This window comes from Rhizobium acaciae, from assembly GCF_025941625.1.
Classification (GTDB): Bacteria; Pseudomonadota; Alphaproteobacteria; order Rhizobiales; family Rhizobiaceae; genus Rhizobium; species Rhizobium acaciae.
This window is the reverse complement of the sequence record NZ_JAPCZO010000011.1, coordinates 1-226,423: the sequence shown is the minus strand read 5'-3', so window position 1 is coordinate 226,423 and position 226,423 is coordinate 1. Positions and strand designations below refer to the sequence as shown.

The 226,423-nt window shown below is 60.7% G+C and carries 219 protein-coding genes, 8 tRNA genes, 1 pseudogene and 1 riboswitch (1 of these 229 cut by a window edge); of the genes and pseudogenes, 149 read left to right on the top strand and 79 right to left on the bottom strand.

From position 1 onward, the window contains the following. The 4 genes in view from glyA to OLZ32_RS19170 are tightly spaced (at most 9 nt apart) and all read left to right on the top strand, a layout consistent with a single transcriptional unit that may run on beyond the window. Positions 1-535 carry the 3' end of a serine hydroxymethyltransferase gene (gene glyA / locus OLZ32_RS19185; protein ID WP_264398271.1) on the top strand. Its footprint begins 764 nt before the window's first position, so 535 of the gene's 1,299 nt are visible here — the last part of the coding sequence; its start codon lies off the left edge, out of view; the stop codon is at positions 533-535. Between the two features lie 9 nt (positions 536-544). Then, on the top strand, positions 545-1,021 hold the full coding sequence (gene nrdR, locus OLZ32_RS19180) for a transcriptional regulator NrdR (RefSeq protein ID WP_003547190.1): 477 nt from the start codon (positions 545-547) through the stop codon (positions 1,019-1,021). Between the two features lie 3 nt (positions 1,022-1,024). Continuing rightward, positions 1,025-2,155, top strand: a complete 1,131-nt coding sequence (gene ribD / locus OLZ32_RS19175; RefSeq protein WP_264398272.1) for a bifunctional diaminohydroxyphosphoribosylaminopyrimidine deaminase/5-amino-6-(5-phosphoribosylamino)uracil reductase RibD — start codon at positions 1,025-1,027, stop codon at positions 2,153-2,155. After that, on the top strand, positions 2,155-2,766 hold the full coding sequence (locus OLZ32_RS19170) for a riboflavin synthase (protein ID WP_003547193.1): 612 nt from the start codon (positions 2,155-2,157) through the stop codon (positions 2,764-2,766). Before ribD ends, OLZ32_RS19170 begins: the two co-directional genes overlap by 1 nt. 118 nt (positions 2,767-2,884) lie before the next feature. Here the strand turns inward: OLZ32_RS19170 and rfbA are convergent, their stop codons facing one another. From rfbA to OLZ32_RS19125, 9 genes are all read right to left on the bottom strand, one after another. Next, positions 2,885-3,754: a glucose-1-phosphate thymidylyltransferase RfbA gene (gene rfbA, locus OLZ32_RS19165; protein ID WP_003547195.1), complete on the bottom strand. Its 870-nt coding sequence runs from the start codon at positions 3,752-3,754 to the stop codon at positions 2,885-2,887. Positions 3,755-3,764: 10 nt separating this feature from the next. Further along, entirely contained in the window at positions 3,765-4,652 is an 888-nt protein-coding gene (gene rfbD / locus OLZ32_RS19160) for a dTDP-4-dehydrorhamnose reductase (RefSeq protein WP_264422061.1), read from the bottom strand. Positions 4,653-4,655: 3 nt separating this feature from the next. Further along, on the bottom strand, positions 4,656-5,711 hold the full coding sequence (gene rfbB, locus OLZ32_RS19155; RefSeq protein ID WP_264422059.1) for a dTDP-glucose 4,6-dehydratase: 1,056 nt from the start codon (positions 5,709-5,711) through the stop codon (positions 4,656-4,658). A 6-nt stretch (positions 5,712-5,717) separates the two neighbouring features. Next, on the bottom strand, positions 5,718-6,296 hold the full coding sequence (gene rfbC / locus OLZ32_RS19150; protein ID WP_011651305.1) for a dTDP-4-dehydrorhamnose 3,5-epimerase: 579 nt from the start codon (positions 6,294-6,296) through the stop codon (positions 5,718-5,720). A 24-nt stretch (positions 6,297-6,320) separates the two neighbouring features. After that, positions 6,321-8,288 carry a CgeB family protein gene (locus tag OLZ32_RS19145; protein WP_264422057.1) on the bottom strand — a complete coding sequence of 656 codons (1,968 nt, stop codon included), beginning with the start codon at positions 8,286-8,288 and terminating at the stop codon, positions 6,321-6,323. A gap of 256 nt (positions 8,289-8,544) precedes the next feature. Next, entirely contained in the window at positions 8,545-9,351 is an 807-nt protein-coding gene (locus tag OLZ32_RS19140; RefSeq protein WP_003547203.1) for a hypothetical protein, read from the bottom strand. Between the two features lie 295 nt (positions 9,352-9,646). After that, positions 9,647-10,162 carry a GNAT family N-acetyltransferase gene (locus OLZ32_RS19135; protein ID WP_003547205.1) on the bottom strand — a complete coding sequence of 172 codons (516 nt, stop codon included), beginning with the start codon at positions 10,160-10,162 and terminating at the stop codon, positions 9,647-9,649. 26 nt (positions 10,163-10,188) lie between these two features. After that, a complete protein-coding gene (locus tag OLZ32_RS19130; RefSeq protein WP_003547207.1) occupies positions 10,189-10,692 on the bottom strand; it encodes a cupin domain-containing protein in 504 nt (167 codons plus the stop codon). 219 nt (positions 10,693-10,911) lie between these two features. Beyond that, positions 10,912-11,271 (bottom strand): hypothetical protein, encoded by a 360-nt coding sequence (locus OLZ32_RS19125; protein WP_264422053.1) that lies wholly within the window; start codon positions 11,269-11,271, stop codon positions 10,912-10,914. Between the two features lie 347 nt (positions 11,272-11,618). On the opposite strand from OLZ32_RS19125, the gene ribH reads away from it, so the two are divergent. The 3 genes from ribH (at position 11,619) to OLZ32_RS19110 (ending at position 14,897) form a co-directional block, all read left to right on the top strand. Next, positions 11,619-12,074, top strand: a complete 456-nt coding sequence (ribH, locus tag OLZ32_RS19120; protein ID WP_003547214.1) for a 6,7-dimethyl-8-ribityllumazine synthase — start codon at positions 11,619-11,621, stop codon at positions 12,072-12,074. A 3-nt stretch (positions 12,075-12,077) separates the two neighbouring features. Next, positions 12,078-12,560: a transcription antitermination factor NusB gene (gene nusB, locus OLZ32_RS19115; protein ID WP_003547217.1), complete on the top strand. Its 483-nt coding sequence runs from the start codon at positions 12,078-12,080 to the stop codon at positions 12,558-12,560. Between the two features lie 198 nt (positions 12,561-12,758). Further along, positions 12,759-14,897 carry a sodium-translocating pyrophosphatase gene (locus OLZ32_RS19110; RefSeq protein ID WP_026160183.1) on the top strand — a complete coding sequence of 713 codons (2,139 nt, stop codon included), beginning with the start codon at positions 12,759-12,761 and terminating at the stop codon, positions 14,895-14,897. A 98-nt stretch (positions 14,898-14,995) separates the two neighbouring features. Here the strand turns inward: OLZ32_RS19110 and OLZ32_RS19105 are convergent, their stop codons facing one another. Further along, entirely contained in the window at positions 14,996-15,529 is a 534-nt protein-coding gene (locus OLZ32_RS19105) for an outer membrane protein assembly factor BamE (protein WP_003547220.1), read from the bottom strand. A gap of 136 nt (positions 15,530-15,665) precedes the next feature. Between OLZ32_RS19105 and OLZ32_RS19100 the strand changes: the two genes are divergently transcribed. From OLZ32_RS19100 to OLZ32_RS19075, 6 genes are all read left to right on the top strand, one after another. Next, the gene (locus OLZ32_RS19100) at positions 15,666-16,322 is read left to right on the top strand and encodes a ubiquinol-cytochrome C chaperone family protein (RefSeq protein ID WP_017990979.1); all 657 of its coding nucleotides are present in this window, start codon (positions 15,666-15,668) and stop codon (positions 16,320-16,322) included. Between the two features lie 11 nt (positions 16,323-16,333). Then, the gene (locus tag OLZ32_RS19095; protein WP_264422050.1) at positions 16,334-16,888 is read left to right on the top strand and encodes a YceD family protein; all 555 of its coding nucleotides are present in this window, start codon (positions 16,334-16,336) and stop codon (positions 16,886-16,888) included. A gap of 98 nt (positions 16,889-16,986) precedes the next feature. Continuing rightward, positions 16,987-18,033, top strand: coding sequence for a phosphate acyltransferase PlsX (plsX, locus tag OLZ32_RS19090; RefSeq protein ID WP_003547225.1), 1,047 nt, complete (start codon positions 16,987-16,989; stop codon positions 18,031-18,033). 20 nt (positions 18,034-18,053) lie between these two features. Beyond that, positions 18,054-19,025: a beta-ketoacyl-ACP synthase III gene (locus OLZ32_RS19085; protein WP_026160184.1), complete on the top strand. Its 972-nt coding sequence runs from the start codon at positions 18,054-18,056 to the stop codon at positions 19,023-19,025. Positions 19,026-19,129: 104 nt separating this feature from the next. After that, positions 19,130-19,468, top strand: a complete 339-nt coding sequence (locus OLZ32_RS19080; protein WP_264398280.1) for an integration host factor subunit alpha — start codon at positions 19,130-19,132, stop codon at positions 19,466-19,468. A gap of 151 nt (positions 19,469-19,619) precedes the next feature. After that, positions 19,620-20,159: a MerR family transcriptional regulator gene (locus OLZ32_RS19075; RefSeq protein WP_003547230.1), complete on the top strand. Its 540-nt coding sequence runs from the start codon at positions 19,620-19,622 to the stop codon at positions 20,157-20,159. A gap of 9 nt (positions 20,160-20,168) precedes the next feature. Here the strand turns inward: OLZ32_RS19075 and OLZ32_RS19070 are convergent, their stop codons facing one another. Then, entirely contained in the window at positions 20,169-20,516 is a 348-nt protein-coding gene (locus tag OLZ32_RS19070; RefSeq protein WP_003547234.1) for a response regulator, read from the bottom strand. Positions 20,517-20,894: 378 nt separating this feature from the next. Between OLZ32_RS19070 and OLZ32_RS19065 the strand changes: the two genes are divergently transcribed. Next, the gene (locus OLZ32_RS19065) at positions 20,895-22,541 is read left to right on the top strand and encodes an ATP-binding protein (RefSeq protein WP_003547236.1); all 1,647 of its coding nucleotides are present in this window, start codon (positions 20,895-20,897) and stop codon (positions 22,539-22,541) included. 40 nt (positions 22,542-22,581) lie between these two features. Here the strand turns inward: OLZ32_RS19065 and OLZ32_RS19060 are convergent, their stop codons facing one another. Then, a complete protein-coding gene (locus OLZ32_RS19060; protein ID WP_017990982.1) occupies positions 22,582-22,896 on the bottom strand; it encodes a DUF1236 domain-containing protein in 315 nt (104 codons plus the stop codon). A gap of 325 nt (positions 22,897-23,221) precedes the next feature. Here OLZ32_RS19060 and bcsN point away from each other — a divergent pair, with 325 nt between their 5' ends. The 7 genes from bcsN (at position 23,222) to OLZ32_RS19025 (ending at position 33,250) form a co-directional block, all read left to right on the top strand. Continuing rightward, the gene (gene bcsN, locus OLZ32_RS19055; RefSeq protein ID WP_017990983.1) at positions 23,222-24,202 is read left to right on the top strand and encodes a cellulose biosynthesis protein BcsN; all 981 of its coding nucleotides are present in this window, start codon (positions 23,222-23,224) and stop codon (positions 24,200-24,202) included. 58 nt (positions 24,203-24,260) lie between these two features. Further along, positions 24,261-26,453 (top strand): UDP-forming cellulose synthase catalytic subunit, encoded by a 2,193-nt coding sequence (gene bcsA / locus OLZ32_RS19050; RefSeq protein WP_264398283.1) that lies wholly within the window; start codon positions 24,261-24,263, stop codon positions 26,451-26,453. Next, positions 26,450-28,912: a cellulose biosynthesis cyclic di-GMP-binding regulatory protein BcsB gene (locus OLZ32_RS19045; protein ID WP_264398285.1), complete on the top strand. Its 2,463-nt coding sequence runs from the start codon at positions 26,450-26,452 to the stop codon at positions 28,910-28,912. Before bcsA ends, OLZ32_RS19045 begins: the two co-directional genes overlap by 4 nt. Next, the gene (locus OLZ32_RS19040; RefSeq protein WP_264398286.1) at positions 28,909-29,955 is read left to right on the top strand and encodes a glycosyl hydrolase family 8; all 1,047 of its coding nucleotides are present in this window, start codon (positions 28,909-28,911) and stop codon (positions 29,953-29,955) included. Before OLZ32_RS19045 ends, OLZ32_RS19040 begins: the two co-directional genes overlap by 4 nt. After that, entirely contained in the window at positions 29,952-32,330 is a 2,379-nt protein-coding gene (locus tag OLZ32_RS19035; protein WP_264398287.1) for a cellulose synthase, read from the top strand. Before OLZ32_RS19040 ends, OLZ32_RS19035 begins: the two co-directional genes overlap by 4 nt. Positions 32,331-32,406: 76 nt before the next feature. Next, complete coding sequence (locus OLZ32_RS19030) at positions 32,407-33,075, top strand: HAD family hydrolase (RefSeq protein WP_264398288.1); 669 nt, start codon at positions 32,407-32,409, stop codon at positions 33,073-33,075. A 98-nt stretch (positions 33,076-33,173) separates the two neighbouring features. Next, positions 33,174-33,250: transfer RNA gene (locus OLZ32_RS19025), tRNA-Pro, on the top strand. Positions 33,251-33,437: 187 nt separating this feature from the next. Here OLZ32_RS19025 and OLZ32_RS19020 read toward each other — a convergent pair. Further along, positions 33,438-34,070 carry a class I SAM-dependent methyltransferase gene (locus OLZ32_RS19020; protein WP_003547253.1) on the bottom strand — a complete coding sequence of 211 codons (633 nt, stop codon included), beginning with the start codon at positions 34,068-34,070 and terminating at the stop codon, positions 33,438-33,440. A gap of 536 nt (positions 34,071-34,606) precedes the next feature. Between OLZ32_RS19020 and OLZ32_RS19015 the strand changes: the two genes are divergently transcribed. Then, on the top strand, positions 34,607-34,828 hold the full coding sequence (locus OLZ32_RS19015) for a hypothetical protein (RefSeq protein WP_017990988.1): 222 nt from the start codon (positions 34,607-34,609) through the stop codon (positions 34,826-34,828). A 5-nt stretch (positions 34,829-34,833) separates the two neighbouring features. Here the strand turns inward: OLZ32_RS19015 and OLZ32_RS19010 are convergent, their stop codons facing one another. Continuing rightward, the gene (locus OLZ32_RS19010; protein ID WP_017990989.1) at positions 34,834-35,067 is read right to left on the bottom strand and encodes a DUF982 domain-containing protein; all 234 of its coding nucleotides are present in this window, start codon (positions 35,065-35,067) and stop codon (positions 34,834-34,836) included. Between the two features lie 196 nt (positions 35,068-35,263). Between OLZ32_RS19010 and OLZ32_RS19005 the strand changes: the two genes are divergently transcribed. Further along, entirely contained in the window at positions 35,264-35,476 is a 213-nt protein-coding gene (locus tag OLZ32_RS19005; protein WP_003547260.1) for a hypothetical protein, read from the top strand. Between the two features lie 3 nt (positions 35,477-35,479). On the opposite strand, the gene OLZ32_RS19000 is transcribed toward OLZ32_RS19005, so the two are convergent. The 4 genes from OLZ32_RS19000 to OLZ32_RS18985 all read right to left on the bottom strand — a co-directional run bounded on the left by OLZ32_RS19000 (position 35,480) and on the right by OLZ32_RS18985 (position 38,353). Then, on the bottom strand, positions 35,480-35,629 hold the full coding sequence (locus tag OLZ32_RS19000) for a hypothetical protein (protein WP_003547262.1): 150 nt from the start codon (positions 35,627-35,629) through the stop codon (positions 35,480-35,482). A gap of 90 nt (positions 35,630-35,719) precedes the next feature. Next, positions 35,720-36,013, bottom strand: a complete 294-nt coding sequence (locus OLZ32_RS18995; RefSeq protein WP_003547265.1) for a helix-turn-helix domain-containing protein — start codon at positions 36,011-36,013, stop codon at positions 35,720-35,722. A 73-nt stretch (positions 36,014-36,086) separates the two neighbouring features. Beyond that, positions 36,087-37,268 (bottom strand): ROK family transcriptional regulator, encoded by a 1,182-nt coding sequence (locus OLZ32_RS18990; protein ID WP_264422047.1) that lies wholly within the window; start codon positions 37,266-37,268, stop codon positions 36,087-36,089. A gap of 470 nt (positions 37,269-37,738) precedes the next feature. After that, a complete protein-coding gene (locus OLZ32_RS18985; protein ID WP_264422045.1) occupies positions 37,739-38,353 on the bottom strand; it encodes a GNAT family N-acetyltransferase in 615 nt (204 codons plus the stop codon). A 176-nt stretch (positions 38,354-38,529) separates the two neighbouring features. Between OLZ32_RS18985 and OLZ32_RS18980 the strand changes: the two genes are divergently transcribed. The 3 genes from OLZ32_RS18980 (at position 38,530) to OLZ32_RS18970 (ending at position 41,719) form a co-directional block, all read left to right on the top strand. Further along, positions 38,530-39,867: an extracellular solute-binding protein gene (locus tag OLZ32_RS18980; RefSeq protein ID WP_003547270.1), complete on the top strand. Its 1,338-nt coding sequence runs from the start codon at positions 38,530-38,532 to the stop codon at positions 39,865-39,867. A 125-nt stretch (positions 39,868-39,992) separates the two neighbouring features. Beyond that, positions 39,993-40,886, top strand: a complete 894-nt coding sequence (locus tag OLZ32_RS18975; RefSeq protein WP_003547273.1) for a carbohydrate ABC transporter permease — start codon at positions 39,993-39,995, stop codon at positions 40,884-40,886. Next, entirely contained in the window at positions 40,886-41,719 is an 834-nt protein-coding gene (locus OLZ32_RS18970; RefSeq protein ID WP_003547275.1) for a carbohydrate ABC transporter permease, read from the top strand. The genes OLZ32_RS18975 and OLZ32_RS18970 overlap by 1 nt, the downstream gene beginning before the upstream one ends. A 27-nt stretch (positions 41,720-41,746) precedes the next feature. Here OLZ32_RS18970 and OLZ32_RS18965 read toward each other — a convergent pair whose 3' ends face one another. From OLZ32_RS18965 to OLZ32_RS18950, 4 genes are read right to left on the bottom strand one after another with little or no spacing between them, the layout of a single operon-like run. Next, complete coding sequence (locus OLZ32_RS18965) at positions 41,747-42,991, bottom strand: O-antigen ligase family protein (RefSeq protein WP_003547277.1); 1,245 nt, start codon at positions 42,989-42,991, stop codon at positions 41,747-41,749. Beyond that, a complete protein-coding gene (locus OLZ32_RS18960) occupies positions 42,988-44,550 on the bottom strand; it encodes an undecaprenyl-phosphate glucose phosphotransferase (RefSeq protein ID WP_003547279.1) in 1,563 nt (520 codons plus the stop codon). The genes OLZ32_RS18965 and OLZ32_RS18960 overlap by 4 nt, the downstream gene beginning before the upstream one ends. 55 nt (positions 44,551-44,605) lie before the next feature. Next, positions 44,606-45,775, bottom strand: coding sequence for a glycosyltransferase (locus OLZ32_RS18955; protein WP_003547280.1), 1,170 nt, complete (start codon positions 45,773-45,775; stop codon positions 44,606-44,608). A 3-nt stretch (positions 45,776-45,778) separates the two neighbouring features. Beyond that, positions 45,779-46,354 (bottom strand): polysaccharide biosynthesis/export family protein, encoded by a 576-nt coding sequence (locus OLZ32_RS18950; RefSeq protein ID WP_003547282.1) that lies wholly within the window; start codon positions 46,352-46,354, stop codon positions 45,779-45,781. A gap of 188 nt (positions 46,355-46,542) precedes the next feature. Here OLZ32_RS18950 and OLZ32_RS18945 point away from each other — a divergent pair, with 188 nt between their 5' ends. Next, positions 46,543-48,723 (top strand): GumC family protein, encoded by a 2,181-nt coding sequence (locus OLZ32_RS18945; protein WP_264422040.1) that lies wholly within the window; start codon positions 46,543-46,545, stop codon positions 48,721-48,723. Between the two features lie 107 nt (positions 48,724-48,830). Here OLZ32_RS18945 and OLZ32_RS18940 read toward each other — a convergent pair whose 3' ends face one another. Then, entirely contained in the window at positions 48,831-50,072 is a 1,242-nt protein-coding gene (locus tag OLZ32_RS18940; RefSeq protein ID WP_264422038.1) for a GNAT family N-acetyltransferase, read from the bottom strand. 223 nt (positions 50,073-50,295) lie between these two features. Continuing rightward, positions 50,296-50,505 carry a DUF2842 domain-containing protein gene (locus tag OLZ32_RS18935; protein WP_003547289.1) on the bottom strand — a complete coding sequence of 70 codons (210 nt, stop codon included), beginning with the start codon at positions 50,503-50,505 and terminating at the stop codon, positions 50,296-50,298. 115 nt (positions 50,506-50,620) lie between these two features. Between OLZ32_RS18935 and OLZ32_RS18930 the strand changes: the two genes are divergently transcribed. After that, entirely contained in the window at positions 50,621-51,724 is a 1,104-nt protein-coding gene (locus OLZ32_RS18930; protein WP_003547291.1) for a COX15/CtaA family protein, read from the top strand. 30 nt (positions 51,725-51,754) lie between these two features. On the opposite strand, the gene OLZ32_RS18925 is transcribed toward OLZ32_RS18930, so the two are convergent. The 7 genes from OLZ32_RS18925 to OLZ32_RS18895 all read right to left on the bottom strand — a co-directional run bounded on the left by OLZ32_RS18925 (position 51,755) and on the right by OLZ32_RS18895 (position 58,551). Beyond that, positions 51,755-52,546, bottom strand: coding sequence for a sulfite exporter TauE/SafE family protein (locus OLZ32_RS18925; RefSeq protein WP_264398299.1), 792 nt, complete (start codon positions 52,544-52,546; stop codon positions 51,755-51,757). Positions 52,547-52,729: 183 nt separating this feature from the next. Next, positions 52,730-53,662 carry an N-acetyl-gamma-glutamyl-phosphate reductase gene (gene argC, locus OLZ32_RS18920; protein WP_264422036.1) on the bottom strand — a complete coding sequence of 311 codons (933 nt, stop codon included), beginning with the start codon at positions 53,660-53,662 and terminating at the stop codon, positions 52,730-52,732. Between the two features lie 60 nt (positions 53,663-53,722). Then, on the bottom strand, positions 53,723-54,685 hold the full coding sequence (gene speB / locus OLZ32_RS18915; RefSeq protein ID WP_003547297.1) for an agmatinase: 963 nt from the start codon (positions 54,683-54,685) through the stop codon (positions 53,723-53,725). 222 nt (positions 54,686-54,907) lie between these two features. Beyond that, positions 54,908-56,095 carry a CmlA/FloR family chloramphenicol efflux MFS transporter gene (gene cml / locus OLZ32_RS18910; protein WP_003547300.1) on the bottom strand — a complete coding sequence of 396 codons (1,188 nt, stop codon included), beginning with the start codon at positions 56,093-56,095 and terminating at the stop codon, positions 54,908-54,910. A 307-nt stretch (positions 56,096-56,402) separates the two neighbouring features. Beyond that, positions 56,403-56,870, bottom strand: a complete 468-nt coding sequence (rpsI, locus tag OLZ32_RS18905; RefSeq protein ID WP_264398302.1) for a 30S ribosomal protein S9 — start codon at positions 56,868-56,870, stop codon at positions 56,403-56,405. Between the two features lies 1 nt (position 56,871). After that, positions 56,872-57,336 carry a 50S ribosomal protein L13 gene (gene rplM, locus OLZ32_RS18900; protein WP_003558420.1) on the bottom strand — a complete coding sequence of 155 codons (465 nt, stop codon included), beginning with the start codon at positions 57,334-57,336 and terminating at the stop codon, positions 56,872-56,874. A gap of 315 nt (positions 57,337-57,651) precedes the next feature. Further along, on the bottom strand, positions 57,652-58,551 hold the full coding sequence (locus OLZ32_RS18895; RefSeq protein ID WP_264422033.1) for a LysR family transcriptional regulator: 900 nt from the start codon (positions 58,549-58,551) through the stop codon (positions 57,652-57,654). Positions 58,552-58,624: 73 nt separating this feature from the next. Between OLZ32_RS18895 and OLZ32_RS18890 the strand changes: the two genes are divergently transcribed. Next, the gene (locus tag OLZ32_RS18890) at positions 58,625-58,855 is read left to right on the top strand and encodes a DUF1127 domain-containing protein (RefSeq protein WP_003547308.1); all 231 of its coding nucleotides are present in this window, start codon (positions 58,625-58,627) and stop codon (positions 58,853-58,855) included. 96 nt (positions 58,856-58,951) lie between these two features. Then, positions 58,952-59,782: an enoyl-CoA hydratase gene (locus tag OLZ32_RS18885; RefSeq protein ID WP_264422032.1), complete on the top strand. Its 831-nt coding sequence runs from the start codon at positions 58,952-58,954 to the stop codon at positions 59,780-59,782. A gap of 50 nt (positions 59,783-59,832) precedes the next feature. Here the strand turns inward: OLZ32_RS18885 and OLZ32_RS18880 are convergent, their stop codons facing one another. After that, positions 59,833-60,669: an EamA family transporter gene (locus OLZ32_RS18880; RefSeq protein ID WP_011651349.1), complete on the bottom strand. Its 837-nt coding sequence runs from the start codon at positions 60,667-60,669 to the stop codon at positions 59,833-59,835. 476 nt (positions 60,670-61,145) lie between these two features. Next, positions 61,146-61,469: a hypothetical protein gene (locus OLZ32_RS18875; protein WP_003547314.1), complete on the bottom strand. Its 324-nt coding sequence runs from the start codon at positions 61,467-61,469 to the stop codon at positions 61,146-61,148. Between the two features lie 139 nt (positions 61,470-61,608). On the opposite strand from OLZ32_RS18875, the gene OLZ32_RS18870 reads away from it, so the two are divergent. The 3 genes from OLZ32_RS18870 to OLZ32_RS18860 all read left to right on the top strand — a co-directional run bounded on the left by OLZ32_RS18870 (position 61,609) and on the right by OLZ32_RS18860 (position 64,959). Then, complete coding sequence (locus OLZ32_RS18870; RefSeq protein ID WP_264398305.1) at positions 61,609-62,037, top strand: CoA-binding protein; 429 nt, start codon at positions 61,609-61,611, stop codon at positions 62,035-62,037. A gap of 117 nt (positions 62,038-62,154) precedes the next feature. Further along, a complete protein-coding gene (locus OLZ32_RS18865; RefSeq protein WP_264422028.1) occupies positions 62,155-63,438 on the top strand; it encodes an O-acetylhomoserine aminocarboxypropyltransferase in 1,284 nt (427 codons plus the stop codon). A gap of 663 nt (positions 63,439-64,101) precedes the next feature. After that, positions 64,102-64,959 (top strand): IS256 family transposase, encoded by an 858-nt coding sequence (locus OLZ32_RS18860; protein ID WP_264422025.1) that lies wholly within the window; start codon positions 64,102-64,104, stop codon positions 64,957-64,959. 122 nt (positions 64,960-65,081) lie between these two features. On the opposite strand, the gene OLZ32_RS18855 is transcribed toward OLZ32_RS18860, so the two are convergent. Next, positions 65,082-67,031: a hypothetical protein gene (locus OLZ32_RS18855; RefSeq protein WP_264422023.1), complete on the bottom strand. Its 1,950-nt coding sequence runs from the start codon at positions 67,029-67,031 to the stop codon at positions 65,082-65,084. A 105-nt stretch (positions 67,032-67,136) separates the two neighbouring features. Further along, complete coding sequence (locus tag OLZ32_RS18850; protein WP_264422021.1) at positions 67,137-67,937, bottom strand: abortive infection family protein; 801 nt, start codon at positions 67,935-67,937, stop codon at positions 67,137-67,139. A 267-nt stretch (positions 67,938-68,204) separates the two neighbouring features. Here OLZ32_RS18850 and OLZ32_RS18845 point away from each other — a divergent pair, with 267 nt between their 5' ends. The 6 genes from OLZ32_RS18845 to pstB all read left to right on the top strand — a co-directional run bounded on the left by OLZ32_RS18845 (position 68,205) and on the right by pstB (position 75,027). Beyond that, complete coding sequence (locus OLZ32_RS18845; protein ID WP_264422019.1) at positions 68,205-68,558, top strand: cupin domain-containing protein; 354 nt, start codon at positions 68,205-68,207, stop codon at positions 68,556-68,558. A gap of 231 nt (positions 68,559-68,789) precedes the next feature. Continuing rightward, positions 68,790-70,919: a bifunctional diguanylate cyclase/phosphodiesterase gene (locus OLZ32_RS18840; protein WP_264398308.1), complete on the top strand. Its 2,130-nt coding sequence runs from the start codon at positions 68,790-68,792 to the stop codon at positions 70,917-70,919. A gap of 356 nt (positions 70,920-71,275) precedes the next feature. Beyond that, complete coding sequence (pstS, locus tag OLZ32_RS18835; RefSeq protein ID WP_264398310.1) at positions 71,276-72,298, top strand: phosphate ABC transporter substrate-binding protein PstS; 1,023 nt, start codon at positions 71,276-71,278, stop codon at positions 72,296-72,298. A gap of 88 nt (positions 72,299-72,386) precedes the next feature. Beyond that, positions 72,387-73,364, top strand: coding sequence for a phosphate ABC transporter permease subunit PstC (gene pstC, locus OLZ32_RS18830; protein WP_011651356.1), 978 nt, complete (start codon positions 72,387-72,389; stop codon positions 73,362-73,364). Between the two features lie 2 nt (positions 73,365-73,366). After that, on the top strand, positions 73,367-74,224 hold the full coding sequence (gene pstA / locus OLZ32_RS18825; RefSeq protein WP_264422016.1) for a phosphate ABC transporter permease PstA: 858 nt from the start codon (positions 73,367-73,369) through the stop codon (positions 74,222-74,224). Continuing rightward, on the top strand, positions 74,221-75,027 hold the full coding sequence (gene pstB, locus OLZ32_RS18820) for a phosphate ABC transporter ATP-binding protein PstB (RefSeq protein WP_017991014.1): 807 nt from the start codon (positions 74,221-74,223) through the stop codon (positions 75,025-75,027). Before pstA ends, pstB begins: the two co-directional genes overlap by 4 nt. 15 nt (positions 75,028-75,042) lie before the next feature. On the opposite strand, the gene OLZ32_RS18815 is transcribed toward pstB, so the two are convergent. Both OLZ32_RS18815 and OLZ32_RS18810 read right to left on the bottom strand, forming a co-directional pair. Beyond that, the gene (locus tag OLZ32_RS18815) at positions 75,043-76,287 is read right to left on the bottom strand and encodes a cytochrome P450 (protein ID WP_026160190.1); all 1,245 of its coding nucleotides are present in this window, start codon (positions 76,285-76,287) and stop codon (positions 75,043-75,045) included. Positions 76,288-76,346: 59 nt separating this feature from the next. Next, positions 76,347-77,600: a GGDEF domain-containing protein gene (locus tag OLZ32_RS18810; RefSeq protein ID WP_026160191.1), complete on the bottom strand. Its 1,254-nt coding sequence runs from the start codon at positions 77,598-77,600 to the stop codon at positions 76,347-76,349. Between the two features lie 437 nt (positions 77,601-78,037). On the opposite strand from OLZ32_RS18810, the gene clpP reads away from it, so the two are divergent. From clpP to OLZ32_RS18780, 6 genes are all read left to right on the top strand, one after another. Further along, positions 78,038-78,667: an ATP-dependent Clp endopeptidase proteolytic subunit ClpP gene (clpP, locus tag OLZ32_RS18805; protein ID WP_003547334.1), complete on the top strand. Its 630-nt coding sequence runs from the start codon at positions 78,038-78,040 to the stop codon at positions 78,665-78,667. Positions 78,668-78,970: 303 nt separating this feature from the next. Further along, on the top strand, positions 78,971-80,248 hold the full coding sequence (gene clpX, locus OLZ32_RS18800; RefSeq protein WP_003547337.1) for an ATP-dependent Clp protease ATP-binding subunit ClpX: 1,278 nt from the start codon (positions 78,971-78,973) through the stop codon (positions 80,246-80,248). 402 nt (positions 80,249-80,650) lie between these two features. Next, positions 80,651-83,068, top strand: coding sequence for an endopeptidase La (gene lon / locus OLZ32_RS18795; RefSeq protein WP_003547341.1), 2,418 nt, complete (start codon positions 80,651-80,653; stop codon positions 83,066-83,068). Positions 83,069-83,274: 206 nt separating this feature from the next. After that, complete coding sequence (hupB, locus tag OLZ32_RS18790; RefSeq protein WP_003547346.1) at positions 83,275-83,550, top strand: DNA-binding protein HupB; 276 nt, start codon at positions 83,275-83,277, stop codon at positions 83,548-83,550. Between the two features lie 188 nt (positions 83,551-83,738). Then, positions 83,739-83,893, top strand: a riboswitch (FMN riboswitch). Positions 83,894-83,975: 82 nt separating this feature from the next. Beyond that, a complete protein-coding gene (gene ribN / locus OLZ32_RS18785; RefSeq protein ID WP_017991017.1) occupies positions 83,976-84,884 on the top strand; it encodes a riboflavin transporter RibN in 909 nt (302 codons plus the stop codon). Between the two features lie 95 nt (positions 84,885-84,979). Beyond that, entirely contained in the window at positions 84,980-87,178 is a 2,199-nt protein-coding gene (locus OLZ32_RS18780) for an esterase-like activity of phytase family protein (RefSeq protein ID WP_264422014.1), read from the top strand. A 73-nt stretch (positions 87,179-87,251) separates the two neighbouring features. Here OLZ32_RS18780 and OLZ32_RS18775 read toward each other — a convergent pair whose 3' ends face one another. Further along, a complete protein-coding gene (locus tag OLZ32_RS18775) occupies positions 87,252-88,238 on the bottom strand; it encodes an aldo/keto reductase (RefSeq protein ID WP_264398314.1) in 987 nt (328 codons plus the stop codon). Between the two features lie 146 nt (positions 88,239-88,384). On the opposite strand from OLZ32_RS18775, the gene OLZ32_RS18770 reads away from it, so the two are divergent. Continuing rightward, positions 88,385-88,786, top strand: coding sequence for a (R)-mandelonitrile lyase (locus OLZ32_RS18770; protein WP_264398315.1), 402 nt, complete (start codon positions 88,385-88,387; stop codon positions 88,784-88,786). 109 nt (positions 88,787-88,895) lie between these two features. On the opposite strand, the gene OLZ32_RS18765 is transcribed toward OLZ32_RS18770, so the two are convergent. Continuing rightward, a complete protein-coding gene (locus tag OLZ32_RS18765; protein ID WP_011651366.1) occupies positions 88,896-89,501 on the bottom strand; it encodes a class I SAM-dependent methyltransferase in 606 nt (201 codons plus the stop codon). 165 nt (positions 89,502-89,666) lie between these two features. Here OLZ32_RS18765 and OLZ32_RS18760 point away from each other — a divergent pair, with 165 nt between their 5' ends. After that, complete coding sequence (locus tag OLZ32_RS18760) at positions 89,667-90,020, top strand: hypothetical protein (protein ID WP_003547358.1); 354 nt, start codon at positions 89,667-89,669, stop codon at positions 90,018-90,020. A gap of 132 nt (positions 90,021-90,152) precedes the next feature. After that, positions 90,153-90,701, top strand: a complete 549-nt coding sequence (locus tag OLZ32_RS18755) for a glutathione peroxidase (protein ID WP_026160194.1) — start codon at positions 90,153-90,155, stop codon at positions 90,699-90,701. A 383-nt stretch (positions 90,702-91,084) separates the two neighbouring features. Here OLZ32_RS18755 and OLZ32_RS39245 read toward each other — a convergent pair whose 3' ends face one another. The 3 genes from OLZ32_RS39245 to OLZ32_RS18745 all read right to left on the bottom strand — a co-directional run bounded on the left by OLZ32_RS39245 (position 91,085) and on the right by OLZ32_RS18745 (position 92,194). Then, a complete protein-coding gene (locus tag OLZ32_RS39245) occupies positions 91,085-91,297 on the bottom strand; it encodes a hypothetical protein (protein ID WP_003547362.1) in 213 nt (70 codons plus the stop codon). Positions 91,298-91,618: 321 nt separating this feature from the next. Next, a complete protein-coding gene (locus OLZ32_RS18750) occupies positions 91,619-92,017 on the bottom strand; it encodes a hypothetical protein (protein ID WP_017991024.1) in 399 nt (132 codons plus the stop codon). Between the two features lie 101 nt (positions 92,018-92,118). Continuing rightward, positions 92,119-92,194: transfer RNA gene (locus OLZ32_RS18745), tRNA-Val, on the bottom strand. Positions 92,195-92,598: 404 nt separating this feature from the next. On the opposite strand from OLZ32_RS18745, the gene OLZ32_RS18740 reads away from it, so the two are divergent. From OLZ32_RS18740 to OLZ32_RS18615, 25 genes are all read left to right on the top strand, one after another. Next, a tRNA-Asp gene (locus tag OLZ32_RS18740) sits at positions 92,599-92,675 on the top strand. A gap of 84 nt (positions 92,676-92,759) precedes the next feature. Then, positions 92,760-92,836 (top strand) — tRNA-Asp (locus tag OLZ32_RS18735). 246 nt (positions 92,837-93,082) lie between these two features. Then, positions 93,083-93,448 (top strand): NADH-quinone oxidoreductase subunit A, encoded by a 366-nt coding sequence (locus OLZ32_RS18730; protein WP_010055493.1) that lies wholly within the window; start codon positions 93,083-93,085, stop codon positions 93,446-93,448. Continuing rightward, on the top strand, positions 93,439-94,023 hold the full coding sequence (locus OLZ32_RS18725; protein ID WP_003547368.1) for a NuoB/complex I 20 kDa subunit family protein: 585 nt from the start codon (positions 93,439-93,441) through the stop codon (positions 94,021-94,023). The genes OLZ32_RS18730 and OLZ32_RS18725 overlap by 10 nt, the downstream gene beginning before the upstream one ends. Before the next feature lie 18 nt (positions 94,024-94,041). Further along, entirely contained in the window at positions 94,042-94,644 is a 603-nt protein-coding gene (locus OLZ32_RS18720; RefSeq protein ID WP_003547370.1) for an NADH-quinone oxidoreductase subunit C, read from the top strand. Between the two features lie 67 nt (positions 94,645-94,711). Continuing rightward, complete coding sequence (locus OLZ32_RS18715) at positions 94,712-95,902, top strand: NADH-quinone oxidoreductase subunit D (protein ID WP_130667948.1); 1,191 nt, start codon at positions 94,712-94,714, stop codon at positions 95,900-95,902. After that, positions 95,902-96,174, top strand: coding sequence for a hypothetical protein (locus OLZ32_RS18710; protein WP_003547374.1), 273 nt, complete (start codon positions 95,902-95,904; stop codon positions 96,172-96,174). Before OLZ32_RS18715 ends, OLZ32_RS18710 begins: the two co-directional genes overlap by 1 nt. A 16-nt stretch (positions 96,175-96,190) precedes the next feature. Further along, a complete protein-coding gene (locus tag OLZ32_RS18705; protein WP_264398316.1) occupies positions 96,191-97,357 on the top strand; it encodes an NADH-quinone oxidoreductase subunit E in 1,167 nt (388 codons plus the stop codon). Positions 97,358-97,367: 10 nt separating this feature from the next. Continuing rightward, the gene (gene nuoF, locus OLZ32_RS18700) at positions 97,368-98,672 is read left to right on the top strand and encodes an NADH-quinone oxidoreductase subunit NuoF (protein ID WP_029872847.1); all 1,305 of its coding nucleotides are present in this window, start codon (positions 97,368-97,370) and stop codon (positions 98,670-98,672) included. 2 nt (positions 98,673-98,674) lie between these two features. Next, a complete protein-coding gene (locus tag OLZ32_RS18695; protein ID WP_264422011.1) occupies positions 98,675-99,391 on the top strand; it encodes a 5' DNA nuclease in 717 nt (238 codons plus the stop codon). A 218-nt stretch (positions 99,392-99,609) separates the two neighbouring features. Beyond that, complete coding sequence (nuoG, locus tag OLZ32_RS18690) at positions 99,610-101,691, top strand: NADH-quinone oxidoreductase subunit NuoG (RefSeq protein ID WP_264422009.1); 2,082 nt, start codon at positions 99,610-99,612, stop codon at positions 101,689-101,691. 12 nt (positions 101,692-101,703) lie between these two features. Next, complete coding sequence (gene nuoH, locus OLZ32_RS18685) at positions 101,704-102,747, top strand: NADH-quinone oxidoreductase subunit NuoH (protein WP_003547383.1); 1,044 nt, start codon at positions 101,704-101,706, stop codon at positions 102,745-102,747. A gap of 40 nt (positions 102,748-102,787) precedes the next feature. Then, positions 102,788-103,279, top strand: coding sequence for an NADH-quinone oxidoreductase subunit NuoI (nuoI, locus tag OLZ32_RS18680; RefSeq protein WP_003547385.1), 492 nt, complete (start codon positions 102,788-102,790; stop codon positions 103,277-103,279). Positions 103,280-103,423: 144 nt separating this feature from the next. Next, positions 103,424-104,038, top strand: a complete 615-nt coding sequence (locus OLZ32_RS18675; RefSeq protein WP_264422007.1) for an NADH-quinone oxidoreductase subunit J — start codon at positions 103,424-103,426, stop codon at positions 104,036-104,038. Between the two features lie 23 nt (positions 104,039-104,061). Further along, positions 104,062-104,370: an NADH-quinone oxidoreductase subunit NuoK gene (gene nuoK, locus OLZ32_RS18670; protein WP_131630121.1), complete on the top strand. Its 309-nt coding sequence runs from the start codon at positions 104,062-104,064 to the stop codon at positions 104,368-104,370. A 7-nt stretch (positions 104,371-104,377) separates the two neighbouring features. Further along, on the top strand, positions 104,378-106,378 hold the full coding sequence (gene nuoL, locus OLZ32_RS18665) for an NADH-quinone oxidoreductase subunit L (protein WP_017991028.1): 2,001 nt from the start codon (positions 104,378-104,380) through the stop codon (positions 106,376-106,378). Continuing rightward, on the top strand, positions 106,378-107,889 hold the full coding sequence (locus OLZ32_RS18660) for an NADH-quinone oxidoreductase subunit M (RefSeq protein ID WP_264422003.1): 1,512 nt from the start codon (positions 106,378-106,380) through the stop codon (positions 107,887-107,889). Before nuoL ends, OLZ32_RS18660 begins: the two co-directional genes overlap by 1 nt. Positions 107,890-107,907: 18 nt before the next feature. Then, a complete protein-coding gene (gene nuoN / locus OLZ32_RS18655; RefSeq protein WP_003547394.1) occupies positions 107,908-109,353 on the top strand; it encodes an NADH-quinone oxidoreductase subunit NuoN in 1,446 nt (481 codons plus the stop codon). Beyond that, on the top strand, positions 109,353-110,117 hold the full coding sequence (locus OLZ32_RS18650; protein WP_029872842.1) for a biotin--[acetyl-CoA-carboxylase] ligase: 765 nt from the start codon (positions 109,353-109,355) through the stop codon (positions 110,115-110,117). Before nuoN ends, OLZ32_RS18650 begins: the two co-directional genes overlap by 1 nt. A 17-nt stretch (positions 110,118-110,134) precedes the next feature. After that, a complete protein-coding gene (locus OLZ32_RS18645; protein WP_003558459.1) occupies positions 110,135-111,805 on the top strand; it encodes a ribonuclease J in 1,671 nt (556 codons plus the stop codon). A 2-nt stretch (positions 111,806-111,807) separates the two neighbouring features. Continuing rightward, entirely contained in the window at positions 111,808-112,212 is a 405-nt protein-coding gene (gene mce / locus OLZ32_RS18640; RefSeq protein ID WP_003547399.1) for a methylmalonyl-CoA epimerase, read from the top strand. 135 nt (positions 112,213-112,347) lie between these two features. Continuing rightward, complete coding sequence (locus OLZ32_RS18635) at positions 112,348-112,623, top strand: DUF1467 family protein (protein WP_003547401.1); 276 nt, start codon at positions 112,348-112,350, stop codon at positions 112,621-112,623. A gap of 590 nt (positions 112,624-113,213) precedes the next feature. Then, entirely contained in the window at positions 113,214-114,536 is a 1,323-nt protein-coding gene (gene proS, locus OLZ32_RS18625; protein ID WP_264421999.1) for a proline--tRNA ligase, read from the top strand. 15 nt (positions 114,537-114,551) lie between these two features. Then, on the top strand, positions 114,552-115,856 hold the full coding sequence (locus OLZ32_RS18620) for a lipoprotein-releasing ABC transporter permease subunit (RefSeq protein WP_264421996.1): 1,305 nt from the start codon (positions 114,552-114,554) through the stop codon (positions 115,854-115,856). Between the two features lie 14 nt (positions 115,857-115,870). Then, complete coding sequence (locus OLZ32_RS18615) at positions 115,871-116,554, top strand: ABC transporter ATP-binding protein (RefSeq protein WP_264421994.1); 684 nt, start codon at positions 115,871-115,873, stop codon at positions 116,552-116,554. 205 nt (positions 116,555-116,759) lie between these two features. Here OLZ32_RS18615 and OLZ32_RS18610 read toward each other — a convergent pair whose 3' ends face one another. Continuing rightward, a complete protein-coding gene (locus OLZ32_RS18610) occupies positions 116,760-117,224 on the bottom strand; it encodes a DUF5680 domain-containing protein (protein ID WP_264421992.1) in 465 nt (154 codons plus the stop codon). 500 nt (positions 117,225-117,724) lie between these two features. Between OLZ32_RS18610 and dnaE the strand changes: the two genes are divergently transcribed. Then, positions 117,725-121,222 (top strand): DNA polymerase III subunit alpha, encoded by a 3,498-nt coding sequence (dnaE, locus tag OLZ32_RS18605; protein ID WP_264421990.1) that lies wholly within the window; start codon positions 117,725-117,727, stop codon positions 121,220-121,222. On the opposite strand, the gene OLZ32_RS18600 is transcribed toward dnaE, so the two are convergent. Both OLZ32_RS18600 and OLZ32_RS18595 read right to left on the bottom strand, forming a co-directional pair. Next, complete coding sequence (locus tag OLZ32_RS18600) at positions 121,223-122,479, bottom strand: L,D-transpeptidase family protein (protein WP_264421988.1); 1,257 nt, start codon at positions 122,477-122,479, stop codon at positions 121,223-121,225. A 92-nt stretch (positions 122,480-122,571) separates the two neighbouring features. Then, positions 122,572-123,864: a DNA polymerase IV gene (locus tag OLZ32_RS18595; RefSeq protein WP_264422089.1), complete on the bottom strand. Its 1,293-nt coding sequence runs from the start codon at positions 123,862-123,864 to the stop codon at positions 122,572-122,574. Positions 123,865-123,940: 76 nt separating this feature from the next. On the opposite strand from OLZ32_RS18595, the gene OLZ32_RS18590 reads away from it, so the two are divergent. Beyond that, on the top strand, positions 123,941-124,528 hold the full coding sequence (locus OLZ32_RS18590) for a GNAT family N-acetyltransferase (protein ID WP_003547419.1): 588 nt from the start codon (positions 123,941-123,943) through the stop codon (positions 124,526-124,528). Here the strand turns inward: OLZ32_RS18590 and OLZ32_RS18585 are convergent. Further along, a complete protein-coding gene (locus OLZ32_RS18585; protein WP_264421986.1) occupies positions 124,503-125,177 on the bottom strand; it encodes a hypothetical protein in 675 nt (224 codons plus the stop codon). The two genes, OLZ32_RS18590 and OLZ32_RS18585, sit on opposite strands and share 26 nt — an antisense overlap. 2 nt (positions 125,178-125,179) lie before the next feature. Then, a complete protein-coding gene (locus tag OLZ32_RS18580) occupies positions 125,180-125,488 on the bottom strand; it encodes a DUF3572 domain-containing protein (RefSeq protein WP_003547422.1) in 309 nt (102 codons plus the stop codon). A 132-nt stretch (positions 125,489-125,620) separates the two neighbouring features. Here OLZ32_RS18580 and OLZ32_RS18575 point away from each other — a divergent pair, with 132 nt between their 5' ends. After that, entirely contained in the window at positions 125,621-125,992 is a 372-nt protein-coding gene (locus OLZ32_RS18575; RefSeq protein ID WP_003547430.1) for a response regulator, read from the top strand. Between the two features lie 18 nt (positions 125,993-126,010). Then, positions 126,011-127,384, top strand: a complete 1,374-nt coding sequence (locus OLZ32_RS18570; protein WP_264421983.1) for a PleD family two-component system response regulator — start codon at positions 126,011-126,013, stop codon at positions 127,382-127,384. Positions 127,385-128,137: 753 nt separating this feature from the next. Here OLZ32_RS18570 and rpmG read toward each other — a convergent pair. The 9 genes from rpmG to OLZ32_RS18525 all read right to left on the bottom strand — a co-directional run bounded on the left by rpmG (position 128,138) and on the right by OLZ32_RS18525 (position 139,760). Continuing rightward, positions 128,138-128,305, bottom strand: coding sequence for a 50S ribosomal protein L33 (gene rpmG / locus OLZ32_RS18565; RefSeq protein WP_003547442.1), 168 nt, complete (start codon positions 128,303-128,305; stop codon positions 128,138-128,140). Positions 128,306-128,397: 92 nt separating this feature from the next. Further along, positions 128,398-129,582, bottom strand: coding sequence for an MFS transporter (locus OLZ32_RS18560; protein ID WP_003547444.1), 1,185 nt, complete (start codon positions 129,580-129,582; stop codon positions 128,398-128,400). 254 nt (positions 129,583-129,836) lie between these two features. Then, complete coding sequence (locus OLZ32_RS18555; protein WP_003547451.1) at positions 129,837-130,289, bottom strand: DUF983 domain-containing protein; 453 nt, start codon at positions 130,287-130,289, stop codon at positions 129,837-129,839. Positions 130,290-130,398: 109 nt separating this feature from the next. After that, complete coding sequence (gene rnr / locus OLZ32_RS18550; RefSeq protein ID WP_264421981.1) at positions 130,399-132,771, bottom strand: ribonuclease R; 2,373 nt, start codon at positions 132,769-132,771, stop codon at positions 130,399-130,401. A gap of 1 nt (position 132,772) precedes the next feature. Continuing rightward, complete coding sequence (topA, locus tag OLZ32_RS18545; RefSeq protein ID WP_017991042.1) at positions 132,773-135,427, bottom strand: type I DNA topoisomerase; 2,655 nt, start codon at positions 135,425-135,427, stop codon at positions 132,773-132,775. 249 nt (positions 135,428-135,676) lie between these two features. Beyond that, positions 135,677-136,819: a DNA-processing protein DprA gene (gene dprA, locus OLZ32_RS18540; protein ID WP_264421978.1), complete on the bottom strand. Its 1,143-nt coding sequence runs from the start codon at positions 136,817-136,819 to the stop codon at positions 135,677-135,679. Next, positions 136,819-137,439 (bottom strand): glycerol-3-phosphate 1-O-acyltransferase PlsY, encoded by a 621-nt coding sequence (plsY, locus tag OLZ32_RS18535; RefSeq protein WP_017991044.1) that lies wholly within the window; start codon positions 137,437-137,439, stop codon positions 136,819-136,821. The genes dprA and plsY overlap by 1 nt, the downstream gene beginning before the upstream one ends. Before the next feature lie 78 nt (positions 137,440-137,517). Then, positions 137,518-138,807 (bottom strand): dihydroorotase, encoded by a 1,290-nt coding sequence (locus OLZ32_RS18530; RefSeq protein WP_003547461.1) that lies wholly within the window; start codon positions 138,805-138,807, stop codon positions 137,518-137,520. Beyond that, the gene (locus tag OLZ32_RS18525; RefSeq protein WP_003547463.1) at positions 138,804-139,760 is read right to left on the bottom strand and encodes an aspartate carbamoyltransferase catalytic subunit; all 957 of its coding nucleotides are present in this window, start codon (positions 139,758-139,760) and stop codon (positions 138,804-138,806) included. Before OLZ32_RS18525 ends, OLZ32_RS18530 begins: the two co-directional genes overlap by 4 nt. Before the next feature lie 179 nt (positions 139,761-139,939). Between OLZ32_RS18525 and OLZ32_RS18520 the strand changes: the two genes are divergently transcribed. Next, entirely contained in the window at positions 139,940-141,598 is a 1,659-nt protein-coding gene (locus OLZ32_RS18520) for an acyl-CoA dehydrogenase family protein (RefSeq protein WP_264421973.1), read from the top strand. A gap of 187 nt (positions 141,599-141,785) precedes the next feature. Here the strand turns inward: OLZ32_RS18520 and vapC are convergent, their stop codons facing one another. The 3 genes from vapC to OLZ32_RS18505 all read right to left on the bottom strand — a co-directional run bounded on the left by vapC (position 141,786) and on the right by OLZ32_RS18505 (position 145,405). Next, entirely contained in the window at positions 141,786-142,175 is a 390-nt protein-coding gene (vapC, locus tag OLZ32_RS18515) for a type II toxin-antitoxin system VapC family toxin (protein ID WP_003547467.1), read from the bottom strand. Next, positions 142,172-142,381: a type II toxin-antitoxin system VapB family antitoxin gene (locus tag OLZ32_RS18510; RefSeq protein ID WP_003547469.1), complete on the bottom strand. Its 210-nt coding sequence runs from the start codon at positions 142,379-142,381 to the stop codon at positions 142,172-142,174. Before OLZ32_RS18510 ends, vapC begins: the two co-directional genes overlap by 4 nt. Before the next feature lie 144 nt (positions 142,382-142,525). Further along, positions 142,526-145,405: an Rne/Rng family ribonuclease gene (locus OLZ32_RS18505; protein WP_264421970.1), complete on the bottom strand. Its 2,880-nt coding sequence runs from the start codon at positions 145,403-145,405 to the stop codon at positions 142,526-142,528. A gap of 623 nt (positions 145,406-146,028) precedes the next feature. Between OLZ32_RS18505 and OLZ32_RS18500 the strand changes: the two genes are divergently transcribed. From OLZ32_RS18500 to dhaL (OLZ32_RS18450), 11 genes are all read left to right on the top strand, one after another. Beyond that, positions 146,029-147,285 carry an N-acetylmuramoyl-L-alanine amidase gene (locus tag OLZ32_RS18500; protein ID WP_264421968.1) on the top strand — a complete coding sequence of 419 codons (1,257 nt, stop codon included), beginning with the start codon at positions 146,029-146,031 and terminating at the stop codon, positions 147,283-147,285. Between the two features lie 360 nt (positions 147,286-147,645). Beyond that, on the top strand, positions 147,646-150,105 hold the full coding sequence (locus OLZ32_RS18495) for a penicillin-binding protein 1A (protein ID WP_017991048.1): 2,460 nt from the start codon (positions 147,646-147,648) through the stop codon (positions 150,103-150,105). Positions 150,106-150,329: 224 nt separating this feature from the next. Beyond that, a protein-coding gene (gene prfB, locus OLZ32_RS18490) for a peptide chain release factor 2 (protein WP_003547475.1) occupies positions 150,330-151,461 on the top strand; the annotation gives its coding sequence in 2 pieces (ribosomal slippage) (positions 150,330-150,398 and positions 150,400-151,461; 1,131 coding nt in all). A gap of 324 nt (positions 151,462-151,785) precedes the next feature. After that, a complete protein-coding gene (locus tag OLZ32_RS18485; RefSeq protein ID WP_032987767.1) occupies positions 151,786-153,264 on the top strand; it encodes a sugar ABC transporter ATP-binding protein in 1,479 nt (492 codons plus the stop codon). Positions 153,265-153,307: 43 nt separating this feature from the next. Continuing rightward, positions 153,308-154,312, top strand: a complete 1,005-nt coding sequence (locus tag OLZ32_RS18480) for an ABC transporter permease (protein WP_264421964.1) — start codon at positions 153,308-153,310, stop codon at positions 154,310-154,312. Positions 154,313-154,400: 88 nt separating this feature from the next. After that, positions 154,401-155,387 (top strand): substrate-binding domain-containing protein, encoded by a 987-nt coding sequence (locus OLZ32_RS18475; RefSeq protein ID WP_003547482.1) that lies wholly within the window; start codon positions 154,401-154,403, stop codon positions 155,385-155,387. Positions 155,388-155,445: 58 nt separating this feature from the next. Then, the gene (locus OLZ32_RS18470) at positions 155,446-156,216 is read left to right on the top strand and encodes an SDR family oxidoreductase (RefSeq protein ID WP_264398342.1); all 771 of its coding nucleotides are present in this window, start codon (positions 155,446-155,448) and stop codon (positions 156,214-156,216) included. Between the two features lie 22 nt (positions 156,217-156,238). Further along, positions 156,239-157,234 (top strand): dihydroxyacetone kinase subunit DhaK, encoded by a 996-nt coding sequence (locus OLZ32_RS18465; RefSeq protein ID WP_003547485.1) that lies wholly within the window; start codon positions 156,239-156,241, stop codon positions 157,232-157,234. A 15-nt stretch (positions 157,235-157,249) separates the two neighbouring features. Continuing rightward, positions 157,250-157,900 carry a dihydroxyacetone kinase subunit DhaL gene (gene dhaL, locus OLZ32_RS18460; RefSeq protein WP_003547487.1) on the top strand — a complete coding sequence of 217 codons (651 nt, stop codon included), beginning with the start codon at positions 157,250-157,252 and terminating at the stop codon, positions 157,898-157,900. Between the two features lie 144 nt (positions 157,901-158,044). Continuing rightward, positions 158,045-160,147: a bifunctional sugar-binding transcriptional regulator/dihydroxyacetone kinase subunit DhaK gene (locus OLZ32_RS18455; RefSeq protein WP_264421962.1), complete on the top strand. Its 2,103-nt coding sequence runs from the start codon at positions 158,045-158,047 to the stop codon at positions 160,145-160,147. A gap of 61 nt (positions 160,148-160,208) precedes the next feature. Beyond that, on the top strand, positions 160,209-160,874 hold the full coding sequence (gene dhaL / locus OLZ32_RS18450; RefSeq protein ID WP_026160198.1) for a dihydroxyacetone kinase subunit DhaL: 666 nt from the start codon (positions 160,209-160,211) through the stop codon (positions 160,872-160,874). Between the two features lie 62 nt (positions 160,875-160,936). On the opposite strand, the gene OLZ32_RS18445 is transcribed toward dhaL (OLZ32_RS18450), so the two are convergent. Genes OLZ32_RS18445 through OLZ32_RS18435 form a run of 3 tightly spaced genes read right to left on the bottom strand, consistent with a single transcriptional unit; the run spans position 160,937 to position 163,289 of the window. Continuing rightward, entirely contained in the window at positions 160,937-161,962 is a 1,026-nt protein-coding gene (locus OLZ32_RS18445; protein ID WP_264421958.1) for an alpha/beta hydrolase family protein, read from the bottom strand. Between the two features lie 33 nt (positions 161,963-161,995). Continuing rightward, the gene (locus OLZ32_RS18440) at positions 161,996-162,511 is read right to left on the bottom strand and encodes a hypothetical protein (protein ID WP_017991056.1); all 516 of its coding nucleotides are present in this window, start codon (positions 162,509-162,511) and stop codon (positions 161,996-161,998) included. A gap of 4 nt (positions 162,512-162,515) precedes the next feature. Beyond that, positions 162,516-163,289, bottom strand: coding sequence for an NAD kinase (locus OLZ32_RS18435; RefSeq protein WP_003547497.1), 774 nt, complete (start codon positions 163,287-163,289; stop codon positions 162,516-162,518). 158 nt (positions 163,290-163,447) lie between these two features. Here OLZ32_RS18435 and OLZ32_RS18430 point away from each other — a divergent pair. Beyond that, a tRNA-Thr gene (locus OLZ32_RS18430) sits at positions 163,448-163,523 on the top strand. A gap of 111 nt (positions 163,524-163,634) precedes the next feature. Then, positions 163,635-164,021: a hypothetical protein gene (locus tag OLZ32_RS18425; protein WP_017991057.1), complete on the top strand. Its 387-nt coding sequence runs from the start codon at positions 163,635-163,637 to the stop codon at positions 164,019-164,021. A 146-nt stretch (positions 164,022-164,167) separates the two neighbouring features. Here OLZ32_RS18425 and OLZ32_RS18420 read toward each other — a convergent pair whose 3' ends face one another. From OLZ32_RS18420 to rlmB, 3 genes are all read right to left on the bottom strand, one after another. Beyond that, entirely contained in the window at positions 164,168-164,305 is a 138-nt protein-coding gene (locus OLZ32_RS18420) for a hypothetical protein (protein ID WP_264398345.1), read from the bottom strand. 64 nt (positions 164,306-164,369) lie between these two features. Next, positions 164,370-164,528 (bottom strand): hypothetical protein, encoded by a 159-nt coding sequence (locus tag OLZ32_RS18415; protein WP_003547503.1) that lies wholly within the window; start codon positions 164,526-164,528, stop codon positions 164,370-164,372. Between the two features lie 328 nt (positions 164,529-164,856). Continuing rightward, complete coding sequence (gene rlmB, locus OLZ32_RS18410; protein ID WP_264398346.1) at positions 164,857-165,747, bottom strand: 23S rRNA (guanosine(2251)-2'-O)-methyltransferase RlmB; 891 nt, start codon at positions 165,745-165,747, stop codon at positions 164,857-164,859. Between the two features lie 200 nt (positions 165,748-165,947). Between rlmB and OLZ32_RS18405 the strand changes: the two genes are divergently transcribed. From OLZ32_RS18405 to rpoC, 14 genes are all read left to right on the top strand, one after another. After that, positions 165,948-166,032: transfer RNA gene (locus OLZ32_RS18405), tRNA-Tyr, on the top strand. A 25-nt stretch (positions 166,033-166,057) separates the two neighbouring features. After that, positions 166,058-166,131, top strand: a tRNA-Gly gene (locus OLZ32_RS18400). Positions 166,132-166,466: 335 nt separating this feature from the next. After that, positions 166,467-167,642, top strand: a complete 1,176-nt coding sequence (gene tuf / locus OLZ32_RS18395) for an elongation factor Tu (RefSeq protein WP_003547507.1) — start codon at positions 166,467-166,469, stop codon at positions 167,640-167,642. A gap of 202 nt (positions 167,643-167,844) precedes the next feature. Further along, positions 167,845-167,979: a hypothetical protein gene (locus OLZ32_RS18390; protein ID WP_003547509.1), complete on the top strand. Its 135-nt coding sequence runs from the start codon at positions 167,845-167,847 to the stop codon at positions 167,977-167,979. Positions 167,980-168,150: 171 nt separating this feature from the next. Next, positions 168,151-169,044, top strand: coding sequence for an NAD-dependent epimerase/dehydratase family protein (locus OLZ32_RS18385; RefSeq protein WP_003547512.1), 894 nt, complete (start codon positions 168,151-168,153; stop codon positions 169,042-169,044). Between the two features lie 168 nt (positions 169,045-169,212). Then, positions 169,213-169,288 (top strand) — tRNA-Trp (locus OLZ32_RS18380). A gap of 195 nt (positions 169,289-169,483) precedes the next feature. Next, positions 169,484-169,684: a preprotein translocase subunit SecE gene (gene secE / locus OLZ32_RS18375; RefSeq protein ID WP_003547514.1), complete on the top strand. Its 201-nt coding sequence runs from the start codon at positions 169,484-169,486 to the stop codon at positions 169,682-169,684. 17 nt (positions 169,685-169,701) lie between these two features. Continuing rightward, positions 169,702-170,232, top strand: a complete 531-nt coding sequence (gene nusG / locus OLZ32_RS18370) for a transcription termination/antitermination protein NusG (RefSeq protein ID WP_003547516.1) — start codon at positions 169,702-169,704, stop codon at positions 170,230-170,232. Between the two features lie 176 nt (positions 170,233-170,408). Next, entirely contained in the window at positions 170,409-170,840 is a 432-nt protein-coding gene (gene rplK / locus OLZ32_RS18365) for a 50S ribosomal protein L11 (protein WP_003547518.1), read from the top strand. A 4-nt stretch (positions 170,841-170,844) separates the two neighbouring features. Then, positions 170,845-171,546, top strand: a complete 702-nt coding sequence (rplA, locus tag OLZ32_RS18360; protein ID WP_003547520.1) for a 50S ribosomal protein L1 — start codon at positions 170,845-170,847, stop codon at positions 171,544-171,546. A gap of 329 nt (positions 171,547-171,875) precedes the next feature. Next, on the top strand, positions 171,876-172,394 hold the full coding sequence (rplJ, locus tag OLZ32_RS18355; RefSeq protein WP_003547522.1) for a 50S ribosomal protein L10: 519 nt from the start codon (positions 171,876-171,878) through the stop codon (positions 172,392-172,394). Positions 172,395-172,452: 58 nt separating this feature from the next. Next, positions 172,453-172,830, top strand: coding sequence for a 50S ribosomal protein L7/L12 (gene rplL, locus OLZ32_RS18350; protein WP_003547523.1), 378 nt, complete (start codon positions 172,453-172,455; stop codon positions 172,828-172,830). Between the two features lie 263 nt (positions 172,831-173,093). Continuing rightward, the gene (gene rpoB / locus OLZ32_RS18345) at positions 173,094-177,233 is read left to right on the top strand and encodes a DNA-directed RNA polymerase subunit beta (protein WP_012757017.1); all 4,140 of its coding nucleotides are present in this window, start codon (positions 173,094-173,096) and stop codon (positions 177,231-177,233) included. 190 nt (positions 177,234-177,423) lie between these two features. Then, positions 177,424-181,632, top strand: coding sequence for a DNA-directed RNA polymerase subunit beta' (gene rpoC / locus OLZ32_RS18340; RefSeq protein ID WP_264421956.1), 4,209 nt, complete (start codon positions 177,424-177,426; stop codon positions 181,630-181,632). A gap of 138 nt (positions 181,633-181,770) precedes the next feature. Here the strand turns inward: rpoC and OLZ32_RS18335 are convergent, their stop codons facing one another. Then, positions 181,771-182,064, bottom strand: coding sequence for a hypothetical protein (locus tag OLZ32_RS18335; RefSeq protein ID WP_003547528.1), 294 nt, complete (start codon positions 182,062-182,064; stop codon positions 181,771-181,773). 496 nt (positions 182,065-182,560) lie between these two features. Here OLZ32_RS18335 and rpsL point away from each other — a divergent pair, with 496 nt between their 5' ends. The 32 genes from rpsL to OLZ32_RS18175 all read left to right on the top strand — a co-directional run bounded on the left by rpsL (position 182,561) and on the right by OLZ32_RS18175 (position 202,263). Beyond that, entirely contained in the window at positions 182,561-182,932 is a 372-nt protein-coding gene (gene rpsL / locus OLZ32_RS18330) for a 30S ribosomal protein S12 (RefSeq protein ID WP_003547537.1), read from the top strand. A 78-nt stretch (positions 182,933-183,010) separates the two neighbouring features. Further along, the gene (gene rpsG / locus OLZ32_RS18325; RefSeq protein ID WP_003547538.1) at positions 183,011-183,481 is read left to right on the top strand and encodes a 30S ribosomal protein S7; all 471 of its coding nucleotides are present in this window, start codon (positions 183,011-183,013) and stop codon (positions 183,479-183,481) included. A 29-nt stretch (positions 183,482-183,510) separates the two neighbouring features. Continuing rightward, positions 183,511-185,610 carry an elongation factor G gene (fusA, locus tag OLZ32_RS18320; RefSeq protein WP_003547539.1) on the top strand — a complete coding sequence of 700 codons (2,100 nt, stop codon included), beginning with the start codon at positions 183,511-183,513 and terminating at the stop codon, positions 185,608-185,610. Positions 185,611-185,678: 68 nt separating this feature from the next. Then, entirely contained in the window at positions 185,679-186,854 is a 1,176-nt protein-coding gene (gene tuf, locus OLZ32_RS18315) for an elongation factor Tu (RefSeq protein ID WP_017991059.1), read from the top strand. 154 nt (positions 186,855-187,008) lie between these two features. Beyond that, positions 187,009-187,317 (top strand): 30S ribosomal protein S10, encoded by a 309-nt coding sequence (gene rpsJ, locus OLZ32_RS18310; RefSeq protein WP_003547547.1) that lies wholly within the window; start codon positions 187,009-187,011, stop codon positions 187,315-187,317. Positions 187,318-187,356: 39 nt separating this feature from the next. Beyond that, positions 187,357-187,998, top strand: a complete 642-nt coding sequence (gene rplC / locus OLZ32_RS18305; protein ID WP_003547548.1) for a 50S ribosomal protein L3 — start codon at positions 187,357-187,359, stop codon at positions 187,996-187,998. Positions 187,999-188,011: 13 nt separating this feature from the next. Further along, positions 188,012-188,632 carry a 50S ribosomal protein L4 gene (gene rplD / locus OLZ32_RS18300; RefSeq protein WP_003547549.1) on the top strand — a complete coding sequence of 207 codons (621 nt, stop codon included), beginning with the start codon at positions 188,012-188,014 and terminating at the stop codon, positions 188,630-188,632. Then, positions 188,629-188,922 (top strand): 50S ribosomal protein L23, encoded by a 294-nt coding sequence (locus OLZ32_RS18295; protein WP_003547550.1) that lies wholly within the window; start codon positions 188,629-188,631, stop codon positions 188,920-188,922. Before rplD ends, OLZ32_RS18295 begins: the two co-directional genes overlap by 4 nt. 11 nt (positions 188,923-188,933) lie before the next feature. Next, positions 188,934-189,770, top strand: a complete 837-nt coding sequence (rplB, locus tag OLZ32_RS18290; protein WP_264421953.1) for a 50S ribosomal protein L2 — start codon at positions 188,934-188,936, stop codon at positions 189,768-189,770. 15 nt (positions 189,771-189,785) lie between these two features. Then, positions 189,786-190,064, top strand: coding sequence for a 30S ribosomal protein S19 (gene rpsS, locus OLZ32_RS18285; protein ID WP_003547552.1), 279 nt, complete (start codon positions 189,786-189,788; stop codon positions 190,062-190,064). A gap of 2 nt (positions 190,065-190,066) precedes the next feature. Then, entirely contained in the window at positions 190,067-190,456 is a 390-nt protein-coding gene (gene rplV / locus OLZ32_RS18280; protein WP_003547553.1) for a 50S ribosomal protein L22, read from the top strand. After that, positions 190,456-191,187, top strand: a complete 732-nt coding sequence (gene rpsC / locus OLZ32_RS18275; protein ID WP_003547554.1) for a 30S ribosomal protein S3 — start codon at positions 190,456-190,458, stop codon at positions 191,185-191,187. The genes rplV and rpsC overlap by 1 nt, the downstream gene beginning before the upstream one ends. Positions 191,188-191,223: 36 nt before the next feature. Next, positions 191,224-191,637, top strand: coding sequence for a 50S ribosomal protein L16 (gene rplP / locus OLZ32_RS18270; protein ID WP_003547555.1), 414 nt, complete (start codon positions 191,224-191,226; stop codon positions 191,635-191,637). 11 nt (positions 191,638-191,648) lie between these two features. After that, positions 191,649-191,849: a 50S ribosomal protein L29 gene (rpmC, locus tag OLZ32_RS18265; protein ID WP_003558545.1), complete on the top strand. Its 201-nt coding sequence runs from the start codon at positions 191,649-191,651 to the stop codon at positions 191,847-191,849. A 12-nt stretch (positions 191,850-191,861) separates the two neighbouring features. Further along, complete coding sequence (gene rpsQ, locus OLZ32_RS18260; RefSeq protein ID WP_003547557.1) at positions 191,862-192,101, top strand: 30S ribosomal protein S17; 240 nt, start codon at positions 191,862-191,864, stop codon at positions 192,099-192,101. A 258-nt stretch (positions 192,102-192,359) separates the two neighbouring features. Continuing rightward, positions 192,360-192,728, top strand: a complete 369-nt coding sequence (gene rplN, locus OLZ32_RS18255; protein WP_003547558.1) for a 50S ribosomal protein L14 — start codon at positions 192,360-192,362, stop codon at positions 192,726-192,728. A gap of 11 nt (positions 192,729-192,739) precedes the next feature. Next, positions 192,740-193,048 (top strand): 50S ribosomal protein L24, encoded by a 309-nt coding sequence (gene rplX, locus OLZ32_RS18250; RefSeq protein WP_003547559.1) that lies wholly within the window; start codon positions 192,740-192,742, stop codon positions 193,046-193,048. Next, positions 193,041-193,598: a 50S ribosomal protein L5 gene (rplE, locus tag OLZ32_RS18245; protein WP_003547560.1), complete on the top strand. Its 558-nt coding sequence runs from the start codon at positions 193,041-193,043 to the stop codon at positions 193,596-193,598. Before rplX ends, rplE begins: the two co-directional genes overlap by 8 nt. A 32-nt stretch (positions 193,599-193,630) precedes the next feature. Then, positions 193,631-193,936: a 30S ribosomal protein S14 gene (gene rpsN, locus OLZ32_RS18240; RefSeq protein WP_003547561.1), complete on the top strand. Its 306-nt coding sequence runs from the start codon at positions 193,631-193,633 to the stop codon at positions 193,934-193,936. A 12-nt stretch (positions 193,937-193,948) separates the two neighbouring features. After that, on the top strand, positions 193,949-194,347 hold the full coding sequence (rpsH, locus tag OLZ32_RS18235; protein WP_003547562.1) for a 30S ribosomal protein S8: 399 nt from the start codon (positions 193,949-193,951) through the stop codon (positions 194,345-194,347). Between the two features lie 42 nt (positions 194,348-194,389). Further along, a complete protein-coding gene (gene rplF / locus OLZ32_RS18230) occupies positions 194,390-194,923 on the top strand; it encodes a 50S ribosomal protein L6 (RefSeq protein WP_003547563.1) in 534 nt (177 codons plus the stop codon). Between the two features lie 12 nt (positions 194,924-194,935). Then, positions 194,936-195,298 (top strand): 50S ribosomal protein L18, encoded by a 363-nt coding sequence (gene rplR / locus OLZ32_RS18225; protein WP_003547564.1) that lies wholly within the window; start codon positions 194,936-194,938, stop codon positions 195,296-195,298. 131 nt (positions 195,299-195,429) lie between these two features. Then, complete coding sequence (gene rpsE, locus OLZ32_RS18220; protein ID WP_017963908.1) at positions 195,430-195,999, top strand: 30S ribosomal protein S5; 570 nt, start codon at positions 195,430-195,432, stop codon at positions 195,997-195,999. Positions 196,000-196,013: 14 nt separating this feature from the next. Beyond that, positions 196,014-196,223, top strand: coding sequence for a 50S ribosomal protein L30 (rpmD, locus tag OLZ32_RS18215; RefSeq protein WP_003547566.1), 210 nt, complete (start codon positions 196,014-196,016; stop codon positions 196,221-196,223). 16 nt (positions 196,224-196,239) lie between these two features. After that, the gene (gene rplO / locus OLZ32_RS18210; protein ID WP_003547567.1) at positions 196,240-196,716 is read left to right on the top strand and encodes a 50S ribosomal protein L15; all 477 of its coding nucleotides are present in this window, start codon (positions 196,240-196,242) and stop codon (positions 196,714-196,716) included. Positions 196,717-196,950: 234 nt separating this feature from the next. Continuing rightward, complete coding sequence (gene secY, locus OLZ32_RS18205) at positions 196,951-198,291, top strand: preprotein translocase subunit SecY (protein ID WP_003547569.1); 1,341 nt, start codon at positions 196,951-196,953, stop codon at positions 198,289-198,291. After that, complete coding sequence (locus OLZ32_RS18200) at positions 198,288-198,938, top strand: adenylate kinase (protein ID WP_011651424.1); 651 nt, start codon at positions 198,288-198,290, stop codon at positions 198,936-198,938. Before secY ends, OLZ32_RS18200 begins: the two co-directional genes overlap by 4 nt. Positions 198,939-199,159: 221 nt before the next feature. After that, positions 199,160-199,528, top strand: coding sequence for a 30S ribosomal protein S13 (gene rpsM, locus OLZ32_RS18195; protein WP_003547573.1), 369 nt, complete (start codon positions 199,160-199,162; stop codon positions 199,526-199,528). Positions 199,529-199,661: 133 nt separating this feature from the next. Then, positions 199,662-200,051 (top strand): 30S ribosomal protein S11, encoded by a 390-nt coding sequence (gene rpsK, locus OLZ32_RS18190; RefSeq protein WP_003547577.1) that lies wholly within the window; start codon positions 199,662-199,664, stop codon positions 200,049-200,051. 97 nt (positions 200,052-200,148) lie between these two features. After that, positions 200,149-201,159: a DNA-directed RNA polymerase subunit alpha gene (locus tag OLZ32_RS18185; protein WP_003547579.1), complete on the top strand. Its 1,011-nt coding sequence runs from the start codon at positions 200,149-200,151 to the stop codon at positions 201,157-201,159. Positions 201,160-201,336: 177 nt separating this feature from the next. After that, positions 201,337-201,759 carry a 50S ribosomal protein L17 gene (gene rplQ / locus OLZ32_RS18180; protein WP_003547581.1) on the top strand — a complete coding sequence of 141 codons (423 nt, stop codon included), beginning with the start codon at positions 201,337-201,339 and terminating at the stop codon, positions 201,757-201,759. 84 nt (positions 201,760-201,843) lie between these two features. Further along, positions 201,844-202,263: a ribosomal maturation YjgA family protein gene (locus OLZ32_RS18175; protein WP_264421947.1), complete on the top strand. Its 420-nt coding sequence runs from the start codon at positions 201,844-201,846 to the stop codon at positions 202,261-202,263. Here OLZ32_RS18175 and msrQ read toward each other — a convergent pair. Then, complete coding sequence (gene msrQ, locus OLZ32_RS18170) at positions 202,260-202,925, bottom strand: protein-methionine-sulfoxide reductase heme-binding subunit MsrQ (protein ID WP_264421945.1); 666 nt, start codon at positions 202,923-202,925, stop codon at positions 202,260-202,262. The two genes, OLZ32_RS18175 and msrQ, sit on opposite strands and share 4 nt — an antisense overlap. Then, entirely contained in the window at positions 202,925-203,872 is a 948-nt protein-coding gene (msrP, locus tag OLZ32_RS18165; protein ID WP_264421943.1) for a protein-methionine-sulfoxide reductase catalytic subunit MsrP, read from the bottom strand. Before msrP ends, msrQ begins: the two co-directional genes overlap by 1 nt. A 334-nt stretch (positions 203,873-204,206) precedes the next feature. Between msrP and ilvD the strand changes: the two genes are divergently transcribed. Further along, the gene (ilvD, locus tag OLZ32_RS18160) at positions 204,207-206,045 is read left to right on the top strand and encodes a dihydroxy-acid dehydratase (protein ID WP_264421941.1); all 1,839 of its coding nucleotides are present in this window, start codon (positions 204,207-204,209) and stop codon (positions 206,043-206,045) included. 58 nt (positions 206,046-206,103) lie between these two features. Here the strand turns inward: ilvD and OLZ32_RS18155 are convergent, their stop codons facing one another. Together OLZ32_RS18155 and OLZ32_RS18150 are read right to left on the bottom strand one after the other, a co-directional pair. Then, positions 206,104-206,457, bottom strand: coding sequence for a lysozyme inhibitor LprI family protein (locus OLZ32_RS18155; RefSeq protein WP_264421940.1), 354 nt, complete (start codon positions 206,455-206,457; stop codon positions 206,104-206,106). 23 nt (positions 206,458-206,480) lie between these two features. Continuing rightward, the gene (locus OLZ32_RS18150) at positions 206,481-206,861 is read right to left on the bottom strand and encodes a YkvA family protein (RefSeq protein ID WP_011651431.1); all 381 of its coding nucleotides are present in this window, start codon (positions 206,859-206,861) and stop codon (positions 206,481-206,483) included. A gap of 256 nt (positions 206,862-207,117) precedes the next feature. Between OLZ32_RS18150 and OLZ32_RS18145 the strand changes: the two genes are divergently transcribed. Both OLZ32_RS18145 and OLZ32_RS18140 read left to right on the top strand, forming a co-directional pair. Further along, positions 207,118-208,521 carry a DegQ family serine endoprotease gene (locus OLZ32_RS18145; protein ID WP_017991065.1) on the top strand — a complete coding sequence of 468 codons (1,404 nt, stop codon included), beginning with the start codon at positions 207,118-207,120 and terminating at the stop codon, positions 208,519-208,521. After that, complete coding sequence (locus OLZ32_RS18140; protein WP_017991066.1) at positions 208,518-209,834, top strand: replication-associated recombination protein A; 1,317 nt, start codon at positions 208,518-208,520, stop codon at positions 209,832-209,834. Before OLZ32_RS18145 ends, OLZ32_RS18140 begins: the two co-directional genes overlap by 4 nt. Positions 209,835-209,847: 13 nt before the next feature. Here the strand turns inward: OLZ32_RS18140 and OLZ32_RS18135 are convergent, their stop codons facing one another. From OLZ32_RS18135 to dapA, 4 genes are all read right to left on the bottom strand, one after another. Continuing rightward, complete coding sequence (locus OLZ32_RS18135) at positions 209,848-210,159, bottom strand: DUF1883 domain-containing protein (protein ID WP_003547605.1); 312 nt, start codon at positions 210,157-210,159, stop codon at positions 209,848-209,850. Between the two features lie 132 nt (positions 210,160-210,291). Continuing rightward, a complete protein-coding gene (locus OLZ32_RS18130; RefSeq protein ID WP_164026969.1) occupies positions 210,292-210,555 on the bottom strand; it encodes a hypothetical protein in 264 nt (87 codons plus the stop codon). 26 nt (positions 210,556-210,581) lie between these two features. After that, the gene (locus OLZ32_RS18125; protein WP_246706053.1) at positions 210,582-210,764 is read right to left on the bottom strand and encodes a hypothetical protein; all 183 of its coding nucleotides are present in this window, start codon (positions 210,762-210,764) and stop codon (positions 210,582-210,584) included. A gap of 117 nt (positions 210,765-210,881) precedes the next feature. After that, positions 210,882-211,802 (bottom strand): 4-hydroxy-tetrahydrodipicolinate synthase, encoded by a 921-nt coding sequence (gene dapA / locus OLZ32_RS18120; RefSeq protein WP_029872798.1) that lies wholly within the window; start codon positions 211,800-211,802, stop codon positions 210,882-210,884. Positions 211,803-212,104: 302 nt separating this feature from the next. Here dapA and OLZ32_RS18115 point away from each other — a divergent pair, with 302 nt between their 5' ends. Further along, positions 212,105-213,100, top strand: coding sequence for an alpha/beta fold hydrolase (locus tag OLZ32_RS18115; RefSeq protein WP_172643659.1), 996 nt, complete (start codon positions 212,105-212,107; stop codon positions 213,098-213,100). Between the two features lie 42 nt (positions 213,101-213,142). Here OLZ32_RS18115 and OLZ32_RS18110 read toward each other — a convergent pair whose 3' ends face one another. Both OLZ32_RS18110 and OLZ32_RS18105 read right to left on the bottom strand, forming a co-directional pair. Next, positions 213,143-214,147 (bottom strand): ketopantoate reductase family protein, encoded by a 1,005-nt coding sequence (locus OLZ32_RS18110; protein ID WP_017991070.1) that lies wholly within the window; start codon positions 214,145-214,147, stop codon positions 213,143-213,145. 150 nt (positions 214,148-214,297) lie between these two features. Next, on the bottom strand, positions 214,298-215,149 hold the full coding sequence (locus OLZ32_RS18105; protein WP_264421935.1) for an oxidoreductase: 852 nt from the start codon (positions 215,147-215,149) through the stop codon (positions 214,298-214,300). Positions 215,150-215,275: 126 nt separating this feature from the next. Between OLZ32_RS18105 and OLZ32_RS18100 the strand changes: the two genes are divergently transcribed. Further along, entirely contained in the window at positions 215,276-216,163 is an 888-nt protein-coding gene (locus OLZ32_RS18100; protein WP_011651440.1) for a LysR family transcriptional regulator, read from the top strand. On the opposite strand, the gene OLZ32_RS18095 is transcribed toward OLZ32_RS18100, so the two are convergent. Then, positions 216,138-216,728 carry a nucleoside 2-deoxyribosyltransferase gene (locus OLZ32_RS18095; RefSeq protein WP_012757042.1) on the bottom strand — a complete coding sequence of 197 codons (591 nt, stop codon included), beginning with the start codon at positions 216,726-216,728 and terminating at the stop codon, positions 216,138-216,140. The two genes, OLZ32_RS18100 and OLZ32_RS18095, sit on opposite strands and share 26 nt — an antisense overlap. A gap of 467 nt (positions 216,729-217,195) precedes the next feature. Here OLZ32_RS18095 and OLZ32_RS18090 point away from each other — a divergent pair, with 467 nt between their 5' ends. Then, entirely contained in the window at positions 217,196-218,170 is a 975-nt protein-coding gene (locus OLZ32_RS18090) for an alpha/beta hydrolase (RefSeq protein WP_264422087.1), read from the top strand. Positions 218,171-218,210: 40 nt separating this feature from the next. Here OLZ32_RS18090 and OLZ32_RS18085 read toward each other — a convergent pair whose 3' ends face one another. After that, positions 218,211-218,828, bottom strand: a complete 618-nt coding sequence (locus OLZ32_RS18085) for a carboxymuconolactone decarboxylase family protein (protein WP_003547626.1) — start codon at positions 218,826-218,828, stop codon at positions 218,211-218,213. A gap of 63 nt (positions 218,829-218,891) precedes the next feature. Continuing rightward, the gene (locus tag OLZ32_RS18080; RefSeq protein WP_264421933.1) at positions 218,892-220,427 is read right to left on the bottom strand and encodes a sensor histidine kinase; all 1,536 of its coding nucleotides are present in this window, start codon (positions 220,425-220,427) and stop codon (positions 218,892-218,894) included. Positions 220,428-220,671: 244 nt separating this feature from the next. Between OLZ32_RS18080 and OLZ32_RS18075 the strand changes: the two genes are divergently transcribed. From OLZ32_RS18075 to OLZ32_RS18050, 6 genes and pseudogenes are all read left to right on the top strand, one after another. Continuing rightward, a complete protein-coding gene (locus OLZ32_RS18075) occupies positions 220,672-220,866 on the top strand; it encodes a hypothetical protein (protein ID WP_003547632.1) in 195 nt (64 codons plus the stop codon). A gap of 154 nt (positions 220,867-221,020) precedes the next feature. Continuing rightward, a complete protein-coding gene (locus OLZ32_RS18070; RefSeq protein WP_017991076.1) occupies positions 221,021-222,067 on the top strand; it encodes a LacI family DNA-binding transcriptional regulator in 1,047 nt (348 codons plus the stop codon). 9 nt (positions 222,068-222,076) lie between these two features. After that, positions 222,077-223,690, top strand: coding sequence for an acyl CoA:acetate/3-ketoacid CoA transferase (locus OLZ32_RS18065; protein ID WP_264421929.1), 1,614 nt, complete (start codon positions 222,077-222,079; stop codon positions 223,688-223,690). Continuing rightward, on the top strand, positions 223,683-224,462 hold the full coding sequence (locus tag OLZ32_RS18060; protein ID WP_264421927.1) for an enoyl-CoA hydratase/isomerase family protein: 780 nt from the start codon (positions 223,683-223,685) through the stop codon (positions 224,460-224,462). The genes OLZ32_RS18065 and OLZ32_RS18060 overlap by 8 nt, the downstream gene beginning before the upstream one ends. After that, on the top strand, positions 224,462-225,982 hold the full coding sequence (locus OLZ32_RS18055; protein ID WP_264421925.1) for an aldehyde dehydrogenase family protein: 1,521 nt from the start codon (positions 224,462-224,464) through the stop codon (positions 225,980-225,982). The genes OLZ32_RS18060 and OLZ32_RS18055 overlap by 1 nt, the downstream gene beginning before the upstream one ends. A 165-nt stretch (positions 225,983-226,147) precedes the next feature. After that, positions 226,148-226,423 (top strand): annotated as a pseudogene (locus OLZ32_RS18050) (sugar ABC transporter substrate-binding protein); the annotation flags it as partial.

Sequence of the window (226,423 nt, the reverse complement as noted above, 5' to 3'; positions counted from 1 at the left end):
GAAGTTCAATTCGGCTGTCTTCCCCGGTCTGCAGGGTGGTCCGCTGATGCACATCATCGCTGCCAAGGCTGTTGCCTTCGGCGAGGCGCTGCAGCCAGAATTCAAGGATTATGCCGCCCAGGTGGTCAAGAATGCCAAGGCACTGGCTGAAACGCTTGTCGCCGGCGGCCTCGACGTCGTGTCCGGCGGCACCGACAACCACCTAATGCTGGTCGACCTGCGCAAGAAGAATGCCACCGGCAAGCGCGCCGAGGCGGCCCTCGGCCGCGCCTACGTCACCTGCAACAAGAATGGCATTCCCTTCGATCCGGAAAAGCCCTTCGTCACGTCGGGTGTGCGTCTCGGCGCTCCGGCCGGCACGACCCGCGGCTTCAAGGAAGCGGAATTCCGCGAGATCGGCAATCTGATCGTCGAGGTTCTCGACGGCCTGAAGGTCGCCAATTCCGATGAGGGCAACGCCGCCGTCGAAGCCGCCGTGCGCGGCAAGGTGGTCAATCTCACTGACCGCTTCCCCATGTACGGCTACATGGGGTAAGGAGTAGGGATGCGTTGCCCCTATTGCGGTTCTGAAGATACCCAGGTCAAGGATTCGCGCCCGGCGGAGGACAACACGTCCATCCGCCGGCGACGCATCTGCCCGGATTGCGGTGGCCGCTTCACCACGTTCGAGCGTGTGCAACTGCGCGAGCTGATGGTCATCAAGAAGACCGGCCGCAAAGTGCCCTTCGACCGCGACAAGCTGGTGCGCTCCTTCGAAGTGGCGCTGCGCAAACGCCCGGTCGAGCGGGACCGCATCGAGCGCGCTGTCTCCGGCATCGTCCGGCGTCTTGAAAGCTCCGGCGAGACCGAGATCTCCTCCGAGCAGATCGGCCTGCAGGTGCTGGAAGCCATGAAGAGCCTCGATGATGTCGGCTTCGTGCGCTACGCCTCGGTCTATCGGGATTTCTCGCTTGCCGAGGATTTCGAGAAGGTTATTTCCGAAATCAACGCCAAGATCGCCCGCGACCCGCTGGACAGGTGAGCCATGAGCATCACGCCGCATGACGAACGTTTCATGGCGGCGGCGATCCGCCTGTCGCGCTGGCACCTCGGCCGCACCGCCACCAACCCCTCCGTCGGCTGCCTGATCGTCAGGGACGGCGTCATCGTCGGCCGTGCGGTGACGGCGATCAGTGGCCGCCCGCATGCCGAGACGCAGGCGCTCGCTGAAGCAGGCGCGCTCGCCCGTGGCGCCGCCGCCTATGTGACGCTCGAACCCTGCTCGCATCACGGCAGGACGCCACCTTGCGCCGAGGCACTGATCGCCTATGGCGTTGCCCGCGTCGTGATCAGCGTCACCGATCCCGATCCGCGTGTTTCCGGCCGCGGCATCGCCATGCTGCGCGAAGCCGGCATAGAGGTGGATGCCGGCGTGCTGGAGGCGGAGGGCCGGCAGTCGCTTGCCGCCTATCTCACCCGCCAGACGAAGAACCGGCCCTATGTGACTCTCAAGCTTGCCATTTCTGCCGATGGCATGATCGGCCGCGAGGGGGCAGGGCAGGTGACGATAACAGGCCCGCTCGCCCGCGCCCAGGTGCAGGCGTTGCGCGCTGAAACCGATGCCATCCTCATCGGCATCGGCACCGCGATTGCGGATGATCCGCTGTTGACGGTGCGGACGCCAGGTCTTGAATCGCAATCGCCGATCCGCATCGTCCTCGATCCTTCCCTGGCATTGCCGCTGACCAGCAAGCTCGTCGAGACGGCGCGGCAAGTGCCGGTCATCGTGGTGGCGAGTGAGGAAGGATCGTTGTCGCAGGCAGAGGGGGGTAACCTACCCGTCGACGCCACCGACATGGACTCCCGCCGCGCAGTCCTCGAAGCCGCCGGCGTCGAGGTCGTCCATTGCAATCCCTACCATCCGGAAGTCCTGTTGCCGGCACTCGCGACGCGCGGTATTTCCTCGCTCCTGGTCGAGGGTGGCGCAAAGACGGCGCGGCTTTTCCTCGAGGCTGGCCTCGTTGACCGCATCCAGCTTTATCAGGCGCCTGTTGTCATCGGCGAGCGCGGTATTGAATCCCCGCTTGATGCAACCGACATACCATCGGGTTTTACCCATACGGGCACGCTGATGTTCGGCGAAGATCGCCTGGACGAATACGAAAGAGGGCTTTGATGTTCACCGGAATAGTCACCGATATCGGTACGATCGAATCCGTTTCGCCGCTGAAGGAGGGCATCAAGCTTCGCGTTGCGACGAGTTACGACCCGGCGACCATCGATATGGGCGCATCCATCTCTCACTCCGGCATCTGCCTCACCGTCACCGGCCTGCCGCAGGAAGGCAGCAATGGTCGCTGGTTCGAGGTCGAGGCCTGGGAAGAGGCGCTGCGGCTGACGACGATCGGCGGCTGGCAGGAAGGCAGCCGCATCAATCTCGAACGGTCGTTGAAGATCGGCGATGAACTCGGCGGCCACATCGTTTCCGGCCATGTCGACGGCAAGGCGGAAATCCTCTCGGTGACAGCAGAGGGCGACGCCACGCGCTACCGCCTGCGCGCGCCCGAACATCTGGCGAAATTCGTCGCTCCCAAGGGTTCGATCGCACTCGACGGCACCTCGCTGACGGTCAATGCCGTCGACGGCACGGATTTCGACGTGCTGCTCATCCGTCACACGCTCGAGGTCACCACCTGGGGCGATCGCAAGGCCGGCGATTTCGTCAATTTCGAAGTCGACACCATGGCGCGTTACGCCGCCCGGCTGGCGGAATTCCCGAGCACTTGAATCAAAAGCCTCTAACGGTTTCCAGGGTCACCACGACTGGCATGCTGGGCGCGGACAACATCAGGCGCTCGTCGACGCATCCAACTGCACGTCCGCGACGCGGCGCCGGCCCGATAGCTCACCAATCCGGGGACAGCTTCGTCAGATACTGGCCGTAGGCGCTCTTGCCGAGCTTCTCCGCGAGCTTGGCGAGGTCGTTCTGCGAGATATAACCCATGCGCCAGGCGACTTCTTCGGGGCAGGCGATTTTGAAGCCCTGGCGTTTCTCCAGCGTGCTGACGAAACCTGCGGCATCGTGCAGGCTGTCCGGCGTGCCGGTGTCGAGCCAGGCATAGCCCCGGCCCATCAGCTCCACGAAAAGCTGGCCGCGCTCGAGATAGGTGCGGTTGACATCGGTGATTTCCAATTCGCCGCGCGGTGACGGCTTCAGGTTGGCGGCGATATCGACCACCTGCTGGTCGTAGAAATAAAGGCCGGTCACCGCCCAGTTCGATTTTGGCGCCTTCGGTTTCTCCTCGATCGACAGCGCGTTCATCTTTTCGTCAAAGCCGACAACGCCATAGCGTTCCGGATCGGTGACGTGATAGGCGAACACCGTGGCGCCTTCTAGCCGACTCGTGCCGGATTTCATGATTTCCGGCAGTCCGTGCCCGTAGAAGATGTTGTCGCCGAGAACGAGTGCCGAGCTGTCGCCGTGCACGAAGTCGGCGCCGATGATGAAGGCCTGGGCGAGGCCGTCCGGGCTCGGCTGTACGGCATAGGTCAGCGAAATTCCCCATTGGGAGCCGTCGCCGAGAAGGCGCTTGAAGGCTTCGACGTCGTGAGGCGTGGTTATGATCAGCAGCTCCCTGATGCCTGCGAGCATGAGCGTCGTCAGCGGATAGTAGATCATCGGCTTGTCGTAGACCGGCATCAACTGTTTCGAGACGGCCTGCGTGATCGGATGCAGACGCGTGCCTGTGCCGCCGGCGAGAATAATTCCCTTCATGCCCATCTCCTTAAAGACCCTTATTCAAAAGGTCTTGCATGACAATCGTCATGGACTGCTTCCACTCCGGGAGCCGGATTCCATATGTTCTGGCGAGCTTGTCACCGTTGAGACGTGAATTGGCGGGACGCTTGGCCGGTGTCGGATAGTCCGCCGTCGGGATGCGCTCGACGCCGACGGTTCTGCCGCCGGATTTAGAAAGCTCCGTGAATATCTCTTCGGCGAAGTCCGCCCAGCTTGCTTCGCCGCTGCCGGTCAGGTGAAAGATGCCGCGCAGCGATGGCTCCGGGTCCGCTACGATACGGGATGCGATCGCAAGAATCGCGTCGGCGATGTCGAGTGCCGAGGTCGGGCATCCTGTCTGATCGGCGACAACGCGAAGATGATCGCGCGTCTCGGAAAGCCGCAGCATCGTTTTCAGGAAATTGGTGCCAAAGGGCGAATAGACCCAGGCGGTGCGCAAGATGACATGGTTCGGGTTCGCTGCCGCGACGGCCTTCTCGCCCGCGAGCTTCGAACGCCCGTAGACCGAGATCGGCGCGGTCGCATCCTCTTCGCAATAGGCGGAGGCCTTGTCGCCGCTGAAGACGTAGTCGGTCGAAATATGGATGACCGGGGCCTCGATCCGCGCGGCAGCCGCGGCAACCGCCCCGGCGCCTGGCGCGTTGACGGAAAAAGCAAGCTCGGGTTCGCTCTCGGCCTTGTCGACCGCCGTATAAGCAGCGGCGGAGACGATCACATCCGGCCGCAGAGCCGAGAAGGCGGCTGCGATGCTTGCAGGATCCGCGAGGTCCATTTCCGGGCGCCCGACCGCGCAGATTTCGACGCCCATTTCGGCGCCCCGTCTGAGCAGCGACTGAACGACCTGGCCCTGTTTGCCGGTGACGGCAATGCGCATCGCTTATCGTCCCTTGAAAACGCCGAGGCGTTCGCCGGAGTAGACGTTTTCGCGCAGCGGCCTCCACCACCATTCGTTTTCCAGGTACCAGTGCACGGTCTTCTCGATGCCGGTTTCGAACGTCTCTTGCGCCTTCCAGCCGAGTTCGCTTTCGAGTTTCGAGGCGTCGATCGCATAGCGTGCGTCGTGTCCGGGGCGGTCCGTGACGTTGGTGATCAGACGTGCATGCGGTCCCTTGTCACTGTAGACGCCGTCGAGAATAGCGCAGATGCGATGAACGACATCGATGTTCCTGCGCTCATTGCGGCCGCCTACATTGTATTTTTCGCCGGGGCGCCCCCTGGAGGCGATCGTGAAGAGCGCGCGGGCGTGGTCTTCGACATAGAGCCAGTCGCGGACATTCTCGCCATTGCCGTAAACCGGAAGAGGCTTGTCCTCCAGCGCGTTGAGGATCATCAGCGGAATGAGCTTTTCGGGGAAATGGAACGGTCCGTAGTTGTTGGAGCAATTGGAGACGACGACGGGCAGGCCGTAGGTTCGGTGCCAGGCGATGGCCAGATGGTCGCTCGCGGCCTTGGAGGCAGAGTAGGGCGAGGACGGATCGTAAGGCGTCGTCTCCTCGAAGAGGCCCTCGTCGCCGAGCGAGCCGTAGACCTCGTCCGTCGAGACATGCAGAAAGCGGAAGGCGCTCTTGCGGCGAGCGTCAAGCCCATCCCAATAGTGCCGTGCGGCATCCAGCAGGCTGAATGTGCCGACGATGTTGGTCTGAATGAAATCGGCTGCGCCCGAGATCGAGCGGTCGACATGGCTCTCTGCCGCGAGATGCATGACGATATCGGGGCGGAAAGACGCGAATGTTTCCTGCATCCCGGCGCGGTCACAGATGTCGGCGCGCAGGAACTGATAATTCGGCGCCGATTCGACGGATTTCAGTGACGCCAGATTGCCGGCATAGGTCAGCGTGTCGACATTCAGCACCTCGGCGCCGATCTCGCTGACGAGATGACGCACCAATGCCGATCCGATGAAGCCCGCTCCGCCCGTGACCAGGATGCGCATCGTCGATCAATCCTTGGGTTGCTGTGTTGAATAGGAAAAATGGCCTGGCAGATCGGCGAGCCGCGGCAGCGTCTTGTCCTTGTCTGACGATACCATGTCTCTTTCATCGAAGGGCCAGCGAATGCCGATCATCGGATCGTTCCACGCGATGCCCCGATCATGCTGCGGGCTGTAGGGTGCGGTTACCTTGTAGCTGATGACGCTGTTCGGCTCGATCGTTGCGAATCCGTGCGCGAAACCGGCCGGTATCCAGAGCTGCTTGCCGGTTTCCGGCGAGAGCTCCTGAGAGAGCCATTTGCCGAAGCTCGGTGATCCCTCGCGGATATCGACGACGACATCCATGATCCGGCCGGCAAGGCAGCGCACCAGCTTGCCTTGTGCGAAGGGCGGTATCTGGAAATGCAGCCCTCGGACGGTTCCGGCTTGCGCCGAAAGCGATTCATTGTCCTGGATGAACGTGACGTCGGCCACATTTTCCCGGAACCAGGCATCCTTGAATACCTCGGAGAAGTAGCCGCGGTGATCGCCGAAGCGTGGCGGCGTGATTGCAACGATGCCCTCGATGGCCGCGGTCTCAATGCGCATGACGTACCTTTTCTGCGGTCTTCATCAGGCGCCCGCCTTCATGACGCTCATCAGCATGTCCGCCTGCGACCGGCTCCGCATGGCCGCAAGGCCCGTCGCGGCAATGGCATCGCGCTCGTCGGCATCTGCGATCAGCTTGTAGCAGCGCTCGATCATGTCGTCATAGGGCTCAATTGCCAAGCCGCCGATGAAGGGCTGAAGGTCCGGATCGCGGATGTCGCCTTCCGTCAGCACGCAAACGCGATTGGCGAGCAGATAGGAAATGCGCACGATCTCGAAGACGCCGCTCGCATAATGATGGATGTTGATCACGATCTTGGCGCGGGCAATCGCCGCATCGCGTTCCGCGCCATAGATGTTGAAGAGGTGCGTGACCTTGAGCCCGCCGTCCTTCAGCGTCTTCAGGATATGGTGGCGGCGTTCGTTCATCGAGCCGTAGAAGAGCACGTCGATATCTTTGACGGCGGCGTGCTGTATCTGGCTGAGGCAGCGGCTATAGCCGATTTCGAGCACGCCGGCGTGATCAATGCCCTTGGCGGCGAGATTTTCCCGGTTGCGCGGGCTGTAGTCGAGAACCGGAAACGACTTCAGGATCGAGGTGTAGCGCGAATTGATCCAGATGCTTTCTTCGGACACCTGCTCGAGATTGATGACGACGCTGTCCTTCGGCAGATGGCTGACGATTTCGGCGGGGAGAAGATTGCCGCCATAGATGATCGGCGCACGGCCGGCGAATGCGTTCATGTCCCGGGTGATCGGTGCCGAGCCGCCGAGTTCCTCGAAAGCGCCCTGTAGGCCAAGCGCGACTTCGTCGAAGGCGTGGCTGTGATTGTAGTTGTCGGGCGTCACGATCCAGATGCAATGGCGATCCTTGTGGGCCTGCCATCCGCCGGCAAAGGGCTGCAATGCGTTGCGAAGCGGCTGCTCGACCTTCTGGGCGCCGGGTATCTCGGTACGCACAGCCTGCTGCGGCGCCGGGGAGGCGCCGGGAGCCTGCGGAGCATAGGCACGCATCAGTTCGCAGCCACCCGTGAACTGGCCGCGCGGCATCCAGGCCGGCGGGTCGTCGGCGCCCCAGATAAGGTGCGGCTGCTTGATCAGTGGTTGACGGCCCTCCTGCCAGGCGGTCAAGTGGGCCTGGTCGCGGCTCTGAAGAAAAGCCTCCTTGGCGGCGAAGAGACCATGCAGCATCCGGCCGAGGCGGACACCGAACTTCCACTCGAAATGGACAGGCGCCGGCACGAAGGCGGCGATCTTCAATCCTTTGGCGGCAGCCTGCTGGACATAGAGCCCGAGCAGACGCTCGATCACGAAGGGGCGCATCGTCGCGTTAGCGTCGCGTGAATACTGCGCCGAACCGGCATAGGCAATGCCCGCCGGCGTGCCGAGGCGCGCTTCATTTTCCAAGGATCCCAGAATGCGTTCGCAGAAGGCGAAATATCCGGACCAGAACTTCCTGTTGCCGCAGAAATAGTTGCAGAACGCGAAGGCGCTTTTGTCTTGCGGCGGTGCGATCGGATAGCCGAGCTCCTGGATATGCAGGAAGATCGGGTCCATGCCCGGATGGCCGCCAAGCAGCGAATGTTCCCAGACGTTGCTGTAGATCGCCGCGTGGCCGATCAGCGGGTTGTAAAGATAGGCGTCCGCACCTTCTGCCCTGGCCTTTTCCGCCTCCGTGACAAAAGACGGAAAGCTCGTCACCGACTTCATCTCGAATTTGCTGGAGAGCAGCCCCCAAAACACGTCGTCACCGAGGCCGATCGCCTCGTGATGCTGATGCAGGGTGAGGAAGAGTTCATATTCGCGGGTCGTAGCCTGCGTATTGAACGAGATGTCGAGCGGCATGGCAGCCGCATCGAGCTGGCTGCGCTGCGAAGGATCGAGATAAGGCTGATAGATAATGACGGATCCCGTGCCGGCAGCCTTCTCCGTGAGAAGCGCCAGATCAGGAAGACCGGCCGGCAAAGAAGACGTGGGCTGATTGATCGTCAAGGTATTGTCCTTCGCGAAGGGCTGCCGTCTGCATGGGAAGTCCGCAGAACGGCAATTCGAGCCTGTTTGCTGCCTACTATTTGAGGTGAAGCTTGCGCCACACTGTTCGCAGAACTTTCGCCGGTCAGCCTGGAGGGGTGTGGGAGATCGACTATCCGTGGTCGGTTTTCTCTAGCCAGCTTCATTGGCTTAGCCGCTTCTGCTGCCAGTATCGCAAAGAGTTGCGATGTTACCTTTGGAATTGGGCCGCCCCGGTTCATACGCCGCTTTTATAGACCCCATCATCCGATACGGTAGCTATTTCTCCGAACAAGGACCCAGGTAGGTTATTGCCATAGAGTTCGGCTATCCGTTTGATGAGAAGATAGCTTCCCAGACGCTCCTGGCAGAATGAGATCGCACGTTTCTGCACGGGGTCCTCGGCTTGAAACGGTTGATATCGTTTCGCAAATTCAAAAGACGGTGCCACAAGGCGCACAAAAGTATCGAGCCACCAGTCCGTCGGATACGTGCCGAGTTCAATGCCTCCAGGAACGAAAGTGCTGGAATTAAAAAAATGCAAAGCTTCGGCTTGCGTTAACGTGTTTGCTTCGATTGAAAACGCTGTATATCTCAGGAAGTCAACAATATTGTGGAATCGTGCATAGTGTTGAGATATGTTTTGGAGGTTCAATGGCCGAGGCAGGAAAAAACTTTCTGTAAAATGCGCCGGATTCTCCGGTTTTGTGACCAGTACTTCTTCTGAATTCGTTGTATTCATCCCGGGATATTCGGGATTAGGTGTTCCTATTTTTAGCCGCGTTAAAAATTTACGATACTGCCAGATAGTAATGTTGCGAGGCTTTGCTGATTCTTCGGAAACGACTTTCGCGATTACGATCGTTCCCAGCGATCCTGACAATTTCGCGTGAATTTCCTCCGGCTCGCTGAAAAAATCATAGCCGGCAATGACATCCATTCCCTTGTTTTCCAACGGAGGTTTAGAATTGAGCCATATGATTTTCGCGCCCTCGGGAGGAGGGTAGCTCGGCAAATCCTTGTGGCAAACAATGAAAACGGTCATATTTGTGATCAGCCTCTTATGGATGGGGAGTTTCAGCCGGCTGCAATTACCACGCGGCTCGCCCGTCGATGCTTAGTTGTGTCAAGGTGGTGGACGTCAGGATTCCAAGCGTTTCTGCCTCTTGTCAGCGACTCTAAAGCGCGTTCCTTGCGCGTAGCAGGTGCGAAGGGATGAAGTCGGGTGCTGCAATCTGAGGTCGTCGATATCCTTTTGCTCAAACTTGCTGTTGGCGATATCGGCAAATGTCAGCAAGCCCGCAATGGCGCGCGCTAGGTTGCCCGCTTGGTGGAATTCCCTAACGCGAAAACTGAATGATCTCGCCGTTGTACTGCGTGCGCGCGGTCTCGCGGAAGCCGAGCTTGGCTGCGACCCGCAACGAGGCCTGGTTCTCGGGACTAATGATGCAGCTCATCGGTTTTTCGGGAAAATGCGTTTCCGCCCAGCCGATCAGGACGTTCAGCGCCTCGGTGGCATAACCGCGGCCGTGCGCCGAAGGCATCAGCGCCCAACCAACCTCCATCGTCCCCTCGATCGAAGGTTCCATCTCGCGGCGGGCTTCCAGGAAGCCCGCTTCACCGATGAACCGGCCGCTGTCCTTTTCCACGATCGCCAGAAAGCCGAAGCCCATATGATGCCACATGCCGGCAACGCGCAGCATGCGGCTCCAGCTCTGCTCGCGCGTCGACGGCACGCCGGTGATGAAGCGCACGACATCCTCGTCCGCCCATAGCGCCGCATGCGCGTCGAAATCGTCGAGGCGGTGAGGGCGAAGCGTCAGCCGCGTCGTTTCGAGGGTCGGAATGTCTGTCACATCGGGTCCTTATGGAAATCGCACTCTCAGGCGCCGGGCTCGCCGTCCCAATAGTCGAGATCGCCTTCCGGCCGTCCGATATGACGAAAGCGCCCGGTTTTTGGTCCGTCCCTGTTCGTCTTGGCGAGGAACTTTCCGGAATCGGGATATTCGACGATCTCGGTCTTAGCCATGGTCGAAATGCCGAGATAGATGAGTGTGGCCGTGCCGGTGTTGATGATCTGGTGCGCCGTTTCCGGTCCGCCCGCCGGCGCGCCGAGCACGTCGCCCGCCTTGATCGCATGGCGCGTATCGCCGAAACGGTATTCGCCGGTACCGGCGATCACATAGAAAAGCTCGTCTTCGACGTGATGGTTGTGGAAGGGGCAGCCGGATTTGCCGGGCGGTACCTCGTTGTAGCTGACGCCCAGACCGACCAGGCCGAGAAGCGCGCCGAACGATTTGTCGGTGCTCTCATAGAGCTCGCCCTGTGTCCAGTGCTCGAGCTGGAGATCGGCGGTATTGATCACCGCCTTCGGTTCCGTTGCCATGACGTCCTCCTGTTTCAAGAAGAGAAGCCGTCATCCCGGGAAAATTCAATGATTATCTGGGCCTATCTCCGATATCCCCAGCATGGGCGAAGAGGAGACCGCCGCCCATGCTTTGAGCACCGTACGTTTTAATGGGACGCGTGAAGGCGCTCGATCACTTTCAATCCACGCATAACCACGAAGATCGATTCAGGTTTTCGGTAATATACGCTGGAGCCGTCAACGAACGTAGAAGGTGAGGCTCCCATCCGCCGCCTGCTCGGCATTGACGACATTGCGAATATTGACACCCTCATTGTTGAGCCGGTGGGCAAGCGACTTGTTGGCGTCGATCGAGGCCTGGATGCCGCGGATAGCCTGGCCGGAGCGTTGCGGTGCGGAGTGTGGACCGCTCGTCTCGTCGTCGAAGTTGCGCCAGTTGTAAACCTCCTGGACATTGAAATCATCGCCCTGGTAGCTCCTGAGCGTCTGCTCGATGCCTTGAGGGGTGTTCATCCCAAGGCTTTCGGCCCGGCTGACGCCGGCAAACGCGATGGAGGAGAGGGCGGTAGCGAGGGTGATGGTGAAAACGCGGTGCATGATTTGTATCCTTTCATCTGCTTAGACGGTCGGCAGTCGTTGCAGGGGATCGTCTGCGTCACGACATGGAATTGGCGTTCTCTCATTCGCGATTCAATGGGTTAAGCCACTGAAAATCCATTAAGAATTGTTCATGAAAACTGCCTTCGAATTGCCGCTTTCCAGGCGGCCGGGAAAGCTGATTTCAGAGGCTTGCCCAGCTGTGCATACAGGACGCGGCTATCCCCTTGCAGATATTTCCTCTTTCCCATTGCGGCATCGGGCGAAATTGCTTGCCATTCGGACGAAGGCATGTTTTGACCGCGGGCTGCCGAGTGGGTAAATGTCCCGCCAACCGAAGGTGAACCATGTCGAGAGAGACCGCTCCCCATATTTTGATCGTTGAGGCCCGCTTCTACGACGACATGGCCGACGCCCTGCTCGAAGGCGCGACCTTCGCATTGACGGAGGCCGGCGCCACCTTCGAGGTTGTCACCGTTCCCGGCGCACTGGAAATTCCGGCGGCGATTGCCATGTCGCTCGATGGAGACGACAATGGCGGAACGCATTATGACGGCTATGTCGCCCTTGGCATGGTCATTCGCGGCGAGACTTATCACTTCGATATCGTGTCGAACGAATCCTCGCGCGCCTTGATGGATCTTGCGGTCAGCGAGTCCCTTGCCATCGGCAATGGCATCCTGACCGTCGAAAACGACGAGCAGGCCTGGACGCGCGTGCGCCGCTCGGAAAAGGACAAGGGCGGATTTGCCGCTCGTGCAGCTCTGACCATGATCGAGCTGAAGCAGAAACTGGGTGCATAACGAATGAATGACGACAAGACGGAACGGCCGGTCAAGACTGCGAACCAGCGGGGCGCTGCCCGTCTTGCTGCCGTTCAGGCACTATATCAGATGGATGTCGGCGGCACGGGCGTTCTGGAGATCGTGGCTGAATACGAGGCACACCGTCTTGGTCAGGAAATCGATGGCGAGACTTATCTGAAAGCCGATGCCGCCTGGTTCCGTTCCATCGTCTCCGGAGTCGTGCGCGATCAGGTCCGCCTCGATCCGCTGATTGCCGCAGCTCTGCAGGATGATTGGGCCTTGTCGCGCCTCGACAGCACAGTGCGCGCCATCCTGCGCGCCGGCGTTTTCGAGATCACCGACCGCAAGGACGTTCCGGTGGCGGTCATCGTCACCGAATATGTCGAGATTGCCCAGGCGTTCTTCGATGACGACGAGCCGAAGCTCGTCAACGCCGTGCTCGACCGCATCGCAAAGCAGGTTCGCGGCGAGGCGAAGAAGTAAGTCTTTAGCCGCCAAACAATCCCCCTACGTCTTTCTTCGTACCGCAATGGTTTTCGCCCGTTGCGGTCTTGACGCCACGTGATCGACCAAGCAATCTCCGCAACGCTTAGCTGTGGCATTTCTGTGGAGAGGAAGGCGATTCGGCGGCGTATCTGCCGGAGAAGGAGTGAGCTCCGGCCTATGGGAGGAAAGAGCGAAATGACGATTCTTTTATGCGTAATCGCATGCGGTCTGCTCTCGGTGGTTTATGCCGCCTGGGCAACCCGGTCGGTGCTTGCCGCCGATCAGGGCAACAGCCGCATGCAGGAGATCGCGGGCTATATCCGCGAAGGTGCGCAAGCCTATCTGACGCGCCAGTACAGAACCATTGCCATTGTCGGCGTTGTTGTTTTCATTTTAGCCTGGCTGCTTCTTTCCGGCGAGGCCGCGATCGGCTTCCTGATTGGCGCCGTGCTTTCCGGTGCTGCTGGTTTCATCGGCATGCACGTCTCCGTCCGCGCCAATGTGCGCACCGCTCAGGCAGCTTCCGTCAGCCTTTCCGCCGGCCTCGACATCGCCTTCAAGTCGGGTGCGATCACCGGCATGCTGGTGGCTGGCCTGGCGCTGCTCGGCGTCTCCATCTACTATACGGTCTTGACCGTCGGGCTCGGCCATGAGAGCGGCTCGCGCGAAGTCATCGATGCGCTGGTGGCGCTCGGCTTCGGCGCTTCGCTGATCTCGATCTTCGCCCGTCTCGGCGGCGGCATCTTCACCAAGGGCGCCGATGTCGGCGGCGATCTCGTCGGCAAGGTGGAAGCCGGCATTCCCGAAGACGATCCGCGCAACCCGGCAACGATCGCCGATAATGTCGGCGACAATGTCGGCGACTGCGCCGGCATGGCCGCCGACCTCTTCGAAACCTATGCGGTCTCGGTCGTCGCCACCATGGTTCTCGCCGCGATCTTCTTTGCCGGCGCGCCGATCCTCCAGTCTGCGATGGTCTATCCGCTGGCAATCTGCGGTGCCTGCATCATCACCTCGATCATCGGCACCTTCTTCGTCAAGCTCGGCTCGAACGGCTCGATCATGGGCGCTCTTTACAAGGGCCTGATCGTCACCGGCCTGCTGTCGATCGTCGGTCTTGGCGCTGCCACCTCGCTCACCATCGGCTGGGGATCGATCGGCTCCGTCGGAGGCGCCGACATATCAGGCGCGAACCTCTTCTTCTGCGGCATCATCGGCCTCGTCGTCACCGCGCTGATCGTCGTGATCACTGAATATTATACCGGCACGGGCAAGCGCCCGGTTGTCTCGATCGCCCAGGCCTCGGTCACCGGTCACGGCACCAACGTCATCCAGGGCCTGGCGGTTTCACTGGAATCGACGGCACTGCCGGCGATCGTCATAGTTGGCGGCATTCTCGCCACTTACCAGCTCGGCGGCCTGTTCGGCACCGGCATTGCCGTCACGGCCATGCTCGGCATCGCCGGAATGATCGTCGCGCTCGACGCGTTCGGACCGGTGACGGACAATGCCGGCGGTATCGCCGAAATGTCGCATCTGCCGCCGGAGGTGCGCAAATCCACCGATGCGCTCGATGCGGTCGGCAATACGACCAAGGCCGTCACCAAGGGCTACGCCATCGGTTCCGCCGGTCTCGGCGCACTGGTTCTCTTCGCGGCCTACTCCTACGACCTCAAATATTTTGCGGCGAATGGCGACAAGTTCCCTTATTTCGCCGGTATCGGCGAAATTTCCTTCGATCTTTCCAACCCTTACGTGGTGGCGGGATTGATCTTCGGAGGTCTCATTCCCTACCTCTTCGGCGGCATCGCCATGACCGCCGTCGGCCGTGCGGCCGGCGCGATCGTCGAGGAAGTTCGCCGTCAGTTCAAGGAAAAGCCCGGCATCATGGAGGGCACGGAAAAGCCGGATTACGGCAGAGCGGTCGACCTTCTGACCAAGGCTGCCATCCGCGAGATGATCGTGCCGTCGCTGCTGCCGGTGCTGGCGCCGATCGTCGTCTATTTCGGCGTGCTTCTCATCTCCGGTTCCAAGGCCTCCGCCTTTGCTGCCCTCGGCGCATCGCTGCTCGGCGTCATCATCAACGGCCTCTTCGTCGCCATCTCGATGACATCGGGCGGCGGCGCCTGGGACAATGCCAAGAAGAGCTTCGAAGACGGTTTCGTCGACAAGGACGGCGTGCGTCACATGAAGGGTTCGGATGCGCACAAGGCTTCCGTCACCGGCGATACCGTCGGCGATCCCTACAAGGATACCGCCGGCCCCGCCGTCAACCCGGCGATCAAGATCACCAATATCGTCGCGCTGCTGCTGCTGGCCGTTCTCGCCGGATAAACAACGGCGCCGGCTTGGCACACTTCAAGCTGACGCAGCGACCGTTAAAAAAAACCGCCGGAGCGATCCGGCGGGTTCTTCGTATAAGGCGTGTCCGATCAGCGCAGGCTGCTTGGGTTCTGCGGTGTGCCGCCGGCGCCACCGCCGAACAGGCTGCGGGCAGCACTCGCGGCGCTGCCGCCGGAAAGCATCTGTTGCAGGAAGGTGAGTTCCTTGCCGCCGGTCGGCGTGACGCGTCCGATCGTGTCGAACACCTTGCCGTCCTGCAGCGCATAGTTGGCGCGGCGGCTAACGACGCCGTCCTTGTCGAAATAGATCGCCAGAACGCTCTGATCGACGACCTTCAATTTCTGGAAGGCGACCGCACGCGTGCGCCGCTGCGAGATGTAGTAGAAGACTTCGCCGTCGAAGGTCGCCGTCGTCGACGGGGTGCCGAGCGAAAGCAGCACCTGCTCGCGGCTGGAGCCTTCCGGGACGAGGTTCAGCGACTGCTGGTCGGCGACGTAGCCGCCATTGAGCACGGTGCTGGTCTGGCAACCCGAAAGAGCGGTGGTGGAGGCGATTATGAAGGCAATGGCCGCACTGCTGAAGAATTTCACATCAGACTTGAAATACCGTTTATTCAACGACATCTACTCCCTTGAGTGTCGATAGCAGCCATTTGGGCCTTGGACGCTTTACCTCCTGCAAAACCATTGTGGCCATTCCGGGTCGAATTTCCCGAATTCGCTTCGCTGACGCATCGAAGGCGTCGTCCCGAAACTGGCCATGATCGGCATTGCAATTCGCGCCTGCTTCGGTAAACCAGCTTTCGAAATCATGCAACAAGGCCAGACGCCAGCCGGCATGAAGAATGAGGCATTTCCGGAAAAAACAATGATCTTCGGGCTCTTCCGTAAGAAAAACAACAATCAGGCGATCGTCGACAGGCAATATGCGGCGTTAGCGGCGGCCGCGCGCATGCCGGAACTCTACGAGCGGCTCAATGTGCCGGATACGGTCATGGGCCGTTTCGAGATGCTGTCGATCGCGATGATTCTGTTTTTTCGCCGCACCCGTGCTTCCGCTATCAGTGGCCAGGAGATCGCCCAGGAGATCGTCGACGCTTTCTTCCAGGATATCGACTATTCGATCCGCGAACTCGGCATCGGCGACAACAGCGTACCAAAGCGCATGAAGAAGCTTGCCGGAATGTTTTACGGCCGGCTTGAAGCCTATTCGAAGGCGATGGACACAGGCGATGCCGAAGCCCTCGCTCTCGCCCTTCAGCGCAATATCTACCCCGAAACCTCGGCGCCTGCCGATATGACCGGCCTCGCCGGATGGATGATGGCCGCAGAATCGCATCTGTCCGCCGTCCCCGAAGAGGTAATCGCCACCGGTTCGGCAACGCTCCCTCCGGTCGCCTGCCCACCGGTCACCTGAAGGAGGAAAAGATGAAGAACGCTCGGGACGATGTTCCCTTCTCCTATCACGTCAAGGTCGGCCACATCTCGGCCAACCCCGTCGATGTCCATGTCGAAGCCGACACCAGCGAACTGAAGGCGTTGGCCCGGACCTGGAACGTCGTCTCCGTCGACGATCTCAGCGCCGATCTGCAGATTGCCCGCTGGAAGCGCGACGGCGTGCGCATCAAGGGCCGCGTGCAGGCGAGGATCGTCCAGTCCTGCGTCGTGACGCTGGAACCCGTCGAATCCTCCATCGACGAGAACTTCGAGCAGATCTTCGTGCCGGAGGGCTCCAAGCTTGCCCGCCAGGCCGGCAATGACGCCGGCGAGATGCTGCTCGATCCCGACGGTCCTGATCTGCCCGAGACCTTTGTCGGCGATACGATCGACGCCGGCGAGGTCGTTGCCGAATTCGCCGCTCTCGCGATCGATCCCTATCCGCGCAAGCAGGGCATTGAGTTCGACGGCCATATCGAGGATAGCGGCGAGGACGACAAAAAGCCCTCGGCTTTCGCAGCCCTCAAGGACTGGAAAAAGGACTGAAGTCCCTCTGGCATTTGACACAATTCAGTTGTAAGCGACGCTAAAACCGGTAATTTGGCCGAAATTTCGCCATCGGCGAAAAGAAGGATCAGGGACGCGTGATCAGAATATCTCTCGACCTCATGGGTGGCGACTTTGGTCCCCAGGTTGTCATTCCCGGCGCCGCCAAGGCGTTGGATCGGCATCCGGATATTTCCTTCGTTTTCTATGGTCTCAAGGAACAGTGCGATCCGGTTCTCGCCAAGTTCCCGAAACTCAAGGAAAAATCGATCTTTCACGACTGCGAGCTTGCCGTCGCCATGGATGAGAAGCCGAGCCAGGCGCTGCGCCGTGGCCGCTATATCTCCACCATGTGGCGCTCGATCGAGGCGGTGAAGACGGGTGATGCCGATGTCGCGGTTTCGGCCGGCAATACCGGCGCGCTGATGGCGATGGCGAAGTTCTGTCTGCGCACCATGGCCAATATTGAGCGCCCAGCGATTGCCGCGATCTGGCCGACACTGAAGGGTGAGAGCATCGTGCTCGATGTCGGCGCGACGATCGGTGCCGATGCGCAGCAACTGATGGATTTTGCGCTGATGGGCGGCGCCATGGCGCGCGCGCTTTTCGAGGTCGAACGGCCGACGGTCGGCCTTCTCAACGTCGGCGTCGAGGAGATGAAAGGCCAGGAGGAGGTCAAGGAGGCCGGCCGGCTGTTGCGCGAGGCGAACATCGATTCGCTCGAATATTCCGGCTTCGTCGAGGGCAACGATCTTGGCAAGGGCACGGTCGACGTCGTCGTCACCGAAGGATTTTCCGGCAATATCGCGCTCAAGACTGCCGAAGGCACAGCCAAGCAGATCGGCGAATATCTGCGTGCCGCCATGTCGCGCACGCTGCTCGCCCGCATCGGCTACCTCTTTGCCAAAAGCGCCTTCGACATGCTTCGCGAGAAGCTCGATCCGAGCAAGGTCAATGGCGGCGTGTTTCTCGGCCTGAACGGCATCGTCATCAAGAGCCATGGCGGGGCGAATGCGGAAGGCATCGCAGCCGCCATCGAAGTCGGCTACGACATGGCCAAGAACGGCCTCAATCAGAAAATAGAAAACGATCTTAAGAAATATCATGCCAAGAGGCTGCCCCCGATGGGCCCGGAAGCGGCATGAGCGATGGGGTTCAATCAAAGATGATCCGTTCAGTGGTTCGCGGGTTCGGAGCCGCACTTCCGAAGCGCGTGATGACTAATCGTGACATGGAGGCCATCGTCGACACATCAGACGAATGGATCGTTCAGCGCACCGGCATCCGCCAGCGTTATGTCGCCGGTGATGACGAAACGACGGCGTCGCTGGGAGAGGCCGCCGCGCGCGCAGCTCTTGCCAATGGCGGCCTGACGCCTGCCGATATCGATCTTGTCATCTGTGCCACCTCGACGCCGGACAACACGTTTCCGGCCACGTCGGTCAACATCCAGAACCGCCTCGGCATGAACCACGGCTTCGCCTTCGACGTCCAGGCCGTCTGCACCGGCTTCGTCTATGCGGTGACGACGGCGGATGCCTATATCCGCGGCGGGCTTGCCAAGCGCGTTCTCGTCATCGGCGCCGAAACTTTTTCGCGCATTCTCGACTGGAACGACCGCACAACCTGCGTGCTTTTCGGCGACGGCGCCGGCGCGATCATACTCGAAGCGACCGAAGGCGAGGGCACCGTTGCCGATCGCGGCGTGCTGACCGCACATCTACGTTCCGACGGCTCGCACAAGGAAAAGCTGTATGTTGACGGCGGACCGTCGACGACGGGCACTGTCGGCAAGCTGCGCATGGAAGGCCGCGAGGTCTTCAAATATGCCGTCGGCATGATCACCGACGTCATCCAGGCGGCTTTCGATTCGACCGGCACCACCGCCGATGACCTCGACTGGCTGGTACCGCACCAGGCCAATCGCCGCATCATCGACGGTTCGGCGAAGAAGCTGAACATCGATGCCGCGAAGGTCGTCATCACCGTCGACCTGCACGGCAATACGTCGGCCGCCTCGATCCCGTTGGCACTTGCGACCGCTGCCGGCGACGGCCGCATCAAGAAGGGCGACTTGGTGATGCTCGAAGCGATGGGTGGCGGCTTTACCTGGGGTGCGGTTCTGCTGCGCTGGTAGGCACGAATCCTAAAAAACTGGCGGCGAACAAGAGCTTGACCGTAAGGCGCAAGACAAATACTCTTCGTGCGATTTCACAAAATATTTGTATGGGCGGGGAAACCATGACCGGAAAAACAGTGACGCGAGCAGACCTAGCGGAATCCGTTTTCCGAAAGGTTGGGCTTTCCCGGACCGAATCTGCCGAACTTGTGGAAACCGTCATCGACGAGATCTGCAACGCTATCGTCCGTGGCGAAACCGTCAAGCTTTCCTCCTTCGCCACCTTCCAGGTGCGCGACAAGAACGAGCGGATCGGCCGCAACCCGAAGACCGGCGAGGAGGTTCCGATTTCCCCCCGCCGGGTCATGACCTTCAAGGCGTCGAACGTGTTGAAGACACGCATCCTCAAATCGCATGTCGCTCGCAAGATCAAGCTGAAGCCGCTGAATCCGGCTCTCTGATAATCGGCTTCCCGTTTCGGAAACGGCTTTTTTTCTCCCTCGCGCTCTCCATCCTTGTGTGCAACATCAAGACATGACTTGAATTGTCGGCGCCAAACCGTTGAAATATGATGAGTCGCCGTAGGATCGAGCCGCGAGGTCGCGTAGCAGTATGACGTTGGACAAGAGCCCCGATGCCTTTCGCACCATCAGCGAAGTCGCAGACGATCTTGATCTGCCGCAGCATGTGCTGCGCTTCTGGGAGACACGTTTTCCTCAGATAAAGCCAATGAAGCGTGGCGGCGGCCGTCGCTACTATCGGCCGGAAGATGTGGATCTCCTCAAGGGCATCCGGCATTTGCTCTATGATCACGGCTATACGATCAAGGGTGTGCAGAAGCTTCTGAAGTCCAACGGCAACAAGTTCGTCATATCGGTCGGTCATGGTGATCTCGCCAGCGTCGAGGCGCTTGCGTCGGGCGTGCAGGACATGGGTGCCGGGGAACCGCGCGTCGGCATGGCCGATGAAGACCAGATTGTCGGCCGCGCCAAGCCGCCGATCACCCGCCGGTTCTTCAATTTTGTCGCCGGAGACGACGAGCAGGAAGTCTCGATCGGCAAATCGAGCGTTGGCAAGGAAGACCGGGCTCTGCTGCAGGAGGCGCTCTACGACCTCCTGGAATGCAAGCGCCTGCTCGATCAGGTGCGCTGAATAGGAACGTCAGGCTTCGGTAAGCCGCTTCATTGCCTGTTCGAGTTCGCTGAGCTGGAAGGGTTTTTGCAGCACGGGCAGCGTGCTTGGGCTGCTGCCATCAGGTGCGGTACCGTATCCCGTCGCATAGAGATAGGGTTTGCCGCGTTCGTCGAGCAGCTTTGCGACCGGCAGCGAACTCTGCCCGGCAAGCGAGACATCGAGTATTGCCGCGTCGAACTCCGAATCCCTGGCGGCTGTCAGCGCCCGTTCCAGATCGGGCGCGCTGGCGCAGACCCGGTAGCCCAGATCGGCGAGCATGTCCTCGAGCAGCATGGCAATCAGCGCGTCGTCTTCGACGATGAATATGTCTTTCATGATCCCGTCCACCCATTGCACCTTGCTAAAGCATGTCGCGCAAAAGCGTGCCGCGGTTTTGCGATAACGACATGCGTAAAAACAAAGACCTAAAGCGCAAAGAGCGAATCTGAAAGCTTGCGACACGCTTTAGGCGTGGAGGTTTATGTGGACTGCTTGCACGGCTCGTCAAGACGTCATGGCCGGCAGTGCGAGAAACAGCATATTGCCGGTTGAAATTCGATGTGCAAAAGCTGAAATGCCGTCTCCGCAACGGCTCCTGCATAACTCCTTAAATCGGGAATCGATTTTTGAATAAAATTATGCAGCAATTCAAAGCGTTGCAGCGTGTTTTGCGGCTCTCGGAAAGAGGCGCGGCGCTGTAAGAAAGGGTGTTGAATGGATTTGCTGAGTGCCACGGATTGGCTGCGTCACAGGCCGGGTTATACATATCCGCTGGCCATTGCCTTCGTTGGCCTGACGTTTCTTCTGAGGCTTGCCGCCAGCGACACTCTCTCCGGTTTTCCCTTCCTGAGCTTCCTTCCGGCGATATTGCTCGCGAGTTTCATAGGCGGCGCCGGGCCGGGCGTTGTCGCGACCTTGGTTGCCGGTTTTATCGTCCAGCAGTTTTTCGTCGAACCGTACGGTGTTTTCTGGCCGGCCACCGCCGGCCAATGGGGCGGCCTTTCCACCTATCTCATCAATGCCGTGATCATCGTCGGCCTGATGGAGATGATCATCATCGCCCACGGCAGGCAGAGCCGCCTTCGCAACGAACTCAACAGCTTCAACACGCGCCTCGAACAGACAGTGGTCCAGCGCACTGCCGAGCTCAGGCACGAGATGGAAGAGAATGCCGCCGCTCAGGCGCAGGTCCGCCAGCTGCAGAAGATGGAAACGATCGGCCAACTGACCGGCGGTGTCGCCCATGATTTCAACAATATGCTGGCGATCATCATCGGCAACCTCGATCTCGCCCAACGGCGCCTGACCGGCAGCGAGGATCCTCGCCTGCCATACTCCATCCAGAACGCCAGAGATGGTGCGCAGAGGGCGGCGGTGCTGACCGCGCGTCTTCTCGCCTTCTCGCGTCAGCAGCCGCTCGCCCCGGAGATGATCGACCTCAACAAGCTGGTCGGCGGCATGTCGGAGCTGCTGCGGCGCACGCTCGGCGAGCACATCCGGATCGAGACCGTGCTTGCCGGCGGCCTCTGGCCGAGCTTTGCCGATTTGAGCCAGCTCGAGAATGCCATCCTGAACCTTGCCGTCAATGCTCGCGACGCCATGCCGGGCGGCGGAAATCTGACGATCGAGACCGCCAATACCGAACTCGACGAGCGATATTCGCGCATGCATTCGGAGGTCGAGGCTGGCCAATATGTGATGATCAGCATCACCGACACCGGCACCGGCATGTCGCCGGAGGTGATCGACCGCGCCTTCGACCCGTTCTACACGACCAAGGGACCCGGCAAAGGCACCGGTCTCGGCCTCAGCCAGGTCTACGGCTACATCAAGCAGAGCGGCGGCCACATCAAGATCTATTCAGAGATCGACAGGGGCACGACGTTGAAGATCTATCTTCCCCGTCATGTCGGTACGGCGGATGCCCGGTTGAACGTCGCTGGCGCCCAGCCGCTCCCTCAGGGCAGCGTCAAAGATACGATCCTGGTGGTGGAGGACGATGAGAACGTTCGCACCATGACTGCCGAAAGCCTGCATGAACTCGGTTACACAGTATTGCAGGCGGCTAGCGGCATGGAGGCGCTTATGCTTCTGGAGCAGAATGCGGCAGTCGACCTGATCTTCACCGATATCGTCATGCCGCAGATGAGCGGACGCCAGCTTGCCGATATCGTCCAGGAAAAATGGCCGGCGATCCGGATCCTCTATACGACGGGCTACACCCGCAACGCCATCGTCCATAATGGTGTGCTCGATCACGGCGTTTCCCTGCTTGCCAAGCCCTTCAGCCTTGAGCAGCTCGCTCACAAGATCCGCGAACTTCTGAATGTCGCGGTGAGGGTGGGAGACGAGCGGACGTGAAGCCGGGATACAGCCGCACGTCCGCAATTCTCTATCCACGTTATTCCAGGACCTGGATTATGCGATGGGTTTTCGGTTCGACGATCACGCGCCGCTCGTTGACGACCGTATAGCCGTAGCCGTCGATATCAGGCACGGTATGCACTTCGACGGTATCGGGCAGCGTCGCGCCGACCGCGATATCGCCGTCATAGACGACGGAAGGTGTGTTTTGCTCCATCACGTAGGTGCGCACCTCGCCGGGCAATACGACGGAGCCGGTCGGTGCGGGATCGGTGACGATGACGGTGCTCTGCGCGAAGGCGGCAGAGCTGAGCGTCAGCATGGCGGCCGCAGCCAGCATGGTCTTGCGCATGGGATTTCTCCTTTTCCTACCTGAGACATCAAGGCAACGCTGGCCATGCGGCATAGTTCCCCGCGGGCTTTTCGCGACAACAGTAACAGACGCAATGAGAGCATTTAAGTTGTTACTAAATTAATTTTTGCATCATACGGTTGAGCTGTCTGAACAGCGTTCGAAAAGAGCCCAGATGGTGATGTTAGAGCTCGCTTGTTTACTTTTCGCTAACCATGTTGGACGTTTATTCTGAACGGACGACCAACCGGTCGTTGATTCGACGATCCGTCGCGTTTCGGCTTGCGAATGGATCTCTAGTAAGACGATTGCGGCGGCTCGATACATGCGCTTGCGAAAGACGATATTGCTGGTGGCCGTGGCGGGCATGATGGCCGGCTGCACATCGACAGGCGGTGTGCGCCAGCCTTCCGCGCCGGAAACCGTGGCGCCTGAAAAGGCGCTGGTCCTGCCGCCGCCGGGCGGCCCGTCGATCGTCAGCGTCGTCGAGCGCAAACGTGGCAACGGCGTCGAGCAGACGATCTCGCTGTTTACCTCATCCTCCGTGCCCGGTCAGAATTCCCTGAAGGTCCAGTTCTTCGGCGGTTCCGGAGCCAATCCCGGCGCTGGCAATGCCGGCTTCAGCAAGATCAACGAGAGTGGTATTGCCCGCGAGGTGGCCCGTTCGGCCCCCGGCGTGCCGATGGCGATCTCGGCGACCTTCCTGCAGAACGCCTATGGCCCCTTCGGCTATGCCTCCGGCCGAAGCCGTGCCGGCGACACCTGCGTCTATGCCTGGCAGCAGATCCGCTCGAGCACCAACGCCAATACCCAGGCGCGTAATTTCGGCATGATCCAGCTGCGCCTGCGCCTTTGCGATGCGAGAGCGAGCGAGCGCCAGCTGCTTGGCATCGTCTATGGCTACACCGTCACCGGCACCTTCGACGGCGAGATCTGGAACCCTTACGGCAATCCGCCGCCCGCCGATGCTGCACTCGGGCGCACCGGCGTGCCGATCTACCCCGACGAGGGCGGTTACCGCGCCAGCCCGATGCCGATCGGCTACGAGCCGGCGCCTGCCATTGTCACCCGGCCGCGGGCAGCTGCCGTTCGCAGCGCCTCGACCGCGCAACCGGCTCAAGGTGTGGCAGCGGTGCCGGCACCCATCGGCCCGCGCGTGCCGCTGCCGGGCGAGGCGCCACAGACGAGCGTAAGGCCGGCTGCGGCCGCTGCGCCAATCGAACAATCGGTAAGGGCGATCGGCGTCACCGTGCCTTCGCCGGACTGCATAGGCGACGCGGCCATGACGGCCGCCTGCCGGAGATAATGAGCATGCCCGCGGGCGCCAGATGGTGCCCCGGTTGAGCAATTTCGAAGGAACGTCGATGCGCAAAGCCCGCAGTGTCATCTTATGGGCCGTGGTTTCGCTCTGCATGATCGTGCTGATCACGCTGCCGGTTAACCTGCAGACCCAGCTCATCACCAGCATCACGGTCGTGACTGTGATGGCGCTGATTAAGATTCTGAAGGGCGAGGGGACCTGGCGCCTGGTGGCGCTCGCCTTCGGCACGTCGATCGTGCTGCGCTATGTTTACTGGCGCACCACCAATACGCTGCCGCCTCTGAATCAGTTGGAAAACTTCATTCCCGGCCTGCTGCTCTATCTTGCCGAAATGTATAGCGTCGCGATGCTGGCGCTCAGCCTGTTCATCGTCGCCACACCGTTGCCGTCGCGCCCCTCGCGTGCCGCCAAGAATGAGCGTTTCCCTCATGTCGACGTCTTCGTCCCATCCTACAACGAGGATGCCGGCCTGCTGGGAAACACGCTGGCCGCCGCCAAGGCCATGGATTATCCGGCCGAGAAGCTGCATGTCTGGCTGCTCGACGACGGCGGCACCTTGCAGAAGCGCAATTCCGGCAAGCTGCTCGAAGCCCAGGCGGCGGCTGCCCGCCATATCGAGCTGAAGCAGCTCTGCGACGATCTCGATGTCCACTACCTCACGCGCGACCGTAACGAGCACGCCAAGGCCGGCAATCTCAACAACGGCATGAAACATTCGACCGGTGAACTCATCGCCGTCTTCGATGCCGACCACGCGCCGGCCCGCGATTTCCTGCTGGAGACCGTCGGTTACTTCGAAGACGATCCGAAGCTCTTCCTCGTCCAGACGCCGCACTTCTTCATCAATCCCGATCCGCTGGAGCGCAACCTGCGCACCTTCGACAAGATGCCGAGCGAGAACGAGATGTTCTACGGCATCATCCAGCGCGGCCTCGATAAATGGAACGCCGCCTTCTTCTGCGGCTCGGCCGCAGTTTTGAGCCGCAAGGCGCTCGAATCGCAGAACGGTTTCAGCGGCATCAGCATCACCGAGGATTGCGAGACGGCGCTGGCGCTCCATGGCAGCGGCTGGAACAGCATCTATGTCGACAAGCCGCTGATCGCCGGCCTGCAGCCAGCCACCTTTGCAAGCTTCATCGGCCAGCGCAGCCGCTGGGCGCAGGGCATGATGCAGATCCTGCGCTTCCGCTTTCCGCTTCTGAAGCGCGGCCTGACGATCCCGCAGCGCTTTTGCTACATGTCCTCCACGCTTTTCTGGCTCTTCCCGTTCCCGCGCACGATCTTCCTGTTTGCGCCGCTCTTCTACCTGTTCTTCGATCTGGAAATCTTTACAGCCTCGGGCGGAGAGTTCCTCGCCTATACGCTAGCCTATATGCTCGTGAATCTGATGATGCAGAACTATCTTTACGGGTCGTTCCGCTGGCCCTGGATTTCCGAGCTCTACGAATATGTCCAGACCGTGCATCTGCTGCCGGCTGTCGTCTCCGTCATGCTCAATCCGAGGAAGCCGACCTTCAAAGTCACTGCCAAGGACGAATCGATCGCCGTCAGCCGTCTGTCGGAAATCAGCCGTCCGTTCTTCGTCATCTTTGCGGTGCAGATCGTCGCGCTCGTCATCACCATCTACAAGATCTATGCCGAGCCCTATAAGGCCGACGTCACGCTCGTCGTCGGCGGATGGAATGTCATCAACCTGATCATGGCCGGTTGCGCGCTGGGCGTCGTGTCGGAGCGCGGCGAGCGCGCCTTGTCCCGCCGCGTCCGCGTCAACCGGCGCTGCGAATTCGGCGTCAATGGCAAGTGGTACGCGGCCTCGATCGAGGACGTTTCCGTCCACGGTGCGAGGCTCCACATCTTCAACAAGCAGCTCGACGAGATGCTGGTTGGCGCACTCGGAGAGATCCGCTTCCGGCCCTATAGTGGCGCGGAACTGGAAACCCTGCCGCTCATCGTCCGCAACATCGAGCCGTCGGGCGACATCAGCAATGTCGGCTGTCAGTACGTGCCGAAAAGCGCGCTCGACCATCGCCTGATCGCCGACCTGATGTTTGCCAATTCCGATCAGTGGACAGAGTTCCAGGCCTCGCGCCGTCGCAATCCAGGCCTGATCCGCGGCACCATCTGGTTCCTCGGCCTCTCGCTCTACCAGACGAGCCGCGGCCTCATTTACTTCTTCCGCAGCATGCGGCCGGAGAGGGAAGCCCAGCAGAAGGCGGCAAAGGTCAACGCCGGATGAGAAAGATCGTCGCTGCCTCGCTTCTACTGTTGAATGCCTCCGCCTTCGCCCAGGCGCAGACGGCGCCCTTCGACATGTCCGGCGAGCGGCTGCCCGGGGCATCCGTTACCCCGAGATTGACACCACCGACGCCGCCGACAACCCCTGTGCCGGCTCCCGCCACGCCTCCGGTTTCCGTCAGACCGGCACCTGCAGCTCCACCTGCTCCTGCTCCCGCACCTGTTCCTCCGACGATCACCGTCCAGCCGCAACCGGCGGCGCCCGCGCTCCAGCCAGCCGCGGCGGCAAATGCCGCTGCGCCGCCGCGCTCCGGCGAGGTCCGTCGCTATGTCGTGCCCTTTTCAAAACTCGGCCTCGGCGGTGAATACGACCGCCGGTCATGGTCGGTCTATCTGACGCTGGAGCAGGCGGCGGCCAAGGCAAGCTTCACCTTCGCCTACCAGAACTCGATCGTCGTCGCGCCTGAGGCCTCGGCGCTGACCGTCTATCTCAACAATCGCCCGATCGGCCAACAGCGCGTCGGCTCGCCGGATGGTCCGTCGACCGTCACGTTCGAGGTTCCGCCCGGTCTGCTGCAGCCGGGCGCCAATCTTGTCACCTTCGAAGCCGATCAGCGTCACCGCACCGATTGCAGCATCCAATCGACTTATGAACTCTGGTCGAATATCGATCCGGCCGGAACCTATCTGAGCTTTGCCGGCAGGGACGCCGCCCAGCTATCGAGCGCCGACGCAATCCGCGCCATCGGCGTCGACGGTGCCGGCAAGACGGAGTTCGACATCGTTGTCCCGGCGCTGGAGCAGCCGGGAACCACCAAGCCGCTGCTACGGCTGGCGCAGGGCCTGTCGGTGCTGAGCAGCATGCCGAACCAGATCTTCGCCTTCAGCACCGCTTCGCTTCCGGCTGGCGGGCCTGGCAAGCTCAGCGTGCTCGTCGGTACCGCAGCCGAACTGCGGCCGCTCTTTCCCGGCCTGCCGCCCGGCGCCGAAAGTGCAGCACTCGCCGCTTTCGTCACCGATCCGCGCAGCGGCTCGCCGGTACTTCTGATCAGCGGCCCCTCCTGGCAGGCGGTCTCCTCGGCGATCGATACCATCGTCTCACCGACAGACCGGTCCTCGGATGTTCGCCGCGACGTGCTGACCACCGAGCGCTGGAGCGCGCCGAACGCGCCGCTGGTCTTTTCCGATACGAATATCGCCCTGTCGCAGCTCGGCGTGAAAACCACCGAATTCTCCGGCCGGCGGTTGCGGACCAGCTTCAATATCGCCGTGCCGGCCGATTTTTATGCCAATGCCTACGGGGAGGCGAAGGTGCTGCTCGACGCCGCCTATACCGACAACGTGCTGCCCGGCAGCCACATCGATATCTACGTCAATGACAACATCGCCTCCACCGTGCCGATCACCACGACATCAGGCGGCATTCTCCGTCATCTGCCGATCCGCGTGACGATGCGGCACTTCAAGCCCGGTCTCAATTCGGTTGCGATCGAGGCGATCCTGATGACCAAGGACGATGCGGCTTGCGCGCCGGGCGCGACCGCCGGCGCGACCCCGCGCTTTGCTCTGTTCGATACGTCCGAGCTGCAGATTCCGGATTTCGCCCGCGTCGGTCAGCGTCCGAACTTGGCCGCAATGGCCGGCACCGCCTATCCCTATGGCCGGGCCACGGAACCGACGCCGCTTTTCATCGACCGCATCGATGCCGACACGCTTTCGGCTGCCGCCACGCTGCTCGGCCAGATGGCGATCACCGCCGGCCATCCGATCGCCGTCGAAACCGTCGCCTCGCCGAATACGATCGGCGATCGTGATGCAATCTTCATCGGCTCCATCTCGCAGATGCCGGCAACGGCGCTGTCGCAGACCAATATCTCCACGACGAGCCAGGCCTCGTGGCGTCCGGTGGCGGATACGCAGCCGGACGTCGTCGATACCGGTACGGCTTTCGAGGAGTGGAACTCCAAGGTCAGCGGCGGTGTCTTGCACAACCGGGTCACCGCCTTCCGCGAGTGGCTGTCGCGCAATTTCGATATCTCCCGCAGCTCGCTGCAATTCATCCCCGGCGCCGAGCAGATTTTCACGCCGGCCAACGCCGACACGCTGCTGGTTGCACAGGGCTCCAGCCCCGCCGGAGCCGGCGCATGGACCGTGGTGGCGGCGCCGTCGGCGAAGGATTTGCGCGAAGGGCTCGAGGTTCTGACCACGCAACCGAACTGGCCGCAGATATCGGGCCACATCACCACCTATTCGAGCAAGACAGGCAAGATCGAGACCGTGCCCGTCACCCGTTTCGATTTCGTGCCGTCCACCCCCTGGTCGATCGCCAATTACCGCCTGATCGCCGCCAACTGGCTGTCGACGAATATCCTCTCCTACGCCTTCCTGCTGGTCGTCTTCGTGCTGCTGATCGGGGTCACCACGTCAAGTATGCTCAGAAGACTGGGGCGGTCGAAATGAGGCGGTGGCGCGCACTCCTGCTGGCGGCATCGGTCGCGCTCGCTCCCGGGGGAGCGCCCGCCGTTGCGCAGCAGGCGATGATCAATGCCGGCGCATGGTCGGCCTACAAGGTGAAGTTTCTCGATGCGACCGGCCGCATCATCGATAACGGCAACGGTAATATCAGCCACAGCGAAGGGCAGGGCTATGGCATGCTGCTCGCCTATCTCGCAGCCAGCCCCGCCGATTTCGAACAGATCTGGTATTTTACCCGCACCGAACTGCTGCTGCGCGACGATGGCCTTGCCGTCTGGAAATGGGATCCGAACGTCAAGCCGCACGTCACCGACACCAACAATGCCTCGGACGGAGACATGCTGATCGCCTATGCGCTGGCGCTTGCCGGCACGGCGTGGAAACGCAACGACTATATCCTCGCCGCCTCCCGCATGGCGCAGGCGCTACTCGCCGAAACCGTTGTGCACTCGGCCGGCCACACACTCCTGTTGCCGGGGAGCCAGGGTTTTGCCGCCACCGACCGTGAAGACGGTCCCGTCGTCAATCCGTCCTACTGGATTTACGAGGCGATTCCGGTGATGGCGGCGCTCGCGCCGTCGGATGCCTGGCAAAAACTGTCGGACGATGGCCTAACGCTGTTGAAGACGATGCAGTTCGGCCCGCGCAAGCTCCCAGCCGAATGGGTGAGTCTCAGCGGCCAGCCGCAGCCGGCTGAGGGTTTCGACGCCGAGTTTGCCTATAACGCCATCCGCATCCCGCTCTATCTCGCTCGTGGCGGTGTCACCGACAGGGCGCTCCTGACCCGCCTGCAACAAGGGATGTCGCAAGACGGCGTTCCCGCCACCATCGATCTGACCACCGGCCGGCCGAAGACCGTGCTGCCGGATCCCGGTTATCGAATTGTTAACGATGTTGTGGCCTGTGTAGTCGATGGGACCAAGCTGCCGGTCTCGGCCCTGCAATTTTCGCCCGCACTCTATTATCCGTCCACGCTTCAACTGCTGGGGCTGGCCTATATCGGGGAGAAGCATCCGGAGTGTCTGTGAAGTCTTCTCTCGTGGCGATTTCAGCAGCAGTCGTGGTGGCGACCCTCGTCACCGGGCTGAAAGATCGTGCCGCTCTGCAGGAAAAATTCGGCCTCGCGTCTGCCGGCAAGCCGGCGCCGGAGCTGATGATGATGGGCCGCATCAAGCCGACGGATGGTCCTGCCGGCAATCCCGAATTCAATGCGCAACTCGTCGCCGACAAGATAGAGGCGATCACTTCTTCGTCGCCGTCAGCACCGGACACGTCCGAGCCGGATGCCGCTGAATCGCAGCCTGCTGCACCGCAACCGGCGGCACCTCAGACGGCTGCTCCGCCGGCTCAGACGGTCGCCCAGCCGGCACCAGTGACACCCCCAATCGTTTCCGCGGCGCCGGCACCACAGCAGGCGGCCGCGGCGCCGCAGCCTGCCGTCGATGAAAGTGCACTTCGTTATTTCGCCAGCCGCGGCGACAAGGTGCGCCTGCAGGCCGAAATCTCCCGACTACAGGCGCTCTATCCGAACTGGGTTCCGCCGGCCGATCCGCTCGCCGTGCCGCAGAATGGCGACAAGCAGCTCGAGGCCATGTGGCAGCTCTATTCCGATGGCCGCTATGCGGAGCTGCGCAAGGCCGTCGCCGACCGCCAGGCAGCCGATGCCGGATGGCAGCCGCCGGCCGATCTGCTCGACCGGCTTGACGTCGCCGAGGGCCGTGCCCGCCTGGTCAATGCTTCGGACCTCAAGCAATATGCGACTGTGGTCGATATTGCTGCTGCAACACCGAGCCTGCTGACCTGCAGCGAGGTCGATGTTCTCTGGCGCGTCGCCGAAGCCTTCATCCAGACGGAGAGGGCGCAGCGCGGCCAGGACGCCTACACTTATATCCTGAAGAACTGCACCAATCCGGCCGAGCGGCAGGCGACGGTCGAGAAGGCTTCGACGCTGCTTGCCTACCAGCCGATGCAGGCGCTGCTGGCGCTGGAAAGGCCTGCCGCAGACGGCAGCAAGGAATTCGACGCAATCCGCGACAACCTCGCCCGACGCTTCATGGCCGAGGGCGATGACGATCCGAATCTTGCCATCGCGCCCGATTATATCGCCCGCCTCGAAAAACTCGCCGAGACGGACGGGCTTGCCTCCGATGCGCTGCTGCTCGGCTGGTACCAGCTTCGCCGCAACAATGATGCCGATGCCGAGAAATGGTTCCGCGCCGCCCGAGCCAAGCAAGATTCGGCGGCCGCTTCGCAGGGGCTGGCGCTGGCGCTGATCGCCCGCAAGGCGCCTGAGGAAGCCGAAGAGGTGATGTTCCGCTGGCGCACCGATTCCGAGGATGCGACATCGACCTATCTCGCCGCCACCGCTAACCTGATGGCGCTGCAGCCGCCGGCCGATCTGGCCGAAGACGTACTGCACCGCATCGCCACCGAGGTCATCGCCCGCAAATATGTGCCGACGGCGCAGCAATTCGGCTGGTATGCCCGCTCCCTCAACCAGTTCCAGACCGCCGCGCGCTGGTTCGAGACGGCACTTGCCTGGAAACCCGATGACGAACCGTCCGCCTATGGCCTTGTCATCACCCGCGAGCAACTGAGCGACCGCAAGGGCGTGCTCGACCTCCAGCGCGCCTGGGCCGGCCGGTCGAGCCGGATCACCAATCTCGAAGACACGTCCTCCTTGATGCCGAATGCCGTCACGCCGCCGCCGGAAAAGGGGACGCTTGCCGCACAGCAACCGGCTCAGCCGACGCAGCGTCCCCCGGCCGAGCCGCTTCCGGCCGAGCGCCGCGTGATCCTGCAGCCGGGGTCGGAAGTGGTCGTTCGCGCGGCAAGACCATCTATGGAGACAGTGAACGTCCCACGCGGTCCGCGTCAGACGCGCGGCTGCTCGACGACAATCGATGCGGGGCAGCTTAAGCCGGCCGACGCGCTGTCGCGCGGCTGGTGCCTGATGGATATCAACCGGCCGATGGAGGCAATCTCGGCCTTCGAGGCGGCATTGCAGAGCCCGGCCCGCAAGGTCCGTGAAGATGCAGCCTACGGCCAGAGCCTTGCTTATCTGCGCGCCGGCCTCTCCGGCAATGCCGCCGTCGCGGCCACCAAGGCGCCGCAGAACCGCCAGCGGGCCGCCGAGCTTCAGGTGGCGATCCTCGCCGACCGTGCGCTTTCAGCCTTCGACGCCGGGCGTTACCGCGAAACCCTCATCTATCTCGATCAGCGCGCCGAGCTGCAGCAGGAGCGCATCGATCTGATGGTTCTGCGCGGCTACTGCTACCTCAATCTCAAAATGTACGGCGATGCGACCCGTATCTTCGAAGCCGCTGCCGCGACCGGCAGCCGCGACGCCGCCCGCGGTCTGGCCGACGTCCGTAACGTCACCCACCCGGACACCAACAACTGACGTTGACGCCGCTTCCGCTCTCCGCTACTCGCCTGCGCAGGGGCCGCCCCGGCCTCATGCTTGCAAGGAAACGCCCGTGCCCGCTCTCCACGACATCCTCGACAGGTCCTATGACGCCTTCCTTTTCGACATGGACGGAACGCTCTTGAATTCCATTGCGGTCGTCGAACGCGTCTGGAGTGAATGGGCAAGACGCCACGGCTTCGAGCCCGAGGTCTTCCTGAAGACGATCCACGGCATTCGCGCCTCCGATGTGATCCGCGGGCTCGGCCTGCCCGGCGTCGATCCTGCCCATGAGGCGGATCTGCTGCTCGCCGAGGAAATGGAGGATGTCTCCGGCATCGTCGAGATCCCCGGCGCCGTCCGCTTCCTCTCCGCCATCGCTGAGGGCCGATGGGCAATCGTCACTTCGGCGCCGATCGAGCTCGCCAGGCGCCGCATGGCCGCCGCCGGCATCCCGATGCCGAGGGTCATCGTCAGCGGCCAGGAGGTCAAATCAGGCAAGCCCAGCCCCGAAGGATATCTGCTCGGCGCAAGCCGCCTCGGTGTCGATCCGAAAAATTGCCTGGTCTTCGAAGATGCGGTCGCCGGCATCCTCGCCGGCGAGGCCGCCGGCGCCGACGTCACCGTCATCACCGAAACCCACGCCACGCCCTTCGAAACACCGCATTTTTCGATCGCCAACTACCAGGCATGGCTGCCTCGTCAGACCGCCGAAGGCCGGCTGAAGCTCGCGGCGATCTGACCATTCGCGCAAACCGCCTCCTTTTTGTTGGAGGCAAGGTTTTTCCGCTTGCATTGCACGCGCTGAAAAACTAAACGAAGCAAGCCGTTTCGGCAGGTCGGGGCGTAGCGCAGCCCGGTAGCGCACTTGACTGGGGGTCAAGGGGTCGCTGGTTCGAGTCCAGTCGCCCCGACCATTTATCCCCTTGAAATCCCAGTCAGAACGTCAGTTTTCTTCGTCCCACTTGCGGCGGAAGACGGAACGAGGCATTGGCAGAAATGCTGAAACGGGAGCCGAACGCCCCGAACGAAAATGTCATTTGTTCATGTTGCAGGCGAGCTATAGCGCCGCCATTGTAAAGGGTGGTGGACCTTCGACCGCTTTCAATGCGGTTTTTGAGCGATCGCGATCATCGATTTCGCCAGCAGCGGAATTCTCCCGACATATTCGAAGTCGACGTCTTCGAAGCCTGTTTCGACGAGCAGCGTGCTGAGCGTTTCGGGAGACCAGAATTTGATATGGCCATGGTCTTTCAGAGGCATAAAATGGTCGTCCATCTTTCCGCTCACGGCCAAAGCCAGATTTTTCCAGTAGCCGTGGAAAGGCGTCGATACGACCGCAATGCCGCCAGGCTTCACCAAGTCGTAAATGGTCGTCGAAAAAGCCTTGGGATCATAAACATGTTCAACCACTTCAAGGCTGATCACCGCATCGAAGGTCCCATACCGGCTGGAAAGATCCTCGTAGCCGGAACCGATTTCCAGCGGAAGATCGGGGTGGGCCGTTCTCGCTTTCGCGATGCCGTCCTTCGAAGGATCGACGCCGACGACGTCATACCCTTTTTCCGCAAGCACGGCGGCGGCACCGCCGGTGCCGCAACCGAGGTCGAAGACCGCCGTTTCTTTTGCCTCCTGGAAACTGTTCTCGAGAACATCGACAACGGCTGGCAGAATATAGGAATGGGCGGTCGCCGGTTTGGCGTGTATATAGGTAGTAGCGTCCAGTTCGATAGACATTTTACCTCCTGAATATCTGAAGAAGTGAGCCGCCAATGGTACGGCGGACTTTGACGGGAGTGTGGTGTCGTTGTGGTATTACGGTGATTAACGCCGAAGGCGTTCGTGGCGACTAAGCTTCACTGCCGATTGGCAGCACCGACAGCGCGAGACATTCTCCAGCACGCCTGACGCTCGCCCGCCGGATCCCGAAGCTGATTGACAGGGTGCCCAGAAGATGCTGAAAACGGCCCGCGTTCAGGTTTGCCGCATTCTTGTGGTTCAAAGCGCCGCTGCATCCGGCTCCGCCCGGCTCGACCATTTAAACTAAATAACGCGGTGAAATACCCTTTGAAAGTGCATCGCAAATAAATCCTTTAGTTCTTTTTGGTACTGCCTCAGTTGGGAGAGGTGGTATTTGTTGCCTTTTGTTAAGGTTATACCCAGTTTAGAGGTTAACAACCCAATTTTGGATTGAAAAAAACCTGAAGCCTCTTCGCATTCTCGAGAATATGTGTAGATTAACATTATCCCTGTCACAGATAGCCTAGTCGAGCATGGCGGATATGAAGCACAATCTAACTTGCAGGCAGAGCCTCGCCAGCGCGTTCCAGGCTCTGTCGGACGAGGCCGTCAAAGCCGGTTGGTCGGAAGGCGATGTCGCCCTCGCGCTTGCCGAGCTCGCCGAGGAGCGGGTGATTGAGGTTACCGCCAAGGTGATCATGGAAGGCTCAGTCCATCCTCAGCTCATCGCTGCCGGCGGTGGACGCAACAGCTAACAATCTTACACCAGCAATCCCGCCGTTTTCGCTGCCGTGATGAAGGAAGCCTGTGCCGCACGCGGGCTGCGCAGTCCATCGAGCGCATCCAGGCAGTGCTGGCGCGCAACGCGATAATCGCGCCCACGCTTGCTCGGCCACCGCTTCAGATATTCGACGGCCTCCCAGACGGTGGAAACGATCAGGCTGCTGTTTGGAGAAACGACCCGGACGGGGGAGGGAAAGCGTTTTTCACTCACGTCTGCACTCACTGATTCCTGCTACCAAACGCGGCCAGAACGCGCGGGATAAAATTTTGTTCCATAATTTTATTCCATAGAAATTTGCGTAGTTGCTAAAGTTCAGACCCTCGCGCATAATGCTTTATGGTCGGTTGCGGAGGGCGGCCGGCGATGCAAGCGTGGATGCGTTTGCCCTCGGAGGGAATGCGGCGTGATGCTACGATCATCAATTCATCCGCATGATTTACCGCTGTTTTCGGAAGATCTCGATCTGCTTTCGCAGGTCCTCGACAAGGTCTGCGAGGAACGCGGCCTCGCTAGGACGACGCCGGAGGCCGAGCGGATTGGTGCGGTCATCATTCAGCTCTACAGACAGGGCGTGAAGGACGGCGGCAAACTCGCCGACCTTGCAAAAACCTATCTTTAAAGATCAGTTCTGCTCGATCGAGACACCGTTCTTGCCGATGCTCATCTCGATGCCTTGCGGCTTGCTTTCCTCGTGGAAGATATAGGCGCCGAGGCCGATGACGGCGACGACAAGAACGCCGATGATAAGGTAGAGACCATTGCTGCGGTTCAAGAGACTGCCCTCGATATGTTATGGCCCCCGATATGTTCTGGGCTCGGATATTATGGGACAGCGAAACGTCCGAGCGACCGATTGGTTCCGTCAGTCGTCGTTGGCGGCGTTGAGGTTTTCCGGCCGGATGCCGTCATCGCTGGAGGTGCGTGCGCGTAACCGGATGCCGGGGCCACCTTCATCCTGATTGCCGCTGGAAAGGAAGATGATGCCGTTCGCCTCGAGCGTGCTGCGTACGTCGAACAGCGCGTGCGGCTCGCCGGCGAATTCGCCATTTTCCAGCGCCATCACAGTCTCGACCGGCAGGCCGCTGGCGGCGGCGAGCTCTTCGATGCTCATTCCAATCATGGCGCGCGCGCCGCGTATCTGCGTTGCTGTTATCATGATGGAAAATCTAGCGCATTTCCAGCGCTTCTCAAGTGGCGAAACTGCACGTTGGCCCTAAGGCATGCGCTCTTCAAACTTCCCTCAATTTGACCCCAAATAGATCGTCATGCATGCGCTCGACCGCGATCCCCATTCCTCCCATCAGGGCGGCGCGGTTCCCAAAGCGACTGATCTCGATGCGCGGCGGATAAGGCGTACAACGCGGCAGGAAACCGCGGATGGCGTTTACGAGTTCCGGTCTTGCGCCGATGCTGCCACCGGTAATCACCAATTCAGGATCGAGAGCCGCTCCGATTGCAGCAATAGCGACTGCGACCAGCCTTGCCGTCTCTTCGATGGCAGCCACGGCGCTTGTTTCTCCTGCATTAAACGCGGCGAAGAGATCAGCCACAGTGGATGCGTTACGCCCGCCGAAACCGACGTAGCGGCGCAACATCGCGACGCTGCCGACCGCACTCTCAAAGGTTCCAAGCGTAAATCCGCCAGGATCAAAAGCATCTCCGCCGATCGGAAGATAGGCGATTTCACCAGCCGCCCCACGCGCGCCGCGCAACAGAGTTCCGTTGGCGATGATGCCCATGCCGACGCCCGTTCCCAGAGCAACGAAGGCAAAATTGCTGGTTTCGATACCGTGTCCCCGCCATCTCTCCCCTTGCGCGGCCAGGTTGACGTCATTTTCAACGATCACCGGTATAGCCACTCTGTCGCTGAAGACTTGCCGCAGATTTATGGCGTCGATGCCGGGGATGCTTGGCGCTACGTTGATATGCCCGGTGGCCGGATCGAGCACACCGGGACTGCCCAGAACGACGAGACGGAGTTTGTCGGCAGTCGTCCCGGCTGCAAACGCGAGTTCTACGATAAGATCGCTGAACTGATTGACGAGATGCATTCCGCCGCGCGGGTCGGTGGATACTTTGGTTTCAGCAACCACGTTCCCCAACAGATCGCAAATAGCCGCAGCAATCTTGGTGCTCCCGAGGTCGATAGAGACGGCCAGTCCCGCCCTGGCATTGATTTCATAGGTGATCGCATTTCGGCCCGGGCGACCATCAGTCTGCCCGACTGGTTTTAGCCATCCATCATCCTCAAGGTCGCGCACGACATCGGAAATCGTCTGCTTTGACAAGCCGGTTAGCTTGGCAATATCGGCGCGAGAGATCGATCCGTTCGCGAACACGGTTCGGATGACGGCATTGGTTGAAATTTTTCGTGCGATCGGGGTCTGTGCGACAGAAGATGCCATTGCCATCCGGCTAGCTCAGTCCAATTAGTTCGGAGCGCATACTTAATGGACGCGATATTAAGTCACAACTATTACGGCTAAGCGGAATTCAATACATCGAAGCAGGCAATTTGTCTATGTCCTTGACAAATGGGAGGTCAGCTGTAGGCTTGAATTAACGTGCGATGAAAATGCGCGATGAAATAAAGAGGGTCGATGAGAAGTATGCGCCATACCTATCGTCGGGTTAGCAGTGCGCCCGCCAAGATCGCCCAAAGAGGAACTGGCCTGGTCTTGACCGGCTATTTCCTTTTTTGCGTGCTGCCTACTCCTTGAACCTGGCTGCCGAGGATTTGCTCATGACGAAGCCCTCGACTGATGGACAGCTTTTCGCGAAGCAGCCTGTTTTACTGCCGATAATGATATCATGCCTTCAGGCGGACGTTCATACCCGGGAGACAGGGCCTTTCCATGGCTCGGAGAAACCGGGAAATGCTTCAACCCGATCCCTCATCGATCCGCATTGCGAAGGCGACGGAGCCATCCTGCTCGAACTCGGAAAAGCCGAGGCGACGGTAGAAACCCCTGGCGCGTTCGTTGTTTGGGTCGACCCCGAGATGCACGGCTCCGACCTCGTGGTTTCGAAGCGCTTGAAGCTCCGTGGCGATCATCCTGCGCCCCCAACCGCTTGCCTGAAGTCCGGGAAGGATGTTGATGTGGAGATGCGCGGGATACTGGTCTTGAAGCCACGCCGTTCCGCTGCGCGGATTTTGAATTCGTTCCATCAAGTCGGCGTCGCGCGGACGGGTGGGTGCCAGTCCCGCAATCTGTTGGCGGACGAACGGCCACCAGTTTGTCTGCAAGTCTCTGTCGAACCTGCTGGTGTCCGGCACCCCGACGACATAGCCGACCGGCCGGCCGTCCTGAACGAGAACAAAGGCAAAGTCCTTGGCGAATTTGAGGTAGGGTACCGACCACACGTAGCCGGGCAGATGCGGGTCGCTATAAAGCGCGCTGGCATCCTCACCGCCATTCGCGGTTTTCAGGCAGATGTCGAAAAGGGCGTCGATATCCGCTTCAATCGCGGGGCGGATGAAGCAGCTGTTGTCCATCACTTTGCCACCTCCTGCGTGGCGCTTTGTCATTTTGGGTCGCGAGAGGAGCTGATGCATTGACGATTACCTCAGATTCGCCAGCCAGGCAAAGCTCTGGGGGAAGAAAACGTTGGGCCGCTGCTAGGCGCAAGGCCTGAACGGGAGTGGAGAATAAACCAGATGAGGTGGAGCAGATGAAAAGAACCGTGAAATCGATCAGCATACTGTCGGCATACCGATTGAAAGCAGCTGTCGCGCTTGCTGGCGCGGCGCTTTTGAGTTTTGGCCTTTCGACAGCCACGCGCGCCGACGACCTGGCTGTGTGGGATGACCAAACCTATGAAGGTCAGAGTGCGGTCATAGAGCAGCTCAACAAGGAGTTCGAAGCTGCCCATCCCGGCGTCACGATCAAGCGCACCGCCCGCACCTTTGACGACATGAAGTTGACGCTGAAGCTTGCGGTTTCGGCAGGTGATGGCCCTGTCATCACGAAGGTCAACCAAGGTGCCGGTGACATGGGGGCGATGGTCAAGGAAGGATTGCTCCTGCCGGTCGACGACTACATCAAAAACTATGGCTGGGATAAGCGCCAGTCGGATTCCGTGCTTGCTCGAGACCGCTGGGAAGATGGAAAATTTGGGGTTGGTAAGACCTACGGCATATCAGGCCTCGGCGAGATCGTTGGCCTCTACTACAATAAAAAGATCCTCGGCGATGCGGGAGTAGCGCTGCCGCAAACCTTCGAGGAGCTGTTGGCCGGTCTTGATAAGCTGAAGGAAAAGGGCGTTGCGCCCTTCATGATGGGCTCGGCAAAGCAGCACCTGGCCCTGCACATGATCGGCGCCATCGAGCAGGCGCATATCGACGCCAGCAATCGCGCCGAGCTTGACGATCTGATTTACGGCCGGGGCGGCTCCTGGAACACCAAGGGGAACATCGAATCCGCCAAACTCGTACAGCAATGGGCACAGGGCGGTTATTTTTTCCCCGGTTTCGAAGGCATCTCGGGTGACGACGCCGTCCAGCTCTTCATTTCCGGGCAGGGCGCGTTCCTGATCTCCGGAACCTGGTATTTCGGTGACATGCAACACAATCCGGATATCGGCTTCATGGCAATTCCCGCCCCGAAAGGTATTGCCAAGCCCATGAGTGTTGGGGGCGTGGATCTTGCCTGGGCGATAACGAGCCTTGCCAAAACGAAGCCGACACAGGACGTAGCCGGCGCATACATCGATTATATGGTCTCGGAAAAGGCTGCTGAAACCTGGGCCAATGCCGGCTATCTTCCGGCAACGTCGCTCGCGGCTGACGCAAAGCCAAAGCTCACGCCGCTCCTCAGCTCCGGCATCGAAATGTGGAAGACACTCAACGCAAACGACGCTCTCGGCCATTACCCCGATTGGTCGAGCCCAACGATGCTGAAGACAATAGACGACAACACGCCGCTTCTTCTGTCCGGCAATATCACGCCCGAAGCCTTTGTCGATGCTATGGACAAGGATTATCAGGCGTACCTGAAGGATAAGAAATAAAGATTGCGGGCGCTGGTCACGGCCGTCCTCTGCGGTCGTGACCTCAGTGTCGTCGATCCAAATAAATGAGCACTGCGATCGGCTTGCTGCGCGACGACCACAGCTTTAGCTTTATGGAGTAATGGATGAAACGCTCCGCACTTGATGGCTCGCAACAGACCAATTTTATCTATTTATTGCCTGGATTGCTGTTCTACGCGGCTTTTGTCTTTGGACCGATCATCGCGGCTTTGGGTTTGAGCCTGACCAGCTGGGACGGCCTGAGCATGCCCAAGTGGGTTGGTCTCGGCAATTACGTCGATCTCTTTTCTGACAGCCGTTTTTATATTGCCTTGCGTAACAATGCCGAGCTCATGATCTTCTACTGTGTTCTGCCGCTCGTGCTCGGCATAACTCTTGCTGCGTGCGTCTGGAATCTGAAGCAACGCGAACAGCTCGCCCTGCGCACCTTCCTGTTCCTGCCTTACATCATGCCGACCGCCGTGTTGGGCATCATCTGGGCATGGCTCTACAATCCTGCATTTGGCCCGTTCAATCAGTTTCTGAGAGCAGTGGGGTTAGGCGCCTTCGCACTCCCGTGGCTGGGAGATTTCAATTTTGTGCTTCCCGCGGTCGGGATCGTTGCCACCTGGTATTTCTTCGGTTTTTGCATGGTCATCTTCCTGACCGGAATTCAGCGCATCGACCCGTCTCTTTTCGACGCTGCCAAGGTCGATGGCGCTTCGGCGCGAAAAACCTTTTTCTGGATAACGCTGCCGCTTCTCTTGCCTGAAATAAGGGTGGTTTTGCTGCTGACGGTCATAGCGTCCATCAAAAGCTTCGACCTGATTTTTACAATGACCAGGGGCGGACCCGCCAACGCGACGCTCGTGCCGAACATCTACATGTATCAGCTCGGCTTCGAGCTTAATCGGTTCGGCGCCGCAGCGGCCATCGCCATTGTCGGCGCGGTCCTCACATTTGTCATCAACTATGCAATTCACCGATTTGTGGGATCGCAGAACAAAGGAAGGGCTTGATGAGCCGTTGGTCTAACATCTCCCCCGGTACGCTATTCCTTCGCCTTGTTCTGTGGCTTCTTGCTTTCGTAACGATCACGCCGTTCCTGCTTCTGCTTCTAACCTCGATAAAGAGCAAGGCCGACGTTCTGCAGGGTGCATTCGCGCTGCCGGCATATCCGCATTTCGAAAATTACGTCGATGCTTGGAATGCCGGACATTTCAACATTTACTTCTGGAATTCGATCATCGTCGTCATACCCGTCGTTGCTGCAAGCGTCTTTTTAGGCCTGCTGACTGGTTTTGCCTTCGCCTACCTGTCGTTTCCATTCCGGCGCACGCTGTTCGCTATCCTGACGCTCGGCATGATGGTGCCGGCGGAAGCCTTCATCATCCCGCTTTATTACGAAATGCGGTATCTGGGATTGATCAATACCTATGCGGCTCTGATTTTGCCGCAGATCGCGATGTCGATACCGTTCTCGACGATCTTCCTCGCCAGCGCGATGCAGCAACTGCCGGAAGAAGTTCTCGAAGCGGCGGTTCTCGATGGCGCCGGACGCTTCCATATCCTGCGCAAGATCGTTATCCCGCTCATGGTGCCGGCAATGTCGACACTGGCGCTGTTCCTGTTCATATGGACCTGGAACGAGTTTCTGATTCCGTTCATCCTGGTCAACGACGACGACTATCGGACGCTGCCCCTCGGCATGCTGTTTTTCCAAGGGCGTTATACCGTCAACACGCCGGTTCTGACCGCCGGCGCGGTGATTGTCATTTTCCCGCTCATCGTGACTTATCTCATTTTCCAGCGGCGGTTTATTGCTGGCTTGACGGCAGGAGCGACGAAATAGACAGCCGATGCGGTCGGCGGCAAGACCTCACGCCGTGGCCCTCAGTCTTCGCTCGCGCTTGTGGCGCACTTCCAGCGCCGCGCAGCCCCAGACCGTGCCAAGCAGCAGATAGACATGGCGCCAGTGGTCGATATCGATGACGTTGCCGATTGTCGCATGGCCGAGAACCGAGATCCAGGCGATCATCAGGAAGGGCTGCCACGGCCGGTCGAGCAGCAGGTTTCGGAAACCGAGAGCCAGCGTCCAGGCAAGCATGCCGACATAGCTGACGAAGCCGAGCCAGCCATAGGAGGTGAGCGATTTCAGCCAGATATTGTGCTCGTCCTCGGGAAACATCGTGCCGAACACCAGCGGGCCGATGCCGAGCGGACGCTCCATCATCATGGTGAAGCCGATCCGGTGGCGCTCGAAGCGGCCGAGATGTTCGCCGTCATATTGCTGTACCAGCTGGGCGCGCGCCGAAAACAGTTCGGCGACCTTCGGGATCTGCAGCGCCACCAGCAGCGACGCGATCAGCATGATGATCGCCGCCAGCGACAGGACCAGGACGCGCAAGCGAAAGGCGCCGCTGCGCTCCTTCAGCAGCATGATGAAGATCAGCAGCACCACGCCGAGCGCGAAGAGCCCCCAGGCGGCGCGGGAGAAGGAGAGGAAAATGCCGAGCGCAAGCACGAGCAGGGCGGCGGCCTTCAGCGGCGATCTCTTCAGGTCGCCGACCAGGATGCCGTGGACGAGATAGAGCGATGGCGGCACCAGGAAGGGGCCGAAAACATTCGGATCCTGGAAGGCGCCTTTGGCGCGGTCGTAGAGCGTGAAGATTTCCGCGCCCGGGAAGGCGTGGAAATAGCCGAGTATGCCGAGCGCGGAGGTGGCGACGGCGGCAAAGGTCCAGGCATTGAAGATCAGCGGCAGCCGCTTGTGGCTGTCCTCGATGATTGCCGCGTAGAAGACCGCCGTCAGCGCCAGGAAGGTCGACACCGCGATATACATCGGCGCCGTTGCCAGGTCCTTCATCTGCGTCAGCGACAGCATGCCGCCGATATTGAAGGTCAACAGCAGGGCAAGCAGCGGCGCCACGCTGCGCGAAATCCTGAGGCCCAGGATGAACCAGAGGCCGATCAGGCCCGCCATCCAGAGTTCATAGGGTGCCGGCTCGTCGATCACGAAACCGGAAAGGAAGACGCCGAAGGCGACGAAGGCCGAGCCGATCAGGCGCAGCGTCATCCGCTGCGGTTGGGCGACACGGGGATATGTCGCCTCGATCGCGCTCAATAGGCGTTTTCCGTGTTGAGCAGTCGGATCGGCGTCAGGAACAGGATCTTGAGATCGAACCAGAGCGACCAGTTCTCGATGTAGTAGAGGTCGTAGGCCGTGCGGAACTTGATCTTCTCGTCATTGTCCACTTCGCCGCGCCAGCCGTTGATCTGCGCCCAGCCGGTGACACCGGGCTTGACGCGGTGGCGGGCGAAATAACCCTCGACGACATCGCCGAAGGCGCGGTCGCGCGCCTGGGCGAGAACGGCATGCGGGCGTGGGCCAACCAGCGAGAGCTCGCCTCTCAAAACGTTGAAAAGCTGTGGCAATTCGTCGATCGAGGTCTTTCGGATGAAGCGGCCGACGCGGGTGACGCGCGGATCGCCCTTGGTCACCGCGGCCTTGCCTGTGGGGTCGGCCATGTTGGTGTACATCGAGCGGAACTTGAAGACGTTGATGATTTCGTTGTTGAAGCCGTGGCGCTTCTGCATGAAGAAGACCGGACCTTCGGAGGTGGCCTTGATGGCGATCGCGGTCGCGACCATGATCGGCCAGAGCAGCGCAAGTGCGACTATCGTGAAGAAGAGGTCGAAGCCGCGCTTGGCGACGGAATCCCAGTCGCGGATCGGCTTCTTGAAAATATCGAGCATCGGCACCGAGCCGACATGCGAATAGGCGCGCGGCCGGAAGCGCAGCCGGTTGGCATGGGCGGCAAGACGGATATCGACCGGCAGAACCCAGAGCTTCTTCAAAAGGTCGTAGATACGGGCCTCAGCCGACAGCGGCAGGGCGATGATCAGCATGTCGATGCGCGTCAGCCGCACGAATTCGACGAGTTCGGCGACAGTGCCGAGCTTCGGATAACCGGCGACCATCATCGGCGAGCGTTTCTCGCCGCGGTCGTCGAAGATGCCGCAGATGCGGATGTCGTTGTCGGCCTGCTGTTCGAGGATGCGGATCAGGTCCTTGGCCGGCTCGCCGCCGCCGACGATGACGGCGCGGCGTTCCATGATGCCGTTGCGCGCCCAGTTGCGGATGCCGTAGGCGACGAGGAAACGCTCGGCCGCAAGGAAGAGCGCGCCTGCGGCGAACCATGGGATATAGGCATCGACCATCGCCCATGTGGTGCCGCGAATGAGAGCGAACAGGCCGACGGTCAGGAGAAGCGCGATCGTCCACGTGGCGACGATGCGTGGCATCAGCCGCAGCTTCGCCCGAAGGGCGGGAATGGTGTAGGTGTCGGCAAGCTGCAGGCCGATGACGGTCAGGGCCGAAGCGATCGCTGCCATGCCCGTCCGCATCCAGGTGGAATCGCTGCCGTCACCGGGCCAGAAATAGTGGACAATCAGGGCGATCGCGAAGAGCGCCAGGAATTCCAGCAGCCGCAATTGGCCGATGATGATCACAGGCGAATTGGTTCCGTCGCGGAACTGTTCGGCGATCTGCCGGGCATAGGGATTGATTTCGGTCGGGTCGGAAGGCTTTTCCTGACCCGCATCGCCGCGCGCCTCGATGTCGGAGACCTGCTTGCGCAGTGCTTCCACGTCGAATTGATCGCCTTTTTCCAGCTTGTTCATGGGGCTTTTCGCTCGTTGTCAGCAAGCGAAATACCAGAAAGCCCCTAAGAAATATTTACGAGGCGACGGGCATTGCTTGGCCGGCAGCGGGATTGACGAGTTCATGGTACAGTTTCAGGACATCACGTGCCATGACGGCGGAAGAAAACACCGCCTTCACCGCCTCCGGCTTCGGCATCGTCCTGGCGTGCCAGTCGGGCGTGCTCAGCGTTTCCGCCATGACGCGGGCGAGATCGTCGGAATTGCCGGGCTCCACCAGTGCTGCGCTGTCGGCGCCGAGCACCTCGGGAATGCCGCCGACACGGCTTGCGATGATCGTCTTGCCGGCGCCGAGCCCCTCGAGCACGATATAGGGCATGGCTTCGGCGCGGGAGGGAACGACGAGGTTCTGCGCCATGGAGAAGGCTTCGTGGACCCGCATTGCCGGCAGCATGCCGATGCGTTTACCAAGGCCGCGTTCGACCATCATCTCACGGTAGCGGTCGCGATCCGGCCCGTCGCCGATCATCAGCGCCGACAGCGGCCTGCCGAGCAGCCGTTCGGTCTTGGCGAAGGCATCGACAAACAGATCGGGACCCTTGAGGTCCCGCAGCATTCCCACATAGATGAAATGCACGGCATCCGAGCGGGTCGGGATCGGTTCGAAATCGCGCTCGCCGATGCCGTTGTAGATCAGTCTCGTCTTCGTCCGCGGCTTACCCACCTTGCGCGCATAGGTGTCGCGCTCATACTCGCAGATGAAGACCAGCGCATCGGTGAAATATTCCTGCAGGCGCTCCATCCGGAGGACGAACTGTCCGCTGAGCGAAGAGCGCGAATAATGCAGGCTTCCGCCATGCGCGGTATAGAGGCGGGCTACGCGATACCTGTTCACCCGCAACGCTGAGCCGGCAAGTCGCGCGAGCACGCCGCCCTTGGCGCCGTGTCCGTGCAGCACATCCGGCCGCAAACTTTTGATTTTCTTGTATGTATCCCACATCGTCGCAATATCGGACGGGCTGATCGAGCGCCGGATCGGCACGCGCGTCAGGCCGAGCGAGAGATAGGGACGGATATCGTCGAACAGGCTGTCCTCGTACTCGCCTCCGGTCGAGCTGTCGCAGAGGATGCCGATTTCATGGCCGGCCTTGCTGTGCTCCTCGACGAGATCGCGGACATGGCGGAAAATTCCGCCGATCGGCGATCTGAAGCAATGAAGGATGCGGAGCGGCTGCTGTTTTGCCATCGCTCAGAAAAGCCGTTCGCGAACGTAGATCGTGTCACCTGCGATGATCGGCCCCGATATGTTGATGCGGCCGGTCAGCACCTGTCCGTTGATCTTGCGGGTGACATCGACCATGCGCTGGTTGGCGCGACTGGTGAAACCGCCGGCAACCGCGATGGCATTCTGCACCGTCATGCCGGGAACATAGGCATACTGGCCGGGCTGGCCCACTTCACCCATGATGAAGACCGAACGGTAGCGATCGACATCGATGGTGACGTCGGGATCGCGAAGATAGCCTTGCTGCAGTTTCTGGGCGATCTGTCCCGAGAGTTGCTGCAGGGTTCGGCCGCGGGCAGGGACCTGGCCGATGAGCGGGAAGGCGACATAGCCGGCCTGATCCACCGTATAGGTATTGGTCAGGCTCTGCTGGTCGAAGACGGTGATGCGCAGCCGATCGCCGCTGTCCAACGTATAGGGCTGGATGGTGGCCTCGTTGAAGGCCTTCGGCGCCGGCCTGTACGTCGTGCAGCCGCCCAATGCTGCCGTCATGGCTGCAAGGCTCAGGGCCAAAAGGATCTTGGGCTGGACGACAGACATCCGCTTGTGCTCACAAAAATGAACTCGGTGCAGTCGTTATCGATCCGTTAGGGTTAATGCCCGGTAAAGGACGCCTGCAATTTCCCTGTTTCCTTCATCGATCGTTGCTCATCCCGGCGAGACCACCATTAACCGTTGAGTTACCATGGTCGTTTACGCTTACGGCACCTTTGTTGTGGAGTAAGAGCATGTCCGGCGTAGCTCGTGATCAGGATGTGGACATCGACCTCGGCCAGTTGGTCCGTGCGGTCTGGGCACGCCGTCTGCGGATTTTGACAATCACCCTCGTGGGGGCGGGCGTCGCCTTTGCCGGCGCCAAAATCATGTCGCCGCAATATCGCAGCGAAACGCGCATCCTCATCGAACCCCGTGCGCCGGCCTTTGCCAGCACGCAGCAGGCCAATGACGCCAGCGCCGGTCCGCTGATGGATGAACTGAACATCGCCAGCCAGGTGCAGCTTCTGCAATCGGCCGATCTCCTCAAGAAGGTCATCAACGATCTGAAGCTTTATAACCTGCCGGAATTCGACGATGCCGCCAGCGGCTCGGCCATGAGCAGTATCCTGGTGAAGCTGCACCTGAAGAAGAACCCGCTGGAAAATCCGCCGGAAGAGCGCGTCATCGACGCCTTCGTCGAGCGCCTGCAGGTCTATCAGGTGCCGGGTTCACGCGTCATCGGCATCACTTTCACCTCGAAGGATCCGAAGCTCGCCGCCGCCATCCCGAATGCTATGGCGAATGTCTATCTTTCGACCCAGAGCGGCGCCAAGCTCGATTCCAACTCCGAGGCGACCCGCTGGCTGGAGCCGGAGATCGAAGGTCTGCGCCAGAAGGTCAGCGAAGCCGAGAAGAAGGTCGCCGAGTACCGCACCTCGCACGGGCTGCTGCAGACGAACGGTACGACCACTTTTCCGGCCCAGCAATTGAACGACATCTCCGCTGAGCTGACCCGCGTGCGGGGCGACAAGGCCAATGCCGAGGCACGGGCGCAGGCGGTGCGCAATGCACTGTCGTCGGGCGAAGCCTCCGATACGCTGCCTGACATCATGTCCTCCCAGGCGATCCAGCGGCTGAAGGGGACGGAATCCGGCCTGCAGTCGCAGATCTCCGATCTGCAGACCAGCCTTCTCAACAACCATCCGCGGCTGAAAAGCCTGCGTGCCCAGCTCTCCGATATCCGCACCCAGATCCGCCAGGAGACGCAGAAGATCCTGGCGAGCATCGAAAACGAGTCGACGGTCGCGGATCTCCGCGCGAGCGAGCTGGAGCGCCAGTCCGAGACTGTGCAGGCAAACAGCGCCCGCGCCGGTGAGGACGAGGTCGGTCTCAATGCGCTGGAGCGCGAGGCGAACGCCCAGCGCCAACTGCTCGAAACCTATCTGGTGCGCTATCGCGAGGCCGCCTCCCGCGCCGACAGCAATTCGAGCCCAGCCGATGCCCGGATCGTTTCCAAGGCCGTCGAGCCGGTCGATCCCTATTTCCCGAAGGTGGTGCCGATCGTCGTCGTCGCTGCCGTCGCGACGCTGATCATGAGCGCCATCGTCATCATGCTGGCCGAACTCTTCAGTGGCCGGGCACTCCGCCCGACAGATGCGGCTTCAGAGACAATCGACGCAGAAGCAGTCGTCGAGGACAAACTTGTGCCGCAGGCCGCTCCGATCGCCGCTGCCGCCGGAAAACCCGTTCAGCCGAGCATGCTCGCCGTCGTCGCGGACGAAGAGGATACGATCGAGGACGTGAAGGTTGCCGATGAGGCGCCAGAGGACGAGCCGGAGGATGACAATGAATTCTCCGTCACCTCAGTTGCGGATTATCTCACCGGTAGCCGCGCGCCGCTGGCAATCGCCATATCTCCGACTGGTGACGGCGGCTCGGCGGCGACGGTTTCGTTGACCCGCATGCTCGCCGATGCCGGCCGCCGCGTCATCCTGATCGACATGACCGGTTCCGGCTACCCCACCGAACTGATGGCCGAGGACCAGGCTGCCCTCGGCGTCACCGATCTGCTTTGCGGTGAGGCAGCCTTTGGCGACACAATCCACGGCGACCGCTTTTCCGACGCCCATCTCATCCCTCAAGGCCAGAGTGACGTGCGCCGCGCCATGCGCGGTGTCGATCGGCTGTCGTTGCTGCTCGATGCGCTCGCCGCCGCTTACGACCTCGTGGTGGTCGAATGCGGTTCGGCCGATGTCGCCGGCGTCTCGCGGCTGACGCGCAGCCGCGACGTCGAGATCATCCTCTCGCTGCCTGAGGTCGAGGAGACCATTTTCGTTGCACTGATGACGGAATTCCAGGCTGCCGGCTATGAGCGCGTCGTGCTGATGTCGGGCGGCGAAGGGGCCGAGCAGACACTCGGCCGGGCCGCCTAATGCATGTCGCCCAAAGGTGTACAGCGGTTTTGGGAAGACGACATGCATAAGAAAGAGCTAAAAGCGCATCGCATGAATCAAATTTGATGCGACGCGCTTTTTGACAGTCAGCCGATCCGTGCCCGGATGCCCTGGGCGAATTTATAGAGCTTCGGGCGCACCTTGATATGCGCCTTGCCGCGGGTGACGAGCCGGTGGGCGGCGCCGGCGACGACGCCGAACGGCGATACCGGCAGCACCACGTCGTAATGCGCGGTCTCGACCGGCGCCCAGGAACGCTTGTAGGTCTGGTCGCCGAGGCCGAAATCGAACAGCGCGACACCCTTGCCATGCAGTCCCGAGATGGTCTGCCAATAGAGAAATTCGCCGGGGCTCGTATCCGGCAGGAGCTCTTCATCGATCGCGCCGAACTGGCAGATGATATGGTCGCCCTTGCGCGAAATCCCTGAAATCGCGGCTACCTTACCCTCATGCTCGCCCTTGAGCCGGAGCATATGCATCTGCAGCCCGAAGTACTGCCTGCTGTCGTCCTGCTTGTCGATGAGACCGCGCAGGAAGGCCTGCGTTTCCCTGTCGGCAAAGACGTCGGGCAGGCCGAGGCTGGCGAAGCGGGCACTTTTCAGGCGGAAGAAGATATCGAGCAGGCCGTGCTGTTCTGCCGATGTCTCGGGAATGACGTATTCGAAGCCGCCGGCCGCCTCGAGACGCTTTGACTGAACACGGAATTTCTTGCGCCGGTTCTTGGCGTTGAGCTGCTTCAGCGTGTCCTCGAAAGCGGGAAGGAACGGTAGCTGATAGGCGTGATTCTGGTTCTGCACCATCGGCAGCCCGGCGAGCGGGCTCTCTCGCCCGCGCCATTCCAGCGGAATGTTCTGCAGCAGCAGCAGATCGGCGCGGCCCTTCAGCGCATGCCGGAGCTGGCCGGCGAACTCATGGGGGGCGATGGTCCTGCCGGCTTCGGCAAAGCTCTCTGCGAACAGGCCGGTATTGATATTGCTGTGATCGGCGGCAATGAATCTCGCCGTCCGGAGCCCGCGGGACTTGACGATCTCGACCGGCAGAATGAAGGCGGTCTGACCCGCATGAGTGGCTTTGAGGATCGCAAGCGGCCGCTGGAATGCGCTCACCCAGACGGCGCACCAGTCGTAGCTCTGATGCAGGGACTGGAGGTTGTCGCGCTCCAGCGCCCGCCAGTCATCCTCCAGCGGCTGCATTGCGTCGAAGACTTCGATGTCGAGTTGGGCCATGGCGAGTTTCATGCTCAGCTGGCGCAGGCGCGAAATGGCCGTATCGGCCAGCGCCACGTCGTCGGACGGCTGTTCATGGACATCGAGCTGTTGCGTCTGCACGGTTTTCTCCGGTCAAGAATGCTGAACCGGAAGGTAGGTATGCCAGACGTATATTTGGTTTAACCGCAGGCGATGGGCGAGGTTTTCCGCAGATCACGGTTATTCGGCCGTTAATGGCCCTAAAGCATGTCGCGCAAAAGTGTGCCGCGGTTTTGCGACAACGACATGCGTCAAAACAAAGACCTAAAACGCGACAAGCGAATCTGAAAGATCGCGACGCGCTTTAGCGCTGCGGCGGTCCGGCCATCCATTTGATGATCACCATCGCCGGCAATACCCAGAGCAGGCCGGTGAGCAGGAAATAGAGCAGATGTCCCCACCAGGGCGCGTTGCCGAGTGTCGCCACCGCGATCGTATTGGCCACCAGCGCATAGACGACCACGAGCACGATGATGAGGATCGTGCCGATGAATTTGCGGAGGCGGACGGGCATCGGTTATCTCTCGGCATGGAGGGGACGAACCGGCGCGACGGCATGCCGCAAAGGTTCGGGGCTTGTTTTGCATGAGCCGGTGGGGCAAATCAACTGCCGGATAGAAGGAGACATCATGGCCGTCGCAAACCCGACCACGGAACAGGCGATCCTGAGCGAAATGCGCAAGCAGAATCGCGACCGCCGCGCCTTGCGCTTCTGGCTCGGCTTCGTGCTTTTGGCGCTCTTCTGTCTCGTGCTCGTCGGCGGCGCCACGCGGCTGACCAATTCCGGCCTGTCGATCACCGAGTGGAAGCCGATCCACGGCGTCATCCCACCGCTGTCGGCCGCCGAATGGGAGGAGGAATTCCGCCTCTACCAGCGCATTCCCGAATTTCAGCAGCTGAACAGTTCCATGACCGTCGATGAGTTCAAGGGCATCTTCTGGTGGGAATGGGCGCACCGGCTGATCGCGCGCGCCATCGGCGTGATCTTCGCACTGCCGCTTATCTATTTCTGGCTGACGGGGCGGATCGAAAAGCGTTTGCGCTGGCCGCTCGTCGGCATCCTGGCGCTCGGCGGCCTGCAAGGGTTTATCGGTTGGTGGATGGTGTCCTCGGGCCTTTCCGTCCGCACCGACGTCAGCCAGTACAGGCTGGCGACGCATCTCGTCATGGCCTGCCTGATCTTTGCCGGCTGCATGTGGATCATGCGCGGGCTCTCCAGGCATTCCGACGATCCGGCGCCGACAAGAAGCTCGCGCGGTTTTGCCGCCGCGATCGCTATTTTCTCACTGTTCCAGATCTATCTCGGCGCGCTGGTGGCGGGGCTCGACGCCGGTTTTTCCTACAATACCTGGCCGCTGATGGACGGCGCCGTCATCCCTTCCGATCTGCTGATCCAGCAGCCCTTCTGGATCAATGCCTTCGAGAACCCGAAGACGGTGCAGTTCATTCACCGCATCGGCGCCTATACGCTCTTCGCATTGACACTGATCAACATGGTGATCGCTCTGCGCGCAGCGCCATGGACCACCCATGCACGCCGCGCCATCGTACTTTTCGCGCTGGTGACGCTGCAGGCGGCAATCGGCATAGCGACGCTGCTGATGCAGGTGCCGCTTCACTGGGGCCTGCTGCATCAGGCCGGCGCGCTTGTGGTTTTCGGCTTCGCCGTCGCCAACTGGCGCGGCTTTTACGGCGAATATCCGCACGGGACGATGATCGCCGAACGCGATTGAAGCGAGCGTCCTTAGGCTTCGCCGGCGGTTCTAGCGCAGCACGCCGTCGAGCAGCGGCATGCCGATGATTGCGGCGGCGGCGATCAGGACATAGCAGGCGATGCGGAAGGTCCGTTCCTTAGCAAGCCCGAACAGTTTCGAGCCGCCGTAGAGCCCGACCACATAACTCGGCAGGATGACGACGGTGAGCGCAAAGACAGCAGGCACGAACAGTCCGCCGATATAATAGCTGATGGCGCTGAAGACCGACGAGATCGAGAAGTAGAGCACGACATTCGCCCTGACGCGGGTGAAGTCGCTCTTGCCGCCGAGCCAGTAGGCGACGACCGGCGGCCCGCCCAGCTGTGCGGCGCCGCTGAAAAGCCCGGCGATAAGACCGACGCCGCTGCTGATTGGCGCCGAAGGTGCGCCGTGGTAACGCCATCCCGATACGAGAAGCGCGAGCAAGGAGATGGCGATGATCGTGATGCTCCAGCGCAGCAGCATCGGGTCGAGCAGAGCCAGTATCGCCGTGCCGGCCGGGACGCCGAGCGCGGCGCCCGCTGCCATGACGAAAACCTCGGGTCGGTTGGCGCCGCGCCAGGCCGGTGGAATCATCCCGAGTGTGGCAATGCCGTCGATGACGAGCAGGATCGGTGAGATCAGCTTCGGCCCGACGATCGCGCCGCCGAGCGGAATCAAGATCAATGCGGCGCCGAAACCCGAAAAGCCGCGGGCAAGCCCGGCGATGAAGGCAAACGCCATCAGCGCATAGATGCCATGATCGGGCACGGCAGTGGCAAACCATGCGCCTACGCCAGCGATAAGCGCATCGAGCGTCATGACATCAGGCTCCGTGATTCGGAATTGGCAGCGAGGAGGGTCTCGCTCCTCATAGCCCAATCATCATCGATGATCGAGCCGAAAGCCATGCGACGGCCGCCGAGGCAAGCGGCCGCGAGAAAGATCATGAGGAGATCGACACAAAGCCCCGAGCGATATCATGTCGATGCTGCCCTTCGCGCCTTACGAAGCGAGCATCAGATCCATGTTCTGGACGGCGGCGCCCGACGCCCCCTTGCCGAGATTGTCGAGCAGCGCCACCAAATTGACCTGCGACGCGCCTGGCGTGCCGAAAACGAAGAGCTTCATCGTGTCCTTGCCTTCGAGCTCGATGGCATTGACGCGGGGCAGGGCCTTGCTTTCGGCCAACGGCACGACACTGACGATATCCTGGCCGGCATAATGGGCGACGAGGGCGGCATGGATGCTTTCCATCGTCGTGCCCTCGGCGAGATCGTCGAGATGCAGCGGCACCTGCACGATCATGCCTTGAGCAAACTTGCCGACGGACGGCGAGAAGATCGGCGCGCGCTCGAGTAGGCCGTGCACGGTCATCTCGGGCACGTGTTTGTGAGTGAGCGGCAGGCCGTAGAGAAAATGCGGCGCGGTGATCGCATCCGGGTGATCCGGGTTCTCCATCTGGGCGATCATCTGCTTGCCGCCGCCGGTATAGCCGGAGACCGCGTTGACCGTAATCGGATAGCCGTCCGGCAGAATGCCGGCGGCGCGCAGCGGCCGGATGAGGCCGATCGCTCCGGTGGGATAGCAGCCGGGATTGGCGACGAAACGGGCGGCAGCGATCTTGTCGGCCTGCTGATTGTCCATTTCGGCAAAACCATAGGCCCAGCCGGGATTGATGCGGAAGGCGGTCGAGGTGTCGATGACGCGCACATTGTTGTTGGCCGAAACCATCTGAACCGCTTCCTTCGACGCGTCGTCGGGCAGGCAGAGAATGGCGATGTCGGCGCCGTTCAGCATGTCCTCGCGCATGGCGGCGTTGCGCCGCTCGGCTTCGGGTATGGACAGAAGCTCGACATCGCGGCGGCCGGCCATGCGCGTGCGGATCTGCAGACCCGTCGTGCCGTGTTCGCCGTCGATGAAGATTTTCGGTGCCATGTTAAACCTGCGCTTTCAATGGGTTCTGAAGGTTTCCGGATTCAGTTTGAGGATGATAGGTCAGCCTTGTGACACGGCGATGGCGCGTCGCTCGGCATGAAGCCCCAGCATATACATCGCCACCGTTGCCCCCGCAATGGCGGTGATATCGGCATGATCGTAGGGCGGCGATACCTCGACGACGTCGGCGCCGCGGATATCGAGCTGGTGCAGGCGCTGCAGCACCGAGAGGATCTTGGCGCTCGATGGTCCGCCTGAAACCGGTGTGCCGGTGCCCGGCGCAAAGGCCGGATCGAGGCAATCGATATCGAAGGTGAGATAGGCCGGCGCCCCGCGCGTATGGGAGATGATCGCCGAGGCGATATCGCTGGCGCTCATCTCCTCGACCTGATGACCGTAGAGAATATTGACGCCGCAATCCTCAGGCGCATGGGTGCGGATGCCGATCTGAATGGAGCGGTCGGGATCGATAATGCCTTCGCGGGCGGCCCGCGCCACGAAAGAACCGTGGTCGATGCGGCGTTCCTCGTCGAACCAGGTATCCTGATGCGCGTCGAACTGTACGAGCGCCAGCGGCCCATGTTTTGCCACATGGGCTTTCAGCAACGGCCAGGTGACGTAATGATCGCCGCCGAGCGTCAGCAGGAAGGCGCCGCTGTCGAGGATGACATTTGCCTGGCGTTCGATAGCGGCTGGCGTGTCCTGATGATTGCCATAGTCGAGCAGGCAATCGCCGTAGTCGATCACGGCCATTTCGGCGAAGAGTTCGCGGTTGAAGGGGTATTGCGCATCATTGTCGAAGATCGCCGAAGCGCGCCGGATCGCCTGCGGCCCGAAGCGTGTGCCCGGCCTGTTCGATGTGGCGGCATCGAAGGGAATGCCCCAGACGGCGACGTCGACGCCGGCGAGCTCCTTGGTGAAGCGGCGGCGCATGAAGGACAGCGCGCCGGCAAAGGTCGGGTCGCTGGCAGCTGAGGTGAGGCTGGTCGCCGTGAAGGCGTGGTCAATCGATCTGTTCGCCAAATCATGCTCCTTTTTCGGTCGCAAATCATAGTCGCGTTCGATACGGACACTGCATTGCAGGATCCCCGCTCGACGCCGAGCGTTGGGCGGCGGGTCTCTCGCGAAGGAATTGGCCGATCCCCCGCGCGCAGAAAGGGGTAGGCGAGGTGCGGACGGATTTCAAGCAATCGTTCCGGGCGACGGCCGCTCGTTATCGTCGAGCGACCGTCATTTGTCCGCTGCCTATCTGGCCGGCTCCCGCAGGCACCACAATCCAGCCAGCGTCGTCAGCGCGGTCGCTGAGACATAGCCCACAAGCGGCCAGGCACTGTCGCCGCCGAGCAGAATCACGAAGAAGGTTCCGGCAAAGCCGACGATGATGCTCTGGACGCAGAAATAGAGCGCGACCGCCGTTCCTGCCGTGTCGCCAAAGGCGTCGAGCGCGCCGTTGGCGGTGACCGCCGTCGCAACGACGATGCCGATTGCAACGATCCACATCGGCACGACGAAGCTGACGAGGGAAGGCTGCAGAAACAGCTGTCCAAAGGCAAGCAGCACGGCGCCGAGAAGCAGCATTGCCATGCCTCTGGCAAGGCTGCCTGCAATGCCCCAACGCATGACGAAACGTTTGGCAAAACGTGTCGTCACGATCATCACCAGCGCCACCGAGGCAAAGATGAAGCTGAAGGCGATGCCGGAAAAACCGGCATTGCCGATCAGGATACGGGGTGCCGTCGAGAAGAAGACGAAGAAGGCGCCCATCGCCGTGCTGAAGCCGCCCGTATAAACCCAGAAGGGAAGGCTTGTCAGAATCGGGCGGAGAGCGATCTTCGCGGTGACGGTAGGGCGGGTTTCGCGCCACCGCATGCCGGCGCTGAAAAGGGTGGCAACCGAAAGGAGGCCGATGACGAGGAAGATGGCGCGCCAGCCGAAGCGATCCGCGATCAAGGCTCCGATGATCGGGCCGAGTGCTGGCACGAAAGAGAGGATGGAGCCGAGAAGGCTATAGATCGTACTGCTTTCGGGACGCCCGGCGTAGACGTCACGCACCGTTGCGAAAGTTGCGACGAGGGTCGCCGACGCGCCGACGGCCTGCAGCAATCTCAAGGCCACGAAGATCGGCGCCGACGAGGAGCCGGCAAGCAGGAAGGATGAAGCGGCAAAGAGTGCGGCACCGCCAAGCAGGACAGGCCGTCGTCCGACCATATCGGAAATTGGGCCGAAGACGATCTGGCCGACACCGAGCACGAGCATGTAGAGGCTGAGGGTCAGTTGGACGACCGCCGGCGAAGTGCCGAGCGCCTCCGGCATGACCGGCACGATCGGCAGATAGATATCCATGGCGAGCGAGGCCAGGATGTCGAAGGGTGCCATCAGCAGCAAGGCTGCCGGCAGGGAATAGGTCCATTGCTGGATTTTGGGATAAGACATGGGAAAGAACCCGCTCAAATGATTTCATTCGGCGGCGATCTGTCTCTTCATCAGTATCGGGATTGACCGGACAGACGCCGCAACAACAGGGCAGAGTTGTTGCGGCTTATTTGTCTGCGGACTTGGTTATTCCCGTGATGTGACCCTGACTGTGGCTTCGCTCATTTCCGAAGCGTTTTGCCAAGTTTCTACCAGCGGCGCTGGAATGCGACAATGGCATGCCGGCACGCTTCCGATTGATTTAGACAGCGCAAAACAAAAAGGCCGGGTTGCCCCGGCCTTCGTAAATTCCGTCTGTCCGAAGCGATTAACGCTTGGAGAACTGGAACGAGCGGCGGGCCTTTGCCTTGCCGTACTTCTTGCGTTCGACGACGCGGCTGTCGCGGGTCAGGAAGCCGCCCTTCTTCAGTACCGCGCGCAGGCCCGGTTCGAAGTAGGTGAGCGCCTTGGACACGCCATGGCGAACGGCACCGGCCTGGCCGGAGAGGCCGCCGCCGGCAACGGTTGCGACGATGTCGAACTGGCCGTCGCGGGCAGCCGCAACGATCGGCTGACGCAAAATCATCTGCAGCACCGGACGGGCGAAATATTCCGCAAATTCCTTGCCGTTGACGATGATCTTGCCGGAGCCCGGCTTGACCCAGACGCGGGCGACAGCGTTCTTGCGCTTGCCGGTCGCGTAGGAGCGGCCGAGCGAATCGACCTTGCGGACGTGGGCCGGAGCAGCAGCTTCGGAAACCGTGCCGAGATCCTTCAGGGAGGAGAGGTCAGCCATATCAGGCGCTCCTTACGTTCTTTTTGTTGAGCGCGGCAACGTCGAGGGCGACCGGCTGCTGGGCTTCATGGGGATGGTTGGAGCCGGCGTAAACGCGCAGGTTCTTCATCTGGCGACGGCCGAGCGGGCCACGCGGAACCATGCGTTCGACGGCCTTTTCGAGGACGCGCTCCGGGAAGCGGCCTTCGATGATCTGGCGTGCGCTACGTTCCTTGATGCCGCCGGCATAACCGGTGTGCCAGTAGTAGACCTTGTCGGAATACTTCTTGCCGGTGAAAACGACCTTTTCGGCATTGATGACGATGACGTTGTCGCCGTCGTCAACGTGAGGCGTGAAGGTTGCCTTGTGCTTGCCGCGCAGGCGCATAGCGATGATGGAAGCGAGACGGCCAACGACCAGCCCTTCGGCGTCGATGATCACCCACTTCTTCTCCACCTCTGCAGGCTTCTGGGAGAAGGTTGCCATAGTGAATACTCTCTTTTGGGACCCTTGGCCCGAGGGCTTGAAGGGCGTTTCTTGTTGCTTGGATTGGCAGGCTTTAGGCATGCCAAAAAGAAAGCAGCCCGGACAGGCTGCGTTCTGGGGCGGTGTATAAAGGCAATGTGACATTGGGTCAATATCGATATCCCGAAGGATCTGAAAAATTTTGAAGTAAAAACAAATACTTAGATATGTGGTATTTTGATACCTCATATTTCGGCGGTCGCGAACTGCTGCGCCCGACGTTTTTCATGTCGTTTCTGCCGGTTTGAAATCGCGTACGACGGTCGAAAGCAACTCTCAACCTTTGAACGCGCGCAGGCATTTCATTATTTCGCGAAGGCCGCGTGTCAGATGTTTGTCCCGGCGCAGCACCATGCCGAGGCGGCGCGTGAGCCGCGGGTTCAGCGATGAAGTCGTCACCAGGCCGGTGCGGTCGCGCTTCAGCGCCAGCCCCGGCAGGATCGACCAGCCGAGCCCCACGGCCACCAACTCCTTGATCGCCTCTATGCTGCCGAACTCCATCGCAGGCCGGATCCCGGTTTCCGGTGCAGCCAGCCACGCGTCGATTGCCCGCCTGGTATTGCCGCCCTCATAAAGCAGCAGCGTCCTGTCGCGCATGAAGGTCGCGTCCGGTCCGCCTTCGGGCATCAGGCTGCCCGCAGGCGCGACCGCCAGCAATTCCTCCTCGTAGAACGGTTCGATCTCGAAGTTGCGTCCGGATGCCGGCAGGGCGACGACGGCGATATCGAGGCTGTTGGCCTCCAGATCGCGCAGAATGTCGTCGGCATCGCCGATGCGCACAGTGATTTCGAGGCCGGGCATGGATTTTCTGGCGACGGCGATGGCACGCGGAAGCAGATGGATCGACGCCGTGCCGCCGCTGCCGATGCGCACACGGCCGCTGGCGCCATCTCTATACGGCATCATCGCTTCTTCCGCGGCGGTCGATTCCTGAAGCAGTCGCCTTGCATGCACGAGCAGGTCGAGGCCTGCCGCGGTCGGCTGCGCCCGCCGCCCGACACGCTCGATCAGCCGGACACCGAGCCGCTGTTCGAGCCCCTTCACCTGCAGGCTGACGGCCGGCTGCGTCAGGCCCTCCTTGTCGGCCGCAGCCGTAAAGCTTCCGAGATCGGCGACATTGACGAAGGCGGCAAGCTGATCGAGGTGGAGAGGCATACAAAAGAGATCCTTATGCATATCATAATATTCATAAGCTTTTTTCGTGGCATCTTCCAGCGCATCTTTCATCCGTTGAAGAAAGGAAGAAGAGATGGCCCTGGAATTAAGCGGGATCCTTGACACACCTCGCGATATCGTTCGGTCGAGACTTCACGGCATGGCGCGCTGGAGCCTGCGGCTGCTGATGACGATCGAACATCACCTCGAAAAGCGCCGCAGCCGCCGCACGCTTTTGGAACTCACCGACGACGAGCTTTGCGATGTCGGTCTGACCCGTGCGCAGGCAAGCGCCGAGACATCGAAGTCCTGGTTCTGGTCCTGACGGCAGTGGCCTCTGCGGGGAGTGCGGATCCCGCTCGAAATTTCCGGCGCCTTGTGGCAAAACGTCTGCTTGGAATCGAGCGCAGGGAGCAGCATCATGGCCGAAATCGTATCCTTCCGGAAGGACGCCGCCGGAGCGGAAGAGGGCGGCTTGCTGACCCGCTCGCTGCACGACGGCGTGCTGCGGCTCGTGCTCAACAACCCACCGGCCAATGTGCTTTCGATCGCGCTTCTCGAAGCGCTGCTGCAAGAACTCGAGACGGCCGGGGCGGAGCCGGATGTGCGCGTCGTCGTCATCGCCTCGACGGGCAATGTCTTTTCCGCCGGGCATGATCTCAAGGAACTGACGGGCCATCGCGCCGATGAAGATCAGGGTGCCGGTTTCTTCGAAAAGACCTTTCGGCTCGCTGCCGATCTGATGCTGAAGATCACGCATCTGCCGAAGCCTGTCATCGCCGAGATCGACGGGCTTGCAACGGCTGCGGGCTGCCAGCTCGTTGCTTCCTGCGATCTGGCGATTTGCACGGACAGTTCGACATTCTGCACCCCGGGCGTCAACATCGGCCTGTTCTGTTCGACGCCGATGGTGGCCGTTTCCCGTGCCGCGCACCGCAAGCAGGCGATGGAGATGCTGCTGACCGGTGAGACGATCGACGCCTCGACCGCCAAGGATTTCGGCCTCGTCAACCGTATCGTGCCGAAGCAGTATCTGGCGCAGGTGGTTTCCAAATATGCGGCAGTGATCGCCAGCAAGTCGCCGCTGACGCTGAAGATCGGCAAGGAAGCCTTCAACCGGCAGCTCGAACTGCCGGTGGAGGCGGCATATGATTATACCGCCAGGGTGATGGTCGAGAACATGCTGACTGAGGATGCGCAGGAAGGGATCGGCGCCTTCCTCGGCAAGCGCAAGCCGGAATGGAAGGGTTAGAGCCTTTCCTGGTCAGAATGCTGCAATCTGACCAGGAAAGGCTCTAGCGATCACGCCAGTTTCAGAAGCAGCCCGCCGATCGCGATGACGACGCCGGCGACGTAGCGCCAGATGCTGGCTTTTTCCTTGAAGACGGTGATCGAGATCACCAGCGCAAACAGGATCGCGGTTTCGCGCAAGGCTGCGACGGTCGCGACCGGCGCTTTCGTCATCGCCCAGAGCGCCAGTCCGTAGGAAGCGATCGAGCCGGCGCCGCCGATGAGGCCGCGCCACCAGTTGCGGCGAACGTGACGCACCACGGCGAAAGCGCCGCGCTGGGACGCTGCCCAGGAAAACAGCAGCACCGGCGGCAGCAGCGACATCCACAAAGTGTAGGAAATCGCATTGCCGGAGATGCGCGCGCCGATTCCGTCGACATAGGTGTAGCTGGCGATGACGCAGGCATTGGCAAGCGAGAGGATGACGGCGCGGCTGCTGCCGCGCCGCGCCTCGAGGGCGAGTGTCAGCACGCCGGCCGAGATCGTCATCGTACCGGCAAGGGCGCCGCCGGAAAGATTTTCCTTCAGGATGAAACCGCTTGTCGCGGCGATCAGGAGTGGCGCGCAGCCACGCATCAGCGGATAGACGAGGCCGATATCGCCAGCCCGGTAGGCGGCGGCGACCAGCTGAAAGTAGGCAAACTGCAGGATGGCAGAGGCGCCGATGAAGGGCCAAGCCGAGGCGTGCGGCAACGGCAGGAATGGCAGGAACGGCAGTGCCGAAACCGCGCCGCCGGCCGAGATCAGCGCCGCATCGAGGGACTTATCGCTCCCCGCCTTGATGATGGCGTTCCATGTCGCGTGCAGCAGTGCGCCGAAGAGAACGAGCAGGATGACGTCGAGAGGCAAGGGAGTAATCCGGAAAGGATGAGAGGAAGCGGAACACGCCTCGCCTTCGGCGTTTCAAATTCCTGAAAAGACAACTGGGATTTGCACGAAAACGTACGGCTGTGGTCGCTTATGCGTTCATATGTCGAATAGCATCCTTTCAGTATGTGAACAATGGTGGGGCATTGGAGCAATTTTTACGTGCGCGCGACATACGTTCAATCCACGCGACGTTTTCAACTATGAGATGCTTCTAATGGACGCGGGAACAAACGGCGGCATTATCGCGAACAAAAAGAGAAAATATCTACGGGAATTCGGGAAGTGATTATTCTATGCTGCTGAAATATAGATATTATTCTATAGCTTTGACATACGGGAAAGTTAAAGCTTTTGGTTGTGTAATCTTCAGGAAAATCGCAGCGCGGAATTGAGCTCAAACCTTTCGCAAGCGCGAAAGGCGTGCAGTTCCTGCGTCCGCCACGACGGCGAAAACATCAGAGCTGATGATGCGGAACGAAGAGCATCCCGTCAAGGTTGTCTATGCTCTGGCAGTTCAGTACCTGGCAGCGGGGAGTGTCTTTCGAAGGGATATATGTCCATTCCGCATAATCGGTCGCGTCGCAATAATTGCTGTTGCGGACATAGCGATCATAGAGCGGCAAGCCACGCGGGGACTGGTAGCGGAAGATGACGGCGCCTTGATTGTGGATGGCGGCGCGCACGCTGGCACAGCTCATGGTGAGCGGATTGTAACGCGAGATCGCCAGCGCCGGCGATGCGGCGAGCACGAGCATGAGGGCAAGAGCGATTTTTTTCATCGAATCATCCTCAAGGAGTATCCAGTTCATATATACGGGCCAATTCATATATACGGGAAAGACACGCAGCCGGTTTCACGGAAACGCAAAAAAAACATGCCGGCCGTGCAGAAGGGCTTTCGGGAGTGGAGAAGTCGATATGAATCACGACGCCTATACGGATGATTACCTCGCCGGCATCCTGCATTCGGTAAAGACCATCGCGCTGACCGGCGCTTCGCCCAATCCAGCCCGGCCGAGCAACGGCGTCATGGGCTATCTGCTGTCGCGCGGCTACGAGGTCATTCCTGTCAATCCGGGGCAGGCGGGTAAACAGATCCAGGGCCGCACCGTCTATGCCCGGCTTGCCGACATTCCCGTGCGGATCGACATGGTCGACGTCTTTCGCGCTTCCGAATATCTGGATGGCGTCGTCGAGGAGGCGCTGGCGCTGAGGCCGCTGCCGAAGATCATCTGGTCTCAACTTGGTGTGCGCGACGATGCGGCTGCGGCAAGGGCGGAGGCCGCCGGCATGCAGGTGGTGATGAACCGCTGCCCGGCGATCGAGTATCCTCGTCTTATTGCCTGAGTTGCGATCCGCTGAGACGGATTTTCCACCGAACGCCCATCGGTGGAAACGGATCGCGATTAACTTTCGCAAGCGACAGGCTATGATCCTGCCCGTCAGCAACAACTGGAGGACGATATGGCCAAGAACGATCCGGGATTCAACACGTTGGCGATCCATGCCGGTGCGCAGCCCGACCCCACGACGGGCGCGCGGGTAACGCCGATCTACCAGACGACCGCTTTCGTCTTCAATGATTCCGATCATGCCGCCGCCCTCTTCGGTCTGCAGGCTTTCGGCAACATCTACACCCGAATCATGAACCCGACACAGGCGGTACTCGAGGAGCGTGTCGCAGCGCTCGAGGGCGGCACCGCAGCCCTTGCCGTCGCCTCCGGCCATGCGGCGCAGGTGATCGTCTTCCACAATATCATGCGTCCTGGCGAGAATTTCATCTCTGCCCGCCAGCTCTACGGCGGCTCGGTCAACCAGTTCGGCCACGCCTTCGAGAATTTCGGCTGGCAGGTGCGCTGGGCCGATGCCGCCGATCCGGCAAGCTTCGAAAGCCAGATCGACGACAAGACGCGCGGCATCTTCATCGAAAGCCTGGCCAATCCCGGCGGTACCTTCGTCGATATCGCCGCGATTGCCGACGTTGCGCATCGCCACGGCCTGCCGCTGATCGTCGACAATACGATGGCGACACCCTATTTCATCCGCCCGATCGAGCACGGCGCCGACATCGTCGTGCATTCACTGACAAAATTTCTCGGCGGCCACGGTAACTCCATGGGCGGCCTCATCGTCGACGGCGGCACCTTCGACTGGTCGAAATCCGGCAATTACCCGATGCTGTCGAGCCCGCGGCCGGAATATAACGGCATGGTGCTGCATGCCACTTTCGGCAATTTCGCCTTTGCGATCGCTGCCCGCGTGCTCGGCCTGCGCGATCTCGGGCCGGCGATCTCGCCCTTCAATGCTTTCCTGATCCTGACCGGCATCGAGACGCTGCCGCTCAGGATGCAGCGCCACAGCGATAATGCGATCGCCGTCGCCAAGTGGCTGAAGGCGCACAGCAAGATCGCCTGGGTGAATTATGCCGGCCTCGACGACGACCCGAACCACGCCCTGCAACAACGCTACTCGCCGAAGGGCGCCGGCTCCGTCTTCACCTTCGGCGTCAAGGGCGGCTATGAGGCGGGCAAGACACTGGTCGAGGGGCTGGAGCTCTTCTCCCATCTTGCCAATATCGGCGACACCCGTTCGCTCGTCATCCATCCGGCCTCGACGACGCACCGGCAGTTGACCGACGAGCAGAGGATCGCTGCCGGTGCAGGCCCTGACGTGGTGCGCCTCTCCGTCGGCATCGAGGACGTCAAGGACATCATCGCCGATCTTGAACAGGCGCTTTCGAAGATCTGATGTAGTTCGTCACATACCTTTGACACCTACGTCAGTACCTTTTGACAACTTTTTTGAACAGGTTGTATTGAGTCGGCCGCCGCGAAACCCTTGGAAACAGTGCGTTTTCGGCGGTCGAACTTTGAAAAAAAAGCAGATTTTTGAATCTTTTTGGTTGTGCTCGAAGGCCGTTTTGTTAACTTCTTGCCGCACGACAGCGGTCTCGGGATGGCGGCTCAGAAGCCCGATTGAGTGGCAAGTACACTCGTGGCTCCTACGGGACCACCTCAAAACATGGCTTCAAAAAATGGTAGAACTCGCGGTAGCGATGGGGCAGGCGGACGCCGCTCAAACGACGGCCTGGCCCCAGCGAAAGAGCACCGCTTTTCGAAGACTTGGCTTCTGAAGGAAAATAAAGATCCGATTGGCGTCTTTGATTCCATGTACTCAATCTTCCCCGGCGCGCCAGGCTCACGTGACTGGCAAAGTGTCGTCAGAAAACGACTGGAAGCTCGTCAAGGCTTCGCGTCCAGCATCCACGCGGCCCGTCGGTAGATCGTGTCCCGGCACGTGGTGTAGGTGGCGGGAGGTAGCAAAGCCGAGCGCCCGCGGGCTTTTCATAGCGCTGTAGCGGGTGATCGGGTTTGCGGCGGCTATCAGTGTTTTCCGATAGGAGTCGGTTTGTTGAAGACCAACCTGACGGAAAGACCACCGATGACCAATGACATGATGAACGTGCGCTCGCTTGTTGAGAGGAGCGCGGATGCAGATTTATTGCGCGAGATGATCGGCTTTGCCGCCGAACCGCTGATGGAGCTGGAGGTCGGCTCAGCCACGGGTGCTGACTTCGGCGAGAAGAGCCCGATGCGATTTGCTCAACGCAACGGCTACCGTGATCGGGATTGGGAGACGCGAGCCGGAACGGTCGAGCTTCGCATTCCCAAGCTGCGCAAGGGCAGCTATTTTTCCAGGCTTTCTGGAACCGCGTCGTATGGCGGAAAAGGCTCGGCGGTTATCCAGGAAGCGTATATCCAGGGAATCTCGACCCGTTCTGTCGACGATCTGGTCAAGGCCATGGGTATGAGCGGCATCTCCAAAAGCCAGGTGAGCCGCCTGTGCGAAGAGATCGACGTCAAGGTGAAGGCCTTCCTCGACAGGCCGATTGAAGGTGAGTGGCCGTACCTATGGGTCGACGCCACTTATCTCAAAGTCCGGCGCGGCGGACGCATCGTTTCCGTTGCCGTCATCATCGCCGTGGGCGTCAACAACGATGGTCGGCGCGAGGTCCTGGGTATGGAGGTCGGCACGTCGGAGGCCGAGCCGATCTGGACTGAATTTCTGCGCAGATTGACATGCCGAGGATTGCGTGGCGTGAAGCTTGTCGTCTCCGATGCGCATGAAGGTCTCAAAGCCGCCGTCACCAAGGTTCTCAATGCCACTTGGCAACGGTGCCGGGTTCACTTGATGCGGAACGTGCTTTTAGAAAACGGTTCGGGAATATCGAAATCACGAAGTGTATCGAAGATGACAGAGTTCCATTAACGGAACGGTACCTGCAAAAATTGCCAAGCCGTTGGATGCGTGTCGGTACTCTCGATTTTGTTGCCATTGAGTGGTGCTTAATAGTGTTCGTCGATTATGTCGGCGAGCGATCACCAAGCTCGTCAACGCCGTCCCCGTTTACGCTCGCTGGCCACGAAGTCCTCCAGGACCTCAAGGCAGCGGGCCAAAGTCTTCTGGTCTTTGCAGTACTCCAAAGGCTTCATGCCGTCCAGTTCTGGCCATCCTTGCTTCGGCCATAAGTCCGCGACTTCACGGCGGGGAATACGACTATAAACACGCTCCCAAAGCTTTCCGACCATATCCCGTTTGAGGCTTTCCGCAGCCCGGACTGCATGTTTGGCTTCCCTGATGGTCGAGAGGATGGCCTGAGCCTGGTTGAATCCTCGATAGCTCTCCGACGCGAGCTGTCGAGGTGTCTTGCCATCATGTTCTGAACTCGGGGTGTCCAGAAAGATGTCCACGTCAGGAACAACGAATATCGCTGCCTCCGTCAATCGGAACACACGATCGGTGATTTCCTGGCGCTGTAACGCAGCCGCCTCGGCCTCTTGTCGCCTCCTCAGGACCGCCCATTCGGCCTGTTCTCGCTTTTCCTCCGCGATCCGTGCCGTCCTTAGACGATTGATCAGGCGGTCCATTGGCAATCCTGCCAAGTCTTCAGGCTGCTCGACCTTCTTGTAGGCCCTCATGTCAGCGACCATTCGGTAGACGGCTTCCATCCGCTCGGTCAGGCCTTCGAAGTATCCACTCTCGTCAACAAGTAGTTCTTCAACTGACAGTTTGACGGCGGTTGCCCGACCTTGAAGCCATTGATCGAATTTTGGTAGTCGACCGTCGTCGGGTTCCATTAGAACGCCGATGTTTCGGAAGGCGATCTTCAGCTCCGCTATTCGGCGTTGAGGCCGGGTCCGCTTTTCGATAGTTGCATCTATTCGGAGGCGGAGGTCGCGGTTCATTGCAAACCCTTTACCGCGGGCTTCGTATACCGCGTCTTCCCCTCGCAGTCGTGATAGATAGGCTGACACCTCTTCATAAGGCGACCTGAAATCGTCGTCGATGTTGGCAGCTATCCATTTTGAATGCTCGGACTTCGTGTACGCGATTTCCTTCTTCGGCCAGCCTCCTTTGGAAAAGCTTTCGAGCAGGTCCATCGGACTGAGGAATGCTGATTTCGCTTTATACAAGCGATCGAGGATCACGGCCTGCCACTGGCGGCGGTAAACAATAAAGGCTGACGGCCGGTCGTCGAGTTCCAGGAATTCTGCGAGGCCCAGCTGAGCGAGGTCATCGGACAACGCCTGGGCCTTAACGTGATTTCGGATAACTGGATTGCGGTATACCGCCACGAGGCGCTCGGCCTCGGCCCGCTTTGCGTCTTCCTGCCGCCTCCGATCTTCGGCGAGCTTGGCGGCCATGGTCTTGACCTCGGAGCTGTGGATCAACTTGCGAGGGGCGATGTCGAGGATGATCTCGTCGAGGTCGTCCAGCGCAACGTCGCGATATGCGGACACCATGATCTCAAGGACCTCCACGCCCATGGCATCCAGCTTCTCGATTTTCTGCTGCGAGCACGGGTGCGTATTGGCAATCTCGATGAATATCCGTCGACCGTCGGGCATCGTCGCGGTGACGTCGGGGATCAATTCCCCCGCAACCGCCTCCAGTCTGACATCCGTGAGATCGACGGATCGCTCGGGGATGACCTCTACTTCCTTTCCGTCGAGCCCCAAGATGGATGTGGCGGGCAGCGTCACTCGTCGATACTTGGCGATGATTTCCTTCGCACGTATATGTAGCGCGGTCTCGCCCGCCGATGTGCAGTCGATGACTATATCCTCTGCGCGGTGCGCGAAGTGATAGGCAATTCGGGCTGGATCGCCGCCATTCTTCGCGATCAGCCTTCTTTTGCAGCCGAAACAGATACACCCGCATGCCGCGCCGTTCGGGACTTCGGATATATGCCGAAGCGATCCGTCAACGGCATGCTCGGCGACGAGGATCATGCCTTCGTCGTCGGGGAAGAGATCCGCAATGGTGATCTTCTTTGCCATCGGCGCCTTGAATCGGGGTCAGAGCGGGAGGCTATCCCGGAATGGTTGTCACCGGAAGTCAAAGATAACTAAGGCGCGGCGACATCAGTGCGGATATACTGGGGCTCAGCCCTCGAACTGCCGACCATCGACCGATTTGATGAAGCGGAGGATCGCCGTCACGCTGTCGAAGATGAACCGGGCCTCATCGGAATCAATCAGGTCAGGATTGTCGTGTGCTAGCGACTTGTTGTTGCGGATATCGTTCATTGCCTCGAAAACGCTGATCGAACTCTTGATGATCCGTTCTGACATCTGCGAAAGATTGCGCTGTGCTCCGAGGTGCTTGACGTACCGTCCAACACGGGAGTGAAGCGGGTCATCGACCCCACATTCCCCACCTCCGTGCTTTCTGACCAAAGACGCGAAACGCTTCATGCAATAAGTATGGAGCCGATCCAAGGCAGCGTGTGGCTTCTTCGCGTCGAGGTCACGACGGATAGACGCCACCAATTCGTCCAGGGTTTCATTCGGTTCGAACGTCTCGATTAAAGACGTGTCGATGTCTTGGCTCACCCCTTCGAAGCGGCCTACGGTAATGAAAAAGCTGGTCTCCAGCTCCTCCTCGCGGGTGGTCCGTCCGCCGGTCACCATCGAGCCGCGGTAGTCCCACAGTTCGCGCAACAGTTTCGCGACGGAAGATGCAGGAGCGCGCTCAATGAAAGACCTCAGTCGCTTCGCCTTCGACGTTCCGCGTCCATTGAAGATGCGGCTTTCAGTCTCAGGGTCGATACCAAGAGCTTCATAAAAGAAGTCGTTGAAGGTTCGGTCCGAGAAATCAAGGACGTAGCCTTCGCCCATGTTGAGCGCTTGCTCGAGCTTCTCTCTTTCGACACGCGGGACAAGCTGTTCGTACGTTTTGGCCATTACAATCCAGAATGAAAGCGCTTGGGGCGGGGAGAGCCGTAGCAACAGTCCTGAGCAAGGTCTGTTTGCGAAAATAGTCTACAAAACAATGACCTATCTTTTGGTTGCAGAGTTGGTCAAGGGTATTTGGCGTAAGGCCTATACCTGAGCAAAGGTATGTGAAGAAACAACCACACGTACGTGAAGCCGTCTCCGTTAAAGCTCAATCATTTCAATGGTGATGTTGTCAGACGTACGTGACGAACCACATCTGAGATCAAGGGATCCATGATGACCACGGCAAATTTCATCACCTTCGCCATCGACGGCGTCGAACCCGAGTTCGGCGCTCCGGAGCCTGGCCGGATCATCTCCGGCGACCCGCATTTCCGCGCCTGGAATCTGGAGGAGGCCGAAGGCGGCCTCTATTCCGGCATCTGGGAGGCGACGCCGGGCAAGTGGCGGATCGTCTACGAGGAATGGGAATATTTCAGCCTGCTGGCCGGCCATTCGATCGTGACGGAGGAGGGCGGTGAGCCGGTTCATCTGAAAGCGGGCGACCGAATGATCCTCAGGCCTGGCTTCAAGGGAACGTGGGAAGTCGTTGAAACGACTCGCAAGGACTATGTGATCAAGGTTTGAGCGGGCCAGCAGACCGACGCTGACGATGGCGGGCCTGTCCCGATTTGCGGCGATGACGGCCCGTCTTTCTGCGAATGACAGCGCCTCTTTCCCCGATAGCACGCTTTTAACCAAACCCATTAATCGGGCCTACATCGCCAAATGCTAAACCTTATCTGCAGCGCATTGCGGACATGATGTCTCCTGCCGTCCCACAGACATGGCCTTGCAATTAATCTTTGCGGAATTTGCATGTCGTCGAATCTTGCAACCAGGCACGTTCGGACTCAAACGTCTTCCATCATTGCGACAACCGTCTGCTTCATTGTCGTCGCTCTCGTATTGACCGGCCTTATGGCACATGTCGTCGCCACGATGACCCGGTCGGCGAACGAGATCGACGATGCCAGGGCCAGTCGCGCCGCCCGCGCGGCGGTCGCAGCCTTTGTGGCTCGCTTGAGCGGGACAACGACGGACAATGCCATATGGGACGATGCCTATAGTGCTGTCTCATCTCCGGCGGCTGCGGATTGGGCCTATGAGAATTGGGGAAAAACCAGCGAGGATTATGCGCTTTATGACGGCGCGATCGTGACCGGCCCTGACGGGTCTTCGATCGTCTCCGCCTACGCCAAAGGCAAGCCCTTCCAGCCGGGCACGTTTTTCGGAGAAGCCTTTTATCAGCAGATCAATGCGGCTGCAGCTCCGGCCAAGGCGCCGGTGGTCAATTTCATCAAGACCGATAGCGGTATGGCACTCATCGCCTCGCAGGCGATCCAACCATTCGAGGCCGCCGCCGAGGTTCCGAAGTTCAGCGTGCTGAGTTTCTACAAGGCGTTTACGTCGGAGGTTCTCGACACTCTCTCCAACGAACATGAACTCGAGGGGCTGAGCCTTGAGACGACGCCCAAGCCGGGATTCCTGAACACACCGATCACCGACATCAAGGGAGGCGTGATCGGCTACCTCGTTTGGCCGAGCAAAGCGCCCGGAAGTGCCGTGTTTCAGCAGGTCTATCCTTATCTTGCAGCTTCTACCGTCGTTCTTTCGCTATTCTTGATCGGCGTTCTGTTGGTTGGCGCATCCGAAGCGCGGCGCCTGCGCCAACTGGCGCAAACAGCTCGCTTCGAAGCGAGCCATGACAGCTTGAGTGGCTTGTTGAACAGACAGGGTCTTCTCCGCCTGCTGGAGGATCTGGAGAGCCCGGATCCTTCGTCGCCGCGGCTTTACTTGGTGGATCTCGATGGTTTCAAGGCGGTCAACGATGCTTGGGGGCATGCGGTTGGGGATGATTTGATCCGGATTGTCTCGAACGCGCTGATGACCAGTCATCCCGAAGTCCTGGCCGTGGCCCGGCTGGGAGGTGACGAATTCGCGCTAGTGCACGTTGGAGCCACTGCACGCGAAGAGATGGAAGAGGCGATTCTGGCGCTGTTTGCCGAGCCCTTCAAAATTGACGGGCGAACGATCGAAGTTGGCGCAAGCATCGGAGCTGCAGCGCGCGATGGAGCCATATCGCCTTTGGAGCTTCTTCGCAGAGCCGACATGGCCCTCTATCGTGCCAAGGCAAATGGCAAAGGTCAGGCGATTGAATACGACCCCGAACTGGACCGGGAACGCATACGGGTCGCCGAGCTGGAAGGTCTCTTGAAAAACGCCATCGGCAGCGGCGCAATCGAAGCTGTTTTCCAGCCTCTCGTTTCTGCTTCGACCGGCGCTGTCACCGGTCTTGAAGCACTGGCGCGCTGGAAAACTGCAACGGGAAATGTCAGCCCGGAGATATTCATCCCTCTTGCTGAAAGGTGCGGCCTCATCGATGCCCTTGGCGCCCATATGCTGAGAACGTCGATCGTGCATGCCAAGAGTTGGCCCGGTCTGACTTTGTCGGTGAACGTTTCGCCGATCCAGCTCTGCAATCCGGAATTTGCTGCCCAGGTGATCGCGGTCCTGCAGGAGTTGGATTTCGATCCAAACCGCCTGACACTGGAAATCACCGAAGGCGTTCTGATGACAAATCCGGATCAGGCCCGTCGGTCGATAGACCAACTCAAGCGCGTCGGCATAAAGTTTGCTCTTGATGATTTTGGCTGCGGCTACGCCAGCATCGGTGCATTGCGGCAGTTTGGGTTTGATCGCATGAAGATCGACCGCTCGCTCGTGTCCGCTCTCGATGTAACCGCAAACGGCGCCGATATTCTTCGGGCAACCATCTCCTTGGCGACTGCTCTGCAGATTCCCGTGACCGCGGAAGGCATTGAAAATAGCCGTCAGGCGGCGATCTTGCGAGACGCCGGCTGCGACCAGCTTCAAGGCTATATGCTCGGAAAACCCATGTCGGCATGCGACATATCCAGCAGGCTGCGAGAAGAGTCGGCCGCGTGATCTCGTAAAGGCCATCGCACGAATTCGGTATCGAGCATGAGCGCCCCGGCATTTCCGAAATCCTGAAAGCGACATTTCCAGGCATCGCTGCGGCAATCCACCACAGCCATGCGTCAATCTATCCCAATGTTTTTGCTAAGGCTTTGTTAAGTCCGCGATTCAATCAAAAGGCCGCAACTGCAGCATTTGAGGCACGGCCTCGTGGTCGGTTGCGACCGTCAAATTCCGTCATCAAACTGTAATAAAACGCGCCTAGCCCGCCTGCTGTGACGGGAATTTCAGCGCCCCAGACAATGGACACCCCCTCCATGGCGCTGGTCTCGTTGTTTTTCAAATCCATTAGGGAAGCGCTTCATATGCTCACCAAGAAACTTCTTTCGGCCTGCCTCAGCGCCGGCCTGGTTGCCGCTCTGGCGGTTTCGGCGTCCGCCGCCGATATCACCGGCGCCGGCTCTACCTTCGTCTACCCCGTCCTGTCCAAATGGTCTGCGGACTACAACAAGCAGACCGGCGACAAGCTGAACTACCAGTCGATCGGTTCGGGCGGCGGCATCGCCCAGATCAAGGCTGCAACGGTTGACTTCGGCGCGTCCGACGCCCCGCTAAAGCCGGAAGATTTGACGGCCGGCGGCTTCGGCCAGTTCCCGCTCGTCGTCGGCGGCATCGTGCCGGTCATCAACGTCAAGGGCATCAAGTCGGGCGAACTGAAGCTCACGGGCAAGGTTCTCGCCGACATCTATCTCGGCAATGTCACCAAGTGGAACGACAAGGCCATCGCCGATCTGAATCCCGGTCTGAAACTGCCCGACAGCCAGATCGCCGTCGTCCATCGTTCGGACGGTTCGGGCACCTCCTTCAACTGGACCAACTACTTCTCCAAGGTCAACGAAGACTGGAAGAGCAAGGTCGGCGAAGGAACCGCCGTCAACTGGCCGGTCGGCATCGGCGGCAAGGGCAATGAAGGCGTTGCCGCTTACGTCACCCGCGTCAAGGATTCGATCGGCTACGTCGAATACGCCTACGCCCTGCAGAACAAGCTGCCCTACGTTCTGATCCAGAACGCCGCAGGCCAGTATCCGAAGCCGAATGCGGAAAGCTTCTCGGCTGCTGCCGCCAGCGCCGAATGGGCCAAGGCTCAGGACTTCTACCTGATCATGACCAATGCTCCGGGCGAAAAGGCCTGGCCGGTGACGGCCACGACCTGGGCGATCATGTACAAGGAGCCGAAGGATGCGGCGCGCTCCAAGGCTGCCTTCGCCTTCTTCAAGTGGGCGCTCGAAAACGGCCAGAAGGAAGCCTCTGTCCTCGATTACGTTCCGCTGCCGCAGACCCTCGTGAAGCAGATCGAGGATTACTGGACAGCCTCCTTCAAGGGCTGATCCTGACGAAACTGCGGTCGGGGCGGGAAGTTTGGCTTTCCGCCCATAATGCCTTTGACACCCCCTCAAAGCAGCAGAGCGTACGGAAATGAGCGAAGCAATGGCATCACTGCCCGCCACAACAGCGGGCGTGAAGCGCCGCGACGGCGCGGCAGGCGATCGCATTTTTTATTGGATGGTTTTGGGCTGCGGCCTGTTTGTTTTGGTCGCACTGTTTGCAGCGGCGTTCTCCATGGTCTGGGACGGGTTTCTCGCGTTCCGGACCTTCGGCTTTGGCTTCCTGACCGGCATGGAATGGGATCCGGTTGCCCAGCGGTTCTCGGGCCTTGTACCGATTTACGGCACGCTGGTCACCTCGGCGCTCGCTATGGTCATCGGCGTTCCCGTGAGCCTCGGTATCGCCGTTTTCATTACCGAAGTTGCGCCGCGCTCCATTCGCGGCCCAATCGGCGGCGCCATCGAGCTTCTCGCCGGTATCCCCAGCATCATTTACGGCATGTGGGGTCTCTTCACTTTTGCTCCCTTCATGTCGGATTACGTCCAGCCGGTGCTGATCGACTGGCTGGGCCCGACCCCGGTAGTCGGCGCATTGTTCTCCGGCGCTCCGCTTGGCATCGGCATGCTGACGTCAGGCATCGTGCTGGCGATCATGATCATCCCCTTCGTCTCCTCGGTCATGCGCGACGTCTTCCTGGTCGTCCCGGCGCAGCTGAAGGAATCGGCCTATGCGCTTGGTTCGACCAAGTGGGAAGTGGTGCGCGACATCGTCATCCCGCACACCCGCACCGCTGTCGTCGGCGGCATCTTCCTTGGTCTCGGCCGCGCGCTCGGAGAGACCATGGCGGTCACCTTCGTACTCGGCAACACCCATAACATCGCGGTGTCGCTGATGGAGCCCGGCACGTCGATCGCTGCGACGCTCGCCAACGAGTTTGCCGAAGCTTCGGATGACCTCTACAGGTCGTCGCTCTCGGCGCTCGGTCTCATCCTTTTCGTTGTCACCTTCATCGTTCTGGCGGCCGCCAAGCTCATGCTGGTGCGCATGGCAAGACAGAGGGGAGAGTAGTCATGGCCACCCATTCGGGTTCCATTTACCGCCGCCGCCAGATCGGCAGCATGATCGCCCTTTCGCTCTGCGGCATCGCGACCGTGGTCGGCCTGGTCTTTCTGGTTTGGATCCTCTGGACGACGCTGATACACGGCCTGTCCGCGCTCAGCCCCAGTCTCGTCACGGAAATGACGCCGCCGCCCGGCGAAGATGGCGGCGGTCTCGCCAACGCCTTCATGGGCAGCCTGCTGATGGTCGCTCTGGCTGTCATCATCGGAACGCCGATCGGCGTGCTTGCCGGCACCTTTTTGTCGGAGTTCAGCCGCGGCAAGAAGGTTGGCGAGGCAATCCGCTTCGTCAACGATATCCTGCTTTCGGCGCCGTCGATCATTATCGGCTTGTTTGTCTATGAACTGGTCGTCCGCCCGACGTCACGCTTTTCCGGCTTTGCCGGCGGCATCGCGCTCGCCTTCATCTTCCTGCCGGTCGTGGTGCGCACCACCGACGAAATGTTGCGGCTGGTTCCGGACGTCATGCGGGAGGCAGCACTTTCGCTCGGCATCCCGCGCTGGAAGGTAACGGTCAACGTACTCTACCGCGCCGCCTCCGCAGGCATCCTGACGGGTATCCTGCTTGCGATCGCCCGCATTTCGGGCGAAACCGCGCCACTCCTTTTTACGGCTCTGAACAACCAGTATTGGAGTTTGGACATGTCGCAGCCGATGGCGAATATTCCCGTCGTCATCTTCCAGTTCGCTATGAGCCCCTATGAGCAGTGGCAGAATCTTGCCTGGGCAGGCGCCTTCGTCATGACGGCGATCGTGCTTCTCCTCAGCGTCGGCTCCCGCGCCATCCTCAACCGCAGGAATGCGAAATGATGCTTGAGAACAAAGCCTTCGAACCTCGCCCGGCCCGCTCGGCCACAACAATCGACAAGATGGCGCTGACCGGCGTCAACTTCTATTACGGTGATGCCCACGCGATCCGCGACGTCACCCTGAGCTTTCCCGAGCGTCAGGTCTCGGCCCTCATCGGCCCGTCCGGCTGCGGCAAGTCCACGCTGTTGCGCATCCTGAACCGCATCTACATGCTCTACCCGAAGATGCGTGCCACCGGCTCCGTCACGCTCGACGGCCAGAATATCCTTGACCCCGGCTATTCGATGAACGAACTGCGCGCCCGGGTCGGCATGGTCTTCCAGAAACCGGTGCCGTTCCCGATGTCGATCTACGACAATATCGCCTACGGTATCCGCCACCACGAGCGCATCTCCAAGGCCGAGATGGATGTCCGCGTCGAGCAGGCGCTGCGCTCGGCAGCGCTCTGGGACGAGGTCAAGGACAAGCTGAAGGGCAGTGGTCTCGGCCTTTCCGGCGGTCAGCAGCAGCGTCTCTGCATCGCGCGCGCCGTAGCACTTCGCCCCGAGGTGCTTCTCCTCGACGAGCCGACCTCCGCCCTCGACCCGATCTCGACTGCCAAGGTGGAAGAGCTGGTCGCCCGGCTGAAGACGGATTTCACCATCGTCATCGTCACCCACAACATGCAGCAGGCAAGCCGCATCTCCGACAACACCGCCTTCATGTATCTGGGCGAACTGGTGGAATACGGCCCGACCGCCGAGATTTTCCAGTCGCCGAAGGTCAAGCGCACGGAAGACTACATCACCGGCCGCTACGGCTGATCCGCAAAGAGTGGATCACCATTGCAGATCCAGTCGGTCCAGCCCGTGGAAATGGTAGACGTCCTTGACCACGGGTGTCTTTGCCATCTTGAGGCCGGCCAGCCGTTCGAACAGGATCGGCAGCACGACGTTGAGCTCCAGCCGCGCCAGCGGTGCGCCGATGCAGAAATGGATGCCGGCGCCGAAGGAGAGGTTTGCCGCCTCGGTGCGGTTGGGCTTGAAGGTGAGGGGATCTGTGAATTTTGCCGGATCGAGATTGGCGGCGGCGAGGATGAGGCTGACCTTGTCGCCGCGCTTGAAGGAGACGCCGTCGATTTCGGCAGGCTCCAGGGCCCAGCGCTGGAAGATGTGGACAGGCGCGCAGATGCGCAGGGTTTCCTCGACGGTGCGCTCCGTCGTCGCCTCGTCCCGGAAGAGTTCCGCCGGATCGCAGCCGCTGTCGAGAATGGTGCGCACGGAGTTGCCGATCTGGTGCACGGTCGCCTCATGTCCCGCATTAAGCAGCACGATCGTCGTCGAGACGAGCTCCTCCTCGGTCAGATACTGGCCCTTGTGCTCGGTATGGATCATGTGGGTCAGCAGGTCGTCGCGTGGGGTCGCGCGGCGTTCGGCGATCACCGTCTTGACGTAGTCGGAAAATTCCTTGGCCGCTCGTTCGGCCTCTTCCTCCTGCTCGCGCGTACGGCCGAACATGTACATGCGGACATAGGCGTGCGACCAGGCGAGCAGCTGCGGCCCCATCTCCTCGGGAATGCCGATCATCCGGGCGATCATCGTCACCGGGATGATGTCGGCAAAGGCCGAGAGCAGCTCGACCTCACGCTTCTCCGCGAAGCCGTCGATCAGCCGGTTGGTGAGTTCGGCAAGTTCCGGCTTCATCTTCTCGACATGGCGGGAAACGAAGGCGCGGTTGACGAGCGTGCGCAGCCGTGTGTGCTCCGGCGGTTCGAGTTCGAGCAAGGAATAACGTTCCGAGAGATCGAAACTGGCAAGATGCGGCATCGGCTCGGCAAGGCCGAGCTCCTCGCGGCTGGCGATATGCAGGATCTGCCGGCCGAAGCGCCGGTCGCGCAGCAGGCCGTTCACATGGTCGTAACCCGTGAAGAACCACTGCTTCTGCTCGCTCCAGTAGAAGGTCGGGCAATGGGCATGAAGTGCGGCATAGACGGCATTCGGGTCGCCGTAGAAGGCCGGATTGCGGCCGTCCAGTGAGACATGACGGTTGGCGCGGTCGATCGAGAGAAAGGATGGGATCATCATACCCCGAGGCTTAGCGGATTTGCCGGGCATCGGGAAGATGTGGGGCAAGCGATCCCGGACTACCCGGCCCGTGACAATGTACCCATGCGTCGCAGCGCTTCGACCTGGTCGTCGACCGTAGGCACGAGTTCGCCGGCAGTGCTGCTCGGCGTGGCCGGTGCAGGGGCCGCGGCCTCCGCTTCGCCGAAGGTGACCGTGCAGTTGCGGCCGGCGGCCTTCGCCGCATAGAGCGCCCGGTCGGCGGCCGAGATCAGCTTGTCGATATTGGCTTCGATCGAGGAGGCGAGCGCGATGCCGATGCTGACGGTGACCGGAACGATTGCTTCGCCGGTGCTGACGGGAAGACGGCAGAATTCGGTGCGGATCGCTTCGGCGATCGCCTCGGCTTCCGTCTGGTCCGCGACGGCGGCGAATGCGGCGAATTCCTCGCCGCCCATGCGGCCGAAGATGTTGTTCGGAATATACTGGCGGGCCATGCGCGCAAAGGCGGTCAGCACGGCATCGCCGGACTGGTGGCCGAAACGGTCGTTGACGCGCTTGAAATGGTCGAGATCGAAAAGGATCACCGCAACCTGGCGCTGCTCGTTATGAGCACGTTCCTGGATGCCGTCGAAATAGCCGAGCAGGCCGCGGCGGTTGAGCACGCCGGTCAGCGAGTCGGTCAGGGTGAGGGCACGCAGGTGCCGTTCGGAGCGCTCCATGATCAGACGGCAGGTGAACGCGAAGGCGATGGTCAGCAGGAAGGCGCTGGCCATGGCGGAGGCGCCGCCAAGATTGGTCGCCTCGATATCGCTTGGCATCGTCAATGCCATCGTCAGCGCCGAGCCGAAGCACAGGCAGCCCTGGAGGATGAACACACCCATAAGCTTGATGCGGGTACGCTCACGGCGCATGTCGCCGGCGGCGACCGCCATGGCGAGTGCCGTCGCACCCGTCGCCGAAGCAAGGTTGTAGAGCACCACCCGGTTTGAATAATCGCTGTTGACCCAGGGCAGGAAGACACCGGCGAGCCAGATTACCGGCGGCAGCAGTGCCCACCATTCGATCCTCTTGCGGTCGAGTGCCAGAAAACCAGCCACCCAGGCGCTCTGGCCGAGCAGGGCGATGGCATTGCCCGCCTCTACTGAAAGCACGCTGGGGATTTCGCCGCGCAGCGCGACCATCGCAAAGCCGATGCCGGTCAGGAGGAAGCCCAGGCCCCAATAGAGATAGGCCTCGTTCCTGACATTGTGGCGCCAGGCGACGAACAGCACCAAAGCGAGCGTCATGGCCTCGGAACACCAGATCGCGAGACCTGTAGCGAAATTGAACACGGCAGCAACCCCTTGTCTGTCCGTTCGCATCCTTGCCGAGGAAGCTCGCTACTTCCTTAATGTCGCTGCGCTGCGGCATTGTTTTAGGCCGATATCTGCCGGTAGGCTTTCCGTCGGGTAAACGTGTATGAGCATAGTCGAAAAGAGTAAGCCTTCCTTCATCCTGTCATGGAGAAAAGCCGGGGGAGACCGTACCAAGGGCTCGCCGTTAACAGGCGTTTGAGGGAAAGAGGCTCAATGCATGTCGCCCGGAAGTGTGCAGCGGTTCCGGGATAACGACATGCATGAAAAGAAGGAGCTCAGCCGCCTTGCCCCGCCTTCTTAACGTTATCCTCATGCGTGTCTTGAAGAGGAGGGCCGGGACACTCTATGTAGGGGTAAGATATTTTTTCTTTGATTCCCGGCGCCGGCCGGCGAGACGTTGACAAAGGACGCACATGAGAAACCCAGTCGATACCGCAATGGCCCTCGTTCCGATGGTCGTGGAACAGACCAACCGCGGTGAACGCTCCTACGACATCTATTCCCGCCTGTTGAAGGAACGCATCATCTTCCTGACAGGTGCTGTCGAGGACCATATGGCGACGCTCGTCTGCGCCCAGCTGCTCTTCCTCGAGGCCGAAAACCCGAAGAAGGAAATCGCCCTCTACATCAATTCTCCCGGTGGCGTCGTCACCGCCGGCATGGCGATCTACGATACGATGCAGTTCATCAAGCCCGCGGTTTCGACGCTCTGCATCGGCCAGGCCGCATCCATGGGCTCGCTGCTTCTCGCGGCCGGCCACAAGGACATGCGCTTTGCCACGCCGAATTCCCGCATCATGGTGCACCAGCCCTCGGGCGGCTTCCAGGGCCAGGCTTCGGACATCGAGCGCCACGCCCGCGACATCCTCAAGATGAAGCGCCGCCTGAACGAGGTCTACGTCAAGCACACCGGCCGCACCTATGAGGAAGTTGAAAAGACGCTCGATCGTGACCATTTCATGGATGCGGACGAAGCCCAGAGCTGGGGCGTGATCGACAAGGTTCTGACGTCGCGCCTCGAAATGGAAGGCGAGCAGGCCTAGTAATTAATAGGGATGGTGTTTTCCTCGCCACAGTTCTATCCCATTTGTGATTGAACAAGGGCTTTCATCCGGCGACGAAGACGCTAATAGTAACTATTAATGCTATGTTGAATTTTTATGACATAGCATTCGGCATTCGAAGGGGAATTCGTTGCCGCCGGGACCAGGACATGATTGGTTGGGCCCGGTTCGTACCCCCTGAAGCCCTTCTCGGCAAAGGCTCCGGAAACGGAGTGCCGCCAGGAGCTGATAGAGTGGACCGCGATTTCGCCTTGAAATGCGGCGTGCTGGAAGGAAAGTGATATGAGCAAGGTCAGCGGCAGCAACGGCGGCGACTCCAAGAACACTCTTTATTGTTCGTTCTGCGGAAAGAGCCAGCACGAAGTCCGGAAACTGATTGCCGGACCGACCGTCTTCATCTGCGATGAATGCGTCGAATTGTGCATGGACATCATCCGCGAGGAGAACAAGTCCTCGATGGTCAAGTCCCGCGACGGCGTTCCGACGCCCCAGGACATCATCAAGGTCCTCGACGAATATGTCATCGGCCAGCGGCAGGCGAAGAAGATCCTGTCGGTTGCTGTTCACAACCATTACAAGCGCCTGGCGCACGCCTCCAAGAACGGCGAAGTCGAACTGGCGAAGTCGAACATCATGCTCGTCGGTCCGACCGGCTGCGGCAAGACCTATCTTGCCCAGACGCTCGCCCGCATCATCGACGTTCCCTTCACCATGGCTGATGCAACGACGCTGACCGAGGCCGGTTATGTCGGCGAGGATGTCGAAAACATCATCCTGAAGCTGCTGCAGTCGGCCGACTACAACGTCGAGCGTGCGCAGCGCGGCATCGTCTACATCGACGAAGTCGACAAGATTTCGCGCAAGTCCGACAACCCGTCGATCACCCGCGACGTCTCGGGCGAGGGCGTGCAGCAGGCGCTGCTGAAGATCATGGAAGGCACGGTCGCTTCCGTTCCGCCGCAGGGCGGCCGCAAGCACCCTCAGCAGGAGTTCCTGCAGGTCGACACGACGAACATCCTGTTCATCTGCGGCGGCGCTTTTGCCGGCCTCGACAAGATCATCTCTGCCCGTGGCGAGAAGACCTCGATCGGCTTTGGCGCTAGCGTCAAGTCGCAGGATGACCGCCGCGTCGGCGAGGTCCTGCGCGAACTGGAGCCGGAAGACCTGGTCAAGTTCGGCCTCATCCCCGAGTTCATCGGTCGTCTGCCGGTTTTGGCGACGCTCGAGGACCTTGACGAGGATGCGCTGATCCAGATCCTGTCCGAGCCGAAGAATGCGCTGATCAAGCAGTATCAGCGGCTGTTCGAGATGGAAGACGTGGAACTGAACTTCCACGAGGACGCTCTGCGCGAAATCGCCCGCAAGGCGATCGTACGCAAGACCGGCGCTCGCGGCCTTCGCTCGATCATGGAGAAGATCCTGCTCGACACGATGTTCGAACTGCCGACGCTGGAAGGCGTGCGCGAGGTCGTCATCTCCGAGGAAGTGGTGCGCGGTTCGGCCCGTCCGCTTTACATCTATGCCGATCGCCAGGAAGAAAAGGCCAACGCTTCGGCGTGACCCTTCCGGCTTTCGTGTGATTATTTTGGGGGCTTGCCATTGGCAGGCCCCTTTCTATTTGAAAAACCATGCGAAGCGCTGTTAGTATTTGCCGGTGGGAACCGAAATTGCCTTTGCCGATGTTGCGCAAGGGATCGTGCTTGGCAATGATGCAATGATCCGTAAGCCTCTTGCTGGCGTTTGTATTTTAGCCGGGTCGGAAGTGGTAAGCGCCGGTCCAGCCACGCGCTTCATAGTGTTGGCGTTCCGTTGTAATAAAGCTGTCACATCCGAGGGACGCGGGCGTTAGCGTGGCTTGAAAAGCGTAGTCAGAACCTCCACTTGTAGCAACAAGTAGAGTGCCGGCCGGTCCCAAGCGGCCGTGCAGAGAGCCCGGCAACGGGACGATGGAAAGGACATAAAATGACGAAGAAAACGTCTGTAGCGAGCAGCACTGCCTACCCTGTTCTGCCCCTGCGCGACATCGTGGTTTTCCCGCATATGATCGTGCCGCTGTTCGTCGGACGGGAAAAGTCGATCCGTGCGCTCGAAGAGGTCATGGGTTCCGATAAGCAGATCATGCTGGTGACGCAGATCAACGCCAGCGACGACGATCCGGATCCTTCCGCGATTCACAATGTCGGCACAGTGGCGAACGTGCTGCAGCTCCTGAAGCTGCCCGACGGCACCGTGAAGGTTCTGGTCGAAGGCCGCGCCCGCGCCGAGATCGACACCTATACCAGCCGCGAGGATTTTTATGAGGCGCTCGGCCATGTGCTCGAGGAGCCGCATGACGATCCGGTCGAACTGGAGGCCTTGTCGCGTTCGGTCGTCTCCGAATTCGAGAGCTACGTGAAGCTCAACAAGAAGATTTCGCCCGAAGTGGTCGGCGCCGCCAGCCAGATCGACGACTATTCCAAGCTCGCCGATACGGTCGCCTCGCATCTGTCGATCAAGATCACCGAGAAGCAGGAGATGCTGGAGACCACCAGCGTCAAGCAGCGCCTCGAAAAGGCCCTCGGCTTCATGGAAGGCGAGATCTCGGTCCTGCAGGTCGAAAAGCGCATCCGCTCGCGCGTCAAGCGCCAGATGGAGAAGACCCAGCGCGAATACTACCTCAATGAACAGATGAAGGCGATCCAGAAGGAACTCGGCGACGGCGAGGAAGGCCGCGACGAGATGAGCGAACTGGAAGAGCGCATCTCCAAGACCAAGCTGTCCAAGGAGGCCCGCGAAAAGGCCGATGCGGAGCTGAAGAAGCTGCGCCAGATGAGCCCGATGTCGGCGGAAGCCACCGTCGTGCGCAATTATCTGGACTGGCTGCTCGGCATTCCCTGGGGCAAGAAGTCGAAAATCAAGGCCGATCTCAACAATGCCGAGAAGATCCTCGAAGCCGATCACTTCGGTCTCGACAAGGTCAAGGAGCGCATCGTCGAATATCTGGCCGTGCAGGCCCGCGCCACCAAGATCAAGGGCCCGATCCTCTGCCTCGTCGGCCCTCCGGGCGTCGGCAAGACCTCGCTCGCCCAGTCGATCGCCAAGGCGACCGGCCGTGAGTATGTCCGCATGGCGCTTGGCGGCGTTCGTGACGAAGCCGAAATCCGCGGTCACCGCCGCACCTATATCGGCTCGATGCCCGGCAAGGTCATCCAGTCGATGAAGAAGGCGAAGAAGTCCAACCCGCTCTTCCTGCTCGACGAGATCGACAAGCTCGGCCAGGACTATCGCGGCGATCCGTCCTCGGCCCTGCTGGAAGTGCTCGATCCGGCGCAGAACATGACCTTCATGGATCACTATCTGGAGGTCGAATACGACCTGTCGGATGTGATGTTCATCACGACGGCGAATACGCTGAATATTCCGGCGCCCTTGATGGACCGCATGGAGATCATCCGTATCGCCGGCTACACCGAGGATGAAAAGCGCGAAATCGCCAAGCGGCACCTGCTGCCGAAGGCCATCAAGGAACATGCGTTGCAGCCGGAAGAATTCTCGGTCAGCGACGACGCCCTGATGGCGATCAGCCAGCAGTACACCCGCGAAGCCGGCGTCCGCAACTTCGAACGCGAATTGATGAAACTCGCCCGCAAGGCGGTCACCGAGATCATCAAGGGCAAGACGAAGGCCGTTCATGTGACGGCTGCCAACATCTCCGACTATCTGGGCGTTCCGCGCTTCCGCCACGGCGAAGCCGAGGGCGAGGATCAGGTCGGCGTCGTGACCGGTCTTGCCTGGACGGAAGTCGGTGGCGAGCTGCTGACCATCGAAGGCGTGATGATGCCGGGCAAGGGCCGCATGACGGTCACCGGCAATCTGAAGGAAGTCATGAAGGAATCGATTTCGGCAGCGGCCTCCTATGTCCGCTCGCGAGCCGTCGATTTCGGCATCGAGCCGCCGCGCTTCGACAAGAGCGATATCCACGTGCACGTGCCGGAAGGCGCAACCCCGAAGGATGGCCCCTCGGCCGGCGTCGCCATGGCAACCGCGATCGTCTCGATCATGACCGGCATCCCTGTGGACAGGCATGTGGCCATGACCGGTGAAATCACCCTTCGCGGCCGTGTGCTGCCGATCGGCGGTCTCAAGGAAAAGCTGCTCGCAGCGCTTCGCGGCGGCATCAAGAAGGTGCTGATTCCGGAGGAAAACGCCAAGGACCTGGCGGAGATTCCTGACAACGTGAAGAACAACATGGAGATCATCCCGGTATCCCGCATGGGCGAGGTGATCAAGCATGCACTGATCCGGCGGCCGGAGCCGATCGAATGGGACGGCACGGTGGAAACGCCGGTCATCACATCGGTCGAAGGCCTCGATGAGACAGGCGCAACCATAGCGCATTGAGTGGCCTTTGCCACATTTATGCCCAATTGGCGCAAAACACGGAAAAAGGCTGGCGGAAACGCCAGCCTTTTTTGTGAAAACGTCATGTAGACGCTTGCTTTTCCTTGATTTGCAGGGCTTTTGGGTTTTCGGCGGGCCTGATGAAACCTATTCTGCGCCTAGCTTACTTTTGAGTCGTTTCATACCATTTAGAAAGGGGTGGAAACATGAACAAGAATGAACTCGTGTCCGCAGTAGCCGAAAAGGCAGGACTGACGAAGTCTGACGCGGCTTCCGCTGTTGACGCGGTTTTCGACGTTGTCCAGGCTGAACTCAAGAACAAGGGCGACATTCGCCTCGCGGGTTTCGGCAGCTTCACCGTTTCTCATCGTGCCGCATCGAAGGGCCGTAACCCGTCGACGGGCGCTGAAGTCGACATTCCGGCTCGCAACGTGCCGAAATTCACGCCCGGCAAGGGCCTGAAGGACGCCGTCAACGGCTGATCTGAGATTATCCCACCAGCCGGAAACGAGACCGGTTGTGCAGGATTTGAGAGGGGTTCGGCTTTGCCGGACCCCTTTTGCTTTAGAGCATGATGCCGAAAAGTGTGAGCGGTTTTCGGACGACATCATGCTCTGCTTTTTTGATCTAGGAGCGCTCTTGCTGTCGCCCGGGCTTTAATCTACGACGTTTCTGTTCTCAGGGCGGGGTGAAACTCCCCACCGGCGGTAAGGGTTTCGGCCCGAGCCCGCGAGCGCCTTCTCTCGTGTCCAAGTGGGGGAAGGGTCAGCAGATCCGGTGCGATTCCGGAGCCGACGGTTAAAGTCCGGATGGAAGAGAATGAGCGTCGGCCGTGCGAAGGGCGGGGGTTGCCCTGTGTCGCCTGTCGGGGTTCATGCGTCCTGATTTATGTTGGTCCCTTTTATGGATGAAAGACATGAATCAGACTTCCGTTGCCGTCGACCCATCCCGCGCCGTTGTCGGGGCACTCTGGATGGTCCTTGCCGGCATTGCCTTTTCGCTTCTCAACGTCGTCACCCAATGGCTGACGATGAAGCTTGCCTTTCCCTCGGCGTCGGCAGCTTTCTGGCAATATGGCTTCGCCTTCCTGTTTTCGCTGCCGTTCCTGAAGAGGCTCGGCCTTGCGGCGATGCGCACGCGCTATCCCTGGCGCCACCTTGCGCGCGTCGTGCTTGCCGCGCTCGGCGTCGAGGCTTGGGTCGCCGGCCTTGCCGCGGTGCCGATCTGGCAGGCGATCGCACTGGTGATGACCTCGCCCTTCTTCATCATTCTGGGCGCCCGGCTTTTTCTGGGTGAGCGCGTCGGCCCGGCCCGCTGGGCTGCGACGGCGGCGGGCTTCACCGGAGCGATGATCATTCTGCAGCCATGGTCTGATGGTTTTGGCTGGGCGGCTCTCTTGCCTGTGCTTTCGGCGCTGCTGTGGGGCGCCTCGTCGCTGATCACCAAGAGCCTGACAGGCATCGAACGGCCGGAGACGATCACCGTCTGGCTGCTCGTTCTGCTGACGCCGATAAATGGCGGGCTGGCGCTTGCGGCAGGCTTTGCAGTGCCGACGGGCGCGACCCTTGCCCTGTTCCTGCTGGCGGGGCTGCTGACCGCCGTGGCGCAGTATTTCCTGACGCTTGCCTACGCCGCAGCCGATGCCGCCTATGTCCAGCCGTTCGACGATCTGAAGCTGCCGTTGAATGTGCTGGCCGGTTGGCTGTTCTTCGGTTATGCGCCCGCGGGTTACCTCTGGCTGGGAGCGGCTCTCATCCTGTCTGCTTCGCTGTTCATCATGCGAAACGAGATGCGCCGGGAGCGCAAACTCGCCTGACATGATCTGACGCAAAATGCCGCATCTGTCATGCCTCTGTCATGCGGCTCCCGCAGAAAACTCATGTTTCGAATGTTCGACACATGGGGGATTTCATGACAATTTCATCGCGCAAGGCAGCGCTTGCTGCCGTGCTTCTCGCATCGGTAGCCTTTCCGGCCGCGGCCGAGCCGGTTTTCAACCGCATCGCTTCCTTCCCGGTTGCGCAGAACCTGCCGGCCGACAAGGACAAGCTTTCGGTGAGCTCCGCCGAGATCATCACCGCGACCGATGACGGCAACACGCTGATCTATAGCGACAGCCCGCTCGGCGCGATCGGCTTTATCGACATTACCGATGCCAAGGCCCCCAAGGCCGGCGGCGCGCTGATGATGGATGGCGAGCCGACTTCGGTCACCTCGAGCGCCGGCAAGGCGCTCGTTGCCGTCAACACCTCCGAAAGCAAGGCGAAGCCCTCGGGCCGTCTCGCGATCGTCGACGTGGCGACCAAGAAGATCGAAAGCACGTGCGATCTCGGTGGTCAGCCGGATTCGATCGCCCTCAACAAGGACAAGACGCTCGGCACCATCGCAATCGAAAACGAGCGCGACGAAGACGTCAATGACGGCAAGATCCCGCAGATGCCGGCCGGCGATCTCGTCGTCTTCCAGGTCAAGAACGGCACCGTCGATTGCGGCACCATCAAGCACGTGGCGCTGACCGGGCTTACCGGCGCCGCCCCGGAGGATCCGGAGCCGGAATTCGTCGCCTTCAACGGCCTGAATGAGATTGCCCTCACGCTGCAGGAAAACAACGAGATCGTCATCATCGACGCCAACACGGCTGAAGTGAAGACGCATTTCTCCGCCGGCAGCGTCAATCTCTCCGGTATCGACACCAAGCGTGACGGCGCCCTGAAATTCGCAGGCGAAGCCAAGGGCGTGCTGCGCGAACCGGACGCCGTGAAGTGGCTGGACGACAACCGCCTCGTCGTCGCCAATGAAGGCGACTACCAGGGTGGCTCGCGCGGCTTCACCATCTTCGACAAGACGGGCAAGCTTCTCTACGAATCGGGCGCCTCTTTCGAACGCGCCGTCGCCCATATCGGCCACTATCCGGAAAGCCGCTCGGGATCGAAGGGCGTCGAGCCGGAAGGCCTCGAAGCCGCCAAGTTCGGCGACATCAATTATTTCTTCCTGCTCGCCGAGCGCGCCTCGGTGGTCGGCGTTTTCAAAAATACCGGCGCCGATCCCGAACTCGTCCAGCTGCTGCCATCAGGCATTTCGCCGGAAGGTGCGATCGCCATTCCCGCCCGCAATCTTCTTGCGACCGCCAACGAGGTCGATCTCGGCAAGGACGGCGGCACACGCTCGCATGTGATGATCTACGAGCGCTCGGAAGGCGAGAAGGCCTATCCGCAGATCGTCTCCGCTGAAAAGGACGGCAATCCGATCGGCTTCGCAGCCCTTTCGGGTCTCGCCGCCGTTCCGGGCAAACCGGGCATGCTCTACGCCGTCAGCGACAGCGTTCTGGGCTCCCAGCCGACCATCTATACGATCGACGCCAGCAAGAAGCCGGCCGTCATCACCGACGCCCTCGTCGTCAAGCGTGACGGCGCCCCGGCCCAGAAGCTCGACATCGAAGGCATCGCGGCTGCCGCCGATGGCTCCTTCTGGCTCGCCTCGGAAGGCTACAGCGAACGTCTCGTTCCGCACGCGCTCTACAACGTCAATGCCAAGGGTGACATCAAGGCCGAGATCGCCCTGCCGAAGGAGCTCGTCGCCAATGAAATCCGCTACGGCTTCGAAGGCGTGACCATTGTCGGCGCCGGCGACGACACCACGCTCTGGATGGCGGTCCAGCGCGAGTGGAGCGACGACGAGAAGGGCTTCGTCAAGCTCGTCTCCTACAATCCGAAGAAGAAAGAATGGGGTGCCGTTCGCTATCCGCTCGACAAGACGGAAAGCGGCTGGGTCGGCCTGTCGGAAATCTCGGCTCAGGGCGACAGCGTTTACATCCTCGAGCGCGACAACCTCGTCGGCGATGCCGCCAGGCTGAAGAAGCTCTACAAGGTCGCGATTTCAGACCTGAAGTCCGCCAAGCTCGGCGGTGAGCTGCCGGTCGTCAAGAAGACCGAAGCCCATGACTTCCTCGGTGAGCTGAAGACTGCCACCAACGGCTATGTGCTGGACAAGCTCGAAGGCTTCACCTTCGACGCGTCGGGCAAGCCCTACGCGGTGACCGACAATGACGGCGTCAGCGACTCCTCCGGCGAGACCCTGTTCTTCCCGGTCGAGCTGAGCGCGACAAACTGAGCTTCTGACCGTTACACGACATAAAAATGGCCGGGCGAAAACCCGGCCATTTGCATTTTGGGATGTCGATGGCCTACCAGCGCTGATGCACATGCGGCGCGATCAGCCGCTCGTAGATCTCGCGCGTTGCCGCCATGACATCGGCCGAAAGGGGCGCAAGGTCGGCGGCAGCCGCGTTGGCCCTGGCCTGCTCGCCATTGCGGGCGCCGGGGATGACGACGGTGACGGCGTCGCTCATCAGGATCCAGCGGAGCGCGAAGGCAGCCATGGTGGCGCCCTCGGGCACCAGCTTGCGCACCTCTTCCACTGCCTGCAGACCGACCTCGAAGGGAACGCCGGCAAAGGTCTCGCCGACATCGAAGGCTTCGCCGTTGCGGTTGAAATTGCGGTGGTCGTCGCTGGCAAAATGTGTGTTCCGGGTGATCTTGCCGGAGAGAAGACCGCTGGCGAGCGGCACGCGGGCGATGATCGCCACGTTCCTGCGGCGCGCTTCCCGGAAGAACAGATGATCGGGGCGCTGGCGGAAGATGTTGTAGATGATCTGGATGCTGACGACGCCGGGATATTCGATCGCCTTCAGCCCGTCTTCGACCTTTTCGACGCTGACGCCGTAACCCTTGATCTTGCCAGCCTTCTGCAGGGCGTTCAGGCCCTCGAAGATCTCAGGCCGGTAAAGCGCGTCGCGCGGCGGGCAGTGGAGTTGCACGAGGTCGAGGCTGTCGACGGCAAGATTCGCCAGGCTGCGGTCGATGAAGCCTTCGAGATTAGCCTTGGTGTAGCCTTCGGCGACATGCGGGTTGAGGCGGCGGCCGGCCTTGGTGGCGACCATCGGCCGTTCGCCGCCGCGCGTCTTCAGCACGTCGGCAATGATCTTTTCAGAGCGGCCGTCGCCATAGACATCCGCCGTATCGATGAATGTCATGCCGGAGTCGAGCGCGGCATTGAGCGCCGCGCGTCCGTCGGCCTCGCTGATATCGCCCCAGGAGCCGCCGATCTGCCAGGCGCCGAAGCCGACATTGGTGACGGTGAAGGGCATGCGGCCAAAAGCATGGTGTTTCATGAAAAATCCTCCGTAGGTGATGAAAGGTGTTGGAATTATCAGTCGGGTGAGTCCGCGGCAATTGTCGATCCAGCTTTGATTGGTCGCTCCGATGAAATATCGTTCTGCTACAAGGCTTCAACCGTATGGATGGAAAAGGAAAGATCATGGAGATCAAACCCGCCGGCTCTCGCCCCTCGACGAAGCCTCCGGCCGATTATTTCACCGGCGCCGTTCGCCAGGATCCGCTGATGGAAACGCCGGCGCCGGCACGGGCGAGGGCGGTGTCCGTCACCTTCGAACCCGGCGCCCGCACCGCCTGGCATACGCATCCGCTCGGCCAGACGCTGATCGTGACATCAGGCAAGGGCCTCGCCCAGAGCTGGGGCGGGGACATCCGCGAGATCCGCGCCGGCGATACCGTCTGGTTCGCGCCGGGCGAAAAACATTGGCACGGCGCTGCCCCGGACACGGCGATGACGCATATCGCCATTCATGAGGCGCTGGACGGCAATCACGTCGACTGGCTGGAGAAGGTCAGCGACGAGCAATATTCCGGCCAAGCGTAAAGCATGTCACGCAAAAGTGTGGAGCGGTTTTGCGGTTAAGACATGCGCAAGACCAAAGACCTAAAGCGCGTGAAGCGAATCTGAAAGATCGCGCCGCGCTTTAGACTGATCAGAGCCGCTTCAGGCAATAGGAAAAATGCGCGTGCGATTCGACCGTCAGGAACTCGAATTGCCAGCCATAATCCTTGCAGAACTTGGTGACCGCCTCGACGACGCCATAGACGATCGGCTTGACCGTATTGCCGGTGCAGAAATCATGCCCGGCAATGCGCCCCGTCCGCTTCACCTTCTTTTCGCAGAGCAGGAGTTCCTGCCAGGTGAGCTCGAAGGAATGATCGGTATCGATATAGGCCCAGTCGAGGAAATCGTCCTCGAATTCGGCAAGCTTCTCGAGCGATGTGCCCTGCATCAGGTGCAGCCGGCCGGCCTCGATCTCGGCCGCGAAATTCGTGTGGATCGAGTCGAGCCCGGAACTGTAGCGATCCATCGACCAGGGATCGATGAGGTAGAGCTGCGCCGGGCGGTTCTTTTCCAGGATCTCCGCCGTATATTCGCCGAAGGCTGCTCCCACCTCGACGCCGATGCCGCCGTTCGGAATCCGGTAGAGCAGCTCGCCGCGATCCGGCAGCAGCCGGGCGTTCTCCATATGATGGGCGCTGAGCGGGGTGCGCGGCATGCTCGCCCGGAGCGCCTGCCTTTCTTCACGTGTCTTCATCTCTGATCTCGGGATTGCGGGCGACCGACGGCCCTGATGCGGTTTGACGGGAAGGTAGGAGCAGCCGGCACCGATGACAACCGCATGACAGGAATTTGCTTCTTTCGAACAAACCGCTAAGTTCCATCTGTGAACTGACGAAAAAGCCTCGGGAGGAGCGATTTCATGAGACGCATGTGGCCTGAAGAATTCAACGCCATCATCAGCGGAGCTGAGGAGGTGATGTTGGAAACACCAGCCGAGGCCGGCGAAGCGCCGCTGCAGCGCAAGGCGCTGAAGGCGCGAATCACCATGCAGGATTACGAGCGGATCTGGCCGCTCGCCGAGATGCGCTTCCGGCTCGGCGAAAGAGATGGCAAGGCCATCACGCTGATCACCACCAACCCTCACTATCATCCCTGGCACCCGAAGGACGGCGGCAGCGTCGATTCCGTGTCGGACAGTGGCCGCCATTACAAGACGGATTATCTCGTCGTGCACTTCCTGCTCGACGACGTGAAGGAAACGTCTCCCGCCTGAGGTGCTGAGGCCCGGTGCGGCCGGAAGCCGCACCAGCGTCCTGTGGAAGCCAAGTTGATCCCGACGCTGATGACAACGGCGGCGATAACGCTAAGCTTGGCGAAACATATTCTGACGAAATTGGAGGTTCCCGTGACGGGCAATGTGCTGGATATCCCGGTCAAGACTGTGGATGGTCGCGAGACCACGCTCAACGAATACAAGGGCAGGGTGCTCCTGGTCGTCAATGTCGCCTCGAAATGTGGGCTGACCGTCCAATATGAGGGGCTGGAAAAGCTCTATGGCGAAAAGCGTGAACGCGGCTTCGTCATTGCCGCTTTCCCCGCCAACGACTTCAAGGGCCAGGAGCCCGGTACCGACGCTGAGATCCTCGATTTCTGCACCAGTACCTACGACGTCACCTTCCCGATCTTCTCGAAGATTTCGGTCAAGGGCGAGGCCCAGCACCCGCTTTATCGGCAACTGACCAAGTCGGGTGTCGCGACGACGGGCGACGGCCCGATGCGCGAACGCCTGAAATCCCACGGCATGACAGGCAGCGATGAGGACGACATCCTCTGGAACTTCGAAAAATTCCTGATCGGCCGCGACGGCAAAGTCGCCGCCCGATTCGCGCCGGATGTGACGGCCGACGATTCGCGGCTGGTTTCCGCTGTGGATAAAGAACTGTCGAAGGGATGAATGGTAGGGGATGAGCCCCACCAGAAAGAGGGATGCTCATTATCCCGATCGGGCTCTCACATCTCAGTCGGAGAAAACGAGAAAGTGCATCAGGCGCCGTCCACAGAGGCGCGGGAAAAACGCCGCTTCGGAATCCCGATATTCGCCGCTTCGGGATTCCGAAATTCGTCGCGTTTTGCGAGGCGTCGATAGGAAAAAACATGCAATGATTTCAATCCCGCAACCAATTTCGGGATTCCGAAGTGCTATAGAGTTTGGTGGGGAGTTCCCGGCAAAGGCATGTGGCCACGATCAGAGACTCTGTCTCAGTGACAGAGCCATAGACGCCCTCAGGCTACCAAGCGAGTCTGGACTGCGATGATTTGTGAAGCTGAGCAGGATCTTCAGATCCCAAGCACGCTCACCAGCGGGGGCGTAAAGTCCTTGAAGCCCACTCTCGGCCAATCACATCTTTTGTCGAATTTCATCTTTGGTTCGTGGCGCTGACATTTCGGATTCGTCTTGAATGCATATCCGGGCAGGGTGACGTATGTGGCACTTGGCGCGCCAAGGGCAATCGCGATGCACAACATCAATACGGAGCGCAGGGTCCTCATGGCACACCTCCAGGCGTGATGAACCTTCAAGCGCGGAGACATTCCGGGCGACGAATACTCCCACTTTCGCCGGCCCCTATCCATTCGCCCAATAGGAGGTGGCGCTGCGGCCGGGAGTAGTCCGTTTTGGTGGAGCGCTGGCTTTCAGGCGGCGGGCCGCATCTGAACCTGCCGGCGTGACGCCTTGCTGCGCTGGAACGTGTTGCCGAACGCTGCCTCGAATTCGTGGTCGACAGTCTCTGCAGATCTAAATTAGATGCCCGTGTGGGAGCCAACCTGTCGCGAGGGCCTCGTAAGAGGCGACGCATAGCGATCACGATGTCACATCTGCGTCAGAGAAAATGAGAAGGCGCATCGGGCGCCGCTCATAAACGAAACGCGGTTTTGGAAAAACGAAAACGTATATTCATCGCCGCTTTGACCGCTGTCTTTGAAAGACGCGGGGAATCGGCTGATGGTGCTTAAGACGCCGCGCTGGCTGGTTTTCTTGATTTCCAGGCTGCAGGCCGAATTGTCTGCATCGACCGAAAAATTAATCGGCAGATCTGACGGCATTCTGAGAAGATAGGTCCTGGCTTCACGGGCCGGCGTTTCTCCCGAGGTCGTCATCGTCTGGTCCCCGGCAGACAGGAAAACCTCTAGTGCCGGCTCTCTGGCAATGCACGGCGGCGCAGCCACGCTGGCGAGAAGCAGCGCAGAGATAATCGCAACGGTTTTCATGAGGTGTCTCCTGACAAAACACCTTGCGCAGATCCTGACCGGATTAGCGAGCTAATTCGGGAGTCTAACTCTGATGAACAAGCAGCGGGAAACTTTGGAAATGGTGGGCGATGACGGACTCGAACCGCCGACATCCTCGGTGTAAACGAGGCGCTCTACCAACTGAGCTAATCGCCCATCGCAAACGAAGCCGGATCGGCCTGCCGCGTTGGTGGCCGTGATCTATGCGGATCGCGGCAAAACCGCAAGAGTGTTTGTGAAGATTTTTTGATTTTTTTGGTGGTGGTCCCGTGTCTTGCAATGCCGCTTAGGCTCGGCTCGGCTGTGGAAAAGTGAGGGGAGGGCGGCGAGCATCCCCGTTTCGAAGGCGTTGCGTCTGCGGCTGAGCATAGCTGCGGAAGACGGAAGTGCCGGCTTTTGTTCGTCTGGCATCCAACCCACCGAAACAATTCGCAGACTGTCATGGTTTTGTCTCCAAACCTGCTTGACACTAAAAGGCGAACCCCGTAGTTAGCCGCTCATCGAAACGGGTAGCCGTTTTGGAGAGGGTGCTAGGGCATCCGGACTGCTTGAAATGAATTGCGGGTGTAGCTCAGTTGGTTAGAGTGCCGGCCTGTCACGCCGGAGGTCGCGGGTTCGAGCCCCGTCACTCGCGCCATTTCAAGTCTTGTAAAACGCAAATGCGATTTGTCGTTTGTCCGGTTCTCTTTATCCTCGCGGCCGCAAAATGGTCGATCAATGCGCGGGTGTAGCTCAGTCGGTTAGAGTGCCGGCCTGTCACGCCGGAGGTCGCGGGTTCGAGCCCCGTCACTCGCGCCATTTCTTCCGAAAGCCATGCAGTTTCCAGTGGTCAGGCATGCAGGTTCAAACGGCTTGCACGGATTTGTCGCGACATCGTTGCATCTGCTTGATAATGTCCGCGCGACACGCGTCGAATTGCCTCTGTAAAAGTCTTGCGCCGGGGCCTCGGCTGCGCTAACCACGGCTTGTTGCAACGCACGTACGCTTGCCGGGCATTTGCCCAAATGCGCCGCCTGGCGTCTCCGGCAAGCAGGGATGAACATGATGACTGAACTGCTCAGTTCTTATATTCCGATCGCTATCTTCATTGCTATTGCGCTCGTTATCGGCCTGGCGCTGCTCATTGCGCCGTTCGCCGTGGCTTTCAAAGCGCCCGATTCGGAAAAGCTCTCGGCTTACGAATGCGGCTTCAACGCTTTCGACGACGCCCGCATGAAGTTCGACATCCGCTTTTATCTCGTGTCGATTCTCTTCATCATCTTCGACCTCGAAGTCGCCTTCCTCTTTCCCTGGGCCGTGTCTTTCGGCGCCATCGGCTGGTTCGGCTTCTGGTCCATGATGGTCTTCCTTCTCGTGCTGACCATCGGCTTTATCTATGAATGGAAGAAGGGAGCCCTGGAATGGGAGTAGCCCCTGTGAGCAATCAGCCGCTTGTTGCCCAGCAGCCGAAGGGGATCATCGATCCCTCGACCGGCAAGCCGATCGGCAGCAACGACCCATTTTTCGGCGAGATCAACAACGAGCTTGCCGACAAGGGGTTCCTCGTCACCTCGACCGACGAGCTGATCAACTGGGCCCGCACCGGCTCGCTGATGTGGATGACCTTCGGTCTTGCCTGCTGCGCTGTCGAAATGATGCAGCTGTCGATGCCGCGTTACGACGTCGAGCGCTTCGGCTTTGCGCCACGCGCCTCGCCGCGCCAGTCCGACGTGATGATCGTCGCCGGCACGCTGACCAACAAGATGGCGCCTGCTCTGCGCAAGGTCTACGACCAGATGCCCGAGCCGCGCTACGTCATCTCGATGGGCTCCTGCGCCAATGGCGGCGGCTATTATCACTATTCCTATTCGGTGGTGCGCGGCTGTGACCGCATCGTGCCGATCGACATCTACGTGCCGGGCTGTCCCCCCACGGCAGAGGCGCTGCTTTACGGCGTGCTTCTGCTGCAGAAGAAGATCCGGCGTACCGGCACGATCGAACGCTAAGGGTTAAGGACAAGGCATATGAGTGAAGCCCTGACTGAGCTTGCGTCCTACCTTGGCGAAGCGCGCGGCAACCTGATCGCCGCATCGCAGATGAAGTATGGCGAGCTGACGCTGGCGACGACAGGTGAAAACCTGGTCGCGCTTCTGACTTTCCTGCGCGACGACGCCAAATGCGGTTTCGTCAACCTGATCGATATTTGCGGGGTCGACTGGCCGCAGCGCGAGCTACGTTTCGACGTCGTCTACCACCTGCTGTCGCCGAAGAAGAACCTGCGCATCCGCGTCAAGGTCGCAACGGATGAAGATACGCCGGTTCCGTCGGCTTGCCCCGTCTATCCCGGCGCCGACTGGTTCGAACGCGAGACCTGGGACATGTACGGCGTGCTCTTCACCGGCCATCCGGACCTGCGCCGCATCCTGACCGACTACGGCTTCGAAGGCCATCCGCTGCGCAAAGACTTCCCGACCACTGGTTTCGTCGAGGTTCGCTACGACGATGCTGCGAAGCGCGTCGTCTACGAGCCAGTGGAACTGAAACAGGAATTCCGCAATTTCGACTTCATGTCTCCCTGGGAAGGCACGGAATATGTGCTGCCGGGCGATGAGAAGGCGAAGCAGTAGGATCTAAAAACTACACTATTGCCTATTGCCCACTGGCTTATGCCTGCAATAGCGGAGCGCGTTGCAAATGACCGAACATAACGTCCGCAACTTCAACATCAATTTCGGACCGCAGCATCCGGCGGCGCACGGCGTTCTTCGTCTTGTCCTGGAGCTTGACGGCGAAATTGTGGAGCGGGTCGATCCGCATATCGGCCTTTTGCATCGCGGCACCGAGAAGCTGATCGAGACCAAGACCTATCTTCAGGCCGTGCCCTATTTCGATCGCCTCGATTACGTCGCGCCGATGAATCAGGAGCATGCCTATGCGATGGCCGTCGAAAAGCTGCTCGGCATCGAGATCCCGATCCGCGGCCAGCTGATCCGTGTTCTTTATTCGGAAATCGGCCGCATCCTTTCGCACCTCCTGAACGTCACGACGCAGGCCATGGACGTCGGCGCGCTGACGCCGCCGCTCTGGGGCTTCGAAGAGCGCGAAAAGCTGATGGTGTTCTACGAGCGCGCCAGCGGCTCACGCATGCATGCCGCTTATATCCGTCCGGGTGGCGTCCACCAGGATCTGCCCGAACAGCTCGTGCAGGATATCGGCGCCTGGTGCGACCCGTTCCTGACGGCGCTCGACGACATCGACAACCTGTTGACCGGCAACCGCATCTTCAAGCAGCGCAACGTCGATATCGGCGTCGTCTCGCTGGAGGAATGCTGGGCCTGGGGCTTCTCCGGCGTCATGGTGCGTGGTTCGGGCGCGGCCTGGGATCTGCGTCGCGCCCAGCCATATGAATGTTATTCCGATCTCGAATTCGACATCCCGATCGGCAAGAATGGCGACAACTACGACCGTTACCTGATCCGTATGATCGAGATGCGCGAATCGGTCCGCATCATGAAGCAATGCGTCAACCGCCTGCTCTCCGATGCCAAGACCGGTCCCTTCTCGTCGATCGACGGCAAGGTCGTGCCGCCGAAGCGCGGCGAGATGAAGCGTTCGATGGAAGCGCTGATCCACCACTTCAAACTCTATACCGAAGGCTACCATGTGCCGGCCGGCGAGGTTTACGCCGCCGTCGAGGCGCCGAAGGGCGAGTTCGGCGTCTATCTCGTCTCCGATGGCACCAACAAGCCGTATCGCTGCAAGATCCGCGCGCCGGGTTATGCCCATCTGCAGGCGATGGACTTCATGTGCCGCGGTCACCAGCTTGCCGACGTCGCGGCCGTCCTCGGCTCGCTCGACATCGTCTTCGGCGAGGTGGACCGCTGATGCAGCTTCTGCCGCTGGCCGTCGCAATCCTTCTTTCGGCATCCGGGGTTTCGGCTCAGGAGTCCGATAACCTCGGCACGCCGCTGGGCCATAAGGAAGAGACGCCGCCGGCGCAGCAATCGTCCATGGGCGAGCTTTTGTCCAAGGGCTATCAGATCAAGGCTGCCATTCCGAACGGCAGCAAATTCGTAGTGTTTATGCAAAAAGACCAGTCGGCCTATGCCTGCGAAATGCAGTCTTTGACCGCTTCGCGGTGTGGAACCCTAAACTGACAAGGCGTGAGGAAGAATGTCCGTTCGTCGATTAGCCGAAGATCAATTCCAGCCTGCCGCATTCGCCTTCAGCGATGAGAATGCGGTCTGGGCGGACAAGACGATCCAGAAATACCCCGCCGGCCGCCAGCAATCGGCGGTCATCCCGCTGTTGATGCGGGCGCAGGAGCAGGACGGCTGGGTCACGCGCGCGGCGATCGAAAAGATCGCCGACATGCTGGATATGGCCTATATTCGCGTGCTCGAGGTTGCGACCTTCTATACGCAGTTCCAGCTGCATCCTGTGGGAACCCGCGCCCATGTCCAGGTCTGCGGCACGACACCCTGCATGCTGCGCGGCTCGGAAGCGCTGATGTCGGTCTGCAAGAGCAAGATCCATGCCCATGCCTTCGAGCGCAATGCGGAAGGCACGCTGTCCTGGGAAGAGGTCGAGTGTCTCGGGGCCTGCGTCAATGCGCCGATGGTGATGATCGGCAAGGACACCTATGAGGATCTGACGCCCCAGCGTCTGGAAGAGATTATCGACGTCTTTGCCGCCGGCAATGGCGCCAGCATCAAGCCCGGCACCCAGATCGACCGGGTGTTTTCGGCGCCCGAAGGCGGCCCGACCTCGCTGACGACCGAAGAGCCGAAGGTAAGGGCGCGCGCCAAGAAGGCCGATGCCGAAACCGTCTCGGCCCCGGTCGACGCCGCGCCGGTTCCGCCCTCCGAGGCCGCCCGCCCGAAGAGCACCGATGCCGAGACCAATGCTGCCCTGAAGACGCCGGCAACGGCGCCGAAGGCGGCTGCGAAAAACGCCAAGGCAGCCGAGCAGCAGCCGATATCAGGTACTGCGGCCGCCGAACCGGCGCCGAAAGCTGCCGTCAAGGCCGAGGCTGCTCCGGCGGCAAAGCCTGCCCTGACCGACAAGAACCGTCCGTCGGGGATCGAAAAGCCCGCCGCACCTGATGATCTGAAGATGATCTCGGGTGTCGGTCCGAAAATCGAGGCGACGTTGAACGACATCGGCATCTTCACCTTCGCGCAGGTCGCAGGCTGGAAGAAGGCCGAACGCGAATGGGTCGACGGCTATCTGAACTTCCGCGGCCGCATCGAGCGCGATGACTGGGTCAAGCAGGCCAAGGCGCTCGCCAAGGGCGGGGAAGCGGAATATATCAAGGTCTTCGGCAAGAAGCCGCGGTAAGAGGTGAAGCATGTTACAAGATAAAGACCGCATCTTTACCAACATCTACGGCCTCAAGGACAAATCCCTGAAGGGCGCGATGAGCCGCGGCCACTGGGACGGCACCAAGCAGATCCTCGAAAAGGGTCGCGACTGGATCATCAACGAGATGAAGGCGTCTGGCCTTCGCGGTCGCGGCGGCGCCGGCTTCCCCACAGGCCTCAAATGGTCCTTCATGCCGAAGGAAAGCGACGGCCGTCCGCACTACCTCGTCGTCAACGCCGACGAATCCGAGCCCGGCACCTGCAAAGACCGCGACATCATGCGCCACGATCCGCATACGCTGATCGAAGGCTGTGTCATCGCGAGCTTCGCCATGGGCGCCAATGCGGCCTACATTTATGTGCGCGGCGAATATATCCGCGAGCGCGAAGCGCTGCAGGCGGCAATCGACGAATGCTATGATTATGGCCTGCTCGGCAAGAACAACAAGCTCGGCTGGGACATGGAGATCTTCGTCCATCACGGCGCCGGCGCCTATATCTGCGGTGAGGAAACCGCGCTGCTCGAAAGCCTCGAAGGCAAGAAGGGCCAGCCGCGCCTGAAGCCGCCGTTCCCGGCCAATATGGGCCTCTACGGCTGCCCGACGACGGTCAACAACGTCGAATCGATCGCCGTCGCGCCGACGATCCTGCGCCGCGGCGCCGGCTGGTTCTCGGCCATCGGCCGTCCGAACAATGTCGGCACCAAGCTGTTCATGCTCTCCGGCCACGTCAACAAGCCGTGCACCGTCGAAGAGGAAATGGGCATCACCTTCCGCGAACTGGTCGACCGCCATGCCGGCGGCATTCGCGGCGGCTGGGACAACCTGCTTGCCGTCATTCCGGGCGGCGCATCCTGCCCGATCGTTCCGGCCAAGGACATCATCGATTGCCCGATGGATTTCGACGGCCTGCGTGGCGTCGGCTCTTCCTTCGGTACGGCCGCCGCGATCGTCATGGACAAGTCCACCGACGTCATCAAGGCGATCGCCCGTATCTCCGCCTTCTTCAAGCATGAGAGCTGCGGCCAGTGCACGCCCTGCCGCGAAGGCACAGGCTGGATGTGGCGCGTGATGGAACGCATGGCCAAGGGCAATGCCCAGAAGCGCGAAATCGACATGCTGTTCCAGGTGACGAAGCAGATCGAAGGCCACACCATCTGCGCGCTCGGCGACGCTGCCGCATGGCCGGTGCAGGGTCTGATCCGTAACTTCCGTCCCGAGATCGAAAAGCGCATCGACCAGTATACGGCGAGCGCGCTCGATCACGGCGCGGTTCTGGAGGCGGCTGAATAATCATGGCGGACAATGCATCCAAGGGTAGGAAAAACGAAGAAGTCGCCGATTTCGCGGCCGGGTTCGGCCGTCTTGCCGCCGAGATGCTGGAAAATGCACGGGCGATGCCGGTGCATCCGCTGATGGCGCATCCCGCTGCAGCCTTTGCCGCCGCAACGGCGATCGGCTTCGGTTTCTCGACCCAGATGGCCGGCGCCTTCTTCGGGGCCTTCCAGAGCGCCCTGGAAACGACCGGCAAGGTCGCGGCCGCCCTCGATGACACGCCGCCAGACGAACTGAAGCCCGATGTCGATATCCGGCCGGAGAATATTCGCCCGGTCGTGAAGGCGTTCACCAAGCCGCCGGCCGAGCAGAAGGCAGGACCGAGACTGACTGTCGTCAAGCCGGTCAGCGAGCCGACGCCAGCCAGCCCAGCGAAGCCAGTCACCCAAGCGAAGCCAGCCAGCCAAGCGAAGGCCAGCCAGCCAAAACCGGCCGTGAAGGCAAAACCGGTTGCGCGGGGGAAGACCGATGATCTCAAGCTGATCGCCGGCATCGGCCCGAAGCTGGAGCAGGTGCTGAACGCCAAGGGCATTCGCAGCTTCGCCGAGATCGCCGCCTGGACCGACGAGGAGATCGCCCGGTTCGACGCCGAGCTCGGCTTTAACGGCCGCATCGGCCGTGACGACTGGGCCGGTCAGGCGAAAGTTCTGGCAGGGCGGGGCCGCAGAAAGAAATGAACTGTCCGGCCGTGTCAATCGGCCGGGAAGATGGGCAGATCGGCGGATGGGCGGGGGCCTCAAGATGCCGGTGCGGGTTCCGGATCTGGAACGCGCGACAGAGAATTTGGGCGACATCAGATGTCGGCAGGACGAAAGATCCGGCTTGGCAATGAGAGTGCTGCAAAAATAGGTTTGTTTGCCATCATCAGGCAAACGGGAAACAGGACTGAGCGACGATGGCAAAACTGAGGATTGACGGCAACGAGATCGAAGTTCCGGATCATTTCACGCTATTGCAGGCGTGTGAGGATGCCGGTGCCGAGGTTCCGCGCTTCTGCTTCCATGAGCGCCTGTCGGTTGCCGGCAATTGCCGCATGTGCCTTGTCGAGGTGAAGGGCGGCCCGCCGAAGCCGCAGGCTTCCTGCGCCATGAGCGTGCGCGATATCCGCGGCGGCCCGAACGGCGAACTGCCTGAGGTCTTCACCAACACCCCGATGGTCAAGAAGGCCCGCGAAGGTGTGATGGAATTCCTGCTGATCAACCATCCGCTCGATTGCCCGATCTGCGACCAGGGCGGCGAATGCGACCTGCAGGACCAGGCGATGGCCTTCGGCATCGACACCTCGCGCTATCAGGAAGACAAGCGCGCCGTCGAGGACAAGTATATCGGCCCGCTCGTCAAGACGGTGATGAACCGCTGCATCCACTGCACGCGCTGCGTCCGCTTCACCACCGAGGTCGCCGGCATTTCCGAACTCGGCCTGATCGGCCGCGGCGAGGATGCCGAGATCACCACCTATCTCGAGCAGGCGATGACCTCCGAACTGCAGGGCAACGTCGTCGACCTTTGCCCGGTCGGCGCGCTGACCTCGAAGCCCTTCGCTTTCACCGCGCGCCCCTGGGAATTGAACAAGACCGAATCGATCGACGTCATGGATGCCGTCGGTTCGGCGATCCGCGTCGACACCCGTGGCCGTGAGGTCATGCGCATCCTGCCGCGCGTCAATGAGGCGATCAACGAGGAGTGGATTTCCGACAAGAGCCGCTTCATCTGGGACGGCCTGAAGACCCAGCGCCTCGACCGGCCTTATGTTCGCCGCGACGGCCGCCTGCAGCCCGCCACCTGGGCCGAAGCCTTCGGCGCCATCAAGGCCGCCGTCGGCGCCACCTCGGGCGACAAGATCGGCGCGATATCAGGCGACCTCGCTTCGGTCGAAGAAATGTATGCGCTCTCCGAACTGGTGAAGTCGCTGGGGTCAACCAATCTCGACTGTCGCCAGGATGGGGCGGCACTCGATCCGTCGCTCGGCCGTGCAAGCTATCTCTTCAACCCGACCATATCGGGCATCGACCAGGCCGACGCGCTGTTGATCATCGGCGCCAATCCTCGCTTCGAGGCGGCCATTCTCAACGCCCGCATCCGCAAGCGCTGGCGCCGCGGCAAATTCCCGATCGGCGTGATCGGTGAGCCGGGCGAACTGCGCTACAGCTATGATTACCTCGGCGGCGGTCCCGACACGCTGAAGGATCTGGTCGACGGCACCCATGCCTTCGCGGACGTGCTGAAGAATGCCGCCAAGCCGATGATCATCATCGGCCAGGGCGCCCTGTCGCGCACCGATGGCGCCGGCGTTCTCGCCAGTGCTGCAAAGCTTGCCGGTTCGGTCGGTGCGGTCGACGAAGGCTGGAACGGCTTTGCCGTCCTCCACACCGCAGCCTCGCGTGTCGGCGGCCTCGACCTCGGCTTCGTGCCGGGCGCCAAGGGCGTCAATGCCGCCGAGATGCTGACGGCGATGGACGTGCTCTTCCTGCTCGGCGCAGACGAACTGGACTTCACCACCAAGAAGGCCAAGCTCACCGTCTATATCGGCTCGCATGGCGATAACGGCGCGCACCATGCCGACGTCATCCTGCCGGCCGCAGCCTATACCGAAAAGTCCGGCACCTGGGTCAACACCGAAGGCCGCGTCCAGATGGGCAACCGCGCAGGTTTTGCGCCGGGTGACGCCCGCGAGGACTGGGCGATCATCCGCGCCCTTTCCGATGTGCTCGGCAAGAAGCTTCCCTTCGATTCGCTCAGCGAATTGCGTGTCCGGCTCTATGCCGCTTTCCCGCATTTTGCAGCCATCGACGAGATCGCCGAAACCGATAGCGCCCAAATTGCCGCAGTTGCGAAAAAAGCCGGCAAGATGAACAAATCCGGGTTTGCGTCGCCGGTGAAAGACTTCTATTTGACGAACCCGATAGCGCGTGCCTCGGCTGTCATGGCGGAGTGCTCGGCATTGGCCCGCAACAACTTCAAAGTCGCGGCAGAGTAAGGGCAGGGGACTATGGATTCTTTCTTTTCGACCTATGTCTGGCCGGCGATCATCATGATCGGTCAGTCGCTGCTGCTTCTCGTCTGCCTGCTCGTCTTCATCGCCTACGTGCTGCTCGCCGACCGCAAGATCTGGGCGGCCGTGCAGCTGCGCCGCGGCCCGAACGTCGTCGGTCCCTTCGGCCTGTTCCAGTCCTTCGCCGATCTTCTGAAGTTCGTCTTCAAGGAGCCGATCATTCCGGCCGGCGCCAACAAGGCGGTGTTCCTGCTTGCCCCGCTGGTGACGGTGCTGCTGGCGCTGTCCACCTGGGCGGTGGTGCCGCTGGCCGACGGATGGGTGATCGCCAACATCAATGTCGGCATCCTCTATATTTTCGCGATCTCTTCGCTCGAGGTTTACGGCATCATCATGGGCGGCTGGGCTTCGAACTCGAAGTACCCGTTCCTCGGCGCGCTGCGCTCGGCGGCGCAGATGGTGTCCTATGAAGTCTCGATCGGCTTCGTCATCGTCACCGTGCTTCTCTGCGTCGGCTCGCTGAACCTGACCGATATCGTCAATGCGCAGCATACCGGCCTCGGCACCATGCTCGGCCTGCCGGCGTCGTTCCTCGACTGGCACTGGCTGTCGCTCTTCCCGATGTTCATCATCTTCTTCATTTCGGCGCTCGCCGAAACGAACCGCCCGCCCTTCGACCTTCCGGAAGCCGAATCGGAACTCGTCGCCGGCTTCATGGTCGAATACGGCTCCTCGCCATACATGATGTTCATGCTCGGCGAATATGCGGCCGTCTGCCTGATGTGCGCGCTGACGACGATCCTCTTCCTCGGCGGCTGGCTGCCCCCGGTCGATATCTGGATCCTCAACTGGGTCCCAGGCATCATCTGGTTCACGCTGAAGGCCTGCTTCGTGTTCTTCATGTTCGCGATGGTCAAGGCCTTCGTTCCGCGCTACCGCTACGACCAGCTCATGCGCCTCGGCTGGAAGGTCTTCCTGCCGCTGTCGCTCGCCATGGTCGTCATCGTTGCATTCGTGCTGAAACTGATGGGTTGGGCATGATGATGCCCGCTCTCGTTTTCGGCAAAATTGGAGGTTGAAGATGGCAAGCTTGTCCGGCTCCATCAGCTCGCTGTTTCTCAAGGAATTCGTCGGCGCGTTCTTTCTGTCGATGCGCTATTTCTTCCGCCAGAAGGCGACGATCAACTACCCCTTCGAAAAGGGTCCGGTTTCCCCGCGTTTCCGCGGCGAGCATGCTCTGCGCCGTTATCCGAACGGCGAGGAGCGCTGCATCGCCTGCAAGCTCTGCGAGGCGATCTGTCCTGCCCAGGCGATCACCATCGAGGCCGGTCCACGCCGCAATGACGGCACGCGCCGTACTGTGCGCTACGACATCGACATGGTGAAGTGCATCTATTGCGGCTTCTGCCAGGAAGCCTGCCCGGTCGACGCGATCGTCGAAGGCCCGAATTTCGAATTTGCGACGGAAACCCGCGAAGAGCTCTATTTCGACAAGGCACGGCTTCTGGATAACGGAGACCGGTGGGAGCGCGAAATCGCCCGCAACATCGCGATCGACTCGCCGTACCGCTGATTGAGATTTTGAAATGCCGCGGTGGAGCGCAGTTGCTCCTGTCGCGGTCAACATGCACAGGAGCTTTTCCGGTTAACGCCAGGGAGAGTTCCATCGGGCAGGGAAACTCCCGGCTGCCCGGGGGAAGATGAAAAAGGCACCAACATGGGTCTGCAGGCTCTATTTTTCTATCTTTTCGCCTTTGTCGCGGTGGCGTCGGCGTTCATGGTCATCTGGGCGAAGAACCCGGTTCACTCGGTTCTCTTTCTGATCCTGGTGTTCTTCAATGCGGCTGGCCTCTTCCTGCTGCTCGGTGCCGAATTCCTGGCGATGATCCTGCTTGTCGTCTATGTCGGAGCCGTCGCCGTCCTCTTCCTCTTCGTGGTGATGATGCTCGATATCGACTTCACCGAACTGAGAGCCGGCGTTCTCGAATATGCGCCGATCGGCGGGCTGATCGGGGTGATCCTCGCAGCCGAACTGATCGTCGTCATCGGCGGCAGCGTCATCTCGCCTGAGGTCGCCAAATCAGTCGCCATGCCGATCCCGGCGCTGAGCGAGCGCACCAATACGGCCGCTCTCGGCGACGTGCTCTACACCAACTACGTCTATTTCTTCCAGATCGCCGGTCTGGTGCTCCTGGTCGCCATGATCGGCGCGATCGTGCTGACGTTGAGACACCGCACCAACATCAAGCGGCAGAATATTCCCAGGCAGGTTGCCCGCACGCCCGCCACCGCCGTCGAGGTGGTTTCGGTCAAGCCCGGGCAGGGCGTCTAAAGGCAGGTCAAGGAACAAAGAACATGGTCATCGGACTTTCCCACTACCTGACGGTCAGCGCCATCCTCTTCACGCTCGGCGTCTTCGGCATCTTCCTGAACCGGAAGAACGTCATCGTCATCCTGATGTCGATCGAACTGATCCTGCTTGCCGTCAACGTCAACATGGTCGCCTTCTCCTCCTTCCTGAACGACATCGTCGGCCAGGTCTTCGCGCTGTTCATCCTGACGGTCGCGGCTGCCGAAGCGGCGATCGGTCTTGCAATTCTCGTTGTCTTCTACCGCAACCGCGGCTCGATCGCGGTCGAAGACGTCAATATGATGAAGGGCTGAGTGGCTCATGTTCCTCTATAAGGCTATCGTCTTTCTTCCCTTGATCGGTGCGATCGTCGCCGGCCTTTTCGGCCGCGCAATCGGCGCCAAGGCTTCGGAATATGTCACCAGCGGCCTGATGATCATCGCCGCCATCCTGTCCTGGGTCGTCTTCTTCACCGTCGGCATGGGCCATGCCGAAGGCGGTCCGATCAAGGTCGAGGTGCTGCGCTGGATCCAGTCCGGCGGCATCGACGTCTCCTGGTCGCTGCGCGTGGATACGCTGACCTCAGTCATGCTGATCGTCGTCAACACGGTCTCGACGCTGGTGCATGTCTATTCGATCGGCTACATGCATACCGATCCGCATCGCCCGCGTTTCTTCGCCTATCTCTCGCTCTTCACCTTCGCCATGCTGATGCTGGTGACCGCTGACAACCTTGCCCAGATGTTCTTCGGCTGGGAAGGCGTCGGTCTCGCCTCCTATCTGCTGATCGGCTTCTGGTTCAAGAAGCCCTCGGCGACGGCCGCGGCGATGAAGGCCTTCATCGTCAACCGCGTCGGCGACTTCGGCTTCGTGCTCGGCATTGCCGGCGTCTTCGTGCTGTTCGGCTCGATCAACCTCGACACGATCTTCGCCAATGCCTCGAACTTCGCCCCGCATGAAGGCGGTGGCGAAGCGGGCGAGGTGATCCTCAATCTCTTCGGCATGCAACTCGACAAGGCGCATGCGCTGACCGGCATCTGCCTGCTGCTTTTCATGGGCGCGATGGGCAAGTCGGCGCAATTCCTGCTGCACACCTGGCTGCCGGACGCCATGGAAGGCCCGACCCCGGTCTCGGCCCTCATTCATGCCGCCACCATGGTCACTGCCGGCGTCTTCCTCGTCGCCCGCATGTCGCCGCTCTTCGAACTGTCGCCGGATGCGCTTGTCGTCGTCACCGTGATCGGCGCCATCACCGCCTTCTTCGCAGCAACCGTCGGCCTGGTGCAGAACGACATCAAGCGTGTCATCGCCTATTCCACCTGCTCGCAGCTCGGCTACATGTTCGTGGCACTCGGGGTAGGGGCCTATGGTGCGGCGATCTTCCATCTCTTCACGCACGCCTTCTTCAAGGCGCTGCTCTTCCTCTGCGCCGGCTCGGTCATCCATGCCGTCGATGGCGAGCAGGACATGCGCTACATGGGCGGCCTGCGGCCGCACATCAAGGTAACGTTCTGGATGATGATCATCGGCACGCTGGCGATCACCGGCGTCGGCATTCCCTTCACGCCGATCGGCTTTGCCGGGTTCTTCTCCAAGGACGTGATCATCGAGGCGACCTATGCATCGCATTCGCCGGTCTCCGGCTTAGCCTTCGCGCTGCTGGTCATCGCGGCTCTGTTCACGAGCTTCTATTCCTGGCGCCTGATCTTCATGACCTTCTTCGGCAAGCCGCGTGCTTCGCACGAGGTCATGCACCACGTGCACGAGTCGCCGCAGGTCATGCTTGTGCCGCTCTATCTGCTCGCGATCGGCGCAGTGCTTGCTGGCGTGATCTTCGAAGGCCGGTTCTACGGCGAGGAATATGCCGAGTTCTGGAAGGGTGCGCTCTTTACCGGCGCCGAGAACGAACTGGTCGAAGAGTTCCACCATGTTCCGGCGCTCGTGGCTTTGAGCCCGTTCATCGCCATGGTGCTCGGCTTCGTCACCGCCTGGTACATGTATATCCGCTCGCCTGAGACGCCGCGCATCCTGGCGCAGCAGCACCGCGTGCTCTACAAGTTCCTGTTGAACAAGTGGTATTTCGACGAGCTCTACGACTTCCTCTTCGTCCGCTCAGCCAAGGCGCTCGGCCGCTTCCTGTGGAAGAAGGGTGATGTCGGCGTCATCGACACATACGGCCCGAACGGCGTCGCCGCTCGCGTCGTCGCCGTCACCGATCGCGTGGTCCGCCTGCAGACCGGTTACCTCTATCACTACGCCTTCGCCATGCTGATCGGCATTGCGGCGCTCGTTACCTGGATGATGCTCGGGAGTTCCTTCTGATGACCGATTGGCCTATTCTTTCAACGGTCACCTTCCTGCCGCTCGTCGGCGTGGTGCTCCTGCTGCTGATGAACGGCGAGAGCGAAACCGGCCGGAAGAACGTGCTGTGGATCTCGCTGATCACCACCGTCTTCACCTTCCTCGTCTCGCTCGCCATCTGGATCGGCTTCGACAATGCCAATCCGGGCTTCCAGATGGTCGAGAAGCATAACTGGCTCGGCACCGGCATCGGCTACCACGTCGGCATCGACGGCATCTCGATGCTGTTCGTCATCCTGTCGACCTTCCTCATGCCCTTCTGTGTGCTGGCGAGCTGGCTCTCGATCGAGAAGCGCCTGAAGGAATACATGATCGCCTTCCTCATCCTCGAAACGATGATGATCGGCGTCTTCGTCTCGCTCGATATCGTGCTCTTCTACGTCTTCTTCGAGGCGGGCCTCATTCCGATGTTCCTGATCATCGGTGTCTGGGGCGGCAAGGACCGCGTCTATGCGAGCTACAAGTTCTTCCTCTATACGCTGCTCGGCTCGGTGCTGATGCTGCTCGCGATCATGGCGATGTACTGGCAGGCCGGCACGACCGACATCACCGCGCTGCTCGCCTACAAGTTCCCGCCGGCGCTGCAGACCTGGTTATGGCTTGCCTTCTTCGCCTCCTTTGCGGTGAAGATGCCGATGTGGCCGGTCCATACCTGGCTTCCCGATGCCCACGTTCAGGCGCCGACGGCTGGCTCTGTGATCCTGGCCGGCGTGCTTTTGAAGCTCGGCGGCTACGGTCTCATCCGCTTCTCGCTCGGCATGTTCCCGGTCGCCTCCGATTATTTCGCGCCGCTCGTCTTTGCCATGTCCGTCATCGCGATCATCTACACCTCTCTGGTGGCGATGATGCAGGACGATATCAAGAAGCTGATCGCCTATTCCTCCGTGGCCCACATGGGCTACGTGACCATGGGCATCTTTGCCGCCAACATGCAGGGCGTTCAGGGCTCGATCTTCCAGATGCTCTCGCACGGTATCGTCTCCGGCGCGCTCTTCCTCTGCGTCGGCGTCGTCTACGACCGCACCCACACCCGCGAGATCAACGCCTATGGCGGCCTCGTCAACAACATGCCGAAATACGCGGTGGCGATGATGGTCTTCACCATGGCCAATGTCGGGCTTCCCGGCACGTCGGGCTTCGTCGGCGAATTCCTGACGCTGATCGGTGTCTTCCGGGTCAATACCTGGGTAGCGCTCTTTGCCGCCACCGGCGTCATCCTCTCGGCCGCCTACGCGCTCTGGCTTTATCGCCGGGTGATCTTCGGCGCGCTGGAAAAGGAGAGGCTGAAAGCGCTGCTCGATCTTTCTCCGCGCGAGCAGTTGATCCTCTACCCGCTGGTCGCGCTGACCATATTCTTCGGCGTTTACCCGGCTCCGGTCTTCGATGCGACGGCTGCCTCGGTGGATCTGCTGGTCAACAACTACACGGCCGCCGTGCACGCAGCGCAGAATGTTGCGCTGTCTATGAAATGATGACGGGACTTATTGGACATGACCGCTGAAACAATTCTCCTCAGTCTGCATCTTTCCGCGCCGGAGCTCATCCTCGCGGTCGGCGCCCTTGTCCTGTTGATGGTCGGCGTCTTCTCCGGCGAGCGGTCGGGCCTTCTCGTCACCGGCCTCGCCATCGTTCTGCTGCTGGCCTCCGGCCTGTGGCTGCTCTTCGTGCCGGCAGAGGGCCTTGCCTATGGCGGGGTCTACATGGCGGACGGCTTCTCGCGCTTCATGAAGCTGGTGGCGCTGATCGGTTCGCTGGTCGCAATCTTCATGTCGATCGGCCACGCCCGCGAAAATCAGCTCGACAAGTTCGAGTTCCCGGTTCTCCTGGTGCTTGCGACCCTCGGCATCCTGCTGATGATCTCGGCCAACGACCTGATCTCGCTCTATCTGGCGCTGGAGCTGCAGTCGCTGGCGCTCTACGTCGTCGCAGCGATCAACCGCGACAGCCTGAAGTCGACCGAAGCCGGCCTGAAATATTTCGTCCTCGGCGCGCTTTCCTCCGGCATGCTGCTCTATGGCATGTCGCTGGTCTACGGCTTCACCGGCCACACCCACTTCTCCGAGATCGCCCAGGCGCTGTCCGTCGAGGGCGCGCGTTCGCTCGGACTGATCTTCGGCCTGGTCTTCATCCTCGCCGGTATTGCCTTCAAGATCTCGGCCGTTCCCTTCCATATGTGGACGCCGGATGTTTATGAAGGCGCGCCGACACCGGTGACCGCTTTCCTGGCCGCAGCGCCCAAGGTTGCCGCCATGGCGATGATGACCCGTATCGTCATCACCGCCTTCCAGCCGGTTCTGGCGGACTGGCAGCAGGTCGTCGTCTTCATCTCGATCGCCTCTATGCTGCTCGGCTCGTTTGCCGCGATCGGCCAGAAGAACATCAAGCGACTGATGGCCTATTCCTCGATCGGCCACATGGGTTATGCGCTGGTCGGTCTTGCCGCCGGCAACCAGACCGGCGTCACCGGCGTCATGCTTTACATGGTCATCTACATGGTCATGACGCTCGGCACCTTTGCGATCATCATGTCGATGCGCCGCAAGGACGGCACAGTCGTCGAAAATGTCGACGATCTCGCCGGCCTCTCCACAACGAACCCGTTCATGGCCGTGGTGCTGACGGCGCTGATGTTCTCGCTTGCCGGCATCCCGCCGCTCGCCGGCTTCTTCGCGAAGTACTTCGTCTTCGTTGCCGCCATCGAGGCCAAGCTCTATGCGCTTGCCATCATCGGCGTTCTCGCCTCGGTCGTCGGCGCCTACTACTATCTGCGTGTCATCAAGCTGATGTGGTTCGATGAGGCGACCGGCGAATTCGCTCGTGTCTCCGGAGCGCTGCGTCTGGTCTTCGGTCTCTCCGGTCTCTTCGTCACCGCCTATGTCCTCATCGGCGGCCCGATCGGCGGCGCTGCAGAGCTTGCCGCCGCGACCCTCTTTTGATGGCTTCCGACGGACGGCGCCGGATATCGCTCGGCGATTTCAGGCACGAGGCTCTGTCGGAAACATCGTCTACCAACAGCGAATGCCTTGCCCGGGCTCGGGCGGGCGATGGCGGCAATCTCTGGGTGACCGCCGAGAGGCAGACGGGCGGCCGCGGCCGCCGCGGCAGGCTCTGGGTTTCCGAGCGCGGCAATCTCTACGCTTCTCTTCTTCTGATCGACCCGGCGCCGATGGAGCGCCTTGGTTCTCTGCCGCTGGCGATCGCCGTTGCCGTGCACCAGGCGATCCGCAGGGTGCTGCCGCTGGGCGCCGAGCCGCTCGAGGTCAAATGGCCGAACGATATCCTCATCGGTCGAAAGAAGACCTGTGGCATTCTCGTCGAAGGTGAGGGGCTGCCGGACGGACGTTACGCGCTGATCGTCGGCATCGGCATCAATATCTCTGTCATGCCGGACAATCCGCTCTACCCCGTCACCTGCCTGCGTCAGCAGGGAAGTGCGGCATCGCCGGAGGAACTCTTCGCGCATCTCTTCGCCGCCACGGCGGAAGTGCTTGAAATATGGGACGAGGGCCGCGGCATCGGCGAGATCACGGCGCTCTGGCGCGCCATCGCCTGCGGCATCGGCGAAAAGATTACGGTCAATTTGCCGGACCGATCGATTTCCGGACAATTCGCCGGAATTGATGATAATGGCTTGTTGATGCTCGATACCGGCGCTGGCAGGATAATGCCCATTGCTGCCGGTGATGTGTTTTTTGGATAGCGGAAAAAACGAAAATTATGGCGAAACAGGACGAACTGGTATTCCTGCCTCTGGGCGGTGTCGGTGAGATTGGCATGAATCTCGCTCTCTACGGCTACGGCCCGCCCGAGCATCGCCAGTGGATCATGGTTGATTGCGGTGTCACTTTTCCGGGGCCCGACCTGCCGGGCGTCGACCTCGTACTGCCCGATATCCGCTTCCTCGCCAGCGAACGAAAGAACCTCAAGGCGATCATCATCACCCATGCGCATGAAGATCATTATGGTGCGCTGGCCGATCTCTGGCCAGGCCTCAACGTGCCGGTCTATGCCTCTGGTTTTACATCAGGTCTGCTCGAAGCCAAGCGCAATTACGAGAAGGCTAAGATCGGCGAAGTGCCGGTGACGCCGTTCAAGGCCGGCGATACGATCAATGTCGGCCCCTTCAGCATCGAAGGTGTGGCCGTCAACCATTCGATCCCCGAGCCGATGTCGCTGATGATCCGCACGCCGGTCGGCAATGTCATCCATACCGGCGACTGGAAGATCGATCACGAGCCTTCGCTGGGGCCGCTGACCGACGAGACCCGTTTCCGCCAACTCGGCGACGAGGGCGTGCTGGCGCTGATGTGCGATTCCACCAATGCGCTGCGCGACGGTGTTTCGCCCTCCGAGAAGGATGTGTCCGAAAGCCTGCGCAAGATCATCGAGAATGCCGAGGGCCGGGTGGCGATCACCACCTTCTCGTCGAATGTCGGGCGTATCCGCACCGTTGCCGAGGCTGCCGAGGCGGCAGGCCGCGAAGTGCTGCTGCTCGGCAGTTCGCTAAAGCGCGTCGTCGACGTCGCCCAGGATATCGGCCTGATGGAAGGTGTGAAGCCCTTCATCTCCGAGGACGAATACGGCTATATCCCGCGCGACAAGGTCGTCGTCATCCTGACCGGCAGCCAGGGCGAGGCGCGGGCAGCCCTTGCCAAGCTCTCGCGCGACGAGATGCGCAATGTGGCGTTTGCGGCAGGCGATATCGTCGTCTTTTCCTCGCGCGCCATTCCCGGCAACGAGAAGGCGATCCAGGACATCAAGAACGGCCTCGTCGAGCAGGGTGTGCACATCATCACGGATACCGAGGCATTGGTCCACGTTTCCGGCCATCCGCGCCGCAACGAGTTGCAGCGGATGTATGAGTGGACGCGGCCGAAGATCGTCGTGCCGGTGCATGGCGAGGCAACGCATCTGACGGCGCATAAGGAACTTGCCGAGCAATCCGGCATCGCCTTGGTGCCGCGGGTGCGCAACGGCGATATCCTGCGGCTGGCGCCCGGTCCCGTCGAGGTGATCGGCGAGGCGCCGCATGGCCGGATTTATAAGGATGGCACGCTGATCGGCGATTTCGACGAGATGGGTATCGGCGAGCGCAAGAAGCTCTCCTATGTCGGGCATGTCGCGGTCAACGTCGTGCTCGACGCCCGCTATGACATCGTCGGCGAACCCGACCTCATTTCGATCGGCCTGCCGACCTACGATGACGAGGGTGAGGATATGGAGGATACGCTCTTCGACGCGGCGGTCAGCGCCATCGAGAGCATTCCGCGCGCCCGCCGCAAGGATATCGACATGCTGCAGGAGGCCGTGCGCCGCGCCATCCGCTCGGCCGCGAACAACACCTGGGGCAAGAAACCTCTTGTCACCGCCTTCGTTACCAAGGTCTGAGCATGCTCGGCCGGGTCAACCATATCGCCATCGCCGTGCCCGATCTGGCCGCGGCGACGGCGGCCTATCGCGATACGCTGGGTGCTGCCGTATCGCAGCCGCAGGCTCTGCCGGAACACGGCGTCACCGTCGTTTTCGTCGAATTGCCGAACACCAAGGTCGAATTGCTGCAGCCGCTCGGAGCTGCCTCGCCGATCGCAGCCTTCCTCGAAAAGAACCCGTCCGGCGGCATGCACCACATCTGCTACGAGGTGGACGATATCCTTCTCGCCCGAGACCGCCTGGTAGACGCGGGCGCCAGGGTGCTCGGCGACGGCCAGCCGAAGACCGGCGCGCATGGCAAGCCGGTGCTCTTTTTGCATCCCAAGGATTTCTTCGGTACGCTGATCGAACTCGAACAGGCCTGAGTCCTGCTGCGGCAGAGTGATAGCCCTGCTGCGGCAGAGTGACCCGAGGGCGGCTAAACGTGTCGCCGGCTTTGAGTTGGTCGCCATTCCGCCGTATAAGGACGCGATATCAGCGCGGCATCAACGGGAACCATCATGCTCCAGATCTTTCTTCAGGGATTTGCCGTCTACTTCATCATCTGGTGGATGACGCTTTTCGCCGTCCTGCCGATCGGCCTGCGCACCCAGGCGGATGACAACGACGTCGTGCTCGGCACCGTTCCAAGCGCGCCCACCCGGTTTCGCGCCGCTTTCGTGTTTTCGCTGACGACGCTGATTTCGGCTCTGGTCTACGGCCTCTGGTACGTCTGCGACACCTATTTCGGCTGGGGCTTCGATGCCCTGCCGCAACTCGGCCCCAGCTTCTATTGAGCGTGGCTTTTGCTCAAACTTTGAGCAGATGTAAACCTATTGAAAGCGAACTTCGTCATACCAGTGTCATACTGTTGCGGCAAAGAGCTCTCGTAACGGAATGACGGTCATCCCCTAACGGAAGTCGGCCGGATTTCTGGATGGGATGGACGCCGAAAAGCCAAAAAAAAACAAGGCTAAAAGCCTTGTTTTAAGTATCGCGTGATCTGTAACCGTTGCCGGGGCTGCGACGAGCGCGCCTAAGATCTGATCCTCCCAAGACTTGACCGCGAATTCGGCAAGAATTTAACTTCCTGCCTGTTTTGTGAGCTAAAACTAGCTCAAACATTGGGCTTTGTCATTAGCTTTTTTTGCATTTTTGCTACACTCTAGCAAAATTTTTCTGTTGACAAGATTTTCGTTCAAGTCCTTATAAACACGCGCTTTTTTATGCCCCTCCATTTTGCGGGTGCGAACATGCGCTTCCGGGAGGTTGCCGGCATCCGTTGCGGGTTTCCTTCCTGCCGCGAAGCGGCTATGAACGCTCCCGACATTAACAATGGTCTTTCGATTCCGCCTGCTGCGGGATCTCAACTGCTCCGGAATCCGCCATGCGTCTGTCCCGCTATTTCATGCCCATCCTCAAGGAAAACCCCAAGGAGGCGGAAATCGTCTCCCACCGGCTGATGCTACGTGCCGGCATGATCCGTCAGCAGTCGCAGGGCATCTATTCCTGGCTGCCGCTCGGCAAGCGCGTGCTCGACAAGGTCAACGCCATTATCCGCGACGAGCAGAACCGCGCCGGCGCGATCGAGCTGTCGATGCCGACCCTGCAATCGGCCGAGCTCTGGCAGGAAAGCGGCCGATACGACGCCTATGGCAAGGAGATGCTGCGCATCAAGGACCGTCAGGATCGGCCGATGCTCTACGGCCCCACCAACGAAGAGATGGTGACGGATATTTTCCGCTCCTCCGTCAAGTCCTACAAGGACCTGCCGCTCAATCTCTATCATATCCAGCTGAAGTTCCGTGACGAGATCCGGCCGCGCTTCGGCACCATGCGCTCGCGCGAATTCATGATGAAGGATGCCTATTCCTTCGATCTGACGCGCGAAGCGGCGGAACATTCCTATAACAAGATGTTCGCGGCCTATCTCAGAACCTTCGACCGGCTCGGCCTGCGCGCCATTCCGATGCGCGCCGATACCGGCCCGATCGGCGGCAAGCTCAGCCATGAATTCATCATCCTCGCCGATACCGGCGAATCCGAGGTCTTCTGCCACAAGGATTTCGTCGATTTCGATATTCCTGGCGAACACACCGATTTCGACAGTGTCGAGGGCCTGCAGGCGATCTTCGACAAATGGACCTCGCTCTATGCGGCGACCTCGGAAATGCACGACGAGGCGGCTTTCAACGCCGTTCCCGAAGGCGACCGCTTGTCGGCGCGCGGCATCGAGGTCGGCCACATCTTCTATTTCGGCACGAAATATTCCGAGCCGATGGGCGCGAAAGTGCAGGGACCTGATGGCAAGGAACACTTCGTTCACATGGGTTCCTACGGTATCGGCCCGACACGCCTTGTTCCCGCCATCATCGAAGCATCGCATGATGATAGCGGAATCATCTGGCCGGCATCGGTCGCACCCTTCGATATCGTTGTGATCAACATGAAGGCGGGCGATCAGGCCTGTGACGATACCTGCGAGCTGATCTATGCCGCGCTGAGCAAGGCCGGCAAGGATGTGCTCTATGACGATACCGACGACCGGGCCGGCACGAAATTCGCGACCGCCGACCTGATCGGTGTACCCGTCCAGATCATCGCCGGCCCGCGCGCGGTCGCAAACGGTGAAGTGGAAGTGAAGGACCGCAAGACCGGCGCCCGCGAAACGATGACCATCGAAGCGGCGATCAATCGGTTCGTGGCTTAAGGAAACGGAGGCAAAATGGCAGAGGCAGCAGTGGACCGGAGTTCAAAATCCGGCTTGGGTCCGGCTGGCAAGCCATTTTCCACCTTTGAACGCCTCGTGGCGTGGCGTTATCTGCGCGCCCGCCGCAAGGAGGCCTTCATATCGGTCATCGCCGGCTTCTCCTTCGTCGGCATCATGCTCGGCGTTGCGACGCTGATCATCGTCATGGCCGTGATGAACGGCTTCCGCACCGAACTCGTCTCGCGCATCCTCGGCATCAACGGCCACATGATCGTCCAGCCGGTCGACGGCCCCTTCACCGATTATCCTGATCTCTCCAGCAGGCTTGCCGCAGTGCCCGGCGTCAAGATGGCGCTGCCGTTGGTGGAGGGCCAGGTGCTCGCCTCCGCCCAGGCCGGCGGCAGCACCGGCGCTCTGGTGCGCGGCGCCCGCGCCGAGGATCTGACCAAGCTCAAGATGGTCTCCGACAACATCAAGTCAGGCGATATGGTGGGGTATGCCTCCGGCGACGGCGTGCTGATCGGCACCCGCATGGCCGACCAGCTCGGTCTGCGTGTTGGTGATCTCATTACGCTGACGTCACCGGATGGCGACATTACGCCGATGGGCGTCAGCCCTCGCATCAAATCCTACAAGATCTCCGGCCTCTTCGAGATCGGCATGTCGGAATATGACTCCTCGATCATCTTCATGCCGCTCGAGGAAGCGCAGCTCTATTTCAATGCCGAGGGGCTGGTGCAGTCGATCGAGCTCTTCGTCGATAACCCCGACGATATCGACGATCTGAGGCCCAAGGTGGAGGAGGCGGCCGGCCGCCAGATCGCCATCACCGACTGGCGCCAGCGCAATCAGACCTTCTTCTCGGCGCTGCAGGTCGAGCGCAACGTCATGTTCATGATCCTGACGCTGATCGTGCTTGTCGCAGCGCTGAACATCATCTCCGGCCTCATCATGCTGGTGAAGGACAAGGGCAGCGATATCGCCATCCTGCGCACCATGGGCGCCAGCGCTGGCGCGATCATGCGCATCTTCTTCATGACCGGGGCGGCGATCGGCATCGTCGGCACCATTGCCGGTGTGCTGCTCGGCGTTCTCGTCTGCGTCAACATCGAATCCGTCCGTCAGTTCTTCTCCTGGATTTCAGGTACCGTACTCTTCAATCCGCAGGTCTATTTCCTCAGCCAGCTACCGGCCGAGATGGATCTCAGCGAAACGATCTCGATCGTCGTCATGGCGCTGACGCTCTCCTTCATCGCGACCATCTTTCCGGCCTGGCGTGCCTCCAGGCTCGATCCGGTGCAGGCCCTGCGCTACGAATAAGGAATGCCGCCTTCATGAAACGCAACGTCGTTCTCCAGCTTACCGGCGTCGAGCGCCATTACGGGCAGGGCGGTACGCTGCTCTCGATCCTGAAGGGCGCGGATTTTTCGATATCAAAAGGGGAGATTGTCGCTCTCGTCGCCCCTTCCGGCACCGGCAAGTCGACACTGCTGCATGTCGCCGGCCTGCTGGAGCATCCGGACGGCGGAGAAGTCAACATCAACGGCCATGCCTGTGACGGCCTGAGCGACGAGAAACGCACCGCCATCCGCCGCGGCGAAATCGGCTTTGTCTATCAGTTCCACCACTTGCTGCCGGAATTCTCGGCGCTCGAAAATATCATGATGCCGCAGTTGATCGCCGGGCTGTCCTGGAAGGAAGCCGGAGAGCGGGCCGGCCAGCTTCTCGATTATATGCGGATCGGCCATCGTGGCTCGCATCGCCCCGGCGAGCTTTCCGGCGGCGAGCAGCAGCGCGTTGCGATTGCCCGCGCCGTCGCCAATGCGCCGACCCTGCTTCTTGCCGACGAGCCGACCGGCAATCTCGACCCCGAAACGGCAAGCTACGTCTTCGACGCGCTGGAAGCGCTGGTGCGCCAGTCCGGCCTTGCTGCCCTCATCGCCACCCACAATCACGAACTCGCCCGCCGCATGGATCGGCGCGTGACGATCTCCGACGGCAAGATCGTCGATTTCTGAGACCGCGATCCATGGCTGTCCGGTTTGCGCCGATGGCAGCCCCTCATCGTAACCTACCGGGGTCGAGCCAGTCGTCTCGCCCCGTCCTTCGGAGCCCCGTAAAAAACGGGGCGAGGGGACGTGCCAAACGCAGCGTCGAGGTTAGAGAAAGCCGGTGCAGCATGTCCCTTCGCCCCGCGAGCGGGGAAAGTGCAGCGGGCCGCGATCAAGGGATGACCAGCCCGCCGCGATAGTCGAGCATATAGGCCTTCTGGCCATCGACCATGATGCATTCATGGCCGATGAACCGCTCGCAGCCGCCTTCGCTGCTGTCGATATAGCGGCCGAACGGATGGTCGAATTCCATCCCGCCAAGAAACCGGCCCTCGCGATACATCGCCGAAAGTGCCGTCTTGATCACCGTTCCCGCTGCTGCGCCGTCGATGAGATCAGGTGCAATGACGCAGCCGAAATAATTCATCGCCCAGACGGGCTCGTCGGCAAGCCACACCACTTCCTGTCCGGCGAAATCGGTCCCGCCGAAATAGCTGTCGAGATAGCGCCAGTCGCCGCGTTCGTAACCGATATCGTGGGCACCCGGCCGACAGGGCGCGCGTGCCACGCCGCCGCCGACATAGGTCGCAGCCTTCGCCTCCACGACGAATTCGTTCAGCATCGCAATATCGACCATGTCATTCTCCTGTCAGCCCGATGCTGGCAAATACGCCGCGGCATGTAAAGAACAAAAAGAGAACATATGCCGGAAATAAGAGTCGCCCTGAGGAGGTCTGCCGCCTGAGCACCATGACCGATCTGCGGCGGATCGGGAAAGGCAACGCTGCTGCCGATCACGTCGAGCGCGGCCCCTTAGCCGATTCGGCGCCTATTTCCTGGGATTTTCAAACACAAGAAAGAAGGAAAAGATTCCTGTTGACAACAGAACATACATGGAACAAATTGAAAACATAACGAGTAAAGGAGAGCCCGATGACTGACATGATCCGTGATATCGCAGCATTCACCTCCATCGCAATGTTCGTTGCCAGCTTCTCGCTCATCGTCATGGCGCTCTAAAGTTTTCAGGGGACCGCGTGGTAATCATGCGGTCCGGACCCGAGACTTCTTCTGGACATCATCGCCCTCTATGCCGACAATGCGTCCGATTCATTCGGGTGATTGGGAAGGCATGTCATGGCGGATACGGCAAAGGGTTCAACGGGTGAGGCGACCGGCGGCACGCCGGGTTTCATCCACCTGAGGGTCCATTCCGCCTATTCGCTTCTCGAGGGCGCCCTGCCGCTGAAGAAGATCCTCTACAAGGCGACCGGCGACAGCCAGCCGGCGATTGCGATTACCGACACCAACAATCTGTTCGTCGCCCTCGAATTCTCCCAGAAGGCGATGGAGGAAGGCCTGCAGCCGATCATCGGCTGCCAGGTCTCGATCGACATGGAAGACGGGCTGGAAACGGAAAAGCGCGGCGGCCAGCAGGCCCTGGTCAAGCTGCCGTCGATCGTTCTTCTCGCCGCGACGGATGCCGGTTACGAACGGCTGGTCGATCTCGTCAGCCGGGCCTATCTCGGCGGCGAGAGCAACCAGGCCGTTCATATCAGCGCCTCCTGGCTGGAGGAGGCAGGCACGGAAGGGCTGATCGCATTGAGCGGTGCCTTGACCGGGCCGGTCGACGTGGCGATCAAGGAAGGCCATCCCGCTCAGGCGGAAGTCCGGTTGCTCACGCTGAAGCGCCTCTTCGGCGACAGGCTCTATGTCGAGCTGCAGCGCCACGGCACCTACGACAAGCGGCACGAGCAGAAGATTATCGGGCTCGCCTATGCCCACGACCTGCCGCTGGTTGCGACCAACGAGGCATTCTTTCCGACCCGCGACGATTACGACGCCCATGATGCGCTGATGGCGGTCGCGCACAATGCCATCGTCTCCGACGACAGCCGCTTTCGCCTGACGCCGGATCACTATCTGAAGAGCCGGGCCGAGATGGTCAAGCTCTTCGCCGACCTGCCGGAAGCGCTGGAAAATACAATCGAGATCGCCACCCGCTGCTCCTTCGTGCTGAAGACGCGAAAGCCGATCCTGCCACGCTTCACCGGTGCGACCGACGATGCCGAGGAGGCCGAACGCGCCGAGGCGAGCGAGCTGCGCCGCCAGGCGGTCGAAGGCCTGGACATGCGGCTTGCAACGCTCGGCATGTCGCCGGGTTACGAGGAAAGGGATTATCGCGAACGGCTGGATTTCGAACTCAGCGTCATCGAGCGCATGCGTTTCCCTGGCTACTTCCTGATCGTTGCCGACTTCATCAAATGGGCCAAGCAGCATGACATTCCGGTCGGTCCCGGCCGCGGTTCGGGCGCCGGTTCGCTGGTCGCCTATGCATTGACGATCACCGACGTCGATCCCTTGCGTTTTTCGCTGCTCTTCGAGCGCTTCCTCAATCCGGAACGCGTCTCGATGCCCGACTTCGACATCGACTTCTGCCAGGACCGCCGCGAAGAGGTGATCCGCTACGTCCAGGCCAAATATGGCCGCGAGCAGGTGGCGCAGATCATCACTTTCGGTTCGCTGCAGGCACGCGCCGCCCTTCGCGATGTCGGCCGCGTGCTTGAGATGCCCTATGGCCAGGTCGACAAGATCTGCAAACTCGTGCCGAACAATCCCGCCAATCCGACGCCGCTCTCCAAGGCGATCGAGGAGGAGCCGAAGCTGCAGGAGGAGGCGGCAAAGGAACCGGTTGTCGCGCGCCTGCTCGACATCGCCCAGAAGATCGAGGGGCTTTACCGCCATGCCTCGACCCATGCCGCCGGCATCGTCATCGGCGACCGGCCGCTTTCCAAACTGGTGCCGATGTATCGCGATCCGCGTTCGGACATGCCGGTCACCCAGTTCAACATGAAATGGGTGGAGCAGGCGGGCCTCGTCAAGTTCGACTTCCTCGGCCTGAAGACGCTGACCGTGCTGAAGGTCGCAGTCGATTTCGTCGCCAAGCTCGGTATCAAGGTCGATCTCGCAGCCATTCCTCTCGACGACAAGAAGACCTACGAGATGCTGTCGCGCGGCGAGACGGTCGGCGTGTTCCAGGTGGAAAGTGCAGGCATGCGCAAGGCGCTGATCGGCATGAAGCCGGACTGCATCGAGGACATCATCGCGCTGGTGGCGCTCTATCGTCCGGGCCCGATGGAGAATATCCCGACCTACAATGCCCGCAAGCACGGCGACGAAGAGCTGGAATCGATCCATCCGATGATCGACCACCTGCTCAAGGAAACGCAAGGCGTCATCGTCTATCAGGAACAGGTGATGCAGATCGCCCAGGTACTATCAGGCTATTCTCTGGGCGAAGCCGATCTTCTGCGTCGCGCCATGGGTAAGAAGATCAAGGCCGAGATGGACCAGCAGCGCGAACGCTTCGTCGTTGGCGCCGTCAAGAATGGTGTGTCGAAACCGCAGGCCGACAATATCTTCGAGCTGCTGGCGAAGTTCGCCAATTACGGCTTCAACAAGTCGCATGCCGCCGCCTATGCCATCGTCTCCTACCAGACGGCCTACATGAAGGCGCATTATCCGGTCGAATTCCTCGCCGCCTCGATGACGCTCGACATGTCCAACACGGAAAAGGTCAATGATTTCCGCCAGGACGCCAAGCGCCTCGGCATCGAGGTGATCGCGCCCTCGGTGCAGAGCTCCTTCCGCCATTTCGAGACCGGAGACAACCGCATCTATTACGCGCTCGCCGCCCTCAAGGGCGTCGGCGAATCCGCCGTCGACCATATCGTCGAGGTGCGTGGCGACAAGCCCTTTGCCAGTATTGAGGATTTCTGCCTGCGCATCGATCCGCGCCAGGTCAATCGTCGCGTGCTCGAAAGCCTGATCTATGCCGGCGCCTTCGATTGTTTCGACATGGACCGCGCCCAGCTGGCAGCCGGCCTCGACCGTGTTCTCGGTTATGCCCAGCGTGCCCAGGAGAACAAGCTGAGCGGCCAGTCGGACATTTTCGGCAGTACGCTGACGTCGGGGCCCGAGAAGATCTCTTTGCCGCCGTTCTCGCCCTGGCTCCCCTCCGAGCGGCTGCTCAAGGAATTCCAGGTGCTGGGCTTCTATCTGACGGCCCACCCGCTCGATTCCTACAACAACATCTTGCAGAAGATGCGGGTGCAGACCTTTGCCGAATTTTCTGCCGCCATCAAACAGGGCGCGGCCAATGCGCGGCTTGCCGGTACGGTCATCTCGAAGCAGGAGCGCAAGACCCGCACCGGCAACAAGATGGGCATCATCGTCTTTTCGGATTCTTCGGGCCAGTTCGAAGCGGTGCTGTTTTCGGAAATGCTGAACCAGTATCGCGACGTGCTCGAATCGGGAAAATCCTTCGTGCTGACCGCGACGGGCGAGGAGCGGCCGGAGGGTATCGGCCTGCGCATCCAGACGATCCAGTCGCTGGAGGAAAAGTCGCTGCAGATGCAGAAGGCGCTGCGCGTCTATGTCCGAGATTCCGGACCGCTGAGGATGGTCGCCGCCCATCTGAACGCCAAGGGCGACGGCCTCGTCTCCTTCATCGTCATCAAGGAGGATGGCAAACGCGAGGTGGAAGTGGCGCTGTCGGAGAAATACCGCATCACGCCGGAGATCGCCGCCGCCCTTCGCGCCGCGCCCGGCGTCGTCGACGTCGAGCTCGTCTGATTACCCGCGGGTGATCGTGATGAAATCCGTGCCTTCGCCGGTCTCCCGGCCGAGGCCGGTATCGGAGATCGTCAGCGTCGAGCCCGGCGCGATGAGGGCGTCGATCATGCGGCGGGTCTCGTCGGGGATGGTAATCCGGCTGAGCGCACGGGCGATCGGCTTGCCTGTGATGATCGAGCTTTCCTGATTGGTGATGCCGAGCCGCTTCATCGCCTCGCGGGAGAGATTGTTCATGAGCGTGATGCCGAGCCAGTCCGCTGTGCCGGCCTTTGCATCGACGGCATGCAACGTGAAGAAATGCGTGCCGAGCGCCAGTCCCGGATCGGCGATCGTCACCGGCGCTTCGAAGAGGGGCTTGAAGGCCTGCCGCACCATGATGACGCCGTTCGGCGGCTCACCCTTGCCAGCCGCGGCATAGACTTCCCTGAGGAGCGTGTCGGAGACCAGGTTCCTGTCGGCGGCGAATTCCGTCGGCCGCAATGTCTTGAAAGCCTTGATCGCCTGCACCGTCGACGGACCGAGCAAGCCGTCCGGATTGCCGGCGGAAAAGCCGAGCTTGTTGAGCAGGGTCTGGATGTCGATCACCGTCTCGCGCAGCGTCCGGCGCGTAACAAGCATGCTGATCGGCTCGGACGGCGGCTCGGGTTCGGGTGCTGCAATCGGCGGCGCTGCCGGCATCGGCATCGCAGCCGTGTCGTTCATCGCCACCTGCACCGGCTTCTCGGGGCTGTGGGGCATGGAGGGCCGCAGTTCGACATCCGAAAGCAGCGGCATCGCCGCCGGTGCATCCGGATGAAAAAGTGTCGGATGGTCGATCGGTTGCGGCGCCAGTTCACCGTCGCTGATAATGACGGGGACACCGCGGTCGGTCATCCCATAGAGCATTTTTGCGAAGGCGCCGGGCATGCGTACGCAGCCATGCGAGGCCGGATAACGCGGCACCGAATTGGATTCGTGCAGGGCGATGCCGGACCAGGTCAGCCTTTGCATGAACGGCATCGGGGCGTTGGAATAGAGATTGGATTCGTGGTATTTCTGCTTTTCCAGCACCGAAAAGATGCCGCTCGGCGTCGTGTGGCCGTCCTTGCCGGTCGAGACCTTCGAGGTCGCAACGACCTCGGTGCCATCATAGACCGCAAGCGACTGCTTGTCCTTCGAGACGATGATCTGCAGCGTGCGCGCATCCGCGGCAAGAGCAGGGTGCACGAGTGCGGTGGCCGACAGCAAGCCGAGGCCGAAGACGAGACGCGAGAACATGATACCCAACCATACGCAATACTTGCCCGGCACATTATGGGACGAAGTTTAAGGAAGATTTTATAGGCCGGATCGTCGATAGGCCTCACGCTTTAGTGATCGCGCTTGCCGCTGCCGAAGGTGTAGCCGGTCTCGACCGTCTTCTTGCCGAACTTGTCGCGCAGCTTGTCCATCGCCGCTTCGGCTGCCGCCCGCCGGCCCGATTGCTGGTCGATCAGATCGGGCGGATCGGCGCGGGTGGTGTCGCCGAGATCGGTGACGCCGATGCCGATCAGGCGGAACTTCGTACCATCAGTCTCTTTTTCGAGAAGCTCGAGCCCGGTGCGGAAGATCCTGTCGGCAAGCTGGGTCGGGTCTTCGAGCTTGCGGTTGCGGGTGCGCGATTTGAAATCGGCGCTTTTCATCTTCAGCACCACGGTCTGGCCGGCAATGTCGTTTTTCTTCAGCCGCCAGGACACCTTTTCGGAAAGGTTGCGCAGGATCGGCACCAGATCGTCATAACGCGAGATGTCGTCGAAGAAGGTCGTCTCGGCCGATACGCTCTTGGCCGCATCGTTGAGATGCACCTCGCGGTCGTCGATGCCGCGCGACAGCCGTGCGAGCCGTTGGCCGATACTGCCGTAGCGGCGCATCAGGTCGCTTTCTTCCATCTGCTGCAACTGGCTGATGGTGCGGATGCCGTCCGCCTCCAGCGTCGCCGCAAAGGCTTTGCCGACGCCCCAGATCGTGGTGACGGGACGCGGTGCCAGGAACTCGACCGCTTCCTCGCGGCCGATGACCGAAAAACCGCGTGGCTTCTGCAGATCGGAAGCGACCTTGGCGAGGAATTTGCAATAGGAAAGCCCGACCGAAACGGTGATGCCAATCTCCCTTTCGATGCGACGGGCGAATCTGGCCAGCGTGCGCGCCGGCGGATCGTGATGCAGCCTCTCCGTGCCGCCAAGCTCCAGGAAGGCCTCGTCGATCGAAAGCGGCTGCACCAGCGGCGTCAACTCTTGCATCAATGCGCGCACCTCGCGCCCGACCCTGACATATTTTTCCATGTCGGGACGGATGACGATCGCCTGCGGGCAGGCTTCCAGCGCCTTGAACATCGGCATGGCCGAACGCACGCCGTGGATGCGGGCGATATAGCAGGCGGTGGAGACGACGCCGCGTTTGCCGCCGCCGATGATGACGGGCTTGTCGGCAAGTTCCGGATTGTCGCGTTTCTCCACCGCTGCGTAAAAGGCGTCGCAATCGATATGCGCAAGCGTCAAGGCGTAGAGTTCGCGGTGGCGCACGAGACGGGGGCTGCCGCAGGAAACGCAACGGCGCGCCTCGCCCTTCTGCTCGGCAAGGCAGTCGCGACAGAAGCCGGGTGTCTTGTCAGGCGTGGGCGTCATCATGGGAACAAAGATTGAACATTGTGAGGTTACGCCTTAAGCTTCCGAGTCACAAGATAGGGTGGAAGCTTTGCCTTTGGATAACGATCTTCGTTTCGAGCCGGTAACGCCAGAACGCTGGGATGACTTCGAAACCGTGTTCGGGCCGCAGGGTGGCTTCTATAACTGCTGGTGCGTCGCGTTGCGCCTGCCACATGCGGTGAGGACCAAGATGGCGGCCAACGAGCGCAAGGCGCATATGCGGGAGCGGATCAAGGCGGGTCCGCCGCCTGGCATCCTCTGTTATGCCGACGGCGCGCCGGTCGCCTGGGTGCAGGTCGGGCCGCGCCACGACGTGCCGCAGTTCAATTCGCCGCGCACCGTCTCGCGGCCGCAGGAGGAGGGCGATGCGCATGATCCATCCATCTGGGCCGTCAGTTGCTTCTTCCTGCTGCCCAAACTGCGCGGCAAGGGAATGAGCCACCACCTGCTCGCCGGGGCGATCGACCATGCTCGGCGCCAGGGAGCGCGGCTGCTCGAAGCCTGTCCGATCGATCATGTGAAGCAGTCGAAATCCGTGACGCTCTGCATCGGCTCGACGGCGATCTTCGATGCCGCCGGTTTCGAGACGGTAGCACGGCGCAAGGACGGCCGTCCGCTCATGCGGCTGGAACTGCGTGCGTGAAGGTGCCGGAAACAAAATGCGCCTCGATCAGCTCGGCCGCATGCGTCCAGTCGGTGGCGCGGGCGATGTCGTCAGCGGCGGCCGGTGCGAAACGATGGACGGGCGAGTTCGGCATCAGGTGAATCAGCAGGCAATCGGCGACGTGATCCCTAACGGAATGCAGATTGCGCGCCATATCATCGATGAAGACGACGGGAAGGGAGCGGCTGGCATGCAATGCGTGAACGATCGGCCCCTTGGGTTGTTCGGTGGCAAGCAGCGGAAAGACGAGGCCCATCCTATCGAGCAGGCGACGACGCTGGTTCTGGAACCGCGGCTGCATGGCTGTCAGGAAAAGTACATCGGCCTCTTCCGAAAGCCGGTCGAGCGTTTCGACGACGCGGTCGAGCGGCGTCTGCCACAGCTCTTGGGCATCGAAGAATTCCTCGATCAGCCGGCTGACCTCTTGATCCTCGATCTCCGCGCCGTCGGCTTGCGAGACGATGTTGCCGTGCAGCCGGAACGATCGCGGCAGAAACGCGTGGCCCTGGCTCTGAAGGAAAAGCTGGAAGGGACCGATGAACTGCAGCACGACGTTGTCGACGTCGCAGACGATCAACGGCCGTTCGCCGAGGCGGATATGCGAGATGTCGAATTCCCCGGAGGTCACGGTCAGTATTCTCCGGAATCGAGGCCCGGCGAAGAGAAATGCCGCCAGGCCGCCGTCACGGTCTCCGGGCTGATCCCGCTCGCCGCGCAGAAGGCCATCGCCGTCGGTTCATGGTTCATCAGGAAATCCATCATGCCGGCGAGGAATCCGGGATCGTCGACGGCGTTGCGCACTTGGCCGGGCGCTACACCCGTCAGGGCAAGAAAGCGGCCGAACATGTCGGGATCGTCGGCAAGCCAGCCGAGCACGGCGATCGCCGTCTCGTGCGGGTCGGCGGCCTGTTGTTTCGAAGTCTTGAAGTTGCTTTGCATTTCGCTGGGTAAGTTACCTTTTCTTCAACCAAATACCGGTAGCGTGCACTATCGGTTTCACGCAGCTTTTGTCCGCATGTGCCTTTCTCATGGGACGAACCGCTGCGCGAACGGACGTAGGGACAGCTTGTCATGCCCAAACAGGTGATGATTGTAGAAGATAACGAGCTCAACATGAAGCTCTTTCGCGACCTCATCGAGGCGTCCGGTTATACGACGATCCAGACCAGAAACGGTATGGAGGCGCTCGATCTGGCGCGCAAGCATCGCCCCGACCTTATCCTGATGGATATTCAGCTTCCCGAAGTCTCCGGCCTCGAAGTCACGAAATGGCTGAAGGAAGACGACGAGTTGCACGTGATTCCCGTCATCGCCGTTACGGCTTTCGCGATGAAGGGGGACGAGGAGCGGATCCGCCAGGGCGGCTGCGAGGCCTATGTTTCCAAGCCTATCTCGGTTCCGAAATTCATCGAGACGATCAAGACCTATCTGGGCGATGCCTGACGCATCGGAAAGACGCTTATGACTGCGCGAATACTGGTGGTTGACGATATTCCGGCCAACGTGAAGCTGCTCGAAGCGCGGCTGCTTGCGGAGTATTTCGACGTGATGACCGCAGCCGACGGCTACACGGCACTGGCGATCTGCGAGCGCAACCAAGTCGATCTCATCCTGCTCGACATCATGATGCCCGGCATAGATGGTTTCGAGGTCTGCGAGCGGCTGAAGGCCAGCCAGAGGACTGCCCATATTCCAGTCGTCATGGTCACCGCGCTCGACCAGCCGACCGATCGCGTACGCGGCCTGAAGGCTGGCGCTGACGATTTTCTCACCAAGCCGGTCAACGATCTGCAGCTGATCTCCCGGGTGAAGAGCCTGCTACGGCTGAAGACGTTGAGTGATGAGCTGCGCATCCGCGCCGACACCGCCCATACGATGGGCATCGACGACCTCACGCGGGCGGGCGAAGGCCGCGCCGACGAGACAGCTCAGGTCCTGCTCGTCGACGGCCGCGCCAATTCGCAGGAGCGCATCATCAAGGCGCTGAAGCCCGTCGCCGACGTCCTTGCCCTCTCCGATCCGCAGGCCGCCCTCTTCGAGGCGGCCGAAAGCGCGTTTGATCTCGTCATCGTCAACGCCAACTTCGACGATTACGATCCGCTTCGCCTCTGTTCGCAGCTGCGCTCGCTGGAGCGCACCCGTTTCCTGCCGATCCTGATCATCACAGAGCAGGGCGCTGACGAGATGGTCGTGCGCGCGCTCGATCTCGGCGTCAACGACTACATCATCCGCCCAGTCGATCCGAACGAACTGGTTGCCCGCAGCCTGACGCAGATCCGCCGCAAGCGCTACAACGACCGCCTGCGCGCCAGCGTCAAGCAGACGATCGAGCTTGCCGTGACCGATCCGCTGACCGGCCTTTATAACCGGCGCTATCTCGACAATCACCTCAACGTGCTCTTCAACCGTTCGATGGCGCGGGGCAGGCCGCTTTCGGTGCTGATCACCGATATCGACCGCTTCAAGCAAGTGAACGACACCTACGGCCATGACGGCGGCGACGAGGTGCTGCGGGAATTTTCAAATCGCGTCCGTTCGACCATCCGCGGCGCCGATCTCGCCTGCCGCTACGGTGGTGAAGAATTCGTTGTCGTGATGCCCGACACCTCGCCGGAAATTGCCGCCGCCGTCGCCGAGCGCCTTCGTGCGGCGATCGAAAACGCTCCCTTCATGCTGAAACACTCTGGGGAAGCGCTGAACGTCACGGCTTCCTTCGGCATCGCCTCGCGTATTGCGTCGGTACTGACCCCGGACCAGCTGATGAAACAGGCGGATCTGGCTCTTTACGAGGCCAAGAATACCGGCCGAAACCGTGTGGTCGCCGCGGCCGCGTGACGAATCACTTGCCGCCATACGGCGCCATTTGCGGGTTTTCCACTGCGGTAAGCCAATTGTTACCGATTTTTAATCTTCGCCTGTGCAACGCGGGGCGAAAAATTTGGAATTCAATAGCCCAAAAATGGACTCGCCGCGTTGCTCCGGATGTGTTGGCGCTAGATAGTCTTGAGAGTGTCAGGCCGTAGCTCAAAATGAAACGAAGACTATAAAAAATGCCTGCCGCCAACAGGGCCAAATAGATTGCGGCGACGTCACCTCACGTAAGGGGAGGGCAGGCGTAAGTTGTTAAGTTATATTGTCGAATTTCTTCGAAGGGTGAAGTGCTACGCTTCAAGCTCAAGCAGAGCCGATCAATCTTTGTATGTCCCAAATCTGGACTTTTAACCATAGAATCAAGATAAGAAAATTCATCATTAAGAATTTGTTGATTTTCTTTCATTTTTGCGCAAATTATCGGCTCATAAGAGAAGCGCTCCCGTTGAGGAGTTGTCGATACCCCATGATGCTCAGGTCCGCCGCATCTCCTGGGTCGTGGGGTCGGTCGGCTAGTAGGCAAGTTATAGCGGTTCCTCGTGCCGTTTTGCATGCTGGCCGACCCCCTTTCACGAAAACGCCGCCACTTCCCGAAGATGGAAGGGCGGCGTTTTGTCTGTTTGCGCTATCATTTTTTTAAAGACGATTAATCAGGGCAATAAAAAGCGCGCAACCCGAAGGCGCGCGCTTTTTTTTGAAATCCGTCAGGCCAAGTGATTACTTGATCTTGGTTTCCTTGAACTCGACATGCTTCTTCGCAACCGGGTCGTACTTCGTCTTCGTCATCTTGTCCGTCATCGTGCGGCTGTTCTTCGTGGTGACGTAGAAGAAACCGGTGTCGGCCGTCGACAGCAGCTTGATCTTGATTGTTGTAGCCTTGGCCATGGTCGTCCTGCCTTTAAGAAAATGAAAGCCGTGGAAGCCGGATGGGCTCCACGGCAAATCCTGGCGCGAAACTACGAATCCCGCCCGAAAAGTCAAGCCCGTTTTCGAATGAACATCAGTCTGACGCCGGAAAGTAGGGCGTAAAGACCGAAGAAAGCGGCAATCGCCCAGGCAAAACCGTTATTTCCAGCGACATCGATCGCTGCGCCGATCGCCTGCGGCCCGGCCACGGTTCCCATCGCATAACAGAAGACAAAGGCAGCATTGGCCGCGGCAAGATCGGAGCCCGTCAGCCGCGAGCCGAGATGGCTGAGGCCGACCGTATAGAGGCCTGAGACGCAGCCACCCCAGAAAAGCAGGAGCCCGGCCATCAGCAGCCAGTTGTCGAGCAACAGCGGCAACATCATCGAGCCGATGAAGCCCATCAGCGCCATGCCGGCCAGAAGCGGCCGCTTGTCGGCGATACGGTCGGAAAGCAGGCCGAGCGGGATCTGAAAGATGACGTTGCCGACGCCCATCATGGTGAGCAGAAGTGCGGCCTGCGATTCGGTGAAATGGGCGCGCACGGCAAAGATCGGGAAAAGCGACAGCCCGCCCGCTTCGACAGCGCCGAAGATGAAGACCGCTGCCGTCGCCGTCGGAACCAGGAATACGTAGCGCATGAAATGCAGCTCCGGTTTTTCCTCGAGCACCGGGCTTTCGTCGCGGGCGATGAAGATCGGGATGGCGGCAAGCAGTATGGCGCCGGCGCCGATCAGGAAGGGGAAGATGCCGTCGCTGCCGAGGATCGAAAAGAGCAGCGGTCCGGCCGCGAAGCCAAGGGAAAGCACCGTCGCATAGATGCCGAGCACAAAGCCGCGCTTGGAAGGCGGCGAAGCGGCGTTGATCCAGAATTCGGAGAGGATGAACAGCGTCGTCGTCGCGCCGTGGAAGGCGAAACGCAGCGGAAACCACATCCAGAAATCCTGGGCGTAATAGAAACCGAGCGCGCTCAGTGCTGAAATCAGCACGGCCCAGATCATTGTCGGCGCAACGCCGTATTTATGGGCGAGCTTGGTGGTAACAGGTGCGGCGGCCATCGCCGCGACCCCGGCCATCGCCGTGTTGAGCCCGATCAGGGTTGACGAGATGCCGCGTTTTTCGAGGATGATGCTGAGGAGGGGCAGACCGAGGCCGATTGCTATGCCAACGGCTGATATGGACGAGATGGCTGCCACCAGAGAAGGCCAATGGATTTCTTCGACATCGCCCGGTGTGCCGGTTCTCGGCTGAGACATTTATCCATCCTTAGAGAGGTGCGCGAACGAATCGGCCGATCCCGTCCGATAGATAGACACGGACGTGCCAAATCCAGGTGACGGATGCCGCTTCGCAGTATTTCCGATGTGAGTGACCATCTGCGGAATGTAAAGCCCGTTCGGGCAAGAAATGCTAACCATGTCAGGTCTTGAGGATCGTTGGCTCCCGCATTTGGGTGGTGGTCGGTGGAGGGCTGGCACTACACGTTAAATATGTCTGGAAGGTGAAGGCGCTAATTCGGCCGGCCGGGGATGTCATAATCGTCCGGACCGTCACTCTCGCCACCGAAGCCGTGCATGCGCAGCGCCCATTGCAGGCCGATGACCCCGCCCTTGATCGGCTGGATCGAGGCAAGCGCGGTGATGACGGTGATCGGCGCCCAGATGGCCAGATGGACCCAGACCGGCAGCACGAAAGTCAGGTCGGTCAGCATATAGCCGCCGACCACGACGTGGCCGAGGACGAGGATGACGATATAGGGCGGCAGGTCGTCGGCGCGTTGGTGATGCATCGCCTCGCCGCAAGCGGCGCAATGATCGACCGGCTTCAGGAAGGCGCGAAAGAGCTTGCCGTTGCCGCAGGCCGGGCAGCGGTTCATCAGCCCGCGCATGATGGAGCGCCCAAGCGGACGCTCGACCTCGGGCGTATCGCCGTAGCGGACGACCGGATCGGTCGGTGTGCTCATCGCATGTTCCTCTTCGGATCTAAACATGTCGCGCAAACTGTACTGCGGTTTCGCGATAACGACACGCGTGAAAACAAGGACCTACAGCGCGGGGAGCCAATCTGAAAGTTTAGTGCCGTCCGCGCGGCGGCCTCGTTCCCGGCTTCTTGCGAACCTGGCCCCTGTCGCGGCGCCCCGCCTTGTGGAAGGAGCGCATCGCCGCCGGCATTTCGCGGCCCTCGCTGATCATCTCGAAACGCAGTGCACCGGCAAGCGGGATCGCTTCGGCAAGTTTCACGGTGACGCTGTCGCCCAGGCGATAGCCAAGCCCGGTCTTTTCACCCGAGAGTGCCTGATGCGCCTCGTCATAGATGAAATAATCGTTGCCGAGCGTAGATATAGGAACGAAACCGTCGGCACCATAGTCCGGCAGGGCGATAAAAAGCCCCGATTTCGTCACGCCCGAAATCCGCCCGGCAAATTCCTCGCCGACGCGGCCGCTGAGGTGATGCGCGATCAGCCGGTCGACGGTTTCGCGCTCGGCTGCCATGGCCCGGCGCTCGAAGGTCGAGATTTCGGCGGCGATATCGTCGAGCGCTGCCTCTTCTTCGGGCGTGATGCCGCCTTCGCCGAAGCCGAGCGAGCCGACGAGGGCGCGATGCACGATGAGGTCGGCATAACGGCGGATCGGCGAGGTGAAGTGGGCGTATTTCATCAGGTTGAGGCCGAAATGGCCGATATTCTCCGGGCCGTAGATCGCCTGGCTCTGCGAACGCAGCACCATCTCGCTGACCATGGTCTGATGCGGCGTGCCGTCCGCCTTCGCCAGAATGCCGTTGAAGTTGTTGGCGCGCATGTTGCCGCCCTTGGCAAGCGAGATGCCGAGCGTGGCCAGGAACTCGCGCAGGATCTCCTGCTTGGCAAGGGTCGGGCCGTCATGGATGCGGTAGATCAGCGGCTGACGCTTCTTTTCGAGCGTCTCGGCGGCGCAGACGTTCGCCTGGATCATCATCTCTTCGATCAGCTTATGCGCATCGAGCCGTGGCGGCACGACGACCCGGTCGACCGTGCCGTCGGCCTTCAGCAGGATTTTGCGCTCCGGCATATCGAGTTCCAACGGCTGGCGCCGGTCGCGTCCACGCTTCATCACCTCATAGGCGTGCCAGAGCGGCTTCAGGATCGACTCGAGCATCGGTCCGGTCTGATCGTCCGGGTTCCCGTCGATGGCTGCCTGCGCCTGCTGGTAGGAGAGCTTGGCGGCACTCTTCATCATGATGCGATGGAAAGTATGGCCGATCTTGCGGCCTTCCCCGGAAAAGCTCATGCGCACGGCGAGCGCCGGGCGGTCGACGCCTTCCTTCAGCGAGCAGAGATCGTTGGAGATGCGCTCGGGCAGCATCGGCACGACACGATCGGGGAAATAGACGGAGTTGCCGCGCTTCAGCGCCTCGCGGTCGAGCGGCGAATTGGGTCGGACATACCAAGAGACGTCGGCGATCGCGACGGTGACGAGGACGCCGCCGGGATTGTCGGGCGAGGGATCGTGCTCGGCATAGACGGCGTCGTCATGGTCCTTGGCGTCGGCGGGGTCGATGGTGATCAGCGGCACGTCGCGCCAATCCTCGCGATGCGACATGCTGGCGGGCCTTGCTGCGTCCGCCTCGGCGATAACGGCCGGCGGGAAGACATGCGGGATGCCATGCGCATGGATTGCGATCATCGAGATCGCCTTTTCCGAACCGACGGAACCGACGACGGAAAGCACCTTGGCGCGCGGCAGGCCGAAACGGCCGAGACGGGCGATTTCGACTTCGACCAGGTCGCCGTCCGTGGCGCCGCCGGTGAAGTCGGGATCGATCACCATCTCCTCGCCGCGCCGTTCGATCGGCAGCAGCCGGCCGCCGCCGCCGGGTGCTGTGCGGAAAACGCCCATCGAGGCGCCGCGGCGCCTGTCGATCACTTTGATGATCCGCGCCGTATAGGCCGGCCCGCCGCGATCGACAGCCGGGAAGATCTTCGCCAGGATGCGGTCGCCGAGCCCGGCGACGGGCGCCTTGCCCTTGCCCTGGCGGCCTGCGGGCGATTGCTGGCGGATGGCGACGGCGGGTGCTACGCCCTGGTCCTCCGGCCATTCCGCCGGCCGGCCGATCAGATCGCCGTCCTTGTCGCGCGTGGTGATATCGAGAACGGTGACAGGCGGCAGTGCACCGGGCCGGATCAGCGACTTGCGGTTCTTCTGCAGCATGCCTTCCTGCTCGAGCTCCTGCAGCATGTGCTTGAGCTCGACGCGGTTGTCGCCTTTCAGGCCGAAAGCCTTGGCGAGTTCACGCTTGGACGCTTTCTGCGGATGATCGGCGATGAAGCGCAGGATCACCTCGCGCGAAGGCAGCGCGCCGTGGACGATGTTCAGCGGCTCGACGGCGGGAGCGTCCTTGCCGGTGCGGCCGGTCTTGCCCGGGCGCTTGCCCGCAGGGTTCGTTCTCTCGCGCGGTATTCTGCTCACGTCAGCCCTTTTTCGATTTCGCGGCCGCTTTCGCCTTCGTTGCCTTCGGTTTGGCGGCCGTCTTGGTGCTCTTGGCTTCGGCGGCTGCGGCCTTCGGCTTGGCTTTCGCCTTGGCAGCCTTGCCCGCAGGGGCCTTGCCGGCCTTCTCCGCGATCAGCGCAAGCGCCTCCTCGACGGTGATCGCCTGGGGATCCTTGCCCTTCGGCAGTGTGGCGTTGACCTTGCCCCAGTTGACATAAGGGCCGTACTTGCCGTCGCGAACGGTGATGGCGCCGCCATCAGGATGATCGCCGAGCGTCTTCAGCGCTGCCGGCGTGCCGCGCGCACCCCGGCCCGGGGCCTGTTTCGCCTTTTCGGCGATAACAGTCACGGCGCGGTTGAGGCCGACCGAGAACACGTCCTCGACGGTTTCCAGATTGGCGTAGGAACCGTCATGCAGGAGGAACGGCCCATAGCGGCCGATGCCGGACGAGATCATCTTGCCCGATTCGGGATGTTTGCCGATATCGCGCGGCAGCGAGATCAGCGCCATCGCCTTTTCATAATCGATGTCCTCGGGCTTCCAGCCCTTCGGCAGCGAAGCGCGTTTGGCTTCCTTGCCGTCGCCGCGCTGGATATAGGGGCCGAAGCGGCCGGAACGCAGCGTCAGCTCCTCGCCGGTCGTCGGATCGGTGCCGAGGTTCTTCGGCTCGTTGAGCGCAGCACCGTCTGCATCTCCGCCGTTTTCGGAGGAGAGCTGGCGTGTGTAGTTGCAGTCCGGATAATTGGAGCAGCCGACGAAGGCGCCGTATTTGCCGAGCTTCAGCGACAGGTTGCCGGTGCCGCAGACCTGACAGATGCGCGGGTCGCTGCCGTCCTCCCGTTTCGGGAAGACGAGGGGTGCCAGCGCCTCGTTCAGCGAATCGAGCACGTTGGTGACGCGCAGTTCCTTGGTGTCCTCGATCTGGGCGAAAAAATCCTTCCAGAAATCGCGCAGCACCTGCTTCCAGTTCAGCTCGCCGGCGGAAATCCGGTCGAGCTTCTCTTCGAGATCGGCGGTGAAGTCGTATTCGACATATTTGGTGAAGAAGCTCTCGAGGAAAGCGGTCACCAGCCGGCCCTTGGCCTGCGGGATCAGCTTGCGCTTGTCGATCGTCACATAGTCGCGGTCGCGCAGCGTCGCGAGCGTCGCGGCATAGGTGGAGGGGCGGCCGATGCCGAGCTCTTCCATCTTCTTGATCAGCGAGGCTTCCGAATAGCGTGGCGGCGGTTCGGTGAAATGCTGCGTCGAATTGATCTTCTGCTTGGCGAGCGCCTCGCGCGCATTGATCTCCGGCAGGCGGCCATCCTCGTCGCCGTCGTCGCTCTGCTCGCCATCTTCCTTCTGGTCGGTATAGGCGGCGATGAAACCATCGAAGCGGATCACGGAGCCGACGGCGCGAAGCCCGGCTTTCTCGCCCTTGTTGTCGGCGGTGATTTCAGCCGTCGTGCGCTCGATCTCGGCCGACGCCATCTGGCTGGCAATGCCGCGCTTCCAGATCAGCTCGTAGAGCCGGATCTGGTCGGCATCGAGGAATTTGCGCACACGGTCGGGCGAGCGGTCGAAATCGGTCGGACGGATCGCCTCGTGCGCCTCCTGGGCGTTCTTCGCCTTGGTCGAGTAGAAACGCGGCTTTTCCGGCATGTAGCGCTCGCCGAACTGGTCGACGATAGCGCTGCGCGCCGCGTCGATCGCCTCGGGCGCCATCTGCACGCCGTCGGTTCGCATATAGGTGATGAGACCAACGGTCTCGCCGCCGATATCGACGCCCTCATAGAGCTTCTGGGCAACCTGCATGGTGCGCGAGGCCGAGAAGCCGAGGTTGGAGGAGGCGGCCTGTTGCAGCGTCGAGGTCGTAAACGGCGGTCCGGGATTACGCTTGACCGGCTTCGCCTCGACCGAGTCGACGACGTAGCTCGCACCTTCGAGCAATGCCTTCAGCCGGCCGGCATCTTCGCCGTTGCCGATTGCGCGCGGCTGCAAACGCTTGCCGCTCGCCGAAACCAATTTCGCCTCGAACTCGTCGCCGCGCGGCGTCTTCAGCAGCGCCGAGATGTTCCAGTATTCTTCCGAGATGAAGCGCTCGATCTCGGATTCGCGGTCGCATACCAGGCGAAGCGCCACCGACTGGACGCGGCCGGCCGAACGTGCGCCGGGCAGCTTGCGCCACAGCACCGGCGAAAGATTGAAGCCGACGAGATAATCGAGCGCGCGCCGCGCGAGATAGGCATCGACCAGCGGCACGTCGATGTCGCGCGGATCGGCCATCGCGTCGAGCACCGCCTTCTTGGTGATAGCATTGAAGACGACGCGCTTGACCGGCTTTCCGTTCAGCACGCGCTTCTTGTTCAGCATGTCGAGGACGTGCCAGGAAATCGCTTCGCCTTCGCGATCCGGGTCGGTCGCGAGAAACAGGCCATCGGCGGACTTCACCGCGTCGGCAATGTCCTTCATCCGCTTGGCGGAGGCGCTATCGACCTCCCAAAGCATTTCGAAATCCTGATCAGGAAGAACTGAGCCGTCCTTGGCAGGCAGATCGCGCACATGGCCGAAGGAGGCGAGCACTTTGTATCCCGGACCCAGATACTTATTGATCGTCTTGGCCTTGGCAGGCGATTCCACCACTACAACATTCATGATGATTCTCTAAAAAGGAAACGACGCCAGCGTTGAAGCCAGCGCGACACACACCGCAACATGGATATCGGCCCTCCGACATGGACAGGGAAATCGCCGCGGTCAAGGGGTTTGCTACAATTTTACCTCTTGTGTCTGCTGCAAGCACAAGGGGAATATCGATTAAATGCAATTACAGATAAGTTATCCAGGGTTTTCGACGCAGCGTTCGGCAATTCGCAAAGCCGCCGCCTGATCCCGTACGGAGGTTCAATCGGAAAGCGAGACGAGGCCGCCCTGATGCCGGTGCAGCCTGCCTGATATATCGAGTTCCAGAAGGATCAGATAGACCGCGGATGCCGGCAGGCCGGTATGGCGGATGACGTCGTCGATCTCGACAGGCGTCGGCCCGAGTGCATCGATGATGCGGTTTCGATCGGAATCGCCTGGTGGCACCGACATTGCCTTGCCGTCAGGCGCCGGCTGCTCCGCCATCGATGACGGGAACAGCTCGAATTGCGCAAGCGGCGCCAGGGCCTCGATGACATCGTCGGGTGCGGTGACGATCGAAGCGCCGTCCTTCAGCAGGCCGTTGGTGCCATGGCAGCGCGGATCGAGCGGCGAGCCGGGCACGGCAAACACCAGGCGGCCGAACTCGCCGGCAAGCCGCGCCGTGATCAGCGAGCCCGAACGCGTCGCCGCTTCGATGACGACGAGGCCGAGCCCGATGCCGGCGATCAGCCGGTTTCGGCGTGGGAAGTCGCGGGCGCGGGGTTCCCAGCCGAAGGGCATCTCGCTCACCGCCAGGCCATTGCCACCGGTTATCTCTTCGAGCAGGCCGATATTCTCCGGCGGGTAGGGCTGGTCGAGGCCGCCGGCGAGTGCTGCGATCGTGCCCGTGTCGAGGCTTGCCCGGTGGGCGGCGGTGTCGATGCCGCGTGCCAGGCCGGAGACCACGGTGTAACCCGCCCGGCCGCAGTCGCGCGCTACCATCGCTGCGAATTTCGCGCCTGCGATCGAGGCATTGCGCGAGCCGACGATGCCGACGGCCGGTCGTTTGGCAGCGGCAAGCGCGCCCTTGACGGCCAGAAGCGGCGGCGCGCCGTCGATCTGCTTCAGTGCTTGCGGATAGTCCGGCTCACCGATGCCGACGAAGCGGGCGCCGAAGCGACGCGCCGCCTCCAGCTCCCGATGCGCCTCGGCCTCGCTGGCGATGCGGATTGCCCGTGTCGCGCCGCCACGCGCCGAAAGCTCCGGCAGTGCGGCAAGTGCTGCCTCGGCCGAACCGAAATGATTGATGAGGTCACGAAAGGTGGCAGGGCCGACATTGTCGGAACGGATGAGACGCAGCCAGGCAATTCTTTGCCGCTCGGTCAGCACGACGCCTTTCGGTTCGGCGCTCAGCGCATCCATTATCCCTTCGCCCCGATCTTGTTTTCCGTCCCGCCCATCAGCCGCGAAATATTTGCCTTGTGCTTCCAGTAGGAGATGAGGGTCATGATTGCCATCACTGCCGCAACCTTTTCGTTGCCCAATATCCACAGCGCAACCGGAATGACAAGCATGGCAACCAGCGCCGACAGCGAGGAGTAGCGGGTGGTGAAGGCGACCGCCAGCCAGACGGCGGCGAAGAGCACGACCATGATCGGCGCGACGCCGAGCAGGGTGCCGATATAGGTGGCGACACCCTTGCCGCCCTTGAAGCCGATCCAGACCGGGAAAAGATGGCCGATAAAGGCGAAGAAGCCGGCGATGATCGCGGCTTCCTCACCGAGGAAATAGCCGACGACCCAGGCCGCGGCCGACGCCTTCAACGCATCGAGCAGCAGCGTCGCCGCGGCGAGCGTCCGGTTTCCTGTCCTCAGCACGTTGGTCGCGCCGATATTGCCGGAGCCGATGCTGCGTACGTCGCCGAGGCCGGCGGCGCGCGTGAGGATCAGGCCGAACGGGATCGAGCCGAAGAGATAACCGATAATGGCGGCGGCAAGCGCGATCGGCAGCGTGATCTGCCATGACATGAGATTGGATAACATATGCCCCCTCAGCCTCTCCGTGGCCTATCCTCGAGTCAGCCTTCTCCCGCTGGGGGATGGACGGCGATCGTGTCGGTTCTAAATTGCGTGGACAAGCTTTCCCGAGACGTATGTCGCGACCGCCCGCCCACTGAAGCGCGCATCCTCGAACGGCGTATTCTTCGAGCGGGAGAGAAGCATGTCTTTGGCGACAAGCCAAGGCTCATCGAGATCGATCAGCGCGATATCGGCCGCAGCGCCCGGCTTCAGCGTTCCGGCATTCAGGCCGAAAATCTGAGCGGGGCGGGTCGACATGGCGTCGATCAGGCGCATCAGGCTCACCTGGCCGCCATGGTGAAGCCTGAGCGCTGCCGCCAGCATGGTTTCGAGGCCGATCGCGCCGTCCTCCGCCTCGCCGAAGGGCAGGCGCTTCGTATCGACGTCCTGTGGGTCGTGCGAGGAGACGATGATATCGATCGCGCCGCTCGCAACGGCGTCGGCCATCGCTACGCGGTCATCTTCCGGGCGCAGCGGCGGATAGAGCTTGAAGAAGGTGCGGTATTCGCCGATGTCGTTTTCGTTGAGCGCCAGATTGTTGATCGAGATGCCGCAAGTCACCTTGGCGCCGCGGCTGCGGGCACGCTCGATCGCCTCGACCGATTCCGGCACTGAGATCATCGCGGCGTGATAACGGCCGCGCGTCAGCTGTGCGATCCTCAGATCGCGTTCGAGCGGGATGAGCTCGGCTTCTTTTGGAATGCCGGAAAGCCCGAGCCAGCTGGCAAAAAGCCCCTCATGCATGACGCCGTTGGCGCCGAGATATTTGTCGCGCGTCTCGCAGGAGATGACGGCGCCGAATTCGCGCGCATAGGTCATGATCCTGCGCAGCACCTGTGTGTCGTGGACGCTGGAATGGGCATCGGTGAAGGCAACGGCGCCCGCCTGCATCAACAGGCCGATCTCCGTCATCTCCTCGCCGGCAAGGCCCTTGGTGATCGCTGCTGCCGGATAGACGTTGACGGCGGCCGTATCCCGCGCCGTCTTCTTGACGAATTCGACGAGCGCGATGTCGTCGATGATGGGATCGGTGTCCGGCATCATGATGATCGAGGTGACGCCGCCGGCGGCTGCCGCCCGGCTCGCCGAAGCGATCGTCTCGCGGTGTTCGCCGCCGGGTTCGCCGACATGGACGCGCGCATCGACGAGGCCGGGCGTCGCGACAAGGCCCGTGCAGTCGCGGATGACGGCTCCACCAGGTGCGCCCTGGTTCTGCGCCTTGTGGCCGGCCGCGAGAATCACGCCGTTTTCGGCAATGATCGTCCCGACCTCGTCAAGATTGCGCGACGGGTCGATGATGCGGACGTTCTTGAGGACGATCGGGTTGCTCATGCAATCATTCCATCGCTTCGGGGACCCTGGTTCTGCGAGACGAGCAGCGTCTCCATGACGGCCATGCGCACCGCGACCCCCATTTCCACCTGTTCGGCGATGACGCTCTGCGGTCCGTCCGCCACTTCCGAAGCGATCTCGACGCCGCGGTTCATCGGGCCGGGATGCATGACCAGCGCATCGTCCTTGGCCGCCTTCAGCGTTTCGGCGTCGAGCCCGTAGAAGTGATAATATTCGCGCACCGAAGGCACGAAAGCGCCGGACATGCGCTCGCGCTGCAGCCGCAGCATCATCACCACGTCGGCGTCCTTCAGCCCTTCCTTCATCGAATGGAAGACCTCGACGCCCATCTCGGCGATGCCGGCAGGCAGGAGGGTCGCGGGCGCAACGACACGCACGCGGGCGCCCATCGCATTGAGCAGCAGGATATTGGAGCGCGCCACCCGCGAATGCAGCACGTCGCCGCAGATCGCCACGATGATGCGCGACAGCTTGCCCTTGGCGCGGCGGATCGTCAGCGCGTCGAGCAGGGCCTGGGTCGGATGTTCGTGCTGCCCGTCGCCGGCATTGACGACAGAGCAGGAGACCTTCTGGGCGAGAAGGGCGGCCGCACCGGCGCTCGAATGGCGGATCACCAGCACGTCGGGGCGCATCGCATTCAGCGTCATCGCCGTATCGATCAGCGTTTCGCCTTTCTTGACCGAGGAATTGCCGACCGACATGTTCATGACGTCGGCGCCGAGCCGCTTGCCGGCAAGCTCGAAGGAGGCCTGCGTGCGGGTCGATGCCTCGAAGAAGAGGTTGATCTGCGTCAGCCCGCGCAGCGTCGACGTCTTCTTTTCTCTCTGGCGGCTGATCTTGACGGCCTCGTCCGCCTTGTCGAGAAGATAGGAGATATCCTGCTCGGTGAGGCCTTTGATGCCGATGAGGTGGCGGTGGGGGAAAAAGACCATGACCCTGCCTCTTGCTGTCTCTGCCGGGTCTATAAAGAGTGCTGCCCGCCGGGGCAAGCATGTGCTGTGGGCAAAGGCTTATGTCCCCATGCATTTTCGCCCGAATTCCGATAGAGCAGAATGAACCGAATCATAACTTCCGGTTTCCCTTTGCCGGGTTCTTACACTAGAAGCGAATTATGACCTCCGCCAACCGGACTGACGACAAACTCGCAGAACTCAACCAGCCGAGCCTGTGGTCCGGCATCAACGCCTATCGGTCCGATCCGCTGATCGTCGACCTGACGGCGGCCCTGCCGCGCGGCATCCGCGAAGACCTGGAAAACATGGGCCGCTACGTCACCTCGCCGGAGGCGCAGGAGATGGCGCGCATGGCGAACCAAGGCGCCCCGCAGCTGCGCACCCACGGTCCGCGCGGTGAACGCGTCGACGTTGTCGAATTCCATCCCGCCTGGCATGCATTGATGCGCCGCTCCATGTCGGTCGGCCTGCATTCCTCCGTCTGGGATCCCCAGGCCGATACCGACGCCAAGGACGAGGCCCACAAGGTTCGCGCCGCGCGGTTTTATCTGACGTCGCAGCTGGAATCCGGCCATCTCTGCCCGCTGACGATGACGAGCGCCTCCGTTGCGGCGCTCTCGGCTTCGCCCGCGGTCCAGAAGGACTGGGCGCCAAAAATTCTCTCGCGCAAATATGATTCGTCGAACAAGCCCGCCATGCAGAAATCCGCCGTGACCATCGGCATGGGCATGACGGAAAAGCAGGGCGGCACGGATGTGCGCGCCAACAGGAGCGCTGCCGAAATGGTCAGCGAGGGCATCTATCGGCTGTCCGGGCACAAGTGGTTCATGTCGGCGCCGATGAGCGATGCCTTCATCATGTTGGCGCAGACGAAGGAGGGCATGGGCTGCTTTCTGGTGCCGCGCCTTCTGGAGGATGGTTCCGCCAACGGCCTGCAATTCCAGCGGCTGAAGGACAAGGTCGGCAACCGCTCCAACGCCTCTTCCGAGGTCGAATTTACAGACACGTTCGGTTTTCTGCTCGGTGGTCCGGATGCCGGCATCCGCACCATCCTCGACATGGTGACGCTGACCCGGCTCGACTGCGCGCTGGCCTCGTCAGGCATGATGCGCGCCTCGCTCGCTGAAGCCGTGCACCACACCCGCGGCCGCAGCGTCTTCGGCAAGATGCTCGTCAACCAGCCAATCATGACGCGCGTGCTCGCCGACATGGCGCTCGATGTCGCCGCCGCGACGGCACTGTCCTTCCGTCTTGCCGACGCCTTCGACAAGGCGCGCGGCAATGCCGAGGAAGCGGCCTATGCCCGCGTCATGACACCGGTCGCCAAATACTGGTGCTGCAAGATCGCGCCCGCGCTGATCTACGAGGCGATGGAATGCATCGGCGGCAACGGCTACATCGAAGAGCGGCCGATCGCCCGCCATTACCGCGAGGCTCCCGTCAACGCCATCTGGGAAGGCTCTGGCAACGTCATGGCGCTCGACGTGCTGCGCGTGCTCAACCGCGGCAAGGATCTGTTCGAAACGGTCTTCACCGGCCTTGCTCGCGATCTTGGCCCTGCCGGCAAGAAGACCATCGACGTGCTGCGCGCCGCAATCGCGCTGTGCGAACAGGATGAGGGCGCCGCGCGCCTGCTCGTCGAGCAACTGGCGCTCGCCGCCGGTGCCGCCGAACTCTATCGCCTTGGGGCAGGGCGCATTGCCGATGCCTTCATCGAGACGCGTCTTGCCGGCGGCTGGCGCTCCACCTACGGCATGCTCGATTCCCGCTTCGACGCCAGCTACATCGTCGACCTGCTCTATCCGCCGGCCGCCTGATCGCAAGCGGGGGATGATGATCGCGCTTCGCTGCGTTGAACCAAGCGATATAGAGTGCTTTGCGCCGTCTCGTTACCCTCGATGGCGGTCGTTGATACCGCTCATCTGTCGGGATGGTAGGATGGCGAGAGCACCTATTCCGCACTTTCCATGGGAGCAACCATTTGTCCGATCGGGCTCTCTGAAGTCAGGCGATCTTGAGGCCGAGATGCTCGGTCATCGGATCGAAGTCGCGATCATCGTGCAAGAGCGCATAGCCTTCCTCAATGCAGAAGGTGCCGATGATCACATCGATGGTCTTGCGCACCGTGATGCCGCGTTCTCGCAGCAGGCGATAGTTACGAGCCGCCTTGACGGCGAGGCTGTCGCCAAGCATCGGGCAGACTGTGAATTGGCGTAGGCTTTCTTCGATCACCGATGCATGGCGTTCATTGCGTGCGCCCTGAAGCACTTCCAAAAGGATCAGGTCCCCGACAACAATATCCAGCGGATCCTCGATGGTCTGCAGCCGCCATCTGGCGGCGCTTTCTATCCCACGCAGATGCGCAATCCAGACCGAACTGTCGACGACGATCACCGTTTATCGTCGGGCCGGTCGCGACGTATCACGTCGAGGTCGCCTTCCCAACCTATTCCCGCAAGGTTTGCGATGGCATTGCCACGGCGGTGCCTCTCGACAAGATTTTGCAAAGCTTGTTCGACAGTGGCCTTTTTTGTCGCCAGTCCGGTGGCGGTCATTGCCGCGTCGAGCAAGGCATCATCGATATCTATATTCGTCCGCACGATCGCGCCTCATGTGTATGAATATCAAAAAATATACACATCTGCGCCACGTTATTCAAGCTCGGCCACGAGCCCTCGTCATAAACGAAAATCCGGCCGCGTCGCCGCGGCCGGATTTCAGTGTTTACGTCCGAAAATCAGCGTTCAGAAGAAGCCACGGCGCTGCCACCAACCGGCTTTCTTCGGCTTACCGTCATCGCCTTCACCATTCTCGACACGGGTGGATTTCACCGTCGGCTCGGAGGAGGAGATGTTGGATTCGCGGTTGGCGCGAACCGGCTTTGCCTCTTCCTGAACTGATGTTTCGAGATCGGCGGAGGCTTCCACCAATTCCGGTTCGGCCTCGACCACAGGTACCGTCTCGGCAACCGGTTCCTCGACCGGCGCTGCGGCCGGTTTGCGGCGGCCGCGGGCACGGGCAGGCTTCACCTCTTCGGTTATGACAGGCGCGCTCTCGACGGCTGCCATCGCCGCCTGGCTTTCGTCGGCCTGTTCGGCAATCGCCTCGACCGCTACGGCTCCGCTCGGAGCGCCGTCGTTCGAAACGTCGTCGCCTTCGTCCTCGTCGCCGCCATTGTCTTCACCGGCTTCGCCAGCCGTCAGTTCGGAACCATCCTCGGCGCGATTGCGACGGCCGCCACGTTTGCCGCGACGGCGGCGCTTGCGGCGCTGCGATTCCTCGCTTTCGGCGCGTGTCTCGGGCGTGACCTCGGTGTTTTCATCACTTTCGCCGCCCTCGTCGTCGCCGTCCTCATCCTCGTCGCCGGCTTCGCCAGCCGATACCGGCTGCTCGGCATTGCCGTTGCGGCCGCGGCGGCGCCTGCGGCGCTTGCGCTTGCGGTTGCCGTCAGCTTCGCCTTCCGCGCGTGCCGCGCGTGCAGCGACGGGCCGCTCGGAAACGGCCGGCTTTTCCTCGAGTTCCTCGTCTTCCTCCTCATCCACTTCGATGACGATGTCGTCGTCGTCATCCTCGGGAATGGCTGCGAAGTTGAAGAGGGTTTCGATCTTGACCGGGTTTTCCACCGGCTCGCCGCGATCGATCGCGAAATGTTGCGCGCCGACCGAGCCGTCCGCATCGATGATGATCGCGACGCCGAAGCGGCTCTCATAATCGACGATCGTCTGGCGCTTGTGATTGAGCAGGTAGAGCGCGATGTCAGGCGTGGTGCGCACGGTGATGTTGTGCGTGGTGTTCTTGAGCAGATATTCCTCGATGCCGCGCAGCACATGCAGCGCGACGGAGGACTGCGAACGCACATGGCCGCTGCCGCCGCAATGCGAGCAGACCTGCGTGGTCGATTCGAGAACCGAAGCGCGGATGCGCTGGCGCGACATTTCGAGCAGGCCGAAATGCGAGATCCGACCGACCTGGATGCGGGCGCGGTCGTTCTTCAGGCATTCCTTCAGCTTCTTCTCGACGGCGCGGTTGTTGCGCTTCTCTTCCATGTCGATGAAGTCGATGACGATCAGGCCGGCAAGGTCGCGAAGGCGAAGCTGGCGGGCGACTTCGTCTGCAGCCTCCAGATTCGTCTGGAGCGCGGTGTCCTCGATCGAATGTTCGCGGGTCGAGCGGCCGGAGTTTACGTCGATCGAGACCAGCGCTTCGGTCTGGTTCATGATCAAGTAGCCGCCAGATTTCAGCGTGACCTGCGGCTGCAGCATGCGGTCGAGCTGAGCCTCGATACCGGAACGCGAAAAGATCGGATGGATGTCGCGGTAGGGTTGAACCACCTTGGCATGGCTCGGCATCAGCATCTTCATGAAGTCTTTCGCTTCACGATAGCCTTCTTCGCCGGAAACGATGACTTCGCTGATATCCTTGTTGTAGAGGTCGCGGATCGAACGCTTGATCAGCGAGCCTTCCTCATAGACGAGGCAGGGAGCGGTAGACGCCAGCGTCAGCGTGCGCACATTCTCCCAGAGGCGCATCAGATATTCGAAGTCGCGCTTGACCTCGACCTTGGTGCGGTTGGCACCGGCGGTGCGAAGGATGACGCCCATGCCCTGCGGCACCTCAAGCAGGCGCGCAATTTCCTTCAGGCGCTTCCGGTCGGCAGGATTGGTGATCTTGCGGGAAATGCCGCCGCCGCGCGCCGTGTTCGGCATCAGCACCGAATAGCGGCCGGCGAGCGAGAGATAGGTGGTAAGGGCTGCACCCTTGTTGCCGCGCTCTTCCTTGGCGACCTGCACGAGCAGGATCTGGCGGCGCTTGATGACTTCCTGGATGCGGTACTGCTTGCGCGGCTTGCGCTGCACGCGGTCCGGCACTTCTTCCATCGCGTCTTCGGCGCCGACGGATTCGATGACTTCCTCTTCACCGTGATCGTCATCGTCGTCGTCGTCATCGTGGCGACGCTTGCTGGTATCGACGTCTTCGGAGATCGAGTCGGTTTCCACAATCGCGGCCATCGCGCCGCCGGTCGAACCGTCATCCTCATTGTCCACGCTCGAAGCGCCTTCGGCTTCGACGTCTGTGGGAACTGCGTCCTCGGTCGCGGTCGTCTCGGCAACCGGTTCTACGACCTTCTTGCGGCTGCGGCGCGGCCTTGCCTTCTTGGCCGGTGCTTCCTCGGTGACCTCGGGTGATGCCGCGGCCTCTACCGCTGCGGTCTCTTCCGTGACGGCAGCCGTTTCCGGCGCCTCTGCCGGAGCGATGCCGACATCCGGTTGATCCTGCTTGGAAAGATCGACCATCGGCGCGGTTTCGACATGCTCGACATCTTCGTCGCGGCGATGCTCCTCGGCTTCGGCCCGAAGCAGTGCCTGACGGTCGGCAAGCGGTATCTGATAATAGTCGGGATGGATTTCGGCGAAGGCCAGGAAGCCGTGCCGGTTGCCGCCGTAATCGACGAAGGCTGCCTGCAGCGAGGGCTCAACCCTCGTTACCTTTGCAAGATAGATGTTGCCGCGGATCTGCTTCTTGTGCTGGGACTCGAAGTCAAATTCTTCTATGCGGTTCCCGCGAACGACAACGACGCGCGTCTCTTCCTCGTGAGACGCATCGATAAGCATTTTGTCTGCCATGTAAGCTGTGCTCCTCGGCGTGGCCGCGAGAGCGCATTCCCGACTGCTGTTGAAACAGAAAGAATGCGGTCCACTGTGGCCGCGCCGGATAATGAAAGTCGCGCCTGATGCGAGGGGGAGGGCAGCAGCCAGACCGCAGCCGGAACCATTTCGGTCCGGGGCCTGTACACTTCAGATAAAACCTGCTGCGAAACCATCAACAACCAAGCGTGATCGACAAATACGAAGACCCGTTCGGGTCCGATGAGTTTGCTCCCTGAGAGCGCGGTGGCTGATCCACCAATGAATTCCGACAATAAGCCGGAAAATCAGGATCCAGTTCTAGGGATTAAGCGCATGAGACGGCGGACGATGACCGGTGTGGCGCCAGGTCCTGATCTGGCTGGCAGCCTTTGCGGCGACTCTATCCCGTCAACACTTTACCCTGAAATTCGTTGTATGTTTTCTGTGTCACAATAGCAAGGGAAAAGCCAAATGTGCCATAATATTGATGGATTTCGCAACGCATACAAACTGGGGATAAAGTGATCGCGATTCGGCAGGCTGCAGCAGGTGTTTCGTCACAGGATGTTGGCCGCAGCCGTGTTCGGTCCATCGCAATACAGATAGGGTGTGGCGGTTTATTGTTTAAGAGGGTTCGGATCGCGGCGAACTCCGCAGCGCGGCGATCGACATTCGCAAGGCGGGTTCTGGCGGCGCTTCTGGCTGCTAGTCTGCTGCCGGCCGCTGCCAGCTCTGTCGAGGCCAGGGATCCGCTGCTTGCCTATGGTGCGCGCATCGTCGGCGACGACGCAAGGACCCGCATCGTCATCGATTTCGATCGCGAGCCGCGTTTCTCCGTCCACTATATTGCCAATCCGGAACGCATCATCGTTGACTTGCCGGCGACCGCCTTCGGTTTTCCGGCGAAGGATCTTGCCGCCCGCGGCCTGTTCAAGGATATCCGCTACGGCAAGATGGACGAAGAGAGCGCACGCATCGTGCTGACGACGGCAGGGCCGGTGAAGCTGGCGCTTGCCAAGGTGCAGGCCGATGAGACGGGCAACAGCCATCGCCTCGTGCTCGATGCGGAGATGATCGACAAGAAGGCCTTTGCCGAACTGGTGAAGACGCAATCCTGGAGCGATCGGACTGAGGCGGCTCAGACGACGAGCGCCATTCCGGCACCGCAAAAGGCTGCGCCCGGCGATTTCGTCATCGCCGTCGACGCCGGCCATGGCGGCATCGACACCGGCGCGATCGGCGTCGACACCAAGACCGAGGAAAAGCAGGTGACGCTCGCCTTCGCCAAGGCTTTGACCGACCGGCTGAACAAGGAACCGGGCATCAAGGCTTTCCTGACGCGCGAGGACGACGAGTTCCTGTCGCTTTCGCAGCGTGTGCTGATCGCCCGCCAGAACCATGCCGGCCTGTTCATTTCGCTGCATGCCGATACGCTGAGGCAGAAGGATATCCGCGGCGCCACCGTCTACACGATCTCCGACAAGGCATCCGACAAGCTCGCCGCCGACCTTGCTGAACGCGAAAACCTTTCCGACCAGATCGCCGGCAAGGAGACGGTTGCCGAGCCGCCTGAGGTTGCCGACATCCTGCTCGATCTGACGCGGCGCGAGACGCAGGCCTTCTCGATCTCGCTGGCCGAGAGTGTGCTGAATTCTTTCAAGGATCAGGTCGGCACCATCAACAATCCGCACCGTCATGCTGGCTTCCGCGTGCTGCAAGCGCCTGACGTGCCGTCGATCCTTCTCGAGATCGGGTTCCTCTCGAATGCCGAGGACGAGAAACTGCTGCTCGACGAGGCCTGGCGCGGCAAGATCGCCGGTCTCTTGACCGACGCAGTCAAGCGATACCGCGCCGCCGTCATGGCGAATGGCGGCTGACGGGGCGCCGCCTAAAAATCCGTAGCGGTTACAGCGCGGCGGCATACATAAAAACAAAGATTTAGTGCGCCGCATGAATCAAATTCTGAGCAAGACACCTCAGATTAGCGGCGGCGACGGGCGTTGCTTGGATGTGACAGTTCTAATGAAACGCGGCCGCAGCGGTGAATGCGGCGCAGACAGCCCTATTTTGCTCACATTCGCGCCGTTACTCCGGCTTATGTTTCGTAAGCCTTGAGCGCGGAATCGGCTTGTGGCGGTGGCGCTCATGGAGTAAGCCGCGCAACGTGCAAATTGCCTTGATCTGTGCAATCGTTGCGGCTGCGCCGATTGAAGATCGAAGAGACCGGTAGCTGAAATATGGTTAGACTTTTTGGATATTTCTTCGGAATGGCCTGCGTCCTATTTCTGGTCGCGGCGGCGGGTATTGCCATCTATCTCGCCAATGTCGCGAAGGATCTCCCGGACTATGCCGTTCTGAACAGCTATGCGCCGCCGGTGACCACCCGCGTCCATGCCGGCAACGGCGCTTTGATGGCCGAATACGCCAAGGAAAAGCGTCTCTTCCTGCCGATCCAGGCGGTTCCCGACCGCGTGAAGGCGGCTTTCCTGTCGGCTGAAGACAAGAACTTCTACAATCATCCGGGCGTCGATCTGACGGGTCTCGGCCGCGCAATCCTCGTCAACCTGCAGAATTTCGGTTCCGGTCGCCGCCCGGTCGGTGCTTCCACAATCACCCAGCAGGTGGCCAAGAACTTCCTTTTGAGCTCGGACCAGACGATCGACCGCAAAATCAAGGAAGCGATCCTCTCCTTCCGTATCGAGCAGGCCTATAGCAAGGACAAGATCCTCGAACTCTACCTGAACGAGATCTTCTTCGGAATGAATTCCTACGGCATCGCTGGCGCAGCACTCACCTATTTCAACAAATCCGTCACCGAACTGACCGTCGCCGAAGCCGCCTATCTGGCATCGCTGCCGAAGGGGCCAGCCAATTATCATCCTTTCCGCCATCCGGAAGCTGCGCTCGAGCGTCGCAACTGGGTGATCGACCGGATGGTCGAGAACGGCTATGTCAGCCAGCCTGACGGCGAGGAAGCCAAGAAGCAGCCGCTCGGCGTCACCGCCCGCACCACCGGCCCCTCGCTCTTTGCTTCGGATTATTTCGCCGAAGCCGTGCGCCGCCAGCTGATCGACCAGTACGGCGAAAAGGTCCTCTATGAGGGCGGCCTTTCGGTGCGCACCTCGCTCGATCCGCAGATGCAGATCGCTGCCCGCAAGGCGCTGCAGGACGGTCTGGTCACTTACGACGAGCGCCGCGGTTTCCACGGCCCGATCAAGCAGATCGATGCGAGCGGTGATTGGGGCAAGGCGCTTGCCGATATTCCTGCACTGTCCGATGTGCCGGAATGGCGGCTTGCCGTGGTACTCGCCGTGTCAGACAGTACCGTCGACATCGGCCTGCAGCCGGCCAAGGATGGCAGCGGCAAGGTTGCGGTCGACCGTCAACGCGGCACGATCGACGCCAAGAACATGCAGTGGGCCTTCCGTTCGGCCGACGGCACCCGCAAGACCACGAAATCGCCGGTCGGCGCCGTGTCCCCCGGTGACGTTGTCTATGTCGCAAAGCTCGGTGACGACGCGTCGACCTCCTATCGCCTGCAGCAGCCGCCGAAGGTGCAAGGTGGCCTGGTCGCCATGGATCCGAAGACCGGCCGCGTGCTCGCCATGGTCGGCGGCTTCTCCTATGCCCAGTCCGAATTCAACCGCGCCACCCAGGCGATGCGCCAGCCGGGCTCCTCGTTCAAGCCTTTCGTCTACGCGGCGGCGATGGACAATGGTTATACGCCGGCTTCTGTCATCATGGATGCGCCGATCGAAATCGTCTCGGGCGGCCAAGTCTGGAGGCCGGAAAACTACGGCGGCGAATCCGGCGGCCCGTCGACGCTGCGTTCGGGCATCGAACATTCGCGCAATCTGATGACGGTGCGCCTCGCCAACGATCTCGGCATGAACATCGTCGCCGAATATGCCGAGCGCTTCGGCATCTATGATCACATGCTGCCGGTTCTCTCCATGTCGCTCGGCGCCGGCGACACGACGGTATTGCGCATGGTCTCGGCCTATTCGGTCATTGCCAATGGCGGCAAGCAGATCAAGCCGACGTTGATCGACCGCATCCAGGACCGCTACGGCAAGACGATCTTCAAGCATGAGGAGCGTCTGTGCGAGGGCTGCAATGCCGGTGACTGGCAGAACCAGGAAGAGCCGAATGTCGTCGACAATCGCGAAACCGTTCTCGATCCGATGACCGCGTACCAGATCACCTCGATGATGCAGGGCGTCATCCAGCGCGGCACAGCTGCCGGCAAGATCGATCTAGGCGGTCGCGACGTCGCCGGAAAGACCGGAACCACCAATGACGAGAAGGATGCCTGGTTCGTTGGCTTCACCCCGGATCTAGTCGCCGGCCTCTATATGGGCTTCGATACGCCGGGCCCGCTCGGCCGCGGCGGCACCGGCGGCGGTCTCTCCGCCCCGATCTTCAACGAATTCATGCAGGCTGCCGTCAAGGACACGCCGGAATCGAAGTTCGTCATTCCATCAGGAATGAACCTGATTTCGATCGACCGTAAGACCGGCATGGCGGCTGGCGAAGGCGATCCGAACACCATCATCGAGGCCTTCAAGCCCGGCACCGGCCCGGCCGACAGCTTCTCCGTGATCGGCATGGACAGCACCATGGCGCCGGAGGAAATCCTGAAGACCTCGCCGCAGGCGAACCAGGCCGTCCAGACCGGCACGCCCGGCCTGTTCTGACCGAGGCCTGAATTTTGCACGCGCCGCGGCCCTTTACATCCGCGGTGGGCGTCTCTAGAGCAATTCCAGCAAAAGTGCATAGCGGTTTTGCCGGGAAAAGCGCAACGCGACTTTCCCTGGGAATTGCGCGAAACCAAAGATAGAGCATCTCCGTGGCTCGGAGAAAAACGGAAATGCGCTATCTCACCAGCACCTGAAGAAGACCGAGACAGAGAAGCAGGAAAATGCGAGCGGAAATCGAAAACGTGGTCGATGAAACCAAGCAGGCTATCACCCTGCTGAGGAGGCATCTTTGACTGGGACCAGGCGATAAGACGGCTGGACTGGTTGAACAACAAGGCAGAGGATCCGAACCTCTGGAACGACGCTTCCGAAGCGCAGAAGCTGATGCGCGAACGCCAGCAGCTCGATGACGGCATCAACGGCGTCAAGCAGCTCGAGCAGCAACTGAACGACAATATCGAGCTGATCGAGCTTGGCGAGGAAGAGGGCGACCAGAGCGTCGTCAAGGAAGCCGAAGATGCGCTGAAGGCCTTGAAGGCCGAGGCCGGGCGCCGCCAGGTGGAAGCCATGCTCTCCGGCGAAGCCGATGGCAACGACACCTATCTCGAAGTCCATTCAGGCGCCGGCGGGACCGAAAGCCAGGACTGGGCGAACATGCTTTTGCGCATGTACACCCGCTGGGCCGAACGCCAGCGCTTCAAGGTCGAGCTTCTCGAAGTCCATGATGGCGAAGAGGCCGGCATCAAGTCCGCGACCCTGCTGGTCAAGGGCCATAATGCCTATGGCTGGCTGAAGACGGAATCGGGCGTGCACCGCCTGGTGCGCATCTCGCCCTACGACAGCAATGCACGTCGTCATACGTCCTTTTCGTCGATCTGGGTCTATCCGGTTGTCGACGACTCGATCCAGATCGAGATCAACGAAAGCGACTGCCGCATCGATACCTATCGTTCGTCGGGCGCCGGCGGCCAGCACGTCAACACCACCGACTCGGCCGTACGCATCACGCATATCCCGACGGGCATCGTCGTGCAGTGCCAGCAGGAGCGTTCGCAGCACAAGAACCGCGCCAAGGCCTGGGACATGCTGCGTGCCCGCATGTATGAAGCCGAATTGAAGAAGCGCGAGGACGCCGCCAGCGCCGAAGCCGCTTCCAAGACGGAGATCGGCTGGGGCCACCAGATCCGCTCCTACGTGCTGCAGCCCTATCAAATGGTCAAAGACTTGCGCACCGGGGTCGCCAGCAGCGCGCCGGACGACGTTCTCGACGGCGACCTGAACGAGTTCATGGAAGCAGCACTTGCTCACCGCATCAGCGGCGCGGCCGACGCGGTTGTCGAGGATGTCGACTGATCGGATTGACGATGGATTGAAGTAACAAAGCCCCGGAGACGGGGCTTTGTTTGTTTTGGAAGGCTGGCAGTCCGGCCCGCTTCAGCGGCTCATAGCTCTGGTTCGTCGTAAGAATTTATTATTTCACCTCATCGAGGCGATCGATCGCCTTGACGTTTTCGGCGGAAGGTCCGCTGAGCAGCCCTCGCATTTACACGTTCGACACAGGCTTGACATTTGTCGAGTCAATGTCGAATAATGTCACCATCGATATCGGGGCTGGAGATCGCCGATGTCGATCGGCTCCCGCCAACGGCTGCCGGTGCATGCGTGGAGGAGAAGAGGGTGGAGCTTTTGTTGGATGTGGAAGGGCTGAAGAAGTCCTTTGGTGGTGTCGCGGCATTGCGCGACGGCCGCTTCGAGCTTCGCGCCGGCTCGGTCCACGCACTTTGTGGCGGTAACGGCGCAGGCAAGTCGACCTTTCTCAAAATCCTCATGGGTATCCACAATCGCGATGCCGGCTCGATCCGCCGTCGTGGCAAGGACGTGGACTTTGCCGGTCCCGCCGACGCGCTCGCCTCCGGCATTGCCATCATCGAGCAGGAGCTAAGTCCCGTTCCGCACATGACAGTGGCGGAAAACATCTATCTCGGCCGCGAGCCCTCGACGCGTTTCGGCGGTATCGATTTCCGGACGATGAACCGCTCCGCCCAAGGGCTTCTCGACGATCTCGAATTCGATATCCGTGCCACCCAATACATGATGAACCTCTCCGTTGCGCAGATGCAGCTCGTCGAGATCGCCAAGGCGCTAAGCCACGATGCCGAGGTCATCTTCATGGATGAGCCAACCTCGGCAATCGGTGAGAAAGAGGCTCAGCAGCTCTTCGCGGCCATCCGGCGCCTGAAGGGGCAGGGACGCGGCATCGTCTATGTCTCGCACCGGCTTTCGGAAATCTTCCAGATCGCCGATTCCTATACCGTGTTTCGCGACGGCGCCTATGTCGGCAGCGGAGACCTCAAGCAGATCAGCCGTCCTGATCTCATCCGGATGATCGTTGGCCGGGAACTGGCCGAGGAATATGTCAAGACCAATACGCCGACATCCGAAACCGGCCTCGAGGTTACGGCGCTGAGTTGCCCGAACAAGATCGAGGACATTTCTTTCTCCGCCCGCAAGGGCGAGATCTTCGGCATCTATGGGCTGATGGGCTCGGGGCGAACCGAGATCTTCAATTGCCTTTTTGGCCTCGAAAAATCCTCCGACGGCAGGATCGTCGTCGACGGTGTCCGCATCTCGGTGTCGAAGCCGGCGGATGCGATGGCAAGTGGCCTGGCGCTGGTGACGGAGGATCGCAAACTCACGGGCCTCAATCTCTCCGACTCCGTTCGTGCCAACATCTGTATGGCAAGCTTACCGGAGATGAGCCCTTCCTTTGCCATGAGCCGCCGTCGCGAGGCCGAGGCCAGCCGCTGGATACAGGCGCAATTTCAGATCAAGGCCGCCCGTGACACCATGCCGGTCTCGGGCCTGTCAGGCGGCAATCAACAGAAGGTGGTGCTCGGAAAATGGTTTCTGCGCAATCCGAAGGTGCTGCTCCTCGATGAGCCGACACGCGGCGTCGACGTCGGCGCCAAGCGCGAAATCTACCGCATCATCTGTGACTTTGCCGCGGCCGGCGGAACGGTCGTGATGATCTCATCGGAGATCGACGAAGTTCTGGGCATGTCGGACCGTATCATGGTGATGCGCGCCGGCAGGAGCGCGGGAATTTACAGCCGGGAGGAAACGGATGCCCAATCACTCGTCCACCTATCGACCTGATCAGAATCAGGTCATCCGTACGGCGCCAGAGGAGCAAGCAAGAGTGTCAGAGAGCGACGATAGCAATGCCGGCGGCTGGTTCAGTTCGGATCGGCGGCGGCTGTTGATTCAGGAATACGGTATCTTTCTCGCTTTTCTGCTTCTCGTGGTGGTCCTTTCGTTCTCGAACGAGTTCTTCCTGACCGGCGGCAATATTTCCAATGTGCTACTGCAGACTTCGATCAACGGCGTGCTTGCCATCGGCATGACTTTCGTGATCCTGACCCGCGGCATCGATCTTTCGGTCGGTTCCGTCGTGGCGCTCGCCGGCATTGTCAGCGCCAGCTTCTCGACGACCTCTGCCACGGCGGCGATCGCCGGTGCGCCCTATCCGGTGGCCATCGGACTTGCGGTCGGCATTCTGGTCGGCGTTGCCTGCGGCGCGATATCGGGGGCGATCGTCTCGCGATTTTCCGTTCCGGCCTTCGTCGCCACCCTTGGCATGCTTTCGGCCGCGCGCGGCTTGACGCTGATCTATGGCGGTGGTCGCCCGGTTCCGGCGCTAACGCCGGCCTTCCGGTGGATCGGCACCGGCGACATCTTCGGCATTCCGGCCCCCGTCATCATTCTCGCCGTCGTTTTCGCGGCTTCGTGGTGGATCCTCAGCCGGACGCGCTTCGGCCGCTACATCTATGCCGTCGGAGGCAATCCGCATGCGGCGAAGACTTCCGGTATCGACATCGGCCGCATCCGTTTCACTGTCTATGTCATTTCCGGCGGTCTTGCCGGTCTTGCCGGCATGCTGCTCAGCGCCCGTACGGGATCGGCCTTGCCGCAGGCGGGCATTGCCTATGAGCTGGACGCGATTGCGGCGGTCGTCATCGGCGGCACAAGTCTGTCGGGCGGTGTCGGCCGGGTGACGGGCACACTGATCGGTGCGCTCATCATCGGCGTCATGAACAACGGCCTCGATCTGATGGGGATCCAATCCTACTACCAGCAGGTGTTGAAAGGTGCCCTGATCGTCGGCGCCGTGATGCTCGACCAGAAGCGAACTTTCGGGGCCTGAGCCCCATCGGAAACCGTGCCGGCCCCTGCCGGCCCGTTGCAGTGGCGAGCCATGCCGGCCGCTAAAACTTAAAGTGGAGGAGATTGAAATGAGAAAGCTTATGATTGCGCTTGCTTCGGCAACTGCCTTGCTGGCCTCGTCGGCCGTGGCCCAGGAAAAGATCAAGATCGGGGCAGCCCCTTACGGCCTCAATGCCGAGTTCATGCAGATCTGGGCGGCAGCGATGCAGGAGCATCCGGCCGTCAAGAGCGGCGAGGTCGAGTTGACTGTTTTCGACGGTCGCTATGACGCGCTGGTTCAGCAGGACCAGTTCAAGACGATGGTCACGCAGAAATACAATGCGATCATCTTTGCACCGATCGACGTCGATGCAGGCGCAGCAGCCGTACAGTCGGCGGTGGATGCCGGTATTCCGGTGATCGGTTCGAACACCCGCGTCAACTCCGACCTGCTGACCTCCTATGTCGGTTCCGACGATACAATCTCGGGCTACATGGAAGCCAAGACCGTCCTCGACAAGCTCGGCTGCAAGGGCAATGTCGTCATCCTCGAAGGCCCGGTCGGTCAGTCCGCACAGATCTCGCGCCTGGAAGGCAATAAGAAGGCGCTTGCCGAATGCCCTGACGTGAAGGTCCTCGAAGACCAGACGGCGAACTGGTCACGTGCCGAAGCGCAGACGCTGATGGAGAACTGGTTGACCGCGCACCCGAAACAGATCAACGGCGTAATCGGCCAGAACGACGAGATGGCGCTCGGCGCCATCGAGGCGATCAAGGCTGCGGGGCTTGACGAGAAGAGCTTTGCGATCGCGGGCATCGACGGCATCACCGACGCTCTGCGCGCCGTCAAGGCCGGCGAGATGACGTCGATCCTGCAGGACGCACGTGCACAGGCTCAGGGCGCTCTCGACCTTGCCATCTTCCACGCTCGGAAGGGCGACTACAAGCCGCAGTCCGATATCTGGGCGACCTACAAGGACATGCCGTGGAACGACGGCAAGGACAAGAACTACAATGTGCCGTGGACGCCGGTGACCGCCGACAACGTCGACAAGCTGCTCGCGACACGTAAATAATCCATTCCGTGGGGCGGGTTCGCCCGCCCCATTTCTCAGACAGGCCGGGAAAAGATCCATGACCGATTCAAAACAGATTGATCTGAATTTTTCGCTGGGCGGCAAGGTCGCCCTGGTAACGGGCGGCGCCTCCGGCATCGGCGATGCCATCGCATCGGCATTTGCCGCCAAGGGTGCGGTCGTCGGCGTGATCGACATCAATGAAACAGTCGCGAAATCCAAGGCCGACGCCCTTGGAAATGGCGCGAAATCCTTCGTCTGCGACGTTTCCAACCCGCAATCGGTGGAAGCCGCCATCGCTGCGGCGCAAGCGGCCTTCGCCCATATCGACATCGTCGTCAACAGCGCCGGTGTCGCCATGCTCGCCCCCGCCGAGGATCTCACCCTGGAGGCCTGGGACAGAACCATCGACATCAATCTCAAGGGAACGTTCCTCGTCTCTCAGGCTGTCGGCCGGGTCATGCTCAAGGCCGGCAGGGGCGGCAGGATCATCAATATCGCCTCGCAGGCCGGCACGGTCGCCATCGATCAGCACGTGGCTTATTGCGCCTCCAAATTCGGCGTCATCGGCCTTTCCAAGACGCTCGCCGCCGAGTGGGGGAAACACGGCATAACCGTCAATACGATCTCGCCGACGGTGGTTCTGACCGAGCTCGGAAGAAAGGCCTGGGATAACCCGCGCGGAGAGGAGCTGAAGAAGCGCATCCCGACGGGACGCTTCGCCTATCCCGAGGAGATCGCTGCGGCGGCGGTGTTTCTGGCATCGAGCGGCGCCGAGATGATTAACGGCGCCGATCTTCTGGTCGATGGCGGCTATACCATTGTCTGACACGCGGAAAACAGGAGAAACCATGCAGCGGTTTATCAACAATCCGGACGAGGTCGTCGAGGATACGGTCAAGGGCTTCGTCAAGGCGCATTCGGATATGGTCAGGCTCGGCAACGGCAATCCGCGCGTCATCGTTGCGCGCCATGCGCCCCTCGCGGGCAAGGTCGGCGTCATCACCGGTGGCGGCTCCGGCCATGAGCCCGCCTTTATCGGCTATACCGGACGCAACATGCTGGATGCCGTCGCGGTGGGTGAGCTGTTTTCGTCGCCGACGGCCAAGAGTTTTCTCGATGCCGCGCGCGAAGCCAATGGCGGCAACGGCGTCGTCTGCCTCTACGGCAATTATGCCGGTGACAACATGAATGTGAAAATGGCGATCAAACTCGCCGCCAAGGAAGGCATCACGATCGCGACCGTCGTCGCCAATGACGATGTATGTTCGGCCGGACCGGACGAGCGCGAGAAGCGACGTGGCGTCGCCGGCGAGATATTCATGTGGAAATGCGCGGGCGCCAAAGCTGAGCAAGGGGCGAGCCTCGAGGAAGTGCAGGCGACAGCGCAAAGGGCGATCGACAATTGCCGTTCCATCGGCATCGGCCTCGGTCCCTGCACGCTGCCCGCCGTCGGGCATCCCAACTTCCAGATTGCGCCGGGCACGATGGAGGTCGGCATTGGCCATCACGGCGAGCCGGGGGTCCGGGTCGAGCCGCTGAAGCCTGCCGCCGAGGTCGCACGCGAAATGGCCAGGATCGTTCTGGATGACCACGGACTGGCGTCCGGGACCGAAGTGGCCGTCATCGTCTCCGGCCTCGGGGCGACACCTTTGAACGAGCTTTATATCCTTCACGACACGATCGAAACCGAGATTACCGGGCGCGGACTGAAGATCTACAAGACCTATATCGGAAATTACTTCACCTCGCTGGAAATGGTCGGTGCGACGCTGACCGTCATGGCGCTTGACGACGAGTTGAAGACGCTACTCGACGTCGATGTCCACTGCCCGGCAATGCCTTGATGGGAGACCAAGCGAATGCAGCAATTTGACAACGCTTCCTCGGGTGACATCGTTTTCTCGCTCGCGGATCGGATCATCGAGAACCGCGCTTATCTCAGCGAGATCGACGGCAAGATCGGCGATGGCGATCACGGGGTTAACATGGCCAAAGGATTTGGCATGGCCGCCGAACGGATCAAGGGCGCAGACATGTCGCTCGCCGAAGCTCTCGACACGCTCGGCACGGTGCTGATGACGGAAATCGGCGGGTCCATGGGACCGCTCTATGGCGTCATGTTCATTCAGTTCGCGGAAACGATCGAAAAGGCCGCGCAGATCGATGCGGGGATGTTCAGCGCAATGCTGCACAACGGTCTTGAAGGTATTCAGGCGATCGGATCCGCGAAAGTCGGCGACAAGACCCTTCTCGATACGCTCGTGCCCGCCATAGAGGCGTTCGATCGGGCCAATAGCGACGGAAAGTCGTTTGCGGAATCGCTGAATATCCTCGTTTCGGCCGCGGAGGCCGGCCGGGACAGCACCCGCGATCTGGTGGCCAGGATCGGCCGGGCAAGCAGGCTCGGCGACCGTTCGCTTGGCGTTCTGGATGCCGGCGCCACTTCCTGCGCGCTGATCCTCCAGTCGCTCGCGCTTGGCGTCGAGGCAAGGCTTCGGCCATCCGCATGAAAACAGCGGGCTTTGCTGTCCTCCCGAGCATTACCTTTCCGGTTGCGTTGGCGGCCGGAAATCATTGTGCGGAGAATGTTGAAAACCGGAGACTTTACGCTCATCTTCGCGGGCGATTTGAACATCGCAGGGAAACCAGGAAGCATGACCGTCAAGACATCATCAGCGCGGAAGAACGGTAGCGTGCGAAACAGCGCTGACGATGCGTCGGAACCCATCCCGCTGCGGTTTGGCGATGATCCCTATGTCTGGGCCTGCTGGCTCTATTATGAGGACGGCATGACGCAGGGCGACATTGCCGATACCATGGGGATTTCGCGGGCAACGGTGAACAGTTATCTCGCCGATGCGCGCGCCCGCGGTATCGTCAATATCTCCATCGAGCCGTCGCGCCTGAGTTCGCTGATGATTGCTCAGGAGTTGAAACGGCATTTCGGTCTGCAGGACTGTCTCGTCGTTCCGAGCGACGACAATAGCCGCCCGCTCATCGACCGTCTTGGGCGCGCAGGCGCTCAGGCGCTGCAGAGGCTTTTGAAATCCGGTGATAAGCTGGCCGTCGTCTGGGGCCGCACCGTCATGGCGGTCGGTGAGCAGACTTCGATAAGCGGGCTGCAGGACGTCACCGTGGTTCAGGCAACCGGCGGAACCAGTGCGACATTCGCCTATACACCCGAACTTTGCGCAGCGGCCTTTGCCGATGCCGTGGACGCGCGGCTGATCAATATCGCAGCTCCGGCGATCGTATCCGCTCCTGAAGTCCGCAATATCCTGTTGCGTGAGCCATTGATCGAAACTCAGTTCGAGGCGCTTTCACGCGCCAACAAGGTGATTTTCGGTATCGCCTCCATGCGCCCGAATTCGACCATCCATACCAGCGGATTCTTCGAGTCGGTATCGTTGCAGCAATATCTGGCGAAGGATGCCGCAGGCATCGTCGCCGGACGTTTTATCGACGGGCAGGGACGCCCGGTCGCAGGGCCGCTTGACGACCGCACGATCGGAATATCGCTCGACATGCTGAAGAAGATCGGTCTGCGTATCGCTGTCGCCGGCGGTTTCGACAAGGTGCCGGCAATCCTTGCAGCCCTTCGTGGCGGCTATGTCAACGTGCTGATCACCGATGCCGCGACGGGCCGTGGCATCCTCCATGCGGACGGCGTGACCGAGGTCGACCAGAAGCTTTTGCAGCGCCCGAAGGTCGAAACTGGCGCGTCGCCGCCAGCGACCGGTTTCCGTACTCACATCAAGAAATTTCTGAACAATCCCGACGAGGTCGTCGAGGAAATGCTCTATGGCGCAGTGAAGGCGCACGCTGCCTATCTCGAGCCGGTCGACAGTTCTCGCCGCGCGCTCGTCGCCCGGACGGGACCGCGCGCTGGCAAGGTCGGTCTTGTGATCGGCGGCGGCACGGGACACGAGCCTGCGTTCTTCGGCTATGTCGGGAAGGGGCTTGCCGATGCCGTTGCTGTCGGCAATATCTTCTCGTCGCCGCCTCCCGGCCCGATCCTTCAATGTACCAGGGCGGCGTCCGGCGGAGAGGGTGTGCTTTTCGTCTACGGCAACTATGCCGGCGACGTCATGAATTTCGAGATGGCAGCCGAGATGGCGGCGGAGGAGAACATCGCGGTCCGCACGGTCGTGACGACGGACGACATTGCCTCATCGCCGCTGGAAGACAGGGAGGGCCGGCGCGGCGTCGCCGGCAACTTCTTCATCTTCAAGGTCGCCGGAGCAGCCTGCGACCGTGGTCTGTCGCTCGTCGCCTGCGAAACGGCGACGCGCAAGGCCAATGCACGGACATTTACGATGGGCGTTGCATTGGAACCGTGTTCGCTTCCCCAGACCCGTCGCCACAACTTTGAAATTGGCCCCGACGACATTGAGATCGGCATGGGTATCCATGGTGAACCCGGTGTCATTCGCGAAAAGATGATGACCGCCGATGAAATCACCGATCGGGTGATGGATCGCATATTCGCGGAAATGAAGCCGGCATCGGGCGACCGCGTCGCAGTATTGGTCAATTCCTTCGGCGCAACGCCGCTGATGGAACTCTATATTCTCTTCCGGCGTGTCGAGCAGCGGCTGAGTGCGAAAGGCATCGCGATAGAGGCGAATTGGGTGGGACACTATTGCACATCGCTCGACATGGTCGGTGCATCCATATCGATCTTGCACCTCGATCAGGAATTGACGGAGTTGTTGCATCATCCTTGCGATACCGCGTTCCTGCGGGTCGCGAACTGAAGGTATAAGAGATGCGCCCGGCTGACACGGGCCGCATCCTGCTCGAACTGGGAGGATCATGATGTCGGAAAGCGCGGCGCGCCACCTTAGCAGGATGTTTCATCGCATCTCCGTTGCGATCGCAGCGGAGAAGGACCGTCTCTCGGATCTGGACGGGGCCATCGGCGACGCCGATCATGGAATCACCATGGTGCTCGGCTTCACGGCGGTGAACGGGGAACTCGCGAAACTCGACCTCGACCACATGCTTCCATCAGAGGTGTTCACGTCGGCGGCAACAGCCTTTCTGAATGCCGTCGGAGCCTCCACGGGACCGCTTTACGCTACGGCATTTCGCAGGGCCGCCCAGGTCCTGAAAGAGGACGAACACCTTTCAACTGCCGATCAGGCGGCGATCGTCGAGGCGATGACGGCCGGCATCAGGGAGCGTGGAAAGGGCCAGCGCGGCGACAAGACGATGCTCGATGCCTGGATTCCCGCGACCGAAGCCGCCGTCACTGCACAGGCGCGGGCGGCCGGGAGCCTCGAAATGTGGACCAGCATACTGGAGGCCGCCGAAACCGGCGCGAATTCGACCCGTTCCATGGTTGCCACTCGGGGCAGGGCCGCCCGGCTCGGCGAGAGGTCGCTCGGACACATCGATCCAGGCGCGGCCTCTGCAGTCATCATCCTGCGCGCGATGAAGGAAACCTTCGCCGTCGACACTGTGAGAGAACAGGATCGGTGACAGAATTTGCATGCAGGGTCATCTGCGCGGAGCAAATGCGTCTTCGTTCCCCGGGGGCATCCTCAATTCGTCGCCTTTTCCGCGATGATGCCGCTGTCTTGAAACAGCGCAGCCGCCAGATCGGCAATCTCTTCATGAACGGCTGCGCGCTCGATGCCCGGGGGATCGGTAAAGAGTTCTGCCGCAAAGGCAAGGCCGAGCGCCGTGCCCTCTGGCACGAAGACATAATGTCCAAGGCCGCCGCTGAAGATTTTAAGGGCGCTGCGCCGGAGCCGCCCATGCAGCCACGACGAACATTCTTCCGCCGGTGCCGCCCTGTCGGCGTCACCGACCAGGATAAGGGCAGGCGCATCGACAGCTTTCAGGCTTTCCTCGCTGAAACCGAGAACGGACCGGCCCGGCGCGCAGATGAGTGCGGCCTTGATTCTGTCGTCTCGGTAGGAGTTCGACATCCGGGACCATGAATCGCGAAACACATCGCTGGTGCGCAGCAATGCCGGGATATGATCGGCAAGGTCGGGAAACTCCCTTGGCCCGCGCGCGCCACCCGGCTTCATCCTCGATAGTTCGAACTGCGAGAACTGGGCGACTGCCCCAAGCAGCAGCATCACACTATAGGCTCCGGCCGAAAATCCGGCTGCGAAGACACTGTTCGTATCGATATGGCCTGAGAGATCGCTGAGCCACGCATCGCAATGGTCGAGCATGTAGCTTAGATCCGGCGCCCGCTCCCAAAGGCAGGCAAAGCCTTCAGCGCGATAGGGCTCGATGCCGGTATTGCCGTGGTGGCTGACGCCGAGCGCTGCAAATCCGCGATCGACCAGGCGTCGCGCCAGCCACTCCAGTCCGGCCGCTGATCCGCCGGTGCCATGCGACAACAGCACAAGGGGATAGGGCCTGGCCTCCGGCCGGATAGGTGCATCGCGGGCGACGGCCGCCTTCTGGAACCAGCTTCTCTCCGGGACGTCGCTTTGCGCGTCATCGGCGGCGGGGTACCAAAGGGACCAGTTGATGGGTCTGGGGCCGGCGGCGTCCCAGTTCGACCTGTTCTCGTCGTAGAGGACGCCGTCGCGAAAGCCCAGTTTCATCTCTTGAATGCCCTTTGAACACGTCCAAGCCGTTCAATTCGTCGCCTTCTCGACGGTGATGTCGCCGAATTCGTCGATCAGCACGGTCCAGCCATCCGGCTCCGCGGCAGGGTCGGTCTTCAGGTAGACCGTGGCGAAGAGCCCCGGCTGCTTGATGATGCCGTTCGAATTCTCGGGGCGGATATCGGTCACGTAAGGCTTCAGGTCACTGAACTCTTGCACCTCGATGGTCGAGGCGATCGCCGGGCCGGTCTCGGTCTGAGCAATCTGCTGCAGATAGACCTTCGAGGTTCTGTCCGGCTGGCGCACGGCAAAGAGCTTGTAGTAGCCGTGGCGCTGCGTCCCCTTTTCTTCGGAGTTGGCAACGCGCTCGGCGCCCGTCGGCGCCCGCTCGACATCAGGTGCGTTGCCGTCGTCCTCCCAGTAGCCGGTGCTGGTCGCGAAAATCACCGATGCCGGCAGGAGGGTATCCTGCGCCGGCGCGGCCTCCGCTGTGATGCTCCATCCCGCAAGCAGGAGGCTGGTCATCAATATCCGTCGCATTGCCATCGTCTCAATCCTTGAACTGCTCGGCGAGAATACGGTCGGACCAGGAGCGGTCGGGATCAGAAAGAATGCGCGCCGTCACATGCTCCGACTGGGCGATGCGGATATGCAGCACCGACTTGACCTCGGTATTGTCGGCCACTGCGTTCACCGGCCGCTTCTCCGGCTCGAGAATATCGATATCGACGGTCACCTTGTTCGGCAGCAGTGCGCCCCTCCAGCGCCGCGGCCTGAAAGCGCTGACCGGCGTCATGGCGAGCAGCGGCGCCTCGAGCGGCAGGATCGGGCCATGGGCGGAAAGATTATAAGCCGTCGATCCGGCAGGTGTCGCGACCATCAGCCCGTCGCAGATCAGTTCCTCCAGGCGGACGCGCCCGTCCACCATGACCCTCAGATTCGCGGCTTGATAGGACTGGCGAAAAAGATAGACCTCGTTGATGGCGAGCGCCGTCGAGTTGGTGCCATCGGCGTTGGCGGTCGTCATCTGCAATGGCCGGAAGACATTTTCGACGGCGACGCAGATGCGCTCCTGAAGCCGGTCGGTACGATAATCGTTCATCAGGAAGCCGACCGAGCCGCGATTCATGCCGTAAACCAGCTTGCCGGAGTTCATGGTGTTGTGCAGCGTCTGCAGCATGAAACCGTCGCCGCCGAGCGCGACGATGACGTCGGCTTCCTCGGCCGGTACGTCACCATAGATGCCAATCAACTCCTCGCGCGCGGCAAGCGCCTCCGTCGTTGGTGAGGCGAGAAAGGAAAGCGTCTGAAATGAACGGCCCATGCAATGCCCTTTATGATGCTGCCCTAGCTAAAGGATAAAGGCCTTGTGCGACAAGGACGTTTTCTATCGCGAAGCGTTTTGAGCCGCAGCCGACCAGTCCACGCAGACGCGGATTTTCCCTTTACAGAATCACAGAATCTGTTAGTTGGGCAATTATTGCCCTTGTAGCTCAGTTGGTAGAGCACCTGATTTGTAATCAGGGGGTCGCGAGTTCGAACCTTGCCGGGGGCACCATTCTTTTCCGCGCGATACCGTATGCTAGCCCATAGTCTGGGTTCGACGCTGTTGCGCTCAATCGCGCCAGCAGATCTTTTCAGATAGCACGTATCGCTTGATGAACCGCGCGTGAAGGGCTGCTTCACCGCCAATTCAGCCGCGCCCGCTTATCTTCGCCTCATCATCAATGAGGAAACAGCCATGAAGCTCGCACATCTCTTTCTCGCCGCAACCATTTCCGTCGGTGCGGCTTTCGCGTCCGTCGCACCGGCGGCCGCCATGCCGGCCGAGCGGCCGGCGGTGTCGACCCAGGGCGATATCGTTCAAATTCGTGATGGCTGGCGACGTGATCGCGACCGTGACGACCGTGGCTGGCGCGATGGGCGCGATTGGCGCCGATCCGACTGGCGCGATGATCGCCGTCACGGGCGGCGGTGGCGTGCCGAGCGTTGGCAGGAACGCCGCGACTGGCGCCATCGCGATCGCGGCATGCCGTTCTGGCTCTACCGCAGCTGACGATAACGGCCCGGATCATCCGGGCCGTTACTTTAGAGCATGATGCCGAAAAGTGTGATCGGTTTTCGGACGACATCTTGCTCCAACTATTTAATTTTAGAACAGGATTCAGATTTTAGGCCGAGCCGGCCTAAAATCATCCTGTTCTAATGAGTTACGGGTTCGTTGACGCTCGCCTCGATCCTGTCGCCATTGCCGGTCTGTTCGGCGCCGGAGGGCGACATCATTGCGATGCTAAGCACAGAGGCGACCATGAAGGCGACGACGGCGATCATTATGCGCATAAGCGTTCAATCCTCGTTCGATTCCGGGATTAACGCATGATCGCCGTCCGCGTTCCTGCCAGTACTATTGCACCTGGCCCGGCGTCGCGGGGCCGGGCGCCGTCGGCGACAGAGGATCGGGCTGGCGGATGGGGTGCGACGTGTCCACCCAAATGATGCTGATGATAATCACGACGAAGACCGCGATGAAGAGGATACCGAAAATCAGCGGTCGAATGGCCATGATAGGAATCGTTCCTTCTTGCTTCTGAGCCGATCGCAACAACCGGTCATCGCCCGATCATAGTGCTCCAGGGCGTCATTCCAAGGCAAAAGTGGATTTTTCCGGCATCGGTCGGGCGTTGCACGAGCGTTGTCCGTGTCCGTTTCCATTTGTCGTGCCGGATCGAACTCCTGCATAATTCCTTAAATCCGAATCGACTGCGCGTCTGAATAAACGCGCGGCGCTGTATGTCACGGATGATCGTCTATCCCGTCGAAGTGGCCTATGCAGGCGATACGGCGCGCAGGCCGATGGACGGATCGACCGGCTGCCCTTGCTGCGGGTCAGCCTATGCCTTCAAGTGGAGCCGCGCCGCATAAAGCGCGATTGCCGCTGCATTCGAGACGTTGAGCGATTTGATCGAGCCCGGCATGTCGAGACGGGCAAGTGCGTTGACGGTTTCCCGCGTCTTCTGTCGAAGTCCCTTGCCCTCGGAGCCGAGCACGAGCGCCACCTTCTGGCCCGAGAAGGTGCCTTCGAGTGGCGCCGGCCCTTCCGAATCGAGGCCGATGGTGGAGAAGCCGAGCTTGTGCAATTCACCGAGCGCATCGGCGAGATTGGTCACCTGTATATAAGGTATCAGTTCCAGCGCGCCGGAGGCGGACTTGGCGAGCACGCCCGATTCGGTCGGGCTATGTCTCTGGGTGGTGATGACCGCACCCGCATTGAAGGCGACGGCCGAGCGCATGATTGCGCCGACATTGTGCGGATCGGTCACCTGATCGAGGACGAGCAGGAGAGGGCTTTCCTTCAGCGCTTCGAGCCGGCGGACCGGAAGCGGTCGTGTTTCCAGCATGACGCCCTGATGGATCGCCTCGGGGCCGAGCACCTTGTCGATCTCCTGCGGCGAGACGATCTCGAAGGGAATGCCGAGCGCTTCGACGTCGACTTCAAGGCGCGCCAGTGCATTCTGAGTCACGAAAAGCTTGATCTTCTTGCGCTCGGGATTGTCGAGGGCTGCACGCACCGTATGCAGGCCATAGAGATGCACCTGGTCGGGCGCAAGCGCCGGCGGCTTCCAGTCTTCGCCGCCGCGCTTTCGCTTCTGCGGCTGAGGTGTTGGAATCTCCCCGCGTTCGCGCTTGCCGTCGCGGTGGGCGCGCCGCAGAGTGGCGTAATGCGTATCCTTGGCGGATGGGTCTGTCGCGGTCTTGCCGCCGGATTTGTTGTCTTTGCTCATGCAGCTTTATAGCCATGGCGCTCGCTGCCGCATAGGCTTTCTTTCATATGCAGGCTTTCGGTGGTGAATGAAATTTTTCGTGTTTTTTCCGTTGTCATCGTGTTGACAGACTGAAATGCTCCGGTCATATACGCGGCGCAGACGACGGGCGGCAACGCTTCGAAGTCTGACGAACTTGGTCTTGCGATCCGGACGAAACTGGAGAGATGCCCGAGTGGTTAAAGGGGACGGACTGTAAATCCGTTGGCTCAGCCTACGTTGGTTCAAATCCAACTCTCTCCACCATTCGTCATCGGATCGGACCACCCGCGCGGGTATAGCTCAATGGTAGAGCAGCAGCCTTCCAAGCTGAATACGCGGGTTCGATTCCCGCTACCCGCTCCAGTTTCCGTTAAGCCACTTCATGCGACCGCTGCCGCGGTTGTCCCGAGATGTTTCCGGCGCTGGCGGAGAAGCTGTCGACGGGCAGGGGAAGGGCGCTCGACGCCGAACGTCTATGGCGCGTTTCTGGCGGCCCATGCGATTTTCTCTGAGATTTCAGCGATTTTCGAGAGGGCTTCGGCGAATCGCCTTGCAGGCGGCGAATTGTCTCCCATATGCGCTGTCAGGCCAAGAATGGCGTCTGCAATTAAGTCTTGCGCAATGTCGCCGAAAGCCTTAAACGGCGGCACTAAACCGGTTCGCCGGGGCCACCATTTTCGTTCACAGGAAGCATTCAAATGGGAAAGAGTAAGTTTGAGCGCAACAAGCCGCACGTCAACATTGGCACGATTGGCCACGTTGACCACGGCAAGACGTCTCTGACGGCAGCGATCACGAAGTACTTCGGTGAGTACAAGGCGTACGACCAGATCGACGCGGCTCCGGAAGAAAAGGCGCGTGGCATCACGATTTCGACGGCTCACGTTGAATACGAGACGCCGGCCCGCCACTACGCCCACGTCGACTGCCCCGGCCACGCCGACTACGTCAAGAACATGATCACCGGTGCTGCCCAGATGGACGGCGCGATCCTGGTGTGCTCGGCTGCTGACGGCCCGATGCCGCAGACGCGCGAACACATCCTGCTGGCTCGCCAGGTCGGCGTTCCGGCGATCGTGGTGTTCCTGAACAAGGTCGACCAAGTTGACGACGCCGAGCTTCTCGAACTGGTCGAGCTCGAAGTGCGCGAACTGCTGTCGTCCTACGACTTCCCGGGCGACGATATCCCGATCATCAAGGGTTCGGCGCTTGCTGCTCTTGAAGATTCGGACAAGAAGATCGGCGAAGACGCGATCCGCGAACTGATGGCCGCTGTTGACTCCTACATCCCGACGCCTGAGCGTCCGATCAACCTGCCATTCCTGCTGCCGATCGAAGACGTGTTCTCGATCTCTGGCCGCGGCACGGTTGTGACCGGCCGCGTCGAGCGTGGCATTGTCAAGGTTGGCGAAGAAGTCGAGATCGTCGGCATCCGCCCGACGACGAAGACGACGGTGACCGGCGTTGAAATGTTCCGCAAGCTGCTCGATCAGGGCCAGGCTGGCGACAACATCGGCGCGCTGATCCGCGGCGTCACCCGTGACGGCGTTGAGCGTGGCCAGATCCTGTGCAAGCCGGGTTCGGTCAAGCCGCACAAGAAGTTCATGGCAGAAGCCTACATCCTGACGAAGGAAGAGGGTGGTCGTCATACGCCGTTCTTCACCAACTACCGTCCGCAGTTCTACTTCCGCACGACCGACGTGACGGGCATTGTGACGCTGCCGGAAGGTACGGAGATGGTGATGCCGGGCGACAACGTCACGGTATCGGTCGAGCTGATTGTTCCGATCGCGATGGAAGAAAAGCTGCGCTTCGCGATCCGCGAAGGTGGCCGCACCGTCGGCGCCGGCATCGTCGCGTCGATCGTCGAGTAACTTTCGAGTTATCCGCAATTATGAAGACCCCGCTGGAAACAGCGGGGTTTTTCATTTTCATGACTTCCTGTAGGTTTAACAGGTGTTGTAAAAATATCGTTAAATTGGCCTGTCACAGTATTTTGTTCATCTCACGTTCAGAAACCGGTTTGTGATTGGACCATTGTAGTCCAGACTCCTCCTTGCAAAGAGGAGAGCCCGGATGATTCCAAAGGCCACATTCGCTGCGACGATATTCGCGATGTATGTTTTCACGATGTTTTTCATCGCTGCAATTCCGCAAGAAGTTGTTCAGTCTGCCGTCGTGCAGATTGGCGAGGTAAGTGTCGTCAAGTGACGACCTTTGCCGAACATCGCAGGGTTCTGCGATGATCGGAAATGATCGGCCAGGTGCTCCCGGATAGGATGCTCCTGGCGACGCGGGGGTGAACCCTTGCATGACGCTCGCTTGCTCTTCGCGCGGAAGCGTCTATCTATGCCTCCGATTTCATGACGCGGAGGATATTCCATGAAGAGACGTATTCTATTCACCGGCGGTTCGGGCAAGGCAGGTCGCCATGCGGTGCCGTGGCTCGTCAATGCCGGCTACGAGGTTCACAACCTCGATCTCGTGCCGCTGGATAGCCCCGGCGTCACCAATCTCATCGCCGACATCACCGATAGCGGTCAGGTCTTCAACGCGCTTTCGATGCATCGCGATTTTCCCGATCTCGACGCGGGCAGGGGCGTACAGCCCTTCGACGCCGTCGTGCATTTCGCCGCCATCCCGCGCATCCTGATCAAGCCCGATAACGAAACCTTCCGCATCAACACGATGGGCACCTATAATGTCATCGAGGCGGCAGTGAAGCTCGGCATCCGGAAGATCATCGTCGCATCGAGCGAGACGACCTACGGCGTCTGCTTTGCCGAAGGCCATCGCGATTTCCACCAGTTCCCGCTGGAGGAGGACTACGACGTCAATCCGATGGATTCCTACGGCCTTTCCAAGGTGGTCAACGAAAAGACGGCGCGCGCCTTTGCCGAACGTTCGGGCTTCGACATCTATGCGCTGCGCATCGGCAACGTCATCGAGCCTGACGAGTACGACAAGTTTCCGACCTATTTCGCCCATCCCGAGATGCGCAAGCGTATCGCCTGGAGCTATATCGATGCCCGCGACCTCGGGCAGATATGCCATCTCTGCATCGAGAAGGACGGTCTCGGCTACCAGGTCTTCAACGCTGCCAACGACACCGTCTCTGCCAATACGCCATCGAAAGAGCTTGCGAAGCGATTCTTTCCGAACGTGCCCTTCACCCACGAGATCGGCGAGTATGAGGGCCTGCTCTCCAACCGCAAGATCCGCGAGGTGCTGGGTTTTAAGGAAGAACACGATTGGCGGAAATATGTGAAGGTCTGAACGGACCGTCGTTCCGCGATTGAAAGGCCGATCGCTCGCATATCAGGAGAATGGCTTTGAAAATCGAAAATCGTGCTTGCCAATCCCGTGCCGTCGTCTTAAAGGGAGCGCCATGCTTTTCAGCAGCGATTTGCGGGTCTTGGCCCTGGCGCTGAATGATCGGTATGAAGGGGTATAGCTCAGTTGGTAGAGCGGCGGTCTCCAAAACCGCAGGTCGTAGGTTCGAGCCCTACTGCCCCTGCCATTTTCCTGGATGCGGGACAGCGCGGACATGCTCGCGGCATTTCCGGTCGGGGATTGATTGGTGGTAAGTAATTTCGTTAAACTTCGGTTTCCCCCTTGTGTATTCGGAAATCGGTGTTTATTTAGGGTTCAACAGACACGCGGTGCGTGGGGCTGATAGTTTCAGCTTTACGCGCCGTAATTGCGTGGGCAGTCGATGGCATCCAAATCCAATCCGTTTGCGTTTCTGCAGCAGGTTCGCTCCGAGACGTCCAAAGTTACATGGCCGTCGCGCCGCGAGACCATGATCTCGACGGTCATGGTGCTGGTGATGGTGGTTTTCGCCGCGCTGTTTTTCTTTGCCGCTGACCAGCTGATCGGCTGGGCTCTGAGCTTCGTGCTGAATACCGGCAACTGATACGGGTGGAAATGAAAATGGCGGCACGTTGGTACATCGTCCACGCATATTCCAATTTTGAAAAGAAGGTGGCTGAAGACATCGAGAACAAGGCTCGCCAGAAGGGGCTTGAGCACCTGTTCGAGAAGATCCTCGTGCCGACTGAAAAGGTGGTGGAAGTGCGTCGCGGCCGCAAGGTCGATTCCGAGCGCAAGTTTTTCCCGGGCTATGTCATGGTTCGTGCCAATCTGACGGACGAAGCCTACCACCTGATCAAGAATACGCCGAAGGTCACAGGTTTCCTCGGCTCCGACAATAAGCCCGTTCCGATTCCGGATTATGAAGCCGAGCGCATACTCGGTCAGGTCCAGGAAGGTGTCGAGCGGCCGAAGGCCTCCATTACCTTCGAGATCGGCGAGCAGGTCCGCGTTTCCGACGGCCCGTTCGCGTCGTTCAACGGCACGGTTCAGGATGTGGACGAAGAACGTTCGCGCCTGAAGGTGGAAGTGTCGATCTTCGGCCGCGCAACGCCGGTCGAGCTGGAATACGCTCAGGTCGAGAAGGTCTGATTGCAGAAACTGGAGGCTGGCCCTTGTGGCCTGTTTCCTGCGGACGTTGTCCGCACCCGCGTGGAAGGTGAGGGGTCTTAGCCGGACCCTAAGGATCCGCACCACGCAACCGCAGCCGCCGGAGAGATCCGGCATCACGGGCCGGGCGACCGGCCGTTCATGAAAGGCAGAGAGATATGGCTAAGAAAGTTGCAGGCCAGCTCAAGCTTCAGGTCAAGGCAGGATCGGCAAACCCGTCCCCGCCGATTGGTCCGGCGCTTGGTCAGCGTGGCATTAACATCATGGAATTCTGCAAGGCGTTTAATGCCGCCACGCAGGAAATGGAAAAGGGCATGCCGATTCCGGTCGTCATCACCTATTACCAGGACAAGTCCTTCACCTTCGCGATGAAGCAGCCGCCGGTCAGCTACTGGCTGAAGAAGGAAGCGAAGATCACGTCCGGTTCCAAGACGCCCGGCAAGGGCGCCAAGGCCGGCTCCCTCACCAAGGCTCAGATCAAGTCGATCGCAGAAGCCAAGATGAAGGATCTGAACGCAGCGGATATCGAAGGTGCAATGGCGATGATCGAGGGCTCTGCCCGCGCCATGGGCCTGGAAGTGGTGGGTTAAGATCATGGCTGGTAAGCGCACGCAGAAGATCAACGAAGGTGTTGATCCCACCAAGCTCTACGCTCTGACCCTGGCCATCGGCATGGTCAAGGAACGGGCTGTCGCCAAGTTCGACGAAACCATCGAAGTCTCGATGAACCTCGGCGTCGACCCGCGCCATGCGGACCAGATGGTTCGCGGCGTCGTCAACCTGCCGAACGGCACGGGCCGCACGGTTCGCGTCGCCGTCTTCGCTCGTGGCGCCAAGGCTGATGAAGCCAAGGCCGCCGGTGCCGATATCGTCGGCGCCGAAGACCTCGTCGAAATCGTCCAGGGCGGCAAGATCGAATTCGATCGCTGCATCGCCACCCCCGACATGATGCCGCTCGTCGGCCGTCTCGGTAAGGTTCTCGGCCCCCGCGGCATGATGCCGAACCCGAAGGTCGGCACCGTCACCATGGATGTCGCCGGAGCCGTCAAGGCTTCCAAGGGCGGCGCTGTCGAGTTCCGCGTCGAGAAGGCTGGCATCGTCCATGCCGGTATCGGCAAGGCCTCGTTTGACGCCAAGGCTCTGGAAGAAAACATCCGCGCCTTTGCTGACGCCGTCATCAAGGCGAAGCCGGCTGGCGCCAAGGGCAACTACGTCAAGCGCGTGGCGATTTCCTCGACCATGGGTCCGGGCGTCAAGATCGAGCCCGGCTCGGTCACCGGTGCTCCGGCTGCGTAAGTTTATGGTCGGGCTTTAAGTCCGGCGACTGAATTTCCGGCCTCGCAAGGGGCCGGAATATTCCGGAGAAATCCGGAATCCTGTCCGAGATTGCAGGTGGTTTTCCCTTAATCACTGTGCCTGCATGAGACGGGTAAGACCCGAATTGCAAGAAGTTCGCTTCTAGGAACTCGGTTCGAGCCTTGGATGCCTTGTGCCTCTTTAGCCTTGATTGGCGCGAGAGCGCGGGGGGACAGGATCCTCAAGCGTCGCTTGGGATCTCGCATGATCCCAGGAGGCAAAAGGCAACCGGCGGGCCCATTTTCGGTCCCGCCAACTGGAGATAGGCAGTGGAAAGAGCGGAAAAACGCGAATTCGTCACGGAACTGAACGAAGTCTTCAAGGCTTCGGGCTCAGTTGTCGTGGCCCACTATGCTGGTGCCACAGTCGCGCAGATGAACGATTTTCGTTCGAAGATGCGCGCAGCTGGCGGTACCGTCAAAGTCGCGAAGAACCGCCTGGCCAAGATTGCCCTTCAGGGTACGGAAGCGGAAGGGATGTCCAATCTCTTCAAGGGTCAGACGCTGATTGCATACAGCACCGATCCGATCACCGCTCCGAAGGTCGTCATGGATTTCGCCAAGACCAATGACAAGATCATTGTTCTGGGCGGCGCCATGGGAACAACCACGCTCAACGCCGATGCAGTCAAGTCGCTTGCGACCCTGCCTTCGCTCGATGAGCTGCGTGCGAAGCTGCTGGGCATGATCCAGACACCGGCTACCCGCATCGCTGGGGTTGTTGCAGCACCGGCAAGCCAGCTTGCCCGCGTGTTTGCGGCCTACGCCAAGAAGGACGAAGCCGCGTAAGGCGGTTTTTCGCTGTTTATAATCAACCGGTTCGAACCGAACAAAAGGAACTAGTAAAATGGCTGATCTCGCAAAGATCGTTGACGACCTCTCCTCGCTGACCGTTCTGGAAGCTGCAGAACTGTCGAAGCTTCTCGAAGAAAAGTGGGGCGTTTCCGCTGCTGCTCCGGTAGCTGTTGCTGCCGCTGCCGGCGGTGCTGCTGCTGCTGTCGTTGAAGAAGAAAAGACCGAATTCGACGTCATCCTCGTCGAAGCTGGTGCCAACAAGATCAACGTCATCAAGGAAGTCCGCGCCATCACTGGTCTCGGCCTCAAGGAAGCCAAGGATCTCGTTGAAGCCGCTCCGAAGGCTGTCAAGGAAGGCGTCAACAAGGCTGAAGCCGCTGACATCAAGAAGAAGCTTGAAGACGCTGGCGCCAAGGCCGACGTCAAGTAATCTTGAACTGCTTTTGGGAGGCAGTATCTTCACTGCCTCCCATTTGCCGTTTTTCTGAACGAATTACCCAAAAGCCGCGTCAAAACGGCTTTTGGGTAATGGGTTCTTCAAAAGGATGGTCTCGCACCGAGGGCAGCACAGCAATCCGAGCTGAGCGTTTTCTGGGGTCGGACGAGATTGAACTACTCATTGATTGACGGGATCGACTGGCCATCGGTTCCCGTCCGTTGCAGGCCCGGGTGCAAGATTTTGAAGGAGCGACGATGGCTCAGACCCTTTCGTTCAACGGTCGCAGGCGCGTACGCAAGTTTTTTGGTAAGATCCCCGAAGTCGCAGAAATGCCGAACCTCATCGAGGTTCAGAAGGCGTCCTACGACCAGTTTCTGATGGTTGAAGAGCCGAAGGGCGGCCGACCCGACGAGGGTCTTCAGGCCGTCTTCAAGTCGGTTTTCCCAATCACCGATTTCTCCGGCGCATCCATGCTGGAATTCGTGTCCTACGAGTTCGAACCGCCGAAGTTCGACGTTGATGAATGCCGTCAGCGCGACCTGACCTATGCAGCGCCGCTGAAAGTGACGTTGCGCCTCATCGTGTTCGATATCGACGAGGATACTGGCGCGAAGTCGATCAAGGACATCAAGGAACAGTCCGTTTACATGGGCGACATGCCGCTCATGACCAACAACGGCACGTTCATCGTCAACGGCACCGAGCGCGTCATCGTTTCCCAGATGCACCGTTCGCCGGGCGTCTTCTTCGACCACGACAAGGGCAAGAGCCATTCTTCCGGCAAGCTGCTCTTTGCAGCGCGCGTCATCCCCTATCGCGGTTCCTGGCTCGATATCGAATTCGACGCCAAGGACATCGTCTACGCCCGTATCGACCGCCGCCGCAAGATCCCAGTGACGTCGCTGCTGATGGCGCTCGGCATGGACGGCGAAGAAATCCTCGACACCTTCTACACGAAGTCGCTCTACAAGCGCGACGGCGAAGGCTGGCGCATTCCCTTCAAGCCGGAAACGCTGAAAGGTGCCAAGGCGATCACCGAGATGGTCGACGCCGATACCGGCGAAGTCGTCGTGGAAGCCGGCAAGAAGCTGACCCCGCGCCTGCTGCGCACGCTATCCGACAAGGGTCTGAAGGCCCTCAAGGCCGCCGACGACGATCTTTACGGCAACTACCTTGCCGGCGACATCGTCAACTACTCGACGGGTGAGATTTACCTCGAAGCCGGCGACGAAATCGACGAGAAGACGCTTGGCATCATCCTGGCGAACGGCTTCGACGAGATCCCGGTTCTCGGCATCGACCACATCAATGTCGGCGCCTATATCCGCAACACGCTGACAGCCGACAAGAACGAGAACCGTCAGGACGCTCTGTTCGACATCTACCGCGTCATGCGTCCGGGTGAGCCGCCGACCATGGAATCGGCCGAAGCCATGTTCAACTCGCTGTTCTTCGATGCGGAGCGTTACGATCTCTCCGCCGTCGGCCGCGTCAAGATGAACATGCGCCTCGACCTGACCGTCGAAGACACCGTCCGCATCCTGCGCAAGGACGACATCCTGGCCGTGGTCAGGATGCTGGTCGAACTGCGCGACGGCAAGGGCGAGATCGACGACATCGACAACCTCGGCAACCGTCGCGTCCGTTCGGTCGGCGAGCTGATGGAAAACCAGTACCGTCTCGGCCTGCTGCGCATGGAGCGCGCGATCAAGGAACGCATGTCCTCGATCGAGATCGACACGGTCATGCCGCAGGATCTGATCAATGCCAAGCCGGCCGCCGCTGCCGTGCGCGAATTCTTCGGTTCCTCGCAGCTCTCGCAGTTCATGGACCAGGTCAACCCGCTCTCGGAAATCACCCACAAGCGCCGTCTTTCGGCTCTTGGGCCGGGCGGTTTGACCCGTGAGCGCGCCGGCTTCGAAGTCCGCGACGTGCATCCGACCCACTATGGCCGCATTTGCCCGATCGAAACGCCGGAAGGCCCGAACATCGGTCTCATCAACTCGCTTGCGACCTTTGCCCGCGTCAACAAGTACGGCTTCATCGAAAGCCCGTACCGCCGTATCGTCGACGGCAAGGTGACGAGCGACGTGCTCTACCTCTCCGCCATGGAAGAGGCGAAGTATTACGTCGCCCAGGCCAATGCCGAGATGAACGCTGACGGTTCCTTCGTCGACGAATTCGTCGTCTGCCGTCATGCCGGCGAAGTCATGCTCGCCCCGCGCGACAGCATGAACCTGATGGACGTCTCGCCGAAGCAGGTCGTTTCGGTCGCAGCCGCGCTCATCCCGTTCCTGGAAAACGACGACGCCAACCGCGCGCTCATGGGCTCGAACATGCAGCGTCAGGCAGTGCCGCTGCTGCGTGCCGAAGCCCCGTTTGTCGGTACCGGCATGGAGCCGGTCGTTGCCCGTGACTCTGGTGCTGCCATCGGCGCCCGCCGCGGCGGCGTGGTCGACCAGGTCGACGCGACGCGTATCGTTATCCGCGCCACGGAAGACCTCGAAGCCGGCAAATCCGGCGTCGATATCTACCGCCTGCAGAAGTTCCAGCGTTCGAACCAGAACACCTGCGTCAACCAGCGTCCGCTGGTGACCGTTGGTGACGAGGTCAACCGCGGCGACATCCTCGCCGACGGCCCGTCGACCGATCTCGGCGACCTGGCGCTCGGCCGCAACGCGCTCGTCGCGTTCATGCCCTGGAACGGCTACAACTACGAAGACTCGATCCTGCTCTCCGAGCGTATCGTTGCCGACGACGTGTTCACCTCCATCCACATCGAGGAATTCGAAGTGATGGCGCGCGACACCAAGCTTGGTCCTGAGGAAATCACCCGCGATATTCCGAACGTTTCGGAAGAAGCACTGAAGAACCTCGACGAAGCCGGCATCGTCTATATCGGCGCCGAAGTTCAGCCAGGCGATATCCTCGTCGGCAAGATCACACCGAAGGGCGAAAGCCCGATGACGCCGGAAGAAAAGCTTCTGCGCGCCATCTTCGGCGAAAAGGCCTCCGACGTGCGCGACACATCCATGCGCATGCCGCCCGGCACCTACGGCACCATCGTCGAAGTCCGCGTCTTCAACCGCCACGGCGTTGAAAAGGACGAACGTGCGATGGCGATCGAGCGTGAAGAGATCGAGCGTCTGGCAAAGGACCGTGACGACGAGCAGGCGATCCTCGACCGTAACGTCTACGGCCGTCTGATCGAGATGCTACGCGGCCAGGCCTCCATTGCCGGCCCGAAGGGCTTCAAGAAGGGAGCCGAGCTTTCGAACGCCGTCGTCTCCGAATATCCCCGTTCGCAGTGGTGGATGTTCGCGGTCGAAGACGAAAAGGTCCAGAGCGAGCTCGAAGCACTCCGCGGTCAGTACGACGAATCCAAGTCGCGCCTGGAACAGCGCTTCATGGACAAGGTCGAAAAGGTCCAGCGCGGCGATGAAATGCCTCCTGGCGTCATGAAGATGGTCAAGGTCTTCGTCGCCGTAAAGCGCAAGATCCAGCCGGGCGACAAGATGGCCGGCCGTCACGGGAACAAGGGCGTCGTCTCGCGCATTGTGCCGGTGGAGGACATGCCGTTCCTCGAAGACGGCACGCATGTCGACGTCGTTCTGAACCCGCTCGGCGTGCCTTCGCGCATGAACGTCGGCCAGATCCTGGAAACGCATCTGGGTTGGGCTTGCGCCGGCATGGGTCGCCAGATCGGCGAACTGATCGACGCATACAAGGCCAATGGCAACATTGAGCCGCTGCGCAAGACCATCGGCGATGTCGTCGGAGACGGCCCCAAGGCCGAACAGGTCCATGAGTTCGACGACGACTCTGTTCTGCGTCTCGCCGACCAGTGGAAGCGTGGCGTTTCGATTGCGACGCCTGTTTTCGACGGCGCAAACGAAGCCGACGTCAACGACATGCTGCGTCTGGCAGGTCTCAAGGATAGCGGTCAGTCGACGCTCTATGACGGCCGTACCGGTGAGCAGTTCGACCGTCAGGTGACGGTGGGCTACATCTACATGCTGAAGCTCAACCACCTGGTCGACGACAAGATCCATGCTCGTTCGATCGGTCCTTACTCGCTCGTGACCCAGCAGCCGCTGGGCGGCAAGGCGCAGTTCGGCGGCCAGCGCTTCGGCGAAATGGAAGTCTGGGCGCTCGAAGCATACGGCGCGGCCTACACGCTGCAGGAAATGCTGACGGTGAAGTCGGACGACGTCGCCGGCCGCACCAAGGTCTACGAAGCCATCGTCCGCGGAGACGACACGTTTGAAGCCGGTATTCCGGAAAGCTTCAACGTTCTCGTCAAGGAAATGCGCTCACTGGGCCTCAGCGTCGAGCTCGAGAACACCAAGCTTGATGAGGCGCAGGCAGCTCAGCTGCCCGACGCGGCCGAGTAAGCACTTGATAGGGCGTGCGCTGCCAATGCGGCGCACGCCGGTCCCACCGGGCGCCGTATCCGTGTCGGCCCGGAAGGGAAGTTTCGCCGCATCCAGCGGTTATTCTCGTTTAAGCGAGGGAGGCGGCTCCCGGGAATTTGCCGCCGACCATCGCATTTTGAGGGCGCTTTAGCCCATGAAGGAGACAGGCATGAACCAAGAGGTCATGAATCTTTTCAATCCGCAGGTGCCTGCACAGAATTTCGATTCTATTCGGATTTCGATCGCGTCTCCGGAGAAGATCCTCTCCTGGTCTTACGGTGAGATCAAGAAGCCGGAAACCATCAACTACCGTACGTTCAAGCCGGAACGTGACGGTCTGTTCTGCGCGCGCATCTTCGGACCGATCAAGGACTACGAATGCCTGTGCGGCAAGTACAAGCGCATGAAGTACAAGGGCATCATCTGCGAAAAGTGCGGCGTCGAAGTCACGCTGTCGCGCGTTCGCCGCGAGCGCATGGGCCATATCGAGCTCGCCGCTCCCGTTGCCCACATCTGGTTCCTGAAGTCGCTGCCATCACGCATTTCGACGCTGCTCGACATGACGCTGAAGGATGTCGAGCGCGTCCTCTACTTCGAAAACTACATCGTCACCGAGCCGGGCCTGACCGCCCTGAAGGAGCACCAGCTTCTCTCGGAAGAAGAGTACATGCTCGCTGTCGACGAATACGGCGAAGACCAGTTCACCGCGATGATCGGCGCCGAGGCGATCTACGAGATGCTGGCCTCGATGAACCTCGAAAAGATCGCTGGCGACCTGCGCGCCGAGCTTGCCGACACCACGTCGGATCTCAAGCAGAAGAAGCTGATGAAGCGCCTGAAGATCGTCGAGAACTTCATGGAGTCGGGCAACCGTCCGGAGTGGATGATCATGAAGGTCGTTCCGGTCATTCCGCCGGATTTGCGTCCGCTGGTTCCGCTCGACGGCGGCCGTTTCGCGACGTCGGATCTGAACGATCTCTACCGCCGCGTCATCAACCGTAACAACCGTCTGAAGCGCCTGCTCGAGCTTCGTGCGCCTGGCATCATCATCCGCAACGAAAAGCGCATGCTGCAGGAATCTGTTGACGCGCTGTTCGACAACGGTCGTCGCGGCCGTGTCATCACCGGCGCCAACAAGCGTCCGCTGAAGTCGCTCTCCGACATGCTGAAGGGCAAACAGGGCCGCTTCCGCCAGAACCTGCTCGGCAAGCGCGTCGACTATTCCGGCCGTTCGGTCATCGTCACCGGTCCGGAACTGAAGCTGCACCAGTGCGGCCTGCCGAAGAAGATGGCGCTCGAGCTCTTCAAGCCGTTCATCTATGCCCGCCTCGACGCCAAGGGTTACTCCTCGACCGTCAAGCAGGCCAAGAAGCTGGTCGAGAAGGAAAAGCCGGAAGTCTGGGATATCCTCGACGAGGTCATTCGCGAGCATCCGGTTCTCTTGAACCGCGCACCGACGCTGCACCGCCTGGGCATCCAGGCCTTCGAACCTATCCTGGTCGAAGGCAAGGCGATCCAGCTGCATCCGCTCGTCTGCACGGCCTTCAACGCCGACTTCGACGGCGACCAGATGGCCGTTCACGTGCCGCTGTCGCTCGAAGCCCAGCTCGAGGCCCGCGTGCTGATGATGTCGACCAACAACATCCTGCATCCGGCCAACGGCGCGCCGATCATCGTTCCCTCGCAGGACATGGTTCTCGGCCTCTACTATCTGTCGATCCTCAACCAGAACGAGCCGGGCGAAGGCATGGCCTTCTCCGATCTCGGCGAGCTGCATCACGCCCTCGAAAGCAAGGTCGTAACGCTGCACACCAAGATCCGCGGCCGCTTCAAGTCGGTCGACGAGGATGGCAAGCCTTACTCGAAGATCTATGAGACGACGCCTGGCCGTCTGCTCATCGGCGAACTGCTGCCGAAGAACGGCAAGGTGCCCTTCGATATCTGCAACCAGGAAATGACCAAGAAGAACATCTCGAAGATGATCGACACGGTCTATCGCCATTGCGGCCAGAAGGACACGGTCATTTTCTGCGACCGCATCATGCAGCTCGGCTTCTCCCACGCCTGCCGCGCCGGCATTTCGTTCGGCAAGGACGACATGGTCATTCCGGACGCCAAGGCCAAGATCGTTGCCGACACCGAAAATCTGGTGAAGGAATACGAGCAGCAGTATAATGACGGCCTCATCACCCAGGGCGAGAAGTACAACAAGGTTGTCGACGCTTGGGGCAAGGCAACCGAAAAGGTCGCCGAAGAGATGATGGCCCGCATCAAGGCGGTCGAATTCGACGAGAAGACCGGTCGCCAGAAGCCGATGAACTCGATCTACATGATGAGCCACTCCGGTGCCCGCGGTTCTCCGAACCAGATGCGCCAGCTGGGCGGCATGCGTGGCCTCATGGCCAAGCCGTCGGGCGAAATCATCGAGACCCCGATCATCTCGAACTTCAAGGAAGGCCTGACCGTCAACGAGTACTTCAACTCGACGCACGGCGCCCGTAAGGGTCTGGCAGACACCGCCCTGAAGACCGCCAACTCCGGCTACCTGACCCGCCGTCTCGTCGACGTCGCGCAGGATTGCATCGTCACGCATGTCGATTGCGGAACGCAGACGGGCCTCACCATGACCGCCATCGTCGATGCCGGCCAGGTGGTTGCTTCGATCGGCGCCCGTATCCTCGGCCGCACGGCGCTCGACGACATCGATCATCCGGTCACCGGTGAGCGCATCGTCGATGCCGGCAGGATGATCCTCGAGCCCGACGTCGTCGAAATCGAGAAGGCTGGCATCCAGTCGATCCGTATCCGCTCGGCACTGACCTGCGAAATCCAGACGGGCGTCTGCTCGGTCTGCTACGGCCGCGACCTCGCGCGCGGTACGCCGGTCAATATGGGCGAAGCCGTCGGCGTCATCGCTGCTCAGTCGATCGGCGAGCCGGGCACCCAGCTCACCATGCGTACCTTCCACCTTGGCGGTACGGCAACCGTGGTCGACCAGTCGTTCCTCGAAGCCTCGTACGAAGGTACGGTGCAGATCAAGAACCGCAACATCCTGCGCAACTCCGATGGCAACCTCGTTGCCATGGGCCGCAACATGACCGTCCAGATCTTGGACGAACGTGGTGTCGAGCGGTCGTCGCAGCGCGTGGCCTACGGTTCGAAGCTGCATGTCGACGAAGGCGACAAGGTCAAGCGCGGCCAGCGCCTGGCAGAGTGGGACCCCTACACCCGTCCGATGATGACGGAAGTGGCCGGTACCGTTCAGTTTGAAGATCTGGTCGACGGCCTCTCCGTTCTGGAAGCGACCGACGAATCGACCGGCATCACCAAGCGTCAGGTTATCGACTGGCGTTCGACCCCGCGCGGCTCGGACCTCAAGCCGGCGATCGTCATCAAGGATGCCAGCGGCAATATCGCGAAGCTGTCTCGTGGTGGTGACGCCCGCTTCTTCCTCTCGGTCGATGCGATCCTGTCGGTCGAGCCGGGCACGAAGGTCTCCCAGGGTGACGTTCTCGCCCGTTCGCCGCTCGAAAGCGCCAAGACCAAGGACATCACCGGCGGTCTGCCGCGTGTTGCCGAGCTGTTCGAAGCCCGCCGTCCGAAGGACCACGCCATCATCGCAGAGATCGATGGTACGATCCGCCTCGGCCGCGACTACAAGAACAAGCGTCGCGTCATCATCGAGCCGGCGGAAGACGGTGTCGAGCCTGTCGAATACCTGATCCCGAAGGGCAAGCCCTTCCACCTTCAGGAAGGCGACTATATCGAAAAGGGTGACTACATCCTCGACGGTAACCCGGCTCCGCACGACATCCTGGCGATCAAGGGCGTGGAGGCTCTCGCCTCCTACCTCGTCAACGAGATCCAGGAAGTCTACCGCCTGCAGGGCGTCGTCATCAACGACAAGCACATCGAGGTGATTGTCCGTCAGATGCTGCAGAAGGTGGAAATCACCGATGCAGGTGACTCGACCTATATCGTCGGCGACAATGTCGACCGGATCGAGCTCGAAGACGTCAACGATCACCTGATCGAGCAGGGCAAGAAGCCAGCCTACGGCGATCCGGTTCTTCTCGGTATCACCAAGGCGTCGCTCCAGACCCCCTCGTTCATCTCGGCCGCGTCCTTCCAGGAAACGACCAAGGTGCTGACGGAAGCTGCAATCGCCGGCAAGACCGACGGCCTGCAGGGTCTGAAGGAAAACGTCATCGTCGGCCGCCTCATCCCGGCCGGTACCGGCGGCACCATGACCCAGATCCGCCGCATCGCTACGTCGCGCGACGAGATGATCCTCGAAGAGCGCCGCAAGGGCACGGGTGCTGCCGTTGCCACGCCGATGCTGCAGGACATGGCCGAAAAGGCTCCGGCTGCGGAATAATCCGCGGTTGAAGTCGACGAATTGAAAAACCGCCCGGAGCGATCCGGGCGGTTTTTCATATTTAGGTTGCTCTGATTGGGCGGGCGGGGAGGGAGGCTGCTTCCGCTTATGCTGCCTTGACAGCGTGAGCGGCTCCCTTCAGTTGAAGCGGATGATCGCGACTTCGCCTTCGACGGCACCCTGGTAGGCAGATGCGTGCGGCTCTTCGGCCGGGACCTCGGTCAGCATGCCGATCTGGTCGAGATCGGCCTCGATGAAGCCTTCCTCGGCAAGCGCGTTCAAGGCCTCGCGTACGGCAGTGTCGTCGTCAGGCGCCTTCAGCATGATGTGCAGGTCGATGCCTTCGCTGGCGTCGGACTCGTAGCCCTTGCCGATGATGATGAAGATCATCGGGCCGTCGAAATTATTGTCGTTATCAGGTGTCGTGATCATCGCCTGTCCTTCGGCTCTTTGACGATTCGGTCGCTCGAATCCTGCTGTGAGGGCCGAACGCCGCAATTGCTGATTCCTTAACTGCTTTTGCTGCGATGCCCAAGTTTTTATCTTGGGGCACGGCCGTGAATTCGTCTAGAAGGATGAAACAGGGCGTTCGGCCGGCATATCAAGGCGATACGGCGAGTTTATTTCTTAACCGGCCTTGACGAGACGGGTGGAAACCAGTAGTACCCCGGCCATCAGATCCCATGTGAGGCTTGGCTGTTCGGGGCGACTCGCCCTGAAGTTCACCTCAAACAAGGTTCTAAACGCACGTTGAAGTCATGATGCTGCACGCACGACGCATATTTATGCGTCCTCTGCTCCTTGTGGTCCATCTGCGGAAGCGGATCGGGCCATATTTTGCGCATTGACGGAAAGCGTGCGTCACTGCCGGAGACGGCGCGAGTTCAAGCCCGCAAGGGTACTGAGATAAAACGTAAGGGATGGTTGAATGCCTACCGTAAACCAGCTGATCCGCAAGCCTCGCCAGGCGAACGTAAAGCGTAACAAGGTTCCCGCACTCCAGGAGAACCCGCAGAAGCGCGGCGTTTGCACGCGCGTCTACACCACGACGCCGAAGAAGCCGAACTCGGCTCTGCGTAAGGTCGCAAAGATCCGCCTGACCAACGGCTTCGAAGTCATTGGTTACATCCCCGGCGAAGGTCACAACCTTCAGGAACACTCCGTCGTCATGATCCGTGGCGGCCGCGTCAAGGACCTTCCGGGTGTCCGTTATCACATCATCCGCGGCGTTCTCGATACCCAGGGTGTCAAGAACCGCAAGCAGCGCCGCTCCAAGTACGGCGCGAAGCGTCCGAAGTAATTCGGGTTTTGAATAATCCGGCGCTGCGCGAGGTCCTCCGCGTCATGAAGCGCCTTAACGGTTGAAGAGACAAAAAGTATGTCCAGACGTCATAAAGCAGAAAAGCGCGAGATCAATCCGGACCCGAAGTTCGGCGATCTCGTCGTCACCAAGTTCATGAATGCCATCATGCTCGACGGCAAGAAGTCCGTTGCTGAAAACATCGTCTACGGTGCGTTCGACGTAGTCCATGGCAAGTCCAAGCAGGAGCCGCTCACGGTTTTCCATTCTGCGCTTGAGAACATTGCCCCGCACGTTGAAGTTCGCTCGCGTCGTGTCGGTGGTGCGACCTATCAGGTCCCCGTCGATGTTCGTCCGGAGCGCCGCCAGGCTCTTGCTATTCGCTGGCTGATTGCTGCTGCCCGCAAGCGCAATGAAACGACTATGGTTGACCGCCTTTCCGGCGAACTGCTCGATGCGTCCAACAACCGCGGCTCCGCCGTCAAGAAGCGCGAAGACACGCACAAGATGGCAGACGCCAACCGCGCGTTCTCGCACTATCGCTGGTAATTCCGAACGGTATCGAAAGGCAGTCCACAATGGCTCGCGAATATAAGATCGAAGACTACCGTAATTTCGGTATCATGGCGCATATCGACGCCGGCAAGACCACGACCACCGAGCGTATTCTTTATTACACCGGCAAGTCGCACAAGATCGGCGAAGTCCACGACGGTGCAGCCACGATGGACTGGATGGAGCAGGAGCAGGAGCGTGGCATCACGATCACCTCCGCTGCCACCACGACCTTCTGGAAGGGCCGTGACGGCAAAATGCGCCGCTTCAACATCATCGACACTCCCGGCCACGTCGACTTCACCATTGAAGTCGAGCGTTCGCTGCGCGTTCTCGACGGCGCCATCGCGCTGCTCGACGCCAACGCCGGTGTTGAGCCGCAGACGGAAACCGTCTGGCGTCAGGCTGAGAAGTACAATGTCCCGCGGATGATCTTCTGCAACAAGATGGACAAGACCGGCGCGGACTTCTACCGCTCCGTCGAGATGATCAAGACCCGTCTCGGTGCAACGGCTGTCGTCATGCAGCTGCCGATCGGTGCGGAAACCGAATTCAAGGGCGTCATCGACCTGGTCGAGATGAACGCACTCATCTGGCGCGACGAGTCGCTCGGCGCCCAGTGGGATGTCGTCGAGATCCCCGAGGACATGAAGGCCAAGGCTGAAGAATATCGCGAAAAGCTGATCGAGACGGTCGTCGACATCGACGAAGCCGCCACCGAAGCTTACCTCGAAGGCATTCTGCCCGACAACGATCAGATCCGTGCACTGGTTCGCCGCGGCACGATCGACGTCAAGTTCCACCCGATGTTCTGCGGCACCGCCTTCAAGAACAAGGGCGTGCAGCCGCTGCTCGACGCCGTTGTCGACTACCTGCCGTCGCCGATGGACATCCCGGCGATCAAGGGCATCGACTTCAAGACGGAAGCCGAAATCGAGCGTCATGCCGATGACAGCGAGCCGCTTTCCATGCTCGCCTTCAAGATCATGAACGACCCCTTCGTCGGTTCGCTGACCTTTGCCCGCATCTACTCCGGCAAGCTCGAAAAGGGCGCGTCGGTCATCAACACGGTCAAGGACAAGCGCGAGCGCGTCGGCCGCATGCTGCAGATGCACTCCAACTCGCGTGAAGACATCGAAGAAGCCTTCGCAGGTGACATCGTCGCTCTCGCCGGCCTCAAGGAAACCACGACGGGCGACACGCTCTGCGATCCGCTGAAGCCGGTTATCCTCGAGCGCATGGAATTCCCGGAGCCGGTCATCCAGATCGCCATCGAGCCGAAGACCAAGGGCGACCAGGAAAAGATGGGCCTCGCGCTCAACCGCCTGGCTGCTGAAGATCCGTCCTTCCGTGTCAAGACCGACCAGGAATCCGGCCAGACCATCATCGCCGGCATGGGCGAACTGCATCTCGACATCATCGTCGACCGCATGCGTCGTGAGTTCAAGGTTGAAGCAACCGTCGGCGCGCCGCAGGTAGCCTACCGCGAAACCATCACCCGGACGCATGAAGAAGATTACACGCACAAGAAGCAGTCCGGTGGTACCGGCCAGTTCGCGCGCGTCAAGATCGTCTTCGAACCGAACCCGGAAGGCGACGAATTCAAGTTCGAATCGAAGATCGTCGGCGGTTCCGTTCCGAAGGAATACATCCCCGGCGTCCAGAAGGGCATCGAAAGCGTTCTGTCTTCGGGTCCGCTCGCAGGCTTCCCGATGCTCGGGGTCAAGGCAACCCTCATCGACGGTGCCTTCCACGACGTCGACTCCTCGGTTCTCGCCTTCGAAATCGCATCGCGTGCCTGCTTCCGTGAAGCAGCCAAGAAGGCCGGCGCTCAGCTGCTCGAGCCGATGATGAAGGTCGAAGTCGTCACCCCGGAAGATTACGTCGGCGACGTTATCGGCGACCTGAACTCCCGTCGCGGTCAGATCCAGGGCCAGGAAAGCCGTGGTATCGCCGTCGTCATCAACGCGAACGTCCCGCTCGCGAACATGTTCAAGTACGTCGACAACCTGCGCTCCATGTCCCAGGGCCGCGCCCAGTACACGATGACCTTCGATCACTATTCGCCGGTCCCGTCGAACGTCGCAACTGAAATCCAGGCAAAGTATTCCGGTCAGAAGTGACCGGAATACCAATTGACCGATAACAAGAATTAGATCCCTTCGGGGACTAGCAAAACGGAGACCCGAAAATGGGAAAGAGTAAGTTTGAGCGCAACAAGCCGCACGTCAACATTGGCACGATTGGCCACGTTGACCACGGTAAGACGTCTCTGACGGCAGCGATCACGAAGTACTTCGGTGAGTACAAGGCGTACGACCAGATCGACGCGGCTCCGGAAGAAAAGGCGCGTGGCATCACGATTTCGACGGCCCACGTTGAATACGAGACGCCGGCCCGCCACTACGCCCACGTCGACTGCCCCGGCCACGCCGACTACGTCAAGAACATGATCACCGGTGCTGCCCAGATGGACGGCGCGATCCTGGTGTGCTCGGCCGCTGACGGCCCGATGCCGCAGACGCGCGAACACATCCTGCTGGCTCGCCAGGTCGGCGTTCCGGCGATCGTAGTGTTCCTGAACAAGGTCGACCAGGTTGACGACGCCGAGCTTCTCGAACTGGTCGAGCTCGAAGTTCGCGAACTGCTGTCGTCCTACGACTTCCCGGGCGACGATATCCCGATCGTCAAGGGTTCGGCGCTTGCCGCTCTCGAAGATTCGGACAAGAAGATCGGCGAAGACGCGATCCGCGAACTGATGGCCGCTGTTGACTCCTACATCCCGACGCCTGAGCGTCCGATCAACCTGCCATTCCTGCTGCCGATCGAAGACGTGTTCTCGATCTCTGGCCGCGGCACGGTTGTGACCGGCCGCGTCGAGCGTGGCATTGTCAAGGTTGGCGAAGAAGTCGAGATCGTCGGCATCCGCCCGACGACGAAGACGACGGTGACCGGCGTTGAAATGTTCCGCAAGCTGCTCGATCAGGGCCAGGCTGGCGACAACATCGGCGCGCTGATCCGCGGCGTCACCCGTGACGGCGTTGAGCGTGGCCAGATCCTGTGCAAGCCGGGTTCGGTCAAGCCGCACAAGAAGTTCATGGCTGAAGCCTACATCCTGACGAAGGAAGAGGGTGGTCGTCATACGCCGTTCTTCACCAACTACCGTCCGCAGTTCTACTTCCGCACGACCGACGTGACGGGCATTGTGACGCTGCCGGAAGGCACGGAGATGGTGATGCCGGGCGACAACGTCACGGTATCGGTCGAGCTGATTGTTCCGATCGCGATGGAAGAAAAGCTGCGCTTCGCCATCCGCGAAGGTGGCCGCACCGTCGGCGCCGGTATCGTCGCGTCGATCGTCGAGTAATTAGCGGCTGGGCCACCTGGCCCAAGGAAAGGATAGGGACGCCGATCTCGGTGTCCCTCTCGATCTTTGAAACCGGTGGCCCGCTAACGTAACTGAAGGTAAGTCGTGTCCCTCAATGGTGACACGCGGATAACAGACACAAGGATAAAGTCGAATGAACGGCCAGAATATCCGCATCCGCCTGAAGGCGTTCGATCACCGGATTCTCGACGCCTCCACGCGTGAGATCGTATCGACGGCTAAGCGCACCGGTGCAAGCGTCCGGGGCCCCGTTCCGCTTCCGACCCGCATCGAGAAGTTTACGGTCAACCGGTCCCCGCACATCGACAAGAAGAGCCGCGAACAGTTCGAGATGCGTACGCATAAGCGCCTTCTCGATATCGTTGACCCGACCCCGCAGACGGTAGACGCGCTGATGAAGCTCGATCTCGCCGCCGGTGTCGATGTTGAGATCAAGCTCTGAGACCTCGGGTCTTCGGGCTGAGTGAGAAGGATTGAACCGATGCGTTCAGGTGTGATTGCACAGAAGGTGGGAATGACCCGCGTCTATAACGACGCCGGCGAGCATGTCCCGGTAACGGTACTGCGTATGGAAGGCTGCCAGGTCGTAGCCACGCGCACTGTCGAAAAGAATGGCTATACCGCAGTTCAGCTCGGTGCCGGCCAGGCGAAGGTGAAGAACACGTCGAAGGCGATGCGCGGCAATTTTGCCATTGCCAACGTCGAGCCGAAGGCCAAGCTGACGGAATTCCGCGTGTCGGAAGATCAGCTGCTCGAGGTCGGCACTGAGATCAAGGCGGGTCACTTTGCGGCCGGTCAGCTCGTCGACGTGACGGGCACGACGATCGGTAAGGGTTTTGCCGGCGCCATGAAGCGCCACGGTTTCGGCGGTCTGCGTGCCACGCACGGTGTGTCGGTGTCTCACCGTTCGCACGGTTCGACCGGCTCGCGCCAGGATCCGGGCAAGGTTTTCAAGAACAAGAAGATGGCTGGTCACATGGGCCAGACGCGCGTCACGACGCAGAACCTGGAAGTGGTTTCGACCGACGAAGATCGTGGTCTGATCCTGATCAAGGGTGCTGTTCCTGGTTCCAAGGGTGCTTGGATCATCGTGCGCGACGCCGTCAAGTCGGCCGCGAAGTAAGGGAGCCAGATCAATGGAATTCAACGTCAAGACCCTTGAGGGAAAAGACGCCGGGAAGGTTTCCCTTTCGGACGCGATTTTCGGCCTCGAGCCCCGCGAAGACATTCTCGCCCGCGTCATCCGCTGGCAGCTTGCCAAGAAGCAGCAGGGCACGCACAAGGCTAAGGGCCGCGCGGAAGTTTCGCGCACCGGCGCCAAGATGTACAAGCAGAAGGGTACGGGCCGCGCCCGCCACCATTCGGCTCGCGCTCCGCAGTTCCGCGGCGGCGGCAAGGCTCACGGCCCGGTTGTCCGCAGCCACGAGCACGATCTTCCGAAGAAGGTTCGTGCACTCGGCCTTCGCCACGCCCTTTCGGCCAAGATCAAGGCCGATGACGTCATCGTCATCGACAACCTGGTTGCCGCTGAAGCCAAGACCAAGTCGCTCGCGTCCGTTTTCGAGACGCTCGGCCTGACCAACGCCCTCTTCATCGGCGGCGCAGAGCTTGACGGCAACTTCAAGCTCGCAGCTCAGAACATCCCGAACATCGATGTTCTGCCGATCCAGGGCATCAACGTTTACGACATCGTGCGCCGCGGCAAGCTCGTGCTTTCCAAGGCTGCGGTTGAAGCGCTAGAGGAGCGATTCAAGTGACCGATCTTCGCCACTACGATGTGATCGTCTCTCCGGCGATCACCGAAAAGTCCACGCTGGTATCCGAAAACAACCAGGTTGTTTTCAATGTCGCCAAGCAGGCGACCAAGCCGGAAATCAAGGCTGCGGTCGAGGCGCTGTTCGGCGTCAAGGTCACGGCTGTCAACACTCTGCTGCGCAAAGGCAAGACCAAGCGGTTCCGCGGTTTCGTCGGCAAGCAGAAGGACGTGAAGAAGGCTGTTGTGACGCTGGCTGAAGGCCAGACGATCGACGTCTCCACCGGTCTCTGAGGTATAAGAAAATGGCATTGAAAACTTTCAATCCGATCACCCCGAGCCAGCGCCAGCTGGTCATCGTCGACCGCTCGGCCCTCTACAAGGGCAAGCCGGTCAAGGCGCTGACGGAAGGTCTGACCAAGAGCGGCGGTCGTAACAACCTCGGTCGCATTACCGCCCGCTTCATCGGCGGCGGTCACAAGCGCACCTATCGTCTGATCGACTTCAAGCGTCGCAAGTTCGACGTCGAAGGCACGGTCGAGCGTATCGAATACGATCCGAACCGCACGGCTTTCATCGCGCTGGTGAACTATGCTGACGGCGAGAAGGCTTATATCCTCGCTCCTCAGCGTCTCGCTGCCGGTGACAAGGTCATCGCTTCCGAGACGGCTGTCGACGTCAAGCCCGGCAACACTATGCCGCTGCAGTTCATCCCGGTCGGCTCCATCATCCACAACGTGGAAATGAAGCCGGGCAAGGGTGGTCAGATCGCTCGCTCCGCCGGTGGCTACGCACAGCTCGTCGGCCGCGACCAGGGCATGGCGATCCTTCGCCTGAACTCCGGTGAACAGCGTCTCGTTCATGGCTCCTGCCTTGCTTCGATCGGCGCCGTCTCCAACCCTGATCACGCCAACATCAACGACGGCAAGGCCGGTCGTACCGTTTGGCGCGGCAAGCGTCCGCATAACCGCGGTGTCGTCATGAACCCGGTCGACCATCCGCACGGCGGTGGTGAAGGCCGCACCTCCGGTGGTCGCCATCCGGTGACACCGTGGGGCAAGCCGACCAAGGGCAAGCGCACCCGGTCGAACAAGTCGACCGACAAGATGATCATGCGCTCGCGTCATCAGCGTAAGAAGTAAGAGAGGAAGTCTCCAATGGCTCGTTCAGTATGGAAAGGTCCGTTCGTTGACGGCTATCTTCTCAAGAAGGCTGAGAAGGTTCGTGAAGGCGGTCGTAGTGAAGTGATCAAGATCTGGAGCCGTCGCTCCACGATCCTGCCGCAGTTCGTCGGTCTTACCTTCGGCGTCTACAACGGCAGCAAGCATATCCCGGTCAGCGTCAATGAAGACATGGTCGGCCACAAATTCGGTGAATTCTCTCCGACCCGCACCTACTACGGTCACGGCGCGGACAAGAAGGCGAAGAGGAAGTAACAATGGGCAAGGCAAAAGCCGAACGCCGGCTGAAGGACAACGAGGCGCAAGCAGTCGCCCGCACGCTCCGCGTCAGCCCCCAGAAGCTCAACCTGGTTGCTGCGGCTATCCGCGGCAAGAAGGTCGAGCGCGCACTCGCTGAGCTGGAGTTCTCCCGCAAGCGCATCGCAGGCGCCGTCAAGAAGACGCTCGAATCTGCGATCGCCAACGCCGAGAACAACCACGATCTTGACGTCGACTCGCTGGTTGTCGCCGAGGCCTATGTCGGCAAGTCGATCGTCATGAAGCGTTTCCACGCTCGTGGCCGCGGTCGCGCGTCGCGCATCGAAAAGCCCTTCGCGCACCTGACGATCGTCGTTCGTGAAGTGCAGGCAGCAGAGGAGGCCGCATAATGGGTCAGAAAATCAATCCAATCGGTTTCCGTCTCGGCATTAACCGTACCTGGGATAGCCGCTGGTTTGCGGACAATGCCGAGTACGGTCAGCTGCTGCACGAAGACCTGAAGATGCGCAAGTTCGTCATGAGCGAACTGAAGCAGGCCGGGATCTCCAAGGTGGTCATCGAGCGTCCGCACAAGAAGTGCCGCGTCACGATCCACTCGGCACGTCCGGGCCTGATCATCGGCCGCAAGGGCGCAGACATCGACAAGCTCCGCAAGAAGCTGTCGGAGATGACGAATTCGGAAACGCACCTCAACATCGTTGAAGTGCGCAAGCCCGAAGTCGATGCGACGCTGGTCGCTCAGTCGATCGCCCAGCAGCTCGAGCGTCGCGTGGCTTTCCGTCGCGCCATGAAGCGCGCCGTTCAGTCCGCGATGCGTCTTGGCGCCGAAGGCATCAAGATCACTTGCGCTGGCCGTCTCGGCGGCGCTGAAATCGCCCGTACGGAATGGTACCGCGAAGGTCGTGTGCCGTTGCACACGCTGCGCGCCGACATCGACTACGGCACGGCTGAAGCAGAAACCGCGTTCGGCATCTGCGGCATCAAGGTCTGGATCTTCAAGGGCGAAATCCTTGAGCATGATCCGATGGCTTCCGAGCGCCGCGCGATGGAAGGTGACGCCCAGGGTCCGGCAAGCCGTGATCGTGACCGCGACAGAGACCGTCGCCGCGACAACGCTTGATAGCGCGCGTGGCAGAGAAGTTCGGAGAATAAGAAAATGTTGCAGCCAAAGCGTACCAAGTACCGCAAGCAGTTCAAGGGCCGCATCAAGGGCGTCGCCAAGGGCGGTTCTGACCTGGCATTCGGCGAATTCGGCCTGAAGGCACAGGAACCCAACCGCGTCAACGCGCGCGAGATCGAAGCGGCCCGCCGCGCGATCACGCGTTATATGAAGCGCGCCGGCCGTGTATGGATCCGCGTGTTCCCGGACGTTCCGGTAACCAAAAAGCCGACCGAAGTCCGTATGGGTAAGGGTAAGGGCTCCGTTGAATACTGGGCATGCAAGGTCAAGCCCGGCCGTATGATGTTCGAGATCGACGGTGTCAGCGAAGAAATCGCCCGTGAGGCGCTTCGCCTCGGCTCTGCCAAGCTCTCGGTCAAGACGCGCTTCGTTCAGCGCATTGCAGAGTAAGGAATGAGCTCATGAAAGCCTCAGACGTTCGCGCGTTCACCGCCGACCAACTCAAGGACGAGCTTGCCAAGCTGAAGAAGGAGCAGTTCAACCTGCGCTTCCAGAAGGCGACCGGCCAGCTCGAAAAGTCCTCGCGCATCAACGAAGTCCGCAAGGACATCGCCCGCGTGAAAACCATTGCCCGCCAGAAGGCGGCAGAAGTTAAGGCCTAAAGGAAGAAAAATATGCCGAAGCGCATCCTGCAGGGCGTCGTCGTTGGCGACAAGAACGAGAAGACGGTAGTGGTTCGTGTCGAGCGTCGTTTCGCTCACCCGCTGCTCCAGAAGACCGTTCGTCGTTCCAAGAAGTACAAGGCCCACGACGAGAACAATCAGTACAAGATTGGCGATACCGTATCCATCGAGGAATGCGCGCCGATCTCCAAGGACAAGCGCTGGACGGTGATTTCCGCCCAGGGCAAGTAACAGAATTTTGCGCGAGGCCTTGCGTCTCGCCGAAATATCTGTATGAAGCAGCGTCAGAACGCTCGAATGCCGGGCGTTCTTTTGCTTTGAGCGCACGGAAGGTCCCGTTCGGGAAACCACCCTGGCACGATCGATCCCGCGCTATTCAGCTATTGCCGCGTCTGTGCTGCCTCACGGCAGCTCGGCCGGCGAAAATTTTCATAAGCCGGAGTAGGGGGCTAGCCCAACCATTCCGGTAAACCAAGAAGGCGACCTGATATGATTCAGATGCAAACAAACCTCGACGTCGCGGATAATTCCGGCGCACGTCGTGTCATGTGCATCAAGGTGCTGGGCGGCTCGAAGCGCAAGTATGCCTCGATCGGCGACGTCATCGTCGTTTCGATCAAGGAAGCGATCCCGCGCGGCCGTGTGAAGAAGGGTGACGTGATGAAGGCGGTTGTCGTTCGCACCGCCAAGGACATCCGTCGTGCAGATGGCTCCGTCATCCGCTTCGACACCAACGCAGCAGTCCTCATCGACAACAAGAAAGAGCCGATCGGCACCCGTATCTTCGGACCGGTTCCGCGCGAACTTCGCGCCAAGAACCATATGAAGATCATCTCGCTGGCTCCCGAAGTACTGTAAGGAGCGAAGCGATGCAGAAGATTCGTAAAGGCGACAAGGTCGTCATGCTCGCTGGCAAGGACAAGGGCCGTACCGGCGAAGTTGTCCAGGTCATGCCGAAGGAAGATCGTGCCGTTGTTCGTGGCGTCAACGTCGTCAAGCGCCACCAGCGCCAGACGCAGACCCAGGAAGCCGGCATCATCAACAAGGAAGCCCCGGTTCACCTGTCCAACGTTGCAATCATCGACAAGGACGGCAAGCCGACCCGTGTCGGTTTCAAGGTCGTTGACGGCAAGAAGGTCCGTGTGGCCAAGCGTTCTGGAGAAGTGATCGATGGCTGAGGCAAAATATGAGCCGCGGCTCAAGAAGGAATATGTCGAGCGCATCCGCAAGGCGTTGCAGGAGCAGTTCTCCTACGCCAACGAGATGATGATCCCGAAGCTCGACAAGATCGTGATCAACATGGGTGTCGGCGAAGCGACCGCTGACTCGAAGAAGCCGACGGTAGCTGCCGCCGACCTCGCAGCGATCGCCGGCCAGAAGCCGGTCATCACCCGCGCACGCAACTCTATCGCAGGCTTCAAGGTCCGCGAACAGATGCCGATCGGCGCGAAGGTCACCCTGCGCGGCGCCCGCATGTACGAGTTCATGGACCGTCTCGTGAACATCGCGCTCCCGCGCGTTCGCGACTTCCGCGGCCTGAACCCGAAAAGCTTTGACGGCCGTGGCAACTTCGCCATGGGCATCAAGGAGCACATTGTGTTCCCTGAGATCAACTACGACAAGGTTGATCAGATGTGGGGCATGGACATCATCGTTTGCACGACGGCGACGACCGACGACGAAGCACGGGCTCTTCTGAAAGAGTTCAGCTTCCCGTTCCGTCAATAACCGTAACGACGAGCGTAGAAAAGGAACCTGACATGGCGAAGACAAGCGCAGTTGAAAAGAACAAGCGCCGCCGTACTACGGTCGCTAACCAGGCCGCTAAGCGGGCTGGGTTGAAGGCGATCATCATGAACCAGGCTCTTCCGATCGAAGAGCGGTTCAAGGCCTCGATCAAGCTGGCATCCCTGCCGCGTGATGGATCGAAGACCCGTATTCGCAACCGTTGCGAAGTTTCGGGGCGTCCGCGCGCATATTACCGCAAACTGCGCATGTCGCGTATTGCGCTGCGTGAACTCGGCAATCTCGGCAAGGTGCCGGGTATCGTCAAGTCGAGCTGGTAAGGAGCAGGTTACATGACAATGACTGATCCGTTGGGCGATATGCTCACTCGCATCCGTAACGGCGCTTCCCGCCGCAAGTCGTCGGTTTCGACGCCTGCTTCGAAGCTCCGTGCACGTGTTCTCGATGTTCTGCAGTCCGAAGGCTACATCCGTGGCTACTCCGTTGTCGATTTCGGCAATGGCAAGTCGGAACTCAGCATCGAGCTGAAATATTATGAAGGCGCATCGGTGATCCGTGAGATCGGCCGTGTGTCCAAGCCGGGCCGCCGGGTTTATGTCTCGGTCAAGTCCATTCCGCAGGTCGCGAACGGTCTCGGCATCACCATCCTTTCGACTCCGAAGGGTGTGATGGCCGATCACCAGGCTCGCGAACAGAACGTTGGTGGCGAGGTTCTTTGCTCGGTCTTCTAAGATCGGGCAGGGATCTCCATAGCGAACAGACAGGATTGAAACATGTCTCGTATCGGTAAGAAGCCCGTTCAGGTGCCTGCTGGGATCACGGCTACGGTCGATGGCCAGAAGGTGACTGCAAAGGGCCCGAAGGGCGAGCTGTTTTTCGTTGCTAACGACGAAATCAGCCTCAAGCTTGAAAATAACGCCGTCGTCGTGACGCCGGTGAACCAGACCAAGGATGCGCGCTCAAAGTGGGGCATGTCCCGCACGATGATCGAAGGCATCTTCAAGGGCGTCAAGGACGGTTTCGAGCGCAAGCTTGAAATCAACGGCGTCGGTTACCGCGCCGCCATGCAGGGCAAGAACCTGCAGCTGGCCCTCGGTTTCAGCCACGACGTGATCTACGAGCCGCCGGTCGGTATCTCGATCGTTGTTCCGAAGCCGACGGAAATCGTCGTCAGCGGCATCAACAAGCAGCAGGTCGGTCAGGTTGCCGCCGAAATCCGCGAATATCGCGGTCCCGAGCCCTACAAGGGCAAGGGCGTCAAGTACGCTGACGAGCGGATCGTCCGCAAAGAAGGCAAGAAGAAGTAAGGATCACGCGAAATGGCTAGCAGGAAAGAAGCACTTGCACGTCGTGCCAACCGCGTGCGCCGTCATCTCAAGTCGGTGGCCAATGGCCGTCCGCGCCTGTCGGTTCATCGCTCCTCGAAGAACATCTACGCCCAGGTCATCGATGATGTGGCCGGCAAGACGCTTGCGTCTGCCTCCACCCTCGAGAAGGATCTGCGCGGTTCTCTGAAGACCGGTGCCGATACCGCCGCCGCTACCGTTGTGGGCAAGCTCCTCGCAGAGCGCGCCTCCAAGGCCGGTGTTACGGAAGTCGTGTTCGACCGTGGCGCCTTCATCTATCACGGCCGCATCAAGGCTCTCGCCGAAGCGGCCCGCGAAGGCGGTCTCACCTTCTGATCAGTTTCCGGCCGGACGCCTCAAGCGCCGGCCGGATTTTCGCCGGACCGCAGGCACTCTCCGAAAGGGGAGGCTGATGCGGTCCACATTTGTTTGCCGATTGCACCCGGAAAAGAAAAAGGAAGAGGACAATGGCACAGGAAAGAAGGCCGCAGCGGGACGACCGCCAGAGCCGTGAAGAGCGCGATAGCGAATTCGTCGACAAGCTTGTCGCGATCAACCGCGTCGCCAAGGTCGTCAAGGGCGGCCGTCGTTTCGGTTTCGCAGCACTCGTCGTCGTCGGCGACCAGAAGGGCCGCGTCGGCTTCGGTCATGGCAAGGCACGTGAAGTGCCGGAAGCCATCCGCAAGGCAACCGAAGCCGCCAAGCGCGAACTGATCTTCGTACCGCTGCGTGACGGCCGTACGCTGCATCACGACGTTCATGGCCGCCACGGCGCCGGCAAGGTTCTGCTGCGCTCGGCCAAGGTCGGTACCGGCATCATCGCCGGCGGCCCGATGCGCGCCGTATTCGAAACACTCGGCATGCACGACGTCGTCGCCAAGTCGACCGGTTCGTCGAACCCCTACAACATGGTTCGCGCCACCTTCGACGCTCTGAAGCACCAGGTTCACCCGAAGGACATCGCAGCTCAGCGCGGCATCAAGTATGCAACGCTGCAGGCTCGTCGTGGCGCCTCCGGCAACGCCTCTGAAGAATAAGAGGAGTTTGACAGATGGCCAAGGCTACCAAGAAGGCTGAAGCGAAGACTGTCACGATCGAACAGATCGGCAGCCCGATTCGCCGTCCGGATGTCCAGCAGCGCACGCTGATCGGTCTCGGACTGAACAAGATGCACCGTCGCCGCACGCTGGAGGATACCCCTTCCGTTCGTGGCATGATCCGTGCTGTCCAGCATCTCGTTCGCGTCGTCGACGAGAAGTGAGACGGAGGAAACGCTCATGAAACTCAATGAAATTAAAGACAACGAAGGCTCGACCCACAGCCGCAAGCGCCTCGGCCGCGGTATCGGCTCGGGTTCTGGCAAGACTGGTGGTCGCGGCGTGAAGGGTCAGAAGTCCCGTTCGGGCGTCGCCATCAATGGCTTCGAGGGCGGCCAGATGCCGATCTATCGTCGCCTGCCGAAGCGCGGCTTCAACAACATTTTCGCTTCCGATTTTGTTGTCGTGTCGCTGGCCCGTATCCAGACGGCGATCGACGCCGGCAAGCTCGATGCCAAGACGACCGTTGACGCAGCTGCCCTCAAGGCTGCTGGTGTCATCCGCCGCGTCAAGGATGGCGTTCGCGTTCTCGCCGACGGCGAGATCAAGGCCAAGATCACCATCGTCGTTGCGGGCGCCTCCAAGCCTGCCGTCGAGAAGATCGAAAAGGCCGGCGGCACCGTGACGCTGCTTTCGGCTCCGGCTGCAGCCGAATAATAATCTGATGATATGTCGCCCGGGGTGCTTCACACCGGGCGATTTTGCTCCCATATGTGGGCCTCACAAAAACTTGGCTGGCGCGCCCGCGTCATGCCGGTAAGACTCGAAAACAAGGGTGAGGCATGGCGTTGCGTTGCAATCCGTCCTAAGCCCGGTTTTGAATAATTTCATACTGATTCCGGGGCCGGTCTGTCCCCCAGAGACGCCGGAATTGGTAGCGCGGAGAAACGCATGGCTTCTGCAGCGGAACAATTGGCATCCAACCTCAATTTTTCGACCTTCGCCAAAGCCGAGGATTTGAAGAAGCGCTTGTGGTTCACACTGGCAGCTCTCCTCGTCTACCGACTTGGCACGCATATTCCGCTTCCAGGCCTCAATCCCGAAGCCTATGCCCAGGCTTTCCGCGGCCAGGCAGGCGGCATTCTCGGCCTTTTCAACATGTTTTCGGGCGGCGCCGTTGAGCGCATGGCGATCTTCGCGCTCGGCATCATGCCCTATATCTCTGCCTCGATCATCGTGCAGCTGATGACTTCGGTCGTGCCGGCGCTCGAAAACCTCAAGAAGGAAGGCGAGCAGGGCCGTAAGATCATCAACCAGTATACCCGCTACGGTACCGTTATCCTCGGTGCGCTCCAGGCTTATGGCATTGCCGCTGGCCTTGAAAGCGGCCAGGGTTTGGTCGTCGATCCGGGCTGGTTCTTCCGTGTTTCCACCGTTCTGACGCTGCTCGGCGGCACGATGTTCCTGATGTGGCTCGGCGAGCAGATCACCTCGCGCGGCATCGGCAACGGCATCTCGCTGATCATCTTCGCCGGCATCGCCGCCGGCCTTCCCACTGCTCTTGCCGGCACGCTCGAACTCGGCCGCACCGGCGCGCTGTCGACCCCGCTGATCCTGCTCGTGATCATCGTCGCGATCGCCGTCATCGCCATCATCGTCTTCGTCGAGCGCGCCCAGCGCCGGCTGCTGATCCAGTATCCGAAGCGCCAGGTCGGCAACCGGATGTTCCAGGGTGATACGTCCCATCTGCCGTTGAAACTCAATACATCAGGTGTCATTCCGGCAATCTTCGCATCGTCGCTGCTGCTCCTGCCGGCAACGATTGCGGGCTTTGCCAGCACCACGGCAATGCCCTCCTGGGCGACATCGATCGTCGCGGCCCTCGGTCATGGTCAGCCACTCTATATGGTGCTCTATGCGGCGCTGATCGCCTTCTTCGCCTTCTTCTATACGGCCATCGTTTTCAATCCGAAGGATACGGCTGATAATCTGAAGAAGCATGGCGGCTTCATTCCCGGCATCCGTCCGGGCGACCGCACCGCCGAATATATAGACTACGTGCTGACCCGAATCACGGTGATCGGCGCGCTCTATCTCGTCTTCGTCTGCATCCTTCCGGAGATATTGGTGTCGCAAACCGGCATTCCATTAGCCCTTGGTGGGACTTCGCTTTTGATCGTGGTTAGCGTAACTCTTGATACGGTTGCACAGATCCAGGGTCACCTGATCGCGCAGCAATACGAAGGCCTGATCAAGAAATCGAAGTTGCGTGGAGGAAAGAGGGGGCGATGAGACTTATCCTTTTGGGGCCGCCGGGCGCGGGTAAGGGAACCCAGGCCCAGCGGATCGTGGAAAAGCACGGCATTCCGCAGCTTTCCACGGGGGACATGCTGCGTGCAGCGGTTAACGCCGGCACCGATGTCGGCAAGCGCGCGAAGGCGGTTATGGACGCCGGCAAGCTCGTCTCGGATGAGATCGTCATTGCCATCGTTTCCGAGCGTATCGATCAACCCGATTGCGCCAACGGCTTCATCCTCGACGGCTTCCCCAGGACGCTCGTCCAAGCGGACGCCACCGAGGCGATGCTGAAGGCAAAGGGTCTCGACCTTTCGGTCGTCATCGAATTCCGCGTCAATGACGACGAGCTGGTTCGTCGCGTTGCCGGTCGCTACTCCTGTGCACAGTGCGGCAGCGTCTATCACGATACCGATAAGGTTCCGGCTGCCGAGGGCGTGTGCGATAAGTGCGGTTCGACGCACTTCAAGCGCCGTCCTGATGACACTCCGGAGACCATGACGGCTCGTCTGCAGGTCTACTACAAGGAGACCTCACCGCTGATCGGCTATTACCATGCCAAGGGCAAACTCAAGTCTGTGGACGGCATGGCAGAAATCGATCAGGTGACCGCCGAGGTCGAAAGCATTCTTTCCAAGCTTTAAGGCTTTGAAAATAAACTTGGCGGAACGGTTGCTTTTCAGCAGTGATTCCGCTAAACACCGCGCCAACTCGCGACATTCCATGCGATCGGCGCGGATTTCCCAGGGAAGTCCGGGTGCGGTCGTTTTGACATGTTACGGACGTAAATCTGAACGGGCGGTTCTCAAGACCGCATAACGAAGCCCACTTGCCGGATGGCAACTGGAATGCAAGGAGAATAGGCGTGGCACGTATCGCTGGCGTCAACATCCCGACTGCGAAGCGCGTTGTCATCGCGCTGACCTACATTCACGGGATCGGTTCTAAATTCGCACAGGAAATCGTCGAAAAGGTCGGCATCCCGGCTGAACGTCGTGTGCATCAGCTGACGGACGCAGAAGTCCTTCAGATCCGCGAAGCCATCGACCGCGACTATCAGGTCGAAGGCGATCTTCGTCGCGATACCGCGATGAACATCAAGCGTCTGATGGACCTCGGCTGCTACCGCGGCCTGCGTCATCGCCGCGGCCTTCCGGTCCGCGGTCAGCGCACGCATACCAATGCCCGCACCCGCAAGGGCCCGGCAAAGGCAATCGCTGGCAAGAAGAAGTAATTTCCGGGGAACCGGGGTGGGGAGGCTGGCGGTCTGCGCCGGCCTCTTTTGAGTTTGGAGCGGGACCATATAGGCGCCGTTCCGGTGTAGCCGCTGGCATTACGGCGGTGAAGAGATCAACGAAAGGAATACCATGGCTAAGGAAGCCGTCCGCGTTCGCCGTCGCGAGCGCAAGAACATCTCGTCGGGTGTCGCTCACGTCAACTCGACCTTCAACAACACGATGATCACCATCACCGATGCGCAGGGCAATGCGATCGCTTGGTCGTCGGCTGGCGCCAAGGGCTTCAAGGGCTCGCGCAAGTCGACCCCGTTCGCTGCCCAGATCGCTGCCGAAGACTGCGCCAAGAAGGCCCAGGAGCACGGCATGAAGTCGCTGGAAGTCGAAGTCTGCGGTCCGGGTTCGGGTCGTGAATCGGCTCTGCGCGCGCTCCAGGCTGCAGGTTTCATGATCACGTCCATCCGCGACGTGACCCCGATCCCGCACAATGGCTGCCGTCCGCGCAAGAAGCGCCGCGTCTGATCATCGCTCTCGTCACCGGTGAGCGCCTGCGCGCTCCCGGTGGTTTTCAAGCTCGGTTGCCACGATTGGATGGTGGCAACGAACGGAAGGCAAACTCATGATTCAGAAGAACTGGCAGGAACTGATCAAGCCGAACAAGGTGGAGTTCTCTTCGAGCTCGCGCACCAGGGCGACGCTTGTTGCCGAACCGCTGGAGCGCGGCTTCGGCCTCACCCTCGGCAACGCGCTTCGCCGCGTTCTGCTCTCCTCGCTGCGCGGTGCTGCCGTCACGGCGGTGCAGATCGATGGCGTGCTGCATGAATTCTCCTCGATTCCAGGCGTCCGCGAAGACGTGACGGACATCGTGCTCAACATCAAGGAAATCGCCATCAAGATGGATGGCGACGATGCAAAGCGCATGGTCGTGCGTAAGCAGGGCCCGGGCGTTGTCACGGCTGGCGACATTCAGACGGTCGGCGATATCGAAATCCTCAACCCCGAGCATGTCATCTGCACGCTCGACGAGGGTGCTGAGATCCGCATGGAATTCACCGTCAACAACGGCAAGGGTTACGTTCCGGCCGAACGCAATCGTGCGGAAGATGCTCCGATCGGTCTCATCCCGGTCGACAGCCTCTATTCGCCGGTCAAGAAGGTGTCCTACAAGGTTGAAAATACCCGCGAAGGACAGGTTCTCGACTACGACAAGCTGAACATGACCATCGAAACCGATGGCTCGATCACCGGCGAAGACGCCGTCGCTTTTGCGGCGCGCATCCTCCAGGATCAGCTTGGCGTCTTCGTCAACTTCGACGAGCCGCAGAAGGAAACCGAAGAGGAAGCAGTCACCGAACTCGCTTTCAACCCGGCTCTCCTGAAGAAGGTGGACGAACTCGAACTGTCGGTCCGTTCGGCAAACTGCCTGAAGAACGACAACATCGTCTACATCGGCGATCTCATTCAGAAGACCGAAGCAGAAATGCTCCGCACACCGAATTTTGGTCGCAAGTCGCTGAACGAAATCAAGGAAGTTCTCGCTTCCATGGGCCTGCACCTCGGCATGGAAGTGCCGGCATGGCCGCCCGAGAACATCGAAGATCTCGCCAAGCGTTACGAAGACCAGTACTGAGCGGCGTGAGGAAAAGTGTAAAGCGGTTTTCCGCTCGCACGCCGATCGCAAGAACATAACAAAAGGCAGGCTCTTTCGGCTGCCTTTCCCCGTCAAACAGCAGGCCGATCGCCTGCATGTGCCAGGAAACGGCAGGCCCACTTAGCGTAAGGGCACCTGCATTAAAGGAGAATAGCAATGCGCCATGGTAAAGCCGGCCGCAAGCTGAATAGAACTGCAAGCCACCGCAAGGCGATGTTCGCCAACATGGCGGCTTCGCTGATTACTCACGAGCAGATCGTCACGACCCTGCCGAAGGCCAAGGAAATCCGCCCGATCGTCGAGAAGCTCGTCACGCTCGGCAAGCGTGGCGACCTGCATGCTCGCCGTCAGGCGATCTCGCAGATCCGCGATGCCGCTGTTGTCGCGAAGCTGTTCGACACGATCGCAACGCGCTACGCCACCCGCAACGGCGGCTACCTGCGCATCATGAAGGCCGGCTTCCGCCAGGGCGACAATGCCGCCATGGCTGTGATCGAATTCGTTGACCGCGATGCCTATGCCAAGGGCGCAGCCGACAAGGCCCGCGTCGCTGCCGAAGAGCAGGCTGTCGCCGCTTAAATCTTCCGCTCCGGCGGAAACAGAACAGCCGGGCTGCAAAGCCCGGCTGTTTTTGATTCTGATGTAGTGAGGGGACCGGCTCCATTGCGCAAAATCATTCAGGCTCGCTCTCCGCAGTTTCTTCGACTGGCCGCGCTGTTTCTTGTTATCGTTCTCGGGCTGGTGCTCCGCCGGTTTGGCTATGCGGCCGATCTGCCTTTCATCGTCGTCAAATATGGCGGATCGGCACTCTGGGGAGCAATGGTCTATCTGCTCGTGGCGCTCATTGCCGCAAGGTCACGGCCGGCAGCAATTGCTGTCACAGCGCTGTTCATAGCGATCTCGGTGGAATTGTTCCGGCTCTATCACACGCCCTGGCTTGATGCGTTTCGGCTGACCACGGCAGGCGCCCTGCTGCTTGGCCGGGTCTTTTCGCTTTGGAACATGCTGGCCTATGCAATCGGCATAGCCGCGGCCTGCGCCTTCGATCCGGCACGCCGGACTGCGACGCGTCTTCGCCGCTAATTTACTGTCTCGGCCGAAGCCACCGCGCGATTGCGTGGCCGTCCCTGGCCCTTCTTCCGGCTACGCGCGATCGGCCGGTAGGAGCGGTAGAGGATCAGCGCGATGATCAGCCCGACATAGATATATTGCTCGAGATCGAGGATCTTGGTCGAAAGGGCGAAATGCAGCGCCCCGCTGGCGGCAATGATGTAGACGAGGCGATGCAGCCAGATCCAGTTCTTGCCGAGGCGGCGGATCGAGAAATTGTTGGATGTCAGCGCCAGCGGAATGAGCATCGCAAGGGCTGCCATGCCGAACATGATGAAGGGGCGCTTCAGCACGTCGTTGATGACGGCGGCAATATCCATCGCCTGGTCGAGCACCATGTAAACGGTGAAATGCATCAGCGCGTAATAGAAAGTCAGCAGGCCAAGCGCGCGGCGGTAACGCAGATAGTTCCAGCCGAAGAGCTCGCGGGCAGGGGAAACCGCAAGCGTCAGGATCAGGAAACGGATCGTCCAGATGCCGAGGAAAAGCTCGAAGCTCTTGACCGGATCGGCGCCGAGCTGATCGGTCGCGCCGAGATAAAAAGTCCAGGCCGCAGGCACGAGCCCGACGACATAAAGCAGCCAGACGGAGGCGGGCTGCCAGCGCTTCGGGATGGCGAGCGACAGTTCCGCCATCAGAAATTCGCCTTCAGATCCATGCCGGCATAAAGGTTTGCCACCTCGTCGGCATAACCGTTGAAGGGCAGGGTGGGATGGCGGCTCGCGCCGAAGAAGCCGCTTTCGCCGATGCGCCGTTCGGTCGCCTGGCTCCAGCGAGGATGGTCGACCGCTGGATTGACGTTGGCGTAGAAGCCATACTCCTGCGGATTGGTGACTTGCCATGTATTCTTCGGCTGCTGGTCGGTGAGCGTGATCCTGACGATCGACTTGATGCCCTTGAAGCCGTATTTCCACGGCACGACGAGGCGGATCGGCGCGCCGTTCTGGTTCGGCAGCGTTTCGCCATAAAGCCCGACGGCCAGCAGCGTCAGCGGATGGCGCGCCTCGTCGAGGCGAAGACCCTCGACATAGGGCCAGTCCAGAGACTGGAAGAAACCCTTCTGCCCAGGCATCTCGTCTGGCCGCACCACGGTTTCGAAGGCGACGTACTTGGCGCTGCCGAGTGGCTCGACTTTGTCGAGCAGCGATGCCAGCGGAAAGCCGTCCCACGGAATGACCATCGACCAGGCCTCGACGCAGCGCATCCGGTAGGTGCGCTCCTCGATCGGGAATTCCTTCATCAGCGCCTCGAGGTCGAAGGTGCCTGGCTTGTTGACCATGCCGTCGACCTTGATCGTCCAGGGCAGCGGTTTGAAATCGCCGGAAAGAGCTGCGGGATCGCCCTTGTCGAGGCCGAACTCATAGAAATTATTGTAGGTGGTGACGTCCTTGATCGGCGTCGCCTTCTCGTCAACCTTGTATTTGCTCTCAACGGCCGAGAGGGCCGCAGCACTCGCCTTGCCGCCGCTGTAGAGCGCCATGGCGCCAAGCGCTGCCGCGCCCAGGAATTCACGACGGCGCACATAGATCTGGCGCGGCGTGATCTCAGATGACGCGATCTTCGGTGGGCGATAGCTTGGCATGTCGAAACCTCCTCGGCGGATATCCTGAAATATAGCCCTTAAACGAACCGCCGGCATATCTAGATTAATGTCTAAGCCTTGAATATTGCTGACAGGAAGCCAATTTTTTGTGTTCGGTCGTGATGGAATAGGCTGTAACAAAACGTCGCGTCGAACCGTATATGATCGATGGGCTCATGGCGCTTCGCCCCGGCGTACCGGATTTGGGCTTCCCGGTAGTGACAGCCCCCGTCGATTGGATTAGGACAATTCCAAAAAGCAGCGTTTGCCCGGCCCGCAGGCTCCATGCCGCCCGGCTTAGCCTGATAATTCCGACACGTTGAGGAAGACACCGATGCCAGCTTACCGTTCCAGAACCACGACCCATGGCCGCAACATGGCGGGCGCCCGCGGCCTTTGGCGCGCCACGGGCATGAAGGATTCGGATTTCGGCAAGCCGATCATCGCGGTGGTGAATTCCTTCACCCAGTTCGTGCCCGGCCATGTGCACCTGAAGGACCTCGGCCAGCTCGTTGCCCGCGAGATCGAGGCGGCCGGCGGTGTCGCCAAGGAATTCAACACGATCGCCGTCGATGACGGTATCGCCATGGGCCATGACGGCATGCTTTATTCGCTGCCCTCGCGTGAGCTCATCGCCGACAGCGTCGAATACATGGTCAATGCCCATTGCGCCGACGCGATGGTCTGCATCTCCAACTGCGACAAGATCACTCCCGGAATGCTGATGGCGTCGCTGCGCCTCAATATCCCGACGGTCTTCGTCTCGGGCGGTCCGATGGAAGCCGGCAAGGTCGTGCTGCACGGCAAGACGCATGCACTCGACCTCGTTGACGCAATGGTCGCCGCAGCCGATGACAAGATCAGCGACGAGGACGTTCAGACCATCGAACGCTCGGCCTGTCCGACCTGTGGTTCCTGCTCCGGCATGTTCACTGCCAATTCGATGAACTGCCTGACGGAAGCCCTCGGCCTGTCGCTGCCCGGCAACGGCTCGACGCTTGCCACCCATCTCGACCGCAAGCGCCTCTTCGTCGAGGCCGGTCATCTGATCGTCGATCTCGCCCGCCGTTATTACGAGCAGGATGACGTCAAGGCACTGCCGCGCACCATTGCCTCCAAGCAGGCCTTCGAGAATGCCATGACGCTCGACATCGCCATGGGCGGTTCCACCAATACGGTCCTGCACATTCTTGCCGCCGCCCATGAAGGCGAGATCGATTTCACTATGGCCGATATCGACGCGCTGTCGCGCCGGGTGCCGTGCCTGTCGAAGGTCGCACCCGCCAAGAGCGATGTTCATATGGAAGACGTCCATCGCGCCGGCGGCATCATGTCGATCCTCGGCGAACTCGACAAGGGCGGTCTCTTGAACCGCGATTGCCCGACGGTCCATGCCGAGACGCTGGGCGATGCGATCGATCGCTGGGATATCACCCGCACCAACAGCGAAACCGTGCGCAACTTCTATCGTGCCGCACCCGGCGGCATCCCGACCCAGGTCGCCTTCAGCCAGGAAGCCCGTTGGGACGATCTCGACACCGATCGCGAGAACGGTGTCATCCGCTCGGTCGAGCATCCCTTCTCCAAGGATGGCGGCCTTGCCGTGCTCAAGGGCAACCTTGCGGTTGACGGCTGCATCGTCAAGACCGCCGGCGTCGATGAATCGATTCTGAAGTTCTCCGGCCCCGCCCGCGTCTTCGAAAGCCAGGATGCGTCGGTCAAGGCGATCCTTGCCAACGAGGTGAAGGCTGGCGACGTCGTCGTCATCCGCTACGAAGGCCCGAAGGGCGGCCCGGGCATGCAGGAAATGCTCTATCCGACGAGCTATCTGAAGTCGAAGGGCCTCGGCAAGGCCTGCGCGCTGATCACCGACGGCCGCTTCTCCGGCGGCACTTCCGGCCTCTCGATCGGCCACGCTTCGCCGGAGGCGGCAAATGGCGGCACGATCGGCCTGGTGCGCGAAGGCGACATGATCGACATCGACATCCCCAACCGCACGATCAGCCTGCGTGTCAGCGAGACCGAACTTGCCGCCCGCCGCGCCGAACAGGACGCCAAGGGCTGGTATCCCACAGAAGTTCGCAAGCGTAACGTCACGACCGCCCTGAAGGCCTACGCCGCTTTCGCAACGAGCGCCGATCGCGGCGCCGTGCGCGATCTGAACGTCCGTTGAGGCATCTCAACGGACACCCTACTGATTACAAATCAGCTGCTCTTCCAGCCGGTCGCTTTCAAAGCGGCCGGTTGATGTTTTTATAAGACTCGCCGAGCTGCTTCAGCCGCTCGTCATAGGCAGCCTTGATGCAAGTTGCATCTGCCCCGCATTCCTGCCGTTTCTTCAGCCAGGCCGTCTGTTCGTCCTGCAATGTTCCGCGCGAACCCATCGCCAGCAGGCCGGAGAGCAGCTCGAAAGTCGTCACCATCTTCACATCGGCATCGTTGAGTGCGCGGTTGTCGCAGATCGCTTTTTCATCCGCCTTCAATTCTTTCGCATCACAATCGAAGCTTGCTGCCTGTGCCAGTTGCGATCCAATGAGCAGGATCGCAAAGCCGAGGGCCGCTGTCGTCGTTCTTGTCGTGATCATTCATATGTTCCTATTGCTGCCGGTCAGGCTAGCTTCCGCAGTGCCAGAGCCAGGAAGATGATGCAGATGAGCCAGACGGCAAGGATGAAGATCAGTCCGACCCGGCTGGAGGGACGCTCGATGCGCCCTGTCGCCTCCGTACGAAGCTCGTTCATCACCTCTGCCGGAACGAGCCGGATCGCCAGCATGATACCGAGCGGCACGATCAGAAGATCGTCGAGATAGCCGAGGATGGGGATGAAATCGGGGATGAGATCGATGGGCGACAGCGCGTAGGCGGCAACCGCGCCGGCCACCGCTTTGGCATGCCACGGTACGCGGGGATCGCGGGCGGCAAGCCATAGGGCCACGATGTCACGCTTCAGTGACTTCGCCCAGTTTTTGGCTTTTGATATCAGTTGCATGGCCAAGCTTCCTGAATCAAATTGACAATGACTTCAACCGGTTTCCAAGACGCCCTCCCGCCTTGTTCTTCCACGCTTCCGCCCTCTTTCCTTTCTAGCGTCGGGCCGCAGAACAGGATGATTTAGGTCGGTTCGGCCTAAAATCTGAATCCTGTTCGCAACTAAATAGTTAGAGCATGATGTCGTCCGAAAACCGCTCACACTTTTCGGCATCATGCTCTAAAACGTTCCTCAAGAGGATTCAAAAGGGATACCCATGCAAGGCCTGTTCAAGCGCGCCTCCGTCTCGCTATTCGCTCTCATGCTCGTTCTGCCGGCTGCGGCCCATGCGCAGACGGCAAAGACCGTACCCGAGAGCCAGATGCAGATGCAGCTCTCCTTCGCGCCGCTCGTCAAACAGACGTCAGGCGCCGTCGTCAATGTTTATGCGGAAAAGACCGTCCGGCGGCAGTCTCCCTTTGCCGGCGACCCTTTCTTCGAGCAATTTTTCGGCCAGCAGATGCCAAACCGTTCGGAGAAGCAGTCTTCGCTCGGCTCCGGCGTCATCGTCGAGGCGAACGGCACTGTCGTGACCAACAATCACGTCATCGAGGGCGCCGACGATATCAAGGTAGCGCTCTCGGATGGCCGCGAATTCCCCTGCAAGGTGGTGCTGCGCGACGACCGTATCGATCTTGCCGTGCTGAAGATCGACACCAAGGAAAGCTTTCCGACATTGCCGATCGGCAATTCCGATACGGTCGAGGTCGGTGATCTCGTGCTGGCGATCGGCAATCCCTTCGGTGTCGGCCAGACGGTGACGAGCGGGATCGTCTCGGCGCTTGCCCGCAACCAGGTGATCAAGAACGAGTTCGGCTTTTTCATTCAGACCGATGCCTCGATCAATCCCGGCAATTCCGGCGGCGCCTTGATGAACATGAAGGGCGAGCTGATCGGCATCAACACGGCGATCTTCTCGCGCGGCGGCGGCTCGAACGGCATCGGTTTCGCCATCCCTGCCAATCTGGTCAAGGTCTTCCTCGCGTCGGCCGATGCCGGCGTCAAATCCTTCGAGCGGCCCTATGTCGGCGCAAGTTTCGATGCCGTGACCTCGGAAGTGGCCGAGGCGCTGGGGCTGAACAAGGCCCGCGGCGCGCTCGTCGTCAAGGTTTCGGAAGGTGGGCCGGCGGCCAAGGCCGGGCTGAAGGCCGGCGAAATCGTCACCGCCGTCGACGGAGTTTCCGTCGAGCATCCGGATGCGCTGCTCTACCGCTTGACGACGGCTGGTCTCGGCAATTCGGTCAAGCTCACCGTCATCGAGAACGGCCGCGAGGAGCAACTGCCGCTGACGCTCGCCCGCGCCCCGGAAACCTCGCCGCGCGACCAGCGCACGATCGGCGGACATACGCCGTTTACCGGTGCCGTCGTCGAGAACCTGTCGCCGCGTGTCGCTGACGAGCTGCGCATGCCGCCGGAATCGGCGGGCGTCGTCGTATCCGAGGTGAAGGAGGATTCGCCCGCCGCCCGTCTCGGTTTCGAACCGAAGGATATCATCGTCTCGATCAACGGCACCGATGTGAAGTCGACCAGCGAACTGTCCGAGATCGCCGATAGCGACCCCGGCTTCTGGCGGGTCGAGATCGAGCGCGACGGCCAGCGCATCCGGCAATTCTTCCGATGAGCAACGATCTCTTCGCGCCGCGCGTTCCGGAGGAGGTCGCCGCCAGGCGGCCGCTTGCCGACCGGCTGCGGCCGAAGACGCTTGCCGATGTCACCGGTCAGGAACACCTGACCGGTGAGGATGGCGTGCTAAAGAGGATGATCGAAAGCGGCTCACTTGGCTCGATGATTTTCTGGGGGCCGCCCGGCACCGGCAAGACGACGGTGGCACGGCTGCTTTCGGGCGAGGCGGGCCTGGCCTTCGAGCAGATATCGGCGATCTTCTCCGGCGTCGCCGATCTGAAGAAGGTGTTCGAGACAGCCCGTTTGCGGCGTATGGACGGCCGTCAGACACTGCTCTTCGTCGATGAGATCCATCGTTTCAACCGCGCCCAGCAGGATAGTTTCCTGCCCGTCATGGAGGATGGCACCGTCATCCTCGTCGGCGCCACCACCGAGAACCCTTCCTTCGAGCTCAACGCCGCTCTGCTGTCGCGTGCCCGTGTGCTCACCTTCAAGTCGCATGACGAGGAGAGCCTCGAGGAGCTGCTGAAGCGTGCTGAGGCGATCGAGCAGAAGCCGCTGCCGTTGACGGAGGATGCCCGCGTCAGTCTGATCCGCATGGCCGACGGCGACGGCCGCGCGGTGCTGACGCTCGCCGAAGAAGTCTGGCGCGCGGCGCGCGAAGGCGAGAGCTTCGATACCGAAGGCCTGACGCGCATCGTCCAGCGCCGTGCCCCGGTCTATGACAAGGCGCAGGACGGCCACTACAATCTGATCTCGGCGCTGCATAAATCCGTGCGCGGCTCGGATCCCGATGCCGCGCTCTATTATCTTGCCCGCATGTTCGATGCCGGCGAGGATCCGCTCTATCTTGGCCGGCGGCTGGTGCGCATGGCGGTGGAGGATATCGGTCTTGCCGATCCGCAGGCGCTGGTGATCTGCAATGCCGCCAAGGATGCCTATGAGTATCTCGGCTCGCCGGAAGGCGAACTGGCGCTGGCCCAGGCCTGCGTCTATCTCGCCACCGCTCCGAAATCGAATGCCGTTTACACCGCCTTCAAGGCGGCAAGCCAGGCGGCAAAGCAGAACGGCTCGCTGCTGCCGCCGAAGCATATCCTCAACGCGCCGACCAAGCTGATGAAGGGCGAGGGGTACGGTGACGGCTATCGCTACGACCACGATGAGCCGGACGCCTTTTCTGGCCAGGATTATTTCCCGGAGAAGATGGGACGCCAGATCTTCTACGATCCGCCGGAGCGCGGCTTCGAGCGCGATATCCGCAAGCGGCTGGAATGGTGGGCAAAACTTCGCAAGGAGCGTAATCCGCGCTGAAACCTAGCGAACCTCAGGAAGCGCGCGGCGTCTTCTGATTTGCCGGCGCGGCGATCACCTTGACGGAAGATTCCGCAAGCCCGTGATGACCTTCCATATCGACGATAACATGCCAGTGACCGCTTTCCGGAACGGCGATCTTGATCGGCGATTTGCGTGCCACGCCGCCGATATATTTGAAATCGAGAACCTCAGTAAACCGCTGGAAATTCGGGGCCGTCATCAGGCGGACATTGTTCACCGCATTCAACGACACCTCGATGATCGTTCCGGCGCGTTGTTCCTTGAGATCGTAATGGGTGAAGCGGAAATTCGGTTTCGGCATCGGTCTCGCGGCGTCTGAAGTCTCTGCGCCAGGATTTTACCAGAATGTGGGTTAAGGAAAAGTTGGAAATCGGCCGTTCAGCTCATGTCTTCGTACTCCCGCTGCATGAAAACAGCGGGAGTACGGCAAGATTTAGTGGATATTCGCCGTGCCGCGCGCAAAGGGCGCGAGTTCGAGCACCATGCCTGCGGCCGCCCTGTGGATATCGGCGGAGGGGCAGTTGCATTCCCCAGCTGCGAAATGGAGGGCGGCCGCTTCATTGATGAAGAGCCCGCCGACGAGGCCGTCGCGGTCGTGGACGATCCAGCGGCCGCTTCTGTCGCGGCCGACGGTGAAGCGGGCGGAAGGCGAAGGTGCTGCAGCGGGAAGGCTGCGGCGTTGCTGTGCGTTTGCCATTGTGGTGATCCTTCGGTCCTGATGCTTCAACGGGAGATGAGGTCGAACATCATCTGGACCAGGCCAGCAAAGGCCAGCGTCATCGCAAGGCGGGGTGCAATCGCGACAAGGCCGGAGAGTATCGAATGGGAGGGATCGGCGGCGAGTGTGCTGATGTGGCTGCGTTGCCGCGGGTCGCTCTCGGCACTCGGTTCAGTCAGGCGTGACATCGGTTTGTCCTTTCGAAGTCTCAACCGCCGCTTGATCGAGCGGCGGTGTCACGCTTCAAAAATAAGCTCCGGTGGATAGGGTTTCCATTTGGCGGCGAAAACGAAAATATAAAAATCTCATAGGGATAACGCCATCCCCGCGCTGTTTTCGTCAAGGAAGGGCGCAAGCGCCTTGCCGATGGCCAAATGCACCTCCGGCTCGGCAGCGACAAGTGGAAGGCGAAGCTCGGCCCCCAGGCCGCGCATCAGCCGGAGCGCGTATTTGATCCTCGCCGGATCGCCCTCCGGCCCAAGTGCCGAGATCAGCGGCAGCAGCCGATCCTGCAGAGAACGCGCGGCCGAAAGGTTTCCGGCCCGTGCTGCCTGCTGCATCGAGGTGAAGAGCCTTGGCAGAACGTTGGCGCCCGGCGAGATCGCGCCGTCGCCGCCAGCGATGGTGAAGGCGAGCGCGGAAGGGTCATGGCCGGAAAAGAAGCGGAAGCGCTGTCGCAGGATCGGCGAAAGCCCGGCGAAGCGAGCAATGTCGCCGGTCGCGTCGCGAATGCCGACAATCCCCGGGATGGCGGCCAGCCTGCCGAGCGTTTCCGTCGAAAGATCGCTCGCCGTCTGCGCCGGCGCGTTGTCGACGATAACAGGCAGGCCGCTCGCCGCTGCCACCTGTTCGAAGTGGTGGATGATGCCTTTCTGCCCGGGCTTGGAATAATAGGGCACGGTGACGAGTACTGCGGCGGCGCCGAGCGCTTCGGCCTCGCGGGTGAGCGCGATCGTGCTTTCGGTGGAGTTGGTGCCGGTGGCGGCGATGACGCAAACGCGGTCGGCCGCAGACCGGATGCTGAGGTCGATCACCTCAGCGCGCTCCTGCGGCGAAAGCGTCGGGCCTTCCCCTGACACGGAGCAGACAGCAAGCCCGTCGACGCCGCTGAGGATCTGCCACTCCGCAAGCGCCCGAAGCGCCGGCCTGTCGAGGCCGCCATGGCGAAACGGCGTGACAAGAGCGGTGATCGCGCCGCCAAGGCGCGGCATTCTCGCCGTTTCCATGGCGGATCTCACAGCGCGCCGAAAACGATGTAGAGTTCGACGCAGGCGAGCACCACGCCGAAGACGATCAGCGCCTGGGCGGTGCGCTTTTCGCGCATCTGCCGGCTGCTGCGTTTGATCCTGTGTGGACGAGGGAACTGAAAACCTGAGGACATGACATTTCGCATAGCACTTGACCTTTGCAGTGATGGCGAAAGCCTACTGCTGCCGGCGATAGGAAATCCATTCGGAGCGAGGCGCGAAAATATAGGAACGGCATAAAGGCCGATGCGAGATATTTCGAAGCGTGGTGTCGGAAAGACATGAGCGCCGCCGTCCTTGCGGTATCGATGCAAACACGGAGCAAGGACATGTCGAAGATGACGCTGATTTCGATGATCGCAACGGCTGCCGCATTCCTGGCAGCGCCCGGTATATCAGGCGCCGACAGCAGCACGCCTGTTATCGAGGAGAAGAAGGCTGCAGCGCCGATTGTCAGGAAGGGAAGTCTGCCGGTCAACGGCATCGATTATTATTACGAGATTCGCGGCGAGGGCGAGCCGCTGCTGCTGCTTCACGGCGGCCTCGGGCAGATCGAGATGTTCGCGCCGGTCATGCCTGTTTTCACCGACCACCGGCAGGTGATCGCCGTCGATCTGCAGGGCCATGGCCGCACGCCGCTCGGCAAGCGGCCGATCGAGCTTCCGGCCATCGGCGCCGATCTCGCAATCCTGATGAAGCAGCTCGGTTATGACAAGCTCGATGTCTTCGGCTATTCCTTCGGCGGCGGGGTGGCGTTGAACATGGCGGCGAACGCGCCCGACCAAGTGCGCCGGCTGGTGATACTGTCGGCACCCTATGCGCAGAACGGCTTCTTTCCCGAGATGCTGCCGCAGCAGGCGGCCGTCGGCGCCGGTATGGCCGACATGATGAAGGACACGCCGATGTTCCTCTCCTACAAGGCGGTGGCGCCTGACGTTTCGGAATTTCCGAAGTTGCTCGACGCCATGGGCGCGCTGATGCGCGAACCCATCGACTACAGCGATGCCGTCGCCAAGCTGACCATGCCGGTCATGCTGATCTATGGCGATGCCGACATGATCCGGCCCGAGCATATGATCGACTTCTACCACAAGCTCGGCGGCGGTCTGCGCGATGCGGGCTGGATGCGGGAAAACATGTCGAAGAACCGGCTGGCGATCCTACCCGATCTCACCCATTACGAGACCTTCGCCTCGCCCCTGATGGCGAATATGGCGATGACCTTTCTCGATGGCAGCGGCAAGGCGCCGAACTGGGCCGAGCAGGTCGGAAAGTAAGTGAATACGGCCGGGTTTTCCCGGCCGCCCTTCCTCCCGCAATCAGCCGCCGCGCTGGTTTTCCCGATCCAACTGGGTCACCAGCGCCAGGATCGTTTCCGAAACCGGCGTCGGCACGGCGCTCAGGCGTCCGAGCGCCACCACCATGCCGACCAGCGGCGTGATTTCGAGCGCCTTGCCGCCGATCAGATCCTGCAGCATCGATGTGCGCACGCCGCCGATATGGCGCGATTGTTCCAACCGCTGCTCGACGGTCATGCTGAACCGCGCACCCAAGGCCTCGCCGACGGCGCGGACCTCACTCATCACCCTGCCGACCGTAGCCGAAAGGGCGGGATCCGCCATGATGTCGGTCATCAGCGCCCTGGTCAGCGCGCTGATCGGGTTGAAGGCGGCGTTGCCCATCAGCTTGCTCCAGATCTCGCCGCGGATATCAGGTGTCGTCGTGATGCTGAGGCCGGCGCCGGTCAGCAACGCGGCGATCGCTTCGAGATCGGGCGAGATGTCGCCGGAGGGCTCGCCGAGCACGAAGCGGCCGTTGTGGGAAAGCTGGATCTCGCCGGGGTTGATCACCTCGGCGCCTTGATAAGCGACGCAGCCGATAACGCGTTCCGGCCCGATCAGCCGCCAGAGCCTGCCGCCGGGATCGAGCTCGTCGAACTGCAGTTCGGCATGCCGGCTCTGGGCATCGCGGTGAAAATACCACCACGGGATGCCGTTGAGGATCATGACGACGCGGGTGCCCTCCTTGAGGAGGCCTGCAATGCCTTCGGCAGCAGGCGCCAGCTGATGCCCCTTGAGGCCGCTGATGACGAGATCCTGCGGCGGCAATGTCTTGGGATCGTCGGTCGCAGTGAGGTGGACATTGAGCGGCCTATCCGCATCGGCTTCGCGCAGGCTGAGACCGTTGTCACGGATGGCGTCGAGATGCGCTCCGCGTGCGACGACGGAGATGGTGGCGTCGTTTCCGGCTTGGCTTGCAAGCTTGGCGGCGATAGCGCCGCCGAGCGCCCCGGCGCCATAGATGCAGATGGACTTGATGGACATGCTCGCCTCTTTATGGTGGTGATCGAACCTAGATCTAGGCCATCCCCAGCGTAAGGCGAATGCTAATTTGCCGCATGATGCGCTTTCCTGCGGTCACAGCGGCGCTGCCCGCCGGATCCCCGAGATCTGGGATGCGGCGGGCAGTGCCCTTCAGGCCAAGGCCGTTGCATCGCTTGGAAAATCCGTGGACAGCGCGAGCTCGCGCCAGGCGGCAAGTTCCTTTTCGACGCTGGCATGCTGCTGCTCGATCATGGCCACCGTATCGCTGCCGAACGGCATCCTCAGCGGCGGATTGGCCGAGTTGACCATCGTCATGATGCCGGTGGCGAGCCTGGCGGGATTGCCGGGCTGGGCATGGTTGGCTTCGGCTGCGAAATTGCGCATGTTGCCGGCCGGCGTGCCTTCGTAATCGGCGATGGAGGCCGGGCTGATCGCCAGCGAGGTGTCGGCGAGGAAGTCGGTGCGGAAGAAGCCCGGCTCGACGATCGTCACCTTGATGCCGAAAGGTTCGAGTTCGGCGGCCATCGATTCCGAGAGGCCTTCGACGGCGAACTTCGTCGAGCCGTAGACGCCCCAGCCGGGATAGCCGAAGTAACCGCCGATCGATGAAAAGTTAAGGACATGGCCGGAACGCTGGCGGCGCATATAGGGCAGCACGGCGCGCGTCACTTTCAAGAGGCCGAAGACATTTGTGGCATAGAGCTTTTCGACCTCTTCGGCGGTGGCTTCCTCGACAGCGCCGAGCAGGCCGTAGCCGGCATTGTTGGCGAGGACGTCGATACGGCCGAAGCGGGCGATGCCGGCAGCCGCTGCCTCCTTGGCCTGCGCCTCGTTGGTGACGTCGAGGGCAACGGCCAGCAGGTTCGGATGCTCGCCGAACTGCTCGGTGATGGTCTTCGGGTTGCGGGCAGTGGCGATAACGGCATCGCCTGATGCAAGGGCTTCCTTGGTCATCAGCGCGCCGAAGCCGCGGGATGCACCAGTGATAAACCAGACTTTCATGACGAATTCCTCTCGATAACTGTTCGGTTGGCGTCGCATCTCTGTGCTGACGGGTTGAATTTGACCAAAAATCCGTTGCTGTATAAGATTTGTTATTCTTGAAACTATGATGAGCGTAGTTCAGCAATGCGAGCCACCGAACTGTCCGAACTTGCGGCCTTTGCGGCTGTCGCGCGGCATAAGAGCTTTCGCAAGGCGGGTGAGGAACGGGGCGTCACCGCTTCCGCAATTAGTCATGCCGTGCTCAATCTCGAAGACCGGATCGGTATTCGCCTGCTCAACCGCACGACGCGCAGCGTCTCGCTGACGGAAGCCGGCGAACTGTTGATCTCGCATCTCGATCCGGCCTTCGGCGAGATGGCAGCAGCGCTCGATGCTCTGAACCGCTACCGCGACACGCCGTTCGGCAAGGTGAGGATTAATGTGCCGAACTCGATCGGCCCCTTCGTCATCGGTCGTGTCATCGGCCCGTTGCTCAAAAAGAATCCCAATTTGCAGCTGGAGATCAACGCCACGGACAGACTGGTCGATATCGTCGAAGAGGGCTTCGATGCCGGCATCCGCTTCGGCGAACGCGTCACCGAGGGCATGATCGCGTTGCGTATCAAGCCGCGCATCCGCTTGGTCGTCGTCGGCTCGCCCGCCTATTTCGAGACTCGGCCGAAACCGGCGACGCCGCACGAACTCAAGCGCCATCTCTGCATCCAGAACATGTTTCCTTCAGGCGCGCGTTACGCCTGGGAATTCGAGAAGGACGGCCAGGCGGTGAGCTTTCAGCCGACCGGACCGCTGTCGCTCGACGATCACGAGCTGATGATGCAGGCAGCGCTCGGCGGCGTCGGCCTTGCCTATGTCTGGGAGCCGCGCGTGGAGAAGGCGATCGCCAGCGGCGAGTTGATCCAGGTGCTGGACGACTGGTGCCAGCCGGAGGAACCGCTCTATCTCTACTATCCGAGCCGCCGCCACATGTCGGCGGGCTTCAGGGCGCTCATCGACGCGATGAAGGCGGAGTAAAGGAGGCCAGCATGCCGGCGATGGTCTGAAGCGCCTCGAAGTAAACCGTAAGGTCGCGGGCAGGATCCGCCGGGAGCGCCGCCGCACGAAACACCTTGCCTCCCGTCGCCTCGACCCCTCCGTCGATCATCAGGTTGTCGGCCATCCCGTGATTTTCGATCGCAATGCCATCCGGTCCGCGTGGGCGCCCGCTCGTCTCATCGATATCGAGTCCCGCATACCAGATCGAGCGAACACGCAGACCATAGTCGTCGGGGTGATTGGTATAGGCGAAGACCGCTTTTCCCAGCGCAATCATAAAGCCGATCTCGTAGACCGTACCCGGATCGGCGCTGACGCCTCGAAAGGGAGTGATGTTGGCGAGGCAGATCTCGGCTCGACGCATGGCGTCGTCGTTGCGTGCATAGATTTCTGCGGCCGTCCGCTTCACCGGCGTCTGGTTTTCGTCGCTGCCGGGACCGGTCGGCTCGAAGCCGAACTGGCGCGCCAATCGGCGCTTTTCGGCCATGATGGGCATGGCATCCGGAAGAAAGACTTCCGGGCCGGCAAGGTAAATGGTGGTCATCGGTATCCTTCACGCACAAGCAAGACGAGGCGCCGGGGGTAGGGGACAGCCGGGCACGTCGTCCATTTCCGACGGAAGCGCGGTAAATGGCAAGCCGTGCCGGCAGACATTGTTCAATTTTTTAAGCGCAGTCTGACGAACCCATAGTGAGCGGGCAGCTGCCGACTTTCATTCCAGGCAGAGCGGAGCGACGTCCAGAGGATCCGCCCTATCTCCGTCATCGAGTCGCCGCCTGATGTGGACGGCCCTCAAGGCGGCCATCGACCGCACCCAGGCCCGGATGGGTGCGGCGATGTTCGCGGAATGAAAAAGCTTGGGATTCGCGCCTGTTACCCTTTTGACTCCGGTGGACGAACCGGCCAAAGATGCCGCATGGCCAGCATCGTCGGGAGAGGTTGATGAACGGTCGGATTTTGCCAGTTGGTATCCGAAGAGCCCCAAAGCGGCTCAAGTGTCTGTTCCCCGCGTTGGCTGCGCTGATGCTGTTCGCCTCGGCGGCGGTCGGGCGGGACATTGGGCCGCAAAGCCCGGCCTCGCGCGAGCAGGTTGAAAAACTCGTCGGCCTCTGGAAAGATCACTTTGCCGGCGCCGATAGCCTGCAGCAGCGGCGGACAGCCTTCAGGACGCTGATGGAGACGATGCCGGGGCCGACGCGCATCCAGGTGCGGCAGGTCGATGCCGACGGCGTCGACGCCGAGCTGATGTGGCCTGCTCGTCTTCATCACCCGATCGGCCAAAGGGTAATCCTTTATGTTCATGGCGGCGGCTTTTCCAGCGGCTCCATCCGCACGCACAGCCTGCTTGCCGGCTCGCTCGCCAAGGCCGCATCCAGCGACATTCTTCTCATTGATTATCGGCTGATGCCCGAATATGGCTATCCCGCGCAGATCAACGACGCGCTGACCGCCTATCGCTGGCTTCTCGACAACGGCTATCGGAGCGAGAATGTCATCGTGGCCGGAGACGGCGCCGGCGGCAATATCGCGATCGAGACGGTGCTGAGGCAGATGCAGGCGGCAAAGCCGTTGCCGGCGGCTGTGATTGCGCTCAGCCCCATCACCGATCTTGCCGCGACGGGCGGCTCGATGTCATCAAACGCCGGAAGCGATCCGCTGGTCGGCAAGGACTGGATCGAGACCTTGCGCAAGACCTATCTCCGCAGCCGGTCTCCGACCGATCCCCAGGCGTCGCCGCTCTACGCCGACATGACCGGCTTTCCGCCGCTGTTGCTGCAGGTCGGCTCCGGCGAAGTCCTGCTGGACGATACGCTACGGCTCGCCGACAAGGCGCGCCAGGCGGGCGTGGATGTCACCACCGAGGTTTGGCCGGGCATGCCCCACCAGTGGCAGCTGTTTCCCTCGCTGCTCGACGATGCCGATCGGTCGAGCCAGAATATCGCCGAATTTGCGATCCGGCATTTCGCCGACAAACCGCAGGAGTAGGGGCCGCAGGACCAAGCGTCCAGGCGCCTCCGTCATCGCGTCATTGCGCGCGAGACGGTGACGGCGCCAGAGGCCGCTCGACCTCTCGGCCGACGCTGAGCGCCTTTCGCACATTCGGCTCCAGCCGCTCGATATAAGCATGGTCGGGTGCTGCGCCCAGCGCATCAAGCATTTTCGAGAAGAAACACCGGGCCGCTGCCGCAGCCGTGACGTCGAAGACATCGGCATCACTCAGACCATGTTTCTTCAGGCCATCGATGTCCTGCTGCGTCACCGACGTCGCATCGCGCGCCACCTTGGCGGCAAAAGCCATGATCGCGCGTTCGCCGGCATCGATCGGCGCCTTCTCCGTCTCGTTGACAACAGCCGTCAGCCCGTCGCTGGTGAAACCCTCGCGCAACAGCACCGAGCCGTGCGCCAGCATGCAATACGAGGATTTGAGCTCTTTGGCCGCCGCCAGCGTCACCAGTTCGTAGCGCCGCAAGCTCATATGGCCGCGAATGCTCGAAAGCAGCGCCGCCCAGCTCTCCATCACCTCCGGTCGATGGCCGAAGGCCCGATACATGTTCGGCAGATAACCATAATTCGCCTCGGCCGACGCATACATCGACGTCGTCTTCTCGCTGGCGGATGCATTGGGGGTGTGAATGAAAGCCATGGCATGATCCTCCTCTATTGTGAGAAGGATAGGGTAGATATGCAGGACAGCAATCCTGAAACGTCAGGCAGCGTCATTGGTCGCGGAAGCGTTACCACTTCTCTTGATTGGAAGAGTTACGGTGAATGTCGATCCGCATCCTCTTGCGCTTCGAACCTCTATCGAGCCGTTGTGCAGTTCGATGATCTGCTTCACCAAGTTGAGGCCGATACCCGTTCCGGCAATCCCGGTCGACGTCCGGGCACGAAAATAGCGCTGGAACAGCCGGGGCACGTCTTCGGCATCGATCCCCACGCCATCATCGCTGATCGAGACTTTGACGTTTCCCGTCTCCGCCCATGCCGTGACGCGAATTTCGGAGGTTCCGGGCGCGTATTTGACGGCATTGGAAAGCAGGTTGGTAAAGACCTGTGCCAAAGTGCGGGGATCGGCATCGATGAACTCCGGCAGCCCATCGATATCGAACACAAAGCTGTGCGACTTTGCGATCGTCGACTGCCGCTCGCAACAGGTTTTTATCAATGATCTCAATGCGCAGGCGTCGTAGCTGATATCGATCTTGCCGGTATCAAGGCGTCCGGCTGACAGGATGCTCTCCATGAGATCGACAATCCGGGTCACCGATGCGCGGATTTGATCGACCTTGTCGCTGAGAAATTCGGGCTCGACCGCCCCCCTTTTTCTCAGCAGCCGCTGGGCAGCAGCGTCGATGATGGCAAGCGGGGTCCTGAATTCATGGGATGCCATCGCCACGAACTGCCGCTGCAATTCGTTGATGTTGCGCTCCTGCGCCAGCATGCGTTCGAGTTCCCGCGCCTGCCGCTCGACTTCCGCGGTGCGGCTCTTCACCGTCGCTTCGAGCTGATCGTGATGCCGGCGCAACTCTTCCGCCAGCCGGACCGTCTTGGTGACATCCTCATGGGTGGCCACGTATCCACCGTTTTGCATCGGATTGTGAGTGATCTTGATAACGCGCCCATCGGCCAGGACGATGTTCTGGCTGGCCGGCGCACCGCGGACTGTCGCTTCAAAGACCACGTCAAAATAGGTCGTGGTATCGGCGGGGCCATTTCCCTCCCGGCTGCGATAGGCCAGGATATCCACAAGCGGCGTTCCCGGTTGCGTCAGCAGGTCCGGCAGATTGTACATCCGCGCGTAGGAGGCGTTGCACAATATCAGGTTCTTGGTCGAATCGAACATGCACAGCCCATGCGGCATGTTGCTGAGGGCTGCGTCGAACCGGCGATGTTGTTCGGTCAGGCTGTCTTCGACGCGAATGAGAGTCGAGATGTCTTCATAACTGAGGATCCAGCCACCATCCCTCGATGGGGCGCAGGTCAATGAGACCATCCCTCCGTCGGAAAGGGCAAACTGAGACGTCGGCGCTCCACCGGTCATCGCCCGCCGGGATGCCACTGCACGGCAGTCTGCAGTGCCCGGCAATCCGTCGATATTCATGCCTTTGCGGATGGCTCCTTGCGGAAGGCCGAGAATATCAAGTGTACGGGAATTGAAAGCCGTCACCGTACCGGCTGGATCAAGCAGAACAATGCCCTGAGGCAGGCTCTCCAGAATGGATTCAAACGAGTGTGACATCATCCGGCCCTGCTTCAGATTTGGCGCGTTGCACGTATTCGTAGCATTCGTCAGAAACGATAAAGTTTCCCTAATGTCTATCGTCGGGAATTCCTCGACGGAAACCTGGAAGAGAGAACGGGTCGCCGGAGCACGGCCTGTACGGGCTTTATTGTTCGGCAATGGCTCATGTTAGTTTGCCGGTGATAGCGCCTCGGCAACGATCGTGTGGGAGCGAAACCTCGAAATTCTAATAAGGATGATCGCTATGAGCAGCATGGAATCGAAAGAGTTTGTTCTGGCCGGCGTGGTTATGAAACGCCTGCTGTCCGGCCCGCAGACCAACGGTCAGTTCTGCCTCTTCGAAAACATCAGCGCCGGAAACACGAAGACGCCGATCCAAGCTGAGCAGCAGATAGTCGTCCTTGTTGACATATGCCGCCCAGTCGCAGTTGCTGTTTAGATCGTTCCAAATTTTTGGCTCTGGCTTCGACGAGAATAATATAAATAATTGTCGGAAATAGGCGCATTGAGGACAGGAATCGCGAATTTCACTTGACATAATTGGAACGTTCCAAATACTAAGCAATCAGTCGACGTTGATGTCGGGAGGGGAAATGACAAAGGCGCGGGTAACCGTCATCGACATCGCGAAAGCCGCCGGCGTCTCGAAATCGACGGTTTCGCTGGTGCTTCAGGGTTCCTCCCTGGTCAATGAGGGGACGCGTTCCAAGGTCAATGCGGTGATGCGCGAGCTGGGCTACGTCTACAATCGCGGCGCCGCCAACCTTCGGCAGGCCAGTGCCAAGTCGAGGATCATCGGGGTCGTCGTCAACGACCTGACGAACAGCTTCTTCGCGGAACTGGCAGTCGGCGTCGATATGGTCGTTCAGTCGGCCGGGTTCGTGCAATTCCTGTCGAACACCAGTGAGAGCATCGACAGACAGCGCGAGGTTGTCGCATCGATGCGGGAGCATGGCATTTCGGGGCTCATCGTGTCGCCGGCGCGCGCCACCGATGCCGCAGACTTCAAGCCGCTTGTCGCCGCAGGAATTCCGGTGGTGGTCGTCGTCAGAAACCTGCCTGGCGCCAAGGTCTCGTCCGTCGTCTCCGACAACCAGGCTGGCATGATGTCCGCGGTCAAGCACCTGGCGGATCTCGGTCACAAGCGCATCGCTTTTCTCGGTGGCTTTCCCGACACCGCTGTCTTCGACGACCGCCTTGCCGGTTACCGAAACGGCATGGATGCAGCCGGGCTCGACTATCACCGAGAACTTGTCATCTCATCGGCGCCTTCGCGAGCCGGCGGGGTAGAGGCGATCGGAAAAGCACTCGTTCTTGCCGACAAACCCACGGCCGCCGTCTGCTTCAACGATGCCGTAGCCTTCGGTGTTTGCGACGGATTGCGTGCCCGCCGTCTGGAGCCCGGCTCCGACTTCGCGGTCGTGGGTTTCGACGACGTCATCGAGGCTCAGGCGGCGGTTCCCGCGCTCACGACGGTCTCGGTCGATCCGCAGGGCATTGGCCGCCGCGGCGCGCAGCTGCTTCTGAAGCAGATCAATGCGGGCAAAGCCGAGGCGGAGACGGTGACAACAGCGGTTCGGCTGGTTGTTCGCGAGAGCTGTGGCGCCCGCAAGAGCGTAAAAATCAAAACAGGACTCTGAGTAAGGCCCATGAAGAAGCATCTCACCCCGACCGAAGCGGCCGCGCTGATCCCGGATGGCGCTGTTGTAACGGTGTCTTCCTCGAGCGGTCTCGGTTGTCCGGACCTCATGCTGAAGGCGATTGGCGAACGTTTCGATGCGACCGGCCATCCCCGGGATATCACCACCCTTCATCCTATCGCCGCCGGCGACATGAGCGGCATCAAGGGCGTCGACCATATCGCCAAGAAGGGGCTGCTCAAGCGCATCATCGGTGGTTCCTATCCGTCCGGCCCGTCATCGTCAGAGCCGCCGCTGATCTGGCAAATGATCACCAACAACGAAATCCCGGCCTACAACATTCCGTCCGGTATCCTCTTCGACATTCATCGCGAAGCCGCCGCCAAGCGGCCGGGCGTTCTGACCAAGATCGGTATCGACACATTCGTCGATCCCAAGCGGCAGGGTTGCGCGATGAACGGCCTGGCTTCGGAGCATCCGGTAGTCAAGCGCGTGCGCTTCGAGGGCGATGATTGGCTGTTCTTTCCATCGATCGTCCCTGCGGTCGCCATCATCCGCGCCACCACCGCCGATGAGCGCGGCAACCTGACATATGAACATGAAGGCGCCTATCTCGGCGGCCTCGATCAGGCGCTGGCCGCACGCAACAACGGCGGCATCGTCATCGCGCAGGTCAAGCGGATCACCAAGGAAGGCTCGCTGAAGCCCCATGACGTCCGCGTGCCTGGAATGCTGGTCGACTATGTGATCGTCGATCCCGAACAGAAGCAGACGACGCAGACGCAATATGATCCGGCGATTTCTGGGGAGATCTTCCGTCCGCTCGATAGCTTCAGCGTTCCGGAATTCAACGTTCAGAAAGTCATCGCGCGTCGCGTCGCGCAGGAACTGCAAGCGGGAAGCTGCGTCAATCTCGGCTTCGGCATATCGGCCAACGTGCCGCGCATCCTGCTGGAGGAAGGGCTCCACGGCGCGGTCACCTGGGTTATCGAGCAAGGTGCTGTCGGTGGCGTGCCGCTGCTCGACTTCGCCTTTGGCTGCGCCTCCAATGCGGATGCCTACATGCCGTCTCCCTATCAGTTCACCTATTTCCAGGGTGCAGGCTTCGATGCGTCGCTGCTCTCCTTCCTGGAGATCGGCAAAGACGGTTCGGTCAACGTCTCCAAGCTCTCCTTCCGGCCGCATGTGACGGCGGGCGCCGGAGGCTTCGTCGACATCACGGCGCGGGCGAAGAAGATCGTCTTCTCCGGCATGTTCAATGCCGGAGCAAAGCTTTCGATCGCCGATGGCGCTCTTCTCATCGACAAGGAAGGCAAGTTGAAGAAGCTCGTGAACGAGGTCGAACATGTCACCTTCAGCGGCGGGCGCGCGATCGAGCAGGGGCAGGAGATCGCCTATGTCACCGAGCGGTGCGTGATGAAGCTGACGCCCGACGGCGTCGTCCTCACCGAGATTGCCCCAGGCGTCGATCTCCAGTCCCACATCCTCGATCAATCGGAGTTTCCGCTGGTCATCGCGCCCGACCTGAAGGTCATGGACGCCGCGCTCTTCGGGGAGGCAAACATCGGCCTGTCGCTTTCAGAAAAAAGGGCACGGACGCTGGAGGGCAGCTTCCATGGCTAGCGGAACCGTCAGGGTTGACGTCGATGGACATGTTGCGACGCTGACGATTTCTCGTCCGGAGAAGCTGAACGCGCTCGATCTGGACATGCTGAAAGCGCTGGCAGATGCGGCCGACGAGGTGGAGGCGAACGCCAACGTGCGCGCTGCCGTTCTCACCGGCGAAGGAAAGGGCTTTTCCGCCGGAGGCGATATCAAGGCCTGGGGCGGAATGTTGCCTCAGGAGTTCGGTCATCTCTGGGTTCGGCATGGCCATCGGATCTTCGAAAGACTGGCGACGCTCCGGATGCCGCTGATCGCAGCTCTGAATGGCCATACCCTCGGAGGAGGGCTTGAACTTGCAGGGGTTGCGGACATTCGTCTCGCCGAGGAACAGATCAAGATCGGTCTGCCGGAAACCGGCCTTGGAATGGTGCCGGGCTGGTCCGGGACGCAGCGTCTTGTGCGCCGGTTCGGGGCGCAGGCCGTCCGGCGCATGGCCTTGGGCGGCGAGATATTCACTGCCGAGGAGGCACGCCTGCTCGGGATCGTCGACGCGGTTGTTCCCACAGGAAACGCGCTCACTGCTGCCAGGGAATATGCTGGGCGGATTGCCGCAAGGGCGCCGGCTGCGACCGAGATCGCGAAGTTGATGATCGCATCGGCGAACGGCGAAGACAATGGAACCGCGGTCGAAGCCCTGGGCTCGATCCTCGCCGCGAAGACCGGCGATCTGAAGGAGGGCGTCGCATCATTCAGCGAGAAGCGCCCGGCAACGTTCAAGGGAGAATGGTAATGACGGTTCTCGTCAACCCCACCGCGCTCAGCGACCACAAAGCGCGTGATTTCAAGATGCTCATCGATGGCAATTGGGAGGCAGGCAGCTCCGATCCGATCGAGCGTGTTGCGCCGAGCCATGGTGTCGTAGTCAGCCGGTTCCCGACCGGCAGCAAGAAGGACGCCGAGCGTGCGATTTCCGCGGCACGCAAGGCGTTCGATCTTGGGCCGTGGCCCCGAATGACCGCTGCCGAACGTTCCGCCATCCTGCTCAAGGCTGCCGATCTGATCGCAGCGCGCGCAGAGGAGTTGGCATTTCTCGATGCGATCGAGGCAGGAAAGCCGATCACACAGGTGCGGGGAGAAATTGCAGGCTCCGTTGACATATGGCGCTACGCGGCGGCTCTTGCACGCGACCTCCACGGAGAGAGCTACAATACGCTCGGCGATGGCACGCTCGGCGTCGTCTTGCGCGAAGCAATCGGCGTAGTGTCGATCATCACGCCTTGGAACTTTCCGTTCCTGATCGTCGGCCAGAAGCTGCCGTTCGCCTTGGCCGCTGGCTGCACGACTGTCGTCAAGCCCTCGGAACTGACCTCGGGATCGACGCTGGTGCTGGGAGAGATCCTGCAGGAAGCAGGCATTCCGGATGGCGTCGTCAACATTGTCACCGGTAGGGGACCAGAGGTCGGCGCGGTCATGACCTCCCATCCTGACGTCGATATGGTGTCTTTCACCGGCTCGACCGGCGTCGGAAAGCTGACGATGTCGAATGCCGCACAGACGCTGAAGAAGGTCTCGCTGGAACTGGGTGGGAAGAACCCGCAGATCGTGTTTCCGGATGCCGATCTCGATGCCTTCATCGATGCCGCGGTCTTCGGCGCATACTTCAATGCCGGCGAGTGCTGCAATGCCGGCTCGCGGCTGATCCTTCACAAATCAATCGCTTCCGATGTCGTCAAGCGGATTGCCGAGCTGTCGAAGGCGGTGAAGGTCGGCGACCCGCTCGATCCTTCGACGCAGGTCGGCGCCATCATCACGCCTGAGCATCTGGAGAAGATATCAGGATACGTCGCCGGCGCGAGGGGCAGCGGTGCCCGGGTCGCGCATGGCGGCGAGACGCTCGATCTCGGCATGGGGCAGTTCATGTCGCCGACGATCCTCGAAGAGGTCACCCTCGATATGGCCGTGGCGCGCGAGGAAGTCTTTGGTCCGGTGCTTTCGGTCCTGACATTCGAGACATCCGCCGAAGCGATCAGGATTGCAAATTCCGTCGACTATGGCCTGTCGGCCGGTGTCTGGAGCCGCGATTTCGACACGTGTCTGACGATCGGCCGGTCGGTGCGGGCAGGGACGGTCTGGATGAACACCTTCATGGACGGTGCCTCGGAACTTCCCTTTGGCGGTTACAAGCAAAGCGGCCTCGGCCGTGAACTCGGCCGCCATGCGGTTGAAGATTACACCGAGACCAAGACGCTCAACATGCATATCGGCAAACGCACCAGCTGGTGGATGCCGCAGACGGAAAAGCTGGCTTAGCGCTTCGGAAAGCACGATGCGTCGATTCAAAGTGTTGCAGTGTCCTTTACGCGTCTGAAAAGACGCGCGGCGCTGCAACGGCGACAAAACTACGCCCGAGGAGGGCGGGTGATTGGTGCGGGAATGGGTCCCGCATCTTCCAATGTAAGACTGGGAGGTCTTTCGATGAACAGGTTTTTGACCACGACGGCAATGATCGCATTGGCTCTGGCCGGCGCCAGCGTCTCCGCCCACGCCGCTGACGTGAAGGAAGTGCAGATGCTGCACTGGTGGACGTCGGGCGGCGAGGCGGCTGCGCTGAACGTTCTGAAGCAGGATCTTTCGAAGGAAGGCTTTGCCTGGAAGGACGTTCCTGTTGCCGGCGGTGGCGGCGATGCGGCGATGACGGCGCTGAAGGCGATGGTTGCGGCCGGCACCTATCCGACAGCCTCGCAGATGCTG

Coding starts and splice junctions, on each gene's coding strand:
- nrdR (WP_003547190.1), top strand. CDS start 545: ATGCGTTGCCCCTATTGCGGTTCTGAAGATACCCAGGTCAAGGATTCG.
- ribD (WP_264398272.1), top strand. CDS start 1,025: ATGAGCATCACGCCGCATGACGAACGTTTCATGGCGGCGGCGATCCGC.
- OLZ32_RS19170 (WP_003547193.1), top strand. CDS start 2,155: ATGTTCACCGGAATAGTCACCGATATCGGTACGATCGAATCCGTTTCG.
- rfbA (WP_003547195.1), bottom strand. CDS start 3,754: ATGAAGGGAATTATTCTCGCCGGCGGCACAGGCACGCGTCTGCATCCG.
- rfbD (WP_264422061.1), bottom strand. CDS start 4,652: ATGCGCATTGCCGTCACCGGCAAACAGGGCCAGGTCGTTCAGTCGCTG.
- rfbB (WP_264422059.1), bottom strand. CDS start 5,711: ATGCGCATCCTGGTCACGGGCGGAGCGGGCTTCATCGGATCGGCATTG.
- rfbC (WP_011651305.1), bottom strand. CDS start 6,296: ATGCGCATTGAGACCGCGGCCATCGAGGGCATCGTTGCAATCACGCCG.
- OLZ32_RS19140 (WP_003547203.1), bottom strand. CDS start 9,351: ATGACCGTTTTCATTGTTTGCCACAAGGATTTGCCGAGCTACCCTCCT.
- OLZ32_RS19130 (WP_003547207.1), bottom strand. CDS start 10,692: ATGGCAACGGAACCGAAGGCGGTGATCAATACCGCCGATCTCCAGCTC.
- OLZ32_RS19125 (WP_264422053.1), bottom strand. CDS start 11,271: ATGCACCGCGTTTTCACCATCACCCTCGCTACCGCCCTCTCCTCCATC.
- ribH (WP_003547214.1), top strand. CDS start 11,619: ATGTCGAGAGAGACCGCTCCCCATATTTTGATCGTTGAGGCCCGCTTC.
- nusB (WP_003547217.1), top strand. CDS start 12,078: ATGAATGACGACAAGACGGAACGGCCGGTCAAGACTGCGAACCAGCGG.
- OLZ32_RS19110 (WP_026160183.1), top strand. CDS start 12,759: ATGACGATTCTTTTATGCGTAATCGCATGCGGTCTGCTCTCGGTGGTT.
- OLZ32_RS19105 (WP_003547220.1), bottom strand. CDS start 15,529: ATGTCGTTGAATAAACGGTATTTCAAGTCTGATGTGAAATTCTTCAGC.
- OLZ32_RS19100 (WP_017990979.1), top strand. CDS start 15,666: ATGATCGGCATTGCAATTCGCGCCTGCTTCGGTAAACCAGCTTTCGAA.
- OLZ32_RS19095 (WP_264422050.1), top strand. CDS start 16,334: ATGAAGAACGCTCGGGACGATGTTCCCTTCTCCTATCACGTCAAGGTC.
- OLZ32_RS19085 (WP_026160184.1), top strand. CDS start 18,054: ATGATCCGTTCAGTGGTTCGCGGGTTCGGAGCCGCACTTCCGAAGCGC.
- OLZ32_RS19080 (WP_264398280.1), top strand. CDS start 19,130: ATGACCGGAAAAACAGTGACGCGAGCAGACCTAGCGGAATCCGTTTTC.
- OLZ32_RS19075 (WP_003547230.1), top strand. CDS start 19,620: ATGACGTTGGACAAGAGCCCCGATGCCTTTCGCACCATCAGCGAAGTC.
- OLZ32_RS19070 (WP_003547234.1), bottom strand. CDS start 20,516: ATGAAAGACATATTCATCGTCGAAGACGACGCGCTGATTGCCATGCTG.
- OLZ32_RS19065 (WP_003547236.1), top strand. CDS start 20,895: ATGGATTTGCTGAGTGCCACGGATTGGCTGCGTCACAGGCCGGGTTAT.
- OLZ32_RS19060 (WP_017990982.1), bottom strand. CDS start 22,896: ATGCGCAAGACCATGCTGGCTGCGGCCGCCATGCTGACGCTCAGCTCT.
- bcsN (WP_017990983.1), top strand. CDS start 23,222: ATGCGCTTGCGAAAGACGATATTGCTGGTGGCCGTGGCGGGCATGATG.
- bcsA (WP_264398283.1), top strand. CDS start 24,261: ATGCGCAAAGCCCGCAGTGTCATCTTATGGGCCGTGGTTTCGCTCTGC.
- OLZ32_RS19045 (WP_264398285.1), top strand. CDS start 26,450: ATGAGAAAGATCGTCGCTGCCTCGCTTCTACTGTTGAATGCCTCCGCC.
- OLZ32_RS19040 (WP_264398286.1), top strand. CDS start 28,909: ATGAGGCGGTGGCGCGCACTCCTGCTGGCGGCATCGGTCGCGCTCGCT.
- OLZ32_RS19020 (WP_003547253.1), bottom strand. CDS start 34,070: ATGTCTATCGAACTGGACGCTACTACCTATATACACGCCAAACCGGCG.
- OLZ32_RS19015 (WP_017990988.1), top strand. CDS start 34,607: ATGGCGGATATGAAGCACAATCTAACTTGCAGGCAGAGCCTCGCCAGC.
- OLZ32_RS19005 (WP_003547260.1), top strand. CDS start 35,264: ATGCTACGATCATCAATTCATCCGCATGATTTACCGCTGTTTTCGGAA.
- OLZ32_RS18995 (WP_003547265.1), bottom strand. CDS start 36,013: ATGATAACAGCAACGCAGATACGCGGCGCGCGCGCCATGATTGGAATG.
- OLZ32_RS18990 (WP_264422047.1), bottom strand. CDS start 37,268: ATGGCAATGGCATCTTCTGTCGCACAGACCCCGATCGCACGAAAAATT.
- OLZ32_RS18985 (WP_264422045.1), bottom strand. CDS start 38,353: ATGGACAACAGCTGCTTCATCCGCCCCGCGATTGAAGCGGATATCGAC.
- OLZ32_RS18980 (WP_003547270.1), top strand. CDS start 38,530: ATGAAAAGAACCGTGAAATCGATCAGCATACTGTCGGCATACCGATTG.
- OLZ32_RS18975 (WP_003547273.1), top strand. CDS start 39,993: ATGAAACGCTCCGCACTTGATGGCTCGCAACAGACCAATTTTATCTAT.
- OLZ32_RS18970 (WP_003547275.1), top strand. CDS start 40,886: ATGAGCCGTTGGTCTAACATCTCCCCCGGTACGCTATTCCTTCGCCTT.
- OLZ32_RS18960 (WP_003547279.1), bottom strand. CDS start 44,550: ATGAACAAGCTGGAAAAAGGCGATCAATTCGACGTGGAAGCACTGCGC.
- OLZ32_RS18955 (WP_003547280.1), bottom strand. CDS start 45,775: ATGGCAAAACAGCAGCCGCTCCGCATCCTTCATTGCTTCAGATCGCCG.
- OLZ32_RS18950 (WP_003547282.1), bottom strand. CDS start 46,354: ATGTCTGTCGTCCAGCCCAAGATCCTTTTGGCCCTGAGCCTTGCAGCC.
- OLZ32_RS18945 (WP_264422040.1), top strand. CDS start 46,543: ATGTCCGGCGTAGCTCGTGATCAGGATGTGGACATCGACCTCGGCCAG.
- OLZ32_RS18935 (WP_003547289.1), bottom strand. CDS start 50,505: ATGCCCGTCCGCCTCCGCAAATTCATCGGCACGATCCTCATCATCGTG.
- OLZ32_RS18930 (WP_003547291.1), top strand. CDS start 50,621: ATGGCCGTCGCAAACCCGACCACGGAACAGGCGATCCTGAGCGAAATG.
- OLZ32_RS18925 (WP_264398299.1), bottom strand. CDS start 52,546: ATGACGCTCGATGCGCTTATCGCTGGCGTAGGCGCATGGTTTGCCACT.
- argC (WP_264422036.1), bottom strand. CDS start 53,662: ATGGCACCGAAAATCTTCATCGACGGCGAACACGGCACGACGGGTCTG.
- cml (WP_003547300.1), bottom strand. CDS start 56,095: ATGTCTTATCCCAAAATCCAGCAATGGACCTATTCCCTGCCGGCAGCC.
- rpsI (WP_264398302.1), bottom strand. CDS start 56,870: ATGGCTGACCTCTCCTCCCTGAAGGATCTCGGCACGGTTTCCGAAGCT.
- rplM (WP_003558420.1), bottom strand. CDS start 57,336: ATGGCAACCTTCTCCCAGAAGCCTGCAGAGGTGGAGAAGAAGTGGGTG.
- OLZ32_RS18895 (WP_264422033.1), bottom strand. CDS start 58,551: ATGCATAAGGATCTCTTTTGTATGCCTCTCCACCTCGATCAGCTTGCC.
- OLZ32_RS18890 (WP_003547308.1), top strand. CDS start 58,625: ATGGCCCTGGAATTAAGCGGGATCCTTGACACACCTCGCGATATCGTT.
- OLZ32_RS18885 (WP_264422032.1), top strand. CDS start 58,952: ATGGCCGAAATCGTATCCTTCCGGAAGGACGCCGCCGGAGCGGAAGAG.
- OLZ32_RS18875 (WP_003547314.1), bottom strand. CDS start 61,469: ATGAAAAAAATCGCTCTTGCCCTCATGCTCGTGCTCGCCGCATCGCCG.
- OLZ32_RS18870 (WP_264398305.1), top strand. CDS start 61,609: ATGAATCACGACGCCTATACGGATGATTACCTCGCCGGCATCCTGCAT.
- OLZ32_RS18865 (WP_264422028.1), top strand. CDS start 62,155: ATGGCCAAGAACGATCCGGGATTCAACACGTTGGCGATCCATGCCGGT.
- OLZ32_RS18855 (WP_264422023.1), bottom strand. CDS start 67,031: ATGGCAAAGAAGATCACCATTGCGGATCTCTTCCCCGACGACGAAGGC.
- OLZ32_RS18850 (WP_264422021.1), bottom strand. CDS start 67,937: ATGGCCAAAACGTACGAACAGCTTGTCCCGCGTGTCGAAAGAGAGAAG.
- OLZ32_RS18845 (WP_264422019.1), top strand. CDS start 68,205: ATGATGACCACGGCAAATTTCATCACCTTCGCCATCGACGGCGTCGAA.
- OLZ32_RS18840 (WP_264398308.1), top strand. CDS start 68,790: ATGTCGTCGAATCTTGCAACCAGGCACGTTCGGACTCAAACGTCTTCC.
- pstS (WP_264398310.1), top strand. CDS start 71,276: ATGCTCACCAAGAAACTTCTTTCGGCCTGCCTCAGCGCCGGCCTGGTT.
- pstC (WP_011651356.1), top strand. CDS start 72,387: ATGAGCGAAGCAATGGCATCACTGCCCGCCACAACAGCGGGCGTGAAG.
- pstA (WP_264422016.1), top strand. CDS start 73,367: ATGGCCACCCATTCGGGTTCCATTTACCGCCGCCGCCAGATCGGCAGC.
- pstB (WP_017991014.1), top strand. CDS start 74,221: ATGATGCTTGAGAACAAAGCCTTCGAACCTCGCCCGGCCCGCTCGGCC.
- OLZ32_RS18815 (WP_026160190.1), bottom strand. CDS start 76,287: ATGATGATCCCATCCTTTCTCTCGATCGACCGCGCCAACCGTCATGTC.
- clpP (WP_003547334.1), top strand. CDS start 78,038: ATGAGAAACCCAGTCGATACCGCAATGGCCCTCGTTCCGATGGTCGTG.
- clpX (WP_003547337.1), top strand. CDS start 78,971: ATGAGCAAGGTCAGCGGCAGCAACGGCGGCGACTCCAAGAACACTCTT.
- lon (WP_003547341.1), top strand. CDS start 80,651: ATGACGAAGAAAACGTCTGTAGCGAGCAGCACTGCCTACCCTGTTCTG.
- hupB (WP_003547346.1), top strand. CDS start 83,275: ATGAACAAGAATGAACTCGTGTCCGCAGTAGCCGAAAAGGCAGGACTG.
- ribN (WP_017991017.1), top strand. CDS start 83,976: ATGAAAGACATGAATCAGACTTCCGTTGCCGTCGACCCATCCCGCGCC.
- OLZ32_RS18780 (WP_264422014.1), top strand. CDS start 84,980: ATGACAATTTCATCGCGCAAGGCAGCGCTTGCTGCCGTGCTTCTCGCA.
- OLZ32_RS18775 (WP_264398314.1), bottom strand. CDS start 88,238: ATGAAACACCATGCTTTTGGCCGCATGCCCTTCACCGTCACCAATGTC.
- OLZ32_RS18770 (WP_264398315.1), top strand. CDS start 88,385: ATGGAGATCAAACCCGCCGGCTCTCGCCCCTCGACGAAGCCTCCGGCC.
- OLZ32_RS18765 (WP_011651366.1), bottom strand. CDS start 89,501: ATGAAGACACGTGAAGAAAGGCAGGCGCTCCGGGCGAGCATGCCGCGC.
- OLZ32_RS18760 (WP_003547358.1), top strand. CDS start 89,667: ATGAGACGCATGTGGCCTGAAGAATTCAACGCCATCATCAGCGGAGCT.
- OLZ32_RS39245 (WP_003547362.1), bottom strand. CDS start 91,297: ATGAGGACCCTGCGCTCCGTATTGATGTTGTGCATCGCGATTGCCCTT.
- OLZ32_RS18750 (WP_017991024.1), bottom strand. CDS start 92,017: ATGAAAACCGTTGCGATTATCTCTGCGCTGCTTCTCGCCAGCGTGGCT.
- OLZ32_RS18730 (WP_010055493.1), top strand. CDS start 93,083: ATGACTGAACTGCTCAGTTCTTATATTCCGATCGCTATCTTCATTGCT.
- OLZ32_RS18725 (WP_003547368.1), top strand. CDS start 93,439: ATGGGAGTAGCCCCTGTGAGCAATCAGCCGCTTGTTGCCCAGCAGCCG.
- OLZ32_RS18720 (WP_003547370.1), top strand. CDS start 94,042: ATGAGTGAAGCCCTGACTGAGCTTGCGTCCTACCTTGGCGAAGCGCGC.
- OLZ32_RS18715 (WP_130667948.1), top strand. CDS start 94,712: ATGACCGAACATAACGTCCGCAACTTCAACATCAATTTCGGACCGCAG.
- OLZ32_RS18710 (WP_003547374.1), top strand. CDS start 95,902: ATGCAGCTTCTGCCGCTGGCCGTCGCAATCCTTCTTTCGGCATCCGGG.
- OLZ32_RS18705 (WP_264398316.1), top strand. CDS start 96,191: ATGTCCGTTCGTCGATTAGCCGAAGATCAATTCCAGCCTGCCGCATTC.
- nuoF (WP_029872847.1), top strand. CDS start 97,368: ATGTTACAAGATAAAGACCGCATCTTTACCAACATCTACGGCCTCAAG.
- OLZ32_RS18695 (WP_264422011.1), top strand. CDS start 98,675: ATGGCGGACAATGCATCCAAGGGTAGGAAAAACGAAGAAGTCGCCGAT.
- nuoG (WP_264422009.1), top strand. CDS start 99,610: ATGGCAAAACTGAGGATTGACGGCAACGAGATCGAAGTTCCGGATCAT.
- nuoH (WP_003547383.1), top strand. CDS start 101,704: ATGGATTCTTTCTTTTCGACCTATGTCTGGCCGGCGATCATCATGATC.
- nuoI (WP_003547385.1), top strand. CDS start 102,788: ATGGCAAGCTTGTCCGGCTCCATCAGCTCGCTGTTTCTCAAGGAATTC.
- OLZ32_RS18675 (WP_264422007.1), top strand. CDS start 103,424: ATGGGTCTGCAGGCTCTATTTTTCTATCTTTTCGCCTTTGTCGCGGTG.
- nuoK (WP_131630121.1), top strand. CDS start 104,062: ATGGTCATCGGACTTTCCCACTACCTGACGGTCAGCGCCATCCTCTTC.
- nuoL (WP_017991028.1), top strand. CDS start 104,378: ATGTTCCTCTATAAGGCTATCGTCTTTCTTCCCTTGATCGGTGCGATC.
- OLZ32_RS18660 (WP_264422003.1), top strand. CDS start 106,378: ATGACCGATTGGCCTATTCTTTCAACGGTCACCTTCCTGCCGCTCGTC.
- nuoN (WP_003547394.1), top strand. CDS start 107,908: ATGACCGCTGAAACAATTCTCCTCAGTCTGCATCTTTCCGCGCCGGAG.
- OLZ32_RS18650 (WP_029872842.1), top strand. CDS start 109,353: ATGGCTTCCGACGGACGGCGCCGGATATCGCTCGGCGATTTCAGGCAC.
- OLZ32_RS18645 (WP_003558459.1), top strand. CDS start 110,135: ATGGCGAAACAGGACGAACTGGTATTCCTGCCTCTGGGCGGTGTCGGT.
- mce (WP_003547399.1), top strand. CDS start 111,808: ATGCTCGGCCGGGTCAACCATATCGCCATCGCCGTGCCCGATCTGGCC.
- OLZ32_RS18635 (WP_003547401.1), top strand. CDS start 112,348: ATGCTCCAGATCTTTCTTCAGGGATTTGCCGTCTACTTCATCATCTGG.
- proS (WP_264421999.1), top strand. CDS start 113,214: ATGCGTCTGTCCCGCTATTTCATGCCCATCCTCAAGGAAAACCCCAAG.
- OLZ32_RS18620 (WP_264421996.1), top strand. CDS start 114,552: ATGGCAGAGGCAGCAGTGGACCGGAGTTCAAAATCCGGCTTGGGTCCG.
- OLZ32_RS18615 (WP_264421994.1), top strand. CDS start 115,871: ATGAAACGCAACGTCGTTCTCCAGCTTACCGGCGTCGAGCGCCATTAC.
- OLZ32_RS18610 (WP_264421992.1), bottom strand. CDS start 117,224: ATGGTCGATATTGCGATGCTGAACGAATTCGTCGTGGAGGCGAAGGCT.
- dnaE (WP_264421990.1), top strand. CDS start 117,725: ATGGCGGATACGGCAAAGGGTTCAACGGGTGAGGCGACCGGCGGCACG.
- OLZ32_RS18600 (WP_264421988.1), bottom strand. CDS start 122,479: ATGTTCTCGCGTCTCGTCTTCGGCCTCGGCTTGCTGTCGGCCACCGCA.
- OLZ32_RS18595 (WP_264422089.1), bottom strand. CDS start 123,864: ATGACGCCCACGCCTGACAAGACACCCGGCTTCTGTCGCGACTGCCTT.
- OLZ32_RS18580 (WP_003547422.1), bottom strand. CDS start 125,488: ATGCAAAGCAACTTCAAGACTTCGAAACAACAGGCCGCCGACCCGCAC.
- OLZ32_RS18575 (WP_003547430.1), top strand. CDS start 125,621: ATGCCCAAACAGGTGATGATTGTAGAAGATAACGAGCTCAACATGAAG.
- OLZ32_RS18570 (WP_264421983.1), top strand. CDS start 126,011: ATGACTGCGCGAATACTGGTGGTTGACGATATTCCGGCCAACGTGAAG.
- rpmG (WP_003547442.1), bottom strand. CDS start 128,305: ATGGCCAAGGCTACAACAATCAAGATCAAGCTGCTGTCGACGGCCGAC.
- OLZ32_RS18560 (WP_003547444.1), bottom strand. CDS start 129,582: ATGTCTCAGCCGAGAACCGGCACACCGGGCGATGTCGAAGAAATCCAT.
- OLZ32_RS18555 (WP_003547451.1), bottom strand. CDS start 130,289: ATGAGCACACCGACCGATCCGGTCGTCCGCTACGGCGATACGCCCGAG.
- topA (WP_017991042.1), bottom strand. CDS start 135,427: ATGAATGTTGTAGTGGTGGAATCGCCTGCCAAGGCCAAGACGATCAAT.
- dprA (WP_264421978.1), bottom strand. CDS start 136,819: ATGGATGCGCTGAGCGCCGAACCGAAAGGCGTCGTGCTGACCGAGCGG.
- plsY (WP_017991044.1), bottom strand. CDS start 137,439: ATGTTATCCAATCTCATGTCATGGCAGATCACGCTGCCGATCGCGCTT.
- OLZ32_RS18530 (WP_003547461.1), bottom strand. CDS start 138,807: ATGAGCAACCCGATCGTCCTCAAGAACGTCCGCATCATCGACCCGTCG.
- OLZ32_RS18525 (WP_003547463.1), bottom strand. CDS start 139,760: ATGGTCTTTTTCCCCCACCGCCACCTCATCGGCATCAAAGGCCTCACC.
- OLZ32_RS18520 (WP_264421973.1), top strand. CDS start 139,940: ATGACCTCCGCCAACCGGACTGACGACAAACTCGCAGAACTCAACCAG.
- OLZ32_RS18505 (WP_264421970.1), bottom strand. CDS start 145,405: ATGGCAGACAAAATGCTTATCGATGCGTCTCACGAGGAAGAGACGCGC.
- OLZ32_RS18495 (WP_017991048.1), top strand. CDS start 147,646: ATGGTTAGACTTTTTGGATATTTCTTCGGAATGGCCTGCGTCCTATTT.
- OLZ32_RS18475 (WP_003547482.1), top strand. CDS start 154,401: ATGAGAAAGCTTATGATTGCGCTTGCTTCGGCAACTGCCTTGCTGGCC.
- OLZ32_RS18470 (WP_264398342.1), top strand. CDS start 155,446: ATGACCGATTCAAAACAGATTGATCTGAATTTTTCGCTGGGCGGCAAG.
- OLZ32_RS18465 (WP_003547485.1), top strand. CDS start 156,239: ATGCAGCGGTTTATCAACAATCCGGACGAGGTCGTCGAGGATACGGTC.
- dhaL (WP_003547487.1), top strand. CDS start 157,250: ATGCAGCAATTTGACAACGCTTCCTCGGGTGACATCGTTTTCTCGCTC.
- OLZ32_RS18455 (WP_264421962.1), top strand. CDS start 158,045: ATGACCGTCAAGACATCATCAGCGCGGAAGAACGGTAGCGTGCGAAAC.
- dhaL (WP_026160198.1), top strand. CDS start 160,209: ATGTCGGAAAGCGCGGCGCGCCACCTTAGCAGGATGTTTCATCGCATC.
- OLZ32_RS18445 (WP_264421958.1), bottom strand. CDS start 161,962: ATGAAACTGGGCTTTCGCGACGGCGTCCTCTACGACGAGAACAGGTCG.
- OLZ32_RS18440 (WP_017991056.1), bottom strand. CDS start 162,511: ATGGCAATGCGACGGATATTGATGACCAGCCTCCTGCTTGCGGGATGG.
- OLZ32_RS18435 (WP_003547497.1), bottom strand. CDS start 163,289: ATGGGCCGTTCATTTCAGACGCTTTCCTTTCTCGCCTCACCAACGACG.
- OLZ32_RS18420 (WP_264398345.1), bottom strand. CDS start 164,305: ATGCGCATAATGATCGCCGTCGTCGCCTTCATGGTCGCCTCTGTGCTT.
- OLZ32_RS18415 (WP_003547503.1), bottom strand. CDS start 164,528: ATGGCCATTCGACCGCTGATTTTCGGTATCCTCTTCATCGCGGTCTTC.
- rlmB (WP_264398346.1), bottom strand. CDS start 165,747: ATGAGCAAAGACAACAAATCCGGCGGCAAGACCGCGACAGACCCATCC.
- tuf (WP_003547507.1), top strand. CDS start 166,467: ATGGGAAAGAGTAAGTTTGAGCGCAACAAGCCGCACGTCAACATTGGC.
- OLZ32_RS18390 (WP_003547509.1), top strand. CDS start 167,845: ATGATTCCAAAGGCCACATTCGCTGCGACGATATTCGCGATGTATGTT.
- OLZ32_RS18385 (WP_003547512.1), top strand. CDS start 168,151: ATGAAGAGACGTATTCTATTCACCGGCGGTTCGGGCAAGGCAGGTCGC.
- secE (WP_003547514.1), top strand. CDS start 169,484: ATGGCATCCAAATCCAATCCGTTTGCGTTTCTGCAGCAGGTTCGCTCC.
- nusG (WP_003547516.1), top strand. CDS start 169,702: ATGGCGGCACGTTGGTACATCGTCCACGCATATTCCAATTTTGAAAAG.
- rplK (WP_003547518.1), top strand. CDS start 170,409: ATGGCTAAGAAAGTTGCAGGCCAGCTCAAGCTTCAGGTCAAGGCAGGA.
- rplA (WP_003547520.1), top strand. CDS start 170,845: ATGGCTGGTAAGCGCACGCAGAAGATCAACGAAGGTGTTGATCCCACC.
- rplL (WP_003547523.1), top strand. CDS start 172,453: ATGGCTGATCTCGCAAAGATCGTTGACGACCTCTCCTCGCTGACCGTT.
- rpoB (WP_012757017.1), top strand. CDS start 173,094: ATGGCTCAGACCCTTTCGTTCAACGGTCGCAGGCGCGTACGCAAGTTT.
- rpoC (WP_264421956.1), top strand. CDS start 177,424: ATGAACCAAGAGGTCATGAATCTTTTCAATCCGCAGGTGCCTGCACAG.
- OLZ32_RS18335 (WP_003547528.1), bottom strand. CDS start 182,064: ATGATCACGACACCTGATAACGACAATAATTTCGACGGCCCGATGATC.
- rpsL (WP_003547537.1), top strand. CDS start 182,561: ATGCCTACCGTAAACCAGCTGATCCGCAAGCCTCGCCAGGCGAACGTA.
- rpsG (WP_003547538.1), top strand. CDS start 183,011: ATGTCCAGACGTCATAAAGCAGAAAAGCGCGAGATCAATCCGGACCCG.
- fusA (WP_003547539.1), top strand. CDS start 183,511: ATGGCTCGCGAATATAAGATCGAAGACTACCGTAATTTCGGTATCATG.
- tuf (WP_017991059.1), top strand. CDS start 185,679: ATGGGAAAGAGTAAGTTTGAGCGCAACAAGCCGCACGTCAACATTGGC.
- rpsJ (WP_003547547.1), top strand. CDS start 187,009: ATGAACGGCCAGAATATCCGCATCCGCCTGAAGGCGTTCGATCACCGG.
- rplC (WP_003547548.1), top strand. CDS start 187,357: ATGCGTTCAGGTGTGATTGCACAGAAGGTGGGAATGACCCGCGTCTAT.
- rplD (WP_003547549.1), top strand. CDS start 188,012: ATGGAATTCAACGTCAAGACCCTTGAGGGAAAAGACGCCGGGAAGGTT.
- rplB (WP_264421953.1), top strand. CDS start 188,934: ATGGCATTGAAAACTTTCAATCCGATCACCCCGAGCCAGCGCCAGCTG.
- rpsS (WP_003547552.1), top strand. CDS start 189,786: ATGGCTCGTTCAGTATGGAAAGGTCCGTTCGTTGACGGCTATCTTCTC.
- rplV (WP_003547553.1), top strand. CDS start 190,067: ATGGGCAAGGCAAAAGCCGAACGCCGGCTGAAGGACAACGAGGCGCAA.
- rpsC (WP_003547554.1), top strand. CDS start 190,456: ATGGGTCAGAAAATCAATCCAATCGGTTTCCGTCTCGGCATTAACCGT.
- rplP (WP_003547555.1), top strand. CDS start 191,224: ATGTTGCAGCCAAAGCGTACCAAGTACCGCAAGCAGTTCAAGGGCCGC.
- rpmC (WP_003558545.1), top strand. CDS start 191,649: ATGAAAGCCTCAGACGTTCGCGCGTTCACCGCCGACCAACTCAAGGAC.
- rpsQ (WP_003547557.1), top strand. CDS start 191,862: ATGCCGAAGCGCATCCTGCAGGGCGTCGTCGTTGGCGACAAGAACGAG.
- rplN (WP_003547558.1), top strand. CDS start 192,360: ATGATTCAGATGCAAACAAACCTCGACGTCGCGGATAATTCCGGCGCA.
- rplX (WP_003547559.1), top strand. CDS start 192,740: ATGCAGAAGATTCGTAAAGGCGACAAGGTCGTCATGCTCGCTGGCAAG.
- rplE (WP_003547560.1), top strand. CDS start 193,041: ATGGCTGAGGCAAAATATGAGCCGCGGCTCAAGAAGGAATATGTCGAG.
- rpsN (WP_003547561.1), top strand. CDS start 193,631: ATGGCGAAGACAAGCGCAGTTGAAAAGAACAAGCGCCGCCGTACTACG.
- rpsH (WP_003547562.1), top strand. CDS start 193,949: ATGACAATGACTGATCCGTTGGGCGATATGCTCACTCGCATCCGTAAC.
- rplF (WP_003547563.1), top strand. CDS start 194,390: ATGTCTCGTATCGGTAAGAAGCCCGTTCAGGTGCCTGCTGGGATCACG.
- rplR (WP_003547564.1), top strand. CDS start 194,936: ATGGCTAGCAGGAAAGAAGCACTTGCACGTCGTGCCAACCGCGTGCGC.
- rpsE (WP_017963908.1), top strand. CDS start 195,430: ATGGCACAGGAAAGAAGGCCGCAGCGGGACGACCGCCAGAGCCGTGAA.
- rpmD (WP_003547566.1), top strand. CDS start 196,014: ATGGCCAAGGCTACCAAGAAGGCTGAAGCGAAGACTGTCACGATCGAA.
- rplO (WP_003547567.1), top strand. CDS start 196,240: ATGAAACTCAATGAAATTAAAGACAACGAAGGCTCGACCCACAGCCGC.
- secY (WP_003547569.1), top strand. CDS start 196,951: ATGGCTTCTGCAGCGGAACAATTGGCATCCAACCTCAATTTTTCGACC.
- OLZ32_RS18200 (WP_011651424.1), top strand. CDS start 198,288: ATGAGACTTATCCTTTTGGGGCCGCCGGGCGCGGGTAAGGGAACCCAG.
- rpsK (WP_003547577.1), top strand. CDS start 199,662: ATGGCTAAGGAAGCCGTCCGCGTTCGCCGTCGCGAGCGCAAGAACATC.
- OLZ32_RS18185 (WP_003547579.1), top strand. CDS start 200,149: ATGATTCAGAAGAACTGGCAGGAACTGATCAAGCCGAACAAGGTGGAG.
- rplQ (WP_003547581.1), top strand. CDS start 201,337: ATGCGCCATGGTAAAGCCGGCCGCAAGCTGAATAGAACTGCAAGCCAC.
- msrQ (WP_264421945.1), bottom strand. CDS start 202,925: ATGGCGGAACTGTCGCTCGCCATCCCGAAGCGCTGGCAGCCCGCCTCC.
- msrP (WP_264421943.1), bottom strand. CDS start 203,872: ATGCCAAGCTATCGCCCACCGAAGATCGCGTCATCTGAGATCACGCCG.
- ilvD (WP_264421941.1), top strand. CDS start 204,207: ATGCCAGCTTACCGTTCCAGAACCACGACCCATGGCCGCAACATGGCG.
- OLZ32_RS18155 (WP_264421940.1), bottom strand. CDS start 206,457: ATGATCACGACAAGAACGACGACAGCGGCCCTCGGCTTTGCGATCCTG.
- OLZ32_RS18150 (WP_011651431.1), bottom strand. CDS start 206,861: ATGCAACTGATATCAAAAGCCAAAAACTGGGCGAAGTCACTGAAGCGT.
- OLZ32_RS18145 (WP_017991065.1), top strand. CDS start 207,118: ATGCAAGGCCTGTTCAAGCGCGCCTCCGTCTCGCTATTCGCTCTCATG.
- OLZ32_RS18140 (WP_017991066.1), top strand. CDS start 208,518: ATGAGCAACGATCTCTTCGCGCCGCGCGTTCCGGAGGAGGTCGCCGCC.
- OLZ32_RS18135 (WP_003547605.1), bottom strand. CDS start 210,159: ATGCCGAAACCGAATTTCCGCTTCACCCATTACGATCTCAAGGAACAA.
- OLZ32_RS18130 (WP_164026969.1), bottom strand. CDS start 210,555: ATGGCAAACGCACAGCAACGCCGCAGCCTTCCCGCTGCAGCACCTTCG.
- OLZ32_RS18125 (WP_246706053.1), bottom strand. CDS start 210,764: ATGTCACGCCTGACTGAACCGAGTGCCGAGAGCGACCCGCGGCAACGC.
- dapA (WP_029872798.1), bottom strand. CDS start 211,802: ATGGAAACGGCGAGAATGCCGCGCCTTGGCGGCGCGATCACCGCTCTT.
- OLZ32_RS18115 (WP_172643659.1), top strand. CDS start 212,105: ATGAGCGCCGCCGTCCTTGCGGTATCGATGCAAACACGGAGCAAGGAC.
- OLZ32_RS18110 (WP_017991070.1), bottom strand. CDS start 214,147: ATGTCCATCAAGTCCATCTGCATCTATGGCGCCGGGGCGCTCGGCGGC.
- OLZ32_RS18105 (WP_264421935.1), bottom strand. CDS start 215,149: ATGAAAGTCTGGTTTATCACTGGTGCATCCCGCGGCTTCGGCGCGCTG.
- OLZ32_RS18100 (WP_011651440.1), top strand. CDS start 215,276: ATGCGAGCCACCGAACTGTCCGAACTTGCGGCCTTTGCGGCTGTCGCG.
- OLZ32_RS18095 (WP_012757042.1), bottom strand. CDS start 216,728: ATGACCACCATTTACCTTGCCGGCCCGGAAGTCTTTCTTCCGGATGCC.
- OLZ32_RS18085 (WP_003547626.1), bottom strand. CDS start 218,828: ATGGCTTTCATTCACACCCCCAATGCATCCGCCAGCGAGAAGACGACG.
- OLZ32_RS18080 (WP_264421933.1), bottom strand. CDS start 220,427: ATGATGTCACACTCGTTTGAATCCATTCTGGAGAGCCTGCCTCAGGGC.
- OLZ32_RS18075 (WP_003547632.1), top strand. CDS start 220,672: ATGAGCAGCATGGAATCGAAAGAGTTTGTTCTGGCCGGCGTGGTTATG.
- OLZ32_RS18070 (WP_017991076.1), top strand. CDS start 221,021: ATGACAAAGGCGCGGGTAACCGTCATCGACATCGCGAAAGCCGCCGGC.
- OLZ32_RS18065 (WP_264421929.1), top strand. CDS start 222,077: ATGAAGAAGCATCTCACCCCGACCGAAGCGGCCGCGCTGATCCCGGAT.
- OLZ32_RS18060 (WP_264421927.1), top strand. CDS start 223,683: ATGGCTAGCGGAACCGTCAGGGTTGACGTCGATGGACATGTTGCGACG.
- OLZ32_RS18055 (WP_264421925.1), top strand. CDS start 224,462: ATGACGGTTCTCGTCAACCCCACCGCGCTCAGCGACCACAAAGCGCGT.